The organism is Mycobacterium shottsii (assembly GCF_010728525.1).
Lineage (GTDB): Bacteria > Actinomycetota > Actinomycetes > Mycobacteriales > Mycobacteriaceae > Mycobacterium > Mycobacterium marinum.
This window is the reverse complement of sequence record NZ_AP022572.1, coordinates 4,497,760-4,728,445: the sequence shown is the minus strand read 5'-3', so window position 1 is coordinate 4,728,445 and position 230,686 is coordinate 4,497,760. Positions and strand designations below refer to the sequence as shown.

Sequence of the window (230,686 nt, the reverse complement as noted above, 5' to 3'; positions counted from 1 at the left end):
AGTGCGATCATGCCGACGCTGCTGCCGCGGTCGTGGGTGAGCATCCGGAACTCGGTGAGCTTCCAGACCCGTCTGATCGCGTGAACGAGCAGACGGGCATCGTCATACAACGAGTAGACGTAAGGTTGCCGCGGCTTGTCGGACAGCCCGTAGCCGGGGAAGTCCAGCACATAGATGTCGAACTCCGAGCCTAGTTCGCGCGCCAATGCGAAGTAGTCGATGCTGGAGGTTGGGAAGCCGTGAACCAGGACCAGGGCTGGCGCGTTGGGTGTGCCACAACGGCGGGTGAACACCGTGACCTCGGCATCGGCATTGGCGGCAGTGGTTGAACGCCAGCGTAATGTCGAAGCACCGCTTTGCCATTCGGCGAAGATGTCCAAGACCATTCTCCTGTGCACTATTCCAACCACCGCGGGTGTGCCCGGCGGCGGCTTACCCGAAGTTCACGATTGCCAGCAAGACCGGAAGCTGCTTGGTGCGAGGCTCCGGGGCCGCGAGCCGGTCAGGTCCGAAGAAGGAGCCGCTGAGGTAGTTGTCGGCATCCCAGATGGTCGCCGGGCTGACCTGTCCCTGGTAGCTGAAGGTGTCCAGCACGTAGGGCAGTGCATCGGCTTCCAGCAGCGAAGGGCCGTCCATCAGCTGGAAGTGCAGATGTGGGGCGTTCGAATTGCCGGTATTGCCCAGCTTCGCGATCTCCTGGCCCTTTTTCACCTTGTCGCCCGGTTTGACCAGCAGCGAGCCTTTGATGAGGTGGGCATACATCGCATACGCGCCACCGCCGATGTCGAGGACAATGTGGTTGCCATCGACGTTGTCCACCGTTATCTTCGCCGCCAATGCCGGATCCGATGCCGGCAGGATGCCCGGCACGTTGGCTTCCATGTCATCGAGCGTCGAGGTCACGGTGCCGTCGGCCACCGCATACACGCTGCTGCCGTAGGAGACATAGCTGTCGTTGTTGGTCTTGTCGCCGGCGAAAAAGTTGCCCTGGTCGTTCGTTCTCATCCAGTCGATGGCGAAGCGCTGGCTGTTGTTCAGCTTCATGTTCAGCGGGAGGATGGAGTCGCGATGGGCCCAACCCGGTTCACAGCAGCCGTTGAACGCCACCCAGTTGTTGCCGCGCAGCGGCGGACTGATCACCCGTGGCGTGCCGGCCGAGATGTCGAACGGCGCACCCAGGGTGTCCAAGGGGCCGGATTCGGCGCTTGAGCCAGGGGCAGTCACCCCGGTGCCATGCAGGCGCAGCATCACCGCCTTGGGGAACTGCGCCAACTTGTCGAACGTGAAGTCAAGCAGCAGCGCACGTGATCCTTGTGGTGGGATGGTGAAATCGGTTGACGGTCTTCCGGTCAGCTGTCGCAGCCGGTTGCAGTTTCCATAGCTGCACTTGGGGTCGACCAACTGGGTACCCGAGAACGAGGCGAGCACCTTGCTGGGGTCCTGGGCGTCGACTACATCGACGCTGGTGAGGGCCGCCGGAGCCCCGGTCGCGTTGGTGATCTGCACGTCGTACGCCAGGTGGTACTTGCCGTCGGTGCCGGGGAACGGAAACGTCGGCCGGCTGATTGGCGCGATGGTCAACGGTGTGAACGCGTCGGGAACCGTTACTCCCTCGAGCGCGTTGCTTGTGCCGTTGGCGTTGGTCGAAGCGCCTTCGGCACCAGTGGTACTCGATGAGCATGCGGCAACGCAGAGTGCTAACCAGAAGACAGCCAACGACTTCCAGAACGGACTGCGCGCCCGGCGTCGTGGTTGCTCGTATGCCATCAGATATGCCTCCTTGGTTGACGCCGGACTCCGTGATTCTAGCCCCGATCCATCGATTCGCCGTGTGTTCTGGGGGTGGGTTCGGTACGCGAAATGACCTGTATTGGTGGGAGAATAGGATCTGTTCAAGATCACATTGGGGTCAGCACGAAGGGCATCTCGTTTATATCAAAACGCGAACCCCAGGTATTCAGTCGGTGGATCGAGGCTTAGTAGCTGTGACGCCGCTTTTCTTGATCCGCAGCCGCAGACCGTCGATATAGAGGATCGGAGACACTTCGTTCAGCGTCAGGATTGCCGGCCTTGATCTCCTCTGCGACGACCTAGGTGATGTAGGAGATCAACTCCCGAAACGCCGACGCCCCGTACACCTCCGCTGGAGCCGACGCCCCGTACACCTCCGCTGGATGAGCCTCGATGTCGTGGGTCGTCATGCCGCGCGAATAGAGTTACAATACAACGGAATTGATGTTTTTGAGCCAGTTGGTCTTCTTCGGTACGGTCGCCGGCTCGAACGAGCTGTTGCGGTCACGGGGTGCATCGATGCGCACAGGATCGTTGATCGTGCTCACCGTCTTGGGCGTGGTGCCATTACGGGAATTGCTCGTGACACGCCCGGCGGGATCACCTGCCTGATAGCCCAGGTGATGGGTCAGCTCCGAATTCAGCGCCCGCTCCAACACACCCTTGGCCAGCTCATTGAACAAACCATCGGCCCGTCGATCGGGGTCCCGTCTTTGACCGCCCTTGATCAACGAATCCACTGTCTCCGCCAAAAACGTCTCGGTCAACCGACGCGCGGCCGACTTCTCGGCAGCTGGTCGGTAGCGATAATGCCCGAATAACTTGACCGACCACGAAGCATCCGGCATCGCGCTAAACACACCGCGGAACACAACGGCAACCATCCGTGCCGAGAACTCGCAAGGCTGCCGACCGCGCCAATAGTGTTGTGCCGCTAGGGCAACCCGTTGAGCCCGTTTTGGCCCAAAAGGCTTCCGCCGGTCCCGCCGGTGCCGCCATCGCCGTTGGGGTCGCCGATTCCGCCGTTGGCGCCATTACCGCCGACACCGATCAGCACCGCATTGCCACCAACGCCGCCGGCACCACCTCTACCGGAGCTGGCCAACGACTCTCCACCGGATCCACCGGATCCGCCGGTACCCAACAGTTGCCCGCCGGTGCCGCCGGCACCGCCGTCTCCCGCGTCTCCGGCGTCCGGACTGAAGAGGCCGCCGGCACCGCCGGCACCGCCGGGCCCGCCGAAGCCGAGCCCACCGGCCGCACCGCCCGCCCCACCGGCCCCACCGTCAACCCGGCCGGTGCCGCCGAACCCGCCGGCACCGGCGCTGGAGAACAACAATCCGGCCGCACCGCCGGCACCGCCGTTGTCCACTTGGCCGAATCCGCCGGTGCCACCAACCCCGCCGGCGCCGTAACACAGCCCGCCATTACCCCCGATCCCGCCGACACCCCCTGTCCCTCCGTATCCACCGGTGCCGCCGGCCCCGCCCGGACCGCCGAACATTCCAGTGTTGCCGCCGGCCCCACCATTACCGCCGGATCCACCAACACCGTCCCAGCGGAATCCAAACCCACCGCCACCGCCGTCCCCGCCCCCGGCACCGACCAGCCCGCCCAGCAGCCCGCCGGCCCCACCAGCCCCACCAGACCCACCCGTCGAAGCGGGCCCGCCACCAGGACCGGTGACGCCGCCGAACCCGCCAATTCCGCCGTTCCCGCCTGCACCAAGCAGCCCGCCGGGGCCGCCGGCGCCGCCGGCCCCGCCGCCCGCACCGGTGTTGAATGAAAACGGACTGTAGTAACCACCGGAGCCGCCGTTCCCACCGGCGCCGGACAACCACCCGCCGGCCCCGCCGGCCCCACCGGTGCCGCCGGCCCCCAATTCTGGGCTAAGAACGATGTAGCCGCCGCCGGCCCCACCGGTGCCTCCGGCACCAACGAGCCCAGCGGCCCCGCCGTCGCCGCCGGCCATGCCGTTGTAAGCGCCAGAGCCACCGGCCCCCCCGTCACCGAGCAGCCACCCACCCGGGGTGCCATCTGCACCGCTGAAGGCGGCGCCGGGGGTGCCGTTGCCAATCAGCGGGCGCTCAGTGGCGGCCTGAACCGGCGCATTGATCGCGTTGAGCGCATCTTGTTGCAGGATGTGCAGCGGTGAGGTCCCAGGCGGAGCGTTAAAACCATCCAGCCCTAGCAACAGCCCACTGCCCCCTCCGGCGCCGATGCCACCGGGCGTGCCGATGACAGCGCCTCCGCCCACTCCGGCGTTGCCGCCGTTGCCGATCCAGACCCCGTTACCGCCGTTCCCGCCATCACCACCGATGAAGCCGGCCCCGCCGGCCCCGCCGGCACCCCCGTTGCCGATCAACAGGCCGGCGCTGCCCCCCGCCCCCCCCATCTCCTCCGGCCGCGGGGAACACACCGCCGAAGGTGTCAAACCAGCTTTCGCCACCGGCCCCTCCGACACCGCCATCGGAGAACAACAGCCCACCATTCCCGCCAGCCCCACCTGGCCCACCGCTCGAGAGGCCGAAGCCGCCTTGCCCGCCGGCGCCGCCGGTGGAAAACAGCAACCCACCGTCACCTCCGACCCCACCGGCCCCACCAAAGGTGAAGTCGCTTTGGCCGCCGGCCCCGCCCGCCCCACCGGAGCCGAACAATCCGGGAACGCCGAGCAGCCCGCCGGCATGACCGCCGGTCCCCCCTGCAAGACCGCTATAGCCACCGGCACCGCCGGACCCGCCCGGCCCACCGAGCAACCCGGCATTGCCGCCGGCCCCACCAGCACCCCCTGCTGCGCTTCCCAACCCTCCGGTGCCGCCGTCGCCGCCACCGGCGCCGAAAAACCCGGCCAGCGGCCCCCCGGACCCTCCAGCACCACCAGCGCCACCAATGCCACCAGTGGCAAAGATAGAGTTGCTCCCGCCGACCCCGCCGTGCCCGCCCGCACCGAACAACCCGCCAGCGCCACCCACGCCACCATTACCCCACAACCAACCTACAGCGCCCCCGACACCGCCAGCCCCACCATTACCCGATGTCGACCCGCCCCCAGCCCCACCGGCGCCACCGACACCCAACAACCCTGCCGCCCCACCATTACCCCCGCGCTGCCCCGGCGCGCCCGACCCGCCGGCCCCACCGTTACCGAGCAACCAGCCCCCAGCACCACCATCAGCCCCGCTACCCGGTGCCCCGCTAGCCCCGTTACCGATCAACGGTCGCTCCGTCAACGCCACACTTTGGGCATTGATCACCGCCAATAGCTGCTGCAGCGGCCCCGCATTGGCGGCTTCCGCGGCCGCATACGCACCCCCGGCCCCCTCCAGCGCCTGCGTAAACTTCCGATGAAACGCTCCAACCTGCACACTCAGGTTCTGATATGCCTGTGCATGCGCCGAAAACAACGCCGCAATCCCTACCGACACCTCATCACCAGCGGCAGCCGCAATCTCCGTCGTCTGCGCCGCAACCGCAGCATTGGCCTCATCCAGCGTCGCACCCAACGCTGCCACCTCACCCGCGGCCGCTACCACGAACTCCGGCGCCACCAACACCTCCATCACACCCTTTCACCAGGCTGGACCCGGCCAGCAAAGGCTTCTGGCCTGACCCCGATCGGTTGATCCACGGCTTGTGAGAGTCTTGTGGCCCACGTTGTGGGCAGGAAGGCTCGACAAGATCATGGCGACGAGGAAACGGCACAGTCCGGAGCAGATTGTGCGCAAGCTGATGACCGCGGACGGGCTGTTGGCCGAGTGCAAGGACACCGCGGCGGTCTGCCGCGAGCTGGGGGTCTCTGAGGCTACCTACCACCGGTGGCGCAACCAGTTCGGCGGCCTGAAGGCCGAGGACGCTAAACGGCTCAAGGACCTCGAACGCGAGAACGTCGCACTCAAAAGGTTGTTGGCCGATGCCGAGTTGGAGAAGGACGCGCTGTGGGAGATCGCCCGGGAAACTTTTAGGCCCGGAGCGCCGGCGGGCGGCCGTTCGTCATCTCCAGCGCGTGCTGGGGGTCAGCGAGCGGTTTGCCTGCCGCGTCACCGGGCAGCACCGCGCCACCCAACGCCACGAACCGGTTGCGGGCACGCCGGCCGATCCGGACGCCGCTCTGAGGGAGTGGCTACGCGACTACGCCAACAAGCATCCTCGTCGCGGGTTCCGACCGGCCTACCACGATGCCCGCGGCGAAGGCTGGGAAGTGAACCATAAGAAGGTGCAACGGCTTTGGCGTGAGGAAGGACTGCGGGTCCCGCAGCGTCGCAAGTGCAAACGGCACGGCACCTCCACCGCCCCGCCAGAGGTAGTCGCCGATGCACCCGATCGGGTGTGGGCGGTGGACTTCCAGTTCGACGTGACCACCGATGGGCGGCCGATCAAGATCGTGTCGATCATCGACGAGCACACCCGCCAATGCCTCGGCGGTATGGTCGAGCGCAGCATCACCGGTGATCACCTCACCGAGGAGTTGGGCCGCATAGCCGCCGGGCGCGGGCCTTACCCGCGGTGCTGCGGTGTGACAACGGACCCGAATTGGCTTGCAGCGCAATGGCAGACTGGGCCGAGGGCCAGGTCGGACTCCACTTCATCCCGCCCGGCGAGCCATGGCGCAACGGCTATGTCGAGTCGTTCAACTCCCGCATCCGCGACGAGTGCCTCAACATCAATAGCTTCTGGTCACTGGCCCAGGCCCGTGTCGTCATCGGCGACTGGAAGCACGAGTACAACCATCATCGGCGGCATTCATCGCTGGGCTACCTACCGCCTGCCCGCTATGCTGCCGCCTGTACCCACCGATGAATGACTCTCGTTCGCCGCGGACCAGTTCACGGGGTCAGGCCAGCATCGGCAACAGGAGTAATCGGAGACTATCAACGAAGAGGTCAACCCATCACCGGATTTAGTGACATTTCAATTCAAACCCGAGCAACCCGAAACCGGCGGGCCCCAATCAGCACGCAAACACCAAACGCCCCTTGCCAGCGGGTCCGACACATACCAACCAACCCACGAAGCAACCAGCATCGCATTCAACACCACTAGCCCAGCTCGATGATCTGCGCGCGCAACTATTGGCTGGCGCGCAACCACTGGCTGGTATGTGAATCGAAGATGACCGGGCACGGCGAAGCGATCCGGCATTAGCCTCGAGTTTTTGCGCGACCAGCAGGCCGGAGGTGACTATGTAAGTCGTCTGTTGTCGTAAGCTGATCGTCGCTTGCCGGCGGGAGTCCCGTTCAGGTAGCTGTCAGGAGGCCCGGCAGCAGACTGGCGGCTCGGTCTGGAAACGGATCGGCCCGAAGCCCGGTGTCGAAAGCTCTTGAAGGGGGAGCGACTTAGCGATCCGCACCATGACACGAAGCCTGCGGCGTCTTTAGAGGTCCGTCCGCCTGGGACGGCGCAGGGAGTGCCGAGCCCCGAAATCAGGTCGAAGGCTTTGGAAGGCGCTGAAGATCTGAATGTTCAGGCGCTGAGCGACTCCCGGCGTATGGGGCTCGGAACGCTCGGATAGTGACGGTGGGAACTGGTGCGACCCTCCCCGGACTGGCAACCCGCGAAATATGTTGTTGGAGCGCGGCAGCCATCCGTTGCGGCGCCGATGTGGCGGTCACCGTGCGGCTGAACCCGAAGGTCAAGGTCGCAATCGCCGACATCTGCGACGATGGCTGGACCGCGATCGAATACACCGACGCCATCTACGACGAAACCACCGGTCAGCGGATGTCGCGGGCCGAGGTCGCCGAGATAGGATTCAGCGCCTTCAGTTCCCGCAAAGCCGCCGAGCAGATCGCAGGTCGACTGGTGGTGCGCCGCATCCCCGATCTCAACACCACTCAGGGCCACCGGCAGGCGACTCTGTTCGACGTGTGGCGCTTCTACGCGATTTTCACCACCACCACCACCGATGCCGATGCCGTGACCGCCGACAAGATCCACTGGGCGCGCCATCATCGAGCAGGTCTATGGCGACTTCAAAGACTGCGCCCTGGCTCATCTGCTTTCGGGACGCTCCAACGCCAACGCCGCCTGACTGGTGCTGGCCGTCATCGCGTTCAACCCCGCCCGGGCCGCGGCCGCCCTCACCGGGCCAGTGCTGGCCAAGTCGCGCACCGCGACCATCCGCCGCACGCTCATCACCCGTGCCGGCACGCATCGCGTCGTCGGCCCGACGGCTAGGGTTGCACCTACCATGGGACTGACCCTGGGCACAGACTGGAACAGCCTGTGCCGGCGACATCAACCACTCATCGGCTCACACCTCGCCCTCAGCCGCCCCTCGACACGAAAGACCAACAGGAACAACCCGATACCGAGGTAGGGCGACCGCTCACGCCCACACCAAGGCACATGCCCGGTTTCAAGGTACACAACCGAATCCAACCTCAGGCCGACATAAGCTCGGTGGACCGACGCTTAGGCGAAGCCATCCGCCACGGGCTTACCATGCTGCACATGATCAGTACCCGGGTAATCGGCGTTGGCGAATATCACATTAGCAATGAGCAAGACGGCGTGATCAATGCACGGTATCTCTCGACGGCGGCGATGAAGTCCGGCGGTGCGATCGGTGTCGGCTGCGCGCGAGGCGACACTTCCAATGGTTTTCCCGGCGATTACCGGGCCCAATATTTGGATGCCGCCGGTGATTTAACCGGTGATCTCGATCTGCGAATACAACGGAGTGGAGCCACCTATCGGTTGACCTGGCGGCACCGGCGGCAAAATGTCAGCCTGCCGGCGGCGGTTGGCGAAGTCGTTTTTGAAGGCATCGGCTTTCCGAGTGGGGACCGGTCGATGGCGGTTAGCTATTGGATGACCGAGCAGGTGTCAGCCGCGATCGAACGTCGGCCGTTGCTGTGAAGCGCGGGTAACAGCAGAAACCTAAGATAGGGTACCGGTTGTCGCTACTGGTTGGTGTGCTGGCGCTGGCCCTCACGGGCTGTGTGGGTGCGCCGCCGGAGCCACGCCTTTGGGGTGCATTCACCGAACGAGGCCTGAGTAACATGCCGATGAAACCGGGTATGAATGTCCGCGTATTCAATGACGTGAACATGGACGCGCACGGTTACATCAAGTATGACAAGTCGAATGGCCGGCTGACGTTACAGCCGGGTACCTACCGCATTGATGGTTGGTCGCTGACCCTGTTCGGGTTTCAACTGACACCACAGCAGCAGGCTGCCACCTACTCAGCGCCCGGATACGCGTTCTTCTGGAATGCCGACGAGAAGAAGGCCGAGATTCTCGGGTCCCTGCAAGACCCCCTGTATGCCCAAAAGAGCATCATCAACGGGATCCTCACGGTCCGCAAGACGACTAACTATTACTTCGGCCATCAAAATGGCATCAAGGTCGATGGGATCAAGCTGGAGATCTACGATCCCGACATCAAGACCCCGGACGGCCAGAGTTCGACCGATCACGCGTTCGCGCAACTGGTTGTCGAACGGTTTTAGCAACCCCGCAGGTGCGGCGGTGACCAGATCGAATCACGGCGAACCCGTCTCTCTTCGGCCACACGATCTTGTGCTATAGATGGTCGGGATGGGCGAAAAACGTTCAGGGACAGTGAATCGCGCGGACAATGAGGCGGATTTTGTGCAGAGCGCAGCACGAACGCGGCTGGATGCCCTTCGGCTAACCGTTGGAGTCTGCAGGCTGAAGTTGTCCAAAGCGGTTGCCGGGCTCGCGCATCGTGGTGTGTTGGTGGTGGCTCTGGTGGCGGCCGTGGTGGGGACGCTGGCTGGTGCGCGAGGAGCGGTAACACCGGCTACCCGGCCACCGGCCGACCGGGATCAACTTTGGAAGATTGTGCACGACCGGTGCGAGCGTGACTATCACCGTACGGGTGCTTACGCCCCCTGCACGCTGGTGGACGAAAGCTCTGGCATCTCCTTGTACAAGGCCGACGGTGACCCATATCAGTTCCTGTTGCTACCACTGGCCCGGGTCAGTGGAATCGACGATCGGGCCCTGCAGGAGCCGTCGACTGGCAAGTACCTCTATGAGGCCTGGGCCGATCGATTCGCGGTGACTGCTCGGCTGTACAACGCGCTTCCGGAGTCCCATCTGGTGCTCACGATCAATGCAAAGAATGCACGCAGCCAAGATCAGCTGCACATTCACATATCGTGTTCGTCACCAGCGACATTGGCCACGTTGAAGGAGGTCAACGCAGCTGACTACGTTCACTGGAAGCAGCTCCCGGTCGATTTGGGTGGCCATAGTTATCACGTCTTGGCGGTGAACACGGACACCCTCAAGTCCAAGAACCTATTCCGCGACATTCACGATAAGGTGGCCGCCGATGGCAAGAAGATGGAAAACGCCTCGGTCGCGCTCGCCAACGTGGCGCCGGATCGGTTCCTACTGCTGGTAGTTGAGGGAACTGACGAAGATCCGGTTGCCGCAGAGGCCCTGCAGGACCACGACTGCTCGGTCGCCAAACCCTTGCGCTAGCGCAAGGGCGCAGTTGGCTTTTCGGACGCGGCCCTGGGCGCGGTGAATTGCCGGACGGGCCCGGTTCCGGCCTGGTTATCCGCCGGAGAATGGGCGGGGCATCACGGTCAGTCGCACTCCGTATCGGGGTGCGACGCCGCCGCGGCCTGTTCCGGTCATTGCCATTCCGGGCATTCCGGGGATGCCGGATGCGGGAACCTCGTCGGTGGGCAGGGTGGTCAGCGGGGTGGCCTGCAGCGCTTTGATGGTGGTGACCTTCGGCTCGGTCCAGCTGGGCGGGACCGACATTTGGCCAATTCTGTTGCCACTGGTCAGCTCTGCTGCGATCGGGCCCAGTTCGGCGCCCAGCCCGGGCTCACCACCGAGTGCGGCGAGCGCGTTGGGGGCGTCGGCGGCGGCCGCGGCGGCGTGGGGGATGAGGCCCAGCGTGTCGTCGGTGCCGATGATTCCACTGCCCATCGACTGGATGTTCTGCATCGAACCGATCGTCGCGTAGAACGCCAGCAGGCCGTCGAGGATGGTGAAGTCGTCGGCAAGGAAGGATGGGAAGGGGATCATGTTGATCAGCTCTCCCAGCGGTATCAGGATTGCTGAGAGTTCGGGTGCGATCGGTAGGAGCGCGACACCTATGGCGTCGATCAGATTTCCTAGCCAGTTGCCGCTGTCAGCGGCCACGTTTGCGGTGGAGTTGGCCACTGCGGCGCTTTGCGCGCCCAGGCCGGCGGGGTTGGTGCTCTGGTGCGGGGAAGTGAAGGGGGTCAACGCTCTTGCGGCGGCCGAGGTGGTGGAGTAGCTGGTCATCGCGGTGGCGTCGGTGGCCCACATCTCGGCGTATTCGGCTTCGTTGGCCGCGATTGCCGCGGTGTTTTGGCCGAAGAAGTTCGTGGCGATCAGTGCGGCGAGTTCGGCGCGGTTGACGGCGATGGCCGGCGGCGGCACCGTCATCGCGAACGCCTGCTCGTAGGCCGCGGCCGCGGCCGAGGCCTGCATGGCCGAGTGCCCCGCCTGGACGGCAGTGGCCTCTAGCCAACCCACATAGGGCAGCACCGAGGCGATCATTGCGGCCGAAGACGGACCCAGCCATTGCAAGCTGGTCAGGTCTGCGACCATGGCCCGGTAAGACTCGGCGGCGGAATGCAATCCGACTGACACGCTGTTCCAGCTTGCTGACGCGGCCCTTAGCGAGGCCGAGCCCGGACCCGAGTACATCCGGGTCGAGTTGATCTCTGGCGGCAACATCATAAAGCTCATGAACAATGCTCCATGCCTCGTGAATGGACCTGGTGACGGCTGTGGCACCGGTGGTTGCAGATGAGTCGGCGCCGGACGTGATCAGTCCGGGTACAGTGACCGGCGCCGGGTTTGCGGGGTGTTCGACTTCGATTCAGGTGACCGATGGGTCTACTGGCTCGTGCTTGGCGGGTATGGCGTTGTGTGAAGCGTCGGGGGTATTGACCGCGCAGGCATCCCGTTCATCGCATTTTCCCCGAAGGTGAAATGAATGAGACCGATGAATCGGCGGTCGCGCTGGTGGGAACGCCGTCGGCGGCGCATCAGCTCACGGAATATCGTGTGCGCGGTCGTCTAACAGTATGTTGCCATTGTCAACTTGTCATTGTCAACCGTTGAAGGGGGTCGGAGCTTGCCGTTGACGTCGCTATCGTCAACGGATCAGCTGGAAAACGGGGCGGGGTAAAACGGGGGATGGTGTCCTACTCTGCTCAGCTGAGTCTCTGCGCACGGGCTCATCTGAGTCCTATCGTAAAGCTCCATTCCAGAATAGTTCAGAGCTGTGTCAAAACTGTGTACACGGCTGGCACTTTCCGTCGATAGCTGGAACTCATGCCCACATAGTTGACAAATGAGCATGATTTGACGCCCGCGTCTTTTGGTCTCCCCGGGAAATCTGAACCGCTGCAGCGTATAACATCGTTGCACGGGGCTCGATGCGAGACATTGGTCACAGTCCAACTGGGTGAAAGCCCTGGTGGCGCACCAGAAAGTAGGCGAATAAGGTGGCGGCCCGGTGGTTCGACAAAAGACGAGTTCTTGCGGCCTGGGCCTTGAGCAACGTCGTGCTGTCGTTGCTCACTGCTCCGGTGGTCAAGGCGGTACCCAACACGCAGTGCACATTGACAACATCCGTACAGGAAGTGCACAGCATGAGGGAATTGCCGCCCGCTCTGCTGCAAATGCTTCCGCCTATCGCCGATATCGGAGAGCCGTTCAACAACACAGATTCGGTCGAGGACCCCGCTCTGCCCTTCCGTCGATTGATTCGGGCCGGCCACCGCGACGCCGACTGGTTTGTCTGGTACGAGCACGGAGGTCTCGGCTATTTCTGGCAGGCGGTGGTGGCACACGTTGAATCGGGTGCCCCGATCAGCACTTTGGCAAATGCCGGAACAGTCTCTGACCTGCTCTGCGCCTTGACCGACGCGGTGTTCTCCGGCAAAGTCCCGCCCTACCCGCCTGGCACGTGGGCTGCGTTTGGCTATTGAGGCCAGGCCTCCCAGGTCACCATCGTACGCATCGGTCCGGCGAACATCGGCTGCACCGCTCCTGATCGCCAGCGCTCTTCGGCGATCGGCGCCAGCGCGTGGTAGCGGTCAACGGATCCCCGTCGAGGTACACGACGGTGATGTATTGCGGGCCGGGGTACCAGCCGCGTGGCAACGGATTGCACGCGGTGCTCGAGCCGAACGTCCAAGCCCCCGCAACGCCGGGGCTGGCCAGCAGCGCCGGGTAGTGTTCGGCGTGCAGCCATCGCAGCCACGTATCGGGGCAGGTGTCAGTAGGTTCCTCGACGATCAGCACGATCCCGCGGTGTGGCCGAAACGGCACGACCTCCGCAGAGATAAGCGCGCTCGGTGCGGAGTGCCAATGCAGCAAGCGCAGACCGCTCACCCGCAATAGCGGTCGCTTGACGGGGAAGCGGCCAGTGTCTGTCAGCGTGCGTCCCAGTGCCACAAAGTCGTCGAAGGTCTGCCGCGCGGGTTCACCGACGAGGTAGTGCACGGCATTGCCAATCTCGCCCAGCGGTCCACGAGCGGCCAGTCGTGAGCTGAGGTAGTCGCCATCGGCGATCCAGCGCAGGCCGTGCACGATGCCGGGGAGCTGGTATTGCTCGGGCATGTGATGGAGCAGATGCCAGCGCAGATAGCTGCCGTCATCATCGGGCGGCGCCGCTGCGGTCAGGCTGAATATCCCTGCGGAGGTGCGGATCACGGTGAATCGAGCTCGGCCAGCGCGTGCAGGTTATCCAGGTACTGCTGCCGCGAGGAGTGCGCGAACGTGGCGCAGATGGTGGTGGCGCCGTGCGCGGCGAGGTCGGCGAGGAGGTGCCGGGTTCTTTCCGGTTCGCCGATCGGGTTCAACGGCTCAGGCGAACTGAGCACGACTTCGAATCCCGATCCAATATCGAAGCGGCTCAGCCAGTCCCGAGCCTCGCCCAGGGTGATTCCGAAGGGGACCCACCCTTCGGCGAGGCTCGTGGCTCGCCGCAACGACCGCAGGGTGCGCCCTCCCACCCAGATGGGAAGCCGCTTCTGGACGGCACACGGGTCGACCACCATGTCGCGAAACGAATAGAACTCGCCGTGGTATCGGGGTTCGGGTACCGACAATGCGGTGCGCAGCGCGCGCAACGCGTCGTCAGCTCGCGCGCCCCGGTTTTCAAACGGCGCACCGATGAGGTCAAATTCTTCTATGAGGCTGCCGACGCCGACGCCGAGGATGAGCCTACCGCTGCTGACCGTGTCCAAGGTGCCGTAGCGCTTGGCGATCTCGAGCGGGTGGTGATAGCCGAGCACCAGGACGTTGGTAGCCAACCGGATTCGCTGGGTGCGAGCGGCGAGGTAACCCAACGTCGCCAGCGGATCCCAGTAGCGTGTCCCGCGGCGCTGTTTCTCCGCGGCTGGCAGCGCGATGTGCTCACTGCAGGTCAGGTGGTGATATCCCAACCTGTCTGCGGTTTCGGCGATCTGGGTCAGGTCTTCGATCGAGGCGGTCTTCTCCCAGGGGGCGCTGACCCCAGGTAGCAGTGTGACCACCGGTGTGGCAATGGACAGCTTCGCGGCTGCGGCGCTCATCGCGATTGATGCTAACAACCTCTTGGATGGGCGGGATCGTCCCTGGCGGCTCGGTCTCGGCGAGCGCCGTCGCTGCGCGGAGGTCAGCCGCCCAGACGCGAGCCGAACCAGCGTTGTAACGCATCCCGCAGACTGCCTCGGGCCCCGGTGTCGAATGTGTTTGCTGCCCAGGCGACATAGCCGTCGGGCCGGATCAGAATCGCGGCGGCCGGACGATCGGCGATCGAGGCGTGCACAATCTCGACGCGATCGGCCCAGCCCTGTGCCGCAGCCGCGGCGTCACCGTCTGCGAGGTCAATCAGCAGCGGACGAGCACCATGCATCAGCTCATCGATACGCCGTCCATCATCGGTGGTCAGTACGGGAACCAGCCGCCCGGACAGCGGGTGCTCGTCGCCGACGGGGTAGATGAAGTCCGACCCGGCCAGAAGCGCCCCCATCTGTTTGGTGACTTCGGGAATGGTGAGCAGCTCGCCAAATAGCTCTCGCAGGGCGCCGACCTCGGGCCCGGGGGCCATCAGCGCGGTCTGGGCCAGTGAATGCATCATGACTCGAGCGCCCACCGGGTGACGCTCGGACTCGTAGGTGTCGAGCAAACCATCCGGGGCCCAGCCGTTGAGCTCGGCGGCGAGTTTCCATCCCAGGTTGAATGTGTCCTGTAGACCCAGGTTCAGGCCGGGTCCGCCCATCGGGCTGTGCACGTGAGCGGCGCCGCCTAGCAGTAATACCCGCCCGTGACGATATCGCTCCGCGTGTCGAGTGTTCTGTCCGTTGATGCGGCGCAGGGCGTGGGGCCCGGGGCCTTTGGGCCTTTTCAGGGGGATATCGACCCCAAGCACCCGCTGCAAGCTCTCGCGCAGTTCGGCCAACGGCATCGGCCGCTCCTCGACGGGGGGGACGAACTCGATGGTCCCCAGCATGGACCGGCCCGGTTCAAACTCGGCAAAGATCACCCCGCCCCGGTCGAAACGGCTGTGCCCGAATGGAAGCCGACCGAATTCTGGAATCTCGACAGCGCGGTCCGCGGTGCGGAACTCGTCGGGAAGCTGCACATGCGCCAGCCTGCCGACGGTGGCTGAGGTGCATCCGGGGAACTCGATGCCCAGCGTCTTTCGCACCAGGCTGCGGCCTCCGTCGGCGCCAATCAGGTACCGGGAGCTGATTTGGTAGCTGCGCTGTGGTGAGGACACCTCCGCCACAACGGATTGCGAGTCGCAGCGAAACCCGGTGAGTTCATCTCCCCAACGTAGGTCCACACCAAGAGCGCTAGCCCGCTGTTCTAGCAGTCGCACCAGTCTGGGCTGTGGCATCAGCATTGTGTAGAGGGAATTGTCGTTGAGGCCCAGGAAGCTCAGCGGCATGGCGGCGAACATCCAGCCGTGCGCCGGTTGTGGTGGACCGTCATCGCCGCTGAAACTCTGATAGAGGCCCCGCATGTCCAGCATCCGGACAACCTGCCCAACAAGACCATTGGCCTTTGGTTCGGCACTGGGTCCGGATAGCTTGTCGAGTACCACGGGCCGGATGCCGGCCAACGCGAGTTCGCAGGCCAGCATCAGCCCGTTTGGTCCGGCGCCGGAGATCACGACATCGGCCGCCACGTCGACCACGTTGTTCCCCCGGTTTGGCGGGTTCGGGCAGTCCGGCGGCTACGGAGGCGACACCCGTCCGGATCAACTCGGTGATGGCCACTGGTGGATCGGCCGTCGCGTAAGTATCCATTGCCGCGTCACCGACCGCGCGCACCACTGCTACCACCAACCTTGGATACATGTCGTTCTCGGGGTCGGTGCCGGTGCGTTCGGCGATTGCGTCGCGCCAATCCTCCAACAGCTCGCGTGAGGCCGCTTCGCGAATTTGCGGGTTCATGAGCAATTTTCGGACTTCGGCAAGCTCGCCACGGCTTGGCAGTCGGTCCTCGTCCGCCGTGGCTTCGTGGAGGTCGGCCTGCAGCGGTTCCAGTACGGCGTGCGCGATCGCGGTCCAGAGCGGTTCGCCGGCGGGGCGCCCTCGCAGCGCCGCGATGCTACGTCGCATGCGTTCGGTTTGCCGGTAGGCCAGCGCCTCGTACTTGCCTGTGAAGTAATTATTGAAGGTGCGTAGCGACACCCCGGCCACATTGGCGATGTCTTGGCGGGTGACGTTGTCGAGCCAACGTTCGAATGCCAGGGCCAGTGCTGCGTCGCTGAGCGCCCGTCTGGTGTCGGCCTTCTTGCGCTGGCGCAGACCTGTCGGCGGGTGATCGGCAGGCACGGCAAGACCATAGTAGATAATTGCCTATCGGGCAAAATTGCGGCAAGCATCACGAGAAATGCCCGTGAAGCGTCCTCGGTGGATCACGTAAAAATGCCCGCGAAACGGTCGATCCTTGGCAGGCATGGGAAGTGGGCTGTCGATGTCGTCTCGGGCCGAGATCACCGCGAAGTTCGACAGGGCGTATGTGGGGGCGCCGAAGGCGGGCAAGGGGCAGATTCTGGATCAGGTGGTGGCGGTCACCGGCTGGTCGCGTGACAACGCCAGGCGGCGGTTGAGGGCGGCGGCCGCGCCGCCGGGAGCGGGTCGGCAGGTCGCCAAACGGACTCGCCGGCAACGCAATCCGAAGTACTCTAGGATGCGCTCAAGGTGTTGCAGAAGGTGTGGGCGGCCTCAGGCGGGCAGTGCGGCCGGTACCTGGCCGCTTCCATGGCACTTCAGTTGGATGCTCTAGAACGCCACGGCGAACTGGTGGACGGCCGTGACCGTTACGGCCCGGCGGTGCGTGCCGAGCTGTTGGCGATGAGCAGCGCCACGATCGACCGCTACCTGCGCGGCGCCAAGGCCCGCGACCAGATCTCGGGTGTGTCGACGACGAAACCCTCCCGCTGCTGCGGTCCTCGATCACCATCTGCAAAGCAGGCGATGAGGCCGAAGAATCTCCGGGGTTCTTCGAAGGCGACACCGTGGCGCACTGCGGCCCGACACTGAAAGGTGAGTTCGCCCGCACGGTCAACCTCACCGACATGCACATCGGCTGGGTGTTCACCCGCACGGTGCGCAACAACGCCCACCCCACATCCTGGGCGCCCTCAAAACCGGAATTACTAAAATCCCTATAAGGTAACGGGTTTGGACTTCGACAACGGCACCGAATTCCTCAATAAGGCGGTCATCAAGTGGGCCGCGGACATGGAGATCTTCTTCACCCGCTCACGGCCCTACAAGAAGAACGACCAGGCCACCATCGAGTCCAAAAACAACCACCTCGTGCGTCGCTACGGGTCTACTACCGCTACGACACCGACGAAGAACGCGCCGTGCTCAACCGGCTGTGGCACCTGGTCAACGACCGGCTCAACTACCTGACCCCCACCATCAAACCCATCAGCTACGGCTGCAGCCGCGACGGTCACCGCCGCCGGCTCTACGACAAGCCCCAGACCCCCCTGGACCGGCTGCTGGCCGCCGGAGTCCTCTCAGCGGCCCAACAAACAGAGCTGCTCACCTACCGCAACAGCCTCAACCCCGCCGCGATCGCCCACCAGATCGCCGACCTGCAAGCCGCCCTGCTCAGACTCGCCAAAGACAAGACCGAACAGCTCTACCTCGCCGCCATACCCGCCGCTCTACCCGCCCTCAAAGCCGGCATCCGCATCAAAAGCAAGACCACCACCTGACCCCGATTTCGCGGGCATTCCTTACGTGATGCATGAACCAGGTTTCGCAGGCATCTTGACTTGATGCATCACGAATTGCCTGACGGGAAATTATCTACCGTCAATCATGTTCGACGGGGTCGAGTAGCTGGACCTCTTCCAAGTCCATGTCGGCTTGCACCTCGCGTAACATGATGTCGTCGATGAGGTTCTGGTTGCGCAGCGCCGTGATGGCGTGGCGTTGATGTTCGAGCACCCCAAGACGCACCCGTCGGACCAGATCGGTGCGCTGGGCCAGGTCGCTGGGCGCGGAATCGTCGCCGTTCTCCCGGATGATCGTGGCGCGCTCCTGGTATTCCTTGGTCAGCCGTTTCAACAGGTGCGGACCCACCCCGAGCTCGCTTGCGACGTCCGGCAGGACGGCGAGGGCGGCTTCGGCGCTGCGGGTTCGGGCCAGTTGAACTTCGTCGGCGTGCGCGATGTCCCCGGGGACCCGGGCCCACCGGACCACCGCGGGCAGCGAGCTGCCCTGGACCAGCACGGTCACCAATATGACGACGGATACCACGAAGATGATGAGGTTTCGGTCCGGGAATGGGGCACCACTGTGGGTGGTCATGGGAACCGCCAGCGCCGCGGCAAGTGACACCGCACCACGGAATCCAGCCCAGCTGGTGATGCAGCGCTGCCGAAAGCCGACGTGGCGGGTGTCCTTTTTCAGAAAGCGGTCCAGCGCGACCCCCAACACGGTGGTCACCTCCACCCAGACGATTCGGGTCGCGATGATCACGCCGGTGACAGCGAGTGCGATGAACGTGGCGCGCCGAAGTCCGCCGTCGACATTGGAGATGTGGTCTATCGCACCGGGGATCTGAACGCCGACGAACACCCACAAAGACCCATTGATGAGGAAAGTGGTGATGTACCAGAAGGCGTAGGATTGCATCCGCGACCGCGCCCGGATCACTCGCGGACCGGTGTAGGTGAGAACCAAAGCCGAGATCAGCACGGCGACGACACCGCTGCAGTGCATGGATTGGGCGAGCAAGAACGCCGCGAACGGCGTCAGCAGGCTCAGGGCTCCCTCCTCGAGCGGTGCATCTATCTTGCGGCGCAGCATAGTCACCAGTCCGCCGACCAGCAGCCCGGCAACAATGCCACCGAGGTAGGACACCACGAACCGGCCGGCCAGGGCGGCCGGTCCAAGCTGGGCGGAGCCCTCGGCGACCGCCACGGTCACGGCGAACAGGACCAGTGCAGTCCCGTCATTGATGAGGCTCTCACCGCGTAACACGGTCAGGGCCCGGCGCGGCAGGCGTTTGGCCAGACCGGCCACGGCGGCGGCATCGGTGGGGGAGAGCACCGCACCGAGGACCGCGGCGGCGTGGGACTCCATGCCGAGCGCCCGCGCCGTCCACGACACGGCCACCGCGGTCGCGATCACCAGGCCGATGCTGAACATGATGACGATGCGCAGATTCCAGCGAAGTTCGCGGAAACTGGTGTTCAGGCTCTCCCAGTACAGGGTCGCGGGCAAGAACAGCAGCAGGCCGATCTCGCCGTCGATCTGGACATCTCCGAAACGAGGGACCAGGCCCAGCAGCGCGCCCAAGAGAATGAGCAGCACCGGGGGGCCTACGCGATAGCGGCGTCCCAGGACGGTGCCAATGACCACGGTGGCCACCAGCGCGACGATGACGACAAGCCCAAACACCAGACCATCCTCGCGTACGCACCAGGTGCTCGCTCAGGCGCCGGGCGGGTGATCGCTGTCGGCGCAGCGGTCAGGCGGATCGGCGGGTGGCCGCGCTATGAGCAGTCGCAGCAGTCTCCGCAGTCACAACAGTCGCAGCAGTCTCCGCAATCGCAGCAACAGTCGCCGTCGCAGCAGCCCTCGCAGCAACAGTCACAGGTGCAGTCACAGCAGCAGTCTTCGGTGCAGGTATTCCAGCACCCCCGCTTGGGGCTTTGGTCGGGGTTGGGTGCAGGCTCGCCTGGTAGGCCGGGGTAGGGGCCGGCGCTCATCGGCTGGGCGCCGAAGTTGATCGGTTCCTGCCGGCCGTGCGGCGTCGCTTCGTACCCCGCGTATCCGAGCTGGCTGAACGTGCGCGAGACGCTGAGGCGCACCTCCCGGGTCAACAGCCGTCGGGCCAGCCTTCCGTCGGTGAAGTCCACGTCGGCGAGCGCGAGTTCGATACCCAGCAGCGCGTCGTCACAAAGGGGGCGGACCGCCGCGATGGATGTTGCGGTCGCGGTCAGCGGATTCCACTTTCCCCGGGCCAGGTCGTCGTGGTAGTCGGCGACGGCGTCCAGCAGGTGTGCGATCCGTCCGAAGAGGCGGCCGATCTCGCGCAGCGCAGCTTGGTTGGCGGGGCGCTGCGCCAACACCGCGGTGTGCTCGAATGCCGCGGCGACCGCCGTCTCGGTGGGCTCGGTCACCAGTAACAGTGAGCTGCCCGCAACGGCGTTGGCCTCCAGCTCGGCCTGCCGGTCCATCGCGGAGACCAGCACGTTGGTGTCGAAGCCCAGCGCGCTCCCGGCATCGGTGCCCTGGCGGACCCATCGCTGCGCGATACGCCGCGCCGTGGGTCGTATCGGTGTCGCACCAACAACACCGTCTCGGTCCTCGATGTGGTCGCGCACTCGCGCTGCGGCCAGCGCCAACGAGACCACGGCGGCCAGTCGCGCACATTCGCCGGTCGCGACGTCGGCCCGGCGCATCCCGCGCAACGGGCAAGGTCCGGCCGTTCGCCGCGTCGCAGGCGTCATGGACTGCGCTTCGACCAGTACGGATACCACCAACCCGTCGTAGTTGGTGGCGATCCGTGCGGCCTGACCGTAGTCGTCACGCAGCGCCAGGCGCAGCCCGCACAACTGGGCGCGCCAGGCGGACGTGAGTTCTCGGCCTAGGGCGTGTCTGCTTAATGTGAATGGTGTTTTGGCTGATGCTGTTTGGGTGATGCGGACGCATGCGATTTCTGATGATTTGTGGTCGCTGATCGTGGCGGTGTTGCCTGCGGGGCGGCGGCGTGGCCGGCCGTGGAACGATCATCGACGTACTCTGGAGGGCATTATCTGGCGTTACCGTACGGGATCTCCGTGGTGTGACCTGCCCGAGCACTTCGGTCCCTGGCAATCGGTGGCCGAGAGGCATCTACGCTGGTCGGTCGATGGCATCTACGCGCGGATCTTCGCGGCGATCGCCTCTGACCTCGACGCCGAGGACGCCGACCTGGGCGCACTGTTGTCGGTCGATTCGACCAGTGTGCGCGCCCACCAACACGCAGCCGGAGCGCGCCCGGGCGCCGCACAGGGGATCTGTCGAATTACAAGAAATATCTCGATGAGCCCGATGACCACGCCATTGGGCGTTCCCGCGGCGGGCTGACTACCAAGATCCACGCCTTGACCGACCAGCTGTGCAGTCCGGTCACCCTGGCACTGTCGGCCGGTCAAGCCGGTGATAATCCGATGCTTTGGCCATTGCTGGCCGCCCGGTGCAGCAACTCATACGCCCCGTTTCGCCTGCTGGCGGACAAGGCGTACTCCCATGACTCGACGCGGGCACAGCTGCGCCGGCTCAAGATCGCCCATACCATCCCCGAGCGCAGCGACCAGATCACCCGCCGCAAAGCCAAAGGCCGCAACAGAGGACGGCCTCCGGGGTTCTCAGGCCGAATCTACAAGCACCGCAACACCGTCGAGCGAAGCTTCAACCGGCTCAAACACTGGCGCGCGGTCGCCACCTGCTACGACAAATACGCCCTGACCTACCTCAGCGGTGTCACCCTGGCCGCCATCATCACCTACCACCGCGTCCGCAATTAGCAGACAGGACCTAGCCGATGGCGGCAGGGCCGGATGATGCCAAACACGGATCGAAGCTACCGGAGCAGGCGCCGTGCGTCCGGGTAAACGTAGCGCCCGCCGCGCCCGAATTGGCCGCCCTGGGAAACGGCTGCCGGCCAGCACGAACTCCATCCTGAGAACTCGGGGTGCGATTTGCGGTGCCGGCTTGCGTGTGGTGTTTTCGCATTGCTGCGAAAGTTGTTTGTGGCCAGTGCAATACACCAAGAGATGGATGAAACCCCGCTAGCCCAGGTGCCGGTGTCTGCGCCGGAGCCAAAGGGTGGGATCGTGGGCCGATCCTGATTGGCGGCGAAATCAATTCCGGGCGTTGATAATCCCGCGGTTGATCTTGGAGCACGCCGTTGCCCGTCCCGGCCGATACAAACACTGCGGCGGCCTACGCAGCGTGCTTTCGCCGCAACGGGAGCACCGGGGGACTAAGCTGCGAACCCGGATCGAAGGGTGGTGTAGATGAACTTCAAGCTCATGGTGACCGTTGCGATGCTCATTCTCTCGGTGGTGATGGGCAGCACCGGCTGCTCGCATCGCGGTCGGTCGCCGGCTACCAAGACCATCGACGTTTCGATGGATGAGGTGTTGAAGCAGAGCAGCATCGAGCGTGACATCACGCTCTCGGTCGGCGACACACTCCTGGTGACCCTGGGATCCAACTACACCACGCCCTACCGCTGGACCGAAGACGCGACGATCGGAGATCCCACCGTGCTGAATCAGATCAGTCATCGGTATGTCCGGCCGGATACCGACGTGATCGGAGCGCCTGGAACCGAAGTGTGGACATTCACGGCGCTCAAGCCCGGCACAACCACGATCACCACCGGCTATGCCAGTTTCGTAGGCAGCGACAACACTCCGACGTGTACCTTCACCGCGAAGGTGACCGTGAAGTAGTCGCCGCCGCAGCGCTGCGTTGGTGCGTGCGCGCCCGTGATGCATCAAGTCAAGATGCCTGCGAAACCTGGTTCATGCATCAGGTAAGGAATGCCCGCGAAATCGGGGTCAGGTGGTGGTCTTGCTTTTGATGCGGATGCCGGCTTTGAGGGCGGGTAGAGCGGCGGGTATGGCGGCGAGGTAGAGCTGTTCGGTCTTGTCTTTGGCGAGTCTGAGCAGGGCGGCTTGCAGGTCGGCGATCTGGTGGGCGATCGCGGCGGGGTTGAGGCTGTTGCGGTAGGTGAGCAGCTCTGTTTGTTGGGCCGCTGAGAGGACTCCGGCGGCCAGCAGCCGGTCCAGGGGTCTGGGGCTTGTCGTAGAGCCGGCGGCGGTGACCGTCGCGGCTGCAGCCGTAGCTGATGGGTTTGATGGTGGGGGTCAGGTAGTTGAGCCGGTCGTTGACCAGGTGCCACAGCCGGTTGAGCACGGCGCGTTCTTCGTCGGTGTCGTAGCGGTAGTAGAACCCGTAGCGACGCACGAGGTGGTTGTTTTTGGACTCGATGGTGGCCTGGTCGTTCTTCTTGTAGGGTCGTGAGCGGGTGAAGAAGATCTCCATGTCCGCGGCCCACTTGATGACCGCCTTATTGAGGAATTCGGTGCCGTTGTCGAAGTCCAAACCCGTTACCTTATAGGGATTTTAGTAATTCCGGTTTTGAGGGCGCCCAGGATGTGGGGGTGGGCGTTGTTGCGCACCGTGCGGGTGAACACCCAGCCGATGTGCATGTCGGTGAGGTTGACCGTGCGGGCGAACTCACCTTTCAGTGTCGGGCCGCAGTGCGCCACGGTGTCGCCTTCGAAGAACCCGGAGATTCTTCGGCCTCATCGCCTGCTTTGCAGATGGTGATCGAGGACCGCAGCAGCGGGAGGGTTTCGTCGTCGACACACCCGAGATCTGGTCGCGGGCCTTGGCGCCGCGCAGGTAGCGGTCGATCGTGGCGCTGCTCATCGCCAACAGCTCGGCACGCACCGCCGGGCCGTAACGGTCACGGCCGTCCACCAGTTCGCCGTGGCGTTCTAGAGCATCCAACTGAAGTGCCATGGAAGCGGCCAGGTACCGGCCGCACTGCCCGCCTGAGGCCGCCCACACCTTCTGCAACACCTTGAGCGCATCCTAGGAGTACTTCGGATTGCGTTGCCGGCGAGTCCGTTTGGCGACCTGCCGACCCGCTCCCGGCGGCGCGGCCGCCGCCCTCAACCGCCGCCGGGCGTTGTCACGCGACCAGCCGGTGACCGCCACCACCTGATCCAGAATCTGCCCCTTGTCCGCCTTCGGCGCCCCCACATACGCCCTGGCGAACTTCGCGGTGATCTCGGCCCGAGACGACATCGACAGCCCACTTCCCATGCCTGCCAAGGATCGACCGTTTCGCGGGCATTTTTACGTGATGCACCGAGGACGCTTCACGGGCATTTCTCGTGATGCTTGCCGGCGCCTACCCGCACCAATGTGTCCTCGCTAAGCTGGGCAGCAGCGTCGAGTCGCGAACCGCAACCGGTGGCAGGGCCCATGGTCCCGAGTTTCCCGCTGGAAAGGTCAAGCGAGATGGATACCGTTGTGGATTTCCACTTTGACCCGATGTGTCCGTTCGCCTACCAGACTGCGGTCTGGATTCTCGATGTCCGGGCGCAGTTGGGAATCACCATCAATTGGCGGTTCTTCAGCTTGGAAGAGATCAACCGGGCAGAAGGCAAGAAGCACCCCTGGGAGCGGGATTGGTCCTACGGCTGGTCGCTGATGCGGATCGGCGCACTGCTGCGCCGATCGGACATGTTGCTGCTGGACCAGTGGTATGAGGCGATCGGGCACGAATTGCACGTGCTCGGTGGGAAGCCACACGATCCCGCGGTGGCGCGACGCCTGCTTGGTGACATCGGCGTGGAGCCGGCGGTTGTCGATGCAGCGCTTGATGATCCGAGCACCCACGACGAGATCCGTGCCGAGCATCAGCGAGTTGTCGACGCCAATGGATACGGCGTGCCGACGCTCTTCATGGACGGGCAATGCTTGTTTGGGCCGGTGCTGGTAGACCCTCCGACCGGCGCTGACGCCCTGAAACTGTGGAATGTGGTCAGCGGGATGGCCGAGCTGCCGCACGTCTACGAACTGCAGCGGCCGAAGTCGGCGGCCGATGCCGAGCTCATCGGGCAGAGTCTGCGCCCGTACCTTGATGGGCGCGATTGGGTCAGCATCAACCGCGGCAAAGTCATCGATGTCGATCGCCTGGCCGGACGCTAGGCCACTCACACCATAGCGACGGGGGAGATCTTGCGCCCGATCGCCAAGGCGCCGGCCAGTTCTCGGCTGACGTCGTAGTCGAAGACGACGTGTCCGCTGATCACGTCAACGTCGCGTTTGGCTCGCTGCAGAGGGTTGTTCAGGAAATGTGCGCTGGCACCGGACGCTTCAAGTAACTCGCCGATCACCGCACGTGATTCGTGCACGATGTGGGCGGCCGCCAGGCGGGCATCGGCGCGGACCGGACGCGGTACCCGGTCTCCGGTCGCGAGGATGTCTTCGATTCGCCCGACGGTGTCGGCCAGCAGGCCGTGCAATGCCCGCAGCCGGACCCGGGCTTCGCCCAGTCGGACTTGCGCGGCGGGTTTGTCCTGTTGTTTGGCGCCTTCGTAGGCCAGGATCCGCTCGCCGAGCCGCGTGGTGAAGACGTCCGCGACGTGCTCGGCCGCGCCCAGCGCGGGCATGGCAGCGACCAGAGCGAGGGCGGGCACCAACGGCCAACGGTATGCCGGCGCTTCGTGCACCTTCGAGCCTGGCGTGGTGCCAGCGTAGATATCAGTGACCTTGATCAGCCGGTAGGTGGGTACGAAGACGTCCTCGATGACGACGTCGTTGGACCCGGTGGCCCGCATCCCGTCGGTGTGCCACACGTCGATGATCCGAATGTCGTTGGCGGGCAACAGTGCCAGGGCGGGATAGATCGCATCGTCGGAACCGCACAACGTGCCGACGATGATCCAATTGCCGTCCATCACGCCGGTTGCCCATGACCAGCGCCCGCTCAACCGGAGGCCCCCGTCGGCGGGTAGGCCGCGGCCGGTTGGCGCCAACGGGGCCGGGGCAAGAAATGGTGTCGTGGTGAAGCCCTCACTTTGTGCCCGCTCGTCGAAGAGGGCCAGCATCCAGTTGTGTAGGGCGTAGAACGCCGCGGTCCAGGCAGTTGAGGCACACCCGTGCGCCATCCGGCGCACCGGGGCGAAAATTGCGCTGAACTCGGCCTGCTGCCCGCCGTAGCGGGCCGGTTTGAGCAAGTCGGGGAACCCGGACGCGGTCAGTTCGGTGACGGTGGCCGCGGGCAAGCGCCGAAGTTTTTCGGCCTCGTGCGCACGCTGTGCGAGGCTGTGCACAAATGTGTCGGTAGTGCCGGCGGTCATGAGTCCACCATACCGTTCCGTATGGCAATCCAAGGTCGGGGACGGCAATGTCGCGCTGGCAGGAGCTTTCGGGTATCCGGCTAGGCGGTGGTTGTTGCGGTCTCGAGTTCGTCGAACGCCTCGCCGGTGTAGCGCGCCAGTCGTTGCAGATGCGGCAGGGTGTCGCGGCAACCGAGGAATCCGAGCACGACCTTGTCGGTATAGCCGACCAGCGTCACATTGAGGCCGTAGCCGTCGCACAGGAACGACATGGGAACGATGACGTCCAGCTTGGCGCCGGAAAGGTACAACGGCTCCTTGGGCAGCAGCACGTTGGAGACGGTGAAGTTGAACAGGGGCGGGATGATGCCCAGCGCTCCGCTTTTTTGTCCCACCGGGATCGGCAGCAGGCTGAACACGGAGTAGTGCTGCAGGGCGTTGGGTGACAACGCCAGCAGTTCGGCTTTGCCCCGGCTGGTCGATGCCGAAATCGTGGTCAGCCGCTCGATCGGGTCTTCGATTGAGGTGCCTAGCTGGGTGACGAAACCTGACGCGGCGTTGACCGTGTCGGCGTCACGTTCGAAGCCCACCGGCACTGACACCGTGAGGTTGCTCTTGGGCAAGGCGCTCTGATCCCGCAGGTAGTGTCGGCACGCACCGCCGATCGAAGCCAAAACCACGTCGTTGACGGTGGTACCGGTCGCGCTGGACACCGCCTTGAGCCGGGGCAGGCTGAGCACCTGGACCGCCAGCCGGCGATGCCGGTTGATCCGGGTGTTAAACGGTGTGCCCGGGGTAGTGAGGGCCGCTCGTACCGAGCTGTTGGCGCCGCGCGCCATGCTGATGATCTTTCCGATCAGCTCGCTGACCGCCGAAACGCCCTCGACCGCACGCTTGGCCGTGGTGGCGGCGAACACGGTGGCCAGATCGTAATCATCGCCGAGCGGTTCCGGCTTGCCCGAACCCGGGGGAGCGGTAGGGTCGGTGGTTAGCCAGCTCTTGATCAGGTTGACCCCGCCCATGCCGTCGACCGCGCAGTGGTGGGCCTTGAAATAGATGGCGAACTGCTTGCCTTCCAGACCCTCGATGACGTGCAGTTCCCACAGCGGCTTGGTCATGTCCAGTGGCGTCGAGTGCAGTCGCTCCACCAGCGCGCCAAGATCGCGTGCGGTTCCGGGTTGGGGTAGTGCGGACATCCGGACGTGGTAACTCGGGTCGGGCTGCACCTGCTTCCAATAGGCCATGGAGGGGCCGCCGGCGATCACGCTGTCGAACGGAAAGGGGAGAAATGCCAGCTGTGAGACCGCCTCATAGAGGTCACGGATGAAGCCCCGCGGCGCATTCTTGGGCATGTCGAAGATTGCAAACGCCCCGATGTGCATCGGGGTGCGGGGCGCCTCCATCCGTGCGAACATCTGGTCCAGCGGGCTGAGTAGTTTCACGTGGCCCACCCTAGCGATTTCGGCTGCCAGTGGTTCGTGGTTGGCGCGATCGGATTACGGGCTTCCGGAGCCGCCGAAATGGCCGTCGGCCGGGCATGCCGGCCGCCGCGAAGTGGCTGTTCCGTGGTGCCGAATGAGTGAATGAATCCGCTGTTGCACCAGCCGTTTTGCCACGCAGCGTGCGGCTGTTAGCTCGGGCGGCTGCCGAGCTCCAAACCGGCCAGCTCGCAGGTGCCGTCGAACACCACCCGGCCGAATTTGCGCACGACGCAATGGAGTCGCCCGGCAAGGTGCTCAAAGTCGGTGTCGAGGTTGTGGCGTTGGGCCGGCACTGGCACGGGCAGCGTATGCGGACCGCTGCCGGCGCCTTCGCCCTCTAGCTCGATCTGGTAATGCAGTGAGAAGGCGCGCACCCGCCAGTGTCCGTCGGTGATCTGGGAACGCACTACCGCGGGGGGCGTCACGCGAATCACCTCGTCGCCGAGTCGCACCACCACTCCGGTGACGTCCTGGCGGATTGGACCGAACTGAAGAAGGCCCCCAGAGAATGCGACCGAGGCGTCGGCGTTGTCGAAATCGTGCGCTTGGCCCCACCACCAGTGTTCGGGAAAGCCGGTGCCCCAATTGCGTTCACAGTAGAGCCGGGCCGAGTCGAATGACCAGGTTTCGCCATTGAACCCCACTGTGCCACTGGCATTTCCGCCGAGGCGGTAGGGATGCCAGTACTGGTTGAGGAACGGAATGGAGGAAAACAGTCCACCGCCCCCGAACGGCTTGGGCCATTCGACCGGATCGCTGAAGTGTAGGTCTAGATGAACTTCGTCGATGTCGATGCGGAGTCGATCGGTGCCGGCCGCCACCCGGGCCGTGTCGTGATCGCCGGCATGTACCGCGAACGGGGATGAGTCCGCATTGGCGTCGTCCAAGGCGGCGCTGCGCACAACATCACCGGGGTGCAGCGCCACCGCGACCGTGGCCCAGTCCCCGTCCGGGTGCTGGTTCACGCTGCACAGGGCGACAACCACGCGGCCAGAGGCGCGATCGGTGAGGCGCCAGAACCAGCCCTCCATTTCGCGCCCATGTGATGGCAACGGGTCACCGAAAGGCAGATCGGCGCCGGTGCTCCGGTATGCGTCGACCAGTCGCTTGGCGGCGCCTTCGGCCACCCAGCGCAGATATGTAGCCGTCATCGTTGTTGGCGTGCGTAGGTCTCGGCCAGGAACTGCTCAACCGCAATGGCGGCATGCGCCGCGCGCGCGGAGCCAAAGATGTCGAATGCGTGCTGGGTGAAGGGTAATTCGGCGTAGGCCACCGGCTGGGTGCTGACACCTTGCAGTGCGGTGACGAACGCGCGGGCCTGCTCGACCGGAACCAGTGAGTCGTTGCGGCCGTGCAGCACAAAAAACGGGGGCGCGTCGGCGCTCACATGATTGACCGGCGACGCTGTGATGAATGGCTGTAGGTCGGCCGATGGGCGCTGCTTGACCACCGATCGCACCAGCAGCCCGGGCATCATCGGATGCATCGCGTCGTCGAAACGGGTGAAGTCATAGACGCCGTAGAACGGCACGGCCGCCTGTACTCGGGTGTCGGCTTCCTCGAAGCCGGGCTGGAACTGCGGGTCGTTGGGGGTCAGTGCGGCCAGCGATGACAGATGGCCGCCGGCGGAACCGCCGGTGATGGCGATGAAGTCGGGGTCGCCCCCGTATTCGGCGATGTGCGCCTTGACCCAGGCCAGGGCGCGTTTGACGTCGATGATGTGGTCGGGCCAGGTATTGCGCGGGCTGTGCCGATAGTTGATCGCCACGCAGACCCAGCCCAGCTCGGCGAGATGGCTCATCAACGGATGGGCTTGTCCGCGCTTGTTTCCTGTCGTCCAGGCGCCGCCGGGGATCTGAAAAAGCACTGGCGCCTTGGCGCTGAGATCGACGTCGGGACGCCGCCAGATATCGAGATGGTTGGCGCTGCCGTATTCGCCGTAGGAGATGTTGGAGTCGTGCGCGTAGTCGCGATAGATGCGCAACATGCGCAATGGTCCCGGGGCCTTGGCGGTGCCGGGACCGGCCGGACGGTGCCACAGTCCGGCCGAGCCGGCACGGCGATCGGTCCCCAGGCCGCTGTCGAGGGCGTCCTTGAGCGTGATGTCGGCCCGGTGGCCTGCCCGATTGAAGTTCAACAACCCCAAGGCTGAGATCCCCGCCACCAGCCACGAGATTGCCCGCACCGGGCGGGTGAGGCGTTGGGCCGTCAACAACAGCCCGCCGACCTGACTGGCCATAGTTTGCAACGGAAACTCCGTGACGACCAGACCGAACATCCACGACCAAATCGACAGGAATCCCTTGCGTGCCAGGGGTTTATACGCATTCAGCGTGGACACCGCGGTGACTGCGGCTACTCCCAACGCTCCGAATTGGCGGATGATGTGGATGATCTGTGCGCGCCCCATGTTCCCACAATACTTAGTTCGGCTTCCCACTATCTTGTCAGGCGCTTCCCACTACCTGACGCCGTATCGTGTAAGGAAGTTCCTGACGGAGTGGGAGTGTTGTGGTGAGTGCTCACCCAAGGCCGGTTGCGCAGATCTGGTGTTCATTCTGCGCAAAGCCCGACACCGAGATCGACATGCTGGTGGCCGGGGCCGGGGTGCAGATCTGCAACGAGTGCGTGGCGACCGCCGCGGCGATCATGGACACGTATCGCGACAGACCGCATGAGGTTCGGCTGCCGATGTGGGAGTCGATGGATGATCAGCAGATGCTCAGTCACATCCCGCGAATTGCGGTAGTAGCTGGTCAGGTCGGGGCGGATTTGCGGGCCTGGGTCGCCGAGCTGCGTCGCCGTGGCGTGACGTGGTCGAGAGTTGGTGAAGCCCTTGGCGTTACCCGGCAGTCCGCGTGGGAGCGATTCTCGGTGCAGCGGTAGCAATACTGTGGGCGGACCGGCCGGCGCGTTGGGGTGTGGCTCGGTGCGACACCCGCGATATCCACGTCCGCGGAGTCCGTCGACGAAGCGCATCGCGCGTTCGGTGGTGGTGCGAACATGCCTTCGAGTACGGTGGCTCTCGGTCGCCGGGGGCGTTGTCCGTCGCCGACCCTCCGGGGTTCGCAATGCTCGTCCCGGTCGGGCGGAAATCTCGTCGCGACGATGAAAAAATCTGGAAGGAAACGGTTTTCACGGTCTTCTTGGTAGCTATATGCAATGTCGGCGACGAAGTGCCCGGCCGTTGACCACCCGAGACGTTTCCCAAATCCAGGACAGCGGGTGGGAGGCCGCCCTAGGCTCTGTGATCTACACCGCATCGATTGCCCAGGGTTGTTGGGCTTTGCTCAAGTGTCGGTCGCTGAGAAGGGGTGCAAACGGTGGCGTTCTTGGTTGCGGAGCCGCAGGTCATGGCGACGGTCGCCGGGCAGGTCGAGGAAATCGGGTCGGCGATCGGTGTGGCCAACGAGTTTGCCGCCGGCTCCATCTCGGGCGTTGCGGCCGCTGCCAGTGACGAGGTATCCGCCGCGATAGCCAGCTTCTTTGCGGCCCATGGTCAGGCCTATCAGACGGTGGCCGGTCAGGTTGCGGCGTTCCATACCGAGTTCCAGCAGGCCTTGGCTCAGGCCGGAAATGCCTATGTGCAGACGGAGGCGGCCGGGGCGGCAGCGCTTGCGGGTGCGCTGGGCGTCCCGGCGACATCGGCCGCGGCGCCCGCTGCCACGATCCCGCCATTCCCGGCAAATCTTACGGCGCTGGTTATGAGGGGCACCGGAATTCCGATACCGGGTCCAGGGTTTATCAATCTTGCCAATGAACTCTACGTGCGTTCAGTCAATGCCCTGTTGGGGCTGAACACGCCCGAGGAACTGTATCCGCTGACCGGTACCAAGAGTCTTAATCTCGATGCCTTGGTAAGCGAGGGGTTGACCATTCTGGATAACGCGATCATGGAGCAGCTTGCGATTCCCGGTAATACCGTCACGGTGTTCGGGGTTTCGCAGAGTGCGGTGATCGCTTCTTTGGAAATGCAGAAACTGGCGGCTCTGGGACCGGCCGCGCCAACCGCGTCTCAGCTGAACTTCGTGCTGTTGGGCAACGAGATGAACCCGAACGGCGGATTGGTGGCCCGGTTCCCGGACCTGTCGATCCCGAGCCTGGGGCTGACCTTCTACGGCGGAACGCCGTCGGACACTATTTACCCGACCTCGAATTACACGCTGGAATACGATGGCCTTGCCGACTTCCCGCGTTATCCGCTAAATTTTATTTCCGACCTAAATGCGGTCATGGGCATTGTCTATGTGCATCCAACTTATTTGGATCTCACCCAAGCTCAGGTTGATAATGCAATTCCATTGGCGACCTCCCCAGGCTACTCGGGCGTCACCAGTTACTACATTCTTCCGACGGAAAACTTGCCACTTCTGCAGCCGCTACGTGCGATCCCGGTCATCGGGAACCCCTTGGCGAACTTGATCCAGCCGGACCTGAAAGTGCTCGTCAACCTGGGCTATGGCGACCCCACCTAAGGTTATTCCACGAGCCCAGCCGACATTACGACGCCGTTCGGCTTGTTCCCCGATGTGCCGCCACACGTCATCGCCGACGCGCTGGTGGCGGGAACGAAGTAGGGCATTAGCGACTTCTCGGCCGATATTCAGCAAATGTTCTCGCAGCCGGCCACGCTGCCATCACCGCCGATGCTGTAAGCGCCGGACCTCATGGCCGCGCTCGCGGCGGCCCCCACTCCGGTAGAGGTCGTCAACACGCTGACCAAGATTGTCTCCGACGACTACGCAACTCTGCTTCCGTTGGCAGACATCGGCACGGCCTTCGTCATCACGATGCCCACTTATGACGCCACCCTCTTTGCCGATCAACTCCTGCAGGGCAACCTCATCAATGCGTTCGGATATCCCATCGCGGCCGACGTGGGACTGACCGCGATCTCGGGTGGAGTAGTCGCCCTGGTCGCCATCGGAACTCTCCAAAGCAACATCAAAGATCTGCAGAGTCTCTTTCCCTAGCTCGATCGGTCTGGCTGGGTGATCGGCGAGGGCGATCGATCTGGAAGTCAGTCGATGACGAGCGGATCCGCAGCCGCGTCCCGTGCGTTGCAATGGTGACCGGCCGGGCCGAGACGTACTTGCGGGTCTGGGCTTTGGGAACTGCGCCCGGTGCGTGATGTGATCGAGAGGTGTTGAGGCGCTTGTCGTCACCTGGAATTCCGAGGGCCGCCGATTTCGCTGCAACACAGCGCTACGGTGCCCCTGGGGCGGCGTAGCATCAAAGCCGGCACCCGTGAGCTAGGCATGACATGAGCAAAACCCGGAGCAATACCACCGACATCGACAAGTGGGATCGCGCCCTCACCGCGCATGTCATCGCCCTGACCAGGCCGATTGTCAAGCGCTACATCCGTTCCGAGGTGCGTGGCCTGGACAACATCCCGCCCGGTGCGTCCCTGCTGGTGTCGAACCATTCCGGTGGCCTGGTTTCGTTTGATCTGTCGGTTTTTGCCGTCGGCTACTACGACCAGTACGGGTACGAGCGCCCGTTGTTCGCGCTCGGCTTTGACACCTTGTTCGCCGGGCCCGCCGCGGAGTTCTTCAACCGCACCGGGGTGATCCGCGCGACGCGGGCCAACGCGGCCGCGGCGTTGGCGTCTGGTGCGGTAGTGCTGGTCTTTCCGGGCGGAGACCTTGACGTGTATCGACCGACCCTGCGCGAGAACGTCATTGACTTCGGCGGTCGGACCGGTTACGCGGCCACCGCTATCGAGGCAAAGGTGCCGATCGTTCCCGCGGTGTCCATCGGCGGGCAGGAAGGCCAGTTGTTCTTGACCCGGGGCAGGCGCCTCGCGCGTGCGCTGCGGCTCGCCAGGTTGGAACGCAGGCTGTTTCGCACCAACATCCTGCCGATCACTTTCGGCATTCCGTTCGGGTTCAGCATCGTGGCGCCGGTCAACGTGCCGCTGCCCACCAAGATCGTCACCGAGGTGTTGCCGCCGATCGACATCGTCACCGAGTTCGGCGATCACCCCGATGCCTCAGACGTCGACGCGCGGGTGCGTCAGGTGATGCAGTGCGGGCTGGACGCGTTGGCGTCCCAGCGTCATTTCCCGATTCTGGGCTAATGGCTGCGTCAGCGTCTGCGACGTAGCGGCGCCGGGTCCACCAACCCCGACTGAACCAGCGCGGCGTCGACGAACCGTTGAACCGGCTGGGAGCCAAAGAAGCCGGTGTGGCCGCCCCGATACCAATGAATCTCGGGCTTGCTCCAGTGCTCCCAGAGCCGGGTGACCTGGTCGCGAGGGTGAACCAACCGGTCGGCGACACCGGCGTAGATGAACCGGCCCGATTGCGGGGTGCGTGGAGTCAGTGCCAACGGTGAGATCCTCCGGCCGATGGGCTTGGCCGTGTTCATCGTCTGACGGAGCCGGCGATGCCCACTGATTCCGGCATGACGGCCAATCAGATCAACCACATCGACGGCCGGCACCCCCAGGATCGCGCACGTGAGCCCGTCGTCGAGGCTGGCGACCAGCGCGCTGAGCAGACCCCCGAGGGAAATCCCATTGAGCCCGATCATCGGGTCGGCCTGCTGTGAGCGGATCCAGGACAGCAGACGCCGCAAGTCCCACACGGCTTGGGCGGCGCCATGGACCGCATCGAGCACGTTCTCACTCGGGAAAGCGGCGCCCTAGGGTCGACCCCGCGCCCGGGGACCATGCAGCGGCAGCACCGGCAACACGACGTTAAGACCCAGATCCGAGTACAGGTGCCAGGCGTGGAACAGCATCAGATCGAGCGCGGCGCGTCCCATCTCTGCGCCGTGCACGCAGATCAGCCAGGGACGGGGCCGACGGTGTTGCAGCAGCAGGCCGTACACCCGTCGGTTTCCCGGGTAGCTGAGCCATCGCTCGCGGCCCGGTTCGCCGGGGTGGGGCTGGTACTCGCTGTCGAACAAGATGCGCTGGTAGGTGCGTCCCATGCTATGCACGCGTTTGACGGTGACATCGGCGAGCGGCGGGGGAGCCGCGAAGAATGCTTCGGGCCGGTCAAGCCAGCCGTGTTGGCGGTACATCTGCAGCGCCGCGAGCACCTCGCGATCGGTCTGTTCCAGCGTCGTTGTCGTGGGTGTGGGCCGCAGCATGCCGAAGCCGGCCAGCACGATCTCGTCTCGGAATGCCTGGGCGGCCAGTGCGAGTGTGGGTCTTGCCACCGGAAGTTCGCCAGGCTGGCGATCCAGGTAGGTGCCCCAGGTTCGGGCGTAGAACCCACCGGTACGGGTGAGTGGGCCCAGCATCTGCTGCAGGGGACTGGCGTTGCCGCGGCTCGGGCGCGGCGAGGCGGCCGTTTGGTCGATGTCCTGCATCTGGCCTCTACTTCGTTGAACACGGCAGGGTACGGGACTGGATGTGGCCAGCCTAGCTGCGTTGACTCGAGTCGGCGCACGGCACAAGCCAAGATCGCGCCCGCGCGTCACTTGCCCATCGCCCGAGCAGTGCCCGGTCGCAGACATCACCTCCCAATAACATACTAGATTGTACGGTATGTATCGCGCTGTCCGCCCTATCCGGTATTCGCACGGCAGGAGGAACTTTGGCTCCGAGGGATGGGCAGTGGATGAATGGACAACGATTCCCTTGGAGGATTTGCGATGCGATCTGTCGCGGTGGCGCCCCAGGCTCTGATGTCGGCGGCAATGGAACTACAACGAATCGGGTCTGTGCTGGTCGAAGCGAACGCGGCGGCGGCGGCGCCGACCACCGGTGTGCTGGGGGCTGGTGCCGATGAGGTGTCGTCGGCGATCGCGGCGTTGCTGGCCGGCCATGCCCGGGCGTATCAACGGCTAGGTGCTCAGGTCGCGATGTTTCATCAGCAGTTTGTCCAGTCTTTGAACGTAGGCGCGGAGCTCTACGCGGCCGCTGAAGCGGCCAACGTTGCGCCTTTGCAGCAACTGGTGCAAGACGTGCTCAACGTGATCAACACGCCCACCCAATCACTACTGGGGCGGCCATTGATCGGCAATGGCAGCAACGCGACGGCCCCAGGGGGTAGCGGCGGTGACGGCGGGTTGTTGTGGGGCAACGGAGGACGCGGTGCGGCCGGCGATGCCGCACACCCTGCCGGTGGTGCGGGCGGGGCCGCCGGACTTTTCGGCAATGGCGGTAACGGTGGCGCGGGTGTCGATGGAACCAGCGGCTCGGCTGGCGGGGCCGGCGGGTTGGGGGGCAACGGCGGGCTGCTGTACGGCAACGGAGGGGCAGGGGGTGATGGCGGTGCCGCGGGTGCCAATCCCGCCAGCTTTGTGAGTGGGGGTGCCGGCGGGAATGGCGGTAGTGGCGGTTCCGCCATGTTGTTCGGCGATGGCGGTTTTGGCGGGCACGGTGGCAGCGGTGCCACCAACAACCTCGGCAATGGCGAGTTCGGGGGATTCGGTGGATATGGTGGCGATGGGGGCAATGGGGGCCTGCTCTGGGGTGGCGGCGGATCCGGGGGCGACGCAGGCAACGCCGGAGATGATGCCAGCTTGAAGGCATTCGGCGGTGTTGGCGGACTCGGTGGAAACGGCGGCGCGGCCGGGCTGTTCGGTGACGGCGGCGCCGGTGGGGCCGGCGGGACTGGTGGAAGTGGCGCCGATGGGGGCGATGCGGGCACCGGTGGCGCCGGAGGTCGTGGTGGGTGGCTGATCGGCAACGGTGCTGGTGGTGGCACTGGGGGGAGCGGAGGGGATGGGACAACAGGGGCTGGCCGCGGTGGAGATGGCGGAAACGGGGGTAGCGCCGGGCTGATCGGGAATGGTGGTGCCGGCGCCGTCGCCGGTGGTGGTGGAACTGGTCCAATCAGCCGGGGCCCCGGTGACCCCGGCGCCGGTGGTAGTGGCGGGCTGTTATTCGGCCGGCCCGGACCGAGCGGGTAACCGGCGCTTTGCCGGGCGCCGACTTGGTCGGGGCCAACCTTGCCGGCGACCATGACGCGCCCGCGGGGCCGGGCCGTTGGCCTGCGAAATCACTCGAGGCCCACATCTGGCCGACCGGTGGGATGCTTGCCCTGTTGGGCACCTCACAGCAAGAGCGGTGCCAACAGTACGTAGGCTCGAATTCATGGCAGGGCGTGGCACGTCGGGAAATCGCAGGCTTGGGGTAGACGACTGGGTGCAGGCTGGGTTCGAAATATTGGCCGAGGAAGGACTCAGTTCGCTCAAGCTGGATCAGCTTTGCGCCCGCCTAGGCGTAACGAAGGGCAGTTTCTACTGGCATTTCGCCGACATGGAAGGCTACCGGCACGCGCTCGTTGAGGCGTGGGCGCAGTTCCGCGACGAAGACCGCGACGAAATCGAAGGTCTGAGGGAGGTCGAGCCGCGGGAACGGTTGGCGCTGATGATGGCCCTGCTGGCCAGGCCTCGACTCTGGAAGCTCGAACGCGCCATGCGCGAGTGGGCCCGCTCCGACAAGACCGTTGCGGCCGCGGTCCTTTCGGCCGACCGCCGGATGGTGCGAGCCGTGCAGCAGGCGTTCTGCGACTACGGATTTGATGCCGACGAGGCCGAAATGCGTGCCAACACAGCCTTTGCCGCCGGGCTGGGGCTGCTGCACATGTCCGGTTCGGCGCTTAAGGGCTTATTCGGTTCGGCGCTGAAGAGGCAGACGGCGGCGCCGGAACGCAATTGGTTTCTGGAATTCTTGTTGCGGGAGTGACTGTGCCGCCTTGGCAGGTGCCCTGCGGTCCGGTTGACGGCTCCTGGACATCGGTGCGCCTGGCGTGGCTGAGCAGAGTTCGCGCATAGGCGAAGCAGGCGGTAGCGCCGACGACGACCGAAGGAGCAATTGCCACCGCGGCATGAGGTGTGCCGCCTCGGTCCTGTCTGCTAATTGCGGACGCGGTGGTAGGTGATGATGGCGGCCAGGGTGACACCGCCGAGGTAGGTCAGGGCGTATTCGTCGTAGCAGGTGGCGACCGCGCGCCAGTGTTTGAGCCGGTTGAAGCTTCGCTCGACGGTGTTGCGGTGCTTGTAGATTCGGCCTGAGAACCCCGGAGGCCGTCCTCTGTTGCGGCCTTTGGCTTTGCGGCGGGTGATCTGGTCGCTGCGCTCGGGGATGGTATGGGCGATCTTGAGCCGGCGCAGCTGTGCCCGCGTCGAGTCATGGGAGTACGCCTTGTCCGCCAGCAGGTGAAACGGGGCGTATGAGTTGCTGCGCCGGGCGGCCAGCAATGGCCAAAGCATCGGATTATCACCGGCTTGACCGGCCGACAGTGCCAGGGTGACCGGACTGCACAGCTGGTCGGTCAAGGCGTGGATCTTGGTAGTCAGCCCGCCGCGGGAACGCCCAATGGCGTGGTCATCGGGCTCATCGAGATATTTCTTGTAATTCGACAGATCCCCTGTGCGGCGCCCGGGCGCGCTCCGGCTGCGTGTTGGTGGGCGCGCACACTGGTCGAATCGACCGACAACAGTGCGCCCAGGTCGGCGTCCTCGGCGTCGAGGTCAGAGGCGATCGCCGCGAAGATCCGCGCGTAGATGCCATCGACCGACCAGCGTAGATGCCTCTCGGCCACCGATTGCCAGGGACCGAAGTGCTCGGGCAGGTCACGCCACGGAGATCCCGTACGGTAACGCCAGATAATGCCCTCCAGAGTACGTCGATGATCGTTCCACGGCCGGCCACGCCGCCGCCCCGCAGGCAACACCGCCACGATCAGCGACCACAAATCATCAGAAATCGCATGCGTCCGCATCACCCAAACAGCATCAGCCAAAACACCATTCACATTAAGCAGACACGCCCTAGGGCGTGGCCTATCGCCAACCATGCCGTGCCCAGCACCCAGGTGCCGAGAAATGCCAACCAAAAGCCGTATTCCGGATTGGACGGTCGTCGAAACAGTCCTTTCAGCGCCATCGCCAGCAGCAGTGTCGCGGTCGTGCTGAGAGCGAACTGTGTCAAGCCCGCTCGCACAGACACGTCCGCGCCGAGGCGACAATGAGCAAACGCCGCCCAACTCCCATACCCGGCGCCCGCCAACAGTGCGATCAATAGCGGGTGGGGGCGCCGCGCCAGCGTTGGGCGTCGGGGATACCCTCTCATTGGCTTGAGTCAGGTGCGTATTAACCGAACAAAGCCGCCGGCGATGTTCGCCGGATCAAGCGGTATCCAAGTCAGCAGTGCTTCGCCTTCGGCGAATCGTGGATTGAGGTCGCGATAGAACCGTGCGTGGGGGTCGTGCTCGAGGCTGTGTAGGCGTGCGGCGTCCCGTGGTATCGCGCCGGAGTGCACGATCCAGGGGCTTGCGCCGATCGGGACGTAGTGCATTCGAGCGCTGAACGCTCTTGCTAGGGACTCGACTTGGGGCGGGGTACGGTGATTGCGGCACGGGTAAACCCGTGGCATGGTCGCGGCAAGTAGCCGATAGGGCGCAGGAGATGAGCTGCGGGTGCAGTAGGCGAGGCGGGTACGCGGTTCACTAAGCTTGAAGTGCAATGCCTGGCGTAAACCCCAGAATATTGCTGACGCCCCGCAGTGATAGCCCCGTCGAAAGAAGACCCCGGCATAGAAAATCGCGTGCCGATCGCCCGTCGCGGCCATCCGTTCCAAGCCGGCTTACGCGAAACCCACGACTTGGCCTAGCGCACCGTAGTACACGATGAGGCGAACCTCGTCCCCGGCGAATATCCTTCCTGCCAACTGATCTTGCGTATCGCCTCGCACCGTCTCGCAGTAGACGTCATAGAGACGCGACACCAAATCGGCGCGCTCCGTGGCGTCTAGTGATGCCGAACGAAGGTGCTCGCTGCGGGCGACTTCTCGGGGCTGAACGTGGCGCGCCGATGCCGCCCAGGGGGATGCCGAGCCGATTGAGTAATCGGCTAGCGGCATGGCGGCGCTTCCTGGCGTTGGCCAGCTCCAGCTGCTCGGGATCGCTGCGGATCTGCGTTTGTCAATGTCCATGTGTAAAACACCTCGGCTCAGCGGTTCTTGATTTTCACCGCGGTCCGTCGACCGATTCGTTGCGTCGGCCGGCTATGACCTACAGTAACGTACAATACAAAATGGTATGCGCTGAGGCAAGCGGAGGAGTTGCTGAGTTGCCCAGGTGCCGCATCGCGCGGGCCACTGTGTCCGCGATGGGGAGAAACTCGGATATGGCAGCGCTGTATGGGGTTTCGGTGCCACCTGATCAATGTCGCGCTACCGTCTGCGACCGAAAGGATGCCATCGTGTCGGATACTGCACCGTGGCTGGGGCGGTTCACCGGAATTCCGGCGAGGGCAACAGATAACTGTCCGGGCGGGTCATACGCGCCGCCCGGGCAGGGTCTGGAGGGTTTGATCCGGGTTGGTGCTACTGGGCCTCCGCCCGGATTTCCAGGTTCTTGACGGCTTCCGGATCGTTCTCGGTGAGAACGACTTTCGCGGCGCCGCCGGGCGAGCCGAGCTCGCTGAAGAAGTCGACGTTGATTTGTGTGTAGCCGCTGTATTCGGCGGGCAGATCATCTTCGTAGTAGATCGACTCAACCGGGCACACCGGTTCGCAGGCACCACAGTCGACGCACTCATCGGGGTGGATGTAGAGCATCCGGGCGCCTTCGTAAATGCAGTCGACGGGGCATTCCTCGATGCACGCCTTGTCTTTGATGTCGACGCAGGGTTCGGCAATAACATATGTCATAGCGGTTTCCTTCCAGGAGATGTCAGCCGTGGCCAATGCGAAGCAGTTCGGGCAGACTCGCGACCTTGACGCGGGGACGCTGCTGGGACTGGCCGGCTTCGCGCTCAAAGTTGTCGATAGCCTCCCAGTGTGCAGCGGCAATCAGTTGCGGCTGGCAGGAGTTCAACCATTCGGCGAGCGCGTCGCCGCGGTTCTGGTCGGCGGCCGGGTTGGCGGGCTGGTGCGCCAGGTCTTCGAGCAGGGTGTCGACGGTGTCCTGGGAGTCTTTCTTGTTCGTTCCGATTACGCCGGTCGGTCCACGCTTGATCCAGCCAACGACGTATTCGTTGCTGCTGCCCGCGACTCGACCGCCACTGTGGGGGATGGTGGCGCTATTGGTGTCAAACGGCAAGCCAGGGGTGGGGAGACCGCGATAGCCGACGGCACGCACCACCAGTTGTGCGGGCAGTTCCTCACGTGCACCGGTGTCCTTGGCCATCATTCGTCCGCTGGCGTCGCTCACCAAGTCATTTCTGCCGACCACGATGCTTTCCACCTTGCCGTTTCCCTTGATCTCGATGGGAGACGTCAAGAAACGCAGCACGATCCGACGGTGCCCCGGTCTGGCCGGGCGACTGGCGTAATCGCGCAGTACCTTGAGGTTTTGTTTGGCGACTTTGCCTATCGCGGCCGCATCGTCATCGCTGATGCCGTCAAGCTGGGCTGGGTCGACTACGACGTCGACGCCGTCGAGCTCGCCGAGTTCACGCAACTCCAGTGTGGTAAACGCGCTCTGCAAGGGGCCGCGCCGACCGATGATCACCACTTCCTCAACCGTGCGGGCGCGCAACGATTCCAGCGCGTGATGGGCGATGTCGGTGGCGGCCAGTACATCTGGATCGGTCACCAGGATGCGCGCGACGTCGACGGCAACGTTGCCGTTGCCTATGACGACGGCGCGGGCGCCGGACAGATCCGGTGCCATCTGCTCAAAGTGCGGGTGCGCGTTGTACCAGCCGACGAAATCAACCGCGGCAACACTGCCCGGCAGCTGCTCGCCGGCAATGTCGAGTGCACGGTCAGACTGCGCACCGACGGCGTAGATCACCGCGTCGTAGCGCAGGGCCAGGTCGGCCGCTTCGACATGCTCGCCCACCTTGATGTTGCCGAAAAAGCGAAAACGCGGGTCCTGCGCGGTCTTCTCGAACTGCTGGCTTACCGATTTGATCTTGGGGTGATTGGGCGCGACACCGGAACGGACCAGGCCCCAGGGCGTCGGCAACATCTCGAGCATGTCGACCGCGACATCGATCTGATCCGACGCATTGGCGGCTTTGAGCAGGGCCGCCGCCGCAAAAAACCCGGACTGGCCGGAACCCACAATCGCTACGTGGTAGAGACGGGTCATGTCTCTCATGCTCGTCATCCCCAACGCGACCGGGTAGAGGTGTCGATGTTGTGGAGTCACAAGCATTGGTTGTGATTTGATCAAGCATGCCGCTCAGCTCCCGCATGCCCGAACTTGCCTCTTTTGAAATCTTTCTGGCAATCGCCCAGACCGGAAGCCTGGGGGCAGCCGCCCGAGAGCTTGGGCTGACCCAACAAGCGGTGTCCAAGCGGCTCGCGGCCATGGAGGCCCACACCGGCGTGACGTTGGCCGTCCGCACGACGCGCGGCTCACAACTTACCCCAGCCGGCCTGATCGTATCCGAATGGGCAGCCCGCCTGCTTGAAGTGGCACAGGAGATCGATGCGGGCCTTGGATCGCTGCGTAAGGAGGGACGCGAACGGATCCGGGTGGCGGCCAGCCAGACGATTGCCGAACAGCTGATGCCGCATTGGCTGCTGGCATTGCAGGACGCGGCCAAGCGGCGCGGCACCACCGCCCCGCAAGTGATCTTGACCGCCACCAACAGTGACCACGCGATCGCCGCGGTTCGTGACGGCACCGCCGATCTCGGATTCGTCGAGAATCCCGGTCCGCCCACCGGACTGGGCAGTCGTGTGGTGGGCCACGACGACTTGGTGGTGGTCGTCCCGCCCGGGCACAAGTGGACTCGGCGGCCCAGCCCGGTGACCGCCCGCGAGCTGGCCGAGACGCCACTGGTTACCCGCGAACCCCGCTCTGGCATCCGCGATTCGCTGACCGTGGCGCTGCGTCAGGTGCTGGGTGAGGACATGGTTCAAGCACCGCCGGTTCTTGAACTCTCGTCGGCGGCGGCGATGCGCGCCGCGGTCTTGGCCGGTGCGGGGCCCGCGGCGATGAGCCGGCTGGCCATCGCCGATGACCTGGCGGTCGGCCGGTTACGGGCCATCAGCATCGCTGGCCTGGACCTGCGCCGCCAGCTTCGAGCCATCTGGGTCGGTGGGCGTGTTCCGCCCGCCGGGGCAATACGAGAATTGCTGAGCCACATCACGTCCGGCGGTGAGTAGGCCGCGCCCGGCGAACAGGTTCAGGCCGCGGCGTCACCGGCGGCCAGCGCCTGGTCGTAACGGTCGAGCACGGTTTGCGCTACCAGCGGGTGGGCGCCCATCGGACGTGCCATCGCAATGTCGTTGTCGCATGCGTACTTCCACACCCGGTCGGTGATGAGCCCCGGCGCCAGAAACCATGGGGCGATGACGAGACGGCGGGCGCCGCTGGCGCGCAACTGTGCAGCGGCGTCGGCCACCGACGGCTTGGGGCCGGTGGCGAACGCCATTGTGGTGCCGGCCCAACGGGTGCCCGCACCGAGCTTGGCCGCCACCCGTGCCGTGCGCGCGTTGACCGGGGCATGCGATGAACCGACCGCGACCACCAGCACGCCGATGTTGCGATCACGCGGGGAAACCCCGCGCTCGGCAAGGCGGTCGCGTAACACCGACACCAGCCGATCGTCCTCGCCGAGCACGGCGGCCTCGCGGACACCGAGCGCGCCGGAGCGCGCAATCTGTTCCGGGATGTCGGTGCGGGCGTGGTAGGCGCTCGCCAGTAGCAGAGGAGTGACCACGGCCCGCTGGCTGTCGGGCAGTTCGGCGAGCACCTCGACGAAGTTTGGTGCGCAGAGTTCCAGGAAGGCCAGCCGCACATCGAGATTCGGCCGCATGCGGCGTAGCGCAGCGGCGACGGCCCGGGCGTTGTCCGCCGACCGGGGGTCTCTACTGCCGTGCGCGGTGAGCACGAGCGTGCTCATGAGGCGTGCAGCCCGCATTCGGTCTTGGTCCGGCCCCGCCAACGCCCGCTGCGCGGGTCCCCACCGACTGCCGGTTTGGCGGTGCACGGTGCACAACCGATCGACGGGTAGCCCTCGTCGACCAGCGGGTTGACCAGCACGTTGTTGCTCTGGATGTAGTCCTGCACATCCTGGTCGGTCCACGCCACCAATGGGTTGATCTTGACCAGCTTGAAGGCCTCATCAAAGCTGATCACCGGGGCGTTGGCGCGAGTGGGGGACTCCACCCGGCGCAGGCCGGTGATCCACGCCGCATACCCACGCAGCGCATTGGTCAGCGGGACGACCTTGCGCAGTCGGCAACACTCGTTGGGGTCGCGCGCGAAGAGGTCCTTGCCCAGCAGCTTGTCCTGTTCGGCCACGGTGTGCTCGGGGCTGATGTTGAGCACTCTGATGTCGTAGACAGCCTCGATTGCGTCGCGGGTACCGATGGTTTCGGCGAAGTGATAGCCGGTGTCGAGGAAGATCACCGGCACCCCCGGGCGCACCTTCGACGCCAGGTCGATCAACACGGCGTCTTGCATGTTGGAGGCAACCACGTAATTGCACGTCGCCCAGCCGCGGGGTCCGTTGATCCCGCCAAAGTGTTCGTCGGCCCAGCGCAGCAGATCGGTCGCGCTGGCACCCTCCATCTCCGCGGCACCGCGTGCGGCCAGCTCACGCAGCTGCGTCTCGTTGGGCTGATCGCTCATCGTGTTGTCCTCAGCTCGTCGGGAAGCGCTCAGCGCAAGTCGGCTTCGTCGGCGCGCAGCGCCCAATTCGCAAAGCGTTCGCCTTCCTCGCGTTGATCCAGGAACTTTCGGGTCACCCGGTCGATGTAGTCGCCGAGCTCGTCACTGGTCACCTTGTGCTGGCGCAGCTTGCGGCCGAACCCGCTTTGTTCGCCCAGGCCGCCACCGAGGTGGACCTGGAATCCTTCGACCGAGTTGCCCTCACCGTCATCGATCCACTGACCCTTGAACCCGATGTCGGCGACCTGGATACGGGCGCACGAGTTGGGGCAGCCGTTGATGTGCAGGGTGATCGGCACGTCGATCTTGGAGTCGACGTCGGCCATGCGCTCTTCCAACTCGGGCACCAAAGACTGCGCACGGACCCGGGTTTCGGCGAACGACAGCTTGCAGAACTCGATGCCGGTGCAGGCCATTGTGTTCTTGCGCCACCCGGACGGCTTGGACGGCAGGCCCAGCTTGTCCAGCCCGGTGACCAGTTCGTCCACCTTGTCGTCGGGCACATCGAGGATGATCAGCTTCTGGAAGGGGCTGAACCGGGCCCGGTCGGAGCCGACCTTCTCCATCAGGTCGGCCACCGCCTGCAGGGTGGTGCCAGTGACGCGTCCCGCGATGGCGGCGACACCGACGGCGTTGAGCCCGTTCTTGATCTTCTGCACTCCGACGTGGTCGATCGGGTGCTTGATCGGTTCGGGAGCCGGGCCGTCGATCAGCTTGCGCTTGAGGTACTCGGTTTCCATGACCTCACGGAATTTTTCTACGCCCCAGTCCTTGACCAAGAACTTGATCCGGGCCTTGGCACGCAGCCGTCGGTAGCCGTAGTCGCGGAACACCTGGGTGACCGCCTCCCAAACGTCGGGCACCTCGTCCAGCGGGACCCAGACGCCGACGCGTTGCGCCATCATCGGGTTGGTCGAAAGGCCGCCACCGACCCACAAGTCCATCCCGGGACCGTGCTCGGGGTGATTGACTCCGACGAACGCGACGTCGTGGGTCTCGTGGTAGACGTCCTGCAGGCCCGAGATCGCGCTCTTGTACTTGCGGGGCAGGTTCGCGTAGTCGGGGTTGCCCAGGAAGCGCCGGATGATCTCGTCGATCGCCGGCGAGGGGTCGAGCACCTCATCGAGCGAGTCGCCGGCCAGTGGTGAACCGTGAATGCCGCGTGGGCAGTCACCGCAGGCCTCAATGCTGGACAGGCCGACGGATTCGAGCCGGCGCCAGATCTCGGGAACGTCCTCGATCCGCAGCCAGTGGAACTGCACGTTCTCCCGGTCGCCGATGTCGGCGGTGTCACGGCCGAACTCGCTGGAAATCTGGCCCAGCACGCGCACTGTCTGCGCCGACATCGGCTTACCGTCGGAGCGCACCCGCATCATGAAGTACTTGGCTTCGAGCTTGTCGATGTTCTCGTCGCCGGTCCAGCTGCCGTCGTAACCCTGCTCGCGCTGGGTGTACAGACCCATCCATTTGAAGCGCAGCCGCAGATCGGTCTTCTCGATGCTGTCGAAGCCTTCTTTGGCGTACTTGTTGAGGATCCGGTCGCGCACGTTCAGCGGGCCGTCATCGTGCTTGATCTGCTCGGTGTCATTGAGCGGATCAAGCTGTCCCAATGCCCATTGGCCTTCGTTGCGAGTCTTGGCGGGACGGGCTGTCGTCATGCGGCCTACTCCTCTGTCGACAATGCTGACCGGGATTGGCTGCCTGGACCGCACGCTCCGCCGGTTGATGGCCAACCGGCGGACCCCTCGTGTGCGGACATGAGGCTGGCCTGCGACATCGACGGTGATGTTGGTCAGCGGGAGATACCCGAAAGGCGCTTCATCGGACCCCGCGGGTCATGACCCCGATGTTTCGCCGCCCCGGTAGGCGCCGGTAGAGGCCAACACGTTGTGAGATCACAACTATTGGTTGTGATTACGTTTGACGGGTCGTGCTCGTGGCCGGCATCCGTGGTCGCCGTGTCCGCCCGAAGATAGCAAGCGGGATAACTGATTTGGCAATCTCAGACAGTCGAGGTCGGATTCCGGGGCGGAGTCCATGCGCGGACTCGAGATGTCACGTGCTCGGGAAACCTCGGTCAGAAAATCGCGCGCAGCGTGACCAGACCGACCGCGCTCAGGATAGCCGCCGCGGGCAGCGTGATGACCCACGCCAACGCGATTGGCTTCATCAGTCCCCAGTTGGTGGCCCGGTTGACGATGCCGACGCCGAGGACGGCGCCGATCAAGATGTGGGTGCTGGAGACCGGAAGACCCAGCACGGTTGCGCCCATGACCACTCCCGCCGCCGATAGTTCGGCAGCAAAGCCCGAGGCCGGATGCATCGTGGTCAGATTGTGTCCCACGGTTGCTATCACCCGCCGTCCGATGAACCACAGCCCGGCGCACAACGCGACCCCAAACGTGATCATGGCGGCGGCGGGCACCGCCGCCTTGCCTTCAATCGAACCCGAGCGCAGTACATCCAGCACTGCGGCGAATGGGCCGATGGCGTTTGCGATGTCATTGCTGCCGTGGCTGAATGCGAAACCGGAGGCGGTGAATACCTGCATCCAGCTGAACATCAGATAGGTAGAGCGCGAAAGTGATTCGCCCCGAAGCGTTTTAGCCAGAATGAAGGTGGCCATCCACACCGCCGCGCCCACCATCCCCATGATGAAGAAATTGTTCATGGTGGTCAGGCCCAAGTGCATGTGCTTGAAGCCCTTGAACAACAGCATGGCGGAAATGATCATCGATCCGGCCGCGGCGACCAGCGGAACCCAGTTCTGCAGCGCCCGGAATGCGTCGACCGACGATCTCTTGGTATCGATCTCGTGGAGTTCGCGGTAGTAGTCGGACTCCAGCTCGTCGGGATCGAAATCCCTGCGGTTGGCTGCGACGGCGTCGCGTGCGATCGCACCGGTGTAGGCGATCTGCTGGATTTCGCTGAGACGCTCGAACGCCGCCTTGTGGCGCTCGCGGTGCGCGATGCGTTCCTTCTTGATTTCCAGGAGCTTTCGTTCGGCTTCCTCGTTGTACAACAGGATGTGGCGTTTGATCCTGCCGTAGAGCACGTAGGACACCAGTCCGCCCAGCAGCGGTGAAAGTACCCATGAGATCGCGATTTGGCCGATCTCGTCCCACTGGACCATCTGGAGAGCGGAGAGGCCCTTTCCGTCAACGATGCCCAGCGTGACCGCGGCGCCGACGATGCCGCCCACGATCGAGTGTGTGGTCGACACCGGGTATCCCATCCGGTTGGCAAACAGCAGCCACAGCGCTGCCGCCAGCAACGCGGCCAGCATGATGTTCATGAAGTCGTTGGGAGCGACCGACGCTCTGGAGAGGTCGATGATTCCGCTGCGAATTGTCTCGGTGACATCGCCCCCGGCAATCACCGCGCCGCTGACCTCGAAAATGGCTGCCACCAGAAGCGCCTGTTTCATGCTCAGCGTGCCCGCACCGACGCTGGTGCCAAAGGAGTTGGCGACGTCATTGCCGCCGACGTTGAAGGCCATGAATATTCCGACAACGGTGGCCAGGACCAAGATGAGCTTGTTGGCGCTTGGGCCGGCGTAGTCGAACGCCCAGAACGAGAACAGCACGAACGATCCGGCCAGCAGCAGGCCGAACGAGAGGTGCCACGCGCGATCTTGGCCGAACAAGCCCCCGTACTGCGGCGTCGGCGTTATGGGATCCTGTAGTTCGCTTGCCACCAGTGCCCGTCCCTGTGTGCTATCTTTCGCGGCTCACGCCGGCTCGTACCTGGTGATCGAGCGTCAGCAGGTTGCGATACGGCAGCGAGCGCCCGGTAAACGTCGAGTGAACAAAGGCCATACGGTCGGGGCGCACCCCGCGCCCAGATTGATCGAACTCCCGGTGGTGGGCGATGGAGGCGCCACGAGTGACTGCTGGTTCGTCGTGCGGTGGGCATCAGAGTGGTTGCGGCCGTTTGCCCAACGGTTCGTCGACGAGCCCCCGGCCCGAGCATGACGGCTCGACCGAGATCGGCCAGGCGGGGCGGATCCTCGAGGCGGCGGACCATCAAATGACGTCAGACACGAGGCGCTAGCGCGACTGGGAACTCGCCCCGCGGCGGTCAGTGGTGGCGTAGCTGTTGGCCGCCACGCGCAGCAATTCCGCATACGCCCGGAGCTGTGCGGAACAAGCATGTTCCAATGCGGCCAGCGCCTCTGTCATGGCAGCGGACTGCCGAAAAAATGACGCTGATGCCGCATCTCTGCACACGTTTGTTGGCACCCACGGAAGCACTTCTTGATCGAGGTGTCCTGCCCGTTCGACAAACTCCGGTGCAACTGTGATCAGGACGCTAGGGGCAACGCTCATCGCTGAGTTAATCGGATTAATCGGATGCATGAATTGTTGCTCCTTACGACACGTGCTTTTACAGTGGTATTCACGATCAATTTGACTGGGTGCATCGATAGTGTTAGCAACCGATACGGTATTTGTCAACGGCGGAACTCGTTGAAGTTGTGGAAATAATTCACCGTTTGGAGAATATCTGTCTCGTGGTAAATTACGGTGAATTAAACGGACGATTTACGCTTGTTGGCGCGAGAGATTCGGATATTGACGCCAGTAATCGTTTCTGTAAATAATCGGCTTCTGTAAATCCAACGTCGGAGGTGATTAAACCATGGTCAGGACGATCGGCAGACCGGTCGGGGAATACGCTGAACTGATGCTCGACCCCGGTGGGTGGCCTGGATTCGCACCCACGGAACTTCGCGGATATTCGGCCGAGACCGGCTTTCGCATTTTGGGGGTCCGCGGCACGTTGGCCGGGGTGCACGGTCTGAGCCAAGACCTTTTCGAGACCTGGGCCGGCCCCGCGGCCAGCGCCGCCACCGCCAGGCTCGCCGAGATCATTGCGCACTGCGAGACGCTGGTTGCGTTCCTACAGTCGATCCAGAGATGGTTTCTAACCGTGGCTGCCGATGTTAGGACAATGCAGCTGCTGATTGCTGCCAGCGTCGCTTCTGCCGAGGCTCAGATCCATGCCTTGGAGGCCGCGGGGCCGGAAAACGAAGCGGCCATCCAAGCAATAGTTGTCCAGCGACACGCCATCCACCTGCAGATGGTTGAATCGCTCGCGGCGCGAATTAATGCCTCAGCCGCGGGAGTATTGGCGGCTGCGCCGGTGTAGTCGTCGGGCCTCCGATGGTGCGTCGCTGATGTGCCTAAGGTGTGTGCCCTGTTGCATCCGGCTCAAGACTGGATGGTTGTGAACAACACGTCGGGGTTGAGGATCCCCGCCGGATCGAAGCTCTGTTTGATCCGCGACATCAAGGCGATCTTGGCCGGGTCTTCGAGCTCGAGAAAGTATGGGGTTTTCGCGCGGCCAACGCCGTGTTCGCTGGACATGGCACCACCTAGTTCCATTGCCAACGCAAAGATGTCGGTCATCAGTTGCTTCTTCTTGACCGGGTCTTTGCAAATGATGGCCAGGTGCACGTTGCCGTCTCCAGCATGCCCACAACCGATTGCGGCACCGCCGGCGGAGGCCGCCAGCCCTCTGGCGGTGCTAAGGAACTTCGGCATGGACGCGCGCGGGACAACGGTATCGATGAGGTCGTCGGCGCCGGCGGCCTTGGCCGCCCAAAACGCCTTCTCCCGCGCCTCGATCAGCTTGCGCGCCGAGGCGCCTTCGAGCACGTAGGCATCCATCGCGCCCAGCTCGGCCAGCAGCTCACCAGTGGCCTCGACATCCTCGAGCAGGCGATCGGCGGTTCGGTCTTCTAGCGCCACAAGCAGATACGCTTGGCAGTTGTCACGAACCCGATCTGGGATGCCCAGCTCCAGGTTCTGGGTGTAGACCAGCGCGGCCGTGGTCATGTTGTCGATGTATTTCACGATGTAGGGCGCCAGTCCGGTCGCCAGGATCTTGGGCACCGCCGCCATGATTTGATCGAAGTCGGCGAAGGGGGCCAGCACGCTGGCGTTATGAGTCAGCTGCGGGTGCAGTTTGACGATCACCTCGGTGGCCAGGGCCAGGGTGCCTTCGGATCCGACGATGAGTTGGGTGAGGTCGTAGCCTGTGGAGACCTTGGCGATCTTGCCGCCGGTGCGGACGATCTCGCCGGTGGGCAGCACCGCCTGCAGCCCGAGGACGTTATTGCGCGCTATCCCGTATTTGACGGCTCTCATCCCGCCGGCGTTTGTTCCGACGTTCCCACCGACGCTGGAGGACAGCTCTCCGGGGTGCACCATGTAGCCCCGTCCGCGATCGTGAGTCGCCGCGTCCAGCTGGGCCAATGTGATGCCGGGCTGGACCACGGCGACCTGGTTGTCGGTGTCGACCTCCAGGACTTGATTCATTCGTTCGAAGGAGATCAGCAGTCCGCCCTCGCGGGGGCGCGCGGCCCCCGACAGGCCACACCCCGAACCGCGCGCTGTTACCGGTACGCGATATTCGGAGGCCGCCAACAGCAGTCGGGAAACCTCTTCGGCGGTGGCCGGCTTGACGACGTACGCCGGCTGCTGGGGCACCTGAGTCAGCTCTTCGTCGTGGGAATAGTCTTCGGGAATCGCGTCGCCGGTGAGCACATAGTTGTTGCCGACGATTTCCACTAACCGCGCTGTTATGTCGATCATCGAAGGGCCTCACGTTTCTGCCGTGTGGGACAGCGACTCACTTTATCGGCAGTTTCGGTCGAATTGACATAGCCACCGCGCCAAGCTGAAACGGTATTGGTGCCGGTTTCGGCGGTACTGTTCGTCGAGAAGCGGCCAGTGCTGGTGGCCGGCGAGCGCGAAGGTTTTGTGATGTGCAGTAGCGGAACGGTTTTCAATCACATTGGACTGTGCGCCACTGACCGGTGGCGGTCTCGGCGCGTGCTGGGCAATGCGGAGGCTCTCGGCGGATCGGTGGTCGAGCGCACGGTGTCGAGGCGTTCGGCGATGATCGGCGATCCCGATGGGCAGCTGCTCGAACTGCTGCAGACGGAGCGCTGACGGCGGCACCGCCATGTCCCTGAAGCGCCGACTTGTCATGCGAATTGGATAGGCACATAACACGCTTCACCGGCGCGAACGGCTGCGCTCGAGGCACACACTAGACTTGCGAGTCGTGAATTCCCCGATAAAGCGAGTCGCGATCAGTACCGTTGGCGGGGACGCGCCGGGACCCAACGCGGTGATCCACGCGGCCACTCTTGCCGCGCGAAACCGCGGCTGGGACGTGGTCGGGATCCGAGACGGCCTCAATGGGTTGTTGCTGCCCGAGGACTATCCCGAGGGCGGACTGATCGAGCTCACCCGCGACCGGGTTCGCGGGATCATCCACCAGGGCGGCACAATCATCGGCACGACCAATCGGGGCAACCCGACCGCCTACCCGGTGCGGCAGAGCGACGGTAGCTGGGCCGAAGTGGCCCGCACCGAAGAACTCCTGGGCCGATTCGCGCAGCACCAGATCGATGCGCTGATCCTGGTGGGCGGCGACGGGTCGATGTCGATCGGCCAGCATCTGCACCAGTCGGGGTTACCGCTGGTCGGCGTACCCAAGACCATCGACAATGACCTGGACAAGACGACGTCCACATTCGGCTTCGACAGTGCGGTCGACTTCGCCTCCGAGTGCATCGACCGGCTCTTCACCACCGCGACCTCCCATGGCCGGATCATCGTGGTGGAGGTGATGGGCCGGTACGCGGGATGGATCGCCCTGAACGCCGGCATGGCCTCGGGGGTGCACGCGATCCTCATCCCCGAGATCCCGTTCAGTCTGGAGCCGGTGGCAGCTGTGATAACCGATCGCGAACAGCGCGGCGCGAAATTCTCGATCGTCTGCGTCGCCGAGGGCGCCAAGCCGATCGGCGGCGAGGTCACTATCCTGGGCAAGTCGGTGGGGCAGGCCGAACGCCTCGGTGGCATCGGCGCCAAGGTGGCCGCCGAGCTGGAACGCATGACCGGCCGCGAAGCACGAACGGTGGTATTGGGTCACCTGCTGCGCGGCGGCTCGCCCACCTCGTTCGACCGGCTACTGGGACTGCGCTTCGGCGCCGCCGCCGTGCGGGCTCTCGATGAGGGGCGCTACGGCGTCATGGTGGCGCTGAACCCGCCGACGGTGGACTTACGTACCGCTTGCCGACGCCACTCATCGGCAGAAGGTCGTTCCGCTCGATTGCGACTCGATCCTGACCGCGCGCGACATGGGGATCAACTTCGGCGACGAGATGCCCACCCACAGCACCATCGATTAGGCGCTCGCGCCTACTGCAGTGGCACCACGTGCTGCTCGAGGTCGAGGATCTGCCGGGTGGTCTTGACCACCACGTCGGGGTTGAGGCTGACCGAGTCGATGCCGGCGCGGACCAGGAACTCGGCCATGTCCGGATAGTCCGACGGCGCCTGGCCGCACAACCCGGAGTGAATGCCGTTGCGGCGGCAGCCCTCCACCGCCAGGCGAATCATCTCCTTGACGCCGTCGTCGCGTTCGTCGTAGTCGAAGGCCACGATTTCGCTGTCGCGGTCGACTCCCAGGGTCAGCTGAGTCAGGTCATTGGAGCCGATCGAGAAGCCGCCGAAGCGCTTGGCGAACTGGTCGATGAGGATGACGTTGTTGGGGATCTCGCACATCGCATACACCTCGAGTCGGTTCTCGCCCCGCCGGAGGCCGTGTTCGGCCATCGTCTCGAGCACCAGGTCCGCTTCGGCGACCCGGCGCACGAATGGCAGCATGATGACCACGTTGGTGAGCCCCATCTGATCGCGGACCCGCTGCATCGCACGGCATTCCAGCGCGAAGCCCTCGGCGTAGGCGGGGTGGGCGTAGCGCGAGGCGCCGCGAAAGCCGATCATCGGGTTGCTCTCGGTTGGCTCGAAGCCGCTGCCGCCGATCAGGCTGGCGTACTCGTTGCTCTTGAAGTCCGACATCCGCACTACCACGGGTTTGGGCCAGAACGCCGCCGCGATGGTGCCGATGCCTTCGGAGAGTCGCTGCACAAAGAACTCGGCACCATCGGAATAGCCGCGGGTGAGCCGCTCGATGGTGCGGCGTGCCTCGGGGTCGTCCACCTTGTCGGGGTGCAGCAGGGCTATCGGGTGGATCTTGATGTATTCGCCGACAATAAATTCCATCCGGGCCAGTCCCACCCCATCGTTGGGCAGGAACGAGGTCTTGAACGCGAGGTCGGGGTTGCCGAGGTTGACCATGACCTCGGTGCGCGGCCTCGCCAGGTCGGCCACCTCGGTGCGATCCACGTGGAAGCCCACCTCCCCGCGGTACACCCGCCCGGTGTCACCCTCCACACACGACACCGTGACAAGTTGGCCGTCCGGCACATTGGTGGTGGCATCCCCGGCGCCGACCACCGCAGGGATGCCGAGTTCGCGCGCAATGATCGCGGCGTGGCAGGTTCGGCCACCGCGGTTGGTGACGATCGCGGCGGCGATCTTCATGACCGGCTCCCAGTCCGGCGTTGTGGTGTCGGCGACCAGCACCTGGCCGGGCTTGAAGTCCGATAGCCGCTCGAGGTCATCGATGCGTTTGACCACCCCCGAGGCGACCTTTTCGCCGACCGAGCGGCCCTCGGTCAGTATCTCGCGCTGCTCGCCGGAGCCTTCCAGCACATAGGTTTCCACCGTGGTCATGCTGCGCTGCGAGGCGGCTGTCTCCGGGCGGGCCTGGACGATGTAGAGCTTGCCGTCCAAACCGTCCTTGGCCCACTCGATATCCATCGGCCGCCCGTAGTGCTGCTCGATTGCCAGCGCATAGCCGGCCAATTCGAGCACGTCCTCGTCGGTGATGCAGAAATGAGCACGGTCGGCCTTCGGCGTCGGAATGTTGCGGGTCGTCTGCTTGGTCCCGCCCTCGACAAAGACCATCTTCACCGCCTTGTCGCCGATCAGCCGGCGCAGCACGGCGCGGTGACCGGCCTGGTAGGTCGGCTTGTGGACGTAGAACTCGTCGGGGTCGACCGCGCCCTGTACCACGTTCTCGCCCAGGCCGTAGGCGCCCGTCACGAACACGACGTCATTGAAGCCGGACTCGGTGTCGAGGGTGAACATCACGCCTGAGGAGGCGAGGTCGGAACGGACCATCTTCATGATGCCGATCTACAGCGCCACCTTGAAATGGTCGAAGCCCTGATCGACGCGATAGTGGATGGCCCGGTCGGTGAACAGGCTGGCGAAACAGCGGCGGCACGCATCGAGCAGGCTTTCCTCACCCTTGATGTTGAGAAACGTTTCCTGCTGGCCGGCGAAGCTGGCGGTCGGCAGGTCCTCGGCGGTGGCCGAGCTGCGCACCGCCAGGCTGACGTCCTCGCCGTACTCTTCCTGCATTATCCGGTAGGCGCCCACGATCTCGCTGGCCAGGTCCTCGGGCAGCCCTGCGCCATAGACGATTTCACGGGCGCGTTTGCCTTTGCGGGCCAGCGCGGTGACATCGTCGGCGTCTAGATCGTCCAGCTCGGCGTGCAGCGCGTCCCACGCGCCGGCCCGGTCCAGCATGTGCTTGTAGGCATCGGCGGTGGTGGCAAATCCGTGCGGTACGCGCACACCCTGCTGCGACAGCTTCTGGAACATCTCGCCCAGCGAAGCGTTCTTGCCGCCCACCAGTGGCACGTCCTCGATGCCGAACTCTTCGAAGAAGCGAACGTAGGAAAAGCTGCTCATGACCCAATCCTCCATATAGTTACTGCGTCAATACGCGTCGTAGAAGCCGCTGTTAGCCTTGCGCAGCGCCCAAACGTAGTCCGCACGCTCGTGCGCCTCTGACCCTTTGGTGTCCGGAGCCGACAACAGCCCGCGCACCTGGTTGAGATCCTGAAATCCTTTGCGGCTCATCCTGCCCTGCAACTCCCGGAGCAACACGGCCGCATACTCGGGGCCGTGGCGCAGCAGGGCTGACGCGGTCTGCACGACGTCCGCCCCGGCCAGCAGATACTTGGCGACATCGCTGGCGTGCTCTACTCCAGTGGTCGCGGCCAGCGAGGCTCGCGTCCGGCCGTGCAGCAACGAGATCCAGGTCAGCCCCAGGCACGTGTCTCCCGGGGTGGACAGCGTGATACCGCGAACCAGGCTGAGGGTCTCGGGGTCGATGTCAGGCTGCAGAAACCGGTTGAACAGCACCAGTCCGTCAGCGCCGGCAGCATCGAGCCGATGTGCCATGTCGGCGGTGGCGCTGAAGTATGGGCTGAGTTTGACCGCGACGGGAACCGTTGTCGCGGTCTTGACCTCATCGAGCACCTCCAGGTGGCGCTGCTCGACGGCATGGGCGTTGAGGCCGGTATCACCGGGAAGGTAGTAGATGTTGAGCTCAATCGCGGCCGCGCCGGCCTCTTGCATGGAATGGGCGTAGCGCGCCCAGTTGCCGGGTGTGGACGCGTTGAGGCTGCCGATGATCGGGATGTCCACCGATGCGGACGCGCGTTCGATCAGGCGCAGGTATCGCTGGGCCCGGCTGGCTACGTCGACGGCAGGAGGAAAGTAGCTCAGCGACTCGGGCGAGCTTTCGCTGCCCTGGGCGGCCATCAGTTCGTTCTGCTCGGCTTCGCGACGCAGTTGTTCCTCGAACAGCGAATACAGGACCACCGCGCCGACGCCGGCGTCGGCGAGCGCACGGACGCCGTGCAACGTCTGGCTCAGCGGCGATGCCGAGGCCAGCAGCGGACTGCGCAGGTTAAGTCCGAGGTAGGTAGTCGACAGGTCCATCAGCTCTCCCTCCGGGAATCGGACGGAAACTCTTGTGGCGCGCGAGAAGCCATGTCTTCGTAGACTTCCCAGCGCTGGTCGATTGACTCTTCGGCCAGCGCGAGCAGGCGGTCAGCCTCGTCGGGGTCAGAGTTGGCCAGGCTGCGGAAGCGTAGCTCGCGGTCGCGATAGTCAGCAAGCGCCAGCCGGGGACGGTGGGAATCCAGCAGGAATGGCGGGCGGCCGGTGGAGCGCAGCACTGGGTTGTAGCGAATCAGTGGCCAGTGCCCGCTGGCGACCGCGCGGTACTGCTGGTCCAGGCCGTAGCGCAGCTCGAAGCCGTGCGCGATGCAGTGGCTGTAGGCGATCACCAGCGAAGGGCCGTCGTAGGCCTGGGCCTCCCGGAAGGCCAGCAAGGTCTGCTGTGGATCGGCGCCCATGGCGACCCGCGCCACGTAGACGTTGCCATACGAAATAGCCTGCAGCGCTACGTCTTTACGCGGAACCGTCTTGCCCCCGGCGGCGAACTTGGCCACCGCGCCCAGCGGTGTGCTCTTCGACATCTGCACGCCGGTGTTGGAATACACCTCGGTGTCGAGCACCAGCACGTTGACGTTGTGGCCGCTGGCCAGCACGTGGTCCAGCCCGCCGGCGCCGATGTCGTAGGCCCACCCGTCGCCGCCAACGATCCAGACGCTGCGGCGGATCAAGTGATCGATGACGCTGCGCAGCTCGTCGGCTTGCGCCGGCGCCAGACCGTCCAGCTCATCGAGGCGGGCGCGCAATTCGGCGACCCTTTCGCGCTGGGCGCGCAACTCCGATTCACGGTCTTGCGGGGCGGCCAGGATGGCATCGACCAGATCCGCGCCCAGCACGTCGCGCAGTTCGGTAAGCCGGTGCCGGGCCTGGCGCACGTGGGTGTCGGCGGCCAGCCGCATACCCAGGCCGAACTCCGCGTTGTCTTCGAACAGCGAGTTCGACCACGCTGGGCCGCGTCCCTCGGCGTTGGTCGCCCACGGTGTGGTGAGTAGGTTGCCGCCATAGATCGACGAGCAGCCGGTGGCATTGGCGACCATCGACCGGTCGCCGAACAACTGCGAAAGCAGTTTGAGGTAGGGGGTCTCCCCACAGCCGGCACACGCGCCGGAAAACTCGAACAGCGGCTGCAGGAACTGGGTGCCGCGCACCGTCCCGAAGTCCACCCTGGATCGGTTGGCCATCGGCAGGGTTTCGAAGAACGCGATGTTCTCGCGGGCGGCGGCGAGGAGTGGTTCGCGCGGGGCAAGATTGATCGCCTTGGTCACCGGTTTGCCGGGAACGACAGCGGGGCAGGCTTCCACGCACAGATTGCAGCCGGTGCAATCTTCGGCATAGACCTGCAGGGTGTAGCGGGTGTCGGGGAGACCGACCGCGTCCAGCGGTGCCGAGGCGAAGGTGGCCGGTGCGGCATCGAGCCGGTCGCGCGGGTAGAGCGTGGTGCGAATGACACTGTGCGGGCAGACAAACGAGCAGTTGCCGCACTGGATGCAGGTGTCGGGGTCCCACACCGCAACCAGATCCGAGATATTGCGCTTTTCATAGGCGGCGGTGCCGCTGGGGTAGCTGCCGTCGGCCGGTAGTGCGCTGACCGGCAGCCCATCTCCGCGCCCGGCGATCATCTCCGCGGTAACCGTGCGCACGAACTCCGGGGCGTGTTGGGGAACCGGCGGTTCCAACTGCCTGGTGGAGCTGACGGTGTCGGGCACTTGGACCGGGTGCAGGCCGGCCAGCGCGTGATCGACGGCGTTGACTTCACGGGCCACCACGTCGGCGCCGTGGGCGGCATAGGTCTTGGCAACGCTGGCCTTGATCTTGGCGATCGCCTGATCCACCGGCAGCACACCGGCGATCGCGAAAAAACAGGTCTGCAAGACGATGTTGATCCGGCCGGCCAGGCCGACCTCGCGCGCGATCTTGCCCGCGTCGACCACGTAGAGCCGGATGCGCTTGTCGATGATCTGTTGCTGCACCGGGGCGGGCAGGCTGTCCCACACCCGCTCGGGTGGGCGCGCGCTGTTGAGCAACAGTGCGGCACCATGGGCGGCCCGGCCCAGCACGTCAACCTTGTTCAGGAACCGCTGGTGGTGGCAGCCGACGAAGCTCGCCTGTTGCACCAGGTACGGCGCCCGAATCGGTTGCGGGCCAAACCGCAGATGCGAGACGGTTTGTGAGCCGGATTTCTTGGAGTCGTAGACGAAATACCCTTGGGCATAGATATTTTCCTCGCGACCGAGAATTTTGATGGTGTTCTTGTTGGCGCCCACCGTGCCGTCGGAACCCATGCCGAAAAACACGGCTTTGGTGGTCGCGGGCGTCTCGATGTCGAAGTCCGGATCGTAGCTGATGCTGGTGCCGCTGACGTCGTCGTCGATGCCCACGGTGAAGCGAGTGCGCGGACGCTGGCCGGCCAACTCGGCGAAGACACCGGCGACCATTCCCGGGGTGAATTCCTTGGACGACAGGCCGTAGCGTCCCCCGCAGACCACCGGCAGCGATGATCTCTGCCCGCTGCTATAGGCCTGGGCCAGGGCGGCGGTGACATCCAAATACATTGGCTCGCCGTGGGATCCGGGTTCCTTGGTGCGGTCCAGGACCGCGATCGCGCGGATCGTCGGGGGCAGGGCCGCCAGCAGGGCCTCGGCCGGAAATGGACGGTAGAGGCGGATTTGGGCCACCCCGACGCGCTCGCCGCGCTCGGTGAGGGCGGTCAGGGTTTCGGCCGCGGTCTGACCGCCGGATCCCATCAGCACCATCACCCGCTCGGCCTCGGGGTGATCGGTGTAGTCCACGATGTGCATTGGGCGCCCGGTGCGCTCGCCGAGCTCGCGCAGCAGCCCCTCGACCACCTCGGGCACCCGGGCATAGAACGGGTTCACCGTTTCGCGGGCCTGGAAATATGTGTCGGGATTCTGGGAGGTGCCGCGGATGGACGGCCGATCCGGCGACAGCGCCCGGTCGCGGTGGGCCAGGACCAACTCCTGGGGGACCAGCGCGCGCAAGTCGTCGTCGGTGAGCACCTCGATGGTGTTGAGCTCATGGGAGGTGCGGAAACCGTCGAAGAAATGCACGAACGGCACTCGGGTGCGCAGGGTGGCGGCCTGGGCGATCAGGGCCAGGTCGTGGGCCTCCTGCACCGAGGCCGATGCCAGCAGCGCAAATCCGGTCTGGCGCACCGCCATGACATCCTGATGATCGCCGAATATCGAAAGTGCCTGTGCTGCAATCGATCGAGCAGCGACATGCATCACCGCCGAGGTCAGTTCGCCGGCGATCTTGTACATGTTGGGGATCATCAGCAGCAGGCCTTGGGAGGCGGTGAACGTCGTCGTCAACGCCCCGCCTTGCAGGGAGCCGTGCAGTGCTCCGGCCGCCCCGCCTTCGCTTTGCATCTCCACCACCGTCGGCACCGTGCCGTAGATGTTGGGCCGGTGCTGGTTTGACCAGGCGTCGGCGAGCTCGGCCATCGGGGAGGAGGGAGTGATCGGATAGATACAGCAGACTTCGTTGAGCCGGTAGGCCACCGATGCCGTCGCTTCGTTGCCATCCACCGTGGTGCGCGTCATCGTGGCTCCGCAATCATCTCGATGGCGTGCACCGGGCATTGGTCATACCAGGTCGCACAACCCGTGCAGCGGTCGTAGTCGAAGCGGTAACGGTGGCCGCGCCCGAGCTTGATCACCGCATCCTCCGGGCAGGCGCCCAAGCAACCGTCGCACTCGAAGCAGTTGCCGCACGACAGGCAGCGCCCGGCCTCGAACGTCGCGGCCTCCGCGGACAGGCCGCCCATCACTTCCTCGAATCCGCTGATCCGGTCCTCGGGGGAGAGTTCGGGTTGCTGGCGGCGGCGGGCGTCGCCGAAATACCACAGGTGCAGCCGGTCGAAATCGGCGGCCGGATGCTTGGGATGGCGTTGGGCGGGGTCTCCCCGTAGCCACGCGTCGATGTAGTGGGCGGCTTTCTTGCAGTGCCCGACCCCGACGGTGACGGTGCGTTCGCAGGGCGCCATGTCGCCGCCGGCGAACACCCCGGGGCAGCCGGTCATCAGCGTCGGGGAGACCCGCACGCTGCCGTCACGGTCGAATTCCACCCCGGGCAGCGTGCGCATGAACGCCGATTCGGTTTCCTGTCCCAGTGCCATGATGACCGTGTCGGCGGCCAGCGTCTCAAACCGCCCGGTCGGCCGGGGGCGCCCGGTGTCGTCGAGTTCCATTTGCTCGACCCGGATTTCGTGATCGTCGAACGCGGTGATGGTGCGCAGCCAGTTGATCTGCACCCCCTCGCGCTGCGCGTCTTGGCGCTCCTCTTCGTGCGCGGGCATCTGAGCTTCGGTGCGCCGGTAGATGATCACGGTGTCCTGCGCGCCGAGCCGGCGCGCGACGCGGGCGGCGTCCATGGCGGTGTTGCCGCCGCCGTAGACCGCGACGTGGCTTCCGAGTTCGGGCTTTTCGCCCGCAGCCACCTGATGCAGGAATGACACGGCGTCGATCAGCGATCTTGCGTCACGAGAGGGGATGTTGACCCGCTTGGCCAGGTGGGCACCGACGGCGACGAACACCGCGTCGAAGTTTCCGGTCTCGCGTTCTTCGGCGAGGTCTTCGACACGGTGTCCGGTCGTGAGCTACACGCCCAGGGCGGCGATGCGTTCGATTTCGGCGTCCAGCACATCGCGGGGGAGCCGGTAGCTCGGGATGCCGTAGCGCATCATTCCGCCCGGTTCGGCGCCGGCGTCGCGAACCTCGACGTGATGCCCACGCCGGGCCAGGTGATAGGCCGCCGAGAGTCCGCTGGGTCCGGCGCCGACAACGAGCACTCGCTTGCCGGTGGGCTGCGGTGCGGTCTGGAAGCGCCACTGTTTCTCGCGTGCGGTGTCGCCGAGAAAGCGCTCGACCGCGTGGATGGACACCGATGCATCGAGATGTGCCCTGTTGCAGACGGATTCGCGCGGGTGATAGCAAACCCGGCCGTGGATGGCGGCAAACGGATTGTCGGCGGTCAGCTGACGCCAGGCCCGCTCGTGCTCGCCGACGCGGGCGTGGGCGAGCCAGGCCTGGATGTTTTCGCCCGCCGGGCAACCGGCGTTGCAGGGCGGCAACAGGTCGACGTACACCGGGCGACGTTCTCGGTCGGGGCCGGCGCGGTGCCGTCCGTGTAGCAGGTCGGGCAGGGGCGTGACATCTTCGGATGCTGGTTCGGGTGCTGGCGCCGCTACCTCGGGCACGTCACCGGGGGACTGCTCGGGCACCATGGTGGCAACGATATGACCCGGGCATGGTGGTGTGCAGCTTTCGTTTGGCCTTCAAGGTAGGGACTTCTGACCCTGATCGTGGACTGAGGTGTGGGTGAATGCTAGAGGGATGGAGCATCTAACCCCCCTCGATGCGACTTTCCTGGAGGTTGAGGACAGCGATCCGCATGTGAGCCTGGCGATCGGCGGTGTGTCGATTGTGGAAGGGCCGGCTCCGGCTTTCGGGGAGTTCGTCGACTCGTTCGCGGAGCGGGCGTCGGCGATTCCGCGCTTCAAACAGATCCTGCGGACCCATCCGCTCGATCTCGGTTCACCCGAATGGGTCGCGGACCCGCACTTCGACGTTTCGCGACATGTGCACCACCTTGCGCTGCCGCAACCGGGCGGCGACGCCGAACTTTTCGAGATGATCGCGACGGTGATGGAGCGACGGCTCGATCGCGACCGTCCGCTCTGGGAGTGCTATCTCATCGAGGGGCTCAGCGATGACCGGTGGGCGGTGCTGACCAAACTGCATCGCCGATGGCATCGCGACAACGCAGATGTTGGCCAAGTTCGGTGACGAAAGCGGCGGTGGCGGGTCCTTTGCCACCGAGATTCGTGCGGCCAAAGAGCCGGCTCCGCACGGGCCGGGGCTTCCGGTGAAGGTTAGCCTGAACCCGCTGAACTGGGTGACCGGGATTGTGCGGGGCGCTCTGGGTGCGGTCTCCGTTGTCGAGCATGTCGCGTTGGGGGCCGCCGAACTGACCGGCAGTCTGCTCAGTCCCGCGCCGGAAACGTCACTGAGCGGGCCTGTCACCACGCTGCGGCGCTTCAGCGTGGCGCGGGTGCGCTTGTCTGATCTGCACACGGTTGCGCGAGCATTCGACGTGACGCTCAATGACGTGGCGTTGGCGGCGATCACCAGCAGCTACCGGTCGATTCTGCTGGAGCGGGGGGGAAAAGCCCGGCCACACCTCGCTGCGCACACTGGTACCGGTGTCGGTGCGCGGGATGAGCCACTTCAACATGACTGACAATCAGGTCTCGGCGATGCTGCCCTTGTTGCCCGTCGATGAGGAAGACCCGGTCAAACAGCTCGAGCTGGTACACCGTCGGTTGGTCGAAGCCAAAGCCAGCGGCCAGCGTGAAGGCGGCACCGCGTTGGTTGCCGCGGCGAAAAGCGCGCCATTTGCGTTCTCGGCGTGGGCGGTACGGTTGCTGAGCCGGTTGCCGCAACGCGCGGTGGTGGCGTTGGCGACGAATGTGCCCGGGCCGCGGGCCGAGCAGAAACTGATGGGTCGGCGCGTGCTGGAGATGTTGCCGATTCCACCGATCGCGCTGAACCTGCGTACCGGGGTCGCGATGGTCAGCTACGGCGACAACTTCGTCTTCGGGATCACCGCCGACTACGACACCGCACCGGATATCGAGGTGCTGGCCGCCGGGATCGAGGACGGGGTGGCGCGATTGGTGAAGGAGAGCCGCGGCAAGCGGGGGAGCGCGGCGGGCTGAACCCCGACATCGCCTGTTCGGCTATGGTGTTGGCTCCTATGGCCGCACTGGCCGCTACGAGAAGCTCCGGCGCCCAATGCCTTACGTGGTCTTTTCGGTCTTTCGGCATTTTGTGACCATCCGGCCCTCGGTGCCGGCAATGCTGCAGGTGAATATCGAAGTTAAATAGGCTTCATCGCCGACTACGCCATGAGCACCTCGAGCTCGATGCGGCTAAACGACTGGCGACTCGAATTCGACTTCCCAGTAGGAGAATTCATCTCGGACTCGTGGAACAACTACCGTGGGACGGGCAAGTTGGGGCATAGGGCAATGTAGTCGACATCGGGCGATATCCATTCGCGCCAATCATGGCGGCTGATGTTGGATGTGAGCTTCGAACACAGAACCGTGACGGTGGCATCCAGCGGCGTGGGCCAGACCCGCACCGTAGCGTCGGCGCTGCTGGACACCAAGGTGTGCCCGTCGGGGCTGAACGCCACACCAAGGACGCTGTCGGTGTGGCCCCGCAGGGGTTGGCCTAGCCCGGCAGGGGTCAGATTGGTGAGGTCCCAGAGCTGCACGGTTTGGTCAGAACTGCCCGACGCTAGCGTATGACCGTCGGGGCTGAACGCCACCCGATTCACGTATCCGCTATGTCCGTGCAGGGGGTGCCCCAGCGGGCTCGGGTGCGCCGGGTCGGTGAGGTTCCACAGCACGACGGTGTCGTCGCCGCTGCCGGAAGCGAGCAAGCGGCCGTCAGCGCTGAAGGCCACGCCAAGAACGGCGCTGCTGTAGCCATACAAGGGTTTGCCGAGCTGTTGCGCGTGGGCTGGGTCGGTCAGATCCCACAGCGCGATGGTGGTGTCGTCGCTGCTGGACGCCAGGGTGTGTCCGTCGGGGCTGAAGGCGAGGCTTTGCACGGTGCGAGTGTGGCTGCGCAGGGGTTGGCCGAGCTGTCGCGGGTGTCCTGGATTGGTCAGATCCCATAGCGCGATGGTGGTGTCGTCGCTGCCGGAGGCCAGGGTGTGTCCGTCGGGGCTGAAGGCGAGGCTTTGCACGGTGCGAGTGTGGCTGCGCAGGGGTTGGCCGAGCTGTCGCGGGTGTCCTGGATTGGTCAGATCCCATAGCGCGATGGTGGTGTCGTCGCTGCCGGAGGCCAGGGTGTGTCCGTCGGGGCTGAAGGCGAGGCTTTGTACGGTGTCGCTGTGGCTGCGCAGGGGTTGGCCGAGCTGTCGCGGGTGTCCTGGATTGGTCAGATCCCATAGCGCGATGGTGGCGTCGTCGCTGCCGGAGGCCAGCGTCTGCACGTCAGGGCTGAACACCGCACTGCGCACGGGGCCGGTATGTCCCCGAACGGGCAGCACAGTATTGAGGTTCCACAACCGGATGGTGCCGTCGTGGCTTCCGGTGGTCAGGGTGTGTCCGTCGGGCCCGAACGCGATGCTCCATACGGTTCCGTGGTGGCCAGTCAGAGGTTGCCCCAACGGACCGGGCTGCGCTGGATCTGTGACGTCCCATAGTCGCACCGTGTCGTCGACGCTGCCGGAGGCCAGGGTGTTTCCGTCGGGACCGAACGCCACGCTGGCCACACCGGCGCTGTGGCCCTGCAGGGGTGTGCCCAGGGGGCCTGGGTGTGCGGGGTCGGTGAGGTTCCACAGTCGGATGGTGCCGTCGTCGCTGCCGGAGGCCAGGGTGTGTCCGTCGGGGCTGAACGCGACGCCGGCGACACTGGCGCTGTGGCCTTCCAGGGGTGGGCCTAGGGGGCCTGGGTGTGCGGGGTCGGTGAGGTTCCATAGCCGGATGGTGCCGTCGTGGCTGCCGGAGGCCAAGGTGTGTCCGTCGGGGTTGAACGCGATGCTGGCGATGCTGCCCGTGTGGCTTTGGAGGGGTTGGCCGAGCCGTCGCGGGTGTGCCGGGTCGGTGAGGTTCCATAGTCGGATGGTGCCGTCGTGGCTGCCGGAGGCCAGGGTGTGTCCGTCGGGGCTGAATGCGACCTCGGCGACACCGGCGCTGTGGTCTTCCAGGGGTGGGTCCAGGGGGCCTGGGTGTGCGGGGTCGGTGAGGTTCCACAGTCGGATGGTGCCGTCGTGGCTGCCGGAGGCCAGGGTGTGTCCGTCGGGGCTGAACGCGATGCTGACCACACCGGCGCTGTGGCCCTGCAGGGGCGGGCCTAGGGGGCCTGGGTGTGCGGGGTCGGTGAGGTTCCACAGCTGGATGTTGCCGTTCTCGCCGCCGGAAGCCAGGGTGTGCCCGTCGGGACTTATCGCAACGGTGTTAACGGGTGCTTGCGTGGGGATGATGATGCGAGTGGTGTTCAGCGCCGCGGTGGCCGTGTAGAACGCGCCGCGGCTGGCGGCTGGGTTGGAACGCAACTGTCGTGCCGCCAGGGTGGCGGCGAGCGCGCGAATATCGCTCTCCGCGATGGTCCCGGAGAACACCAACGAGGCCTGCGCATCGAGTTGGGCGGCCAGTGCGTCGCGGGCTTGACGGGTGGCGCGGTTGAACATGATCACCGCGGTCGCGGCGCCTACCACGGCGATAACGGCGATGACGGACGTTCCGGCGATTACCGCGCGCAGGACGCGAGACCGCTGTCGTAGGGCGGCGGCGCTCTCTTGAGCCTGCTCGCGCGCTTGGGTTTCGGCGGCCGCGAGTTTCTTGGCGGCCTCGAGTTCGGCCCGCTGGCGTTGCTTCTCGAGCTCGGCTCGTTCGTTTTCGCAGTGCCGGGAGGCCAGCAGGTAGTCGTGGGTTTGGTTGAGGCGTTCGCGGAATCCGGTTTTGGCGGCTAGGTTTTCGGCTGCGGCCAGCTGGGATCCGCGCAGCAGCCAGGCTTCGTCGCGCCGCTTTTTCTCCCACTCGGCGGCGCTGCGTTCCAGCGCGTCGGCCGCCTTGAGGTCTTCGACCTCGTCCGCCAGCCAGCCGGAGAGATCGCCCCATTGGCGCAGCAGACTCTCCAAGGCGACCTCGACGATGACCTCTCCGTCGCGTAGGTCTTTGATCAGCAACCGGCGGGCCAGGAACCGCTCTAGCAGCGGGCGGCTGTCATCGGGCAGGTCGGCCCAGCGTACCAAGCGGCGCATCGGCTGGTCGTTGTCGGGATTGATGGTGGCCAGCCACGGGATGAACGCCGCTCGCAGCAATTTGAGTTGCTGGGCCCGCTCGTCGGGATCCGAGGACAGAATCTCGTGGATCTCGACTTGCACGACGCCATCGATTCCGCCCCGCTTGGCGTAAGGCTCGAGAGTGAGCCGGCCCGTCGACCCGTAGTCGCGGTACAGCCATGCCAGCGTCAGTGACAGCAGCGGCAGCGTGTCTGCGCCGCCGGTGGCGTCGGCGAGCAGGTGGCGCACCAGTTCCTCGTCGAGGTACAGCGGGCGTCCGCCGTCCGTCGAACGCTGCGCAGGTCCGGTGATCACCCTGTTGAACTGGGTTGCGTCCATCGGCCGAAGGTCGAACTGCTTGGTCTGCAGCCCGGCAAGCTGTGGAGCGGTCTGCATCAGCTCGTAGCGGTCGGTGCGGATCGTCGCTGCCACAATCAATGGCAGCCTGTCCTGGCCGTTCGTGCCGAGAGCCAGATCCCGGATGAGCGCCAACAACCCGGCGGCCTCCACGCCGGCGTCGCTGGTGAACAGCTCTTCGGCCTGATCCAGCGGCAACACCAGGGTCACCGGGGTGTCATCGGCAGCCCCGGTTGCCGGTTGTCGGTTGGCGGCGGCACGGCACTCCAGCAGCCACGTCCGCAGCCGGGCCACGTCGCCGCTCGCGCACGCTTCCTTGATGTCGCCCAGCGGCGGCTGTGCCAGGCCGAGGCGTTGCCGCGTGGTGCAGATCGCCTGTGCCAGCCCGCAGGCGCCGGTGAGCGCCTTGAGCTCGGGGCGGACAATGTCGAGGACGAGATACTTGCTTGCCTGTCTTTGCAGCCGGGGCACGATTCCCGCACGCAGAAAACACGACTTGCCGGCTCCGGACGCACCCAGCACCACGAACAGCGTCTCGTCGCTCGCACGCATCCCGCGCAGGGCGTCCATCGCCCGCGCCACCTCGGCGTCCCGACCGAAAAAGACGCCCGCGTCGACCGGCTGGAAGGGTTCCCATCCGAGGTATGGCGGTCGGTCCGGTTGCGACGGTGGTGGCCAGGGGAACGACGCGGCCCCCATGCCGGCGCGCGGGATGTCCTCGAGTCCAAGGGGCGCGGTGTCTCTAGGCGATGGCGAGTCGCCGAGCTTTGGGGTCTGCGTGGCAACCTGGGAGCGCTGTCCGGCCGTGGTGGTCTGCCCGCCCGGCGGCGTCGCCAGTGCGGCAGCTGCCGCCATCGCGAGTTCACCAGCGCTGGGGTAGCGATCGTCGGGTTGTTTCGCCATGCCACGGGCAATGACATCGTCGAATCCCGCGGGCACGGCGGACCGGCGCTCACTCGGCTTCGGCGGGGGCGTGGCGAGATGCGCCGTCATTTGCAGCGCTACCCGGTCACCAGGGAATGGCATTTCGCCGGTAAGGCATTCATAGAGCAAACATGTCAGCGAATAGACGTCGGCGCGGGCATCGATGACGTCGCTCATCATTCGTTCGGGGGCCATGTATGCCCACGTTCCGGCGGTGCGGCTCTCGGCGGTCAATTTGGCGCCGGTACCGTCCTGGGCCAGGCCGAAATCGATCAGGTAGACGAATCCTTGATCGGTCATCAAGGCGTTGGATGGTTTAACGTCCCGGTGCACCAGCCCATGGGTGTGGGCGGCATCCAGAGCGGCTGCGATCTGTTCGACCATTCCAACGGCTCGCGCCGGAGTCATGGGACCGTCGCGCTGGAGCGCGACCTCGAGGTCAACCCCGTTGATGATCGGCATTACCAGGTACAACTGGCCGTCAATTTCGCCGGTGTCGTGGACGGGGATGATGTGCGGGTCGGTCAACCGAGCCGCGATGAGAGCTTCCCGGCTGAACCTCGCGCGAAAACCCGGCTCGTTGGCCCGATCGGCAGGCAAGATTTTGATCGCCACGTCGCGTCCCATAACGGTGTCGTGCGCCTTATATACCGTGCCTGCAGCACCCTGTCCGATGAGCTCGAACAACCGATATCGACCGAATTCCCTGGCGTCCAATTGATTACGCTCTCAACCTAACTGTTCTGCACATCACCCGACTCTTCTAACGTGCCGCGTACCGCCCAATTTGTAGCCCATAAGGCATGCTTCCGACACTCTTTTGGAGATTCCCCATCGCATTAGCGGGGTGATGTCGATGTCGTAGGTGGGGCGACGTGCATCGTAGAGCAACACGGTATAGGCGCCGCCGAGAAACACGAAGTCGACCCGGTGCGGATGTGGCCAACAGCACCCGCTCACCGAGAAGCGCGCTGTGACCTCCCCGCGGCTGTCCCCGCCGCGTCGCGCAACTCCTCGTAGGCTCGCAACGTCAGGTCTGCCAGTCGTGTCGGATCCTCGATGGCCGCGGCGTTGGCGATGAACCCGAAGTCCATATTGTCGTGGTAGGAGGCCAGCGTGGCGTTGAGCCCGATGGCGGCGGCGAACGCGGAGACCGGGTAGATGCCGAGGAGTCGGGCTCCGTTGAGGTATCGGATGTCTGAGGCGCCTGCGACGTTGGAGATGACCAGGTTGCACGCCGGGTGCGCGATGCGATCGAGATGGGTGGAGGCGCCCACGCCGGCGAGCGCGACGAGTCCGACCGCGTAGGTCATGGCCGCTTCCTTCGACATGGCGCCGAGTTCTTTTTTGGCGGTGGCCACCGAGTTCATTACTTGCCCGATCCGTTCTGGCATGCTCGCCCGCGGCTGGCCGAGCCGCACGAAGATCGCCGACACCCGTGTTCCGATCGTGGTGTCGTCGTCGGCGCGCAGCGAGACCGGACACATCGCGATGAAAGGATGGGCGAACTCGCGCTCGGTCTCGCGCAGGTATGCGTGCAGTCCGCCGTCGATGACGCTGGCGGCGACGTCGTTGAGGGTGGCCCCGAAGTGATGGCCGATTTCGCGCATCTCGGCAAGCGGCAGCGACAGTGTTGCGAACCGTCGACGGATTTCCAGCGGTGCGTTGGTGGGGGCGTGCTGCGCGCCGAACGGCAGACTGCCCTCGAGGTGGGATCCCAGCAGACCGGAAAGCACCTTGCGCGCCGCGCCGACAGCGACCTGGTTCAGCGCCGTGAACTCGGTGACTGCCCCGCGGATCGAGTGGGCGACCTTCTCGGCCAGCGGCGTGGGCGGGTGCGGTTCGGGGACGGGCGCATCGAGTGCGAATGCGGGCTTGGGGATGGTGTCGCGGTCGGAGGTGCTCAGTCCCTCGTAGAGCCGCTTGAGGCCGGATTCGCCATCGATGATCGAATGGTGCGTCTTCGTGTAGATCGCGAACATGTCGTCCGGCACACCATCGATCACCCAACACCGAAACAGCGGCCGGTGCCGGTCGAGTTGTGGTTCGTGTAGATCGGCAACCAGGCGCAGCAGATCGTCGTAGCCGGCGCCGGCGGGCAACGCCAGGTGCCCAACGTGCTAGTGCGGGTCCCAGTTCGCCACCTCCCGGAAATGGGGCGCGCCCCGGACCAGCAGTTCCGGGACATAGTTGAACGGCGGCGTGGGTGAGCACCCTCGGTAGGCGGCCACGATCTCGTCCACGGGATCTCGGCCGAACGGCTTCTTGAACAGCAACATCGCGCCGACGTGTGTGGTGCCGGCCGGCGACTCGAGCAGCAGCCAGGAAAGATCCAGTGGCGGAATCGGTTTGGTCATCGCCGAGCTCCCATCCGAGATCCGGGCCACCGTGTGATCGTCCATCGGGGCAGGGCGCTCAAGGGTCCGTACCCAGGATGCTCCCTCGCGACGACCGCGGTCGACGAGGGCCTAAGGGCCCTTGCTGTGCAAGCCGTAAGTCCCTGCGGCTAGGTGTGAGACCGGCCGGTTCGGCAGTCCCGGCGCCGGGGCCGCTCGGATAGTCGTTTCGAACCTTTGGCAGCGTCGAATCGCGCCCTGGACAGGATCGGGGAAATCGCCGAAAGCCTGTTCGTGCGTCTGCGATCGTTCTGACCACCCCTGACCGCCAACCCGGCTAACATTCTGTAGCGGTCCTGAGGTTGTCGGACTACCGGGTATGGGAGCCGCCGATGTCGACATACATGATCGCAGCGCCCGATGCTTTTTCCGTAGCGTCGGGGGAGCTGGCCGGTATCGAGGCGGCGGTCAAGGGGGCGGCCGCGGCGGCGGCACCCTCGACGACGGGGATCATCTCCGCGGCGGCAGACGAGGTGTCCACGGCCATCGTGCGGCTTTTCGGCAGCTACGCTGACGAGTTTCAGACGCTGAGTGCGCAAGCGACGCGGTTTCAGGCCCAGTTTGAGCGCGCGTTGAGCGAGGCCGGGGCCGCCTATGCGGCCGCCGAGGCCGCGAACGTGTCGCCGTTGCGGGCGTTGCTGCAAGAGGCGGAGAGCCTCGGGGTTTTCGCACCCATTGAGCGGCTCATCGGGCGTCCGCTGTTCGGCAACGGTTCCGTCGCGGCCGCGAGCACCGGGGCCACCGAGGCCAGCTCGCTGCTCACCTCGGGCACCAACCAGGCAGGCCTGGGCGGGGCGGTGAACTACGCCGCCGCCTAGGCGCTCGCCGCTCCGGCTACCGGGGCGACCGGGGTCAAGTCGGGGTTCTCGTTCCTGCAGATTCCGATCGGCCCGTCGGAATTCCTGGGCATCACGATTCCGCAATTCAACTTCCCCGCCCCCGCACACTGGTACTTCCCGACGCAGGCCGACGGTTCGGTCAACGCCAACGGCGTCATCTACCTACAGCACGGCTTCGGGGCGATCGGCTGGTTCTACCAGCCGCTGGCCATGCAGCTGGCGCAGCAGACCAACAGCATCGTGGTGGTTCCCACCGTGCCTTCGATTCCGTTGCCGTTCGGCATGTGGATCGGCGGTGCGCAGATGCAGCAGGGCGTGGGCTCGTTGTTCCTGGGCAGTCAGACGGCGCTGAACATCAGCGCGAACCAGGCCGGCTACCTGGGCACGTTGCCGCAGGACTTCATCTTGTCCGGGCACTCCGCCGGCGGTGGGCTGGCCTCGATCGCGGCAGGCAGCTACCTGGCGAACCTTGGGGCGGCCACCAACAACCTACAGGGTGTGGTGATGTTCGACGGGGTCGCGTCGAATGCCTCGGCCTTCGGGGCTGCGGTAGCCAACCTGCAGGCGGCGAATGTTCCCATCTATGTGGTGGCAGCACCACCGCAGCCGTGGAATGCGTTCGGTGCCAACACGAATCAACTGGTCAGTCTGTACCCAGGCCAGTTCACCGGGGTCGAGATTGTCAACGGCTCACACGTCGACTCGATGCTGGGCGGAAATCCCCTCATCGACTTCGCCGCCCAGCTGCTGACCGGGTTCTCCCCGCCCGGCGCCACCCAGGCCGTGTACACGTTGTCCTCGGGGTGGATCAACGACATCTGGGCCGGTGCCGACCCGCTAAACCCGATCTACGGCATCTACGGACCCACCGGTGGCTACGTCGCCCCCGGCGGCCAGGCGATCTTCCTCGGGCCGACCGCCGGGATCGTGTTGCCGGCGTAGTCGAGTCGGCGCAGACGAACGGGACGCCGGTTCCGGCGGCGACCCGCCGCCGCGGTCCCGGGGATCAGCCCCGGAGCGCAGGTTGTTCACCCACTCGCGCCGCCGTCGAACAGGGCGCCCGCATCGGCGGCGACTGGCGCAACACCCAAGGACCGCAGTATCTTCCACGACGTCGCGGTTGCCGCCGAGATCACCGGCAAGCCCAGCATCGCCTCAGCGGCGGGAATCGCTGCCAGGGAGGGCATTTGGACGCATGCCGACAACACGACGGCGTCGGCGTCGTGGGTGTCGAGCCGATGGGCGATGTGCGGCAGGCGCATCGGGTCCAGGCGTCCCACCGCACGGTTGTCCTCTACCTCGAGGCTGATCACATCCATTACCTCGATGCCCTCGGCTTCGATGTAGTCGACCACCTGCGACGTAAGCGGTTTCATGTAGGGCGCAACCATCGCGATCTTCTTGGCGCCCAGTTCCCGGATGCCCTCGACCAGAGCGCCGGCGCTGGAGATCACCTCGACGGTCCCGCCGGATTGAGAGGCAACCTTTGCCAAGCGCTCTACGATTGTGCGGTGTGCGTTGGGTCCGGCGGCCATCACGGCGACCAGACAGGCGTAGGCCATCACATCCACGGCAGCGTCGGCGAGCTCGGTCGTCGCGCGTTCCGCGCTGGCGTTCATCGCCATGAGCTCTTGTGGATCAACCTTTTTCATTCGCATGCGACTGGCATGGAAGGTAAAACGATCACCGGTTGTGTTGCTGTTGGCGCGCAGCACTTCAGGAACCTCGGCTTCCATTGTCGTGTTCGAGCTGGGTACGAGTAAGCCGACGCGGTAGCTCGACATCTTTCCGCCCTCTGACACGGGGATACAGATTCGACTCATTCAGCCTGGCCCCGACATGTCCGGCGTGTCAACCAGTTACATGGAGCTCGGCTCGCCGCGCTGACGCGGTCGTGCCTCTCAAGGGATAGCGGGCCCGCTCGTGCCGGCGCTGCCGCCGTTCAGTCCGGCCTGGCCGGACTGGCCGTTGGCACCGGTACCGCCCGTGGCGCCGGGTTGGCCGGCGGTGCCGGAGGGCGGAACGGGATTGTCATCCATGTCGAAGGAGGTGCCACCGTCGCCGCCGTCGCCACCGGCGCCGCCGCCACCGCCGTCGCCACCGGAGCCGGCGTCGCCCCCTGCACCGACCATGCCCGACTGGCCATAGGTGCCGCCCGCGCCGCCGGTGCCGCCGGTGCCGCCATTGCCGGGCGCATTGGGATTGTCGAAAGAGTCGCCGCCGGTGCCACCAGTGCCGCCGCTGCCGCCGGTGCCATACAGACCGCCGGTCCCACCAGCGCCGCCGGCGCCGCCGTTGCCGCCGATGCTGCCGGTGGCCCCGGTGCCGCCGTTGCCGCCAGTGCCGGCGTTGGCGTTGTCGTTGGTGGTGAGCGAGCCGCCATTGCCGCCGTTGCCACCGGCCCCGCCTCCGTTGCCTCCGTTGCCTCCGTTGCCTCCGTTGCCGCCGTTGCCGCCGTTGCCGGCGGTGCCGAAAATGCCGCCGGAGCCACTCGAGTGCCCGCCGTTGCCTCCGTTGCCGCCGGCCCCGCCGTCGGCGCCGCCATCGCCACCGTTGCCGCCCCAGCCGCCGACCAGCGGACCAAATCCGCCTCTACCGTCGTCGCCGCCGAGGGTGCCCGGCCCGCCGGTCCCACCGTTGCCGCCATTGCCGCCGAAGGGATTGTCGTCGATGATCCCGCTGTTGAAGCCGGCGCCGCCGGTGTCTCCTTGCTCCCCGGCGGTGGTGCCGTTGCTGCCGGTTTCGCCGTTGCCGTCGCCGCCGTTGTCGGTGGTGCCGGCCGCACCGGGATCGGCGTGGCTGGTCACCGGGTTGGGGGTGGGGTTGACTCCGGGCGCGCCGGTAGCCCCGTTGCCGCCGGCCCCGCCATCACCGCCGTTGCCGTAGAGGCCGCCGCTGCCACCCGTTCCGCCGGCGCCGCCGTCAGCGCCGGGTGTGGTGGGGGTGTAGCCGTTGCCGCCTTTGCCGCCATTGCCGGCAGTGGTGGTGGGTGTGGACCCGAAACTGCCGTTGGCGCCGGTGCTGGAGCCGCGGCCGCCGATCCCGCCGGCCCCGCCGGCCCCCTGGTCACCGGAGGCGCCGAACACTCCGCCGTGGCCGCCGGACCCGCCCCGACCACCGGCTCCGCCGACCCCGCCGACTCCACCGTTTCCGGCATCGCCGTCGCGACCCCCGGCTGCCGGAATGGCGCCTCATGGCCGCACGCGCGGTGGCCCGCCGCGATGAGCTGGCTAGGTCCTGTCTGCTAATTGCGGACGCGGTGGTAGGTGATGATGGCGGCCAGGGTGACACCGCCGAGGTAGGTCAGGGCGTATTTGTCGTAGCGGGTGGCGACCGCGCGCCAGTGTTTGAGCCGGTTGAAGCTTCGCTCGACGGTGTTGCGGTGCTTGTAGATTCGGCCTGAGAACCCCGGAGGCCGTCCTCTGTTGCGGCCTTTAGCTTTGCGGCGGGTGATCTGGTCGCTGCGCTCGGGGATGGTGTGGGCGATCTTGAGCCGGCGCAGCTGTGCCCGCGTCGAGTCATGGGAGTACGCCTTGTCCGCCAGCAGGCGATACGGGGCGTATGAGTTGCTGCACCGGGCGGCCAGCAGTGGCCAAAGCATCGGATTATCACCGGCTTGACCGGCCGACAGTGCCAGGGTGACCGGACTGCACAGCTGGTCGGTCAAGGCGTGGATCTTGGTAGTCAGCCCGCCGCGGGAACGCCCAATGGCGTGGTCATCGGGCTCATGGAGATATTTCTTGTAATTCGACAGATCCCCCTGTGCGGCGCCCGGGGCGCTCCGGCTGCGTGTTGGTGGGCGCGCACACTGGTCGAATCGACCGACAACAGTGCGCCCAGGTCGGCGTCCTCGGCGTCGAGGTCAGAGGCGATCGCCGCGAAGATCCGCGCGTAGATGCCGTCGACCGACCAGCGTAGATGCCTCTCGGCCACCGATTGCCAGGGACCGAAGTGCTCGGGCAGGTCACGCCACGGAGATCCCGTACGGTAACGCCAGATAATGCCCTCCAGAGTACGTCGATGATCGTTCCACGGCCGGCCACGCCGCCGCCCCGCAGGCAACACCGCCACGATCAGCGACCACAAATCATCAGAAATCGCATGCGTCCGCATCACCCAAACAGCATCAGCCAAAACACCATTCACATTAAGCAGACACGCCCTAGGCCGCCATCGCCGCCGCGACCGCCGTCGCCGTACACCAGTCCACCCCGGCCGCCCGCACCGCCGGTCCCGCCGGCGCCCCACAGCCATCCGCCGCTGCCACCGGCCCCGCCGGCCCCACCAGCTCCGCTTGTCGAGCTTCCGCCGGACCCGCCCGCGCCGCCGTTGCCGTACAAGATGCCCCCCGCGCCGCCGTTGGCCCCGCTGCCCGAGGCTGCATCGGAGCCGTTGCCGATCGGTGGGCGACCCAATAACGCCTGCGTGGGTCTATTGACCACGTTGACCAGGTCCTGGCCCACTGTCTGCAACACCGCGGCGCTTGCGGCTTCAGCCCCGGCATATGACTCCGCGCTCGCGGTCAACGCTTGGACAAACCGGTCATGAAACGCCGCTGCCTGCGCGCTGACCGCCTGATAGGCCTGCGCGTGGTTACCAAACATCACCGCCACAGCCGCCGAGATCTCATCGGCGCCCAATGCGCCCACCAGCATTGCGGTCGGGCTCGCCGCGGTAGCACTGGCTGTACTGATACTCGAACCGATACCGGCCAGCTGCGCGGCCGCAGCCTCCAACAGCTGCGGTGCCGTCACCACAAATGACATAGTCGATCACCCCATCCGGCCGGAAACCACACCACACCGCCCGCCGTTAGCCGGGGCGATCGTCAACACCCCTGATGCTAGCGGTCTGGGTTCTAGCGTTTCCTGATTTGGGCAAAGGTGATGAGACACATCAAGGGCTGGCCACCGCCGGCGCACGAGTCCGCCCGCGAGGCCGACCACCGAAGCCGTGCGCCGACAACGATGTCTCGCTGGAATCGCCGCTCGAAGTGTTGGTAGCCGATAGGAGTTGTCCAGGCACCACCCCACCGCCAGCCGTGATCGGCGAAGGCAGGCACAGCCGGATCGCCCTTGGGTGGGAGTCCGGCGTCGCTGCGGCCGCGATCCGGACACGCCGGCTCGTTCTTCGGTTGGAATACTCCCGCCGCGTCGATGTAGGTCTTTGCTCGATTGCCGAAGGCGTGTGGAGACGATTGGCCGGGTCCCGTGATGGCCCGGCAATTGAGGGTTGACGTATTGTCCTGAGTCGATAGCTGATCATCGGCGGCCACTGATAGTGGTCGCCCCTGCGAATGTTCTCGATGGGAAAGCGCAGTCGGTAGAGCCGCTTGAAGATCGTGATGACCTCCACCGCCAGATCTTCGTGCACGATCAGTTCGCGACGATGGAACGCGGCGTCAAAACCGATGTGGTTGAACTCGATTAGGCGTAACCGCGTCGGTCCGATCGGCCAATCCGGGTGCCAGGTTGCGCCGAGGTCGGCGGCAGTCACCGGGTAAGCACTCGCACCGAAAGGTGCGGGCGCCACGGCGCACTGCCGAGCAGGACTGCAGCCGCGATCTTTTCAACGAGTAAGGCAACAGGCTGTCCGAAAAGCGTCGGCCGGTGATGAGCTATCAGCGTTGCCTGCACACTCGCCCGATGATCACACACAGCCGACGATATCCGGGGTCGGCGGGCAACAATCGCGCGCCGCACGATCATCGGTTCGGAGTCACTACGCTGACGCAGGTAAGCATCGACAGCGGCTCGCCTTCTCGCCGGACCCGGCCAGAACGTCCGGCCGGGTTGCCGCCTGCGCGAAAAGTGCGCAAGGCCATCGCCGTTGGAACTAGTTTGCTCACCCTCGTTGCGGCATGTGCACCCCACCAGCCGACACCCCCAGCGCCATCGCAGGCCGCACCCGCACCGGTACAGGAGAGCCCGAGGCCCACCATGCCCGCCGTGGATGCGGCTGGCCTGGCTGCCTTCGCGCCCGTCTCTCGGCTGATCAACGACGCCATTGCGGCCGAGCGGCTACCGGGAGCCGTCGTCGTGGTCGGCCACGGCGGCAAGATTGTCTTCCACCAGGCCTATGGCTCCCGCAAACTCGCAGGTGAACAGGGGCTCGATGGGGTGTCGGCACCCGCGGAGCCGATGACCGAAGACACGATCTTCGACATCGCGTCGTTGACAAAATGCCTCGCGACGGCGACGGCAATCATGCAGCTATACGAACAGGGCAAGGTTGGGTTCGACGATCCGGTGCAGAACCATTTGCCCGGCTTCAACCCCGCGAACGACCCACAGCGTGCCCAAGTGACGGTCCGCATGTTGCTGACACAGACCTCCGGCGAACCGGTAGATGTCGCCCTGCAAGATGCATGGGGGCTGGACGCCGCAGACCGAGCGGAAGGCATTCACCGTGCGCTGAGCACGCCGCTGCAGTCGCCGCCAGGGCGGGAGTTCCGATACTCCGACATCAACTACATTTTGTTGGGCGCGCTGCTCGAGAAAATCGCTGGTGAGACCGAAGACGGCTACGTTGCGCAACACGTATTCGCCCCAATCGGCATGCAAGACAGCGACTTTCTTCCTGCGGCCAAAGCCTGCGGTCCACATAGCGTGAGAGGAGCCGCGATCGGGTGGACTCCCGCGCCGGCAGGGCGCCCGCGGGCGCCCTGCCCTGCGGGTATCTGGGACACCGCCCTGCTGTCGCATATCGCGCCAACCGCACTCGATGAGGAGAGCGGTGCCGATCCAAGCCAGAACCCCAATTTCAACCGGCTGCTTCGGGGCACGGTGCATGACCCTACAGCGCGCCGCATGGGATGGGGGGAGTGGCCGGGCACGCCGGGGTGTTCTCCACGGCGAACGATGTCAGCAGCTTCGCGCAGGCCCTGCTCGATCGTCTTGCGGGCCGCCCCAGCACATTTCCACTGAAACGGGCGACGTGCGAGTTGATGACGACCCCGCAGCAGCCCGGACATGACATGGCGCAACTGGACGCCGCGAACGCCGCCGCGCGAGAAGCGCTTGCGCACCGGCCGAACCGAGCAGATCCGATGCTGGCTCCGCGCTATCCGGCGATCAGCGGGCAAACCCTGTTTGGGTTCGGCTGGGATATCGACACGCCATATTCCGCGCCGCGGGGCGTGGTCTTTCCTATCGGCAGCTTCGGTGGCACCGGTTTCACCGGAACCTCGCTGTGGATAGACCCGGGTTCCGACAGCTATGTGGTTCTGCTCTCGAACGCAATTCATCTGCGGGGCAGCACACCGATTTCGGACCTGCGTGGACAGGTGGCCACAGCGGCCGCCCTGGCGCTGGGCCTGTAGCAGGTGGCCGCCGGCCCTGCGAGCAGACGCAGAATCGCACGCGCGGGGACGCGCAAGTGCGATTCTGCGTCTGCTCGCGGCGAAACGGGCCGCTACTTCTGGCGCAGCGCGACTATCTGGCTGCTGCGGCTACCGACATAAACGGTGCCCATGTTGTCAACAGCCAGACCCCACGGAAAATCGAGTCCGGTGAAGGGCAGCTCGATTTGCGTCGTGGAACCCGCCGGCAGTTTGAGCGTCCGATTGTTGCCGCTATCGGTGACATACACCGCGCCCTCGTTGTCGAGCGTGACGCCGCCGGGCTGGTTGAGGCCGGTAAAGGGCAGCGCTATTTGCCTTTTCGATCCTGCGGGCAGCGCCAGCACTCGGTTGTTGCCGCCGTCGGCCACGTAGACGGTGCCGCTGCCGTTGACCACCAGGCCGGTCGGACTATTAAGACCGGTAAAGGGCAGTTGGGTTTGCATGTTGGAGCCGGCCGGAAGCGCTACCACTCGGTTCTTGGCCGTGTCGGTGACATAAACGGTGCGGCTGCTGTCCACCGTAAGACCCGTCGGATTGCCCAGATCCGTGAAGGGAAGCGTGATTTGGGTTGATGTTCCGGCGCGAAGCACCAGGACCCGCCGATTGCAGGCGTCGTTTACATACACGGTGCCGCTGTTGTCTGCGGTCACCCCGGTCGGATAGCTGAGGCCTTCGAAAGGCGGCACGGCCGGGGTGGTTGAGCCGGCGGACAACGCCAGTATCCGATTTTGCAGAGTGTCACCGACGTAGACCGTGCCGCCATAATCCACCGACAAACCCTGCGGGTCACGCAATCCGGTGAACGGCAGCGTCACCTGGTGGAATCGCTGCTCTCCCGAATGCAACGTGGTCACGGTGATCACGGCGGCAACGGTCGCCGCGACGACAAGCAGGGCAGCGGCCGAGATAGCGACCGCCTTGCGGCGCCACCAGGGCCGTGACGGTGATCGTGGCTGCTCGGCTGGCCGCCCGGCGGTGGGTTCGCGCGGTGGCGACGGATGTCGCAGCCGTCGCGGGACGGTTGTTGCGGTGGAGGTATCCGGTTGGCCCGGGCCGGCGACACCGTCGGGGCGGCCGTCGGCAACGCTGGCTTTCGGTGTCCGAGGGCGCATAGGCGGCCCCGATGGAGGCGCGGTGAGCGCCTCGCGGGCGGCGCGCGCCAACGCCACCGCGGTCTCGTAGCGATCGGCGGGATTCTTGGCCATGCCCTTGGCGATGACCGTATCCAGGCCGGCGGGCAGCCCGGGTTTGATGCGCGACGGCCGTGGCGGCGGGGCCTCGAGGTGACTGCTGATCTGTTGGTCCACGGTATTGCCGGGAAACGGATGCTGCGCGGTCAAACACTGGTAGAGCACGCAGGCTAGCGAGTAGATGTCGGCGCGGGCGTCGATCTGTGCCAGGTTGAATCGTTCCGGGGCTATGTAGTGGCAGGTGCCGATCACATCGCCGGCCGCGGTCAAGCCCAGTTCTCCTGGCGCACGTGCGATTCCAAAATGGATCAGATAGGCGAAGTCGTCGTCATCGAGCAAAATGTTGGACGGCTTGACGTCCCGGTGCAGTAGCCCGTCCCGGTGGGCGGCGTTTAGTGCCTTAGCAACCTGGTCGATGATGTGCACGGCGCGGGCGGGGGGCAGCGGTCCGCGGCTCAGCACCGATTGCAGGTCGTGGCCCTCGATCAACCGCATGTCCACGAACAGCCGTCCGTCGATTTCCCCATAGGTATGGATCGGGATCAGATGCGGGCTGGTCAATCGCGCGGCCACATGTGCTTCGCGGCGGAACCGCTGCTGAAACACCTCGTCGTCGGAGATCTCGGCAGGCAGGATCTTGACTGCGACAACCCGGTCGGTGACCGGGTCATAGGCCCGCCACACCTCGCCCATACCGCCGCGGCCCAGCAATTCGAGCAGCCGGTACTTCCCGAACGACGTTCCCTCCAACAAGGCCTCCCACTGCAAGCGGCCAGCAACTGGCCCGACCATAACGCGGCAGCAATCGCAGTCGCAGGCATTTCGATGCGCCGCGCCGCCGCACATTCGCAGCTAGCGGTCCGCGGCTTTGTCCAGTTGCGATGGCTCGAGGTGGGCGATGATGGTGGGCGTGACCCGGGCAACCACCTCTTCCAGCGGCGTGGAGGCAATAGGCTCCAGCCGAAGAACGTGGCGCAGGTAGGCGATGCCGAGCAGCTGGGCCATGGCCAGGTCGATCCGCAGTTCGGTATCGGGGCCTGGCAACGGTTGGGCCAACTGCGGGTACATCTGGTCCTGAAAGAACTGCCGGACCAGGGTGGTGGACTCTTCATGGGTGGCCGCACCGCGCAGGATCGCCAGCAACGGGGAGCGTGATTCCGGCCGCTCCCAAGCCTCCAAGAACACCCGGGTGAGCCGCGCCCCGAGTTCGTCACGATCGCCGCTGAGAATGAGCGCACTCATCGCATCCGCTTCGAACGGCCATCCCACGATGGACCGGAAGAGTTTCGCCTTGCTGCCGAAGTAATGCCGGATCAGCGCCGGGTCCACCCCGGCCGCGGAGGCGATGTCACGGACCGAGGTCTGTTCGTAGCCCGACTCGGCGAACAGCCGCCGAGCGGTCGTGACGATCGCGTTGCGGGTGTCGAGGTTACCTCGACGTCGTCCCATTGGGGGCATAGTCCTGAAATTCTACAGTCGTTGACTTTTTGGGCCGCCAGCGTTAGCGTAATAGCATTAATTCCACGAGTGAGGAGTTTTTCAAAATGCCGGCACCACGCTGGGTCGCCAAGGCCAACAAGATCAGTCTCAATCGGTTCACCAAGTACGTCGCCCCATGGGCCCCAGGGTGGGCCGTCGCGGTCCATCGCGGGCGCAAGTCGGGCCGCACGTTCCGCACCCCGCTGTGGGCCTTTCACCGGCGCAACGGATTTGTCATCGCTTTGACCTACGGCACCAGCTCGGACTGGGTGAAGAATGTCCTCGCCGCTGGTGGCTGCGAACTGGAGACCAGGCGGCGTCGTTATCAGCTGGGCGACCCCGTGGTCTTCCGTGACGAGGACGCGACCGATATGCCGGCGTTCATCCGGTTCATGCCTCGCCGGGTGCTCAAGGCGCCGGAGTTCCTCAAGCTCGACGTGGCGCGCGAACTGGCGCCGGCGGGCTGACCGCAGGGGGCAAGCACGCGGTCATGGCTGGGAAGTGTCGGGGCTGGCGATCACGACCTCCATCACGAGCCCGAAGCGGTGTACGTGCGAGTGATGCGCCAGCTTCCATCCGGGGTCTAGCAGCGCGCTCACACTGATCGGACGGCATCCGCCGACAAGTTGTGGCGCAACGCGCTACAGGCCGTTCCAGGCGCGACAGGCGACCCGTTCCAGCGGCCGCTCCCCGTAGGAGAGACTGGCCACGCACAACAGGCCGTCGGAAGTCAGGATTCGTCGCAAGTCGTCCAGCACCGCCCGCGCACACGCCTCATCGAGCAGGTCGAACACAAATGTGGACAGCACCCGGTCCGCGGACCCGTCGCCGGCAGGCAGTGGCAGTGAGCCATCGACAAGGGTCACCTTGGCCCGGTCGGCCCAGGGGGCGAGCCGACTGGTGGCGAGGTTGATCATCACCGGGCTGATATCGACGCCGACATAGTTGACACTGGCCGGCAGCTCAGCCAGCAGGTTCGCAGCCAATTTTCCCGTTCCGCAGCCGAATTCAAAGATCGTCTGGCCGGGCGCCAGGGCCGCATTGGCCACGAGCCGGTCGAGCGTCTCATCCTCATAGAAGGCCTGCCAGTCCTGAATGCGTCCGATCCTGTCGTAGACCGAACGGGCCTGGCTCAGGGAAAGCGCCACGGTTGTCCTCCTTGCCCACCCTATGCGCTATGTCGGCCCTGGCTTGTCAATCACCGCCAGGTCGGGATGCTCGGGGCGCACTCCCATGCCGATCAGGCGGGCGGGAATGCGGGCGAGCAACGGGAGCCGCCGGATCAGTCGCACTGGCAGCGGCGCCTTGAACTGTTGCGAAGTACCCAATACTGCGGTGACAACGTTCTTTTGGAGAAACACCTGGACCGCCTGGGTAGCGCGGGTCGGCAACTCGCGCCGTGCCTGCACACGCTGCAGATCGGCATCGCTCACCTTGCCGCGACGTAACGGCGAGATCAGTAGATTGGCCGCCGCGACCGCGTCCTGGATGGCCAGGTTGATCCCAACTCCGCCGATCGGTGACATCGCGTGGGCGGCGTCGCCGATGCAGAGCAATCCCGGCTGATGCCATTGCTTGAGGCGGTCGACCGAGACGGTCAACAGCCGCAGATCGTCGAAGTCGGTGATTTCCGCGACTCGGTCCTTGACGAAGGGCGCCATCTTCACGATCTCTTCGCGAAAGAACTCAACCCCATGGCGACGCGCTTGTTCGATGGACCCCTTGGCGATTACGAAACCGCATTGCCAGTAGTCGCCCCGGTTGATCAACACCAGGATGGCGCCGCGACCGAAATTCCCCATGGATTCCTCCGGGTCGCCGGGCCGGCGCGACATCCGGAACCACAGAACATCCATCGGCGCACCCAGGCTCAGTACCTGCAAGCCCGCTTGGGCGCGCACGGTGGAGGTCCGTCCGTCGCAGCCGATCACGAGGTCGCTGTGGATCTTCTGTTCACCGTCGGGGGTATTCACGACTACGCCGGTGACGCGGTTGGGCTCCTCGATCAGTTTCGTGACTTCGGCCCGCATCAGCAGCCGGAAAGACGAAAAGCGTTGTGCCTCTTTCGCGATGAAATCCAGGAAGTCCCACTGCGGCATCATCGCGACGAACTTTCCGCGAACCGGCAAGTGGCGGAAATCGGCGACCAGTGCTCGGAAGCTGCCGAATTGAGCGTTCAGCGTCGGTGTCGGCTGATGCGGCCGCCGCAACAGCTGGTCATAGAGCCTAAGCTTGTTCATGACCTCGAGAGTTGACGGGTGGATGGTGTCGCCGCGGAAATCCCGCAGAAAGTCTGCATGCTTTTCCAGCACGATGACGTCGACCCCGGCCCGGGCCAGCAGGTAGCCCAGCATCATGCCCGCCGGCCCGCCGCCGGCGACACAACAGCGCGCTCTCAGCTCTGATTCCATATCCCGCCTTGCGCTTGGATCCGACGATCGGGGCCGGTGTGCGATTCGATGCCGCATGCCGGGGCTGCCATACCCGACCGGTTCTTTCCCGTTGATGTCGACGACGGCTCGTCGCGGAGCTGCGCGCAAGCGGCCAGCAGTGTCGCCTCTAGCACCGACGGCGCGTTCACCTGCCGAACTTTACCGGCGTGGCTGGTCCGGACCGGCGATGACGTGAGCGGTGGCGTCGTCATAGTTTTGTCGCAGGGTAGAGATGGACGCTGCCGAAACCGCCGATCTGCTCGTGCTGGACCTCGAAGCCGAGGTCATCCAACAGCGTTGGCATGTCACGAATCACGTCACCGGCCCGTTGCCACATACCGGCCAGCGCAGTTCCCAGGCGATTGCCGTCTTGGGGATAGCCAACGTCGATCAAGACCAGCCGGCCTTGTCGGCGCAGCACACGATGCAGTTGGGTCATCGCCCGTGCACCGTTGGGATAACCACTGAAGGACATGGTGTTGACGACGGTGTCGAACTGGCCGTCCGGATAGGGCAGTGCCTCGACGTTTGCCTGGGACAAGTCGGCGCTCACACCCGCGCGGCGCAGATTGCGCCGCGCGATTGCGACCATGCGGCGATTGAGGTCCACCCCGTAGGTGTCAAAGTTGTTCGCATAGCGGGTGAGCAGCCAACCAGTGCCGAAAGAGACCTCCAGGACGCGCGGGCCGCGGATGTGCGGGAGCGCTGCACTGATCCAATGCCGCCACACGGGCAGCAGCTTGACCGCGAGGTCGTAGGGGCGGGCCAGTCGCGTGTACAGGCGATCGAAGTGCGCGGTAAATGCCTGGGCGTCAACGGGCTCCGCGCGGTAGCAAGTACTCGGCGAATCCTGCTGGTTCATCGCGTTCCCCAGTGCTCAGCGCAGCATTACTGCATTGCCCTCGCGGCACCGCGGCGGCACCGGCGAGAGCGCCTCACCCCACACTAATCTGACCACAGGCCCACAACGAGATGTTCGCAGGCTTGCGATCAGGCTGACCACACTGGAGAAACTTTCCCGGTGGCTCACGCCTTGTCGGTGATGTCGAGGCGAAGAAAGGAACGCACCTTGTAGAGGCGGAACGTTCGGCGTGACCGCGCCGAGATGAACGGGGCCGCGACCGCGAACCCGATGACCGCCGGCGCTGTGGTGCGGTAGCGCCGGCCCTTGTGCTCGACGGTGCACTCGCCGGCCGCCGTGACATTGGCGCACCAGTCCGTCCGGCCGTAGGGGAGCGGGATGTAGAACTGGTCACCAACACGCTCCGCGACGACGGGCGTCGCGTAGGTCCGCCCCGTTGTGCGGCCCTGATGATGGATCACCGAGGCATACCAGTGTGCGGACCCTGCCATCGTCAACATGGCCGGGTTGAGCACGGCCCTGTTGAAGCGCCGGATTGCGTTGATCGCTGGGCGCAGACGTAACCGAAAGGAGACGATCAAGAACCCCTCGAGCACAACCAGTAGCAGCCCCGCGCCGGCCAGCACCTGGATCGCGGCCCGCCGAACGGGTGATGTGCTTGTCGTGTCCTGCCTCACCGCACGCTCCCGCTCAGCCGGCACCGGCAACCGGATTCTGTTGGCCGTAAACCGATCACGCTATCGCGTGGCGAAACCGGCCGAACGGGTCTTTGGGCCCATTTCCGGGGAGCCATTCGTCCCACAGAAAGTGGTGTCGGCTACCGGCGCCGCCTGCTCAGCAGGCCGGATCGGATTCCTGCAGACCGGCGCCGTCTATCGCGGATTCAGCGTCTTTGTCGCGCTGTATGACTGGTCCCTGCTCGCCGCGTCTGTTGCCCCGTAGCGGCTCGGTCAGCTGAGTACCCAGGCCGACGAGCCCCCGACCGACGGCCACCAGGGCCCGGTTGGTGGTGCCCGCCGCGACTTCGATGGTGGCAAATGCCGCATCGAGCACACTCGGAACGTGGAAGTCCTCCCACATCGCGGCCTGTTGGTGGCGGGCTCTCGCGAAACTGTCGAGCTCGTCGCGCAGGGCTAGGCGCTGTTTGGCCAGCTCCCGCACCGCCAGGAAACGGAAGCCGTCGATCGCCTCTAGCTTCGCGAACCGGTCCATAATCTCCTTGGCGTCCTGATAGATGCGGACATCCTCGCGCAGATGATGGTCGACGAGCTCGCGGGCTTCGTCGATCGCTCGTAGCAACTGCTGTGGTTGCGTCGACTCGATTCGGGCCAGGCTCAGACGCTGCCACTTGTGCAGCGACTCCTCGGCGATCACCAACAGGCTCAACGCATAACCAAGCCGGTTGTCGTCGACGGCGTTGCGCAGCTTTGCCGCGCGCTGCTGCACGGGCAGGTCGTCAGCGAAACACGCCAGCGCGCGCCTAACGTGGTCGCGCAGTTGTTCGGCTGTGACATTGAGCGCGGGGCCCAGAGCTGCCACCGAATCCCAGTAGGCATCGGGCAGCGACCCGTACTTCTCCAGCGACTCAACCATCCGCGAAATGGTCAGGCTGTTACCCAGAACGTCGCCGGCACGTTGTGCTCTGGCGACTTCGAGCACCGCTTCGACCTTGTCTTCTACCCGACGGACCGCGTCTTCGACCTGAGCAATCGCGGACTTCAACGCCATCTGCACCGCGATCATCTGCGCCGAAACCATGGCTTCCGGGCCGAGCCCCGCCGGCCGCGACTGCAACTGCGCCAGGAACTGGCCGGCCTCAGCCGGTGCCGTCATCCAATAGAAGCCCGCCGAGCTGGGAACGAGGTTGTCGATCCGCAACGCGCTCAGGCTGTCGGGATGCAACTGAACGTATTTGTCGCAATTGGTGAACACCGCGGTCACCCCGGCGAGCTTGCCCGCCGCGCGGGCCAGCGGGGCGCCGTGGATTCCCGCGACCCGCATGGTCTGCCCGGCGATCGCACGTAACCGCGACAGATAGGACTCGACAGCGGCAGGATCACCGCCAATCAGCAGGCTGTCGTCCTGGAACGACACCACGATCTGCGGGTCATCGGTCCTCGTTGGCACGCCGGACACCTTATATCTGCTAAGGGGACCCTAATAATCTCTCGGCAGTGTATGCAGCCGGCGTGAGAGTTCGCAGGCATTTGTCGCTACCGGGCGCGGCAAGGGGCCATCTCAGTGACTGAGCATGGCGCCCGAATGCAAACAACGGGTGAATTGCGGCGGCACCAACCCACGTGAACATGCGAATACCACGGTGGGCGGCGATTTCGCTCGCGCCACGTGGGCTGGATCAAAGCCGCGGGGCAGAGTCGACAAAGTCGTTGCAGCTCAAAGCGATGAGCGCACAAACTGGAGGACCTCGTCGGCGGCGGCCAGCGCCGCCAGGATGGGGGTGAAGCGGCGGGCAAGATCGGTGACCGCGTCGGCGGTGGCGTCGGGGCCGACCGACGGGACTATTCCGCCCAACACCGCCACGGTGGCCACGCGAGACGCCAGGGGCGCTACCGCGCCGCAGGCCAGGGCATAGGGGCCGCCGCCAGACAGGCCGACGACAGCAAGCCGCTCGGCGCCCAGCGCGTTGGCCACCGCAGTCATGTCGGTGGCCCAGTCGGCCATCGCGGTGTAGGCGTGACAGTCGGAGAGACCCGAGCCGGGGCGCTCCACGACGACTACGCGCAAACCAAATTCTTCGGCGGCACGCCGGCCCAGCAGCGGGAACTGGCGTCGCGCGCCGGGCGTGCCGTGGAACCACAGCACCACCGCGCCCGCGGGGTCACCGAACTCGGCGAAGCCAAGCCGGCGCCCATCGGGCAGGTAGAAACGGCCCTCCGCGCGGGGCTTCTCGACGCGCGGTACGAAAAAGGGATGCCGCAGTGGGTTGCTCAGCTTCATCGAGAAGCTGCGACCAAGTGCGATGACATGTGAGTGCGCGAGTCAGTCGGGTTTGGATAGGTCGACGATCTCCGGTCCGGGCGTTGCGGCGTAGAGCTTGTCGATCTCGGTCGAATACTTCTGCGCGATGGGTTTGCGTTTGAGTTTCATCGTCGGGGTAAGTTCGTCTCCGCCCGGATCCCACGCGGTGCCGATGATGATGAACCGCTTGATCTGTTCCACCCGGGAGAGCTTGGAGTTTCCCTCGCGGACCGCGGTGGTAAGCATTTCGCGTGCCTGGCGGCTCTGGGCGAACGCGGCCGCCGACGGATCGGCCATGCCCAAGGCGGCGGCCTGCGCCGCGGCGGTGTCACGATCGAGGACAACGAGTGCGGTCACGTAGGGACGTGCGTCACCGAACGCGACCACCTGGTCGATCAAGGGGCAATCGGCCTGGATCGCCCTCTCGATGTTGCTGGGGGAGAGATTCTTTCCGGATTCGTTGACGAGCAACTCCTTCTTGCGGTCGACGATGGTGACGAATCCTTGGGCATCGATGGTGCCGATGTCGCCGGTGTACAACCAGCCGTCGGCGTCGATTGCCTCGGCGGTCCTCTCTGGCTGGTGCCGGTAGCCGCGCATCACGATCGGTCCGCGGATCAGCAGTTCGCCGTCACCGGCCACCTTGACCTCGACGCCGCGCAGCGGTTTACCTACCGAACCGAGCTTGATGGCGTCGCGTCGATTGGAGGTCGCGCCACCCACACATTCCGATTCTCCCCATACTTCGTAGACGGGAATGCCTAGGCCCCAAAAGAATTCCAGTGTTTCGATCGGCATGGCAGCGGCGCCGGTGACGCCCCAACGCAGTTGATCGAGGCCGAGCGCCTCGCGCACCTTGGCCAGCACGAGGCGGTCGGCGATCTTGTGGCTGATGGCCAGTGCCGGGGAGATGGACTTGGCGGACAAGGTCTGACGGGCAGCGCGGATGCAGGTGTCGATGGCCCAATAGGCCAGCCGCTTCCTGGCTCCGCCGGCCTCGGCAAGTTTGGTTTCGATCCCAGCTTGGATCTTGTGCCAGACTCGGGGCACCCCCAGCCATAACGTGGGGCGGGCGTCCGGTAACGCCTCGGCGATCGCTTTGACGTCGGCGACATCGGTTACCTGCACTCCGAAGACCATGTTGGCGTAGTGCGCGGTCACGCGGTCGGCGACGTGTGCATGCGGCAGGTAGGAGGTGATCCGATCTGTCGGCTGCATGCCAAGAAGTTCGACGATCGCGGAGAATTCGGCGATCACATTGGCGTGGGTGAGCTCGACGCCCTTGGGCGGGCCGGTGGTACCCGAGGTGTAGATGAGGGTGGCGATGTCATCGGGCCGGACGGACTCCCACGTCGCATCGAAGTTGAAATCGGTTTTGGCCCCGCTGGATTCGAGCTGTTCGAGGCTCATACCGGCGTCGGCGTCGGCGTCGGCGTCGGCGTCGATCACGATCACGTGAGCAAGGTCGGCGACGGCCGCATTGATGGCCGGCAGAAAGTCCTTCTCGGTGAAGACGACCTTGTTCTCAGCGTTGCTGAACAGGTACTTGATCTGGTCGGGAGCCGAGGTGTTGTAGATCGAGAACGGGATCGCGCCCAGATGCAGGACCGCGGTGTCGACCAAGTGGGACTCCGGACGGTTGCGCAGCATGATCCCCACCGTGTGGCCGCGTTCGACCCCGAGAGCGGCCAGCCCGGCAGCGATCCTTCGCACCCGATCGGCGTACTGGCGCCAGGTGAGGACGGCTTGGTTTCCGACCGTGCGGATGGCCACCGAGTCCGGGGCTACGGCCGCGGTCTGCTGAAAAGCCTGGGGCAGGGTGGACACCGATACTCCGCTGGGGTGGCGAATCACCGCGAGATCGCCTTTGCTCATTGATCCGCTCCTTCGACTATCTCTCTGAGGATCATGCTCGATCGTGCGCCCGGGATAGGGTCGATCGGCCTCATCGCATCGCAGATCTTGAATTTGCCAGTGATGCCGGGTGGACTGGTTAGACGAGAATGTACCCGTTGCTCGGCGGACGTTCAGGCACCCCACATTTCGATACGACCACCTTCGGGTCCACACTGGACCAATGGAGGTATGCGAATTCACCGCCGTCGCGCTGACCGCACCGTCCCTACCGCCGCCGCCCCCGCGCCGGGCTCGAGGCTCGACGACACCGCGGCTGGTGCGATCGTGACCGCAGGTAATCCCGAGCCCAAGCCGCCCCGTGTGCTGAACGGTCTTTCGGACGTCCGCGCGTTCTTCCACAACAACAAGCTGCCGCTCTACTTCATCTCGCCGACGCCGTTCAACCTGCTAGGCATCGACCGATGGGTGCGAAACTTCTTCTACCTCAACTACTTTGACTCTTTCGAGGGCGCGCATTCGCGCGTGTTCGTGCCGCGGCGGCGTGACCGCAGGGATTTCGACGGCATGGGGGATGTGTGCAACCACCTGCTGCGTGATCCCGAGACGCTCGAGTTCATCGCGCGCCGGGGGCCCGGCGGCAAGGCCTGCTTTGTGATGCTGGACGGAGAGACCCAGGCCCTGGCGCGCCAGGCGGGGCTCGAGGTCATTCATCCCCCGGCGGAGCTGCGCCACCGGCTCGGCTCCAAGATCGTCATGACTCGCCTGGCCAACGAGGCGGGCGTGCCGAGCGTGCCGCACGTGATCGGGCGGGCCGGCTCCTACGAGGAGTTATCGACGCTGGCGCATGACGCCGGGCTGGGAGATGACCTGGTCATCGAGGCCGCATATGGCAACGCCGGCAGTGCGACGTTCTTCGTGCGCGGTGAGCGTGACTGGGACCAGTGCGCCGCTGACCTGGTGGAGCAGCCGGAAATCAAGGTCATGAAGCGCATCCGCAATGTCGAGGTGTGTATCGAGGGGACCGTGACCCGCCACGGCACCGTGATCGGCCCCGCGATGACGAGTCTGGTCGGTTACCCGGAGCTGACTCCGTCCAAAGGGGCCTGGTGCGGCAATGACGTCTGGCGTGAGGTGCTGCCGCCCGCCCAGACGCGCGCCGCGCGCGGGATGGTTCGAAAGCTGGGCGATGTCCTGAGCCGCGAGGGCTACCGCGGCTACTTCGAGGTTGACCTGTTGCACGATCTGGACGCAAACGAGCTCTACCTCGGCGAGGTGAACCCACGCCTGAGCGGGGCCAGCCCGATGACGAACCTGACCACCGAGGCCTACGCCGATATGCCGCTGTTCCTGTTCCACCTGCTCGAATACATGGACGTGGAATACGAGCTCGACATCGAGGAGATCAACACGCGCTGGGAACGCGGCTACGGCGAGGACGAGGTCTGGGGTCAGCTCATCATGTCGGAGACCTCGCCGGAGCTCGAGCTGTTCACCTCAACCCCACGCACCGGGGTGTGGCGCCTGCGCCACGATGGCAGCGTCTCCTTCGCTCGTCAGGGCAACGACTGGGCCACGCTGCTCGACGAGTCCGAGGCGTTCTACATGCGGGTCGCCGCACCTGGCGACTTACGTTGCGAGGGAGCCCAACTCGGTGTGCTTGTCACCCGCGGGCATCTGCAGACCGACGACTACCAGCTCACTGAGCGCTGCCAGCGCTGGGTCAAGGGCCTCAAGGCGCACTTTGCCTCGACACCCCTGACGCCGGCCGCGCCGATCGTCTCGCGGCTCGTCGCACGCGCGTGAGCGGCGGCGTCCCGGCCGGTCTTTCGCTGGGCAATTGGCTCTCGTCACCGTATTCGCACTGGGCGTTCCAGCATGTCGAGGACTTCATGCCGACCGCGCTGATCTCGCGCGGGACCAACCCTGCCGTGGCGTTGCCCGCGGCCGGTGCTCCGGTCGCCGACATCGAGTTGACCGACACCGAGGGGGCGCCGACCACCGTTGGTGCGGTGATGGCCGGCACCGTCACCGACGGGTGGGCGGTGGCTCACCGCGGTGCGCTGGTGGCCGAGGAGTACCTCGATGGATTGCGGCCCCAGACGCGGCACCTGCTGTTCTCGGTGAGCAAATCGTTGGTGGCGGCGGTGGTCGGCGCGCTGTCTGGGGCCGGTGCGATCGACGTTGACGCGCCGGTCACGACATACGTTCCCGCCTTGGCGAACTGCGGCTATGCGGGTGCGACGGTGCGCCACCTGCTGGACATGAGATCAGGTGTTGGCTTCTCGGAGAACTACGACGACCCGGCCGCCGAAATACACGTGCGCGAGCAGGTGATCGGGTGGGCGCCCAAGCGCAATCCGGATGTCCCCGCCACATTGCGCGACTACCTGCTCACCTTGCGGCAGAAGTCGGCCCACGGCGGCCCCTTCGAATATCGCTCGTGTGAAACCGATGTACTCGGCTGGATCTGCGAGGTCGCCGGCGGCCAGCCGATGCCCGAACTGATGTCGCATCTGCTGTGGAGTCGCATCGGCGCCCAATGCGACGCCAGCATCGCGCTAGACACGGCCGGCCCGGCCGGCACCGGGATATTCGACGGCGGCATCAACGCCTGTCTTACCGACATGATCCGGTTCGGGTCGCTGTTCTTGCGCGACGGTGTCTCGTTGACCGGCCAGCAGGTGGTGCCGGCGGCGTGGATCGCCGACACGCTCGACGGCGGTACCGATTCGCGTCAGGCATTTGCTGCCAGCCCCGACGACACCAAAAAGCCGGGCGGGATGTACCGCAACCAAGTGTGGTTTCCCTACCCGGGCAGCAACGTCGCGTTGTGCGTGGGCATGTGTGGCCAGTTGATCTACATCAACCGCGCCGCGCAGGTGGTCGGCGCCAAGCTGTCCAGCCGGCCGGCCTCTCAGGACGACCCGCAGCAACAGGCGAACACGCTGCGTGCATTCGACGCGGTGGCACGGGAATTGGGTGGAATCACCAGTTAGGCGGTGGTTTTCGCTGACCAACGCTCATCTGGGTGCTGAAGCGTCCTCACCTGGTTGACGCATCCTTTTTCATCTATCGGTCGGCGGTGGATCGTTCGCCGCATATACGATATTCGAGTTTCGGTTCACAAACGCGTATCCAGGAATATTAATTACGTCGGGCGCCTGTTTCTTCACATGATATAATTGTTCCGGGCGCTCGATTCGAAGGCCATGGCCGGGCTGGTCGCTCTCGGCGGTGCTCTATTAGGGGGTATAGGTGTAATACTCATGGACTTCCATCGTCGACGACCATTGAGGAAATCCCGCGATTATTTCAGCGTCAGACGAGTCCGTCATGTCCGGTGGCGCATCACCTAGCCCATCGATGTGTCCAATGTAGATTCGAGCGGTTAATCCGGAGATGGACAGCCAGTCGAATTTCAAAATGTACTCCGCCTGGTTTTCGACTGGGGGCATCGCCGTCATACGAGCAGCGGTTTCAGGTCCACTCGCGTCTTTCGCCCACAACTCATCGCCGCGGGCCGCGGCCCCCGGGATGGTTTCCGGTATCCAATAGCCTCGTGTCGAGTACCACGGATGCTGCCGACTGGCGTCGTTTGACCAAGCGACCCTCCCGACGCACGTCAAGACGAGGAGGGCGGCGTTCGAATTTGTGAAATCGCACCACCGAATATCGAAGATGACGCCGACTCGTGAGCGCTGCGGGGAAAGTCGCATGTCAATAAATTCGGCTTCGTTGAGGGCGCCTCGATCAATTAATGGGTTGGGCCGCCCGGATTTCAGCAATCTGACATCCGGTGTGAGCTCATAGAGTTCACTGATTGAATCAGGTCTCATGTAGTGAGATTCTATCATTAATTTGGCAACGGTATGTGCGCAAATGGGGTTGTGGCTGACACGGTCCTTCCGGTGAACGGATCAACTTCTTGGCCCATTTTGTTGAGATAGTTTAAATATCCGTTAGGGTGTTGCGCGTTCGGTTCCATGACTCGGATTGATATGACACGTTGATTTAGAGTGATCGGATATAGCCATCCTTGTCCCGACTTCGTTGGGGTGTTTGAAATAAGACCCGGCGGAAGACCGGGAAGGTTGGCGGTGTGTTGTGTGTTGGCGGATGTCGGTCGCGAACGCTTGGGCTTGGGCATGGCGAGCTACCTGTTCCGCGGTGGTGCGGCTGGTTCGGGTGTCGGCGACCGAGAGGTCTTCTCCGGCAGTGAAACCGGCGTTGCGAGCGTCCTGGACGGCCTAGGTCCTGTCTGCTAATTGCGGACGCGGTGGTAGGTGATGATGGCGGCCAGGGTGGCACCGCCGAGGTAGGTCAGGGCGTATTTGTCGTAGCAGGTGGCGACCGCGCGCCAGTGTTTGAGCCGGTTGAAGCTTCGCTCGACGGTGTTACGGTGCTTGTAGATTCGGCCTGAGAACCCCGGAGGCCGTCCTCTGTTGCGGCCTTTGGCTTTGCGGCGGGTGATCTGGTCGCTGCGCTCGGGGATGGTATGGGCGATCTTGAGCCGGCGCAGCTGTGCCCGCGTCGAGTCATAGGAGTACGCCTTGTCCGCCAGCAGGTGAAACGGGGCGTATGAGTTGCTGCACCGGGCGGCCAGCAATGGCCAAAGCATCGGATTATCACCGGCTTGACCGGCCGACAGTGCCAGGGTGACCGGACTGCACAGCTGGTCGGTCAAGGCGTGGATCTTGGTAGTCAGCCCGCCGCGGGAACGCCCAATGGCGTGGTCATCGGGCTCATCGAGATATTTCTTGTAATTCGACAGATCCCCCTGTGCGGCGCCCGGGGCGCGCTCCGGCTGCGTGTTGGTGGGCGCGCACACTGGTCGAATCGACCGACAACAGTGCGCCCAGGTCGGCGTCCTCGGCGTCGAGGTCAGAGGCGATCGCCGCGAAGATCCGCGCGTAGATGCCATCGACCGACCAGCGTAGATGCCTCTCGGCCACCGATTGCCAGGGACCGAAGTGCTCGGGCAGGTCACACCACGGAGATCACGTACGGTAACGCCAGATAATGCCCTCCAGAGTACGTCGATGATCGTTCCACGGCCGGCCACGCCGCCGCCCCGCAGGCAACACCGCCACGATCAGCGACCACAAATCATCAGAAATCGCATGCGTCCGCATCACCCAAACAGCATCAGCCAAAACACCATTCACATTAAGCAGACACGCCCTAGGCATTCGCACTGCCACGGGGAAGCGTAGTCACGCAAACGTCGGCTCGGTGGTGTTGGTCAGCGCCCGATCCGGTTCCCCCGATGACATGGACAGCAGGCCCCGGACACAACGCGCAGCCAGCAGCCAGTTCGACGGCCGCCGCATGGCCAGCCCGCCCAGCAACTGTTTGATCATGGTCAGAGTGTCGAAATAGATGCGTTCGCAGACAAGGGTTTCCGCCTCGTCGAAAACGAAATAGGCGGTCATCCGGACCCGGAACCGGCTTCCGGTGGGCGGAATCTTGCCGAGGTAGCCGCGGTGGGTGCCCATCAGCCAGACCTCGACGATCACCGCGTCGGCACTGTGTCGTAAGGCGATGATCTCGTGGTCCTGGTCCGGGAACGCCGTTCGGGTGTAGTGGTAGTAGCCGCGTACCGCCTGGTCTCCGTCGTGGACGGTCATCTGCGGGATCAGCTCGTAGCGCGGGTGCGGAAAGGTGGACAGCACGTCGTCCCAGTCCTGACGGACCTCATCGTGGAAATGGTCGAGCACCAGCTTCTGGCGGGCCGCCAGCACCTCGGGAGCGGGAAACGCGGAAATGGGCATGCTTGACGATGAGGCTCCGAGCTCATCGACCGGCCAGATACTTTTGTTGGCCGGCCCGGGCGGACCTGGTCACGCCAGCGCCATCAAGCTCAGAAACGCCTGTGCCCGTTGACGTGTCACTGATCGGCGGCCTGATGACATCTTGTTCCGGAGTCCATACCTGCCGCGCTTGTACCATATACCCCTATATGGTATCCATCGACTATGGATTGCAGCCGGGGATTTCCCACAACTCGCCGACACCACCCCCGGTAGTCAGGATGGATATCGCCGGACTGCCCAGCTACGACTACCTACTCCAACGTGTGGCGACCGGCCGGCTGCGGCTGGTGCTGCTCCTGTCGCCGCCACGGACCGGTTCGACGGCGCTTGCCAATGCCCTGGCGCGACACGGTCAGGTTGATGCGGTGGTGACCGAGCCGGCGGGCCAATACCATCTGCGGTCCGATGCTCGGGTCGTCGAGACTTTCGGGCTGATCGCCGATGCGGTTGCTGCGGTTGGTCCGCGCCCGGCGTCCCGGCCGGCTGTCGTGCTGATCAAGGAGACCGCGCAACATATCGGGCCCGATCGGGAGTGGCGGGCTTGGCGCGCGATCATCGACAAGACTTTGGTGTTGGTGCGCCAGCCGGCGCTGGCCTTGGAGTCGCTGATCCTGATGACACTCGGGCTGGCGGACCTGTTGTCGGGAGGTTCCGAGGCCAGGCCCCGGCTGTGGCTCAGCCCAGCGGGGCGGGCGACCTGCCCGCCCGCCCCGCTGACCTGCTGGGCGGACTTCCTGGCACGGCTGCGCGAGGAACGCGACTTCAGCGGATTCGATGAAGGCCGTTTGCGTGCCCATTGGCACAAGAGCGCCTTGTTCGGCATGCCCAGCCTGCAACGCGAAGTCTGGGCCAACGAGGCGCGACAGCACAGGCTGGGAGATGTCGGTGACTTCGAGCCATACCTGGGCACCCCGCCCTGCGCTCTGAGCACACTGCCTGAACCGCTGGTGCGCCCGTTCAACGATCGCCACTTCGCCTGGTCTGCGCTGTGGGATCTGTAAGACAACACCCCGGCCGGCGCCTAGGGCGTGTCTGCTTAATGTGAATGGTGTTTTGGCTGATGCTGTTTGGGTGATGCGGACGCATGCGATTTCTGATGATTTGTGGTCGCTGATCGTGGCGGTGTTGCCTGCGGGGCGGCGGCGTGGCCGGCCGTGGAACGATCATCGACGTACTCTGGAGGGCATTATCTGGCGTTACCGTACGGGATCTCCGTGGTGTGACCTGCCCGAGCACTTCGGTCCCTGGCAATCGGTGGCCGAGAGGCATCTACGCTGGTCGGTCGATGGCATCTACGCGCGGATCTTCGCGGCGATCGCCTCTGACCTCGACGCCGAGGACGCCGACCTGGGCGCACTGTTGTCGGTCGATTCGACCAGTGTGCGCGCCCACCAACACGCAGCCGGAGCGCGCCCCGGGCGCCGCACAGGGGGGATCTGTCGAATTACAAGAAATATCTCGATGAGCCCGATGACCACGCCATTGGGCGTTCCCGCGGCGGGCTGACTACCAAGATCCACGCCTTGACCGACCAGCTGTGCAGTCCGGTCACCCTGGCACTGTCGGCCGGTCAAGCCGGTGATAATCCGATGCTTTGGCCATTGCTGGCCGCCCGGTGCAGCAACTCATACGCCCCGTTTCACCTGCTGGCGGACAAGGCGTACTCCTATGACTCGACGCGGGCACAGCTGCGCCGGCTCAAGATCGCCCATACCATCCCCGAGCGCAGCGACCAGATCACCCGCCGCAAAGCCAAAGGCCGCAACAGAGGACGGCCTCCGGGGTTCTCAGGCCGAATCTACAAGCACCGTAACACCGTCGAGCGAAGCTTCAACCGGCTCAAACACTGGCGCGCGGTCGCCACCTGCTACGACAAATACGCCCTGACCTACCTCAGCGGTGTCACCCTGGCCGCCATCATCACCTACCACCGCGTCCGCAATTAGCAGACAGGACCTAAGGGGTTGCGCTTGTCGATTTCGCTGCGGTGCAGGCCGATCCGCCTGCCCGGCTCGGCGCGCTCGCCGCGTTCCTCGGGTTGTCCCCGCGCGATCCCAGCGCCTCGCCCCCGATCGCGCGCTCAGGCTACGACACGCGCTGTCCGCAACTGCATGACGTGTTGTTCCGCGAGGCGAGGGCGAGGTCATACATCGCGCCAGGCAATCGTCAGCCGCTGCCGATCGAAGGATTTCCGGCCTGGCTGCACCCCCAGTTGCGCGCGGCCCAGACGATCTACCGGAACCTGCATCGAGAGCTGCGCCAGCCGTGACCACCCAGATCGCGGCTTCGCGTTCTGTGGTCATCGGGCACGTCGTGTCCGTTCGGCCGCCAGACGCCGATTCTCTGATATGGTCACGGCAAAATGAGTGCCGTGCAGCCATTTTCCGAGAAGTTGAGCGCAAAGTTCAACGACATGCGCGAGGTGCTGCGGCCGGCAGAGCGACTTCGTCAACAGGCTCACGCGCTTGGCGGCCACCTCGGCAAGGGCGATAGCGTTCTCGATGTCGGGTGCGGGACGGGTTATCTGTCTGCGTACTTGCAGCAGATGTACGGGATATCCCCGAGTGGCATAGACGTCAAGGACGCTCGTCGTACCGAGATTCCGTTCCGCGAGTTCAATCGCACGTCAATTCCTTTTCCGGACAGAGCATTTGACCATGTTGTTCTCAGTGAAGTGCTGCATCACAGCCATGACCCGGTGGCGCTGATCAAACAGTGTTACCGAGTTGCGCGCCGCAGCATCATCGTGTTCGAAGACATGCCGGACGGACGGCTGGGCAAAGGCATTCTGTTCCTCCATGTCCAGGCGTTCGCCCGCTACTACCGCTACCCATTTCGCCCGGCAACCATAGGCTCCTACCGATCGGCACTAAATTGGTTGGGCGACAATTCATCCTGCGTTCTGCAGGCTGGGCAGCCACCCGAATGGCTCAGCGCGTACCCGCGCGAGCTATTCGTGTACGAGCTTGCCGAATCGGCTCAGCGGTGATCGCCAGGTCATGAGTCGGTGGCCATGGTCATCGTCTGGTTCGCCATTACTTCGCTGGCCGCGCGCTCGCCCGAGCGAATGGCGCCATCGATCCAGCCGCACATCTTGGCCGAGGTCTCGGTGCCTGCCCAGTGAATCCGGCCGCACGGCCTGCGCAGCGCATGACCGAACTGGGTGAGCACGCCCGGGGGAGTATGGCTGAGCATCCCACCGCCGGAGTAGCGCTCACGGCTCCAGTTCTGCTCGAAGTAGTCGATCGGCTTCGCGGCCTTGGCGCCGAAGCGTTCCACCAGGGCGGCGAGCACCGCCTGACGTCGACCGTCGTCGTCGAGGCGCTCGTATTGCCGGGCGACCGGCCCCTCGATCACCACGCACAGCACCCCCGGTGTCCCACTATTGGGGCTGGCATCGATGGTCAGCGTAGCCAGCGATGTCGGCGCGGCGCTTTGGCCACACAATCCATCGGCGCGCCAGAACGGCTCGTCGTAGACGGCGGAGATCTTGACAATCGCGCCGCTGGGCATCCGCTGGTGCAGAAATGACCGATCGGTGGGAAGCATTGGTTCATAAACGATTTGGCTGGCGATCGCGAGCGGAACCGCGACGATCGTTCGGTTCGCCCGCACGGTTAGCCCCTCGGATTGCACGGTCACGCCGCCGGAATCCTGGGTGATCGATCGGACCGGTTGGGAAAGGTGGATCGCCGCGCCCAGCTCGGCGGCCATCGGCCCATAAACGGCGCCCATGCCACCGATCGGCCGGGCGTCTTGTGCGGCGCCCTTGCTGCCCAGCACGAAGCCGGGCCCACCGCCCGAGGCCATCTGGTACAGCACGAACAGCATCGATACCTCCGAGGCGTCGGAGGTGTAGCAGCCGGCGATCGCCGTTTCCAGGAGGTCGTGCGCTGCTTTGGACTTGACGTTGTTGCGCAGCCACTGGGCCAAGGTCATTCGGTCCCATTTCGCGGCTCGCTTGGCTTCCCAGGGTGCCTCGAGTGGAATCGTCTTGCACATCTGGCTGATTTCGAATATTGCTGTGCCCAGATTCATCGAGGCCAACGGGCTCAGGGTCCGCGGGATCGTGCCCTGGTAGCGGTACTGCTTGCCATCGACAACCATCATGGCTTCGCCGTCGGTGTACTGCTTGAACGCCGCGACTCCGAATTCCTTCATCAGCGCATAGATTCGGTCCTGAGTGGGGCCGATCCACGCGCCGCCCTTGTCGATCCACGACCCGTCTTCACGCACCACGGTGAAGGTTCGGCCGCCAACCCGGTCCCGAGCCTCCAGCAATGCCACCGAGTGACCGGCCTGCTTCAGCCGAAGCGCGGCGGTCAGGCCAGCGAACCCCGCACCCACCACGCATACATCGACCTCGGCCATGCTGAATAGGCCTACCGGCAAACGGCTTCGCAGTCAACGGCTCTACGCGACTGGTAGTCGTTTGATGCCATGAATGAACTGTGACAGCAACCGTGCCGGCTCCTCGGTCGCAACGACGTCAGGAATTTGCCGGCGCAATTCGTCGAATACAACTCTGATTTCACGGCGGGCCAGGTTTGCGCCCAGGCAGAAATGGGCACCTCCACCACCGAAGCCGACCTGCGGATTGGGGTTGCGGGTCACATCGAACGTCCAGGAATCGGCGAACTTCTCCTCATCGCGATTCGCCGAGCAATACCACAGGGTGACCTTGTCGCCAGCCGCCATCTTGGTGCCCGAAGGTCGACGTCCTGGCTCAACGTCCGGCGCATATAGACCACCGGAGAAGCCCATCGCACGATCTCCTCGACCGCGGTCGCGGCCAAACCGTCGAAGTCCGACCACCACTTGGCACGCTCGTCGGGGTAGCGCGACAGCGCCAGCATGCCGTGGCTGATTGCATTGCGGGTGGTTTCGTTGCCGGCGACCACCAGCAGGATGAATAACATCGCGATCTCCGACGAGGACAACCGCTCGCCGTCGACCTCGGCTTCCACCAGGCTGGTCGTCAGATCGCCGTGGTGGTTGACCCGACGATCATCGGCAAGCGCGGTGGCGTAGCCGCCGATGGCCATCGAAACTTGAAGGAACTCATCGAAATCGGTAGTCAGGTCGGGGTCGCCGAACCCGAGAATCACGTTCGTCCAATGAAAAATCTGCTCGTGGTCTTCTTCGGGAATCGCCATCATGTCGCAGATGATCTGCAAAGGCAGCGGGCCGGCGAGCTCGCTGACCAGGTCGGCTTGCCCGTCGGGATGGTTCGTGATCATGGCTGCGACCAACCGGTGGGCCCGCTCCCGCACCGAGGCTTCGATGCGGGCGACCACCTTCGGGGTGAACGCCCTGCTGACAATCGAGCGCAGGCGCTGGTGGCGCGGATCGTCGAGCACGATCATCGAGCCGAAGTATTCGGCCAGCTCCGGTGTCTGATCGTGGATCACGATGTTGGGACTGGAATGAAAGATTTCCGGACGCCGACTGGCGAAGTGGATATCGTCGTGCTTGGTCAGCGCCCAGTGCCCCTTGCCCGCAGTGAGTCCGGCGAGTTCGATCGGGGGCCAGAAGGAGATGGGGGCTTCGCGGCGCAAGGTCGCGAAAGCGCCGTCGCGGAAGTCGTCATCGCGTCCCCAGAACTCCAGCGAACCAAGTTCGATGTCGGCCAGTGGGACTTCCGGTGGCGGTGTCCCGTTAACCCGAGGCAGCAGGCCGGTGTTGAGGTTCGTGCTGAGGTCCATCGTGCTTCTCCTACGTCTCCGCTTCGTCGTTGAAGGGGTGACACTGGCGAGCTTAAACCGCTGGCGGCGACAACGTGGCGGTGCGGAGCCACCGCATGCGGTGGGTCAGTGTGTGCACACGGTGTGTCCGGGCGTTCCGGTCCCGGTCTGCTCGGTCACCACGCTGCCGTCAACCAGAATCCTGCAGGTAATGCTGCCCTGCCCTTGGGCGCTGAGCACGAAAACCTGCCCGCCGAAGGCGGTGAACTCCGACGACCAGGGCAGGTTGATGTTGGTCGCTCGCTGCTGGCCCTTGGCGGTTTGGTACGAGACGAACTCGGCGACGCCCGGGCCGCTCACTTCATAGCGGACCTGCTGGAACGGGTCGGCGTTCGCCACGCCGCAGATGGCTGCGACGCCGACACCGATAGCGAGCAGAATCGCCGGTCTGCTGAGACGGCGCATGGGTCTGGCTGCCAATCGACTGGTCATGGTTTTCCATAGTGTCATCAGGTAGGACGGCATGTAAGTGGTTTGTTGGGCTCCCGCCCCGCCGGCACGAGTGCGTTTGGTGCCCGAGAACTGCGAGCGGACTCGTTGAAGACCCAAATGTGAGCCCTGATGCTAGATGTCGCCCCCGATCGCGCTTAGTGTGACGTAGTCAGGGAGGTGGCCGTTTATGTCGCAAAGTGGCGGGAAACGAGTGGTCGTCTGGGGCACCGGCTTCGTGGGCAGGATGGTGATTCCCGAAATCGTCAAGCATCCATTGTTTGAGCTGGTGGGTGTTGGTGTCAGCAATCCTGACAAGGTGGGGCGCGACGTCGGCGAAATCTGCGGACTTTCCTAGCCGGAGGGAATCAGCGCCACCGACGATGTCGACGCGCTGATCGCGCTGCGGCCCGACGCGCTGGTGCATTACGGCCCGACGGCGATGCACGCGCAGGACAACATCTCACTCATCACGCGCTTCCTGCGGGCCGGCATCGACGTCTGCTCGACCGCAATGACGCCGTGGATCTGGCCGACGATGCACCTGAACCCGCCGCAGTGGATTCAGCCCATCACCGAGGCTTGCACGTTGGGGGAGCCGTCGTGCTTCACCACCGGCATCGACCCGGGATTCGCCAACGACTTGTTTCCCATGACCCTGATGGGTTTGTGTTCGGAGGTCCGGCGTGTGCGCGCCTCCGAACTGCTGGACTACACGAACTACGAGGGCGATTACGAAAAAGAGATGGGCATCGGCCGCGAGCCCGAATTCAGCCCGATGCTGGAAAACCGCGACGTGCTGATCTTCGCGTGGGGCGCCACCGTGCCGATGATCGCTCATGCCGCCGGGATAATGCTCGATGAGATCACTACCACCTGGGAAAAGTGGGTGACCCCCACCGAGCGCAAGTCGGCCAAGGGCCTCATCAAAGCGGGCCACGTAGCCGCGGTGCGGTTCACCATCAATGGGGTCTATCAGGGCGAAACCCGCATCCAACTGGAACACGTCAACCGCATCGGCCACGATGCCGCGCCGGACTGGCCCTCCGGCCACGACGACGACGTCTATCGGGTGGATATCGAAGGAACTCCCAGCATCTTCCAGGAGACCGCGTTCCGGTTCACTGACGGCTCCGGGCGAGATCCAGCCACCGCCGGGTGTCTGGCGACCGGCATGCGGGCGCTCAATGCGGTGCCTGCCGTCAACGACTTGCCGCCGGGCTGGGTCACCGCGCTCGACCTGCCGCTGATTCCAGGCGCGGGCACAATCCGTTGACCTGCGTCGATTGCTTGGCGTTGAAGTTCTTATACAGCTGGCGCATAGCTGGCGCAGAGATTGGCTATAGGTTCTATCGACAGAATTTGAGTTGGGCGGGTGGCGTGCCGCCGGACATGGGGACTTACTAGATGGCAGAGGGAGCACGGCCCGCGCTGGGTCTGTCGATCGGTGCCACCAATCTGGCGGCGGTAACCGCCGATAGCGCCATCCTGCGAAAGCCCGTACTGACGCTGTACCGACAGCGTCCACCCGAGATCGGACTGCCGTCGGAGAACCCGAGGCTGGACCAGTCCGGTTTGGTGATCAGCGACTTCGTGGACCGCGTCGGGGACCAGATCGGCATCGTCGCGGCCGACGGGTCGGTGCATCGCAGCGAGGCATTGGTGGCCGATGCGTTGCGGGCGTTGGCCTATACGGCCACCGGCGGTCACACCCTGCCCGCCAGTACCGCAGTCGCCTATCCCGCTCACTGGACCACGAGCGGGGTAGACGCATTGGGCGCCGCATTGGGCCGGGTTCCGGAATGGTCGCCGGCGGGGCAGCCTCTGCTGCTGATCCCGGACGCCGCGGCGGCGTTGTTCGCCGCGCGTGCCAACCCTGGCATCCCGGCCCGCGGCGTCGTCGCGGTCTGCGATTTCGGTGGCAGCGGTACCAGCATCACGCTGGCCGACGCCTCCGGCGAATATCAGCCCCTGGGTGCAACGGTGCGGCACCCGGATTTCTCCGGCGATCTGATCGATCAGTCGCTGTTGACCTACGTCATGTCCGAGATGCCGGCGACGGGTTCTTTCGATCCGTCGGGGACCTCGGCGATCGGCTTATCGAACCGGTTGCGTGCCGAGTGCCGCCAGGCCAAGGAGCAGCTCTCCCTCAGCACGGTGGCCACGCTGTCTGACGCGCTGCCCGGGGTAAGCGGAGAGGTTCGGCTCACCAGGAACGATTTGGACGAGACGATCCGCGATTCGCTCGATGGATTTGCCCGCGTTGTCGAACACACGCTGCAGCGCGCCGGCGTCCCCGCCGCGGACCTGGTCGCCATCGTTACCGTCGGTGGTGGCGCCAATATCCCGTCGGTCACCACAACGCTGCCGGGGCGCTTCGGCGTACCGGTGATTACCGCACCCCGCCCGCAGCTGACAGCCGCGACCGGCGGGGCGCTGCGGGCTGCCCGGGGACCGGGTGATTCCAGTGCGACGGTGTTGACCTCAGCGGCACCGATGACACAGACCGCGATGGCGCCGCTGGACCCAGACGTCGGGGCGGTCGCGGCGGCCGACGCGCCGGTGTCGGCGTTGCAGCCCGCTTTGGCATGGTCGGAAGCCGACGACCAATCCCGGGCGACGCCGGTGGTCGGCGACGATTATTCGGGGGCGTCCGGCTACACCTCCGCGCGGCCCCAGCTGACCTTTGAAGAGAATGCCCGGGCGGAGCCGGCGCCCAAGTCCGTGGTGATCCCGTGGTACCGCCTGCCCGGAGTAATCATCGTCGCAACAGTGGTTGCGGTGCTGCTCGTCGGCGCCGCGGTCGCGATCGCGCTGAGCTCCGGAGAACAGCCGGCGACTCGCTCGCCCGAAGCGACCACGTCCCCGCCCACCTCGGCCCCCGCAGCCGTGCCACCGGTGACCGATGCCGGAACTTCCGCGCCCGCGCCGTCCACCCAGCCACCTGCCTCCCAAGAGCCGGCGCCGCCGCCGACACAGCAGGCGCCCCCGCCGCCGTCGACCGAGGCGCCGCCGCCCTCAACCACACAAGCCCCGGTCACCACCCAGCCTCCGGCCACCACCGAGGCGCCGCCGGCAACCACCCAGCCCCCGGTCACCACCGAGGCGCCGCCCACCACGCAGGCGCCCGCGACACAGCAACTGCCCACGCCGCCGATCCCGCCCATTCCCCAGATTCCGCCCATCCCGCAGATCCCGGGAATCGGTTTCCCGCAGGTGCCGCAAGTGCCGCAGATACCTCAGGTGCCTCAGGTGCCGGGAGTTCCCGGGTTCGGCCAAGTCATCGCGCCCCAGGTCATTGCGCCACAAGTAATTGCGCCCCAGGCGGCAAACGGTCAATGAGGTGAGCGACCGCCCCGCGGCGTTCAGCTGGCGGCATCCTTGAGGACGCGCTCGTTGTAGGCCTTGTCTTTGGCGTAGTTTTCTTCGGCGCTCCACTCGCCGGTCCCGTCGGCCTTGCTTGTTGTGGCGACGTCTTTGGCCTTCGCCGCTGGGGCGTCCCGGTCACCGGCGGCCTTGGGGTCGCCGTTTTCGTCGAGCCAGTCGTTGACCGCGGTCCCGGTGATGGTCTTGCCGGAACCGGGTAACACCAGCGTCGGCCGGTCCTCATAGGCAGTCATCATCTCGGCGGCCTTGTCTTGGGCGCCTTGGTCCGGCTCGATGTTGTCGGAACGATCCGGCTCCTCATGTTGGTCGGCCGGCTGATCTTGGGCTGCAGTCATGGCTCTTGCTCCCTGCGCAGTTGCGGTTGTGACCGACCCTCAACTCCGGTTACCCATCCCGATGCCGGGTCGAAACGCGCGCTACCGCGATCAGGCGCGCTTGGCAAGCACCAGCGATGCCAGCGGAATCCGTATCGGCTCGGGCTGGCTTGCCAGCCGGTCGGCGACGGAAGCCTCCAGCCGCTCGATGAACGCGGTTGCGCGAGGGTCGCCGGTCCCGCAGTCCAACGCCGCCGCGAGCGTGGGGAACAACGCCGCCCGAGCGAAGTCGGCCCACTGCGCTCCGAAAGCCTCTGCGTCGCCGTCTGATTGGAAGGCGGCCCAGAACCGATCCTCGGCGTTGAACACGTCGAGCTGCTCGATGGTCAGACCCTCGAACCAGCCGCGCGGCGCAAACGGAGCGCGCAGGTCCTTTTCGGCCCGGGCGACCACGGGTATCGCCATGCGTCGCAGCTCTTCTGGGCGCAGCAGCCCGTCGCGCACCTGATCGTTGAGCGCCGCCACAAGCGCGTCGTTCATCGGTCGATAGCCGAAGTGGCCGTGTTCGTCGAGCGCCATTGTCAGCACCACCAATCACCCGCCCGGACACAGCTCCCGACCCCGGAAGGCAAGAAAGTCCTGTCAATCCGTGGCGGCCTGGTGCGCGTATGCCGCGCGCGCTCGCTCGTCTTTGCTGTAGGCGACTTGCACGTGATCGGTGAGTTCCGGCGCCCCCGCGGGGATACGGCTAAGCCATTGGATCGCCCATGAACTCCAGCCCAGGCTCACCGTATTGCTGGGCAGGATCTGGGTATAAAACGACCTGCCGACTGCCGATGCGAAGCTCGCCGAGTCATGGTGCAGGTAGCTGTCCGGGTCATCGGCCAACGTGCGGAACAACGCAGTGAAATCGTTGTCCGGTACATCGGTGTGCGCCAACATGATTACGCGATCTTCACGGGTGCGACGGCGAAGTGCGTTGATCGCGGTCATCATGGGCTTGAGTGAATTGTGGCCGGTGGCCACCCCGTAGTCGGCGATGACGACCGGTTGCGGTGCATCGGGCAGCGGCACGGTTTGCGCGGCCTCTTCGAACAGCGTGATGGCCGGCGACAAGCCCGCGGCCTGTAGCCTCGACGACTGGCTGTAGGTCGCACTTTCCATTGGCGCCGGCCGGACCACCACACTTGACTCCGGCAGCCTGATCTCCCGTGGCATGTCAGCTCGACGTGGGGTAACCGACACCCGTGAGACGTTCGGAAACCTCCCAAAGGCTTTGGCAGTCAGTGTCATTGCCAGCACGAGCGGGCACCTTGGCCGCCCTCACACCGCCACCGGCCGCCTCATAAAAGCCCCGCGGGCCGTAGAAAGCACCGCCCTCGGCCTGCGGTGTAACGGTGGCGTAGAGCGCCGGCAGGATGCCGTCTTCGATTTCTTGCCAAAGGAACGGAGCGAAACGCCATGAGGTGGTGTAGAACCGCTGCATCAGTGCCGGCTTCTCCCGCCCATGCGAAGGCCCGCTGATCTGCAGGTTGGTCTTGGTCAGTCCCGGGTGCGCCGCGTTGGACATCACGCCCCAACCCGCCGCCCGGCTGCGACGGTCCAGCTCGCGCGCGAACATCAGCACTGCCAGCTTGGATTGACCGTATGCCGTCATCGCAGCGTATGACTTCTCGAACTGCAGGTCGTCAAAGTGGATACGGCCACGCCGGGCCGCCAGGCTGCTCAGCGATACCACCCGCGCGCCTTGCGCCGCGCGCAGCAGCGGCAGCACGTGCGCGGTCAGCGCGAAGTGTCCGAGATGGTTACTGCCGAACTGCAATTCGAAGCCGTCGGCGGTGGTATCACGTTCGGGCGGAGTCATGACGCCGGCGTTGTTGATCAGGATGTCGATCGGGCGGCCCTCGGAGTTGAGCTGGTCACCCAATGCGGCCACCGACGCCAGCGAGGACAGATCGAGCGCCTTGATACTCAACTTGGCGTCGGGCACGGCACTGCGGATCTCCTCGATTGCCGCCTCGCCCTTGGCGCGGTTGCGGATTGCCATCACCACATCGGCGCCCGCCGCCGACAGCCGCCGGGCCAGCCCAAAACCCAACCCACTATTGGCTCCGGTGACTACCGCGAGTTTTCCGGACAGATCGGGCACGGTGGCGATGAGATCGCTGGCCATGCGTATCACTCCCTTTCCGGTGTTGCTGTCCAGTGTGCGCTTTTCCCCGCTATCCGCGAGTCGGAGCGGCATGCTTTAGCCCATGGTCCCGCACCCGAGAACGCTCCGGCGGCGTGCTTTCGGGTGGACGGCAGCATTGGCCCTCGGCACGCTACCCGCGCTCGCTTTCCCGGCGCCATCGTGGTGGTGGTTGGCCTGGTTCGCGCTGGTGCCGCTGCTGCTGGTGGTGCGGGCAGCGGCGACGTCCGGCGATGGTGCGGTGCGGGCCGGTTGCGGTGTTGCCGGTTTCGTGCTGGCCAACCAGTACTGGTTGGCCGCCAGCATCGGCCCGCCGCTGGCGTTGTTGGCTCTCGGAATGGGCGCGTTGTGGTTGCCGTGGGGTTGGGTTGCGCACCGCCTGCTGTCGGCACCGCTTTCCGCCGCCCGCGCGGCTGGGGCACTGGCCGTCGTACCGAGCGCCTGGGTGGTGGCAGAAGCGGCGCGGTCCTGGCCGCCATTGGGCGGTCCGTGGGCTCCGCTGGGTGCGTCGCAATGGAACCAGCCCTACACGCTTGCGTCGGCATCGGTGGGCGGGGTGTGGCTGACCAGCTTTCTGGTGATGGCTGTCAATACAGCCATCGTGGCCGGCATCGTGGGCCAAGGGCTGCCCCGGCTGGTGCTGCTGGGCTGCGCGGTGGCGGGGGTGGGCCTCGGACCGCTGTGGTACCTCGTTGGCCCAGCTCCCGCTGCGGGTCCGGTGATTCGGGTGGCGCTGGTGCAGCCGGGCCCCATCGCCGACTCGACGGCCCGCCAGGCGGCCAGTGAAGAACTGACCGCCGGCTTGGTGGGTCAACGGCCGGACCTGGTGGTCTGGGGGGAAAGCAGCGTCGGCCACGACCTGGCCGACCATCCCGGCGACCTGGCCCGGCTGGCGGACCTGTCCGCGCGGGTCGGCGCGGATCTGCTGGTCAATGTCGATGCGCGGGCACCGGGTGGGGGCATCTACAAGTCGTCGGTGCTGCTCGGTGAGCACGGCGTGGCGGGCAGCTACCGCAAGACCCGCTTGGTGCCGTTTGGTGAATACGTTCCGCTGCGGCGGTTGGTTGGCTGGATCACCCAGGGCACCAAGGCCGCCGCGGAGGACCGGCGGCGGGGAACCGGCCCGGTGGTGCTGCATGCCGGACCGCTGGCCATCGGACCGCTGATCAGCTACGAGACGACGTTTTCCGATCTGGCCCGACGCGAAGCGCTGCTGGGCGCCGAGTTGTTGGCATTCCAGAGTTCCACCTCGTCGTTTCAAGGGAGTTGGGCGCAGCCGCAGTTGGCCAACCAACCCGCGGTGCGTGCCGTCGAAGTGGGGCGACCCGCGGTGCACGCCGGGTTGTCCGGTGACAGTTCGGCCTTCGACGCCCGGGGACGCCGGCTGGCGTGGTGCCCGTCGGACTTCGCGGGCGTGACGGTGGTCAGCATCGAGCTGGGTTCGCGCGACACGCTGTATCGACGACTGGGGGATTGGGTGCCGGTGACGGCCCTGGTGGTGCTGGCGGGATACGCCGGCTCAGCTGGGCTTCGCCGTTATCGAATGCGTGACACACTGCGTGCATGACTAGCAGACGGGTCGCCAAGTTTTCGCTGACCGTCGCCATCCTAACGTTGGTGGTGTCGGTGGCCGGCTTCATCGTCACCCGGGTGCTCAACGCGTTCTTCCTGGACAAGTACGACGCGTACGGCGAGGTGGCGATCCCCGGTTCGGGCAGCGTGCATTTGCCGGCCGGAGATGTCACCGTCAGCCTGCACACGCTGGTCATCGGCGGCACCAACGGCGTTGGCCTGCCGGTGCCGCCGTTGGGGATCTCGATCAGTCCGCCCGACGGTGTCCCGCAACCGGAGGTAACCGAAAGTATCGGCAGTACAACGACGGTCAACAACGACGCCCACGTACGGGTATGGATGGTTCGCGTTCCCGTCGAGGCCACCTACCGCGTCACGACCGACGGCGAGGTCGGCGGATACATCAACCCCCGGCTGGCGTTCGGGCACCAGAGTTCGTATGGCTGGTTGGTGTGGGTTTTCGTCGCCATGTTCGGCGTCGGGCTGATCGACTTGGTGCTTTCGGTGGTGTGGCTGAGCCACAGCCGCCCGGCCGCATCGGCGCCGCCGGCCAGCCCCTACTTTGCCGAAGCGCCCATCCTGGCTTCCCACCCCAGCGATCCGCCCAGGACGGCCTACGAGCCCAGCGACGACGGGATCAGGCTGGAGCGGCTCAAGACGCTGGCGGCGTTGCGCGATTCGGGGCGCTGACCGAGGAGGAATTCCAGAGCGAGAAACGCCGGATCCTCGACGGCAGATAGCCGGCGTCGCGCGGGCGCGTGGCTTGCTCGCCGATCTCGGTGAGCGTTTGACCTGTTGCGCCCTAGTGGCCGCGGGCCACCCATTCTTCGTAGTGCACGATTTCGTCGCCGATGGTGGTGTTGTCGCCATGGCCGGTATGTACGACGGTGTCGCCGGGCAGCTTGCCCAGCCGTTCGGATATCGACTGCAGGATGGTCGGGAAGTCGGAAAACGAGCGTCCCGTCGCGCCGGGTCCGCCGCAAAACAGCGTGTCCCCGCTGAACACCACATCCAGCTCCGGGGCGTACCAGCACACCGATCCCGGGGAGTGGCCCGGAGTGTGCATTGCGCGTAGCTCGGTACCGCCGACCCGCAGTGTCTCAACGTCAGAGACAGCGCGAAAGTCCTTGTCCGGATGGGTCATCCGCCACAGCATCTCATCGCCGGGGTGGAGCAGCACCGGAGCGTCGAGTGCCGCGCCGAGTTCGGGAGCCACCGTCACGTGGTCGTTGTGGCCGTGGGTGCACACCACCGCAACCACATTGCGGCCGGCGACCGCCTCGATGATCGGAGCCGCCTGATGGGCGGCGTCGAAGACCACCACATCGGAGTCGTCGCCGACCAGCCAGATGTTGTTGTCGACTTCCCAACTGCCGCCGTCGAGTTCGAAGGTTCCGTGGGTCACCACCCGGTCGATGTGAACCACTACAACACCACCACCGAGCGCAGCACCTTGCCGGCGTGCATCTTCTCGAATGCCTCCTCGATACCGCCCAGACCGATCTGCTCGGAAACGAACTTGTCCAGCGGAAGCCGGCCCTGCAGGTAGAGGTCGATCAGGGTGGGGAAGTCGCGCTCGGGTAGGCAATCGCCGTACCAGGACGACTTCAACGCGCCACCGCGGGAGAAGAAGTCCACCAGCGGCATGTCCAGCCGCATGTCGGGGGTGGGAACCCCTACCAGGACAACGGTTCCGGCGAGATCGCGAGCGTAGAACGCCTGCTTCCAGGTTTCGGGCCGGCCGACCGCGTCGATCACCACGTCGACCCCAAAGCCGCCGGTGAGGTCCTGGATCGTTTCGACGACGTCGAGTTCGCGGGCGTTGACGGTGTGGGTGGCGCCGAAGGCGCGCGCCCACTCCAGTTTGGTGTTGTCGGTGTCGACGGCGATGATCTTCTTGGCTCCGACCAGCGCCGCACCGGCGATGGCGGCATCACCCACGCCGCCACAACCGATCACCGCGACGGTGTCATCGCGGGTGACGCCACCGGTGTTGACCGCGGCGCCCAGTCCTGCCATCACCCCGCAACCCAACAGGCCCGCCACGGCGGGGTCGGCCGCGGGATCAACCTTGGTGCATTGGCCGGAGTGCACCAGCGTCTTGTCGGCGAATGCCCCGATGCCCAGTGCCGGGGTGAGTTCGGTACCGTCGGTCAGTGTCATCTTCTGCTCGGCGTTGAACGTGTCGAAACAGTAGCTCGGCCGGCCCCGTTTGCAGGCCCGGCACTGGCCGCACACCGCACGCCAGTTCAGGATCACGAAATCGCCCGGCTCCACGTTGGTTACCCCGGGCCCAACCGCTTCGACCGTGCCCGCGGCCTCGTGGCCCAACAGGAACGGGTACTCGTCGTTGATGCCGCCCTCGCGGTAGGTCAGATCGGTATGACAAACGCCGCAAGCGCTGATATCGACGACGGCTTCGCCGGGCCCGGGATCCGGGATGATGATGTCCACCAATTCAACGGGTTCGCCCTTTTTCCGGGAAATTACGCCGCGCACTGTCTGACTCATGGCCTCTAACCTACTGTTCGGCATTCGCGGCGGTTGCGCCGCGCCTGCGCTCGCGGCGCCCATATTGCGTTGAGCTTTGGTCCCGATAGCCGGCCCGACGGGCGGCGATGCCGGTGTAGCGTCGCTGAGCATGACGGCAATCGACGGCGGAACCGAAACCACGGAGGAATTCGGCAGCAGAATTGTCGCGGCCATCGACAGCGCCGGTTTGACGATCTTGCTCAGTGTCGGACATCAGACCGGGCTGCTAGATGTCATTTCTCAATTGCCGCCGTCCACTAGCACCCAAATCGCCGAGGCGGTGGGCCTCGACGAGCGTTATGTGCGGGAATGGCTGGGCGGGATGACGGCCGGGCAGGTGATTGAGTACGACGCCGAGACGGCCACATATTCGCTGCCCGAACATCGCGCGGCCATGCTGACGCGGGCCGCCGGCCCGAACAACCTGGCCCGCGTGACGCAATTCATCTCACTGCTCGGAGAGGTCGAACAGAAGGTGATCGCCTGCTTCCGGGAAGGGGGCGGTGTGCACTACAATAAATACCCGCGCTTTCATACGCTGATGGCCGAGATGAGCGGCGAGGTATTCGACAGTGCGCTGGTCGACGTGATTGTGCCGCTGGTCGAGGGCCTTCCCGAACGCTTGCAGGCCGGCGCGGAGGTGGCCGATTTCGGTTGCGGTAGCGGTCACGCGGTCAACCTGATGGCGCAGGCATTTCCGAAAAGCCGGTTCACCGGCATCGACTTCTCCGAGCCAGCCATCGCGGCAGCCTCCCAGGAGGCGAAGCGTCGCGGCCTGTCCAACGCAACCTTTCAATCTCGGGATCTGACCACCCTGGACGATGTCGGGGTCTACGACGTCATCACCGCCTTCGATACCATTCACGATCAGGCGCAGCCGGCGCGCGTGCTGGAGAACATCTACCGCGCGCTGCGGCCCGGCGGCGTGCTGCTGATGGTCGACGTCAAGGCGTCGAGCCGACTCGAAGACAACGTCGGCAACCCGATGAGCACCTACCTGTACACAATCTCGATGATGCACTGCATGACCGTGTCGCTGGCGTTGGACGGCGTCGGCTTGGGGACGGTATGGGGCAGCCAGCTGGCCACCAAGATGCTGGCCGACGCCGGATTCGAGGACGTGACGGTGGCCGAGATCGAGTCGGACCCGCTGAACAACTACTACATCGCCAGGAAGTGACGAACCGCCACGATGGCCGCTCTGGACGCTCTTGATGATTGGCCGGTACCGGCCGCCGCCGCAGCGTTGATCGGCCCTACCGGTGTATTGGCGACGCACGGCAATGTCGAGAAGGTCTTCGCGTTGGCTTCGGTGACCAAACCGATGGCGGCGCGCGCCGCGCAGATCGCGATCGAGGAAGGCGTCGTCGACCTCGACACCCCGGCGGGCCCGCCCGACTCCACCATTCGCCACCTCCTGGCGCACACCTCGGGCCTGTCAATGCACACCAATCAGGTGCTCGCCCGGCCCGGGACCCGCCGCATGTATTCCAACTACGGCTTCACCGCGCTGGCCGAAGCCGTGGCGCAGGAATCCGGAATCGAGTTCAGTAGCTATCTGGCCGAGGCGGTGTTCGAGCCGCTGGGCATGTCGACGAGCAAGCTGGAAGGCGGCGCGGCCGCGGCCGGGTTCGGGGCCACCTCGACGGTTGGCGACCTGGCGCTGTTCGCGGGCGACCTGTTGCGTCCGTCGACGGTCTCCCCGCCGATGCACGCCGAGGCGATCGCCGTGCAGTTTCCCGGTCTGGACGGTGTGTTGCCCGGATTTGGTGTGCAGCGCCCCAACGACTGGGGGCTGGGATTTGAGATCAAGAGCGCCAAGTCGCCGCACTGGACCGGTATCCGCAACTCGCCGCGAACCTACGGCCATTTCGGGCAGGCGGGTGGCTTCATCTGGGTGGATCCCGAAGCCGACCTGGCGTTGGTGGTCCTTACCGACCGTGATTTCGGGGACTGGGCGCGAGAGCCCTGGCCAGCGCTTTCGGACTCCGTGCTAGCCGAATATGCCTAATGCGAACTGCACACTAGCGCAACAGGGGTCTCACAGGGCACAATAGACACGCAAGACATCAAAAATCGCAGAAGTTTCGTCGCAGGCATCCCGCCTATCGGGTTCACCAGGTCGTTGGGGAAGACGTCCCTCGTGGAACCGAAGGAGTAAGAGATGCGTGCATCGAATCAGTTCGCCGACGTGACGAGCGGCGTGGTGTACGTCCACGCCTCTCCAGCGGCGATGTGCCCGCATGTCGAGTGGGCACTGTCGTCGACCCTGCATGCCAAGGCCAACCTGGTCTGGACGCCGCAGCCGGCGATGCCTGGCCAGTTGCGTGCCGTCACCAACTGGGTCGGGCCGGTGGGCACCGGCGGCCGGCTGGCCAACGCGTTGCGCTCGTGGTCGGTGCTGCGGTTTGAGGTCACCGAGGATCCCAGCCCCGGCGTGGACGGGCAGCGGTTCTGCCACACTCCGCAGCTCGGCTTGTGGAGCGGGGCGATGAGCGCCAACGGCGACACCATGGTGGGCGAGATGCGGCTTCGGACCCTGATGGCGCAGGGGGCGGACACCCTTGCTGCCGAATTGGACTCGGTACTCGGAACGGCGTGGGACGAGGCGCTGGAGGACTACCGCGACGGTGGCGACACCGGTGAGGTGACCTGGCTCAGCCGCGGCGTCGGCTAGTCAGGCTAGCTGACCGGCACCGCGACCGGTTTGGCCGACAACGGCATATCGACGTTGCCTTTGCACGCGCCGCTGTAGATGTTGGTGTGAAAGACGCCGGTGAGAATTCCGTAGTCGCCGGGCGTGTACACCGAGATGGATTTGGCCGGGTTGTACTCAATGGTGCCGTCCGGCACTAGACAATCCCATTTCCAGGTCATCTCGCGTACCCATTGGGACCCGTTCCAGGTGAATTCGATTGATTGCGGCATGGATTTATTTTTGGGCGGGGGAGGGTTATTCACCGTCGCAGTGCAGACGCCCGCCGAGCAGCTGGAGCTAATGGAGGCGCTGATCCGGTGGGCAAACTCGGGTTGGCTGGCCGCGATGCTGGTGCCGGTCTTCGCATTGGCGGCCAGCGTCAGAATGTAATCCCCATTCCATGCCGCAACTTCACCCGCGTAAGCCGGCGGCGCGAAACACAATGAGACGCAAAACCAAGCCGCTGCCGCGGCTCCAAGTCCGGTTTGGTGAGGCCTCGACATCTTCCCTCCCAGCTGAGCGGCTCTGAGAGAGATGTCGTATTCGGTGCATTAGGTGTTACAGGAAGGGGCGTCGACAGGTCGCCCGAGAATTGGCATCGGCGACCCGGCGGCGCTGCAAAACATTATCGGTCGTTGGGCCGCAATATCTGCAGTGCGCCCGCGACCGCGGAGATATTGGCCGGCAATGGGCACGCGTAGTCACCGTCGGCATACACGTTGATGCCAGGGCATTCAACGTCGATGGACTTGGCTCGTGCGGTGGTCACTTCGTCGAGCTCCACTTGAGTGCCCTTGACCACCGTCGGGAACAGCCGCAGGAATCTGCTGCGCGAGCCGGATCGCACCATGGTGATGTCCAGCAGACCGTCGGTACGGTCGGCGTTGGGGCACATCAGCATCCCGCCGCCGTAGCTGCGGGTGTTGCCGAATGTCGCCAGCGTGAGGTCGGTTTCGATCTCCTCGGTGCCGTCGAGCACCAGCCGGAATGGCAATGGCCGCAGCTGCGACAGTTCGACCAGCATCGCGATGTAGTACCGCAGTCGTCCGTGCGGCCAGGTCATCCGGTTGGCCCGGTCGGTTACCAGCGAATCGAAACCGGTTGCGGCCAGGGTGCCAAACCATTTGTCGCACTTGTCTTTGCCGCTGCCGGCCTGAATCCGGCCCAGGTCGATGGATTCGGTCCAGCCGTCCACCACGATGTCCGCGGCGGCTTCGGCATCCTTTGTGGGAATCCCGAATTCACGCGCGTGATCGTTGCCGGTGCCGGCCGGGATGATGCCCAGCGGGACATCGGTTTCGGCCAGCACCTGCAACGCGTTGGAGATGACGCCGTCGCCGCCGGTAACGACGACCGCATCTGTGCCCTTCTCGACCGCCGCGGCCAGCAGGTAGAGCGCATCCTCGGCGTTTTCACCAACGATCTCGATGACCTCGACGCCACGATGATGCAGCCGGGCGATCGCGTGCTGGGCGGCCTGGACCGCGGCACCATGTCCGGACAGCGGATTGGTCAGGGCGGTCACCTTGCTGATGCTGCGCTGACGTAGTTGCCCTGCCAACGGGTTGATCGGGTTCTCGGGGGTCACGGAATCAGCTTGCCGGGGTTGAGGATCCCAGCCGGGTCCAGGGCGGCCTTGACCGCGCGCAACAGCTGTACACCCAGGTCGCCCACCTCGTCGCGCATCCAGGGCCGATGGTCGGCGCCGACGGCGTGGTGGTGCGTGATGGTTGCGCCGGTGGCCATCATCGCATCCGATGCGGCCTTCTTGGCGGCCATCCATTGCTCGATCGGATTACCCCGCTGCCCGGCGACGACGGTGAAGTACAGCGATGCACCGGTGGGGTAGACGTGCGAGACGTGGCACATCACCAGCGCCGGCGTGCCCGACTCCGCCAACGACGTGGTTAGTGCCTCGGTAACCGCGGCTTTGAGCGCGGCAATGTTGGACCAGTCGGTGGCCGTCTCGAGGGTTTCGCAGAGCGCACCGGCGGCCAGCAATGAATCGCGCAGGTAGGGAGCGCTGAACCGGCCATGCTCCCAGCTCTGGGCCGGGCCTTCACCCAGTGACTTGCCGCCGTGGGCCTCCAGCAACGCGCGGGTCTCGGCGTGCCTGCTCTCGGTGTGTTCCTTGGTGCCCTCGAACAGGGTCAGTCCCAGACATCCGCCGGTTACTTGGTTTTCGCCGATCGACTCGTGGGTGGCCAGGTTGATCCCGGTTTCGGCCTCATCGGATAGTCGCACCACGGTCGGGCCGGTGCCGGTCTGGGTGATCGCGCGCAGGGCCGCGACCCCGGTGCTGAAGTCCGGAAACGACCACGCCTCATATCGGGTGGTTTCGGGCACCGGGTGCACCCGCAGCCGCACCTTGGTGATGACACCGAAAACACCTTCCGAGCCGATCGCCAGCTGACGCAGGTCCGGACCGGCGGCGGAGGCGGCCACCCGACCAAGATCCAGCACGCCTGCCGGAGTGACCATGCGCAAGCCGATGATCATGTCGTTGAAGCGGCCGTACCCGGCCGAATCCTGGCCTGAGGACCGGGTCGCCGCGAAGCCGCCGATGGTTGCGTATTCGAAGCTCTGCGGGAAGTGCCCGAGAGAGAAGCCGCGCTCGCCGAGCAGCCGTTCGGCGTCCGGGCCGGTGACGCCGGCGCCCAGCTCGGCGATGCCCGAGACTTCGTCGAGGGAGTGCAGTTCGTTGAACCGGCGTAGGTCCAGCGAGATCACGGCGCTGAACTGGCCGCGGTTGGGGTCCAGTCCACCGGTCACGTTGGTGCCGCCCCCAAACGGGATGATCGCGATGCCCTGATCCGAGCAGTACCGCAGGATCTCGGCAACGGCCTGGTCGTCGCCGGGCAGCAGGACCGCGTCTGGCGCATCCTGGATGCCGGTGTCCTTCCGTCGCAGCATGTCGCGGGTGGACTTGCCGCCAGCGCGCAGCAGCCGGTCGCGGTCGGCGGTGCGCATGTATTCGGGCCCGACAATCTTGGCCAGCGCATCCTGATCGCTTTGCGACAACGCGCACGGGCGCAGCTTGACCTGGTCGGCACCGAGTTCGGCTTCGCCTGAATCCTCTAGGCCCACAACCTGCTTCAGGAGGGCCCGGATGCCGTCGGAGAGCGGCTTGGCTGCGGCGGGATCTCCCCACGCGTTCCATTTCATCGGTGGAAGGAGTTCCTCAGGATGCCTCATGCGTTACAGTATTACACATGCTGTCAATGAGTAATGCTCCCGAAGATATTGGGGACCGCATACTTCAGGCGGCCGCGAGCTGCGTTCGCGACTACGGTGTCGACCGCGTGACCCTCGCCGAGATCGCGCGGCGTGCGGGCGTGAGCCGCCCCACCGTGTACCGCCGCTGGCCGGATACGCGGTCGATCATTTCGGCGCTGCTGACCAGCCATGTCACCGACGTGGTGCGCGCGGTGTCCCTCGACGGCCATGACCGACAGACCGTGGTACGGCAAGTGGTTGCCGTGGCCGATCGGCTCCGGGGCGACGAATTGGTCAAGGCACTCATGCACTCGGACCTGGCCCGGGTGTACATCACCGAGCGTCTCGGCGCCAGCCAGCACTTCCGGCTCGAAGGACTTGCGGCGCGGCTGCAAGTCGCCCAAGGAACGGGCAGCGTCCGCGCCGGCGATCCCCGCAAACTTGCGGCCATGGTCTTGCTGATCACCCAGTCGACCATCCAGTCGGTGGACATCATCGATCCGATCCTCGACTCCGAGGCCCTGGCCGCAGAACTCACCTACTCACTGAACGGATACCTGGCCTAATGCCTGACTCGACCGCACTCAACGCCGCTCGCCGCAGCACCGAACTCACCGCACTCGCTGACGGCGAAGCGCTGGACGTCCTCGTCATCGGCGGCGGCATCACCGGTGTCGGTATCGCCTTGGATGCCGCGTCGCGGGGCCTGCAAGTGGCCTTGGTGGAAAAGCATGACCTGGCCTTCGGCACCAGCCGGTGGAGCTCGAAACTGGTGCACGGCGGGCTGCGGTATCTGGCGAGCGGGAACGTCGGCATCGCCCGCCGCAGCGCCATCGAGCGCGGAATTCTGATGACACGCAATGCCCCGCATCTTGTTCACGCGATGCCGCAACTGGTCCCGTTGCTGCCGTCGATGGATCATGTCAAGCGTGCCCTGGTGCGGACTGGGTTTCTGGCCGGTGACGCGTTGCGGATGCTTGCGGGCACGCCATCCTCGACATTGCCCCGGTCGCGGCGAGTTTCAGCGCAGCGTGTGGTGGAGCTGGCGCCGACCGTGCGGCGTGACGGGTTGGCCGGCGGCCTTCTCGCCTACGACGGGCAATTGATCGATGACGCCCGGCTGGTTACCGCGGTCGCGCGCACCGCGGCCCAGTATGGTGCGCGCATCCTGACATATGTTGGGGCGTCCGAGGCCACCGGCACGTCGGCTCGGTTGACCGACCAACGTAGCGGAGAGTCGTTCGACGTGTCTGCGCGCGCGGTGATCAACGCCGCTGGAGTGTGGGGTGGCCAGATCGACCCCGCGCTGAAGCTGCGTCCGAGCCGTGGCACCCATCTTGTGTTCGATGCGAACGCCTTCGGCAATCCGACTGCGGCGCTGACTATTCCGATTCCCGGTGAACTCAACCGGTTCGTGTTCGCCATGCCCGAGCAGTTGGGTCGCGTCTATCTCGGGCTTACCGACGAAGACGCCCCAGGTCCGATTCCCGATGTGCCAGAACCTTCTTCGGAAGAAATCATGTTCCTGCTCGATACGGTCAACACCGCGCTGGGCACCGCGTTGCAGACTTCTGACGTCATCGGAGCCTACGCCGGTCTGCGACCGCTGATCGACACCGGGGAAGGTCGCACCGCTGACGTCTCGCGCGACCACGCGGTCATCGAGTCGCCATTGGGTGTGATCAGCGTGGTCGGTGGCAAGCTGACCGAATACCGTTACATGGCAGAGGATGTGCTCAATCGCGCCATCAGCTTGCGGCAGTTGCAGGCCAACCAGTGCCGAACGCGAGACCTGCCGCTGATCGGGGCGCCGGCCAACCCCGGGCCGGCCGCCGGTCCGGGTGGCCTGCCCGAGTCTCTGGTCGCGCGCTTCGGAGCGGAGGCGGCCAACGTCGTCGCGACCGCAACATGTGAGCGGCCTACCGACCCGGTCGCCGAAGGCATCGACGTGACCAGGGCCGAGTTCGAGTACGCGGTCACCCACGAGGGCGCACTGGACGCCGAGGACATCCTCGATCGCCGGACCCGCATCGGGTTGGTGCCCCATGATCGGCAGCGCGTGGTCGGCATCGCCGAGGAGTTTCTGGCGGGGGTCGGCTGACTGGCGAGCAGACGCAGAATCGCACGGCGCCGGCCCGGCGCGTGCGATTCTGCGTCTGCTCGCGGGGGAGGGCGGGGCCGTCAGCTGGCTGCGCGCAGGCGATCGAGGTGGTTGCCGATTCTCTGCACGAGACGGCCGGGCTCGCGTCTGACGTCATCGACGACAATCGGGATGATCGTCCACCCGAGGTCTTGGATCTTGGCCCAGCGGGTCTTGTCCCGCAGCATTTCCACTCGTCCGGCGTGCCAGTCGATGCTGTCGTATTCGGCGGCCAGGCGCAGGTCGGGCCAGGCGAAGTCCACTCGCCACAGCTCGCCATCGGAACCGTGGATCAGATACTGCAGTTCCGGACGCGCCAACGCGCCATCAATCATGACCAGCCGGGTCTCACTTTCCATGGCCGACTCCGCGCGTGGGTCGGCAAGTGGCAGGAGTTCGCGTACCGCAACGATCCCGCGCCGGCCGTGCTGCTCGGCAACCGCGGATTCGATTTGATCGCGAGTGCACTGCATTGACCACAGCGCGGCATCAAGTGTTGCCAGTGCTCGCGGACGGCGCAGCGCTCTGGCGACCTCCACAGCCGTCCATGCCGGGGCGGTCGCCAGCCGCCCAGCCACCCGCTGCAACCGCGCGCCAATGCGTTGATGAACCATCAGGCCGACCGTGGGGCGCATCCGGACGCCGGGGTCCAGTACGTGGACGGCGGAGCTGCACTCGGTGTCGAACCCGTACAAAGTGGCTGCCGTACCCATGCACGCCACGACCGGTCGGCCCATGAATACGTCGAGTGCGGTCAAGCGGCCCAACAGATTCGGTTCCTCGGCCGCGTAGACGCCATGCCATACCCGCACCAGGCTGCCGTTTCTGACCCGAACATCGAGCTGTTGGCGGGTCATGACCGTCAACAGCTGCGTGGTCGTGGCGAACCCGCCGGATTTCTGCAACAGCGCCTGGGCATCTGTGGGCACTGACCGAGGATGCGAGCAGGGCCTCGGCTTGGCCAGTCAGGCTGGGGATAACTGCGGCGAGCTGACGCAAAATCGCACTGCGCGAAGCACGCGCAGTGCGATTCCGCGTCTGCTCGCGGGAGAAATCAGAGCGGGATGTTCTTGTGGCGACCGCGGCGTGCGGGTGCCTGCGCCAGCGCCTCGGTGAGCCTGCTGCGAGTGTGCGCGGGGTCGATCTTCTCGTCGACCACACCGATGTCGATGGCGCTATCCACACCACCGGCGATCCGCTCGTGCTCGGCGGCCAGCTCGTCGTGCAGAGCCTCACGCTCGTGCTCGGCCGCCGCGGCCAGCTTCTTCTTGTGCAGGATGCCGACCGCGGCCTTGGCGCCCATCACCGCCACCTCGGCGTCCGGCCAGGCGAACACCTTGGTCGCGTTGAGCGAACGCGAGTTCATGGCGATGTAGGCCCCGCCGTAGGTCTTCCGGGTGACCAGCGTGACACGCGGAACGGTGCACTCGCCGAAGGCGTGCAGCAGTTTGGCGCCGCGGCGCACCACGCCGCCCCACTCCTGGTCGACGCCGGGCAGATAACCCGGAACATCCACAACTACCACCAGCGGGATGCCGAACGCGTCGCACAGGCGCACGAAACGTGCTGCCTTCTCGGCGCTTTCGGAGTTCAGGCAGCCGCCCAGTCGCAGCGGATTGTTGGCCAGTACCCCGACGGTGCGGCCGGACAGCCGTCCCAGGCCGACCACCATCGACGGCGCCCAGTTGGCCTGGAACTCGTCGAAAGGCGTGTCCGCATCAAGGATTGCGGTCACGATCGGATGCACGTCGTAGGCCCGCCGAGCCGACTCGGGCAGCAGCGCGTGGATGTCGGTGTCGCCGGCCTCTGCCTTGCTGCGGTCGAAATGCCCCTGCTGGCAGAACAAGCCGACCAGGCGGCGGCCCCGCTCGTAGGCGTCGAGCTCGTCGTCAGCGACGATGTGGCACACCCCGGACTTCTTGTGGTGGGTCTCCGGGCCGCCCAGCGAGGCCATGTCGACGTCCTCGCCGGTAACACTGCGCACCACGTCGGGCCCGGTGACGAACACCCGGCTTTCCGGTGCCATGACGACGACGTCGGTCAGCGCCGGCCCGTAGGCGGCGCCGCCGGCGGCGAAGCCCACGACCACCGAAACCTGCGGGACATAGCCCGACGCGCGGATCATCGCTTCGAATACCTGACCGACCGCGTGCAGTGCCCGCACGCCCTCGGCCAGACGGGCACCGCCCGAGTGCCAGATACCCACAATCGGGCTCTGCTCGTCGATCGCGGTGTCATAGGCGTTGACGATGTGCGCGCAGCCTTCGACACCCATCGCGCCACCCATTACGGTGCCGTCGGTGCAGAAAGCAATGGTGCGCACACCGTTCACGGTGCCCGATGCGGCCAGCACTCCGGACCGGTCACGCTCGTGCAAAAGCACCACGGTGCCGTCGTCGAAGAAGTTGCTCAGTCGCAACAGCGGGTCGCGGGGGTCGAGCGACTCGCCAACCGCCTCGGGGGCCATGATTGTCATCGCAGGTCTCCTGTAGTTAACGGGTGTTGCTTGGGTGTTAATAACGCCCAAACGTGATTGCCACGTTGTGTCCGCCGAATCCGAACGAGTTGTTGACCGCGTACCTGTAGTTGCCAGGCCGCGGCTTACCCGCTACCACGTCTAGGTCGATTTCTGGATCGAGGTTGACAAGGTTCAGTGTCGGCGGAACGACCTGGTCCCGCAACGCGAGGACGGTCAAGATCGATTCCACCGCGCCGACCGCACCAACCGAGTGGCCCAGAGCGGACTTGGGCGCGTACACCGCCGGCTTGTGGGAGCCGAGGGCGTTGTTGATGGCCCTGCCTTCGGCGACGTCACCGACCTGGGTGCCGGTCGCGTGGGCATTGACATGATCGATGTCGCTGGGCTGCAGGCCCGCGAGCTGGACGGCCCGGGTGATCGCGTGTCCGGCGCGTTCCCCGTTGGGGTCCGGCGCGACCATGTGGAAGCCATCCGAGGTGATGCTGGCGCCCATGATGCGGGCCAGGATGTTGGCGCCGCGAGCCTTCGCATGCTCCTCGGTCTCGATCACCATCAAGGCGCCGCCCTCGCCGAACACGAAGCCGTCGCGGTCCTTGTCGAATGGCCGACAGGCACCGGCGGGGTCTTCGTTGTTGGTGGACATCACGATCCGCATGTTGGCGAATCCGGCGATCGGCACCGCCTCGATCCGGGTTTCCACACCACCACAGATGGCGATGTCGGCCTCACCGAGCACGACTTGCTGCCAGGCCCGGGCGATGGCCTCGGAACCGGACGCACACGCCGACACCGGTGTCATCACACCCGCTTTGGCGTGGCGTTCGAGACCGACGGCCGCCGCGGCCCCGTTGGGCATGTATTTCTGCACGGCCAACGGGGAGATCGCGCGAAACCCACGCACCCGCATTTCGTCGTACCCGAAGACGAGCTCCTCAGCTGAGCCCAACCCGGTGCCGATCGATACTGCCAAACGGTTGGTGTCGACCTCGGGGGATCCGGCGTTCTCCCAAACTCGACGGCCGATGACGGTGGACATTCTTTGCAGGTAAGCCGTCCGACGCAGTTCGACCCGGGTGAGTTGGTGGTCGAACTCTTCGAGCAGGTGCCCGCCGATGCGAACCGGCAGGTTGAACTCCTCAACGAACGGGTCGTCGAGCGTGCGAATCCCGCTTTGGCTGTCCAACAACAGCTTCCACGTGGTTTCAGCGTCGGTTGCGAGTGCAGTAGTCATGGCAATGCCGGTGACGACCACATGCGGGAACGCTTTCCCGGTAACCAGCTCTGTCATGGGTGTTGCGAAGATTCCTTCCGTATCTGTCCGGCTCCTCTTCGGGCCGTTAGGGGCCTGCTTCGTTGCCGGACAACGTGCTTAGTAGCGCCCGAACGCGAGCGCCACGTTGTGGCCGCCGAAGCCGAACGAGTTGTTGATGGCGTACTGGAATTCGCCGTAACGCGGTTCGCCTGCCACAACATCCAGATCGATCTCGGGATCGGGTGTCTCGTAGTTCAAGGTGGGTGGGATGACTCCGTCACGCAGCGACAGCACGGTGAGTGCCGATTCGAGCGCGCCGACCGCGCCAATGGAGTGACCCAGTGCCGACTTCGGCGCGTAGATCGCCGCGTTCTCGCACCCCGCCACCCGGATGGCGTTGGCTTCGGCGGAATCACCGATCGGTGTCGCCGTTCCATGCGCGTTGACGTGATCGATGTCCTTGGGGGACAAACCGGCCAACTCCATGGACCGCTGCATCGCCCGTCCGGCACGCACACCGTCGGCGGCAGGAGCCACCATGTGGAACGCGTCGGAGGTGATACCTGCACCCATCAGCCGGGCCAGCGGCTTGGCGCCACGGGCCTTGGCGTGCTCCTCGGTCTCGATGAGCAGGAGCGCACCGGCCTCGCCGAACACGAAACCATCACGGTCCTTGTCGAACGGCCGCGAGGCGCGCTCGGGTTCGTCGTTGCGGGTGGACATGGCCCGCATCATGGAGAACGCCGCGATGGGCAGCGCCTCGATGGGGCCTTCGACGCCACCGCAGACGGCGACGTCGGCATCACCCATGACGATCTGACGCCATGCGTGGGCGATGGCCTCCGAACCCGACGAACACGCCGACACCGGAGTGATCACCCCGGCACGGGCGCCCAGCTGCAGACCAACGACCGCCGCGGCACCGTTGGGCATGATCATCTGAACGGCCAGCGGGGACACCTTACGGGGCCCGCCCTCGTTCATCAGGTCGTAGCTCTCAACGATGCGCTCGGCGCCACCCAGACCGGTACCAACCACGACGGTAAACCGTTCCGGATCGACCTCGGGGCTGCCGGCGGACTCCCAGAGTTGCCCGCTCAGGAACTTGGCCATGCGCTGGACATACGACATCCGTCGGATGTCCAGCCGGCCCATGTGGTTGTCCACCGGATCCTTGAGGTGCCCACCGATCTTGACCGGCAGGTCCCACTTGGTGAGGTACTCGTCATCAAGGACGTGGATGCCGCTCTCGCCGGCCAACAGGCCCTTCCACGTGCTTTCGATGTCCGGCGAGATCGACGTCGTCGCTGTGACGGCGGTTACCACAACGCTGGGGTAACCGCCATTAGCAGTGGAAGGCTTGGTCACTTGCTCTCTGCTTCCAGCCTCGCCTTGACGTTGGCGGCAGCCTCGGGGTTCTCGGTCTCGAGCTTGGCGCGCAGGGCCTCGGCAGCCTCGGGGTTCTCTTCCTCGAGCTTCTGGATGTAGGAGACGACGTCACCGACGGTACGCAGACCAGCGAGGTCCTCGTCGGGGATCTTCACGCCGTACTTGTCCTCGGTCTGCACGGCGATCTCAACCATCGACAGCGAGTCGATGTCCAGGTCGTCGACGAACGACTTCTCCGGGGTAACTTCCGACGGCTCGATACCGGTGACCTCTTCGATGATCTCGGCGATACCGGCGATGATTTCTTCCTGACTGACGGCCACGACTTGTTTCCCTTCGTAATATGTTGTGTGTAAATCGAATTGACGTGCTTTGGTTCTGGACGTAACCGGTGGCTAGAGGTTTGCCAATTCGTCCAGATCTGCGGGTGACTTGACGGCGTGCGTCGGAACCCCCCGAAGTTCGCGTTTGGCGATGCCGGTGAGGGTGCCCGCGGGGGGGAACTCCACGATCGCCGTGACACTGTGCTCGCGGATGGTCGCGGTACACAGGTCCCATCGGACCGGCTGAGTGAGCTGCGAGACCAGAGTCTGCATCGCCGCGGCCGCAGATGTGACCGGCTTGCCGTCGCGGTTGGACAGCAGCGTCGCGGTGGGCTCAGCGGTGGCGATGGCCTCGGCCGCCGCGGCGTACCCCTCGAGCGCGGGAGCCATGAACTGGGTGTGGAACGCTCCGGCGACCCCCAGGGCGCGTACTCGGGCCCTCGCTGGTGGGTCCTCGGCGAGCTTCTCCAATGCGGTCAGGCGACCGGCGGTAACGATCTGGCCGGCGGCGTTGCGGTTGGCGGGGACCAAGTCGAGTTGTTCGAGGCGGCTCAGCACCTCGTCCTCGGTGCCGCCCAGCAGGGCAGACATGCCGGTCGGCTCGGTGGCGCACGCCTTGGCCATCTCCGCGCCGCGGGTGGCGGCAAGTGAGACAGCATCGTTGGCGGCCATCACACCGGCGATCGCGTAGGCCGCGATTTCGCCGACCGAGTGCCCGGCCACGATCACTTCTTGGTCGTTGAGCAAGCCCCGCCTGATCAGCTCCTGGTGGGCCAGCAGGGTGGCCGCAACGATCAAGGGCTGAGCAACCGCGGTGTCGGTGATCTCCTCCGTCGTCGCGGTGGTGCCCAAGCGGGCGAGGTCCAGGCCACTGGCCTGCGACCAGGAGGCGATCTGGTCCGCCGCGCCTGGCAGTTCCAGCCACGGCGACAGCATTCCCTGGGTATGGGAGCCCTGTCCGGGCGCAAGCAACGCAATCACGTGTCTAAGAGAACACTGTGAAGACGGTTTTGCGCGGTGTAACAGATTATGAACCTCGTCTTAGGTTTTTGTGGGGACCCTACAAAACAGCTCGGTAAGCTACATGTTTGAGATCGCCCCGCGACTTATGCTCTAGGTCACTATTGGCTCAGGTCGGGTCTTTATGGCCCTTCCGTACCCCTTCTGACCGGGAGTGGAACCGGCGTGATGGCGTTGTTGGCGGCGCCCGACGGCGGCGTTGGGTAGTTCAGTTGGCCCACCGTCGCGGCCACTCGAAGGACATAGGCATCGCGTGGCTGAGTCGGATCACGCCCGGTGAAATCGGTGATCCGCTTGAGTCGGTAGCGGATGGTGTTTGGATGAACGAACAACTTCCTGGCACAAGCCTCAATAGCACCGCCACAATCTAAGTAAGCGTCCAGTGTCTCGATCAGCGTTGGACCGGCATCGGCCAGCGGCCGCATCACGTCGGTGTGCAGCGCCACGATGGCCGACGCGTCACCCATCAGGGCTCGTTCGGGCAGCAATTCCCGGGCCAGCACGGGGCGCGGGGCTCCGCGCCAGCCCGCCACCGCATTCATGCCGGAAATCGCCTCGCTGGCGCTGTGATAGGCCGCCGTCAGCATGGGGGCGGTGGGGCCGATCACCACGGGCCCGTCGGAAAAGGCCTCCAATAGGTCTTTAAAGATTTTGTCGGTGGGGGACAGGTGGCCGGACACGATCGCCACCAACCAGGTGCCGTGCACGTCGGTCAGCGCCGCTCGGCCGTGCTGGGCGGCGGCGTCCCGGACGTCCTGGATGGCCCGCTCGCTGCCGTCGGAGCCGTCGTGCGCCGATGCCGGCGTGCCCACGACCACCGTCGCCGGAGCGGTCGTGTCCCAGTTCAGTGCCGCCGCCCGCGACAGTAGTTCCGGACCCGTGTCGCCGCGTACCACCGCGTCGACCACGCTGGCCTCCATCCGGCTGTCCCAGGTGCCGCGCGCTTCGGCTGCGTCGGCATAGGCCGAGGCGGCGGTGAAGGCCAGATCCCGGCTGTATTTCAGGATGCCCACCGTCAGGGCGGTCAGCTGTTCTTCGGATCGGGCCAGCAGCGGCACCACTTCCTCGAAGAACTCCATGGTGACGCGCACCATGTCCACGGTGTGGCGCAGCGCGATGCGTCGGGTCAGGTCCTGGGGTACCAGTTCGAACGCCTGCGCGGTGTAGCTGACGTCGCTGCGCGGATTCTGCATCCACTCGGCGAAGTTCACCACTGCCGTCTGCACCACCAGTGCCACGCTGGCGCGCTGGGATGCTTCCAGGTCAGCGAAGAACGGCAGCCGCTCCTGCATGGCTGAGACCGCCTCGGTGGCCAGCCGGCCGGAGTACTGCTTCAACCGCCGCAGCAGGGAATCGGGCACGGTTTCCAGGAGTTCCAGCGGCGATCTTGCAGACCCAAGTCGCGCGATCGCGGAAAACTGGTTGTCGTTCACGCCTAAAAGCTACGCCTGATTTCTAGAAGAACCTGCTAAAAGTTTTGCGAGCCGGGCGTCGATCGTCACGCCAGCGTGGCGGTCGTCGCCGTGCGTCACACTGGCGTGACGCACGGCGGCGAACGGCCGGGGGTTATGCGACGCCGGAATCCGAGGTCTGCTTCGGCGCGGCCTGCACATCATCGATCCGGTACTGACGGGCGGCGGTGACGGCCACCGACTCATCGATCTCACCGTCGCGGGCCAGCGCCTCGAGCACCGCGACCACCTGTGACTCGGCATCGGTGTTGAAGTAGCGGCGGGCGGCGGGCCGGGTGTCGGAGAAACCGAACCCGTCGGTGCCCAGGGTGACGTAGGTCCCGGGCACCCAGGGCCGGATCTGCTCGGGAACCGCGCGCATCCAGTCCGATACCGCGACCACCGGGCCGCTGGTGCCTTCCAGCGCCGTCGTCACGTAGGCGACACCGGCGGGTTCACCGGGGTGACGCAGCCGGTGACGTTCGATGGACACCCCGTCGCGGTTCAGCTCGCTCCAACTGGTCACCGACCACACGTCGGTCGCGACGTCCCACTCGTCGGCCAGCATCTGCGCCGCCTTCAGCGCGTCGGGCATCGACACCCCGGAAGCCAGCAGCTGAGCCTTGTGCGCGCACTGTTGGGTCGCCGCACGGTAGCGGTACATGCCGCGCAGCACGCCCTCGGGATCGAAGTTCTCCGGCTCCGCTGGCTGCACATACGGCTCGTTGTAGACGGTGATGTAGAAGTAGATGTTCTCCGGGTTCTCCCCGAACATCCGAGACAGGCCATTTTCAATGATGTAGGCGAGCTCGTAGGCAAACGCCGGGTCGTAGGAGACCACCGCCGGATTGGTCGCGGCCAGCAGCAGCGAGTGGCCATCGGCATGTTGCAGACCCTCACCGGTCAGCGTGGTGCGCCCAGCGGTCGCACCCAGCACGAACCCGCGCGCCATCTGGTCGGCCGCGGCCCAAAAGCTGTCGCCGGTGCGCTGGAACCCGAACATCGAATAGAAGATGTAGATCGGGATCATCGGCTCGTTGTGGGTCGCATACGAGGTGCCGGCCGCGGTGAAGGAGCCCACCGACCCGGCTTCGTTGATGCCCTCGTGCAGGATCTGGCCGATGTGGCTTTCCTTGTACGCCAGCATCAGTTCCGCGTCGACGGCGGTGTATAGCTGCCCATTGCGGTTGTAGATCTTGAGCGACGGGAACCAGGAGTCCATCCCGAAGGTGCGGGCCTCGTCGGGAATGATCGGGACAATCCGATTCCCGATGTTCTTGTCGCGCAACAGTTCTTTGAAGGTGCGGACCAGAGCCATGGTGGTGGCGACCTCTTGTTGTCCGGACCCCTTCTTGAGCACCTTGTAGGCGTCGGGGCCGGGCAGGGTCAGGGCCTTGGTCTTGGTCGGGCGCTCGGGCAGGAACCCGCCCAGGGTGCGGCGCCGGTCCAGCATGTAGCGGATCTCCGGGGCGTCCGAGCCCGGGTGGTAGTAGGGCGGTAGGTAGGGGTCCTCGTCGAGCTGGGCGTCGCTGATCGGGATGCGCATCGAATCCCGGAACCGCTTGAGGTCGGCGAGGGCAAGCTTTTTCATCTGGTGCGTGGCATTGCGGCCCTGGAAGTGTGCGCCAAGCGAATAGCCCTTGATGGTCTTGGCCAGGATCACCGTCGGCTGACCCTTGTGGTCGACGGCGGCGCGGTAGGCGGCATAGACCTTGCGGTAGTCGTGGCCGCCACGCTTGAGGTTCCAGATCTCCTGGTCGCTCATGTTGGCCACCAGGGCCTTGGTCCGGGGGTCGCGGCCAAAGAAGTGATCGCGCACGTAGGCGCCGTCGTTGGCCTTGTAGGTCTGGTAGTCTCCGTCGGGGGTGCTGTTCATCAGGTTCACCAGCGCGCCGTCGCGGTCGGCGTGCAGCAGCGCATCCCATTCGCGGCCCCAGACCACCTTGATGACGTTCCAGCCCGCGCCGCGGAAGAAGGACTCCAGCTCCTGGATGATCTTGCCGTTGCCGCGGACCGGGCCGTCCAGGCGTTGCAGATTGCAGTTGATCACGAAGGTCAGGTTGTCCAGGCCTTCCAGGGCGCCCATGTGGGCCAGCCCGCGGCTCTCCGGCTCGTCCATCTCGCCGTCGCCCAAGAAACACCACACGTGCTGATCGGAGGTGTCCTTGATGCTGCGGTCGTGCAGGTAGTGGTTGAACCGCGCCTGGTAGATGGCGTTGAGCGGGCCCAGGCCCATCGATACGGTCGGGAATTCCCAGAAGTCGGGCATCAGCCGTGGGTGCGGGTAGGACGGTAGCCCGCCGCCGGGGTGGCTGTGTTCCTGCCGGAAGCCGTCCAGCTTTTCGGCGGTCAGTCGTCCTTCCAGGAACGCGCGGGCGTAAATGCCGGGGGAGGCATGGCCCTGGATGAACACCTGGTCTCCGCCGCCGGGATGCGATTTGCCGCGGAAGAAGTGGTTGAAGCCGACTTCGTAGAGGGCCGCGGACGAAGCGTAGGTCGAAATGTGGCCACCGACGCCGACGCCCGGGCGTTGTGCGCGGTGCACCATGATTGCCGCGTTCCACCTGATCCAGGTCCGGTAGCGGCGCTCGACATCCTCATCGCCGGGGAACCACGGCTCCAACTCGGTGGGGATGGTGTTGACGTAATCCGTTGAGGTCAATGACGGGATGGCGACGCGCTGTTCGCCTGCCCGCTCGAGCAGTCGCAGCATCAGATAGCGCGCCCGCGCCGGTCCGGAGTGCTCCAAGAGTGCGTCGAATGACTCCAGCCATTCCGAAGTTTCCTCGGGGTCAATATCGGGCAGGTAGGACGCCACGCCTTCGCGAATGACCCGAACGCGGTCGGGTTCGCTTGCGCTGCTTGAGGTTTTGGCAAGATCGTGGCGGACGAACTCGGTGGTCAAACTTCCGCTCCTGTAGTTGGCGGGCTATCGGGTGGGGTGATCGTCCTCCTATCGTGCCGCACCGACGTTTCGAGTAGATAGCCGCCGTCCAGTCGATGCCGCGAGATGCCTCCGATGCCCTCTGTGACAACGAATTGGGTGCGTTGAAGCCAGTCGGAGCCCCGACCCGGTAACGTCACTAGCCGTGCTCATCGGATGGCGTGCCGTTCCTCGCAGGCACGGGGGGGCTTTCTCTGGTTCGCGCGCCCGGCGAGGTGCCCAGGCACTCGGTTGTATCGCGGTGCTGCTGATCGGCATCGTGGGATGCACCAGCGTCACCGACGGTACGGCCACCCCGGACACCAAGGTGGCTCCGGCCTACCGCTCATCGGTATCGCTGTCGATTTCGGCCTCCGCGGCGACCTCGAGCGTGCGCGAGTCCCAGCGGCAACAGTCGCTGACCACCAAGGCGATTCGCACCTCGTGCGAAACCCTCGCCACCACCAGCAAGGAAGCCATCGACAAGGTGAACGAGTTCGTCGGTGCGTTCAATGCCGGACGCAGCACCGGTCCGGCCGAAGGCCCGTCCATCGAAGCGCTCAACAACAGCGCTTCCTCGGTTTCCAGCGCACTCAACGAGGCGCTGTCACCGGAGATGCGCGACGCATTCAATGCCTACACGGACGCGGCGCGTTCGGTGGCCAACGCGATCGGCACGCATGCGCCGACGGGGGAGTTCAACAGAAGAGTCGATCAGCTCAACGACACGAAGACCAAGGCTTTGAAGCTCTGCATGGCTTCCTACTGAGGTAGCCGTATTGGTTCGATCAGGTTTGTGCGACGATAGTGCGAATCGCACTTTGTGTGACGGAAAAGGGAGGTTCCACGGTGGTCGCGGCGGATCACGCCCCGAGCTACGCTCGCAAACTGGACATCCAACGAGACCAAGTCGTCCAGGAGTGGGGCTGGGACGAAGATACCGACGATGAGATCCGCGCTGCCGTCGAAGAAGCCTGCGGCAGCGAAATGCTCGATGAAGACACCGATGAGGTGGTCGACGTCGTGCTGCTGTGGTGGCGCGACAGCGACGGGGATCTAGTCGACACTCTGATGGACGCGATCAGTCCGCTCGCCGAGGATGGCGTGATCTGGGTGCTGACACCCAAGACCGGCCAGCCCGGCCACGTGCTGCCGGCCGACATCGCGGAGGCGGCCCCCACCGCGGGGCTGATGCCGACGTCGTCGGTCAACCTGGGTAACTGGGCTGCCAGTCGGCTGGTCCAGCCCAAGTCGCGGGCCGGGAAGCGCTGATGCTCGAAGTCGGAGCCACCGCTCCGGACTTCACGCTGCGCGACCAGAATCAGCAGCCGGTCACGCTCAGCGACTACCGCGGCGCTAAGAACGTGCTGCTGGTGTTCTTCCCGCTGGCCTTCACCGGGATCTGTCAGGGCGAGTTGGACCAGATACGTGACCACCTGCCGCAGTTCGAGAACGACGACACTGCGGCGGTCGCGATTTCGGTGGGGCCGCCACCCACCCACAAGATCTGGGCCACCCAAAGCGGGTTCACCTTCCCGGTGCTGTCGGATTTCTGGCCGCACGGCGCGGTCAGCCAGGCCTACGGTGTGTTCAACGACACAGCCGGCATCTCCAACCGCGGAACTTTTGTCGTCGACCGGGCGGGGATCATTCGGTTCGCCGAGATGAAACAGCCCGGTGAGGCCCGCGATCAGCGGCTGTGGACGGACGCGTTGGCGGCGTTACAGGCCTGAGCGGGCCAAGATTTTTGGGTGTTGACGTCTCGGGCGTGTAGCCTGCGGCGGGCATAGGGCGCGTAGCTCAGTGGTAGAGCTCTGGTTTTACACACCAGCGGTCGGCGGTTCGATACCGTCCGCGCCCACCAAGTTCGTTCAGCGGGGGATCGCACCGGGTTTGGCCGTTGGCCGGCCCTTCGTACCCGTCGGTGCACCATCGGCTACTGGATTCCTCGGCGCGTCAACCTCGGCGGCCAGGGCACTCAGTTCGGCCGCCAGTTCGTCGGCGAGGTGCCAGACGTCGGGCAGCAATTCGCGATCGGCGGTGAGCCCGAAGTCAAGTCGGTCTTGGTAGCTGAGCAGGGTGATGCTCAGGCCCATCCCGTCGAGCAGGACGTTCACCGGATGTTGGGACACCACCCGGGCTCCCGCGCAGTACAGCGGGTCCGGCGATCCCGGGATGTTCGAGATCGTCACGTTGAATGGCGGCCTTATCCAACCCGAGCCGGTGGTCATCGAGATCACCCGGGCGGCCCGGGTGAGCAGCGCCGGGGGAACGGTGTGGTTCGCCTCGGTGAGCAGCTTGGCGGCGATGGCGCGGTGCCGTTCCTTGGCCGCCCGCATGACCTGGTGGGCGGAGATCAGCCGGGCGTGGGCATCGGCCTGGTCGGTGGGAATCGGCACGATCATCGAGGAGATCTGGTTGCCGTACTGTCCCTCGCCGGTGCGCACCGACACCGGCACCATGGCAACCAGGGGAGTCGCCACGTCGTCGCCCCGAGCGATCATGCGTCGCCGCAAGGCCCCGGCGCACACGGCGACCACGACATCGTTGACGGTTGCGCCGGGCACGGCGAACTTGGCGGCCTTGATCTGGTCTAGCGGCAACGACCCGAATGCGAACCGCCGTTGTGCCGAAATCCTGCCGCCGAAGGAGACTTTCGGGGCAGCGGCCCGAGGGTGCTGCAGATTGCGACCGTCTTTGTTGCGGGTGGCGAGCCGTTCGGCGCGGTCGGCGACTCTGGCGATCACGGCGGCACCGGGCAGGTGGCGCATGGTGGGGAGTTGATCGATATGGCGCAGCATGGGCGGCAGACCCCGCACCATTCGCGCGGGCTGAACGGGCAACGAGGCGAGCGCGCGCGCCAGCAGCCCGGCGTCACTGGGTGCGTTGCCGATCGCGGTGCCGGTCGGGGGTTTTTCGAGCTCCGGCACGGTGTCCGGGAAGGCAACGGTGTCCAGCAGCGCGCCCAGCAACTCCATGCCCGAGACCCCGTCGATCACGCTGTGGTGCAACTTGGTCACCAGCGCGACGCGGTCGCCGGCCAGGCCGTGGATCACGTGGAGTTCCCACAGCGGTCGAGCCCGATCCAGCGGCCTCGACGCGATATCGGCGACGGCCCGGCCGAGTTGTTCGTCATCCCCGGGTGCGGGGAGCGCGCTTTCCCAGAGATGCGAATCCAGATCGAATGTGTCGTCCTGCACCAGCACGGGATAGTCGATGCCGAACGGGACCTCACGCACCCGCCAGCGCAACGGCGGCATCAGGTCGATGCGCTGGGCCAACAGGGCGCGGATCCGCTGCCCGTCCAGTCGCAGGCCATCGGTGGTGGTGGCCTCGACGATGGTGAGCTGACAGACGTGAGAATGGTTGCGGCCGTCCTCCATCGCCAAGAATTGGGCATCAACGCTGCTGAGCCGTCTCATTTGCGGCCTCCTCGAGGCTTGCGCACGCTCTGCTTCAGCACAGCGAGTTCCTCGCCGAACACATCGGCGAGGCGGTCCAAGTTCTTGACCAGATATCGGTCACCGACCAAGCCGATTTCCAAACGATCGGTGTAGCTGAAGACCGTGACGTTCAGGCCCAGGCTGTCGCTGATCGTGTACACCGGGTAGTGCTCGCAAACCCGTCGGCCCGCGCAGTAGAGCGGCGACCGGGGGCCCGGCACATTGGAGATGACGAGGTTGGCGACCGGAGAGAGCGCGTCGCTGGCCGCGACGGCTGTCATCGCGCGCATCGCCGGCCCGAACAGCACCGGCGGGACCAGATCGTTGGCATCGCGCATCAACGAGGCCGGCACCGCCTCATTGCGGCGTTTGGCCGCACGCAGCTCCTTGCGGCACCGCTGCAGGCGAATCGCCGGATCGGTCACGTCGGTCGGCAATGCCGCCAGCATGGTGCCCACCTTGTTGCCATACGTTCCGAACTCGGCTTCGGCGCGAACCGACACCGGGATCGCCGCCACCAGCGGCTGTTCGGGAAGTTCACCGCGATCGGCGAGCCAGCGGCGCAGGGCACCGGCGCACAGGGTGACGACGACATCGTTGACCGTCGCCTCGAAGTGGGTCTTGATCTCCTTGACGTCCTCGAGCGGCAAGCTGGTCAGCGCCACCCGCCGATGCGGGGAGATCTTGCCGTTGAAACCCAGTCTGGGCGCGGTCACCGTCGAGGGGCTGGGTGCCGATGGCCACCTGCGGATGGGCGCTTGGGCTCGTCGCATCGCGCTCCCCGCCGCCGCCACGCCGGGTATCGAGCGCAGGGTTGCGATCTGATCCAAATTGGTCAGCGTGCGCCGAGCCGCGCCCGCGGACTGCCATTGGCGTCGTGGCATGCCCACAATGGTGCGCGCCAACATCCCGAGTTGGCCGGGCTCCTTCTCGGGTCGGTACCGCGGGGCCGGTGGCAGCACCCGCCCCTGCGGCGTGGTGTCGAACATGACGTTGAGCACCTCCCCACCCGACATCCCGTCCACCGCGGCATGGTGCAGCTTGGCCAGCAGTGCGACCTTGTCGTGTTGCAGACCCTGGATCATATACACCTCCCACAGCGGGCGGGAGCGGTCCATCGGATGAGCCGACAGCCGAGCGACCAACGTCTCCAGCGCGGCCCGGTCTCCCGGGGCCACCACCGCCGTCTCACGGACGTGGAAGTCGAGGTCCACCTCGCCCTCCACCCACCAGGGGTGGCCCAGGTCGAGCGGAACGGTGGCCAGCCGCCAGCGCAGCGGGGGCAGCAGATGCAGGCGGTCGGCCAGAAGTTCGGCGATGTCCGCCCGGGTGAGTGCCTTACCGGACGCATCGGTGCGGTCCGTGACCGCCAGGCTGGACACGTTGGTGACGGTTCGACCGTCTTCGGCGGCAAGAAACATGCTGTCGAGACTGGTGAGGGCGCGCATTTTGTCGGAGCTTTCTTGGGAGAGGGGACAGGGTGTTCAGCGCGTCGGATCGAGCAGGATCTTTGCGTCGTGCGGGTTGTTCCTGAGCCGGTCGAAGGCGTCGGCGACGCCTTCTAGCGCGACGGTCCCGGTCAGCAGCGGAGCCACGTCGAAATCGCCGGCGGCCAGGTGGGCGAAGGTCTGCGCGAACTCGTCGAGCGTGTAGTATAGCGAGAAGCGGATGTCGAGTTCCTTGGCGATGCATTGGGCGGGCTCGAAGTGATCCGAGCTCATGTTGATGCCCGCCACGCCGATCCGGGTGCCGGGCGGGACGCCGGCGATGAGCTGCTGGATCAGCCCGGGGACGCCGACGCATTCGAACGCGACGGTAGGACGAAGCGGCAACTGTCCGAACACGGTGTGCGCGGGTCCCATTCGTGCCGGGTCGTCGGCGACTGCGGCCGCCATGAACGCCTCGAACGGGGAGTTCTCGTTCGGGTCGAGGACCACGTCGGCACCGTGTTGTGCTGCCAGGGAACGCCTTTCGGGGGAGAAGTCCGACGCGACGATGGGGCCGACGCCTTTCATCTTGAGCACCGCGGTGACGGCGAGCCCGATCGGTCCGCACCCGACCACCAGGGCGACGTCGTCGGTGGTGGTGTCGACGCGGGCCACCGTGCGGTAGGCCACCGCCAGTGGTTCGGTCAGTGCGGCGACCTCGGTGGGCACGTGATCGGGCACCTCGATCAACAGCGGTTCGGACAGCAGCATGCGTTCGCTGTAGCCGCCGGGTGCCTCGGTGCCGGCGAAGCCCAGGGTCACCTTCTGCTCGCGCAGCAGAAACGGTGCCGAGACCACGCGGCGGCCGACCGGGATGCGCTGGTCGGTGTCGGGTCCGTAGGCCGCAATGCGGCCTACGAACTCGTGTCCGAATACCACCGGACGGCTGAGATCCATCATGTCGAATCCGCCCGCGGCCTGGGCGGCTGCGTTGAACTCGGGGCCGTGGGCGGCACAGTGCAGGTCCGACCCGCAGATGCCACAGGCCAGCACATCGACCAGCACTTCGCCGGGGCCGGGTACGGGTTCGGGGACCTCGGCGACCTGCAGCTTGGAGTCCTGCATCAGAACCGCACGCATCATGCCCCCTTGGCGGTGTAGCCGGCGGCGCCGCCACTGATGTAGTTGAGTGGCCCGAGGTTTTGCTCGGCGGCCAGGTTGGCGGTCAGGTGCGCAATCAACGCCGCATCGAGGATGGAATGGAACTGGCCGTCCTCGCTGAAGTTGATGTTGGCGCCGACAACGCGAACGAAGATCACCGTGTCTTCGGTGTTGGTTTCCGGGGTGATGAACGTGTGCACCGACGAACCGGGCTCGTAGAGGTAGGAGCCGGCGGTCTGTAGCTGGTCCGGGTATTCGAGGTAGTGCCACGCTCCGGACAAGGTGTACACCTCCGCAACGCCGGTGTGGTAGTGCAGCGGCACCTTTGCGCCGGGCGCAAAGGTGGCCAGGACTACCCACTCGCCGTTTTCGATGTCCAGACGCAGTGGTTTTACGTGTACGCCCGGGCCCAAGGTGTCACGCACCAGGGGCATGTCCTTCTAGTTCACGGTCAGCAACTCGCCCTGCGGCAGCGCCACCAGCGGAAGCAGAGCACCCGAGGAGGTAGTCGCCGGAGCGGGAGCGGTCATGAGGGTCATTGGTGGGTTCCCTTCGTGTTGCGTTGATTGGGCTGTGATCACCACCTTGCTCGGTCTGACGAAGAAAGTAACGTGATGCATCAAGTCAAGATGCCTGCGAAACCTGGTTCATGCATCAGGTAAGGAATGCCCGCGAAATCGGGGTCAGGTGGTGGTCTTGCTTTTGATGCGGATGCCGGCTTTGAGGGCGGGTAGAGCGGCGGGTATGGCGGCGGGGTAGAGCTGTTCGGTCTTGTCTTTGGCGAGTCTGAGCAGGGCGGCTTGCAGGTCGGCGATCTGGTGGGCGATCGCGGCGGGGTTGAGGCTGTTGCGGTAGGTGAGCAGCTCTGTTTGTTGGGCCGCTGAGAGGACTCCGGCGGCCAGCAGCCGGTCCAGGGGGGTCTGGGGCTTGTCGTAGAGCCGGCGGCGGTGACCGTCGCGGCTGCAGCCGTAGCTGATGGGTTTGATGGTGGGGGTCAGGTAGTTGAGCCGGTCGTTGACCAGGTGCCACAGCCGGTTGAGCACGGCGCGTTCTTCGTCGGTGTCGTAGCGGTAGTAGAACCCGTAGCGACGCACGAGGTGGTTGTTTTTGGACTCGATGGTGGCCTGGTCGTTCTTCTTGTAGGGTCGTGAGCGGGTGAAGAAGATCTCCATGTCCGCGGCCCACTTGATGACCGCCTTATTGAGGAATTCGGTGCCGTTGTCGAAGTCCAAACCCGTTACCTTATAGGGATTTTAGTAATTCCGGTTTTGAGGGCGCCCAGGATGTGGGGGTGGGCGTTGTTGCGCACCGTGCGGGTGAACACCCAGCCGATGTGCATGTCGGTGAGGTTGACCGTGCGGGCGAACTCACCTTTCAGTGTCGGGCCGCAGTGCGCCACGGTGTCGCCTTCGAAGAACCCGGAGATTCTTCGGCCTCATCGCCTGCTTTGCAGATGGTGATCGAGGACCGCAGCAGCGGGGAGGGTTTCGTCGTCGACACACCCGAGATCTGGTCGCGGGCCTTGGCGCCGCGCAGGTAGCGGTCGATCGTGGCGCTGCTCATCGCCAACAGCTCGGCACGCACCGCCGGGCCGTAACGGTCACGGCCGTCCACCAGTTCGCCGTGGCGTTCTAGAGCATCCAACTGAGTGGCGTTCTAGAGCATCCAACTGAAGTGCCATGGAAGCGGCCAGGTACCGGCCGCACTGCCCGCCTGAGGCCGCCCACACCTTCTGCAACACCTTGAGCGCATCCTAGGAGTACTTCGGATTGCGTTGCCGGCAAATCCGTTTGGCGACCTGCCGACCCGCTCCCGGCGGCGCGGCCGCCGCCCTCAACCGCCGCCGGGCGTTGTCACGCGACCAGCCGGTGACCGCCACCACCTGATCCAGAATCTGCCCCTTGTCCGCCTTCGGCGCCCCCACATACGCCCTGGCGAACTTCGCGGTGATCTCGGCCCGAGACGACATCGACAGCCCACTTCCCATGCCTGCCAAGGATCGACCGTTCCGCGGGCATTTTTACGTGATGCACCGAGGGCGCTTCACGGGCATTTCTCGTGATGCTTGCCGAAGTATTGACAGCAGGGGACGAGTGCTTGACTGTAAGGGACATGTCGGTGATCCGCGGTGCATCTCTCACCGGGTATCCGGCATTGGTGACTGAACTCGGGGCGGATCCCGGGCCGCTCCTTGCCCGCGCCGGCGTCAAGGAGTCCGATGTCGGCCGCTTCGACGCGTTCATCACCTACCTGGCCCTGATTCAGGCGGTCGAAGCTGCCGCGGCGGCCACCCAAACACCGGATTTCGGCCGCCGGCTGGCAGAACGTCAGGGCATCGAGATCCTTGGCCCGGTTGGGGTGGCGGCGCGCACCTCCAAGTCGGTTGCCGAGGCGCTCGATACGTTCGAGCATTACCTGGCTGCCTACAGCCCCGCGATCGCCGCGACCATCAGCCGCGAGCCCGGCGGTGAGGCCTCATTTCTGGAGTTCAAGATCCTGATTGCGCACCCGCCGGCGCACCCGCAGACCACCGAGTTGTCACTGGGGGTGATGTTGCGGGTGCTGCGCTTTCTGCTGGGTGCCGGGTACGCACCCACACTGGTCGACCTGCCGCACCCGGCGCTGACCCTGCGGGAAGACTACCTGCGCTACTTCGCGTGCACACCCCGCTTCGGGACGCACAGGGGCGGATTCCGGTTGCCCAGCGAGGACCTGCAGCGGCCCCTGGTCAGGGACGAGCTGGCGCATCGGGTCGTGCTCGAATACCTCGACACCGTCATCGACCGGCACCGGCCGACAATGTCCTCCTCGATTCGAGAATTGATCCGCCAGCTGCTGCCGTCCGGCGCGGCGGCGGTTCCGGTGATCGCCGCGCGGCGGCGGTTCCGGTGATCGCCGACCAGTTTCGGTTGCAACCCAAGGCGTTACGCCGTCGCCTAGGGCGTGTCTGCTTAATGTGAATGGTGTTTTGGCTGATGCTGTTTGGGTGATGCGGACGCATGCGATTTCTGATGATTTGTGGTCGCTGATCGTGGCGGTGTTGCCTGCGGGGCGGCGGCGTGGCCGGCCGTGGAACGATCATCGACGTACTCTGGAGGGCATTATCTGGCGTTACCGTACGGGATCTCCGTGGTGTGACCTGCCCGAGCACTTCGGTCCCTGGCAATCGGTGGCCGAGAGGCATCTACGCTGGTCGGTCGATGGCATCTACGCGCGGATCTTCGCGGCGATCGCCTCTGACCTCGACGCCGAGGACGCCGACCTGGGCGCACTGTTGTCGGTCGATTCGACCAGTGTGCGCGCCCACCGACACGCAGCCGGAGCGCGCTCCGGGCGCCGCACAGGGGGATCTGTCGAATTACAAGAAATATCTCGATGAGCCCGATGACCACGCCATTGGGCGTTCCCGCGGCGGGCTGACTACCAAGATCCACGCCTTGACCGACCAGCTGTGCAGTCCGGTCACCCTGGCACTGTCGGCCGGTCAAGCCGGTGATAATCCGATGCTTTGGCCATTGCTGGCCGCCCGGTGCAGCAACTCATACGCCCCGTTTCACCTGCTGGCGGACAAGGCGTACTCCCATGACTCGACGCGGGCACAGCTGCGCCGGCTCAAGATCGCCCATACCATCCCCGAGCGCAGCGACCAGATCACCCGCCGCAAAGCTAAAGGCCGCAACGGAGGACGGCCTCCGGGGTTCTCAGGCCGAATCTACAAGCACCGCAACACCGTCGAGCGAAGCTTCAACCGGCTTAAACACTGGCGCGCGGTCGCCACCTGCTACGACAAATACGCCCTGACCTACCTCGGCGGTGTCACCCTGGCCGCCATCATCACCTACCACCGCGTCCGCAATTAGCAGACAGGACCTAGCCGCCGAGGGGACGAACTTCAACGCCGTGGTGGACGATGTGCGACGCGAGATGACCGAACGCTACCTGCGGGATACCGACATGACACGGACTCATCTCGCCCGGCAACTGGGGTATGCCGAGCAGAGCGTGCTCTCCCGGGCGTGCCAGCGCTGGTTCGGCGCCACTCCGGCGGCACTGCGGGAAAAGTGGCGGCGGGCGCAATTGCCCCCGGCCTTCCCGGTCTTGAAATGACGGGCGCGTCCTTTGCTATCAACAAGATGTCCTCTGTTGTCAATACGTGATGCATCCGCGTTGGGCATGCTGAGGGTCAACACAGGCCTCTGAACGAACGACGACGAACGGAAACGCTATGAGCACCAACGAATTCGACCGTCCCGCGCCCTCGCTGTCCGGTCGCACGATCTTCATCACCGGAGCCAACGGCTTCATCGGCCGCGCCATGTCGGCCCGGTTTCGCGCCCTCGGCGCCGTGGTACGCGGTGTCGATCTGGCGGCCGATCCGGCAGGGGACGTGGTCGCCGGTGACATCACGCGTCCCGAGACCTGGGCGGCCGCGCCGACGGGGCTGGAGGGGGCGGACACCGTGATCCACACCGCCGCGCTGCTGGGGGCGGCGTTCCCGCTGAAACAGGCCTGGCACGTCAACGTCCTGGGCACCAGCCGGGTGCTGCGCGCGGCGATCGACGCCGGGGTCCGCCGGTTCGTGCACTTTTCCTCGGTGGCGGCCTACGGCTTCGAGTTCCCTGACGGTGTGGATGAGACCTACCCCGTGCATGTCAACGGCGACGTCTACACCGACACCAAGGTGAACTCCGAGGCGGTCGTGCTGGCCGCGCACGGCGCCGGCGAGATTGATGTCACCGTGATCCGGCTGGCGATGTCTGGGGTCCCGGCTCGGTGTGGGTCCGTTCGCCGATCGCCGAGATGCGCAAGAGGACTGGCTTTCCGCTGCCCAACGGCGGAAACGGCATCTTCTCCCCGGTGTACATCGACAACTTCGTCGACGGCATGGTGTTCGCCGTGTCATTCGATGATGCGGTGGGCCAGGTTTTCAACATCACCGACGGCAAAGGTGTGCGGTGCGCCGATTTCTTCGGCCGGATGGCGAGGATGAGTGACGGCACGATCCACACGCTGCCGATCCGGGTGGCCGCACCGGCCGCCGAACTCCTCGGCTCGCTGCTGCGCCGTTTGGGCCAGAAGACAGACCTGTCGGCCGGAACGATGTGGCTGCTCAATCGGCCCGGCACCTATTCGATCGAGAAGGCCCAGAAGATGCTGGGCTACCAACCGCGGGTTTCGATCGAGGAGGGGATGGCCCGCGTCCACGAGTGGGCACGGGCCGAACGTCTCATCTGAGCGCCGGCGCCAGCACCGCGCAACGGACCCCAATGCCTCCGATGGTCCCCGTGACAAGGCAATGCGGTGACTGACAGCACACTCGGGGTGGGTTTCGTTGTCGCTGGCGAGCCGGTTGTGGCAGTCTCTGGGGCGTGGACGAGCGACCTGGGACTCAGAGCGACAGCGCGTCGGCGGGAAAGACGGCGCCGCCTGTGCGGCCGCTCTCGTCAGACCAGCAGCCGGCGACCAAGGCAGACCTGTACGCCGCGGTCGATGCGATGCGCGCCGATATGCGTGAACTGCTAGAACAGGTCAGCACCCTGATCAAGGAAGCAAATCAGAAATAGTCCGCCCGGCTAGGGCGTGTCTGCTTAATGTGAATGGTGTTTTGGCTGATGCTGTTTGGGTGATGCGGACGCATGCGATTTCTGATGATTTGTGGTCGCTGATCGTGGCGGTGTTGCCTGCGGGGCGGCGGCGTGGCCGGCCGTGGAACGATCATCGACGTACTCTGGAGGGCATTATCTGGCGTTACCGTACGGGATCTCCGTGGTGTGACCTGCCCGAGCACTTCGGTCCCTGGCAATCGGTGGCCGAGAGGCATCTACGCTGGTCGGTCGATGGCATCTACGCGCGGATCTTCGCGGCGATCGCCTCTGACCTCGACGCCGAGGACGCCGACCTGGGCGCACTGTTGTCGGTCGATTCGACCAGTGTGCGCGCCCACCGACACGCAGCCGGAGCGCGCTCCGGGCGCCGCACAGGGGGATCTGTCGAATTACAAGAAATATCTCGATGAGCCCGATGACCACGCTATTGGGCGTTCCCGCGGCGGGCTGACTACCAAGATCCACGCCTTGACCGACCAGCTGTGCAGTCCGGTCACCCTGGCACTGTCGGCCGGTCAAGCCGGTGATAATCCGATGCTTTGGCCATTGCTGGCCGCCCGGTGCAGCAACTCATACGCCCCGTTTCACCTGCTGGCGGACAAGGCGTACTCCTATGACTCGACGCGGGCACAGCTGCGCCGGCTCAAGATCGCCCATACCATCCCCGAGCGCAGCGACCAGATCACCCGCCGCAAAGCTAAAGGCCGCAACAGAGGACGGCCTCCGGGGTTCTCAGGCCGAATCTACAAGCACCGCAACACCGTCGAGCGAAGCTTCAACCGGCTTAAACACTGGCGCGCGGTCGCCACCTGCTACGACGAATACGCCCTGACCTACCTCGGCGGTGTCACCCTGGCCGCCATCATCACCTACCACCGCGTCCGCAATTAGCAGACAGGACCTAGGCGGCATGATGAACGGGTGAGGCCGTTTCGCATCGATGTTCCCGACGACGTTATCGATGACCTGAAAGCCCGTCTGGCGCGCACCCGTTGGCCGGAGGCCGAGTGTGTCGACGATTGGAGCCAGGGCATCCCGCTGAGCTACACGCGGGACTTGGCCGCCTACTGGGCCAACGACTACGACTGGCGGGCGCGCGAGGCCGCGCTGAACCGCTTCGACCAGTTCATCACCGAAATCGACGGCCTGGATCTGCATTTCATCCATCAACGCTCCCCGCACCAGGACGCGTTTCCGCTGCTGATCACCCATGGCTGGCCCGGCTCCGTGGTGGAGTTCCACAAGGTGATCGAGCCGCTGACCAACCCCACCGCCCATGGCGGGCGCGCCGAAGACGCCTTCCACGTCGTCTGCCCGTCCCTTCCCGGATACGGATTTTCCGGCAAGCCGAGCAGCACGGGCTGGGGTGTGGACAGGATCGCGCGGGCCTGGGAAACGCTGATGCAGAACCTGGGCTATCAGCGATACGGCGCCCAAGGCGGCGACTGGGGGCCGCGGTCACCACCCAGATCGGCCGAAACGGCGGCCACTGTGTGGCCATTCATCTCAATATGCCGATCGCCATGCCCACGCGTGCGGCGCTGACCAACCCGACCGCGGCAGAGCAAGAGGTGCTGGCAGCGTTGGCGTACCACCGGAAATGGGGAACCGGCTACTTCAAACAACAGTCCACCCGACCCCAGACCGTGGGCTACGGCCTGACCGATTCCCCGGTGGGACAACTGGCTTGGATCGTGGAGAAGTTCTGGACATGGATGGACTGCGCGGGAAACCCGGAGAACATCCTCACCCGCGACGAGCTACTGGACAACGTCATGATGTATTGGGTAAACGCCGCCGCGGCGTCGTCAGCCCGCTTGTACTGGGAGAGTTTCAAGGTCTGGGGGCAGACCGAGCGGGTCGAACTGCCCACCGGCGTGGCGTCGTTTCCCAAGGAGGTGCTGCGCGCACCGCGCGCGTGGTGCGAACCGAACTACAACATCACCCACTGGACGACGATGCCGCGCGGTGGTCACTTCGCCGCGTTCGAACAGCCGGAATTGTTTGTCGGAGACGTCCGTGCGTTCTTCGCCACGGTGCGCTGACTCGACCGCGGCACAACCGGGCCGGCTGCTTGAAAAAGTTGTGCGCTAACCGGGCGGCCGGGCGCGGGGGCGTGGCACGCTAGGGGACATGCATCTGGTTGACGGTCAGCGGGATCCGGCCGCAAGCTTTCCCTTGGCCCAGGCCGTCGACGACCAAGCCGAACGCCGGCGGGCCAATCGTGCGGTCGCCGTCAGCGCGGCCGGGCTGGGGTTGACGGGTCTGATCGAACTGGCGATAGCGCTGGTGTCCGGCTCGGTGGCCTTGCTCGGCGACGCACTGCACAACCTGTCCGATGTTTCCACGAGTCTGGTTGTGTTCGTTGGGTTTCGGAGCTCGCGCAAGTCGGCGAGCGAGCGCTACCCGTACGGTTTGGAGCGGGCCGAGGATCTTGCCGGGATCGTTGTGGCGCTGGTGATCTGGGCCAGCGCCGCGGTTGCCGGGACCGAAAGCTTCGGCAAGTTGCTGCGGCACGGCTCAACCCAGCATGTGGGCTGGGGGATCGCCGCCGCGGCGGTTGGCATTGTCGGCAATCAGCTGGTGGCCCGTTACAAGCTCGTTGTCGGGCGCCGGATTCAGTCATCAACGATGATCGCCGATGCGAAGCATTCCTGGCTGGACGCGCTGTCCTCGGCGGGCGCGCTGCTGGGATTGTGCGGGGTCGCGATGGGGTGGGAATGGGCCGACGGGTTTGCCGGGATTGCGGTGACGGGATTCATCTGCCATGTGGGTTGGGAGGTGAGCTCCGAGATCGGGCATCGCCTGCTCGATGGGGTAGACCCGGGCGTGCTGGACACCGCCGAAGCGGTCGCCGCCGCCATACCGGGAGTTGTTCACGCGCACGCGCGGGCCCGCTGGACCGGACGCACGCTCCGTGTCGAGGTCGAGGGCTGGGTGGACCCCGCCATGTCGGTGGCCGACGCGGACGACATCGGCCGGCGGGTCGCCGACCAGCTTGGGCCCAGGTTGCCGCAGATGCGCAGTTTCAGCTGGGCCGCACGCTGTGTGCCGCTCGGTTAGCACCGCCGGTCGGCCTCGATCTAGACGACGCGCCACCCGCGGCGGGCGCGAAACCGCATATCCCACAGGTAAAGCTGATAGATCAAGATCCACGCCCGATGTGGGATGACCCGGTCGGCCAGCCGCAGGGCGGCCAACAGCCACTCGAATCGGCTCTGCTGGGATTGCGACCAGTCCAACCGCATCATCGCGCGAAACTCCGGCGCCAAGAACCCCGTCGTCGCGAACAGGTTGAACGGCCCCGCCAGCGCCCGCAGCGGCCACGGCAAAAACGCCATCGAAGCCACCCCTCGGAGGTGTTCGCGCACCGGTGGGTCGATGTGCAGCTCATCGAGTGAGCGCTTCCAGTACTCGTCGAAGGCGATCCGGTCCGGCGGCCACATGCGCTCCGGCACTTGAAGGGTGGTGCCCAGCCGTTTGGCGTCGAGGTAGACCGAGTCGGCGGCGCCGTCATCGAGCGGTCCGTGCAGGAATTCGTGTTGCTCGACGAAGTAGCGGTACAAGCAGGCGGCCACCCACAGCTGCAATTTGGGATCGAAGGCGTTGTAGGACACCGGACTCGACGAGGTGGACCGGACTTGCCGGTGTACCGAGTCCACCGCAGCGCGGATCAACGCGCGATCAGACTCCGACCCGATGGTGGCAACAGCCAGGTAGGTGCCGGTGGTGCGGGCGCGCTTGAACGGATGCTTGTAGACGTTGCCGCTGTCCACCGGACTCTCCAGTACGCCATATCCGACGCCGGGCAACGACAGCTGCATGATCACGTTGGCGGCGGGCAGCAACAGCGCGGCCGGGTTCAACAGGTCGGCGACCCGGGTCGCGGGACGCTTCATCGGGATTCCTGACCCATGATGATGAGTAGACCACGCGCCGGGGGTTGCCGTCATGGACTAGGTCCTGTCTGCTAATTGCGGACGCGGTGGTAGGTGATGATGGCGGCCAGGGTGGCACCGCCGAGGTAGGTCAGGGCGTATTTGTCGTAGCGGGTGGCGACCGCGCGCCAGTGTTTGAGCCGGTTGAAGCTTCGCTCGACGGTGTTGCGGTGCTTGTAGATTCGGCCTGAGAACCCCGGAGGCCGTCCTCTGTTGCGGCCTTTGGCTTTGCGGCGGGTGATCTGGTCGCTGCGCTCGGGGATGGTATGGGCGATCTTGAGCCGGCGCAGCTGTGCCCGCGTCGAGTCATGGGAGTACGCCTTGTCCGCCAGCAGGTGAAACGGGGCTTATGAGTTGCTGCGCCGGGCGGCCAGCAGTGGCCAAAGCATCGGATTATCACCGGCTTGACCGGCCGACAGTGCCAGGGTGACCAGACTGCACAGCTGGTCGGTCAAGGCGTGGATCTTGGTAGTCAGCCCGCCGCGGGAACGCCCAATGGCGTGGTCATCGGGCTCATCGAGATATTTCTTGTAATTCGACAGATCCCCCTGTGCGGCGCCCGGGGCGCGCTCCGGCTGCGTGTCGGTGGGCGCGCACACTGGTCGAATCGACCGACAACAGTGCGCCCAGGTCGGCGTCCTCGGCGTCGAGGTCAGAGGCGATCGCCGCGAAGATCCGCGCGTAGATGCCATCGACCGACCAGCGTAGATGCCTCTCGGCCACCGATTGCCAGGGACCGAAGTGCTCGGGCAGGTCACACCACGGAGATCACGTACGGTAACGCCAGATAATGCCCTCCAGAGTACGTCGATGATCGTTCCACGGCCGGCCACGCCGCCGCCCCGCAGGCAACACCGCCACGATCAGCGACCACAAATCATCAGAAATCGCATGCGTCCGCATCACCCAAACAGCATCAGCCAAAACACCATTCACATTAAGAAGACACGCCCTAGACGAACGCGCGGGCCCGGTGGCCACCGGACGGCCATGTGAGACGCTGCCTGAGTGGTTGCGTCGGCACGGCAGGCCCGGACGGTCGGTGTCCTGGTGGGCTATCTGGCCGACCTGGTGCTGGGCGACCCACAGCGAGGTCATCCGGTCGCGGTGTTCGGGCGGCTGGCCGCGGGGTTGGAGCGGGCCAGCTATCGCGATACCAGGGCGGCCGGCGCGGTGCACGTTGGCGTGCTGGTTGGCGGGGTGGGCCTGCTGGGTGCGGTCTTGGGGCGCCCGGCCGGCAGGCCGTGGTCGGTCGCGGCGACGGCGATGGCGACCTGGGTATCGCTGGGCGGAACCTCGCTGGTGCGCACTAGCCGGGAAATGGCCGAGCTGTTGGACCGCGGCGACCTCGATGCCGCCCGGCGGTTGCTGCCGTCGCTGTGTGGTCGCGATCCGGCTCAGCTGGACGTGCCGGATTTGACCCGCGCGGCCCTGGAATCGGTTGCCGAGAACACTTCCGACGCGCAGGTGGCGCCGCTGCTGTGGGCGGCGGTCGGCGGCGTGCCGGCGGTACTGGTATATCGCGCCGTCAACACCCTGGACGCGATGATCGGCTACCGCTCGCCGCGCTACCTGCGATTCGGTTGGGCAGCAGCGCGGCTGGATGATCTGGCCAACTACTTCGGGGCCCGCGTGACCGCGGGGCTGGTGGTGCTGTGCGCGCCGCTGGTCGGTGGGTCAGCGCTGGGCGCGGTGCGGGCCTGGCGCCGCGACGCGGCGCGGCACCCCAGCCCGAACGCCGGGGTGGTCGAGGCTGCTTTTGCCGGGGCGCTCCGGGTGCGTCTGGGCGGGCCCACCCGGTACCACTTTGAGCTGGAGATTCGCCCCACCCTCGGGGACGGCGGTCAACCCGCGGTCGATGATCTGCGCCGCGCCGTGACGTTGTCGCGGGCCGTGCAGGCCGCCGCGGCAGTGGGTGCCGGGGTCTTTGTCTACCGCCGGCGGCCGTAGCGGTCGGCGAGCTTTTGCTCGACGGTCATCGGTGTGTCCGCGGGCGGCGCATCCGCGCGGGCGCGTGTTTCGCGCCGGCGGGCCCGCAGTTCGGCGTAGGCGAAGTAGCCGAGTCCGATTGGCGCCAGAATGCCGAAGGCGATCCACTGGATGCCGTATGACAAGAACGGTCCGGAATCCAGATGCGGCAAGCCGATCAGACCGAGTCCGCCGGGTTGGTTTTCGACCAACTGCAGATAGGAGCCGGCCAACGGCACTCCGGTCAACGTGGAGATCTGCTTGGCGTTGATCGAGTACACCTGCTCGAAGCCGTCTCTGGAGAACGGTTCCTTGCCCGCGATGGTGGGCTCGAAGTCGCGCAGCCGTGCCGTGATGGTCAGGGTCTGGTCCGGGGCGCGGGGGATCGGCGGCACGTGCGAGCCCGGCTCGGGGCGGACGTACCCGCGGTCGACCAGGACGGTGGGTCCGCCGTCGACGGCGAACGGGGTCAGTACCTCAAACGCCTGGTCTCCGTCGACCACCCGCAGCCGGGCCAGCACCTGCACATCGGACAGATAGTGTCCGGTCGCCGTCACGCTGCGCCACTGCGCCTCGGGAGCTGACGAATCTTGCTGTGGCAGTAATTTTTTGACCGGAACCGCCGGCGAAGTCAGAGCATGGTTGATCTGGCGGTTCTCCCGCGACGTCTTGGTGTTCTTTCCCAGCTGCCACGGCGCGAGCACCGTGAAGCACAGGTAGGTGAACGCGATGACCACCAGGGCCAGCGCTATCCACCCGGGCCGCAGCAGAAACGCCAGGCGTCGCATCACACCTTGCCGTCCTGCGCAAACTGTTCGTCCACCCAATCGTGCAAACCGGGCAGGGCGGCCTCGATGACGATGAAGACCTGCTCGAAGTCGTCATGGCCCCCGTAGTAGGGGTCCTCGACATCGAGAACGTAGGCCCCCGAGCGTGGGTCGAACGAACGCAACATCCGCAGCCTGCTCTCCTCCACGCCGAGCTGACGCAACTGCCGGGCGTGGTTGCGCCCCAGCGCGATGACCAGATCCGCCTCCAGGTGGTCCGTGCTGACCTGGGCGGCGCAGTGATCGGTGGGGTAGCCGTGGGAGTGCAGCACCTGTCTTGCCCGTTCGTCGGCCCGATTGCCGACGTGCCAGTTGCCGGTGCCGGCGCTGGTCACCCGCACCGCCTCGCCCAGCCCGCGTTCCCGCAGCTGGTGGGCGAACATCTTCTCGGCCATCGGCGAGCGACAGATGTTGCCGGTACACACGAAAGTGACGTGCAGCGTTGAGTCAGACACCTAACGCCTCCCGCAATTCGTCGACCGTGCCGGCATGCAGGGCGGCGCCGCTGTGGGTACCGGCGGCGAAGTCGGCCTTTCCGTAACCCCAGCCAACCACGACCGTGTCGATGCCATGGGCGGCCGCGCCCTCCACATCGTGGCTGCGGTCACCGACCATGAGCACCCGTTCGGGCAGCGGGTGCAGCTGGGCCAGCGCATGGGCGAGCACCTCGGTCTTGCTGCGGCGTGCGCCGTCGCCGGTCGCGCCGGCGATCACCTCGAAATGCGCGTCGAGCCCGAAATGGGCGAGTACCCGCCGCGCCGTTGGCTCTAGCTTGCAGGTGGCCACCGCCAGCCGAACCCCGGCGGCACGCAGGTCGGCCAGCAACGGCGCGATCCCGTCGAACAGGGTGTTCATCGCCCAACCACGGGCACCGTATTCGGCCCGGAAGGCGGCGATCGCGTCCTCGACGCGGTCGCCGAGCTCCATGGCGTGAAAGGTGTCGTCCATCGGCGGGCCGACGATCTGGGCGACCAGGTCGCCGTCGGGAACGGCGGCACCGATGTGGTTGAGTGCGTGGCGGAAGCTGGCCACAATCCCGTGGGCCGAGTCGGTCAGGGTGCCGTCGAGATCGAAGATCACCAGCTGCGGCGTCCCCTCCGGGCAGCCGGTGTCCTGCGGTGTGGCGCCGGGGTCAGCCGGTGAATCGGCTGCAATCGAACCTGTCACCACTCCATTGTCGTTGATGCGGCGGTCGGCGGGGTCGGCAGGAGCTGGCGGGACCGGCTTGAGCAGCCGAGTTCGGTCGGACCCGGCCGGTGCCCGGGACTCGCGGCCGCGCGGGTAGCCGTGTGCCAGGCAGGGGCGTAGTGCTCCGGATGCCTGGTTCTGTCACCGGCGCACTAGTGTTTTCTAGGTGGTGAGTCTGGACACGAGCCCGCTGGCGGCGGCGCGTTATCACGGGGATCAGGCCGCCACGCCCGGCATGCTGGATTTCGCCGTGAATGTCCGCCACCCGCACCCGCCGCACTGGCTGGTCGAACTGCTGGCGCAACAGCTGACCACGCTGGCACGCTATCCCAGCATCGAGGACACCCAGCGCGCGCAGGGTGCGGCGGCGCTGCGTCACCGCCGAACCCGCGCGGAGGTGCTGCCGCTGGCCGGGGCCGCCGAGGGTTTTGCGCTGTTGAGCAACCTGCGTCCGGCTCGGGCAGCAATTATCGCGCCGTCATTCACCGAGCCGGCCGCGGCCCTGAGCGCCGCGGGGATCCCGGTGCACCATGTGGTGCTGGCGCCGCCGTTCCGTCTGGATGAAGCCGCGGTCCCCGACGATGCCGACCTGGTCGTCGTCGGCAATCCGACCAACCCGACCTCGGTGTTGCACAGCCGCGAGCAGCTGCTGGCATTGCGCAGGCCGGACCGGATCCTGGTGGTCGACGAGGCGTTCGCGGACGCCGTTCCCGGCGAGCCGGAGTCGCTGGCCGGTGACTGCCTGCCCGACGTGCTGGTGCTGCGCAGCCTGACCAAGACGTGGTCACTGGCAGGTCTGCGGGTGGGGTACGCCCTTGGCGCGCCGGACCTGCTGGACCGGCTGACCCGGATGCGGGCCCACTGGCCGGTGGGCACCCTGCCGTTGACGGCCATCGCGGCCTGCTGCACGCCCGAAGCGGTGGCCGAATCCGCCGCCGATGCTCGACGGCTGCTGGCATCGCGGGCCGAGATGGTCAGCGGCCTTGCTTCGGTTGGTGCCAGCGTGGTCGACGGCTGCGCACCGTTTGTCTTGTTCGGCGTCCCCGAGGCCGATGAGGTGCGCAAACGGCTGCATCAGCGCGGAATCGCGATCCGTCGCTGCGACACCTTCGTCGGCTTGGACGACGGGTATTTGCGGGCGGCGGTGCGGCCCGAATGGCCGCAGCTGGTCGATGCCATCGCCGAAGCCAGGCAGGCCGGCCGCAGCGGGAGGCGACGATGAGCGTTCGGCTCGCTGACGTCATCGAAGTGCTCGACGGCGCATATCCGCCGCGCCTTGCCGAGTCCTGGGACTCGGTCGGCCTGGTGTGTGGAGATCCCGGGGAACCGGTGGAATCGGTGACGGTCGCGGTGGACGCCACGCCGGCGGTTGTCGATGAGGTTCCGGAGCGCGGGTTGCTGCTGGCCCATCACCCGTTGCTGTTGCGCGGGGTCGATACGGTGGCCGCCAATACCGCCAAGGGTGCGCTAATCCACCGTTTGATCCGGACGGGTCGCTCGCTGTTCACCGCGCACACCAACGCCGACTCGGCATCGCCGGGGGTGTCCGACGCGCTGGCCCAAGCGCTGGGACTGACCGTCGAATCCGTGCTCGCCCGGTCGCCAAGCGTGGCCGAGCTGGACAAGTGGGTCATCTATGTGCCGCGCGAGCACGCAGAACCCGTGCAGGCGGCGATCTATGACGCTGGCGCCGGACATATCGGTGACTACTCGCATTGCAGCTGGAGCGTTACGGGCATCGGGCAGTTCCTCCCGCTGGACGGCGCGTCACCGGCGATCGGCAGCGTCGGCATCGTCGAACGAGTCACCGAGGACCGGGTCGAGGTCATCGCACCCGCGCGCGCCCGTGCCGCCGTGCTGTCGGCCATGCGAGCCGCGCACCCGTACGAAGAGCCGGCATTCGACATTCTTGCGCTGGTGCCACCACCGGCCGATGTCGGGTTGGGGCGCATCGGCACGCTGGACCGGCCGCAAACCTTGCGCGACTTCGTCTCTCGCGTCGGCGCCGCGCTACCGCAGACGTCCTGGGGAGTGCGCGCGGCGGGGGACCCCGAGATGCTGGTGACGCGGGTGGCGGTGTGCGGTGGCGCCGGCGATTCACTACTGTCCGCGGCGGCCGCGGCGGACGTCCAGGCCTACCTCACCGCAGATCTGCGCCATCATCCTGCTGACGAACATCGCCGCGCCTCCGCGGTCGCGTTGATCGACGTCGCGCATTGGGCAAGCGAGTTCCCTTGGTGCGGCCAGGCGGCCGAGGTGCTGCGGTCCCATTTCGGTGAGGCGCTGCCGGTGCGGGTATGTCCGTTGCGTACCGACCCGTGGAACGTTGCAGCAAGCCGCGAGAACGACAGCTGAGAATAGGACCGGGAGATCAGACATGAAGGCCGAAGCGGCACAGCAGCGTTCGCTATTGGAGTTGGCGAAGCTCGATGCTGAGCTGTCACGGATCGCCCATCGGTCCACCCATCTGCCCGAGGGGTCCGCTTTCGAGCAGGTTCGGGTTCAGCACGAGGCGGTCGGTGACCGACTCGCTGCGGTGCGAATCGGGTTGGAGGACTTGGACGCCCAGGTTTCACGCCTGGAAGACGAGATCGACGCGGTACGTAAGCGCGAAGACCGGGACCGGTCATTGCTCACCTCGGGGGCTGTGGATGCCAAGCAATTGGCTGACCTGCAGCACGAGCTGGAGACCCTGGAACGCCGCCAGGCCAGTCTGGAAGATTCGCTGTTGGAGGTGATGGAGCGCCGCGAGGAGTTGCAGGCGCAACAGAACACTGAGATTGCGGCGCTCGAAGTCCTGCAAGCCGAACTGACCGCTGCCCAGCAGTCCGTCGATGCCGCCATGGCCGAACTCGACCAATCCCGTCAAGAACATTCATCGCGACGCGACACGCTGGCCGCATCGTTGAATCCCGATCTTGCCGCGCTCTACGAACGGCTGCGGGCTGGCGGCGGGCCAGGCGCGGGGCAGTTGCAGGGCCACCGTTGCGGTGCCTGCCGTATTGAGATCGGCCGCAGCGAATTGGCTCGTATCTCGGCGGCCGCCGAGGACGAGGTGCTTCGGTGTCCGGAATGCGCCGCGATCCTCTTACGGATCAAGGGACCCGAGCTGTGAAAGTCATCATCGAAGCTGATGGTGGATCGCGTGGTAACCCGGGGCCGGCCGGATACGGCGCAGTGGTGTGGACCGCGGACCGCTCGACCGTGTTGGCGGAGAGCAAACAGGCGATCGGCCGCGCCACCAACAACGTCGCTGAATACCGCGGTCTGATAGCCGGTTTGGACGACGCCGTCAAGCTGGGTGCCACCGAAGTGTCGGTCCTGATGGATTCCAAACTGGTGGTCGAGCAGATGTGCGGGCGCTGGAAGGTCAAGCACCCGGACCTGGTGGAACTGCATGGGCAGGCGCGCGAGCTGGCAGGGCAATTCCGCCGGATCAGCTACGCCTGGATTCCGCGGGCCCGCAATGCGCATGCCGACCGGCTGGCCAACGAAGCGATGGACGCAGCGGTTCGCACCAATCGGCGTGGCGAACCCGGTACCGTGGCGGTGGCCGCCGTCGCCGACCCCGCCAACACGGCGCCTGTGCAAACCCCGGCAGCTCCCGGATGGACCGGTAGACGCGATACGGCCACCAGGCTGCTGCTGCTGCGACATGGTCAGACCGAACTGTCGGTGCAACGCCGCTATTCCGGGCGCGGCAACCCGGCGCTCAACGAAGTCGGTTGGCGCCAAGCCGGTTTGGCCGCCCGCTACATCGCGCAACGCGGCGGAATTGCTGCGGTGGTGTCCTCGCCTCTGCAGCGTGCCTACGATACGGCGACGACGGCGGCCCGAGCCCTCGGGCTGGACGTGACGGTGGACGAAGACCTGGTCGAAACGGACTTCGGGGTCTGGGAAGGCATGACTTTCGCGGAGGCCGCCAACCGCGACCCCGACCTGCACCATCGTTGGCTCAACGACACCAGCATCACGCCGCCGGGCGGTGAGAGCTTCGATGAAGTGCTGCGGCGGGTTCGGCGCGGACGCGACCGGATGATCTCCCGGTATGAAGGCACGACCGTGCTGGTGGTCTCACACGTCACGCCCATCAAGATGTTGCTGCGACTCGCGCTCGATGTGGGCTCCGAGGTCCTCTACCGGCTGCATCTTGATCTGGCGTCGCTGAGCATCGCCGAGTTCTATGCCGACGGCGCGTCGTCGGTGCGGCTGGTCAACCAGACCGGCTACCTGTAGCAGCGCCGCCGTCAACGATCGGGCCAGCGGCTCGGTTCGACGGCGTCTGTTGGCCGCGATTTTGCGTAGCGGGTAGCGTATCTTCCGCGGACGAGTTGGCTGGGCGGCCGCGGCTCGCGTTGGGCTCGTTTTGTCATGAGGTCAGCGTCGAGTCGAGGAAAGTCCGGACTTCACAGAGCAGGGTGATTGCTAACAGCAATCCGAGGTGACTCGCGGGAAAGTGCCACAGAAAACAGACCGCCACTCTCGCGGTGGTAAGGGTGAAACGGTGCGGTAAGAGCGCACCAGCACCCCGGGTGACCGGGGTGGCTAGGCAAACCCCACCCGAAGCAAGGTCAAGAAGGCCGTACCGTAGGTGCGGCCGCGCAGGCGTTTGAGGGCTGCTCGCCCGAGTCTGCGGGTAGGCCGCTCGAGGTACCCGGCGACGGTGTGCCCAGATGGATGGTCGCCGCCGCGCCGCCGCTGGTTCAGCCGCGGCGGTGTGGAACAGAATCCGGCTTACAGGCCAACTCGTCCGCCTTACGTCTACGACCTGCATATTCAGCTAGCCGGAGCCGCTTGCGTCCGCAGCAGATCCGAGCACCGAATCAATTGCGTCCCGCGTCCGGTTGTCGGAATCGGGCCACAGGTGGCTGTAGGCGGGACTGTGGGACGGAGTTTGCTGATCCGGCGATGTGCACCGCTGGCCGCCAAGAAGGTCAGCCGCGACGACGGGCGCCGGTGCCTTTGGTGGCAAACTTCGGTGGGTTGCCTTTCGCTAGTTTGCCGTTGGTTAATTAGCCTCACGAGTTAGTGACTTAGGTCCTTAAGAGCATGGGGCTTCTGTCACCGGACCGTAGATTTGCTGCGATGATCGGAATGGGCGGGCGTAGCGTCTCGGAAAAGTCGGAAAAGGCCGAAAATTGTTTCCTTCGGACTTGGACCGTCCGGTCGTGATGGGGATTGACGAGTGTCAACTTTTGTTTATGCCGCACCCGAGGAGTTAGCTGCAGCGTCTTCCAGCTTGAGCAGCCTGGGGTCGTCGATCAGGGAGGCGCATGCGGCGTCGGCGGGCTTGACGACATCGATTGCGGCGGCGGCTGAGGATGAAGTGTCGGCGGCGGTCGCAAAGTTGTTTGGTGGTTACGCCCAGCAGTTTCAGGCGCTGGGCGCGCAGGCGTCGCTGTTTCATGACCAGTTCGTGCAGGCGCTGAATGGCGGTGGGTTCTTGTATGCGGCCACCGAGGCCGCCAGCGCGTCGCCGCTGCAAGCGGCAGCCGCTGCGGCCGTGGGGGTGCAAGACGCCATCAATGCGCCGTTCCTGCAGTTCACCGGGCGCCCGTTGGTTGGGCCGGGTACCGATGGGGCGCCGGGCACCGGGCAGGCCGGTGGGCCCGGTGGATGGTTGTGGGGCGATGGCGGCGATGGCGGATCGGGCACGCCGGGTACGGCCACCAGCCCGGCCGGTGGCGCGGGCGGGGCCGGTGGGTCGGCGTTCCTGTTCGGCTCCGGCGGTCACGGCGGATCCGGCGGGACCGCCTATGCGGGCAGCGGCGCGGTCGGCGGGACCGGAGGCAACGGTGGTGCCGGTGGGCTGATCTTCGGCGGCGGCGGGGCCGGCGGTGTCGGCGGGCTGGGTGCTGCCGGTTCAGCCACCGCGGCGCCCGGCATGGGTGGTCACGGCGGGGCCGGCGGGCAGGGCGGCCTCGGCTATGACGCAGCCGCCGACCCGATGGCCGCAGCCGGCGCGTCCGGCGGCCACGGCGGCCCCGGCGGGGTCGGTGGCGTCGGTGGCCGCGCGGTCGGGCTGTTCGGGAGCGGCGGGGGCGGCGGTGCCGGCGGGGACAGCGGCGTGGGTGGCACCGACGGTGCCGGCGGCGACGGCGGCCAGGGCGGCAGCGGCGGGGCTGTCGGCACCGGTGCGACTGCCGGCGCCGGCGGGGCCGGTGGCGCGGGCGCGGCGGCCACCAGCGGCGGGCCGGGCTACGGCGGTGGCGGCGGCGGCGGCGCCAGGGTGCTACCCACCAGCGGCGGCATTACCAGCGGTACCGCCACCGGTGGTGAGGGCGGCGTCGGCGGCGCCGGTACCACCGTGGCCGCCGGCGGGGTTGGCGGCCACGGAGGCAACGCCACCCTCGCCGCCAGCGATGCCGGCAGCTCCGCCGACGGTACCGCTACCGGCGGGGCCGGTGGGGCCGGCGGCACCAACCACGCCAGCGGCGGCCGCGGAGGCGACGCCACCATTAGCACCAGCGGGGCGGCACCATCACCGGCGGCACGGCGACCGGCGGCGTCGGGGGTGCGGGCACCACCGGCGGCAGCGGCGGCGGCGGCGGTAGCGGCGCCCTATTTGCCAACGGTGCCGGCAGCTCCGCCAGCGGCAGCGCCATCGGTGGCTTCGGGGGCGCGGGCACCACCGCCGGCCTCGGCGGCGTTGGCGGCTACGCCCAGGTCAGTGCTTCTAACGGCGGCACCGCCACGGGCACGGTCAGCGGCGGCTACGGGGTGCGGGCACCACCGGCGGCCACGGCGGCGGCGGCAACGCCTTCCTTCGGGCTAACGGCGCGGGCAGCTCCGCCAGCGGCATCTCCATCGGCGGCGCCGGGGGCGCGGGCACCGCCGGCGGCTACGGCGGCAGCGGAAACTACGCCTCGATCAGAGGTTATAGCGGCGCCACCCTCACTGACGGCACGGCCACCGGCGGCGGCGGTGGCGCTGGCATCGGCGGCCGCGGCGGCTCCGGAGGCAGCGCCAACCTCTTCGCCAACGGGGCGGCCAGCTCCGTCGCCACTGGCTACGCGACCGGCGGGGTCGGCGGGGCAGGAAGCGGCGGCGGCATCGGCGGCGCCGGAAACCAAGCCCGAATCAACGCCGTCGGGGGCGGCACCGTCACTAGCAGCGCCACCAACGGCGGGGCCGGCGGTGACGGCATCACCGACGGCATCGGCGGCAACGGCGGGGGATCCACCTTCACCGCAAACACCGGCGGCACCATCGACACCAGCACCGGCACCGGCCGCAACGGCGGTAGCGGCACCGGCCTGGGCAATACCGGCGGCAACGGCGGGGCCGCCGACCTCACAGCTCCCCCCGACTGGATGGGAGTGGACCTTTTCGGTACGCCCGGCGCGAATGTGCCGTGACAGTTCACCGCTGATCGAAACGCCACCACGGCCTCGTCGAGATGGCTGGGAGAGAACAAACCTCACACGACCGTCAGCCCGGCCGGAATCCTCTCCGGGTCGCGCCAGAAGGCGTCGTGGGTGAAGCGGTTGAACAGATCCGGCGGTAGCAACGTGTCGCGCGCTTCGGCCGTGACCGTGGGGCGCACGGTGTGCAACCCCGGTGTCCCGGCGCGCTCGTCGAACTCGGTGACGTCGTACTCGACATGGCCGAAATCGTGCTCAAACACCGGCTCACCCAGAAACGAGTAGATGGCCTGCATCGCCTTGGCCGGGTCGGTGCTCAGGGTTTCTTACTGCAGCAACAGAAGTCGATCTCGTTGCGCGCCGTAGCACGCCTGCCGCAGGGCATCGTAGGGACCGCCGACCATGCCGTCGGGCGCCACCACACTTGTGGCGCGGCTAAACACCGTGCCGCCGGCGCTGTAGTTGAAAATCGACGACGGGCTAAAGACGTTGTGTTGAATCAACCGCTCGATGCTGTCCACCACCCACTGCAGTTCAAGCACGCAGGCAATCACTTTCGCATCGGGAAACAGTCGCGCAATCGCGGGCATCCACGCACACCAGCCGCGGTTGGTGTCAAAGGTCACCTCGGCGGTGCAGTCCGCATAGAAGTCGTTGAACAACCCGCGCAGGATGCGCTCGCGCTTGGCGTCATCGATGAACACCGAAAACTCGTTGCGCCCACTCATTTCGTCGAGCAGGGCGCCGAACAGGCCGGCCAGCGGACCCGACATTCCGGCCTGGAACCGCGGGTTTTGCCGCAGCAACGCGGCCAGCAACGTCGAACCCGACCGCGGCAGACCGGAGATGAAATGAATGGCTTTCACGGCACATCCCCGACTTGGCTTCCGCACCATGACCTGCTCTGCGGACGTCTACCTCGTGTGATGCCGTCATGCTAACCGATCGCAAATTCCTTTTGTCGGATGATCGCGCATGAACGCGGCCGCCCGCCATGAGCCAGGCTCATCAAGATCGGTCTGGGGGAACACGGGGGCTGGGCCGGCGGAGGTTCTGGCTTCGGCGGGTGATGTTACGCCGTCGCGGTGATGGTTGCGGTGGTGCTGGCCGCGGATTCAGAACCCGTGCCGCACGATTCAGTACCGCACCGACGTAATCCCCATCGCGCAGCCCGGCTTCGCCGGTCGCGCTGCCCATCCGTACCGGCAGCTCCAGCGCCCGCTGGGCAGCCACCGCCGACGTGATCGAGACGCCGGGATTATCGGCCGACTCTGCGACAGCCGCGCGCTGGCGCTGATCCGCGGCGGTGCCACACCCGGCAGCTTCACCGTGACGCGGCCATCTGTGTGCCCGCCTGATAACCAACGTGTTGGGCCTGCTCGCACTACTGGCCTTCGCTTTGTTCGTCGGAGCCCTGATGCTGCGCGTGGGATGGCGTTTGACTTGCCCACCCGCACTCAGCGTCGGGTCTTGCGTACCGACTTGTCGAGCCGGTGCAGGGCGGCGTCGAGCCGCTGCCGGCAACCCTCGGCCAGATCGCTCTCCCGCTGATACAGCAGGCCGTAGGTAAAGGTGTCCTGGCCCGCGGCGTGCGCCGCATCGGTCTCGTGGAGCAGGTGCTCTCGGCTGACCACGCTGTCCTGGTGATCGCCGAGCAGCGTCTGGATGGCCTTGGCCTGGCTGGAGACCTGGATGGCTCCGGTGGCCGCGGCGGTGTAGCGCAGCCTCTTGGCGCGCTTGCGGATTCGGTGCAGCGCCTCGTTGGGGCCGAGGTGGGCACCCGCGTCCACGGCGGCAGACTCGACCGGCGAACTTGGCGCCTTGGCGGCCGCCTTGGCGAGTTTGGCGGCCTTGCGGACCCGTCGGTAAGCCGCCTCGATACTCGGGGGTGGGGCCGGCTCAGCCCCCGCGGCGGCGGTGTCGGCCGGATACGCGGCCGCGATGGCGTCGAGGGCATCGAGCAGGCGGAAGTAGCGCTTGGACCGCATGGCCACCAGCGACCGCCGCAGCCCGGCGTGGTAGCGGCGCCGGGCCCCGTCGACCAGACGCTCGTAGACGGGTCCGCGCACCAGCGTCGGGTCTAGCCTCTCCAGGGCGTGCTGGTAGCGCTGGCCAAGCACCTCGGCATCACGGGTCACCCCCAGCACGGCGGCGAGTTCGCGCAGCTCGTCGAGAACCCACGCCTTGTCGGCCAATCCGAACGAATCCTGCGAATCCGCGAGCAGGCTGCGAATTTTGCGGGTGGTCACCCGCATCTGATGGACGGAATCGTCGACGTCGGCGCGCACGGCGCGATCCCACACCAGCAGCTCCGCAACGTAGCGGGCCACCGCGCGGTGCACCGGATCCGCCGGTTCGGGCCGGCCCGCCGACGGCGAGGTCGAGCCCAGCACCCGAGCCAGCTTGGAGCCGTGCCCAGCCGGTGCCGCTCCGGTGTCAAGCAGCCGGTTGCTCAGCCGGTCCAGCAGTTCGCGACTGGCGCTCTGGCTCGGATCCGAAAGCTCGAGTTCCCACTCGCGCCACTGTTGTTGCGCCGGTTCGGCATCCGGACCGGCACCAGCCGGCCAGGCGGTGACGTGGTCATCGCAGAACTCCGCGAGCGGTGCGCCGTCAACGCCGTACAAGAACTGGCTCGCGCGCTGTGTGCTGATGCGCGCGACCGGCTGCAGCGGGCGATCACGCACGATCGCCAACACCACATCGAGCAGCTCCGCCGGAACGCAGTGTTGGGTCGGCGCCCCCAAGGACTCGGATGCGTCCGGCTCCGTGATCGGCGCATGCAGCTCGGTGCGGGCGTCACGACCGGCCGGCAGCTTGAGATGCCAGCCGGCGTCGGCGCCACCGGTGCGCCGCCGCAGGGTGATCCGATTGCTCGCGAGGTCTTGGTCTGCGGTGTCGAAATACACCGCATCCAGCGCCTGGACCGGCTTCCTTTCCACACGAGCCACCGCCGCAATGCCTTCGAACGAGGGCGATACCGTCGACTCGACGACGTCGAACTTGCGCTCGACCTCCAAGTGACGCGCCGTCTTCGGCGCCTTTACAGGCATTTTCGCCTCCGGTCAGGCCACAGATCCGCGGACATGAAATCGTGGATAGGCATCATAGAGTGCCATATCGAGGTGACGCGTGAGCCTCAAGGTTCGGTTGCCGACGCCACACACCATTCGGTTCCTGCACCGGCCCGAAAGCACCTATCGTGTGCGATGCGGGCCGTCCCGGCGGCCTTCCGATACTTGATCAAGGAGTCGTTCATGGTGTTGTTCGGTGCTGCCAGATCGCGCCTGGTTGCCGGTGGGATCGTTGCCGGCGCGATGTTCCTGGGCGCAGCCGGCTTCGCGTCCGCGGTCGCCGGGGCAGATCCGGATGATCCCGCTCCCGCTCCCGCACCGGCACCGCCGAACTGCACGGCGGCGGACCTGGCCGGGGTTTCTGCCGGGGTTGCCGCAGCGACTTCGGTGTACCTGTTCAGCCATCCGGAGGTCAACGACTACTTCACCGGTCTGCGAGGTCAGCCTCGCGACGACATCCGTGACCAACTGCAGCAGTGCATGGACGCCAACCCCGGCGTACACGCCGAGCTACAGGGCATTCGCCAGCCGCTGACCGACTTTCGGGATCGGTGTCAGCAGTAGGGGAGAATCAGAAGCAGTGCTCCTCGGCGGGAAATACGCCGCCGGCCACGTCTTGCGCGTATTGCACCGCGGCGCGGCGTAATTCGCCGCCGACATCCGCGTAGCGCTTGACGAATCGGGGGGCCTTGCCGCTGCTGAGGCCGGCCATGTCCTGCCAAACCAGGACCTGGCCGTCGCAGCTCGGGCCGGCGCCGATCCCGATGGTCGGGATGGTGAGCTTGCCGGTGATCTGGGTGGCCAATTCCGCGGGCACCATTTCCATCACCACCGAGAATGCCCCGGCTTCGGCGACGGCGATCGCGTCGGCGATCGTTTGTTCCGCGGCGTCACCGCGGCCCTGCACCCGGAACCCGCCCAAGGTGTTCACGCTCTGTGGGGTGAAGCCGATGTGGGCCATCACCGGGATGCCCGCCACGGTCAGGCACGCGATCTGCTCGGCCACCCGCTCGCCGCCCTCGAGCTTGACGGCATGGGCACCGGCTTCCTTCATGAATCGGGTGGCCGCCGGCAGCGCGGCCGAAGGTCCGGACTCGTAGCTGCCGAACGGCAGGTCGGCGACGACCAACGCGTGCGGGGCGCCGCGCACCACACCGCGCACGAGGGGAATCAGCTCATCAATCGAGATCGGCATCGTGGTGTCGTAGCCGTACACGACGTTGGCGGCGGAGTCGCCGACCAATAGAACCGGGATGCCTGCGTCGTCGAAGGCCCGCGCGGTCGAGTAGTCATAGACCGTGAGCATGGCCCACTTGTGGCCTTCGGCTTTCCATTTCTGCAGGTGGTGGGCTCGCACCTTGGTCCGCGGCGCGCTGGCCGCGGAAGGCGACGACTCACCGGCGGGCACCGGCGAGTTAGCGCCATAGACATTTTGCTCAGACTGCTCAGAGATCTGCTCAGACATCATTGTCCCTAGCTGTTGGTCGGGTAGATCCTCGTGGCCCTCAGCACAAGCTGATATCCGGGTCCCCGGGTTCATCTGACCTGGCTAGTCTGCCATTTCTTACGCACGGATGCACTGTGAGCCCGCGCACGGCCTACCATCGGCGGAATGCAGCGGCTTAGTGGCCTCGACGCCAGCTTCTTGTACCTGGAAACCTCGAATCAGCCGATGCACGTCTGCTCGATCATGGAGCTGGACACGTCGACGATGCCCGGCGGCTACACGTTCGACCGGCTGCAGGACGCGTTGGCACTGCGGATCAAGGCGATGCCGGAATTCCGCGAAAAGCTGGCCAACAGCGCACTGAACCTCGATCACCCGGTGTGGGTGGACGACGAGGACTTCCAGCTGCATCGGCATCTGCACCGCATCGGCCTGCCCCCACCGGGGGGCCGGGCCGAGCTCTCCCAAATCTGCGGTCACATCGCCTCACTGCCGTTGGACCGCAGCCGCCCGCTCTGGGAGATGTGGGTGATCGAAGGAGTGGCGGGCACCGACTGCCACCGCGACGGGCGCCTGGCGGTCCTGACCAAGGTGCACCATGCCGCGGTCGACGGCGTGACCGGTGCCAACCTGATGTCGCAGCTGTGCACCACCGAAGCCGACGCTCCCGCCCCGGATCCGGTCGACGGGGTCGGCGGTGCCACCGATTGGCAGATCGCCGCCGGGGGCCTGCTCAGGTTCGCCACCCGGCCGTTGCAGCTGGCCAATGTGGTGCCCGAAACGGTGTCCTCGGTAGTGTCCACCCTGCTGCGGGCGCGCGAAGGCCTGACCATGGCGCGCCCATTCACCGCGCCGCGCACGGTGTTCAACGCCCGCGTCAGCGGCCGGCGCGCCGTTGCCTACGCGGAGCTGGATCTCGAGGACATCAAGGCGGTGAAGAATCACTTCGGCGTCAAGGTCAACGACGTGGTGATGGGGCTGGTCTCCGGCGTGCTGCGCAATTACCTGGCGGACCGGGACGCACTGCCCACGTCGTCGTTGGTGGCGTCGGTACCGGTGTCGGTGCACGGCAAGTCCGACCGTCCCGGCCGTAACCAGGTATCGGCCATATTTTCCAGCCTGCACACCGAGATCGCCGATCCGGCCGAGCGGCTGAACGCCATCGCGCACGGCAATACGGTTGCCAAGGGCCACAGTTCGGCGATCGGCGCCACGCTGCTTCAGGACTGGTCGCAATTTGCCGCGCCGGCGGTCTTCGGCGCCGCCATGCGTGTCTATGCAAGCAGCCGGCTGACCGAAAGCCTGCCCGTGCACAACCTGTTGGTCTCCAATGTGCCGGGCCCGCAGCTGCCCCTGTACATGCTGGGATGTGAGGTCAAGGCGATGTACCCGCTGGGGCCCATCTTCCACGGTTCGGGCCTCAACGTCACGGTGATGTCGCTGAACGGCAAACTCGACGTCGGGCTGGTGGCCTGCCCGGAGCTGCTTCCGGATTTGTGGCAAATGGCCGACGAATTCGCCACCGTAATGGAAGAACTGCTGGCCGAGACCGGATGACGGGCGCGGTGACGGTGGTTAACCAGCATTTACCGTGTTCTCTGGCACCATAGGTTGCCATGTTCCTGTCTCGCCGCGACAAGCTCGCGCGAATGCTGCTGATATGGACCGCGATCGCCAGCGTGGCGCTCGTCCTGACCGGCTGCATCCGCGTCGTTGGCGGGCACGCCCGCATGGCCGAGCCGAAGCTCGGCCAGCCGATCCAGTGGTCACCGTGCCGCAGCTCCAATCCGAACGTGAAGATTCCCGGCGGAGCGCTGTGCGGCAAACTCGCCGTGCCGGTCGACTACCGGCAACCCCGCGGCGATGTCGCGGCGCTGGCGTTGATTCGCTTTCCGGCCACGGGCGACAAAATCGGTTCCTTGGTGATCAACCCCGGCGGGCCCGGTGAATCCGGCATCGAGGCAGCGCTCGGCGTCTTCCAGACGTTGCCCAAGCGCGTCCACGAGCGCTTCGACCTGGTTGGATTCGACCCACGCGGAGTGGCGTCCTCGCGTCCCGCGTTGTGGTGCAACTCCGACGCGAACAACGACCGGTTGCGCGCGGAGCCGCAGGTCGACTACAGCGAGGCCGGCGTCGCGCGGATGGAGGAGGAAACCAAGCAGTTCGTTGCCCGCTGCGTCGGCAAGATGGGCAAGAACTTCCTGGAAAACGTCGGCACGGTCAACGTGGCACGGGACCTCGATGCCATCCGCGCGGCGCTTGGCGATGACAAGCTGACCTACCTCGGCTACTCCTACGGCACCCGGATCGGTTCGGCATATGCCGAGGCCTACCCGCAGCGGGTGCGGGCGATGATCCTCGACGGTGCGGTCGACCCGAATGCCGATCCCATTGAGGCGGACCTGCGGCAGGCCAAGGGGTTTCAGGAAGCGTTCAACGACTATGCCGCCGACTGCGCCGAGAATGACAGCTGCCCATTGGGTACCGACCCGGCCAAGGCCGTCGCCGTCTACCACAGCCTGGTCGACAAGCTCGTCGACCCGAACAATCTGCAGGTGAGCAGGCCGGCTCGGAGCAAGGACCCGCGCGGGCTCAGCTACAGCGACGCCATCGTGGGCACCATCATGGCGCTGTATTCGCCCAACCTGTGGCAGCACCTGACCGACGGTCTCACCGAGCTGACCGACGATCGTGGTGACACCCTGCTGGCCCTGGCCGACATGTACATGCGTCGCGACTCGCACGGCCACTACACCAACGCCACCGACGCGCGTGTCGCGATCAACTGTGTTGACCAGCCACCCATCACCGATCGCGCCAAGATCGTGGACGAAGACCGCCGCTCGCGCGAGATCGCGCCGTTCATGAGCTACGGGAAGTTCACCGGCCACGCCCCCCTTGGCACCTGCGCGTTCTGGCCGGTCCCTCCGACCAGCAAGCCCCACGCGGTGTCGGTGCCGGGCTTGGTGCCGACCGTGATCGTGTCCACCACCCACGACCCGGCGACGCCGTACAAGGCCGGGGTGGATCTGGCGAACCAGCTGCATGGTTCGTTGCTCACTTTCGCCGGAACCCAGCATACGGTGGTGTTCCAGGGCGACAGCTGCATCGACGACTACGTCACGGCTTATCTGATCGGCGGCACCACGCCACCGCGCGGCGCGAAGTGCTAGGCGTGCGATGACACCGAGTAACCAGCTCCGCGCCGAACGCCGCGGTTAGGGACTATTGGCCCTAGGGCGGTGCAGCGGCGGCCCGGAATACTTGGGCGGCTTGTCCAAAGCTATTCGGTCACCGTTGCCTTTGGAGCTGATCAATGACCACCGAAGCGCCGCCTGCCCACGATCTCGAAGCCCGCCGGCCATTTCCGCCGCGAATGGGGCCCAAAGGCAGCCTGATCTACAAGATCATCACCACCACCGACCACAAGATGATCGGCATCATGTACATGGTCGCCTGCTTCATCTTCTTCTTCATCGGCGGCTTGATGGCGTTGCTGATGCGCGCGGAGCTCGCCACACCGGGGCTACAGTTCCTGTCCAACGAGCAGTACAACCAGCTGTTCACCATACACGGCACCGCCATGCTGCTGTTCTACGCGACCCCGGTGGTGTTCGGATTCGCCAATCTGGTTCTGCCCTTGCAGATCGGCGCACCCGACGTAGCCTTCCCGCGGCTCAACGCATTGTCGTTCTGGCTCTTTGTCTTTGGGCGCGTTGATCGCCTTGAGCGGATTCATCGTGCCCGGAGGCGCCGCCGACTTCGGGTGGACCGCCTACACGCCACTGTCCAACGCCGCTCACAGTCCCGGTGTGGGGCCGGACCTTTGGATTCTGGGCCTGGCGGTCGGTGGACTGGGCACCATCCTAGGGGGAGTCAACATGCTGACCACCGTGGTGTGCCTGCGCGCTCCGGGAATGACGATGTTCCGGATGCCGATCTTCACCTGGAACATCATGGTCACGAGCTTGCTTGTGCTGATGATCTTCCCGCTGTTGACCGCGGCGCTGTTCGGTTTGGCCGCCGACCGTCACCTCGGCGCCCACATCTACGACCCCGCCAACGGTGGGGTCATTCTGTTTCAGCACCTGTTCTGGTTCTTCGGGCACCCCGAGGTGTATGTCATCGCACTGCCGTTCTTCGGGATCGTGTCCGAGGTGATCCCGGTGTTCAGTCGCAAGCCGATATTCGGCTATACGACGCTGGTCTACGCGACACTGTCGATTGCGGCACTGTCCGTGGCGGTTTGGGCCCACCACATGTTCGCCACCGGGGCCGTGCTGCTGCCCTTCTTTTCGTTCATGACGTTTCTGATCGCGGTGCCGACCGGTCTGAAATTCTTCAACTGGATCGGCACCATGTTGCGGGGTCAGCTGACGTTCGAATCACCGATGCTGTTCTCGCTGGGATTCCTGGTCACCTTCCTGGCCGGCGGGCTGACCGGCGTGTTGCTGGCCAGCCCGCCGCTGGACTTTCACGTCAGCGACACCTATTTCGTGGTTGCCCATTTCCACTACACGCTGTTCGGCACCATCGTGTTCGCCACCTATGCCGGCATCTACTTCTGGTTCCCCAAGATGACCGGGCGCCTACTCGACGAGCGGCTGGCCAAGTTTCACTTCTGGCTGACCTTCCTCGGGTTCCACGCCACCTTCTTGGTCCAGCACTGGCTGGGCAATTCCGGGATGCCGCGTCGGTATGCGGACTACCTGCCCACCGACGGCTTCCAGACGCTCAACGTCATCTCCACGATCGGAGCACTCACCCTCGGTGTCTCGGTGCTGCCCTTTGTCTGGAATGTGTTCAAGAGCTGGCGCTTTGGCGAACCGGTGCTGGTCGACGATCCGTGGGGACACGGCAACTCGCTGGAATGGGCCACCAGTTGCCCTCCGCCTCGGCACAATTTCACCGAGCTGCCCCGAATTCGTTCGGAGCGACCGGCGTTCGAGCTGCACTACCCGCACATGGTGAAACGTCTTCGGGCCGAGGCCCACGTCGGTCGTCACGAAATCGAGACCGACACTTCAGAACTGGCGGGTAGTCCAACGTAGTGAGATACGAGACCAAGGCGTAACCATTTCGCGGCGCCACGGGTATCCGTGGGTGAGACGATGTCCGCCATGTTGCGCCTGAGAACGCTGAGCTCGGCGCTGCTGTCTTTTGGGCTGGTGCTCTGCGGCGCGTTGCCGACCACGCTGGCTGTGGCGGGCGCGATACCGGAACCCGATGTCGGTCAGACCCAGAGCCCGGGCATACCTATAGCAGCGCCGCAGCAGAACTGGGGCTCCTGTGGGCCGTTCATCGATAACGTCAGCGAGATTCCAACCGCACGGTGCACCACCGTGGGGGTCCCGATCGACTACGACAAACCCGGTGGGGCACAAGCCAAACTGGCCGTGATCCGGGTTCCAGCGACGGGCCAGCGAATCGGTGCGCTGCTGATCAACCCCGGCGGGCCCGGAGCTTCCGCGGTCGACATGGTCGCCGGGATGGCACCCGAGCTGAGGGGCACCGAGATCGCCCGCCATTTCGACCTGGTGGGATTCGACCCCAGAGGAGTGGGCCACTCCACTCCCGCGCTGCGGTGTCGCACTGACGCCGAATTCGACGCGTTCCGGCGTGACCCGATGGTGGACTACAGCCAGGCCGGCGTGGCTCACATCGAGCAGGTGTACCGAGAGCTGGCCCAACACTGTGCTGACCGGATGGGCCTGGGCTTCTTAGCCAACGTCGGCACCGCGGCCACCGCACGCGACATGGACATGATCCGCCGGGCGCTAGGCGACGATCAGCTCAACTACCTGGGCTACAGCTACGGTACCGAGTTGGGCACCGCCTACCTCGAACGGTTCGGTTCCCACGTCCGGGCGATGGTGCTCGACGGCGCCATCGATCCGATGGCCGGGCCAATCGACGAAAACGCCAAACAGTTGGCGGGATTCCAGACCGCCTTCAATGACTACGCCGCCGACTGTGCTCGCTCACCGGCCTGCCCGCTGGGCACCGACCCGGCCCAATGGGTCAACCGGTACCACGCTCTGGTCTATCCACTGGTCAGCCAGCCGGCAAAGACCTCAGACCCGCGCGGCCTCAGCTACGCCGACGCCACCACGGGCACGATCAATGCGCTCTATGCGCCGCAGCGCTGGAAGTATCTGACCAGCGGTTTGCTCGGCCTGCAGCGGGGTGCCGACGCCGGTGACCTGCTGTTGCTGGCCGACGACTACGACGGCCGTGACCGCGCGGGGCGCTACAACAACGGCCAGGACGCGTTCAACGCGATCCGCTGCGTGGACGCGCCGACACCGACGGATGCCGCGTCGTGGGTCTCGGCCGACCAACAGTTCCGTCAGGCCGCTCCCTTCCTCAGTTACGGGCAGTTCACCGGGTTGGCCCCGCGTGATCTGTGTGCGTTGTGGCCGGTGCCGGCGACGTCGGTGCCACATGCGGCCTCGCCCGCGGCGCCGGGCAAGGCTGTCGTGGTGTCCACCACCCATGACCCGGCCACGCCATATCAGGCCGGCGTTGACCTGGCCCGGCAGTTGGGTGCTCCGCTGATCACTTACGACGGGACTCAGCACACCGCCGTATTCGACGGCAACGACTGTGTTGACGGCGCGGTGGTGCGGTATTTGCTCAACTTGACGCCGCCGCCGGCCAATTTGCGCTGCGGGTCCTAGCCGGTCGCGCGCTCGCCCGGGCACTCCGCAACGTGCCTGGCCGGGCATCGGTAACACGCATTTAACACATCTTGCATACTGTTCGAGTCATGGATCGGCAGAAGGAATTCGTCCTCCGCACACTGGAAGAGCGTGACATCCGCTTCGTCCGGCTTTGGTTCACCGACGTGCTTGGTTTTCTCAAGTCGGTTGCGATCGCACCTGCCGAACTCGAAGGCGCCTTTGAGGAAGGCATCGGCTTCGACGGATCGTCGATCGAGGGCTTTGCCCGGGTCTCGGAATCCGATACAGTGGCGCACCCGGATCCGTCCACCTTCCAGGTGCTGCCCTGGGTCACCGACGCCGGCCATCACCATTCGGCTCGGATCTTCTGCGACATCACCATGCCGGACGGCTCGCCGTCGTGGGCCGATCCGCGCCACGTGCTGCGGCGTCAGCTGACCAAGGCCAACGAACTCGGCTTCTCCTGCTACGTACATCCCGAGATCGAATTCTTCTTGCTCAACCCCGGCCCCGAGGACGGGACGGAACCGGTGCCGATCGACAACGCCGGCTATTTCGACCAGGCGGTGCATGTATCGGCGTCGAAGTTTCGCCGGCACGCGATCGACGCCCTGGAGTTCATGGGAATCTCGGTGGAATTCAGCCATCACGAAGGCGCGCCGGGCCAGCAGGAAATCGATCTGCGGTTCGCTGACGCGCTCTCGATGGCCGACAACGTGATGACCTTCCGCTACGTCATCAAGGAAGTGGCGCTGGAAGAGGGCGTGCGCGCCACGTTCATGCCCAAGCCGTTTGGCCAGCACGCCGGTTCGGCGATGCACACCCACATGAGCCTGTTCGAGGGTGATGTCAATGCGTTCCACAGCCCCGACGATCCGCTGCAGCTGTCGGAGGTGGGCAAGTCGTTCATCGCCGGGATCCTCGAGCACGCCTCTGAGATCAGCGCGGTGACCAACCAATGGGTCAACTCCTACAAGCGGCTCATCCTGGGCGGTGAAGCGCCCACCGCCGCCTCCTGGGGGGCGGCCAACCGCTCCGCGCTGGTGCGCGTGCCGATGTACACGCCGCACAAGACGTCGTCGCGGCGGATCGAGGTGCGCAGCCCCGACTCCGCGTGCAATCCCTATCTCGCGTTCGCAGTGCTGTTGGCCGCCGGGCTGCGCGGGGTGGAGAAGGGCTACGTGCTGGGCCCGCAGGCCGAGGACAACGTGTGGGACCTGACGCCCGAAGAGCGCCGCACCATGGGCTACCGCGAGCTGCCGACGAGCCTGGACAGCGCGCTGCGCGCGATGGAATCCTCCGAGCTGGTCGCGGAGGCATTGGGGGAGCATGTTTTTGACTTCTTCCTGCGCAACAAGCGTCGTGAATGGGCCACCTACCGCAGTCACGTCACCCCATACGAACTGAGCACATACCTGTCGCTGTAGCCCGCGGGGCGCGGTGAAATCAATCTGATGGACCAGACGGTCCGATCAGCGGTCGGCTTGCGCTACCGTCATGAACGTGACGAAGCCCGCGACGCAGCGACCAAAGCTGCCCAGCGTCGGCCGTCTGGGATTGGTGGATGCCCTGGCCGGGGCGCGCCTGGCGGAGCTGGGTTGGACCGAACACGATGACCAGGCGCATGTGGATCTGCTCTGGTCGTTATCACGCGCACCGGACGCCGACGCTGCCCTGAAGGTCTTGGTACGGCTCGCCGAGAACCCCGACACCGGATGGGACGAGCTGAACGCGGCGCTGCTCAACGAACGCAGCCTGCGCGGGCGACTGTTCGCCGTGCTGGGTTCCTCGCTGTCGCTGGGGGACCACCTGGTCGCCAATCCGCAGTCGTGGAAGTTGCTCAGGGGCAAGGTCGCACTGCCATCACACGCGGCGCTGCTCGAGTCGTTCGTGGATCTGGCCGAGGAGGTGGCCGCGGCGCCGGCCTCGGCCGTACATCGGTTGCGCGCCCTGCACCGTGACCACGTTCTGGTGCTGGCCGGGCTGGACCTGGCGGCGACGGTCGAAGACGAACCGGTGCTGCCGTTCACCGTGGTTACCGCGCACCTGGCCGATATCGCCGACGCCGCGCTGGCGGCGGCTTTGCGGCTGGCCGAAAAGACGGTGTGCCGCGACCGCACACCACCGCGACTGGCGGTCATCGCGATGGGCAAATGCGGCGCCCGCGAACTGAATTACGTCAGCGATGTCGACGTCATCTTTGTGGCCGAGCGCGCCGACCCGATTAGCATCCGCGTCGCCGGCGAGATGATGCGGGTGGCGTCATCGACGTTCTTCGAAGTGGATGCCGGACTGCGCCCGGAGGGCCGCAGCGGCGAGTTGGTCCGCACCGTCGAATCGCACATCGCCTACTACCAGCGTTGGGCCAAGACCTGGGAGTTCCAGGCACTGCTGAAAGCCCGGGCGGCGGTCGGCGACGCGGAACTGGGCCAGCGCTACCTGGCCGCGCTGATGCCGATGGTGTGGACCGCCTGCGAACGTGACGACTTCGTGGCCGAGGTGCAGGCTATGCGCCGCCGGGTGGAGCAGCTGGTGCCCGCCGATATCCGCGGGCGCGAGCTCAAGCTGGGGACCGGCGGGCTGCGCGACGTGGAATTCGTCGCGCAACTGCTGCAGCTCGTGCATGGCCGCAGCGACGAGTCGCTGCATGTCGCCTCTACCGTGGACGCGCTGTCGGCGCTCGGCGAAGGCGGCTACATCGGGCGCGAGGACGCGGCGAACATGATCGCCTCCTACGAATTCCTGCGCCTGCTCGAGCATCGCCTGCAGCTGCAGCGACTCAAACGCACCCACCTGCTGCCCGAATTCGAGGACGAAGAGGCGGTGCGCTGGCTGGCGCGGGCGGCTCACATCCGGCCCGACGGCCGTCACGACGCGGCCGGGATGCTGCGCGAGGAACTCAAGCATCAGAACGTGCGAGTGTCGCGGCTGCACGCGAAGCTCTTCTATCAGCCGCTGCTGGAGTCGATTGCCCCGGCCGGGCTGGAAATCGCCGGGCGGGGCATGACGTCGGAGGCGGCTGAGCGCCAGCTGGCGGCGCTGGGCTACGAGGGCCCGCAGACCGCGTTGAAGCATATGGCGGCGCTGGTCAATCACAGCGGCCGGCGCGCGCGCGTGCAGTCGGTGCTGTTGCCCAGGCTGTTGGACTGGCTGTCCTATGCCCCAGACCCCGACGGCGGGCTGTTGGCCTACCGCCGGCTCAGCGAGGCGCTGGCCCCGCAAAGCTGGTATCTGTCGACCCTGCGCGACAAGCCGACCGTGGGTAGGCGGCTGATGCACGTGCTGGGCACCTCGGCTTTCGTGCCAGATCTGTTGATGCGCGCACCCGAGGTGATTCAGAACTACGGCGACGGCCGGACCGGACCCAAACTGCTCGAGACGGAGCCCGCGGCGGTTGCCCGGGCACTGATCGCCTCGGCGGGCCGATACTCCGATCCGTTGCGCGCCATCGCCGCCGCCCGCACGCTACGACGCCGCGAGCTCGCCCGCATCGGTTCCGCGGACCTGCTGGGCCTGCTCGAAGTCACCGAGGTGTGCCGCGCGCTGACCTCGGTGTGGGTGGCGGTGCTGCAATCCGCGCTGGAGGCGATGATCCGGGCCAACACCCCCGAGGGGGGACGGCCCCTGGCCCGCATCGCGGTCATCGGCATGGGCAGACTGGGCGGCTCCGAATTGAGCTACGGATCAGATGCCGATGTCATGTACGTCTGTGAACCGGCCAGCGGTGTGACCGATGCGCAGGCGGTGAAATGGTCCACCGCGGTGGCCGAGCAGGTTCGAGCAAAACTGGGCACGCCCAGCGTCGATCCACCGCTGGAGGTGGATGCCAACCTTCGGCCGGAAGGCCGCAACGGTCCACTGGTTCGCACGTTGGCGTCCTATGAGGCCTACTACGCGCAGTGGGCGCAGGCCTGGGAGATCCAGGCGCTACTGCGCGCGCACGCGGTCGCCGGTGATGCGGAGCTGGGCCAGCGGTTCTTGCTGCTGGTAGACCACACCCGCTATCCGCCCGACGGCGTCTCCGCCGAGGCGGTGCATGAAATCCGCCGCATCAAGGCGCGGGTCGAGTCCGAACGGCTGCCGCGCGGCGCCGACCCCAATACGCACACCAAGCTGGGCCGCGGCGGGCTGGCCGACATCGAATGGACCGTGCAGCTGCTGCAACTGCAAAACGCGCACGAGATCGAGGCCTTGCACAACACCTCGACGCTGGAATCACTGGATGCGATAGCCGAGGCGAAACTCGTCGCCGAGGACGAGGTGAAGCTGCTGCGGCAGGCTTGGTTGACCGCGACCCGGGCGCGCAACGCCTTGGTGCTGGTGCGTGGCAAGCCCACCGACCAGCTGCCGGGACCGGGACGTCAGCTCAACGCGGTGGCGGTGGCCGCCGGCTGGCACAACGACGACGGTGGCGAGTTCCTGGACAACTATCTGCGGGTAACCCGGCGCGCGAAAGCCGTCGTGCGCAAGGTGTTCGGAAGTTAGGGGCTGGTCCGGGTTGGGCGCCGCGTTCGAGGGCTCGAGCGACGACGCTGAGCTGGATCGGGTCGAGGCGACCTACGCACCCCTGGCCGAGGCCGTGCGCGATCTCATCGACGCCACCATCCAAACCCGGGCAGACGAAGAGGGGATCCTGCAGGCGAGGGCCGTGATCGAGGCGGTGACACAGTCGTTGCGCCGCGAGCAGAGCCGGCCCTGCGAGGTCAGCTACCGCGGTGACGCGCGCCCGATTCCGCTGGCAAATGCGGTAATCGGCCAGTGCAATCCGATAGCACCGCCGGTGGTTGTCCATCACGATCCCGACGCCGCAGACGGCCGGTGCCGGGCCGAGTTCGTGCTGGGCGCGGCCTACGAGGGTCCGCCCGGCCTGGTGCACGGCGGGGTGTGCGCACTGGTGCTGGATCATCTGCTTGGCGAGGCGGCCAGCCAGGGACGGACCCAGCCCCTGTTCACCGGCACCATCATGGTGAAATACCTGCGCGGCACCCCACTGGGGCCGCTGCGCTGCGAAGCATGGGTGGACCGGACCGAAGGGGTCAAAGCCTTTGCACGCGGATTTCTGTCCGACGCCGAGGGAGTCACGGCGCAGGCCGAGGGGGTCTTCATCAAACCGGCTTGGGCGCGGGAGGTCCCGTGAAGTTCTACGTCAGCAGCGCCTTCCACAACACCTCGGAGATCATCGAGATCACCAAGGCCGCCGACGAGCTGGGCTATGACGGCATCGGGATCCCGGACCACGTGGTCAACCTGGAGACCTTGCAGACCCCCTACCCCTATACCAAGGACGGGCAGCGGCGATGGCAGCCGTTCACCGACTGGCCCGATCCCTGGGTCCTCGCGGGTGCGCTTGCGCAGGTGACGCGGCGGCTGAAGTTCGTCACCACCGTGTACATTCCCGCGATGCGCAACCCCTATTCGGCGGCGAAAGCCATTGGCACTGCCGCACTTCTGGTGTCGGGACGGGTCGAGCTGGGCGTCGGCGTCGGCTGGTGCGCCGAGGAATTCGCTCTGATGGGGGAGCAGTTCGCGGCCCGCGGTAAACGTATCGACGAAATGCTCGCCCTGATGAAGCAGCTGTGGGAACCGGGCTGGACGGAATTCGAGGGTCGGTTCTACCAAACTCCGCGCCTGGAGATGCAGCCAACTCCGCCGCCCATTTCGATCTACGTCGGGGGGCTCAGCGACATCGCGTTGCGCCGCGCCGCCCGCTACGACGGCTGGATCGGAGACTTGATCAAGACCGAACGGGCCATCGAGGCGGTGGGCAGGCTACGCGAACTGGGTGCCGAAAACGGCTTGCCAGTAGATGATTTCACCACCCTGACGCCGCTGACCGATGCCTTCACCCCCGCCGACTACCAGCGTGCCGAGGATGCCGGCATCACCGGGATCATCACCATGCCGTGGATGTTCTACACCGGGCCGGACGCCGGATTGGACGCGAAGATCGACGGCATGGCGCGATTCCGCAACGACCTCTCGCTCGACAGCTAGCCGTGGCGCGGACGGCCAATCCGGCCATTTGGATCGGTCGCCGGTCAGGGCAGCCCATCCACCCCATCCGAGCCGAACACCGCGCCGCCGGCGCCACCCGTGCCGCCGGCGGCCGGCGTCGCGCTGAATCCGCCGTTGCCGCCGTTCCCACCGCTGCCGACCAGCCGGGCGTCGCCGCCGTCGCCCGCGTCGCCGCTGCCGGCGTCGCCGCCGGCGCCACCACTTCCGCCGTCACCGATCAAAGCCGCGTTGCCGCCGTTGCCGCCATTGCCACCGTCGCCGGTGTTGCCGCCCAGGCCGCCCTGGCCCCCGCGCCGCCGGCCCCCAACAGCAACCCGGCGCCGCCACCGTCGCCGCCGGCCCCGCCGTTGTTGCCGTTGGCGCTGACGATTAGCCCGCCCTGGCCCCCGGCGCCGCCGGCCCCGCCATTGCCGACCAGCCCGGCGCTGCCGCCATTGTCGCCGGCCCCGCCGTTGCTGCTAACGATTACGGTATCGAGAAAGCTGGTTCCGCCGGCCCCGCCGCTCCCACCGGCTCCGGCATCTCCGAACAGACGTCCGCCGTTGCCGCCCGCCCCGCCGGAGCCGCCGTCGTTGATGGCGCCGGCCCCGCCGCTGCCGAACAGCCAGGCGTCGCCGCCGGCCCCGCCGGAGCCGCCTCGTCCACCAGCGCCGAACCCGCCGTTGCCGCCGTCACCGGCCGTGCCGAAGAGCAACCCGCCGGTACCGCCGATGCCGCCGGTACCGCCGCTGGCGAACCCGCTGGCCCCGCCAGCGCCGCCCGCTCCACCGTCACCGAACAGTCCGGCGGCGCCCCCGGTCCCGCCGGTGCCACCGGCCCCGCCGGCGGTGATGGGGCCACTGAATCCGCCGTTGCCCCCGACCCCGCCGTTGCCGTAGAGCCTGCCGCCCTGGCCACCGGCGCCGCCGTGGCCACCGACCCCAGAGTTCCCGACGGCGTTGCCGCCGGTGCCGCCGCTGCCGCCATTGCCGATCAGCCCGGCCCCGCCTCCGGACCCGCCGGCCCCGCCTTCGCCGAACCCGCCCACGCCGCCCTGGCCGCCGACCCCGCCGGTTCCGGAGATCAGGCCCGCGTTGCCGGCGGCGCCACCGGCTCCGCCGACCCCAAAGAAGCCGGTGCCGCCCAGACCGCCGTCGCCGCCGACACCGAACAGTCCGGCGTTGCCGCCGTCACCGCCTTGCCCGCCCAGGGGGCCATCGCCGAATCCGCCGGTCCCGCCGGTGCCGATGAGCCAGGCGCCGGACCCGCCGGCCCCGCCGGCCCCACCGATACCGTCGTTGTCCACGCCCATGCCGGTGCCAGTGCCGCCGGCTCCGCCGCCACCACCGTGCCCGTAGAGTTCGGCGTTTCCGCCGGCACCACCTGCACCGCCGAAACCGGACAACCCGGTTCCGCCATTGCCACCGGCCCCGCCGGCGGAGATCGACAGGGCACCGGCGCTACCGCCGTCCCCGCCCAAACCACCGATACCGGAGGTCCCCGTTCCACCCGCCCCGCCGGCACCGCCGGCTCCGAACAACAACCCGCCGACCCCGCCGGCACCACCGGCACCCCCGTTGAGGCCACCGGAGCCGCCCGGACCGCCGGCGCCGCCGTTGCCTAAGAACAGGCCGCCGGCCCCGCCGGCGCCTCCTTGGGTCTGGCCCGTCCCGCCGGCACCGCCGGCGCCACCGTTGCCGAAGAGCCCGGCTCGCCCACCGGCTCCACCGTCTTGACCGCCAGCGCCGGACCCACCGGCTCCGCCGCTGCCGAACAATAATCCGCCGTCGCCGCCGGGTGCCCCGGTTCCTGGAGCGCCATTGCTGCCGTTGCCGATCAGCGGCCGCCCAAACAACGCCTGCGCGGGTGCGTTGACTGCGGCAGGCATGCTCTTCAGCAGGGACGCAGCGGTGAGGTCGGTAGTTGTGTAGCTGGCCGCAGCCGCGTTGACGGTCTGCACAAACCGGTCATGAAACGCCGTCGTCTGCTGGCTGATCGACTGATATCCCAAGCCGTGCGAATTGATCAGGGCCGTGATCGCAGCCGACACCGCATCGGCGCCGGGCTGGATGACTTCTGTGGTCGGGAGGATCGCATTGGCGTTCGCGGCGTTGATCGTCACCCCGATATTCGCCAAATTCCTTGCCGCCGAGGCTAACTCTTCTGGTGCCGCAATGACGTACGACATGTGCCCCCGGTTCGGCCAGGAACAGTCAGAATTCAGCAAGCCAGAGTCAACGAGCCGTGCTGAGCAGAGCCTAATCGATGGCGTGGATCCGCAAACGCGATTGCCGGCTATCGCTGGCCCTTCCGATGCACCGTCTGCGATGCAGGGCGGCACGGGGCAGACTCCGGCGCGAAAAACAGACAACCCGCTTGGCGACCGGTGAGGGTCGCCAAGCGGGTTGTTGTACCCGGCGTGTGTTACACGACTTGGAAGCGCGCTAGACGTCTCTAACAGTCATAGTAGAGCGCGAACTCGTACGGGTGCGGCCGCAGGTTGACCGGCTCGATCTCGTTCTCGCGCTTGAAGCTGATCCACGTCTCGATCAGGTCGGGGGTGAATACGCCACCCTCCGTGAGGTATTCGTGGTCAGCCTCGAGCCGGTCGATCACCGCGGCCAGCTGGGTCGGGGCCTGCGGGATGTTTGCGGCTTCCTCCGGCGGCAGCTCGTAGAGGTCCTTGTCGACCGGCGCCTGGGGCTCGATCTTGTTCTTGATGCCGTCCAGACCGGCCATCAACATCGCCGCGAACGCCAGGTACGGGTTGCCCGACGAGTCGGGGCAACGGAACTCGAGGCGCTTGGCCTTCGGGTTGCTGCCGGTGATCGGGATACGCACACAGGCCGAGCGGTTGCGCTGGCTGTAGACCAGGTTGATCGGGGCCTCGTAGCCGGGTACCAGCCGCTTGTAGGAGTTCACCGTGGGGTTGGTGAAGGCCAGCAGCGAAGGCGCGTGGTGCAACAGGCCACCGATGTAGTGGCGAGCCGTGTCCGACAGGCCGGCGTACCCGGTCTCGTCGTACATCATCGGGGTGCCGTCCTTCCACAGCGACTGGTGGGTGTGCATACCCGATCCGTTGTCACCGAAGAGCGGCTTGGGCATGAAGGTCACGGTCTTGCCGGCCTGCCATGCGGTCTGCTTGACGATGTACTTGTAGAGCTGCATGTCGTCCGCGGCGTGCAGCAGCGTGTTGAACTTGTAGTTGATCTCGGCCTGCCCGCCGGTACCCACCTCGTGGTGGCCCTTTTCCAGGCTGAAGCCGGCGTTGATCAGGTTGGTCAGCATCTTGTCGCGCAGGTCGACGTAGTGGTCGACGGGCGCCACCGGGAAGTACCCGCCCTTGGGGCGGACCTTGTAGCCGAGGTTGGGGCCGCCGTCGGCTTCGTTGGCTGCGCCGGTGTTCCACCACCCGGAGATGGCGTCCACCTCGTAGAACGAACCGTTGGTGCGCGAGTCGAAGGCCACCGAGTCGAAAATGTAGAACTCGGCCTCGGCGCCGAAGTAGGCGGTGTCGGCGATGCCGGTGCTGATCAGGTAGTTCTCGGCCTTGCGGGCGACGTTGCGCGGGTCGCGGGAGTAGGGCTCAAGGGTGAACGGGTCATGCACAAAGAAGTTCAGGTTCAGCGTCTTGGCTTCGCGGAACTGGTCGATGATCGCGGTATCGGGGTCCGGGAGCAGGAGCATGTCGGACTCGTGGATCGACTGGAATCCGCGGATCGAGGAACCGTCGAAGGCCAGGCCCTCCTCGAAAACGGCCTCATCGAAGAAGGAGATCGGAATCGTGAAGTGCTGCATGACACCGGGCAGATCGCAGAACCGCACATCGACAAACTCGACGCTTTCGTCTTTGGCGAGTTTGAAGACGTCGTCGGGCGTCTTATCCGTCACTGAGTGCTCCTTTGCTTAGGTGATTCGCGGCCGACGCTATGGAGGTGTTGTTGCCCGCCAGTCAACCCCGTGTTGCGCGGACGTTACGCGACCATCAGCCCCGGCAACAGCCCCCGGCTTCTGGCCGAGTCCTATTGTGAAGCCATGGCCCGCAAGATCGTAACTGGTCCGTCGATGACAATATCCCCGCCAGCCGTCGGCCGGCTCGCTGGGAAGCACAACCATGCGAGCGGACCGGGCCGATGACCACAGAATCGTCCACCAGCTATCCGGGTAAGACGCTCGGGTTCCCGAGAACCGGGCCGGGATCGCTTGCTGGAACGGGGCGCCGGCTGGCGGCGCTGTGCGTCGACTGGCTGCTGGCCTACGGTCTGGCCCTGCTGGGCGCGGGAGTCGGTGCCTGGCCCCAGGCGATGTTGTCGACGGTGGTCCTGGTGATCTGGCTGTTGATGGGTGTACTGGCGGTACGCCTGTTCGGATTCACGCCAGGCCAGTTGATGCTCGGTCTGGCGGTGGTGAGGCTGGATGGACGGATGCCCGTCGGGGTCGGCCGTCTGGCCGGACGCGGACTGCTGATCGCCCTGGTGGTCCCGCCGCTGTTCACCGACGCCGATGGGCGCGGGATCCACGACCGGCTGACGGCCACGGCGGTGGTGCGGCGCTGAGACCGCGCCCCGTCCGGGGCGGTCGGGCCCGGGCAGAGCGTGTGCGCAGCTACCTGCGGCGCACCGAGCGCTGGACACCGCGCATCTTGCCGGCGTTGGGCAACGGCCCCTTCGGCAGGGCGCCGGCGCCGGCCCGTGACCCCAGAGCGGCCAGTCGCGACTCCAGCGAGTCCAGTTGCTTGACGGTGATGTTGGCCGGAAGGCGGGTGAGGTGGCGTTCCAACTTGGCCAACGGAATTTCGTCGTCGCCGTTGCCCACGATGATGTCGTAGATCGGTACCTCGCCGACCAGGCGAGCGGTGCGCTTCTTCTCCTGTGCCAGCAGCGGTTTGACCCGGGCTGCGGATCCCTCGCCGACCAGAATCACGCCGGGCCGGCCCAGCACCCGATGTACGGCGTCAAAGTGGCCGGTCGCGGCGACCCCGGGGCTCACGCGCCACTTGCCGCGCAGGTTCTCCAACGCCCAGGCGGCCGCACCGGTCTGGCCTTCAGCTTTGCTGTAGACCGCCCGTTGAGCGCGGCGGCCGAAAATGATGAACGCCACCAGACCGCCCAGCAGCAAGCCGAACGGGATCATCGTGATCATGGTGAGCCCGCCGGCCCACACCCCGACCGCCACCGAGATGCCCACGATCAGGACGAAAGCCCCGATCATGTAGGGCAGCAGTCGCTTGTCTTCCTTGCGCTGCAGGTTGAACGCCTGCCAAAGCTGGGTGCGGCGTTCCCGGGCGGCGGCCTTACGGGCCGCCTTTGCCTCGGCCTTGGCGGCCTTGTTTTCAGCGGAATCTCGGGATCTGGCCATAGTTGTCAAGAATACGTAGGCACTGGCTAGCCTGAGTTCGAGGCTCCCGAGGTGTTGCGGGACCGGGCCTGCTCGTAGAGCCGGCCCGCCCGGTAGGACGAGCGCACCAGCGGACCGGCCAACACCCCGGCGAAGCCCAGCCCCTCGGCGTACTGGGCGAACTCGACGAACTCCTCGGGCCGTACCCAGCGCTCGACCGGGTGGTGGCGCGGCGACGGGCGCAGATATTGGGTGATGGTGATGATGTCGCAGCCGGCATCATGCAGATCGACCAGTGCGGTGCGCACCTCCTCAGGGGTTTCCCCCATGCCAAGAATGAGGTTGCTCTTGGTCACCAGGCCGAACTGGCGGGCCGCGGTAAGCACGTCCAGGCTGCGCTGATAGGTGAAGGCGGGCCGGATCCGTTTGAAAACCCGTGGCACGGTTTCGAGGTTGTGCGCCAATACCTCCGGGCGGGCCTCTAAGACTTCGCCAAGCTGATCAGCTTTGCCATTGAAGTCCGGGATCAGCAGCTCGACGCCGGTGGACGGGTTGAGCTCCTTGATGGCGCGCACGGTCTCCGCGTAGAGCCAGGCGCCGCCGTCGGGCAGGTCGTCGCGCGCCACGCCGGTGACGGTGGCGTAGCGCAAGCCCATGGTGTGCACACTCTCGGCGACGCGGCGCGGCTCGTCGCGATCCAGCGGGGCCGGTTTTCCGGTGCCGATCTGGCAGAAGTCACAACGCCGGGTGCACTGGTCCCCGCCGATCAAAAACGTGGCTTCCCGGTCTTCCCAGCATTCGAAGATGTTCGGGCAGCCGGCCTCTTCACACACCGTGTGCAGGCCCTCGCGCCGAACCAGGTTTTTCAGCTCGGTGTATTCGGGCCCCATGCGGGCGCGGGTGCGGATCCACGGGGGTTTGCGTTCGATAGGGGTCTGCGCGTTGCGCACTTCCAGGCGCAGCAGCTTGCGGCCCTGCGGAGCCGCAGCGCCGGCGGCACTGGGCTCCGGAGCGATATTCACGTTGATGATGCTACGCGGGCGCCCGGGTGGTCGCGGACCGGCAGGGCTCCGTCCAACGCATTGCAGACGGCGTCGGCGACCGCGCCGCGGACCTCCTCGACGCCAACGGTGCGGCCAAGCTCGGCCGACAGCGAGGTCACCCCGGCATCGGAGATGCCACACGGCACGATCGCGGTGAACGCGGCCAAGTCGCAGTCGCAGTTCAGCGCGAAGCCGTGCAGCGTTGTCGCCCGTGACACCCGGACACCGATGGCGGCGATCTTGCGCTCCGGGCGCCCGGATCCGGCCGGTATCCACACCCCGGACCTGCCCTCGACCCGTCCGGTCTCCAAACCCAAGTCGAGACACACCTTGATCAGCGATTCTTCGAGGCGCCGAACGTAATTGACCACGTCGAGTGGTTGGGCCAAACCGATGATCGGATAGCCGACCAGCTGGCCTGGGCCATGCCAGGTGATCTTTCCGCCGCGGTCTGTGTCTACGACATCTATCGCCTCGGCCCCGGCGGCGCCCGCAAAGACGGGGCCGGGCCGTTCGTGCGGCTCGGTGCGTCGTCCGGCGGTGTAGACCGCGGGGTGTTGCAGCAGCAGCAACGTGTCGGGGCCGCCGGCGACGCGGGCGTCGGCCAGGTCGCGTTGCATCTGCCAGGCGGTCTGGTAATCGACGCTGCCAAGTTGGCGCACGTCGATTCCAGCCGTGCTGGAGCGGATTGACCCGGTCACAGATGCGACGTTACCCGTAGCAGCCGGTCACCCGCGGCCGTGGTGTGCCAGGTCCGAGCCCTGGCTGTCGACCGTCTTGAGAATCCTTTCAGAATCCGCCAGGGCGCGCCGCTGACGCTGTGGTTGACCGCACCACTGGATGCATCGGAAGGACGCCGCAGTGATCGCTGCCCAACCCGGACCGGGCGTGCCAACCAGCGATACGGCGCTGCGGCGCCTGGTCGGCCACGCCGCGCGGCGCAGTCCTACCGCGACCACCGCGCTCAGGCTGGTGCGGCGGTGCGTCGCCGGTAATCCCCGCCTTTTGGCGGCGGTCACCGCGGTGCAGCTGGTCGGCACCCTGGCGGCGTTGTACTTGCCGGCCGTCGACGCCAGGATCATCGACCGCGGCATCGCCCAGGGGGACACCGCCACAATCATCAGGCTGGGGGCGGTGATGCTGGCCGCCGGCGGAATTCAGCTGCTGTGCTCGGTGGCCGCGGTCTACCTCGGCTCGCTGTTCAGCATGGGGTTCGGGCGTGCGCTGCGCCGGGAGCTGTTTGACCGGGTGACCGGTTGGTCGATGCTCGAGGTGTCCAGGTTTGGAGCCTCCTCGCTGCTGACGCGCACCACTACCGACGTACAAACGATCGAGTCGACGCTGCAGCAGTACATCACGACGCTGGTCGCAACCGTGATAACCGGCATCGGCGGGGTGGTGATGGCGGCGCACGAAGACGCCGCCCTGTCCTGGGTGCTGTTGGTGGCGGTTCCGGTGTTGGCGGCGCTCACCTCATGGATCATGTCGCACCTGATCGCCCACGAGCGCGGCCTGCAGAAACTCTTTGATCGAATGAACCAGGTTGTACGCGAACAGCTTTCGGGTATCCGGGTGGTCCGCGCCTGCGCTCGCGAAGGGTTCGAGCGGGGCCGGTTCGGCCAAGTCAGCGCCAGCTACTCGCGGACCGCGCTGGCCGCCGATCGGTGGCAGGCCCTGCTGGCGCCGGTTGCCACCCTGGTGATCAGCCTGTCCAGCGTTGCGCTGGTCTGGTTCGGCGCGACGGCCGTCGACGCCGGCCAGATGCGGGTGGGGCAGCTACTCGCTTTCATGCTGTATGCGATGCAGATCTTGGCCGCGGCGTCGATGCTGTCGAAAATACTGGCCAACATGCCGGCGGCGGCCGCCAGTTTTGAGCGGATCAATGAGGTGCTATCGACCGACGCCGGCCTGGCCTCGACACCGGCCCGAGCCGACCATGGTGGGGGCGCGCCCGCCCGCAATGATGCGGTCATCGGGTTGCACAACGTGAGTTTCGGCTATCCCGACGCGGACCGGGCCGTGCTGCGTGACCTGTCGTTCACCGCCACGCCGGGCAGTGTGACGGCGATTGTCGGCGCCACCGGTTCGGGCAAGTCGACGATGATCTCACTGCTCACCGGGCTCTATGACGTTGCCGGTGGATCGGTGCGGGTGAACGGAGTCGACGTGCGCGACTGCGATCCCGAACAGCTGCGCTCGATCGCGGTGGTCCCTCAGGGCGGATACTTGTTCGCCGGGTCGCTTGCCGACAATCTGCGCTACGGCAAGCCCGACGCCACGAACGCCGAGATATGGGAAGCGTTGCGCATCGCGGCCGCCGACGGATTCGTGGCCGCCCACCCCGACGGCCTGCAGATGCCGGTTGCGCAGGGCGGTGTCAATCTCTCCGGTGGCCAGCGACAGCGGCTGGCCATCGCCCGCGCCGTCATCCGCCGGCCCTCGGTGTACTTGCTCGACGATGCCTTCTCGGCACTGGATGTGCGCACCCAGCGCGATGTGTGGGCCGCACTGCGCGCCAGTTGCCCCGACGCCGCGGTCATCACGGTGTCACAGCGAGTCGGCGCGGCGGCCGAAGCGGACCAGGTGATTTTCCTGCACGGCGGCTCGGCCACCGGCTCACGCGCCCCGATGGGCGCCCACGAGTCGCTGCTGGCCGATTGCCCGCGCTACGCCGAGTTCGTCGCGGCCCAGGCCCCGGAATAACCCGGACACGTCCCTGAACCGGCCTGAACCGGCCTGAACCGGTGTCGAGCCGGTCCAAGGGGATCTGCCGCGCGAAACCCGGCGTCTCAAGAATGCATGCAGAAGCCGACAAGGGACACGTTCGACGCTGGTGGCGGCGATAAGCGAATTAGGTCATCGAGCTGGGGAGGGACGTGACAGTGATCGGCCACCAACATTGGCCCCGGTTCCGGCGCGGGTGTGCGGCCGTGCCGGCACGGCGCGCCGGGACCGCCGCACGTCTGTGCAAACGGCTGCTGGCCAGCCGGGGCCTGATGGCCGCCGTCGTCGTGCTGGCCATCGCGGGCGCCGCGATCGATGTGATTGCGCCACGGCTGCTCGGGCACGCCACCGATCTGCTGTTCGCCGGGATGATGGGTCGTCAGCTGCCCGCCGGCACGACCAAGGAGCAGGCGGTGTCGGCGGCATACGCGCGGGGCGATGGCACCGTCGCGCACCTGTTGTCCACGATGGACGTGGTGCCGGGCGTGGGTATCGACTTCACCGCCATCGCCCACACCCTGCTGGTGGCCGCGGCCCTGTTCTGCGTTTCCGCATTGCTGGTCTCGGTCCGAGCCCAGCTGCTGAAGATCGCAATCCAGAAAATGATGGAGCGCCTGCGCACCGAGCTCGAGGAGAAGCTGCACCGGCTCCCGCTGTCCTACGTCGACGCGCACCGGCACGGCGAGCTGCTCAGCCGGGTCACCAACGACATCGATACCGTTCAGATGGCTCTGAAGCAGACCGCGAGCGCGCTGCCCACCACGGTGCTGACCGTGCTGGCGGTACTGGTGATGATGGTGACCATTTCCCCGCTGCTGGCGGTGCTCACGATGGTCACCGTGCCGATATCGGTGCTGGCGAGTCGCTTCCTCCTGCAGCGCTCCAAGCAACTACGAGTGGCCCGGGCCGCCGATATCGGTCGGCTCAACGCGGCGGTCGAGGAGATCTACAGCGGGCTTGCAGTGGTCCAGGCTTTCGGCCATCAGACACCTGTGCGCGAACAATTTGCGCAGATCAACGACGATGTCTACCGCACCAGCTCGGGTGCGCAGTTCATCTCGGGGCTGATCTCTCCGGCCACCACGTTCGTCGGCAATCTGGGCTACCTGGTGGTGGCGGTGGTGGGCGCACTGCAGGTGACGTCGGGCAGCCTCAGCCTCGGCACCATCGAGGCGTTCATCCAGTACGGGCGCCAGTTCAACCAGCCGGTGACCGACGTCGCGACCAGGTACGACGTGTTGCAGGCCGGGTTTGCGTCCGCGGAAAGGGTTTTCGAGCTGCTCGATGCGCCTGAACAGCAAGACGACCCGGGCCTCGAGTTACCCGCAGTCGGTGCTGGGGGTGGCCGGGTCGAATTCGACCAGGTCAACTTTGGCTACCAGCCGGGCAGGCCGGTGCTCGAGGATCTGTCCCTGGTGGCCGAGGCGGGCAAGACGGTCGCGATCGTTGGGCCCACCGGGGCGGGCAAGAGCACGCTGGTGAATTTGTTGATGCGGTTCTACGAGGTGGACTCCGGACGGATCCTGATCGATGGAGTGGACATCGGCACCGTCGACCGCGATTCGCTGCGCTCTCGGATCGGCATGGTCCTGCAGGACACCTGGCTGCTGGCCGGCACCATCGCCGAGAACATCGGCTACGGACGTCCCGAAGCCAGCCGCGAGGAGATCATCGCGGCGGCCAAGGCGGCACATCTGGACGAGTTCGTCTGTGGCATGCGTGACGGCTACGACACTTGGGTGAGCGAGGACGGCGGCAACCTCAGCGCCGGCGAAAAGCAGCTGATCACCATCGCTCGGGCATTTCTGGCGGGTCCGCAATTTCTCATCCTCGACGAGGCCACCAGTTCGGTCGACCCGGGCACCGAGGCCCTGATTCAGCAGGCGATGACCGAACTTCGGCGTGGCCGAACCTGTTTCGTTATCGCCCACCGTCTGTCGACGATCCACGACGCCGACGCGATCCTCGTCATGGAGGCAGGGCGGGTCGTCGAACAGGGGACTCACCGACAGCTGGTGGCCCGGCGCGGCAGCTACTTTCAGATGATGCAGGCCGCCGGCATGTGCGTGGCGCCTCGGCCGGGACGGGCCGACGATGGCGGTGCACCGTGTTGCGACGGTGGGCGTCGGCACCCCCGGTCCCGGGTGAGCGAGGCACATCACCGGCCGGATACGCGGCCGGTGCGCGCGCCGGCGAGCCGCACGCCACCGGCCGGTGAACATACCCCGGACCGCCCTGGGCCCCGGATTGCGTCGCGCACCAAGACGTCACATGTTCTGATCGGCGATTCCGTCAGGTGCCGAACGTGATTCGGCGCGGCAGGAATTCGGCGGACCGCGTGGGTAGTTGATGTGCCGTGATGCATCAAGTCAAGATGCCTGCGAAACCTGGTTCATGCATCAGGTAAGGAATGCCCGCGAAATCGGGGTCAGGTGGTGGTCTTGCTTTTGATGCGGATGCCGGCTTTGAGGGCGGGTAGAGCGGCGGGTATGGCGGCGAGGTAGAGCTGTTCGGTCTTGTCTTTGGCGAGTCTGAGCAGGGCGGCTTGCAGGTCGGCGATCTGGTGGGCGATCGCGGCGGGGTTGAGGCTGTTGCGGTAGGTGAGCAGCTCTGTTTGTTGGGCCGCTGAGAGGACTCCGGCGGCCAGCAGCCGGTCCAGGGGGGTCTGGGGCTTGTCGTAGAGCCGGCGGCGGTGACCGTCGCGGCTGCAGCCGTAGCTGATGGGTTTGATGGTGGGGGTCAGGTAGTTGAGCCGGTCGTTGACCAGGTGCCACAGCCGGTTGAGCACGGCGCGTTCTTCGTCGGTGTCGTAGCGGTAGTAGAACCCGTAGCGACGCACGAGGTGGTTGTTTTTGGACTCGATGGTGGCCTGGTCGTTCTTCTTGTAGGGCCGTGAGCGGGTGAAGAAGATCTCCATGTCCGCGGCCCACTTGATGACCGCCTTATTGAGGAATTCGGTGCCGTTGTCGAAGTCCAAACCCGTTACCTTATAGGGATTTTAGTAATTCCGGTTTTGAGGGCGCCCAGGATGTGGGGGTGGGCGTTGTTGCGCACCGTGCGGGTGAACACCCAGCCGATGTGCATGTCGGTGAGGTTGACCGTGCGGGCGAACTCACCTTTCAGTGTCGGGCCGCAGTGCGCCACGGTGTCGCCTTCGAAGAACCCCGGAGATTCTTCGGCCTCATCGCCTGCTTTGCAGATGGTGATCGAGGACCGCAGCAGCGGGGAGGGTTTCGTCGTCGACACACCCGAGATCTGGTCGCGGGCCTTGGCGCCGCGCAGGTAGCGGTCGATCGTGGCGCTGCTCATCGCCAACAGCTCGGCACGCACCGCCGGGCCGTAACGGTCACGGCCGTCCACCAGTTCGCCGTGGCGTTCTAGAGCATCCAACTGAAGTGCCATGGAAGCGGCCAGGTACCGGCCGCACTGCCCGCCTGAGGCCGCCCACACCTTCTGCAACACCTTGAGCGCATCCTAGGAGTACTTCGGATTGCGTTGCCGGCAAATCCGTTTGGCGACCTGCCGACCCGCTCCCGGCGGCGCGGCCGCCGCCCTCAACCGCCGCCGGGCGTTGTCACGCGACCAGCCGGTGACCGCCACCACCTGATCCAGAATCTGCCCCTTGTCCGCCTTCGGCGCCCCCACATACGCCCTGGCGAACTTCGCGGTGATCTCGGCCCGAGACGACATCGACAGCCCACTTCCCATGCCTGCCGAGGATCGACCGTTTCGCGGGCATTTTTACGTGATGCACCGAGGACGCTTCACGGGCATTTCTCGTGATGCTTGCCGATCGCTGGGCTACCTACCGCCTGCCCGCTATGCTGCCGCCTGTACCCACCGATGAATGACTCTCGTTCGCCGCGGACCAGTTCACGGGGTCAGGCCATTACCTCAATGGGACGCAGGGCGAAGCGCTGGCGAACGAATCGGTGGCAGCGGTGCAGGGCACGCTGCACGATATGCCGGGGCCGGACGGGGTCAATGCATTTCTGACGGGGCCTGCGGTCGTGCTTGCTGATCAGCAGATCGCGGGTGACCGCAGTATGAGGCTTATCTTGTTGGTCACTTTTGCGGTGATCGTTGTCATGTTGTTGGTGATCTATGGGTCGGTCACGACGGCGTTGGTGGTTTTGGTGATGGTGGTGCTGCAGTTGGCTGCGGCGCGGGGTGTGGTGGCGTTGCTTGGCTATCACGGGCTGGTGGGGCTTTCGATCTTTTCGACGAATGTGTTGGTTACGTTGGTGATTGCTGCGGGTACTGATTATGCGATCTTTCTGGTGGGTCGCTATCAGGAAGCGCGTAGTGCGGGGCAGGATCGTGAGTCGGCATTTTTCACGATGTTTGGTGGGACGGCCCATGTGGTGTTGGGTTCGGGGCTGACGATCGCGGGGGCGATATGGTGTTTGAGTTTTACCCGGTTGCCGTATTTGCAGACGCTGGGTGTTCCGTTGGCTGTGGGTATGACGGTCGGGGTGTTGGCGGCGTTGACGTTGGGGCCTATTCTGATTACGGCCAGTGTGTTGGCTTTGGGGGCTTGTTGGTCTTGCCGGGCTATCGCGCTAGTTTCGATGACCGCAATTATCTGCCGAAGGACGTACCCGCCAACATTGGGTATGCCGCCGCTGAGCGGGGGTTTGGTGCGGCGCGGATGAATCCGGATGTGCTGCTGGTTGAGGCCAATCACGATCTGCGGAATTCGGCTGACTTGCTGGTGATCGACAAGATCGCGAAGGCGATTTTTGCGGTTGAGGGGATCTCTCGTGTGCAGGTCATCACCCGTCCGGACGGGAAACCGATCAAGCACACCTCGATCCCGTTCATGATTGGTGCGCAGGGTTCCTTTATGCAGCTGAATCAGCATTATCAGCAGGACCGGATGGCTGATCTGTTAGCGCAGGCCGATGAGATGCAGACCAGTATCGACACGATGGAGCAGATGACCAGCACTGCTGCTGAGATGGCAGAGACCACTCACCGACTCGTCGCTAAAACAAAATCGATGGTGGTCGATGTGGACGTGGCCTGACCCCGTGAACTGGTCCGCGGCGAACGAGAGTCATTCATCGGTGGGTACAGGCGGCAGCATAGCGGGCAGGCGGTAGGTAGCCCAGCGATGAATGCCGCCGATGATGGTTGTACTCGTGCTTCCAGTCGCCGATGACGACACGGGCCTGGGCCAGTGACCAGAAGCTATTGATGTTGAGGCACTCGTCGCGGATGCGGGAGTTGAACGACTCGACATAGCCGTTGCGCCATGGCTCGCCGGGCGGGATGAAGTGGAGTCCGACCTGGCCCTCGGCCCAGTCTGCCATTGCGCTGCAAGCCAATTCGGGTCCGTTGTCACACCGCAGCACCGCGGGTAAGGCCCCGCGCCCGGCGGCTATGCGGCCCAACTCCTCGGTGAGGTGATCACCGGTGATGCTGCGCTCGACCATACCGCCGAGGCATTGGCGGGTGTGCTCGTCGATGATCGACACGATCTTGATCGGCCGCCCATCGGTGGTCACGTCGAACTGGAAGTCCACCGCCCACACCCGATCGGGTGCATCGGCGACTACCTCTGGCGGGGCGGTGGAGGTGCCGTGCCGTTTGCACTTGCGACGCTGCGGGACCCGCAGTCCTTCCTCACGCCAAAGCCGTTGCACCTTCTTATGGTTCACTTCCCAGCCTTCGCCGCGGGCATCGTGGTAGGCCGGTCGGAACCCGCGACGAGGATGCTTGTTGGCGTAGTCGCGTAGCCACTCCCTCAGAGCGGCGTCCGGATCGGCCGGCGTGCCCGCAACCGGTTCGTGGCGTTGGGTGGCGCGGTGCTGCCCGGTGACGCGGCAGGCAAACCGCTCGCTGACCCCAGCACGCGCTGGAGATGACGAACGGCCGCCCGCCGGCGCTCCGGGCCTAAAAGTTTCCCCGGGCGATCTCCCACAGCGCGTCCTTCTCCAACTCGGCATCGGCCAACAACCTTTTGAGTGCGGCGTTCTCGCGTTCGAGGTCCTTGAGCCGTTTAGCGTCCTCGGCCTTCAGGCCGCCGAACTGGTTGCGCCACCGGTGGTAGGTAGCCTCAGAGACCCCCAGCTCGCGGCAGACCGCCGCGGTGTCCTTGCACTCGGCCAACAGCCCGTCCGCGGTCATCAGCTTGCGCACAATCTGCTCCGGACTGTGCCGTTTCCTCGTCGCCATGATCTTGTCGAGCCTTCCTGCCCACAACGTGGGCCACAAGACTCTCACAAGCCGTGGATCAACCGATCGGGGTCAGGCCAGAAGAGCTGCGTGATGCGGTGGCTAATTTCGAAGACTTTTTCCATCCGATTCGCAGCTATTTTTACTGGGAGCCGCATTGTTTCGACATCCCGGTCTGTTGGTCGCTGCGGTCGATATTTGATGCGATCGATGGTGTGGACGTCATGACCGGCGACCTGCAGGAGATCCTGCCCGAGATGGAACGTCTTGATGAGTTGCTGCCGCAGATGGTTGCACTCATGCCGAAAATGACCCAGACGGTGCGGAACATGAAAGCCATGGCGTTGACCATGTATGCCACCCAGAAAAGCATGCTGGACCAGATGGCGGCCGCATCGGACAAAACCAACGCCATGGGTAAGGCGTTCGACGCCTCGATGAACGACGACTCGTTCTACCTTCCCCCAGAAGTCTTCGACAATGAAGACTTCCAGCGCGCGATGAAGAACTTCATCTCCCCGGAAGGTAAGTCGGTGCGCTTCATCATTTCCCACCAGAACGATCCGATGACGCCTGAAGGGATGGCCCGTACCCAAGCGATCAAACGAGCGGCCACCGAAGCCATCAAAGGCACACCCCTGGAAGGTTCCAAGGTCTACCTCGCCGGCACCGCCGCCGTCATCAAAGACATCAACGATGGCAACAACTACGACCTGCTGATCGCCGCCATCGCGGCACTGAGCCTGATCTTTCTTATCATGCTCAACATCACCCGCAGCGCGATCGCGGCCCTGGTGATCGTGGGCAGCGTGGCGGCATCACTGGGCGCTTCAGTGGGGTTATCGGTGCTGCTATGGCAACACCTGATCGGCATCGAACTGCACTGGCTGGTGCTGTCGATGTCGGTCATTGTCCTGCTCGCCGTCGGCGCCGACTACAACCCGCTGCTGGTCTCACGCCTCAAAGAAGAACTCCACGCCGGGATCAACACCGCGATCATTCGCACCGTAGGGGCCACCGGATCGGTGGCCACCTCGGCAGGACTCGTGTTCGCCTTCACCATGATCTCCATGGCAGTCAGCGACCTGACCGTCATCGCCCAGATCGGCACCACCATCGGCATGGGACTGCTGTTCGACACGTTCGTGGTCCGCGCATTGATGACCCCCTCCATCGCCGTCCTGCTGGGCCGCTGGTTCTGGCGGCCCCACCAAGTCCGACCCCGACCCATCCCACAACCATGGCCATCACCCACACCATCACAACCCACCACCAACCTGACCACCAGCACACCCTGACCCGGGTGCTCTGAAAAAAATCGAGGTTCAGTCATGTGTCGTTCCCGCGTTGTCCACCGACCTGGGCCGCGTCGGGATCGATGACAGCATCCGGACATGGTTTTCAGCACCTAGCGACGCGTTGTTATAGGAGAAACGTATGCGGCGATCCCAGTCAGCGGTTGAGGTGATCGACCTCGTCAAAAGGCGCGGTTCAGTCACGGCGGTCGACGGCATCAGCTTTGCGGTGCCTCAAGGCGGTGTTCTTGGTCTGCTGGGCCCAAACGGTGCTGGCAAGACCACCACGGTGAGGATGCTGGCTACGTTGACCAGGCCGACAAGCGGCGCCGCGTGGGTTGCGGGCCACGATGTGTGCACCGCGCCCGAGTCGGTGCGCAGAGAAATCGGATTGACATGTCAGGAAGCCACTCTCGACGGTCTCTTGACTGCTCGAGAGAACATCAACATGATCGGCAGCTTGCGCGGGATCCGCCGTAAGGAATTGGCATCACTGAGCGACCGGCTGCTAGACCAATTCTCGATCGCCGAGTTCGCTGATCGACGTGTCGATACCTACTCCGGCGGAATGCGGCGGCGTCTCGATGTCGCGATAAGCCTGCTGGCCCGGCCCCAGGTGTTGTTTCTGGATGAGCCAACTGCAGGGCTGGATCCGCATAGTCGCATCCAGCTGTGGGAAGTTTTGCGCACGTTGGTCGACGATGGCCTCACGCTGGTACTGACCACCCAATACTTGGAGGAAGCCGATCGGCTTGCCGACAATATTGTCCTGATAGACAAGGGCAGGGTGATTGCAGAGGGATCACCATTTGAGCTCAAGCAAAAGGCGGGTGACGCAAGCATCGTCGTGACTGTGTCGCGCACCGAGGATGTTGCCAATGTCGCTGCGTTCCTCCGAACGGGCGTCAAAGAGGTTCGCGTCGACATCTGCGCCCGTCGAATCACGGTCGCGACCCACGGGTTGTTGGATCTTTCGGAAGTCGCCCGGATGTTGCACCACTACGCGGCGCCCGTCGAGGATATCCGTCTTGCGCGGCCGAGTCTTGACGACGTTTTCGTGTTGTTGACTGGGCATCACAGCAGTTCTTCGGAGGGGGACTCGGCATGATCGTTTTCCGGGATGTATCCACACGTCATCGTCACACTGTGTGTCAGCCCGAGGCGCATAGTTCTAGCGTTGCGTGGCAGGTATGGGTAATGCTCAAGCGTAACCTGATCAGAGTCAGGCGAAGGCCAGAGATGCTCATACAGTTGTTATTGCAGCCCATTGCGTTCATGTTGTTCTTCACATTTATTGTTGGACGATCGATCAGCGAAAACGCGGCACCGCACTACCGTGAATACCTGTTGCCGGGCATCCAGGCGCAGGCGATAGTGGCGACAATAATACTTGTGGGGGCAGCGATTTCTGTGGATTTCGATAATGACGTCTTTATCCGATTCCGTTCGCTTCCAATATCTAATTCCGCGCCGTTGATCGCGCGCGGCCTGGTCTCGCTGCTCCATGCGGCGATCGTATACATTCTGATCGGTGTTAGTGGCATGCTCATTGGGTGGCCGATGCGCGGCAGCCTGGCCGATGCTGTGCTGGCTTTCGTGCTGGTATTAGTTTTCGGTGTCGGGTTTATGTGGCTGGGCATGGTGGTTGGTTTGATGGTCAGGACTGTGGAGGTAGTTGGTGCTGCGGTGTTTTTTGATAACGCTGCCAATTATTTCCATATCGAACTGCTTTGTGCCAACACAGCCTATGCCGGACGCGCTGCGCGTGATTGCCGAATGGAATCAGCTCTCATCCTTGGCGCTGGCATTGCGCAAGCTCACCATCGATGAGCCAATGGCGCCGCCAAGCGCGCAATTGCCACTGCATCATCCGGCATTGTCCACGCTGATCTATTCGATAGTTCTGACCGCGCTATTGGCTCCTATCGCCATCCGCGCCTATATCCGCCGCACTTCCCTTTAACCCTGCTGTTGAGCTGGGTGCGTGTCTACGGCATGACGCGCAGGGGCCGATCAGTCCGTTTGCGCAGTAGTCGGTGGGGCGACTTGGCGCCTGGCCCGCCCTGGTGGCGGGTTGCGCCGAGCATGCTCGCGGTGTCCGGAGTTGTGCTAGATCTGGTCGCGACGGGCTGTGGCATAGCTCAACGCTTCACCAACTGTGTTGTGGTGAAACTGGAAACCGGCTTGCTCGAGTGCGGTGGGGATGGCGCGTTGGCCTATCAGCAGGCCTTCATCGGCGAACTCGCCGAGGGCGGCGCGCGCCGCGAAACCGGGCAGCATCAACGGGGTTGGGCGGTTTAACGCGCGTCCGAACGCGGTGGTGAATTCGGCATTGGTTACCGGCGCGGGCCCAGCCATGTTGACCGGGCCTGACAACGTCGGGTTGGAGATGGCGAACAGCAGCGCGCGCACCTCGTCTTCGAGGCTGATCCATGCCATGTACTGGCGGCCGCTGCCCAGCCGGGCGCCGAGTCCCACTGAGAACGCCGGGCGCAACGGGCGTAGGGTGCCTCCCGCCGGGGCCAGCACCAGGCCGGTGCGCGCCAGTACGACCCGGGTGCCGGCGTATTGGGCGGGTAGCGTGGCGGCTTCCCAGTCCACGCACAGCTGGGCGAGAAATCCCATTCCGGCTGGGTCGTTTTCGTCGACCACCCGGTCGCGGGTGTCCCCGTAGTAGCCCACCGCGCTGGCGTTGATCAAGGTGGGCAGGGCGGCGTCGGCGACGGCGCTGGAGAGCACTTCGGTGGGTGTGATCCGGCTATCGCGCAGGCTCTGTTTGAAGGCGCCTGACCAACGGCGGCGGCCGATGCCGACGCCACACAGGTTGATGACGACGTCGACATCGGTGAGTGCGTCGGGATCGAACTCGCCGCTTTCGGGGTTCCAGTGCAGCTCTTCGGAATTGGCCGGAGTTCGGCGCACGATCAGAAGCACGCGGTGATCGGCCGCGCGTAGTGCCGCTGCCAACGCCGAGCCGATCAATCCAGACGAACCCGCTATGGCGACAACGGCTTTGCCCACGCTCTCAGAGCCCCAGGTCGGCCTCGAAAGCTCCCTCTTCGAGGCGGTGCTTGATGGTGGTGAGGAAACGTCCCGCATCAGCGCCATCGACCAGGCGGTGATCGTAGGTCAGCGGGAGGTAGCACACGGAGCGGACGCCGATCGATTCGTTGCCGCTGTCGTCGACGACCACTCGCGGTCGTTTCACGATCGCTCCGGTGCCCAACATGGCGGCCTGCGGCGGCACCAGAATCGGGGTATCGAACAAGGCGCCCTGGCTGCCGATGTTGGTGATGGTAAAGGTGCCGCCGGACAACTCGTCGGGCTTGAGGTTGCCCGATCGAGCGCGGGCGGCGATGTCGGCGATCGCCCGGGCCAGCCCGGCCAACGACAGATCGCCGGCATTGTGGATCACGGGGGAGAGCAGGCCCTGGTCAGTGTCGACGGCGAACCCGAGGTGCTCGGCGTCGTAGTAGGTGATCTCTTTGGTTTCCTCGTTGTAGCTGGCGTTGATGTTCGGGTGGATCTTGAGGGCGTCGATCACGGCACGGGCGATGAACGGCAAGAAGGTCAGGTTCACACCCTCCCGCTCGGCAAAGGACCCCTTGGCCCGGGCCCGCAGCGCCACGATCCTGGTCATGTCGACCTCATGGGTCTGAGTGAGCTGCGCGGTTGCCTGCAGGGATTCGCGGGTCTTGATCGCGGTGATCTGCCGAATCCGGCTGGCCTTCTGCTTGGTGCCCCGCAGGTGTGCCAGCGCCGCGGTCGCAGCCGGGGCTGCCGCCTTCGAAGGCGAGGCGGGAGCCGAAGCCTGAGCAGCCGCTGGCTTGGCCTCTGGCCGCTCTTTCTTCTTCTCGGCAGCGGCCAACACGTCTTGCTTGCGGATGCGACCGCCGACACCGGTGCCGGTCACCGAGTCGAGGTCGATGTTGTTCTCCTCGGCCAGTTTTCGGACCAGGGGAGTCACGTAGGGGGTGCCGTCGCCCGCACTTGGTGCCGGGGCGGCCGCGGGCTGCGGCGTTGCCGCAGGCGCAGGCTTGGGCTCGGGAGCCGCCTTGGGCTCAGGTGCGGCCTTGGTTTCGGGGGCCGCCTCGGGGGCGGGGGCCGGCTTGGACTCGGGCGGTACGGCGGCCGCAGATCCGGAGCCGATCCGTGCCAACTCGCCGCCGACCTGGACGACGTCGTCCTCCTCGGCGGTGATGCTGAGCAGGACGCCGGCCACCGGTGACGGGATCTCGGTGTCCACCTTGTCGGTAGACACCTCCACCAGCGCTTCATCGACCTGAACCGAATCCCCGACCTTCTTCAGCCAGCGAGTTACGGTGCCCTCCGCCACCGACTCGCCCAGTTCGGGCATCAGCACCGGGGTCGCGTCGCCACCAGCAGCCGACGAGCCTCCGGATTGGGGTTTGGCTTCGGGTTGCGGCTCGGGCTCGGCCTCCGGTTCGGGCTGAGCCGTCGCGGCGGGCTCGGCCTCGGGCCCCGGTTGGGACGGCGCATCGCCGCCGCCACTCTCGGCCGCATCGCCGATGATGGCGAGCTCACCGCCGACCTCGACCGTGTCGTCCTCCTTGGCGACGATCTTGGTCAGCACGCCGGCGGCCGGCGAGGGAATTTCGGTGTCGACCTTGTCGGTAGAAACCTCAACCAGTGGCTCGTCGATCTCGACGGTTTCGCCCTCCTGCTTGAGCCACCGGGTGACGGTTCCCTCGGTGACGCTCTCACCGAGTGCCGGCATCTGGACTGAGAAGGCCATCGTTTTTGACTCCTAGATCGGTCGTCGGTAGGCATAGGCCGACCTCTGGCTTACCACACAGTCGTGCACCAGGTACGGAACCCAAGTTGATCTCGAAACCTATCCTGTCACTGTCGCTTGGTCGGCTCGCACCCAGGGCGTGGCGCTTGGCCCGCGGGGCTTGTGTATGGCGCTTGCTACGGTGTGGCGACTGATTGGCATAACAAGTCGCAGGTGGGCGGAGGTCCGATGTCGGCAACAAAACAAGCACCCCAGCAGTTCGTCGACAGCGCTGGTGGCGTGCGGATCGCTGTCTATGAAGAGGGCAACCCCGACGGCCCGACGGTGGTGCTCGTGCACGGTTTTCCCGACTCTCACGTGTTGTGGGACGGGGTCGTTCCGCGTTTGGCCGAACGGTTCCGGATTCTGCGCTATGACAATCGCGGTGTCGGCCTGTCGTCGGCCCCGAAGGCCGTTTCTGCCTACACCACAGCGTGTTTGGCCGACGACTTGGCCGCCGTCATCGAAGCGCTCAGCCCCGGCCAGCCGGTACACGTACTGGGTCACGACTGGGGCTCGGTGGCGATTTGGGAGTACTTGACCCGCTCCGGCGCGGCCGATAGGGTCGCGTCGTTCACGTCGGTGTCCGGCCCGAGCCAGGACCAGCTGGTCAACTACATATTCGGCGGCCTGCGCCAGCCGTGGCGGCCAAAGACCTTTGCTCGCGCACTCACCCAGGCGCTGCGGTTGAGCTACATGGCGCTGTTCTCGGTGCCGGTGTTGGCCCCGCTGGTGTTGCGGGCGACGCTGTCGCGAGCCTCGGTTCGGCGCAACATGGTCGACAACCTTCCGCTCGACCGGATTCACCATTCCGACAACTTGGCCAGCGATGCCGCCAACTCGGTGAAGACCTATCCGGCTAACTACTTTCGGGCCTTTTCCCGGCAGTCGCGCACACGCGGCGTGCCGGTCATTGACGTGCCGGTGCAACTCATCGTCAACACCAAGGACCCCTACGTGCGGCCCTACGGGTACGACGAAACCGCGCGCTGGGTGCCGCGGTTGTGGCGCCGCGACATCAAAGCAGGTCATTTTTCGCCGATGTCGCATCCGCAGGTGATGGCGGCAGCGGTGCACGACTTCGCTGACCTGGTTGACGGCAAGCCGCCGAGCCGCGCACTGCTGCGGGCTCAGGTTGGCCGTCCCCGCAAGTACTTCGGTGACACCCTGGTGGCGGTCACCGGGGCGGGCAGCGGAATAGGCCGGGAAGCCGCCCTCGCGTTCGCGCGCGAGGGCGCCGAAGTTGTGCTCAGCGACATCGACGAGGCCACCGTGAAGGACACCGCCGCCGAAATCGCCGCGCGCGGTGGTGTTGCCCACCCCTATGTGCTCGATGTATCCGACACCGAGGCGGTCGAGGCGTTCGCGGATCAGGTCAGCGCCACGCACGGGCTGCCCGACATCGTCGTCAACAACGCCGGCGTCGGCCAGGCGGGGAGGTTCTTGGACACTCCCGCAGAGCAGTTCGACCGGGTGCTCGACGTCAACCTGGGTGGAGTGGTCAACGGCTGCCGAGCCTTTGGTCAGCGTCTGGTTGAGCGCGGTACCGGAGGCCACATCGTCAATGTGTCGTCGATGGCCGCATACGCCCCGCTGCAGTCATTGAGCGCCTACTGCACCTCAAAGGCGGCGACGTTCATGTTCTCGGACTGTCTGCGTGCCGAACTCGATGCGGCCGATGTCGGCCTGACCACCATCTGTCCCGGCGTCATCAACACCAATATCGTCAACACCACCCGCTTCGACGCGCCGCCCGGCAAAGGCGGCGACCAAGTCGACGGCCGGCGTGGACAGATCGACAAGATGTTTGCGCTGCGCAGCTATGGGCCGGACAAGGTCGCCAAAGCGATTGTGTCCGCCGTCAAGAAGAACAAGCCGATCCGGCCGGTAGCTCCGGAGGCCTACGCGCTCTACGGCATCTCCCGAGTGCTGCCCCCGGCGCTGCGAAGCACCGCACGCATGCGGGTCATCTGACGCGTCAGACGCTCGCCGCTGCACCTTCGGACCGCCGCGCGAGCACCGCGCCGGCTATTCCGACGGCCCCGATGACCGCCAGCGGTATCGCCCACATGCCCCTGCTGGACACCGCCGACTGGCATTGCGCGACGACGTCGGTGTGCGGGATGACCTGGTTGAGGATCGGTATGTTGGCGCCATTGCTGTTGTTTGCGTCCCCGCTGCGGACAGGTCAGCCGCCAGGCCGCTGCCGCAAGACACGGAGCCGCCGTCGCCGTTCGACGCCGTCACCGGCACCAACAGCCCAATCGCGCCAGCCACCAAGAGCACGGCGGCTACGGCGATGATCAACCGTCGCACAGTCACAGTCCGGCCATGGGCCGCAGTATCGCCGTCGGTGACCGGCCTAACCGCTGTGCGCCATGGCTAAACCGGCGGTATTTGCGGTGGCAGGAGTTTCGCGATCTTCGCGCTGCGGGTTCAGCCGTTAGCCGCGATGTCCTCGAGCACCGCGAACATGGTGCGGGTCGGCACGCCGGTGGCTCCCTTGGGCGTGTAGCCCCAGGCGCTACCGGTGTTGTACGCCGGGCCGGCCACATCGATATGTGCCCAGTCCACCGCATCGGCGACGAACTCCCGCAAGAACACCCCAGCGACCAACATGCCGGCAAAGCGCTGCCCACTGACATTGGCCAGGTCGGCCACCGTGGATTTCAGGTCGTCCTTGAGTTCGTCCGGCAGCGGCATGGGCCAACCGTTCTCACCCACCTGTTGGGAGATTGCCGCGACCCGGTCGCGGAACTCGTCGCTGCCCATGACTCCGGGGATACGCGCACCCAAGGCCACGGTCTGGGCTCCGGTCAACGTCGAGGTCTCGATCAGATAGTCCGGGTTGTCCTCACACGCCCGAACGATGGCATCGGCCAGGATCAGCCGGCCCTCCGCGTCGGTGTTGAGCACCTCGACCGTGGTTCCGCCGTACTGCGTCAGCACGTCGCCGGGCCGCTGTGCCGTGGCTGAAGGCATGTTTTCGGCGATCGGCACCGTGGCGATCACGTCGATCGGCAACTCCAGCTGGGCCGCCAGCGCGACGGTCGCGATCACCGCGGCCGCGCCACCCATGTCCGAGGTCATGTAATGCATCGACGCGGCCGGCTTGATCGAGATCCCGCCGGTATCAAAGGTCACTCCCTTGCCGACCAGGGCGACCTTCTTGGCCCGTCTGGGGTTCTTGGCCAGCCGCGATCCCCGGTGGGTCAACCGCACCAGCCGCGGCGGGCGGGACGAGCCCTGACCGACACCGACCAGCCCGCCGTATCCGGCTTTTTGCAGCGCCTTCTCGTCGAGCACTTGGACTTCGAGTCCGACCGACTCGCCCAGAACTTTTGCCCGTCGCGCCAACTCGGCGGGATAGAGGTGGCTGGGCGGCGTGTTCACCAGGTCGCGGGCGGTGGCGACGGCGGTTGCCACGGCTGCACCGTGTGCGCAGTGCTTCCGGGCATCTTTGGCCGTCGTCAGCACGGTGATCTTGTGCAGCCCGGCGTCTTTGGGGGCCGTCTTGGCGCTACGGAAGGCGCTGAACCGATAGCTGCCCAGGATCAGACCCTCGATGGCCGCAGCGCAGACACCGTCGCCGGGCAAGTCCGCCAACGTGGTCACCACTGTCTTCGCAGTGCCGAGCGCCCGCGCGGCAGCGCCGGCGGCACGACGCACCGCGTCCGGTGTCCACTCATAGCGGGGTTTGCCCAGGCCCACCGTCAGCACGCTGCTCACCGGAAGCAACGAGACCACGAGCCGGTGCACCTGGTCACTGGCGCCGGTAGCGTCCAGGGCCCGCAGGCCCGCCTCGATCTCGGCGATCGCATCCGCGCTCAGGAATGGCTCCGCGGAGGCGACGACGGCGCCTGGCCGCTCGCCGGACTGCTCATCGTCGCCGGTCGAGACGACCGGCACGATCAGCACGGATGAACTCACACCACGCTTCGGCAACGAGGTGGCGACATGGACGGTGGGGATTTGGTCACCCGATTCGGCGGTCACGGGCAATCACCCTAGTCACCGCAGCGCGGGCCTGCTTGCCCACCGTCTGGTCGATCGGCGCTGCCTTGCAGTTCGAATGCATTCACCGGGTCGTCAAATCCCTTGAGCGTCAATGGGCCCTGGGGGATCGTGGGCCAATCCGGCAGTTGGTCATGCAACGCCGCGTCGGCTAGGACTTGTCCCGGCGCCGCGGCCGCCACCAGACGCGCGGCCAAGTTGACCGGCGTGCCGAAGTAGTCCCCGTTGATGGCCAGTGCGGTGCCGTAGGCAAGTCCGGCCCGCACCTGCAATCCTTCTTCGCGTGCTCTGGGGTGGTGGACCAGGTCGACCGCCGCCTGCGCGAGCCGTTGTGGTGTCGAACTAACCCACATCACCGCGTCACCGATGAACTTCACCACCCGGCCCCCGTCGGCGTGCACCACGTCGGCTACGGCCGCGCCAAACTCGTTGAGCAGGCCCTGTAGCTCCGTCGGCGTCAGCGTTTGGGTCAATACCGTGAAGCTCGACAGATCGGCAAAACTGATGCCGCACACCACGCTGGCTGATGCATCACGAGTGACGCCTTCGAAGTGAGTCCGGGCGCTGGTCAGGTGATGACGGTGCACGATGTCGATCAGGGTGCCGATGCGGGGGACAAACTCGGCGACCGCGCGGTAGGCCTGCGCCGTGGCTAGTTCGTTATTGGTGTACGTCATTTGGATGTCCGGTGTCCCCGCGCGGATCATCGTGGATTCGGCCTCGGCCAGCCGGGCCATGGCCGCGCCGAGCACCCGCAACAGCCCGAACGCGCCGTCCTCACCCACCACCGATTTCACGGCGAGCCAGGTTGCCAGCGCATCGACGTCGGCCTGGCTTAGTGTGGGTACGTCGGGACCGGCGACGGTGAGACCTAGCAGGGCCCAGATGTGAGCGATGTCGTCGGAAGATAGCCCGAGTTGCTCGCCGGCGGCCGTCAGGGTGTAGATCGGGGGGCCTGGCCATTGCAGGACATCGCCGGCGAGGCCGAATAGCCGTCCCCGCCGTTCGGCCTCGGCCATTTCCTCGAGGGTGAAGCCAAGGTCATCGAGGTACTTGATCAGATCGGCCCGCTCCCGGGGGTTAGCGATTCCGGCAGCTTCGAGCGCCTCGAAGTCGAGGGGGTCGGGAGAACCGGACACCTGCCCAAGTGTGCCAGCAGCCGGACCGATTAGGGTGAGACGCCGTGAGTGACGCGCCAGAGTTGATGCAGGGACCGTTGGAAGACCGCCACCGTGCGCTGGGCGCAAGCTTCGCCGAATTCGGCGGCTGGCTGATGCCGGTATCTTACGCCGGGACGGTCAGCGAGCACAATGCCACCCGCAACGCCGCCGGCTTGTTCGACGTCAGCCATCTGGGTAAGGCACTGGTTCGCGGGCCGGGTGCGGCGGAGTTCGTCAACTCCGCGCTTACCAACGATCTACGCCGCATCGGGCCGGGCAAGGCGCAATACACCTTGTGCTGCAACGAATCCGGTGGCGTGATTGACGACTTGATCGCCTACTACATTGCCGACGACGAAATCTTCCTGGTGCCCAACGCCGCCAACACCGCCGCGGTGGTCGCAGCCTTGCAGGCGGCGGCACCGAGCGATTTGACCATCACCGACCTGCATCGCTCCTACGCGGTGCTGGCGGTGCAGGGGCCGCGTTCGACCGAGGTGCTGGCCGCGCTCGGCCTGCCCACTGAGATGGATTACATGGGCTATGCCGACTCGTCGTACAACGGGGTATCGGTTCGGGTCTGCCGCACCGGGTACACCGGCGAGCACGGCTATGAGCTGCTACCACCGTGGGAGTCCGCCGGCGTGGTCTTCGACGCCCTGGCGGCCGCCGTTGCCGAAGTGGGCGGCGAGCCGGCCGGCCTGGGCGCGCGCGACACGCTGCGCACCGAAATGGGCTACCCCCTGCACGGGCATGAACTGTCGCTCGACATTTCGCCGTTGCAGGCCCGATGTGGGTGGGCGATCGGCTGGAAGAAGGACGCGTTCTTTGGCCGCGAGGCGTTGTTGGCGGAGAAAGCGGCCGGCCCGCGCCGCTTGCTCCGGGGGTTGCGGATGGTCGGCCGCGGTGTGTTGCGTCCGGGCCTGACGGTGCTCAACGGCTCCACCCCGGTCGGGGTCACCACATCGGGGACGTTCTCGCCAACCCTGCAGATCGGTATCGCGCTTGCGCTGATTGACACCGACGCGGGTGTGGAAGACGGCCAGCAAATCACCGTCGACGTGCGAGGCCGTGCCGTCGAGTGCGAAGTGGTGCGTCCGCCCTTCGTCGAGGCCAAGACGCGGTAAGGCGCGCAATCACGTGGCAAAAACCAGTTGGCACAGCGATATACAATCGTGGCCATGACCAGGGGGTCCCAACAGTTCACCGTGACGCGCGCGACAAATCCGGCCACCGAGGCTGAGCGCGTATCAATTCTGGCTGACCCCGGCTTCGGCCGCTATCACACCGACCACATGGTGTCGATCGATTTCGACGAGGGTGTGGGCTGGCACAATCCGCGGGTCATCGGCTACGGCCCGATCGAGTTGGACCCGTCGGCGATCGTCTTGCACTACGCGCAGGAAGTCTTCGAAGGGCTCAAGGCCTATCGCTGGGCGGACGGCTCGATTGTGTCGTTTCGGGCCTGGGCCAATGCGGCGCGCTTGCGCTCCTCGGCCCGGCGGATGGCGATTCCCGAGCTGCCCGAAGAGCTGTTCATCGAATCGCTGACACAACTCATCGCCGTCGACAACGTCTGGGTGCCGCGGGCCGGTGGCGAAGAGGCGCTCTACCTGCGGCCATTCATCATCGCCACCGAGCCGGGTCTCGGGGTGCGCCCGGCCAAGCAGTACCGGTACCTGTTGATCGCCTCGCCGGCCGGCGCGTACTTCAAGGGCGGTATCAATCCGGTCAGCGTCTGGGTGTCGACCGACTACGTGCGTGCTTGCCCCGGAGGAACCGGCGCCGCCAAGTTCGGCGGCAACTACGCCGCGTCGCTGCTGGCTCAGGCCGAAGCCACCGAGAACGGTTGCGACCAGGTGGTGTGGCTGGATTCCGTGGAACGGCGCTACGTCGAGGAGATGGGTGGGATGAACATCTTCTTCGTGCTCGGCAAGGGGGGGTCGGCCAGACTGGTAACCCCAGAGCTATCCGGCTCGCTGCTGCCTGGCATTACCCGGGATTCGTTGCTGCAGTTGGCGCTTGACGCCGGATTCGCGGTGGAGGAGCGCAAGATCGACATCGCCGAGTGGCAGAAGAAGGCGGCGGCCGGCGAGATCACCGAGGTTTTCGCGTGCGGTACCGCAGCCGTGATCACCCCGGTCTCGCGGGTGAAGTACGGCGACGGCGAGTTCACCATCGCCGACGGTCAACCTGGCGAGGTGACCATGGCGTTGCGTGACACGTTGACCGGGATCCAGCGGGGTACTTTTGCCGACACCCACGGCTGGATGTCGCGGCTAAGTTAGGACTGTTGCGAGGTTGCCGGGCTCGGGCCGGTGCGCGCTGGCGTGGCAGCCCGGCCGGATCGGGGATGGCGCTGGCCGGCGATGTGCCCGGCGCAGGCTTGGGTACCGGCCGCGGCGGTCTGCCGCCGTGTGGCGGGTCAGTGCCAGACCCAGCCCCGGAGCGGTGCCGGTGACCAGGCGGTGTGCACCCCGCCTGGCCCGACTCAGCCGGCGCATCGGGGCCTTCTCGACGAGCTGACTCTGCGCTTCGATCGTTTGGCTTAGTCCCGGGGCGCGCAGGCTGGCGACGGCGGCGATGATGGCCAAGGTCAGCGAGACGAGGACTGGGCCGATGGTTGCGTGCCGCTGCGCGAGTTCACCCAGTACGGCTCCCAGCAGCGTGGACACCACCGCGGCCAAGGTCGTTCCAAAGCAGATCAGCGTCGCGCGGTGTTGTTCGGGGGCAAACATTCTGATCCACGACATGGAGGCCGCGACCACGGTTTGGGCGGCGACGGTCGCCAGCAGGAACGCCGTGCCGTATGCCCACATCTGGGTCCACTGGCCGCACAGCTCGGCGACGATGCACACCAACGCGGCGGCGATGCTGAACAGTGAGCTACCCAACAGCATGCCGCGCACGCCGAACCGGCGGTTCACCGCTCGCCACAGCAGCGAACCGATAACCAACGCGATGCTCGAAAGGATCACCAGGACGTGCAGGCTGCCGCTCGACTGGGCGGCGCGCAGGCTGAAGAACGTGGTGCCCAGGCTGATGGGAGCGAACAACAGATAGGTGGTCGCATACCGACGGAACCATGGCTCGCGGCGTGCGATCTCGAAGCCCTGACGGTAGATATCGCGCAGCGGCAACCGGACGGTGGGTCGCTGGACGCTGACCGCATCGGACCGACGAACAGCGCCGCAACGCCGGCGACAATCATGCTCGCGGCACCCAGCCAGAGCAGATCGTGGTAGCGCGCCATCTCGTCACCGTGGGCCAGTCTCGGCACAATCACCAGCGTGACGCCGGTGGCCAACAGCGATCCGACGGCCCCTTGGGTGAGCAGTAGCTCGCCGCGGCGCAACACGGACAACTTGTTGGAGATCATGTCGGTGTAGGCGCCGCCGGAAACCCCGGCGACGACACCGCTGGCGGTCGCGGTCACGAAGAAAACCGCGGCGACCAGCGCGCCGGTCCAGGGAACTGCGGCGTTGGCCAGGATCAGGGTTGCGGCACTCGCCGATATCGCGGCCATCAGCAAGTGCCGGTACTGGCCGAAGCGCTGCAAAATCAGCGGGGAGACCGAGTTGCCCAGAATTGCGCCGATGCTGAATGCCGGGAACAACAGTCCGGCCACCCAAGTAAGTCCCTGATGCGCACAAATGACCGGCAGAACCACGGCGCCGCTGCCCATCTGCATCCCCGCCGAGTAGAAGCTACCCTGGGTTACCATTCGTCCGAACGGGGTTCTGGGGTTCGAGCCGACCAGCCGTGATGCGGTCATGTCAAGAGACTTTACGTCCGCGTGATCCGAAATAGGGTCCACTAATCGGACATTAATCAGATATTGCCGGTGCAATCCCGTGTCCACCGATCGGAGGAATCTCCATTAGTCCTACGGACCGGCTCAAAAAATGCTGGTTGGTCGGAATCTGGCCAACCCAACTTGGCACCAATCTAGCGTTTTCAGCTTCTACAAACGTACCAGAGCCGCCAACACGACGGCAGTCACCGTGGTGGCTAGCTCAATCGCGCAACCCAGCACGTCGCCGGTGATGCCGCCGAACCGTCGGACACAATGCCTGATCAGCAGGGCGCCGGCGCAGACCGCGGCCACCGCCGCGGCCGGGCCCTGCCATGGCCGCGGAGCCGCGGCCAGCGAAGCGAACAGCAGCACGCCAAGCCACGCCACCAGCACCGATATGGGCTGGGTGCCGGCGACCCGAGAGCCCAAGCTACTGTCTGCGGCCGCCGGTACCGACCGCCGGCAGCCCAGTACCGCGGTGACCCGGCCGGCAAAGACCGCCACGGCGATGCCCGCGATTCCGCGGCTGCCTGCCGCGCTCAGTGCCGAAAACGCCGACCCCTGCACGGCAATGACCAACACGACCGCGGCCACCCCGAACGGTCCGGTCGAACCGTCGCGCATGACGGCCAAGGCCCGTTGTGGTGGCCCGTAGCAGCCGAGCCCGTCAGCCGTGTCGGCGACGGCGTCGATGTGCAGACCGCGGGTGGCCAGCAGTAGCACCGCCACCGCGAGCAGTCCGGGCAGCGGGCTGACCGGGCCGAACACCAGCGCTGCGGACCAAGTGACGCCGGCGGCAAGTCCGCCCAGCACGACGCCTACAACCGGCAGTGCCGTCATCGCCCCGCGCCCCATCGGTGCGGCGACCGAGCCAGGGACGGGCATGACCGTGCCAAAGGAGAGAGCTGTTGCCAGCGAACGAATCACGATTCAGGTGGCTCGGTGGCGCCGGCGTCGTCGCACGCCGTGGACACCCCGGCTTCGGCGAAGGTCGCCATCGATGACAGCGCTGCCACGGCGGCGCGCAGCACCGGCAGGGCAACGGTGGCGCCGGTGCCCTCGCCTAACCGCATTCGCAGATCCACCACCGGGTCCAGCGCCAGCGCCGTCAGTGCCAGCTGATGGCCGGGTTCGGTGGAGCGGTGGCCGGCTTGCCACCATTGCCGGGAGCCGGGGGCCAGGCGTTCGGCGACCAGCGCTGCCGCGGTGACTGCCATGCCGTCGAGTAGCAGCGGGGTACGCCGGACCGCAGCCTGCGCGCAGAAGCCCGCCATGGCGGCCAGGTCCGCGCCGCCGCAGCAGCGCAGCAACGCGACGGGGTCAGGCAACACTCGCGCGGACCGAAACAGCGCGTCGCGTACCGCCGCGGTCTTGCGTGACCAGGTCGCATCGTCGATTCCGGTTCCGAAGCCGACCACGGCAACCGGCTCGGTGTTGGTCAGCGCCGCCACCAGGACCGCGGCCGGGGTGGTGTTACCGATTCCCATGTCACCGGCGATCAGCAGGTCGGCGCCAGCGTCGACCTCGGCATCGGCGATCTGCTGACCGGCCGCGATCGCGGCGGCGGTCTGGTCGTCGGTCAATGCGTCCTCGGTGGCGATATCACCACTGCCGCGCCGCACTTTGTGGGCGCCGATCTGCTCCGAGAACGCTTCCGCGTCGACAGCCAGATCCACCACCCGTACCGTGGCGCCCGCGACGTCGGCAAGCGCGTTGATGGCGGCTCCGCCACCGTCGATATTGGCGACCATCTGGGCGGTGACATCCGGGGGATAGGCCGACACCCCGGACCGGGTGACACCATGGTCACCGGCGAATACCACCACGCGGGCGCGCTGGAACTGCCGCGGCGGGCACTGGCCCTGGCACGAGGCGACCCACGCAGACAGGTCCTCGAGCCGCCCCAGCGCACCCCGCGGCTTGGTCAGCGCGTCCTGGCGAGCCCGCGCTGCCGCCTCGGCGAGGGCGTCGGGTGGTGAGATCGGTGCGAACCCGATCATGCGCGCGACGGTTTGATCGGGACGGCTTGGCCGGCCACCACCAGCACCACGCGGTCACACAGTGCCGCCATTCGCTGGTTGAGGGTGCCCAACTCGTCGGCGAACCGGCGCCCGGATGTGGTCGCCGGCACCACGGTCAGCCCCACTTCCGGGCTGACCAGGAACAGCGTCGATCCGAATTCGCCGACGGCGGCGAGCATGTCGTCGATGGTGTGTTGCAGGGCGGCCCGTGGGGAGCCGCCCTCCCAGGCGCGGTGGCTGTCCATGGCGCTGGTCAACCACGTCCCGAGATCGTCGACGAGAGTGGGCGTGTCCGGCACTTGCCGCAATTGGGTCGTGATGTCGTCAGTTTCGACCGTTGACCAGTGTCCGGGCCGGCGATCGCGGTGCCTGGCGACGCGCTGATCCCAGTCCTGCGATGCGGCTGGGTCGGAGTCGGTGACCGGTCCGGACGCCAGATAACGGACCGGCTGTTCGGGCGTAAGCGAGTCCGCAATGGTTTCCTCTGCCCAGCGGGACTTGCCCGACCTGATCCCACCGAGAACCAGTGTGCGCATGAGTGGTCAAACGGCTTTCCGGTGAGTGCTAATCGACACTGGCGCCGCGTTCGACCTTGGGCCGGGGCGCCCGCATCCTGCGCATTTGAGACGCGCGGCCGGCCGCGTACAGGCCCAGCTTCCAACGGCCTTCGGTGTTGTTCGGGAACTTGACGTCGACCAAGTTGCTGACTTTGCGGGCCAAAATGATGCCGTCAATGGTCATCAGCGCCATCAGCACCAGCATTGCCGGCGACATATAAAGCTGCAGCTGCGGGACGGCGAACATGGCGAAGAGCAGCGCCAGCGCAGACGGCATGAACAGACCGAGCAGGTTGCGCCGGGCATCCACCACATCGCGGACGTACCGGCGTACCGGCCCTTGATCCCTGGGCAACAGGTAGGCCTCGTCGCCGGCCATCATGCGCTCCCGGCGTTCGGCCATCCGGGCCCGGCCGGCCGCCTTTTCCGCCTTGCGCTCCTCGCGACTGAGTTTGGGTCGGGCCAGCTTCTTACGCCGGGCCCGGGCCTCTGCGCTGGTCATAGGCGCCGGGACGACCGGGCCCTTCTTCGATCGCGTGGCGTCGTTGCGTTTCGGTGTGGGCCGGCCCTTGGGGCCGGTCGTCTTCGGTCCGCGGGAAGTTGCCGATGATGAGGTATCCCCGGAGTTCACCGCCGACTCGTCGGCGTGGTCGGATGCGGCCGAAATGTCGGCGCCTTCGTCATGGTCTTTCTTGCGGCCCAGCAGCTTCACAACCGACAGGTTACTTCGCTAGAGCCCAGTCCCCGGAATTGTGCCGGTGTTACCCAGCGCCGGTGTAGCGGTTGGCCCTACTCTTGCTTGTGATGAACGGCTCCCTCGCCTCGGATGCTGCCGCCGATGGCCTCGGGCCCGGCCGGATCCAGCTGCCCGCGATGCGGGTCCTGGTGGCCCCGGACTGCTATGGCGAAAGCCTGTCGGCTGTTGAAGCCGCGGCGGTCATTGCCACCGGCTGGACCCGCTCACGGCCCAATGACTCCTTTATCGTGGCCCCACAATCCGACGGTGGTCCGGGGTTCATCGATGTGCTGCGCAGCCGGCTGGGCGGTGTCCGGAAGCTGCAGGTATCCGGGCCACTGGACACCGCGGTCAGTGCGGAGTGGGTGTTTGAGCGATCTTCGGCGACCGCCTACCTGGAATGCGCCCAAGCCTGTGGTCTCTCGTTGCTGGGTGGTCCGCCGTCGCCCGAAACCGCGTTGGCGGCCCACAGCCGCGGAGTGGGCCAGCTCATCGATGCGGCGCTGGCCGCGGGAGCGCGGCGCATCGTGGTGGGGTTGGGCGGCAGCGCGTGCACCGACGGTGGCCACGGCATGATTACCGAGCTCGGCGGCCTGGAGGCAGCCCGCGAGCGGCTGGCCGGAATAGAGCTGATTGCCGCCTCTGACGCCGAGTACCCGCTATTGGGCCCGTGGGGATCGGCAAGGGTGTTCTCGCCGCAGAAGGGTGCTGACGCCGCCACCATCAGCGTGCTGGAGGGGCGCCTGGCGACATGGGCGGTTGAGCTGGACGCGACAGCCGGACGCGCGGTCAGTGCCGAGCCGGGAGCCGGGGCCGCCGGAGGAATCGGGGCGGGGCTACTTGCACTGCGGGGTCGATGCGAGTCCGGAGCCGCGATCATCGCTGAGCTCACACATCTTGCCGACGACCTCGCCGACGCCGAGCTCATCGTCACCGGGGAGGGGCGGTTTGACGAACAATCGCTGCACGGAAAGGTGGTCGGTGAGATTGCTGCCGCGGCACGGCCGCTGGGCATTCCGGTGATCGTGCTGGCGGGACAGGTGGACCTGGACAAATCCACGATCCGCCTGGCCGGGATCATGTCCGCGTTGTCCATCGCCGACTACGCGGGTTCGGTACGCCTGGCACTGGCTGACGCGGCGAACCAGCTGATGGGATTGTCATCTGAGGTTGCCGCACGACTCGGGAATCGGGGACCTGCGGGGTACCGTTAATAGGACTGGGCTTCCCCCTGTGGCAGACCCCGGTTGGATTTCAGCCGGGCGGGCCCACCCAACGACGAAGCATGTAGGAGAAGCAATGACCGTGCAGAACGAGTCGGACGCAAAGACCCACGGCGTAATCCTGACCGAAGCTGCCGCCGCCAAGGCAAAATCCCTGCTCGACCAGGAGGGACGTGACGACCTGTCGCTGCGGATCGCGGTGCAGCCGGGCGGGTGCGCAGGCTTGCGCTACAACCTTTTCTTCGATGATCGGGCCCTCGACGGCGACTTGACCGCGGAGTTCGGTGGCGTGAACTTGACGGTGGACCGGATGAGCGCGCCCTACGTCGAAGGTGCGTCGATCGACTTCGTGGACACCATCGAGAAGCAGGGCTTCACCATCGACAACCCCAACGCCACCGGGTCCTGCGCCTGCGGGGATTCCTTTAACTGAGCAGCTAGTCGCACCTGACCGGTCCGCCGCTGCGGCCTGGTCAGTACTGCCCGGCAGTGCGCAGCACGTACGAGCACACCATGATCTGGCCACGCTGAAAGAGCAGCTGTGCGATGCCTTGTACCTGGCCCTTGGGCGGGCCACCGGTGGCCGGCGTCACCTGCATCGTGAACAGCACCTGGGCCTGATACTGCGACCAATAGACGATCTTGTCGATCGACGTCACGTCGGCCTGGGAGAACTGCTTGCGAAAGGCGTCACTGCTGAGTTTGGCCAGCGCCTGATCGGAGCGCTTGTCCTTGACCCCGTCGTAGATCCCGCACAAGGCGTTACGGACGATGACGTCAACGTCGCGGTGTTCGAGGGCGTTCAGGTAGCCCTGAATCGCGGTCTTGGCTGCGCCTTCGGACAACGTGCCGCTGCTGTTGGTCCCGTTGGTGCGAACCCCGTAGACAATCGTCGCGGTGAGCGCACCCACCAGCGCCAGCGCCAGCAAAGTGCCGATCAGCAGCCGTCTGGGACGTCGATTCCGGTATCCGCCCGGCGCCGGAGGCAGGCCTGGGTAGCTAACCGGCAGTCGCGGCGGGCCATCGGCCGGCGGAGCACCGAATGCCGGTTCGGCGCCGCCCAGGTCATGGGGGTACTCAAGGGGCTCGTTGGGCCCGTTCTCCGGGTATGGCATCGGTCCCTCCGTGCTGACGGCGGGGTTCGACGGGTGCAGACCGGCCATCGTGGTTCTCCTACGGTGGTGGACGGGACGACAGGCGGGGCTGCCGCCAGCGCGGGATTCCGGCAAAGCTGATGAGTTCCCTAGGCAGGCTAGCGCAATACTTGCCGACGGCTGTCGACGCGACGGGGCGGGCCCTGACGCCGATAATTGTGAGAGGCTAGACGACCTCGCGTGAATAGGACGGAGATTTTGTGACGATTGCGGTAACCGGTTCGATTGCGACCGACCATCTGATGCGGTTCCCAGGCCATTTTTCCGAACAGCTGCTGCCCGAGCATCTGCACAAGGTGTCACTCAGCTTCCTCGTCGACGACCTTGTCGTGCACCGCGGCGGGGTGGCCGGAAATATGGCTTTTGCCATCGGTGTGCTCGGAGGTGACGTGGCGCTGGTCGGCGCCGCAGGCGCCGACTTCGCCGATTATCGCGATTGGCTCAAAGCCCACGGCGTCAACTGCGACCATGTGCTGATCTCGCAGACCGCGCACACGGCCCGATTTACCTGCACCACCGATGTCGACATGGCGCAGATCGCGTCGTTCTACCCGGGCGCCATGTCTGAGGCGCGCAACATCAAGCTCGCCGACGTGGTATCGGCCGTCGGTACCCCGGAGCTGGTGATTGTCGGCGCCAACGACCCCGAGGCGATGTTCTTGCACACCGAGGAATGCCGCCAGCTAGGACTGGCATTCGCCGCTGACCCCTCGCAGCAGCTGGCACGGCTGTCGGGCGATGAGATCAAACGGCTCATCAACGGTGCCACCTATTTGTTCACCAACGACTACGAGTGGGACCTGCTGTTGTCCAAGACCGGCTGGTCCGAGGCCGACGTGATGGCCCAGATCGGCTTGCGAGTGACGACATTGGGCCCCAAGGGCGTGGATCTGGTGGAGCCCGACGGCACCAGCATTCACGTTGGCGTCGTCCCCGAAACCAGCCAAACCGACCCCACCGGCGTCGGTGACGCGTTCCGCGCGGGCTTCTTGACCGGCCGCAGCGCGGGTTTGAACCTGGAGCGCGCCGCGCAGTTGGGTTCGCTGGTGGCCGTTCTGGTGCTGGAATCCACCGGCACCCAGGAATGGCAGTGGGACCGCCAGGTCGCGACCGCCCGACTGGCCGAGGCCTACGGTGACGACGCCGCCAACGAGATCACTGCTGTCCTGGCTTAGCGCGGCGAGGAGCTAGAGCTCGACCGGATACTGGGGCTCGCTGATCTGTGGTGTGATGCTGCGCTCGATGAAGATCGCGTGCCACAGCATGAAGATCAGCAGGGTCCACAGCCGGCGGCTGTGATCGCTGGCGCCGGTGCGGTGCTCGTCGAGCATCCGGTTGACCGCTGCCAGGTCGATCAGGTGACCCGCCTGCGACGTGGTGACCATCGCATAGGCCCACTCCAACAGTTCGCCGGCGCGCAACCAGTGCCGGATCGGGACTGGGAACCCGAGCTTGGGTCGGTGCAGCACATGTGCCGGGACAATCGGCTCCAATGCGCGCCGTAGCGCGTACTTGGTGGTGGTGCGGGTGATTTTGGCCTGCAGCGGCAATCGGGCGGCGACGGCGAACACCTCGGGATCCAGGAATGGCACCCGCAGTTCGAGCGAATTGGCCATCGTCATCTTGTCGGCCTTCACCAGAATGTCGCCACGTAGCCAAGTGAACAGATCGATGTGCTGCATTCTGGCTACCGGGTCCCAGCCCGCTGACCCGGCGTAGACCGCAGCGGTCACATCGGTGTGTGTCCACTGCGGCCGGAATCCGGGCAGCACATCTTGCAGTTGGGCGTCGGAGAAGCTTCGGGCGTTGCCGTAGTAGCGCTCCTCGAGCGTCAGCGAGCCGCGATGGAGCAGGCTTTTTCCGCGCATACCCTCGGGCAGGGGTTTGGAGACCTTGCCCATCGACCGTCGCAGCGGCCGGGGTAGATAGTCGAAGGGTTTCAGCGAGAGCGGCTCGCGGTAGATCGTGTATCCGCCAAACAGCTCGTCGGCGCCCTCCCCGGAGAGCACCACCTTGACGTGCTTGCGGGCCTCGCGGGCCACGAAGAACAGTGGTACCAGCGCCGGGTCGGCGACCGGCTCGTCGAGATACCAGACAATTTCGGGTAACGCGGCCACAAATTCCTCCGCGCTGACCACCTTGGCGATGTGGCGGGCGCCGATGGCTTCGGCCGAGGCCACCGCCACGTCGAGCTCGGAAAAACCCTCGCGTTCGAAGCCGGTGGTAAAGGTGATCAGCCGCGGATTGTGCCGGATGGCCAGCGCCGCGATGGCCGTGGAGTCGATCCCGCCTGACAGAAACGAACCGACAGTGACGTCGGCGCGCATGTGTTTGGCCACCGAGTCCTCTAGCACCGCGGTGATCTCGTCGTAGCGCGCCCGCTCGGTGGCGCTGGTGATCGGTGTGGCGGCAAACCGCGGCACAAAGTAACGGGTGACCACGGGGTTGCACCCGGGCCGGATGCGCGCGTAGCAGCCCGATTCGAGCCGTCGGACTCCGCGATGCAGTGTCTCGGGTTCGGGGACGTACTGCAGGACTGTGTAGTGCTGTAGCGCCCGGTGGTCGATTTCAGTGTCGAATCCCACCAAGTCGACCAGGTCCAGTAGACACTTCTTCTCACTAGCCACCGCGGTGCCGCCCGGTCCGGTCGCCATGAACAGCGGTTTGATGCCGAACGGATCGCGGGCACAGAACAGTTCGCGGGTGACCGTGTCCCACAGCGCGAAGGCGAACATGCCGCGGAGTCGCCCCAGCACGTCGGCACCCCAATGGTGGTAACCGGCGACGATGGCCTCACCATCACCATCGGTGGCGAAGGTGGCGCCGTGCTCGGCACGCAGTTCCTCGCGTAGTTCGAGGTAGTTGTAGATCTCGCCGTTGAACACCAAGACATAGCGGTCAGGAGCTTCGGGTGGCCCCCATCGCAGCGGTTGGTGCGAATGCTCGATGTCGATGATGGACAACCGGTTGAACCCGAACACCACCGAACCGTCGGCATCGGGGTCTGCCCAGGTGCCGGGCTCGTCGGGGCCGCGGTGGCGCATCAGGTGCGACGCGCCCGCGATTGCGCTGTCGGCTCGCGCGGCCAGCGCGGCTTGGTCGGCCTGGGCGAGTTGAGTATCGGTGCCTTGCGTCTCGGCAGCGCCGGCCGGGGCCGCAACGAAGGCCAGCAGTCCACACACGGCGCCCCAGTATGCCGCAATTGGCGAAGCTTGTGGGGGTCGAGCCCGGCGGGTCGCCATCTGCGGGTGGCGGGCCCGGATGGTTGCCGCCCATTCACGGTGCCCGACGCGCACCCACGCGGGCGGTCTCGCGTGGAATCCTCGCCCGGCCACCGGTGCCGCGCGCCGGGGCCGGTCGCGTCGGCCCCTCGCCGCGCCCATGCGCGTCCACCGTGGCAAACACAGGTTTCGACCCGGTTGGAGCGCAGCGCGCCGGACGAGTTTTGGCCCGCATCGTCGCCCGCGCGAGCGGCGTGGTCTACGCTGCGTAGTATTCGAATCCGAGTGAGCCGACGAATTCCGCCAGACGCGGCGTCCAGCGCCGGTCGGCCCAGCTTGTGATACAGGAGGCGCAACGTGACACCTCGCGAGCCAGGTCGTTCGCAAAGCTTGTCGCCGTGCAATTCTCAGAGCAATTCCCTTGGTCGCAGCGGTGCCGCGCGGCGGATCGGTCGGCTAGCGGGGCTGGCCGGCGCGCTGGGTTTGCTGGCCGTCACCCTGAGCGGTTGCAGCTGGTCTGAAGCGCTGGCCCTGGGCTGGCCTGAGGGCATCACACCGGAGGCACACGTCAACCGGGAGCTGTGGATCGGCGCGGTGATCGCCTCCCTGGTGGTCGGTGTCATTGTGTGGGGCCTGATCTTCTGGTCGGCCACCTTCCACCGGAAGAAGAAGACCGACACCGACTTCCCGCGCCAGTTCGGCTACAACATGCCGCTGGAGCTGGTCCTCACGGTCACGCCGTTCCTCATCATCTCGGTGCTGTTTTACTTCACCGTTGTGGTGCAGGAAAAGATGCTGCACCTGGCCGATGACCCAGAGGTTGTTGTCGACGTCACGGCGTTCCAGTGGAACTGGAAGTTCGGCTACCAAAAGGTCGACTTCCACGACCACACCCTGACCTACGACGGTGCCGATGAGGCGCGTAAGCGTGCCATGGAATCCAAGCCGGAAGGCAAGGACGAGCACGGCGAGGAACTGGTCGGGCCGGTGGCCGGACGTAACACCGAGGACCGCACCTACCTGAACTTCGACAAGGTCGAAACGCTGGGAACCACGTCCGAGATTCCGGTTCTGGTGTTGCCCGCCGGCAAGCGGATCGAATTCCAGCTCAACTCGGCCGACGTGATCCACGCTTTCTGGGTGCCGGAATTCCTGTTCAAGCGCGACGTGATGCCCAACCCGGCCGCCAATAACTCGGTCAACAGGTTCCAGGTCGAGCAGATCACTAAGACCGGAGCGTTCGTCGGGCACTGCGCCGAAATGTGTGGCACCTACCACTCGATGATGAACTTCGAAGTTCGCGTGGTGGCGGCTAACGATTTCAAGGCCTACTTGCAGCAGCGTATTGCCGGAAAGACCAATGCCGAGGCGCTGCAGGCGATCAACCAGCCACCGCTGGCGATTACCACCCACCCGTTCGAGACCCGGCGCGGCCAACAGGCCCCGATGCCCGTAGGTTAGGACACTCAATGCACATTGAAGCCAGGCTGTTTGAGTTCGTTGCCGCGTTCTTCGTCGTCACGGCGATGCTGTACGGTGTCGTGACCTCCATATTCGCTACCGGTGGGGTCGAGTGGGCCGGCACCACGGCGCTGGCGCTGACCGGTGGTATGGCCTTGATCGTGGCCACCTTCTTCCGCTTCGTGGCTCGCCGGCTCGATACCCGGCCTGAGGACTACGAAGGCGCTGAAATCAGCGATGGGGCAGGGGAATTGGGTTTCTTCAGCCCGCACAGCTGGTGGCCGATCATGGTGGCTTTGTCCGGTTCGGTGGCCGCGACCGGCATCGCATTGTGGCTTCCGTGGCTGATCGTAGCCGGCGTGGTGTTCATCCTGGGATCGGCGGCCGGTCTGGTCTTCGAGTACTACGTGGGTCCTGAGAAGCACTGATTCGAGCCGGGAAGGTCACAATCAGAGCATCAGTTGATCAGTGGCCAGTTAGCCAAGACTTCTGTGAGCTACCCGGTTGGGTAGGGTTTTGATGCACAGTGAGAATGCACCGAGCGGGCTTGCACAGATGCAGCTGCGGAGCACCGCGCTTTGGTGAGTCAGTTTGGACAGGGTAGGCAAACATGAGCGGGCCGAATCCGCCGGGATGGGAACCTGACGAACCCGACCCAGCTGGCGATTCCAGCGCTGAACTGGAACCCTTTGGCGACACCGACGATGAGCCAGACGACGCTCTTGCAGGCGGCGAACTCGAACCCGTCAGCGAGAGCGGCCAGATTGAGCCGGTAGACCCCGCGCAGGAATCGGAAGCGTATTCACGGGCCTATTCGGCGCCGGAGTCCGAGCAATTCATCAGCGGGGCCTACCTGCCGGCAGATCTCAGTCTTTACGACTATGACGGCTACGACGACTCGCTCGACGAAGAGGATGAGCCAAGCACGCCACGCTGGCCCTGGGTGGTTGGGGTGGCGGCCATAATGGCCGCCATAGCACTGGTGGCATCGGTGTCGCTGCTGGTGACGCGCACCGATTCCACGAAGCTCGCCAATCCCGCAACCACGTCATCGGTACCGCCGGTACAGGACGAAATCACGACGACCAAGCTGCCGCCCCCTCCGCCTCCGCCTCCTCCGCCGCCACCGCCTAGTACCGAGATTCCGACAGCGACGGAGACGCAGACAGTGACGGTGACACCTCCACCCCCGCCGCCTCCGCCTCCGCCTCCGGAGACCTCTACGGCGCCGCCACCGGCGGCTACTACTCCGACGACACCGGCGGCTGCGCCGCCACCCACCACGACGACTCCTGCGGGGCCGCGGCAAGTTACCTATTCGGTGACCGGTACCAAGGCACCCGGCGACATCATTTCGGTGACTTATGTGGACGCTTCAGGCCGGCGAAGGACCCAGCACAACGTGTATATCCCCTGGTCGATGACCGTCACTCCGATTTCGCAGTCCGATGTGGGCTCTGTGGAGGCCTCCAGCCTGTTCCGGGTGAGCAGGCTCAACTGCTCGATCACCACCAGTGACGGGACGGTGCTGTCGTCCAACAGCAACGACGCACCGCAGACGAGCTGCTGATGCTCGGTAAATACTCCGCGTACCGGCGTGGACCGGAAGGCGTTGTCGCTCCCGAAGTCGTCGACCGAATTCTCATCGGGGCGTGTGCGGCGGTCTGGCTGGCGCTGGTGGGCGTAGGTGTGGCCGCCGTGGTCGCGTTGGCCGATCTTGGCCGGGGCGTACAGAAGATATCGAAGGACTCGCACAGCAGTTGGGTGTTGTACACGGTCATCGTCGTCTCGGCATTGATCATCGTCGGGGCGGTCCCGATGCTGTTGCGGGCGCGACGGATGGCCGAGACTGGACCGCTGGTCACCTCGGTGCCATTGCGTAGAACGGGCGGGCAGCCGTTGCGGACGGCCAACGCCACGATGCGAGCCGCCGACCGTAGCGCGCGTCGGGATCACGCAAATGGGCGCTCGGAGGGCACCCAGTGGTCTAGCGAGGCGGTGGACCGCGTTTGGTTGCGTGGCACCGTGGCCCTGGTCGGCACGATAGGGATTGCTTTGATTACCGTTGGCGCAGCGACCAATCTGATGGCGGTCGGTCACGACGGTGCGTCCTGGGTCGCCTACGGGCTGACTGGGATCGTGACCGCAGGAATGCCGGCGATCGAGTGGTTCTACGTTCGCCAGTTGCGTCGCGTCTCGGTCAAATAGATCTCGGCCGGATAGGTCTCGGTCAGGCACCAGCCGGCGACTGCCCCGGCGTTCGCCCCTATGGCTGTCGTGGTTCAGACGCCTGAGATGCCTCGGATGCCGGGTGGGGGAGGGGAGAGGTGTTGGCTATCTCGACCGGTGCTGGTGTAGCGCAGTCGGGGACCGGCTGAGGGCACGAATTCCCCACGGACGAGCGATGGTTGGCGGATGGCCTACTCGCGGTCCGGGCCAGCGAGTGCCGGTGGCCATGATGGGGTCATTGGGTTCAATCGGTTCTGTGGGTTTATTGGGAAACCCACTTTGGCGCCGCCCCAACGGCCACCTAGCGCGACGCCATAGAACCAAGTAGCAGGGCCCAAAGACGCCAATAGCCCGGCTCCCGAAAGCGGGTCGAGGTGACTCCGCTTGGGGAACCGGGCCTGGCCAGTGGTTGCTACCCGTCGAGGCTAGTGATCGCCCTCGCCGTTGGAGGTCTCGTTGAGGCTGTCCTGGTATTCGCGCAACGCTGTCAGAGCACGGTTTTCGGCGGCGTGACCCGCCTCGCGCAGTGCCGCGTCCTCCGATGCCGGATCGGCGGTCAGGAAGCTACCGCTACCCGGCGATCCCGCCGAGCCCAGCTTGTTCATTCGCTTGGGCAATGGAGCGCCCTGGTAGTCCAGCGGAAGCGGATGACCATGCTCGTCGACCGGACCGAGCGGCTGGTGCAGTTCGATGTAGGCACCGTGCGGCAGCCGCTTGATGATGCCGGTCTCAATACCGTGCTCGAGCACCGCACGGTCGCTGCGCTGCAGTCCGATAGACCACCGGTAGCTGATGAAGTAGACGAACGGCGGAAGAATCACCATGCCGATACGTCCGATCCACGTCGTTGCGTTCAACGAGATGTGGAACTTCAGCGCGATGATGTCGTTCATCGCCGCCAGCGTGAGCAGCATGTAGAACGAGATCGCCATCGCTCCGACTGCAGTACGAACCGGAGCGTCACGCGGCCGCTGCAGCAGGTTGTGGTGCGCGTAGTCGCCGGTAAACCGCTTCTCCAGGAAGGGGTAGACGATCAGGAGCATGAAAATGAGACCCATGATCAGAGCGACCCACACCGGTGCCGGAATGGTGTGGTGCCAGAAGTAGAACTCCCATGGCGGCCAGATACGGGCCAGGCCTTCGGTCCACATCATGTAGAAGTCGGGCTGCGACCCTGCCGAGACGTGGGCCGGCTTGTAGGGGCCCAGATTCCAGATCGGGTTGATCTGCAGCAGACCGCCCATCAAACCCAGCACACCGGTGATGGCCGCGAAGAACGCACCAGACTTGACCGCGAACACGGGCATCACTCGGACACCGACGACGTTGTGCTCGGTGCGGCCCGGGCCGGGGAACTGGGTGTGCTTCTGGAACCACACCAAGGCCATGTGCATCCCGATCAGCGCCAGGATGATTCCCGGCAGCAACAGGATGTGCAGGGAGTACATGCGCGGGATGATGTAGCCCGCCGCGGTGCAGTCGTCGCCCACACCACCGCAGGGGAAATCGCCGCCGAACAACGCCCAGTGCAGCCAGGTGCCGATCACCGGCATCCCCAGCGTGATCGAGGAGAGCGCGGCCCGCAAACCGATGCCGGACAGCAAGTCGTCAGGCAGTGAGTAGCCGAAGTATCCCTCGAACATGGCCAGGATCAGCAGCAACGAACCGATGATCCAGTTGGCCTCACGTGGCCGCCGGAATGCGCCCGTGAAGAAAATACGTGCCAAGTGCACCATGATCGCCGCGGCGAACATCAGTGCCGCCCAGTGGTGTACCTGGCGGACGAACAAGCCGCCACGCACCTCGAAGGAGATGTCGAGTGCCGACGCGTAAGCCTTCGACATCTCCACGCCGCGCAACGGCTGGTAGACGCCGTTGTAGGTGACGTCCATCATGGACGGATCGAAGAACAGCGTCAGGTACACGCCGGTGATCAGCAGCACGATGAAGCTGTACAACGCGACCTCGCCGAGCAGGAACGACCAGTGCGTCGGGAAGACCTTGTTGAACTGTCTGCGCAGCGCTGCCGCGGGGTGATACCGCGTATCAATGTCCTCGGCCTGGCGGGCTAGAACATCACCGATCTTCGGCGGACTGAGTTTCGGGCTCATGATGTTGTGCGCTCCCAGAATGCCGGTCCAACGGGTTCGATGAAGTCGCCGTTGGCGACCAAATATCCCTCGGTGTCGATTGTGATAGGCAACTGCGCCAGCGCACGCGCGGCCGGGCCGAATATCGGCTTGGCGAAATGCAGCGCGTCGAACTGGGATTGGTGACACGGGCACAGAATTCGGTAGGACTGCTGCTCATACAGCGAAGACGGGCAGCCCAGGTGAGAGCAGACCTTGGTGAAGGCGAAGAGTTCTCCGAAGTTGAAGCTTTCTTGGCCTTGGCGCTTCACCACGCGGTGCATGTCGGTGGGCTTGATCCGAATCAGCATCACGGGGTTGCGGACGCCCATTGAGATCCGCTGCAGCTTTTCGTGGGATTCCACGGTGGTGCCGTCGCCGTCGGACTCCCGCCAGGGAAACACCGTCTCCATCCCGCCGGCGTCCAAGTCCTCGGGGCGCAACTTGGTGTACGGAGGCCCGTCACCGAGTCCGGTGGCTCGCGCCAGATAGATCGTCTCGCCGTGGAAACGCGGGGTCCAGCCCGAGATCCACAGCACGGCCGTCTTGCCGTCAGCGGTGGGGGCCACCGGCTTCCACGGGTTCTTGATGAGGCCGCCGGCAAACGCAACCAAGGTGCCGAGCCCGAACGCGCCCAGACCCACGCCCAACGAAGCGCCGACCATCTTGCGCCGTCCGATCGTGGAGGCTTCGAAGGCGTCGGCGAGGTTGGCCACCACCGTCTTGCGGTCTACCTCGCGGGAGGCGCCGTCATGGCGATCTTGGATGGTGATCTCTTCGGGGATAAAGTGTTTCTGGAAAAGCACCGCGCCGATCGCGATCGCCAGTACGGACATCCCGAAGGTCAACCCGTACAGCGGGGTGGCAAGGGAGTAGAGCAGGTTGCCCTTGTCTCCGCTCGGCTTATACTCCCACGGCCAGAAGAGGAAGACCAGCAGCAGCGCCAGGCCGAAGAACCCACCCAGCAAAAGCCAGAGGGCCACGCCGCGCTCCGCGCGCTTCTCCGCCTTGGTGCCCTCTACCGGCCAGCGAGGTTCCTTGTGGGCGATGCGCACGCCGTCGATGCTGCCGCCCAGCTCCAGCAGTTCTTGCTGGGACATTTCGGCCAGCGCGGCCTCGTCGGGCTCGCGCGAGACGCCGGTTTCTGTTGAGCCGTCGCTCATGATCGCGCCCCAATCCACAGTGCCAGCCCAATGGCGGCGACCATACCGATGATCCATATCGCCATGCCCTCAGGTGCGGGACCGAATCCACCGAGTCCGTAGCCGCCGGGCTGCCGCTCCTCGGCGGCGTTGCGAACGTAGGCGATGATGTCCTTCTTCGCGTCGAATGACAGCTGACGGTCGGAGAACTTCGGCATGTTCTGCGGACCCGTCAGCATCGCGGTGAGGATCTGCTGCTCGTTGGCGGGCCCCAGATCCGGAGCGAACTTGCCGGAGGACAGCGCCCCGCCCTTGCCCGTGAAGTTGTGGCAGGAGGTGCAGTTGAGGCGGAATAGATCACCGCCGCGGCCCAGATCATCTCCGCGCAGCGACTTCATCGCAAGGCTGCCGTCGGGGTTGCGCACCACGGTGGGGCCACCGCCGTTGGCTTGCACGAACGCGCCAAGAGCGTCGGTCTGTGCCTCATCGAAAATTGGCTCTTTGCGCTGTGCCTGCGCTTCGCCGCGCATGGCTGGCATCCGGCCCGTCGATACCTGGAAGTAGACGGCCGCCTCGCCGACTCCGATCAAGCTGGGGCCGTGGTCGGGCACGCCTTGCAGGTTGGCGCCGTGGCAAGACACACATGAGGTGTCGAACAACTGCTTGCCGGTGCGAAGCAGTGCGGCGGAAGACTCGTCGGCGACGGCTACCTGCGGGGCGGGTGTGAGTACGGCCGCCACGCCGCCAGCGATGGTCAGGGCTATCAACAGCAGCAGCCCACCCGATAACCGGCGATGAAGACGCCGTCGTGCGCGACTAGTTCGCTGTTCTGATCGGTGACTACGCGGGCCGCGCAGCGCCCCGACGAGTCGCCGGGCAACCGGCTCACTGCCACCGGATCGGGTGAATCCCAGTTTCTTCAACTGAGCTCTCCTGTTCGTTTCCTGATCGTGCCTGTTTGGGGGCTGCCAGCTGCTATCGAATGAAATAGATCACGGTGAACAGCGCGATCCACACGATGTCGACGAAGTGCCAGTAGTAGGAGACGACGATGCTGGCGGTTGCCTGGGCCGGGGTGAACTTACTCATCCCGGTCCGCACCAGCAGGAATATGAACGCGATCAGACCGCCCGTGACGTGTAGCCCGTGGAAGCCAGTGGCCAGATAGAATACGCTTCCGTAGGCGCTGCCGGGGATGGTCGTCCCATGAGTCACCAGGTGGTAGTACTCGTAGCCCTGGCCCAGGACAAAGAACAGACCCATCAGGAAGGTGATCACGTACCAGCGGCGTAGCCCAAACACGTCGCCGCGCTCGGCCGCGAACACCCCCATCTGGCAGGTGAACGACGACGCGATTAGCACCAACGTCACCGGCACGGCCTGATAGAGATTCAGCTCCGTGGGCGGTGGCGGCCACTTCCCGCCGGCTTGCGAGCGCGCGGTAAAGTACATAGCGAACAACCCAGCAAAGAACATCAGCTCGCTGGAAAGCCACACTATGGTGCCGACACTGACCATGTTTGGTCGGTTCAGCGAATGCACGCGCGACGTGATGGCAGTACCCGAGGTCCCTACAGCACTCGTCACATCCGCAAGTATGACGCTTTGTAGTTGTCGAACTCTACCCGGGGCTGAAATTCGCTTCCGCGAGTCGCGTCGGCGCTGCGTTTGCGCCGGTCGCGGCCAACCGGTGGGCGGGCGATAGGAGGTAGTCGGACGCATGGGACTATCGGGCGCGTGGTGCTGTCATCCGAAGCTTCATCCGCGGCCGACCACTCGGCGGCCGCACCCATACCGACGTCCTCGTGGCCGCGGCTGCTCGGCCGGCTAACGGAGGGCAAGCATTTGGAGCCGGGTCAGGCGGGCTGGGCCATGGAGCAGATCATGAGCGGCAACGCGCGGCCCGCCCAGGTCGCCGCTTTCGCCGTCGCCATGAACATGAAGATGAAGGTTCCCACCGCGGGCGAGGTCGGTGAGCTGGCCGACGTGATGCTCGCCTACGCGCGTCCGATGCCGGCCGACTTGATCCGCGACGACACCGTCGACATCGTCGGCACCGGTGGCGACGGGGTCAACACGGTGAACCTGTCCACTATGGCGTCCATCGTGGTCGCCGCCGCGGGTGTGCCGGTGGTCAAGCATGGCAACCGAGCCGCCTCGTCGTTGGCCGGCGGCGCGGACACCCTGGAGGCCCTTGGGGTGCGCATAGACCTGGGGCCCGACCAGGTCGCGCGCAGCCTCAACGAGATCGGGATCGGGTTCTGTTTCGCGCCGCAGTTTCATCCGTCCTATCGGCAAGCATCGGTGGTACGTCGTGAAATCGGGGTACCCACCGTGTTCAATCTCCTTGGCCCGCTGACTAATCCGGCGCGGCCGCGGGCCGGATTGATTGGCTGTGCTTTCGCCGATGTCGCCGAGATCATGGCCGGTGTGTTCGCCACGCGTGGGTCCAGTGTGCTGGTGGTGCATGGCGACGACGGGCTCGACGAGCTGACTACGACTACGACGAGCACGATCTGGCGTGTCCAGGCGGGAACGGTCGACAAGTTGACTTTCGACCCGGGAGATTTCGGGTTCGCGCGTGCTGAACTGAGCCAGCTACTCGGCGGAGACCCGCAGGCCAACGCGGCCGAGGCGCGCGCTGTCTTGGGCGGTGCAGCCGGGCCTGTCCGGGACGCGGTGGTGCTCAATGCGGCTGGTGCGATCGTTGCTCATGCCGGGCTATCCAGCCGCGCTGAATGGCTCCCCGCCTGGCAGGACGGGCTGCAACGCGCCGCGGTGGCTATCGACAGCGGTGCGGCCGAGCAACTGCTCGCGCGATGGGTGCGCTTCAGCCAGCACGTCTGATTGCCGGCCGCCATCCGGGCGACCACGCGGATCTCCTTGGCTAACCTGCTCTGCGGCCAGCCGCGCCGAACGCGCCGCAGCCGCCCATGCCGCCCACGGTCCGGCTGATCTCAGCGGTGAAGTCCAGCCGGCGGACTCCGCACGGTCGGCAGTGTGCTCAGCGCCGGTGACTCGCACGATCCGCACTCCCGGGGTCGCCAGCCAGCGGGCAATCAGCGCGGTCTCTTCTACCAGCGCGCCGCCGAGTGGCGCCGGTGCCGGCAAGATCGTTTGCGCTCCGGCGTGGAGGGCGTCGACCACCGGCATCGGCGGTGTCCCACGTCGGGAATTACCGGCGGCTGCGAGCTGGCCGTGGCGGATCACCGCGAACTGGTAGCCGCCGCAGCCATCGGGAGCGGCCGCGACCAGCTCGGGCAGGGCTACCAGCGCGCGCAGCCGTTGGCCACGCCAGAGCACTTCGACAGCTGTGGCGATGTGGTCGCGCAGCCGTGCCGCGCTCTCATAGCGGTGCCGCTCGGCCAGGTCGCTGACTTGGTGCACGGCCGCGGTCAGTGCGGTGTTATCCACTCCCTCGATCAAGTCGGCCGCACGCTTGGCCGCGTCGGCGTACCCCTCGGCGGTGACGTTGCGCGCGGCGGGGCAGGCCGACACCTCCAACTCTGGGCAAGCCGGACCATGCAGTGCCGAGCGGGCCAGCCGCTTGGTGCAGGTTCTGACACCGGTGAAGCGCGCTAGCAGGGCCGCCGTTTCTGTCGCGTCGGTGCGCGACCGAAACGGGCCGACAACGCGGTCATGCCGGGGAGCACGAACTACCGATAGGCGGGGAAACGCCTCGTCGGTGAGCGTCACCCACCACCAACGGTGCGGGAACCTCGATCGACGGTTGTACGGCGGTGCATGCGCGGCAAGCATCCGCAGTTCACGGACCCCGGCCTCGAGGGCATGTGCGCACTCGACATGGTCGACGGCGCCGGCCAGGGCGACCATCTCCTTCATCCGGCCCCGAGAATCGGCGCCGTTGAAGTACTGACTGACCCGGCGGCGCAAGTCGACCGCGGTGCCCACATAGAGGACTTCGCCCGATGGCCCTCGGAACAGATAGATCCCCGGGCGGTGCGGCAGCCCGTCGGCGAGCACTCGCTTGCGACGCTGTGCCGGCGTCACGCCCGGTAGGTATGCACGCAGCTCGGCGTAGGAATGCACGCCCTGGTTGCCCACCCGCTCAATCAGGGCATGCAACACCTCGACAGTGGCGCGCGCGTCGTCGAGGGCGCGGTGTGTGGGTTGGGTGGCGACGGAAAACAAGCGCGCCAAAGCGGCCAACCGCACGCTGGGTGCTTCTTCGCGGCTGAGCACTCGGCGAGCCAGCCGGACCGTGCACAGCACCTTCGATCCCGGCCACGCGATGTCGCAGCGCCCTGCGGCCGCCCGCAGGAACCCGATATCGAACCCGGCGTTGTGGGCGACCAGGACGGAGTTGCCAACGAACTCGAAGAACATCGGCAGGACGGAGTCGATCGTCGGGGCATCACACAGCATGGCCGTGGTGATTCCGGTCAATCGCACGATCTGGGGTGGGATGCTGCGTTGCGGGTCGACCAGGGTCGCGAATTCGCCCAGGATCACGCCACCACGTACCTTGACGGCCCCGATCTCGGTGATGGCGTCCGGCGGCGATGCTTCAGTGCCCGTCGCTCGTCCGCCGGTGGTCTCCAGGTCCACGACCACGAAGGTGGTTTCGCGCAGCGACACGTCGTCTGCCTGGGCGGCCGCCGGGTCAGTGAGGTCGGTGTCCGGTAAGGCGATGTCCGCAAAGGCGGCCGGATCGAGCCCGGTGAGACTCAGCTGAGTTCCACCCGTCACACCCATGGCCGTGACGTTAGGCACTCGCACCGACATTCGCCGGTTCCCACCCGGCGCGCGCAGACACTCGCACCGGCTGTCAGGGAGTGCTGCCGGATCTCGGCAGGACCAGATCTGTCGGTGGCGCCGGTTAGCGTTCGGCTCAGTTGACAGTGAGCGCAAGACACTACCGAGAGGACCGACCCCAAATGGCACACACCAGCGGAACCGATAGCAAAAGCGGTGCGGGGGCCGAACCGGGCGATCCGGTGGTGATTGATTGTGATGACTGCGCGGTCCGCGGGCCCGCGTGCCGCGACTGTGTAGTCAGCGTCTTGCTCGGGGTCCCCGACGAGTTGATGTACGACGAACGCGTGGCGCTGGAAGCCCTCGCGGATGCCGGGCTGGCGCCAAGGTTACGGCTGGTCCCAATCCGCCGTAACCGAGCGACTGGCGTCGCGTAGAAGTTATGTATGGTGGTGATCACGCAAAGACGCGCTCCCACATGAAAACTACAGAAATCTTGCTATTTTCTTAACTCTCCCGTTTGGACAAACGCCGATATCATTTCGTAACCTATTTGAGATCTAAACCGGCTCGACGGCACATCGCCGATGGCAGTTTAAGGAAGCAAAATCTTGAGGCTCGACTGTAGGCAATTGACTGCGCGCGTTATCCGGCGGTCCGCCATCGGTTCGTTAGCGAGCTTCACCGCGTTGTCCGGCTTCGTCGCCGCGGGTGCGATGGCGGACCCGGCTGAGGACGCGCTGGCAAAGCTAAACGAGCTATCTCGGCAGGCGGAACAAACCACCGAAGCGATGCACAGCGCAGAGCTCGACTTGGGCGCGAAGCTGGCGGCTCAGCAGGCCGCTGAAAACAAGCTCACTGACGACCAGGCCGCGCTGGACGCTGCCAAGGGGCAGCTGGCCTCGTTCCAGACCGCGGTCAACAAGGTCGCGGCGGCCGCTTACATGGGTGGTCGCGCCAACGGTATGGACACGATTCTGACGGCTCCGTCCCCGCAGCTGCTGATCGACGGCCTGTCGATGCAGCGCGTGATGGCGCACCAGATGGCCACCCAGATGTCGGGTTTCCGGACCGCCAGGGAGCAGGCCGCCGAGGCTGAGCAGGCCTCCGAGAAGTCGGCCGCCGATGCCAAGTCCGCCGCCGAACAAGCTGCGGCCGTGCGGGCAAATCTGCAGCACAAGCAGAGCCAGCTGCAGGTCCAGATCGCGGTCGTCAAGTCGCAGTACCTGGCATTGACTCCGGACCAGCGCACCGCGCTCGCCGATCCAGGACAGGTTGCCGCCGGATTGCCAGGTGCCCCCGGGCCGGCGCCGGAGGGCACACCGCCAGGTGGACCGCCGCCAGCGGGCGCACCGGTGCCGGGTGAGGCCCCGCCGCCCGGTGGAGTGTCCGCGATGCCGTTCACGCCGCCAGACGGTGCCGGCGGCGACCGCGCGGCCGTGGTGCAGGCGGCGCTAACCCAAGTTGGGACGCCCTACGCGTGGGGCGGTGCCGCTCCAGGTGGGTTCGACTGCTCCGGGTTGGTCATGTGGGCCTTCCAGCAAGCCGGCATCGCGCTACCTCACTCCAGCCAGGCGCTGGCCCATGGAGGTCAACCGGTATCGCTGTCGGACCTGCAGCCAGGCGACGTCCTGACCTTCTACTCGGACGCGTCACATGCCGGCATCTACATCGGTGACGGACTGATGGTCCATTCGTCCACCTACGGTGTACCGGTGCGGGTGGTGCCGATGAATTCCTCGGGACCGATCTACGACGCGCGCCGCTACTGACGGCTCTGCCACGGTGCTGCGGCATCGATCCCGATGGTTTTCGATTGCGCTGGCGTGCATATTTGTCATCGAGTTGGTAACGGCTGCCGCCGTAACGCGTCATCCGGATAGTGCGCCACAGCGGTCACTAGCGTCTGCTGAGGATCCTGGCCCGCCGCCGGTTGTCATCGGAGATCGGACCGTGCGGCTGATCAACCTCGGCGGCGCGAACTCCGACCTACTGTTGTCGCGCGTCGGGGCGGACATCCACGCCGCGGTCAATGCGGTAGTGGCCTTCTGGGGCACCGACTGGGCCCGCGAAATCTCGGTGGTGGCCGCCGGTTCAGACGAACAATTCCGAACGGCGGCGGGCGGCGGTACGGCGTCCCAATGGGCTGACATCGCGGCGGTGACTGTGGCCGAGCGCTTCGATCCTGGCAGCCGGGCGGTGGCTGGCCAACGAATTGTGTTCGCACCAGGCGCGGTCAAGATGAGCGCCACGGCACTGCGAATAGTGCTGACCCACGAGCTTTTTCACTACGCGGCCCGCGTTGACACGGCACTTGACGCGCCGCGGTGGTTGACCGAGGGGGTGGCCGATTTCGTCGCGCGGCCGACCACTTCCCGGCCGGCTGAGGCCCCACCCGCAGCTCTGCCGTCAGACGACGACCTCGACATTCCCGGGCCGGCGCGCTCGCGAGCGTATGACCGAGCATGGTGGTTTACCCGATTTGTGGCCGACACCTATGGCACGACCAAGTTGCGCGACCTCTACCTGGCCGCCTGCGGTCCAGGGCATTCGGACTTGCCGCGAGCCGCGCTCGAGGTGCTCGGCACGGATGCTGCCGGGCTGCTCGCCGGCTGGCAGCAATGGATGAGCGTCTCGTCCTGATTCGAGCACGATCCAACGCGTGGCAAAGACCGCTGGATAGTCCACATCGTGGCCAGGCTAGATTGGCCCTGATGAGTCGGGTCCTGCTGGTAACTAACGACTTTCCGCCCCGTCGCGGCGGCATCCAGTCATATCTGAGCGAGTTCGTCGGTCGCCTCGTTGAGGCCGGGTCGCATTCCATAACGGTCTATGCACCGCAATGGAAGGGTGCGCAGGGGTATGACGACGTGGCCCGGGCCGCGGGCTATCGGGTGGTACGCCATCCCAGCACGCTGATGCTGCCCGTTCCGACAGTCGACAGCCGGATGCGCCGGCTGATCGCCCAGCACGACATCGACACTGTGTGGTTCGGTGCGGCCGCACCGTTGGCTCTGCTGGCGCCGCGTGCGAGGCAGGCTGGTGCGACCCGGGTGCTGGCCGGCACGCATGGTCACGAGGTGGGTTGGTCGATGCTTCCCGTCGCGCGGTCGGTACTGCGTCGAATCGGGGACACCACCGACATTGTGACCTTCGTCAGTCGCTACACGCGCTCGCGATTCGCGCCGGCCTTCGGGCCCGCGGCTTCATTGGAATACTTGCCGCCCGGAGTCGACACCGACCGGTTTCGGCCGGACCCGGCCGCCCGCGCCGAACTTCGCAAGCGCTACCAGCTGGGGGAGCGGCCCACCGTGGTGTGTGTGTCGCGGCTGGTGCCGCGCAAGGGCCAGGACACCCTGATCAAGGCGCTACCCGCGATCCGCCGGAGGGTCGACGGGGCGGCGCTGGTAATCGTCGGAGGCGGCCCCTACCTGGAGACGTTGCGCAAGCTGGCGCGGGACTGCGAGGTGGATGAGCATGTGACGTTCACCGGCGGCGTGCCGGGCGAGGAGCTGCCGACCCATCACGCGATGGCCGACGTGTTCGCGATGCCGTGCCGCACTCGGGGCTCTGGTATGGACGTTGAGGGCTTGGGCATCGTCTTTCTCGAGGCGTCCGCCAGCGGCGTGCCGGTCATTGCGGGTGAATCTGGTGGAGCGCCGGAAACGGTGCAGCACAACAAGACCGGGCTGGTGGTTGACGGCAACTCGGTGGACAAGGTCGCCGGCGCGGTCATCGAGGTGTTGGCCGATCGCGACCGGGCGGCCCGGATGGGTGACGCCGGCCGGCAGTGGGTGACGTCTCAGTGGCGCTGGGACACGTTGGCGGCCCGACTCGCCACGCTTCTGCGCGGCGACGATGCCGGCCGGTGAGGCCGGAGGAGGAGTCGGGCGATCCGCTCATGCGCGCCGCCGGCGGAGCCGCCGGCGGCGCGTTGGACTAATCCTTGGTGTAGATCGCCTCGATCTCGACGGAGAACTTTTCGGCCACCACGTTGCGCTTCACCTTCATCGTTGGCGTCAACTCGCCGGTGTCCTCGGTGAAATCGACGTGCAGAATTCGGAATTTGCGGATCGATTCGGCGTGGGACACCGCCAAGTTGGTCTCCTTGACGGCCGCATCCACCTCCGCAACCAGGTCGGGGTCCTCGGCCAGGTCGCGCACCGCCGCATGGTCGGCCTTGCTGTTGCGTTGCTTCCAACCGCCGAACGCCTCGGGATCGATGGTGATCAATGCGCCGATGAACGGCTTGGCGTCCCCGACCACCATCGCCTGGCTGATCAGCGGGTGCGCCCGTAGCTGATCCTCTAGCACCGCGGGGGCGACGTTCGTACCGCCCGCGGTGACGATGAGCTCCTTCTTGCGGCCGGTGATGCTCAGGATGCCGTCGTCGTCAATTGCGCCGAGGTCGCCGGTCCGGAACCAGCCGTCGGTGAATGCCTCGTCGGTGGCCTGTTCGTTGCGCCAGTAGCCGCTGAACACCACGCCGCCGCGTACCAATAACTCGCCGTCGTCGGCGATTCGCAAACTGTTGCCGGGCACCAGTTTTCCGACCGTCCCGATCTTGATAGCGTCAATCTGGTTGATCGTGACTGCCGCGCTGGTCTCGGTCAGCCCGTAGCCCTCGTAGATGGTTAGGCCGACCCCGCGATAGAAGTGACCAAGTCGCGCGCCCAGCGGTGCCCCACCGGAGACCGCCGCGTGGCAGTCGCCGCCAAGAGCCGCGCGCAACTTGTGGTACGCGAGCCGGTCGAACAGCGCATGCTTGGCGCGCAACAGCAACCCCGGGCGGCCGTCATCGACGGCTCGACTCCAATCGACCGCCGTCTGCGCGGCGAGTTTGAAGATCGCCCCCTTGCCGTCGTTGGCGGCGTTCTGTTCCGCGGTGTTGTAGACCTTCTCGAAGACCCGCGGCACCGAAACCACAATTGTGGGTTTGAACACCGCAAACAGTGGCAGCAGATTCTTGATGTCGCTGGTGAATCCGACGGTCACCTTGCTGGCGAAGGCCGACAAGGCAAGTGCCCGGGCCAGCACGTGGGCCAGCGGCAGGAAGACCAGCAACCGCTGCCCGGGGCACACCAGCGTGGGTAGGGACTCCTGCGTGCCGCGAATCTCGTGAAGCAGGTTGGAGTGGGTGAGTTGGCAGCCCTTCGGCCGCCCGGTGGTGCCTGAGGTGTAGATCAGGGTTGCCGGATCCGAGGAGCGCAGCGCATCGAGTCGCGCCGTCAGCTCGGCCCGGTCAACCGACCCACCCTCCTCGGCGAGCTGCTCGAGCGCCCTGGGACCCGAACCGTTGATAACCAGGACGCGGCGCAGGGCGGGCAGGTCACCGGCCAGCTCGGCGATCATTGCGGCATGCGCGTCGGTCTAGGCGAACGCCAGCACGGCTTCTGAATTCTGCAGCACCCAGCGCACCTGCTCGGCAGACGATGTCTCGTAGATGGGCACGGTGACAGCGCCCACCGCCAGGATCGCCAGATCCAGGATCGCCCACTCGTAGCAAGTGGCCGAGAAGATGGACACCCGGTCACCGGCCTGGACTCCGAGTGCGATCAAACCCAATGCTGCAGAACGAACGTGCCGGGCCGCCTCGGCGCAGGTGATATCGGTCCAGATACCGTCGATCTGGCGCTGATAGATGATGTGGTCGGGATCATCGCGCTCGTGCTCGAAAACCATGGCCGCGACGTTGTCGCGCTCGTCGACGGAAAAACGGGCGGGGACACTGTAGTGACGCACTTCGTTTCGACCTCGCTACACCTGTTGTGGCGTTGATTGCCATTTTGCGGGCGGACTGCCTGCTCACAGCCTAATCGCAGCATTCGCGCAGCATGGAGGCGCCTGGTTGGCGCCCGGTTCGGATTCTCACTGCGATTGCCCGCGCGCGGGTTCCGCACCTGCGGGGTGGTGCCAGCCCCCCTCAGGTGGGTGTGTGAAGCTGTGGCCATGAACAGCATCCAGATCGCGGATGAGACGTATATCGCCGCGGATGGCGCACGGGTCGGAGCCGCGGTCGCGGATCGATCAAGCTGGAGCCGGTGGTGGCCCGATCTGTGGCTGCAGGTCACCGAGGACCGCGCCGACAAGGGAATCAGGTGGGCGGTTACCGGGGCCTTGACCGGCACGATGGAGATCTGGCTCGAGCCGTCGTTGGACGGGGTCGTGCTGCACTATTTCCTGCATGCTGAACCCACTAGAGTGACGGCTTGGGAGTTGGCCCGGATGAAGCTGGCGAAAATGACGCATCAGCGCCGGGTGGCGGGCAAGAAGATGGCGTTCGAGGTGAAAACGACGTTGGAGCAGACACGCCCGATCGGAGTTTCTCCGGTAATTTAGCCGGGTCAAGGTAGCGCTTCGGGGAGTACCGTTTCTGCCGGAAGGCCGTGTCCCCGGGAAAAAACATCGAGTGCGGGGGCAGAGAAAGCTGGTCAGGTGGCG

Annotated in this window: 177 protein-coding genes, 1 tRNA gene, 1 other RNA gene and 41 pseudogenes (2 of these 220 running past the window's edge); 99 read left to right on the top strand and 121 right to left on the bottom strand. The window is 65.6% G+C overall.

Annotated elements, in window-relative coordinates:
• From G6N41_RS21820 to G6N41_RS30355, 5 genes and pseudogenes are all read right to left on the bottom strand, one after another.
• Positions 1-380, bottom strand: the 5' end (the start) of a protein-coding gene (locus G6N41_RS21820) for an alpha/beta fold hydrolase (RefSeq protein WP_198965637.1). The gene continues 616 nt to the left of window position 1, outside the view; 380 of the gene's 996 nt are visible here — the first part of the coding sequence; it begins with the start codon at positions 378-380; its stop codon lies beyond the left edge, outside the window.
• A gap of 52 nt (positions 381-432) precedes the next feature.
• On the bottom strand, positions 433-1,767 hold the full coding sequence (locus G6N41_RS21815) for a M23 family metallopeptidase (RefSeq protein WP_020730516.1): 1,335 nt from the start codon (positions 1,765-1,767) through the stop codon (positions 433-435).
• A gap of 208 nt (positions 1,768-1,975) precedes the next feature.
• Positions 1,976-2,558: pseudogene (locus tag G6N41_RS30365) on the bottom strand (transposase); the annotation flags it as partial.
• Between the two features lie 167 nt (positions 2,559-2,725).
• Entirely contained in the window at positions 2,726-4,186 is a 1,461-nt protein-coding gene (locus G6N41_RS30360; protein ID WP_456320207.1) for a hypothetical protein, read from the bottom strand.
• Between the two features lie 382 nt (positions 4,187-4,568).
• Positions 4,569-5,351: pseudogene (locus tag G6N41_RS30355) on the bottom strand (PE family protein); the annotation flags it as partial.
• A 121-nt stretch (positions 5,352-5,472) separates the two neighbouring features.
• Here G6N41_RS30355 and G6N41_RS21800 point away from each other — a divergent pair.
• The 5 genes and pseudogenes from G6N41_RS21800 to G6N41_RS21780 all read left to right on the top strand — a co-directional run bounded on the left by G6N41_RS21800 (position 5,473) and on the right by G6N41_RS21780 (position 10,248).
• Positions 5,473-6,588: pseudogene (locus G6N41_RS21800) on the top strand (IS3 family transposase).
• 774 nt (positions 6,589-7,362) lie between these two features.
• Positions 7,363-7,979: pseudogene (locus G6N41_RS21795) on the top strand (IS1380 family transposase); the annotation flags it as partial.
• 253 nt (positions 7,980-8,232) lie between these two features.
• Positions 8,233-8,649, top strand: a complete 417-nt coding sequence (locus G6N41_RS21790; RefSeq protein ID WP_198965634.1) for a hypothetical protein — start codon at positions 8,233-8,235, stop codon at positions 8,647-8,649.
• A 38-nt stretch (positions 8,650-8,687) separates the two neighbouring features.
• The gene (locus G6N41_RS21785; protein WP_198965633.1) at positions 8,688-9,245 is read left to right on the top strand and encodes a hypothetical protein; all 558 of its coding nucleotides are present in this window, start codon (positions 8,688-8,690) and stop codon (positions 9,243-9,245) included.
• A gap of 112 nt (positions 9,246-9,357) precedes the next feature.
• The gene (locus tag G6N41_RS21780) at positions 9,358-10,248 is read left to right on the top strand and encodes a CDP-diacylglycerol diphosphatase (protein WP_198967969.1); all 891 of its coding nucleotides are present in this window, start codon (positions 9,358-9,360) and stop codon (positions 10,246-10,248) included.
• Between the two features lie 75 nt (positions 10,249-10,323).
• Here the strand turns inward: G6N41_RS21780 and G6N41_RS21775 are convergent, their stop codons facing one another.
• Positions 10,324-11,499, bottom strand: a complete 1,176-nt coding sequence (locus tag G6N41_RS21775) for a PPE family protein (RefSeq protein WP_198965632.1) — start codon at positions 11,497-11,499, stop codon at positions 10,324-10,326.
• Between the two features lie 812 nt (positions 11,500-12,311).
• On the opposite strand from G6N41_RS21775, the gene G6N41_RS21770 reads away from it, so the two are divergent.
• A complete protein-coding gene (locus G6N41_RS21770) occupies positions 12,312-12,749 on the top strand; it encodes a hypothetical protein (protein ID WP_231608654.1) in 438 nt (145 codons plus the stop codon).
• Here the strand turns inward: G6N41_RS21770 and G6N41_RS21765 are convergent.
• From G6N41_RS21765 to G6N41_RS21750, 4 genes and pseudogenes are all read right to left on the bottom strand, one after another.
• A pseudogene (locus G6N41_RS21765) lies at positions 12,743-13,476 on the bottom strand (hypothetical protein). The gene G6N41_RS21770 and the pseudogene G6N41_RS21765 sit on opposite strands and share 7 nt — an antisense overlap.
• Positions 13,473-14,339: a TIGR03619 family F420-dependent LLM class oxidoreductase gene (locus G6N41_RS21760; RefSeq protein WP_198965631.1), complete on the bottom strand. Its 867-nt coding sequence runs from the start codon at positions 14,337-14,339 to the stop codon at positions 13,473-13,475. The pseudogene G6N41_RS21765 and the gene G6N41_RS21760 overlap by 4 nt, the downstream one beginning before the upstream one ends.
• 83 nt (positions 14,340-14,422) lie before the next feature.
• The gene (locus tag G6N41_RS21755) at positions 14,423-15,949 is read right to left on the bottom strand and encodes an FAD-dependent monooxygenase (protein ID WP_198965630.1); all 1,527 of its coding nucleotides are present in this window, start codon (positions 15,947-15,949) and stop codon (positions 14,423-14,425) included.
• A pseudogene (locus tag G6N41_RS21750) lies at positions 15,945-16,592 on the bottom strand (acyl-CoA-like ligand-binding transcription factor); the annotation flags it as partial. The pseudogene G6N41_RS21750 and the gene G6N41_RS21755, both read right to left, overlap by 5 nt.
• Before the next feature lie 142 nt (positions 16,593-16,734).
• On the opposite strand from G6N41_RS21750, the gene G6N41_RS21745 reads away from it, so the two are divergent.
• The 5 genes from G6N41_RS21745 to G6N41_RS21725 are packed head-to-tail and all read left to right on the top strand — an operon-like array spanning position 16,735 to position 17,992.
• Positions 16,735-17,046, top strand: coding sequence for a hypothetical protein (locus tag G6N41_RS21745; RefSeq protein ID WP_198968075.1), 312 nt, complete (start codon positions 16,735-16,737; stop codon positions 17,044-17,046).
• Positions 17,022-17,303 carry a hypothetical protein gene (locus G6N41_RS21740; protein WP_198965176.1) on the top strand — a complete coding sequence of 94 codons (282 nt, stop codon included), beginning with the start codon at positions 17,022-17,024 and terminating at the stop codon, positions 17,301-17,303. Before G6N41_RS21745 ends, G6N41_RS21740 begins: the two co-directional genes overlap by 25 nt.
• A complete protein-coding gene (locus G6N41_RS21735) occupies positions 17,279-17,434 on the top strand; it encodes a hypothetical protein (protein ID WP_198965232.1) in 156 nt (51 codons plus the stop codon). Before G6N41_RS21740 ends, G6N41_RS21735 begins: the two co-directional genes overlap by 25 nt.
• Positions 17,435-17,444: 10 nt before the next feature.
• Positions 17,445-17,681 carry a hypothetical protein gene (locus G6N41_RS21730; protein ID WP_198965175.1) on the top strand — a complete coding sequence of 79 codons (237 nt, stop codon included), beginning with the start codon at positions 17,445-17,447 and terminating at the stop codon, positions 17,679-17,681.
• Entirely contained in the window at positions 17,633-17,992 is a 360-nt protein-coding gene (locus G6N41_RS21725) for a transposase (protein WP_198965174.1), read from the top strand. The genes G6N41_RS21730 and G6N41_RS21725 overlap by 49 nt, the downstream gene beginning before the upstream one ends.
• 100 nt (positions 17,993-18,092) lie before the next feature.
• Here the strand turns inward: G6N41_RS21725 and G6N41_RS21720 are convergent, their stop codons facing one another.
• A complete protein-coding gene (locus G6N41_RS21720; RefSeq protein WP_198965629.1) occupies positions 18,093-19,685 on the bottom strand; it encodes a Na+/H+ antiporter in 1,593 nt (530 codons plus the stop codon).
• Positions 19,686-19,780: 95 nt separating this feature from the next.
• Positions 19,781-20,845 carry a DUF5685 family protein gene (locus G6N41_RS21715; protein ID WP_231608652.1) on the bottom strand — a complete coding sequence of 355 codons (1,065 nt, stop codon included), beginning with the start codon at positions 20,843-20,845 and terminating at the stop codon, positions 19,781-19,783.
• 82 nt (positions 20,846-20,927) lie between these two features.
• On the opposite strand from G6N41_RS21715, the pseudogene G6N41_RS21710 reads away from it, so the two are divergent.
• Together G6N41_RS21710 and G6N41_RS21705 are read left to right on the top strand one after the other, a co-directional pair.
• A pseudogene (locus tag G6N41_RS21710) lies at positions 20,928-21,799 on the top strand (IS5 family transposase).
• Positions 21,800-22,291: 492 nt separating this feature from the next.
• Positions 22,292-22,732 (top strand): protease inhibitor I42 family protein, encoded by a 441-nt coding sequence (locus tag G6N41_RS21705; RefSeq protein WP_012395075.1) that lies wholly within the window; start codon positions 22,292-22,294, stop codon positions 22,730-22,732.
• 79 nt (positions 22,733-22,811) lie between these two features.
• On the opposite strand, the gene G6N41_RS29065 is transcribed toward G6N41_RS21705, so the two are convergent.
• The 4 genes from G6N41_RS29065 to G6N41_RS21685 form a co-directional block, all read right to left on the bottom strand.
• A complete protein-coding gene (locus G6N41_RS29065) occupies positions 22,812-23,387 on the bottom strand; it encodes a hypothetical protein (RefSeq protein ID WP_231608534.1) in 576 nt (191 codons plus the stop codon).
• 5 nt (positions 23,388-23,392) lie between these two features.
• A complete protein-coding gene (locus G6N41_RS21695) occupies positions 23,393-23,554 on the bottom strand; it encodes a hypothetical protein (RefSeq protein ID WP_198913342.1) in 162 nt (53 codons plus the stop codon).
• Positions 23,523-23,810 (bottom strand): hypothetical protein, encoded by a 288-nt coding sequence (locus G6N41_RS21690; RefSeq protein WP_198965628.1) that lies wholly within the window; start codon positions 23,808-23,810, stop codon positions 23,523-23,525. Before G6N41_RS21690 ends, G6N41_RS21695 begins: the two co-directional genes overlap by 32 nt.
• Positions 23,811-23,882: 72 nt before the next feature.
• Positions 23,883-24,098, bottom strand: coding sequence for a hypothetical protein (locus tag G6N41_RS21685; protein WP_198968062.1), 216 nt, complete (start codon positions 24,096-24,098; stop codon positions 23,883-23,885).
• Positions 24,099-24,314: 216 nt separating this feature from the next.
• Here G6N41_RS21685 and G6N41_RS21680 point away from each other — a divergent pair, with 216 nt between their 5' ends.
• Entirely contained in the window at positions 24,315-25,007 is a 693-nt protein-coding gene (locus G6N41_RS21680; RefSeq protein WP_198965627.1) for a mycothiol-dependent nitroreductase Rv2466c family protein, read from the top strand.
• A gap of 5 nt (positions 25,008-25,012) precedes the next feature.
• Here G6N41_RS21680 and G6N41_RS21675 read toward each other — a convergent pair whose 3' ends face one another.
• The 4 genes from G6N41_RS21675 to G6N41_RS21660 form a co-directional block, all read right to left on the bottom strand.
• Entirely contained in the window at positions 25,013-26,161 is a 1,149-nt protein-coding gene (locus G6N41_RS21675) for an acyl-CoA dehydrogenase family protein (RefSeq protein WP_198965626.1), read from the bottom strand.
• An 80-nt stretch (positions 26,162-26,241) separates the two neighbouring features.
• Positions 26,242-27,582 (bottom strand): WS/DGAT/MGAT family O-acyltransferase, encoded by a 1,341-nt coding sequence (locus G6N41_RS21670; RefSeq protein WP_198965625.1) that lies wholly within the window; start codon positions 27,580-27,582, stop codon positions 26,242-26,244.
• Positions 27,583-27,770: 188 nt separating this feature from the next.
• Complete coding sequence (locus G6N41_RS21665; RefSeq protein WP_198965624.1) at positions 27,771-28,772, bottom strand: tocopherol cyclase family protein; 1,002 nt, start codon at positions 28,770-28,772, stop codon at positions 27,771-27,773.
• Positions 28,769-30,031: an alpha/beta hydrolase gene (locus tag G6N41_RS21660; RefSeq protein WP_198965623.1), complete on the bottom strand. Its 1,263-nt coding sequence runs from the start codon at positions 30,029-30,031 to the stop codon at positions 28,769-28,771. Before G6N41_RS21660 ends, G6N41_RS21665 begins: the two co-directional genes overlap by 4 nt.
• 104 nt (positions 30,032-30,135) lie before the next feature.
• Between G6N41_RS21660 and G6N41_RS21655 the strand changes: the two genes are divergently transcribed.
• The 3 genes and pseudogenes from G6N41_RS21655 to G6N41_RS21645 all read left to right on the top strand — a co-directional run bounded on the left by G6N41_RS21655 (position 30,136) and on the right by G6N41_RS21645 (position 33,703).
• Entirely contained in the window at positions 30,136-30,507 is a 372-nt protein-coding gene (locus tag G6N41_RS21655; RefSeq protein ID WP_231608651.1) for a ClpX C4-type zinc finger protein, read from the top strand.
• 437 nt (positions 30,508-30,944) lie between these two features.
• A pseudogene (locus tag G6N41_RS21650) lies at positions 30,945-32,594 on the top strand (PE family protein).
• 290 nt (positions 32,595-32,884) lie between these two features.
• Positions 32,885-33,703, top strand: coding sequence for a 1-acyl-sn-glycerol-3-phosphate acyltransferase (locus tag G6N41_RS21645; RefSeq protein WP_198965621.1), 819 nt, complete (start codon positions 32,885-32,887; stop codon positions 33,701-33,703).
• 8 nt (positions 33,704-33,711) lie between these two features.
• Here G6N41_RS21645 and G6N41_RS21640 read toward each other — a convergent pair.
• Positions 33,712-34,944 (bottom strand): annotated as a pseudogene (locus G6N41_RS21640) (alpha/beta hydrolase family protein).
• A gap of 285 nt (positions 34,945-35,229) precedes the next feature.
• Here G6N41_RS21640 and G6N41_RS29830 point away from each other — a divergent pair.
• Together G6N41_RS29830 and G6N41_RS21630 are read left to right on the top strand one after the other, a co-directional pair.
• Positions 35,230-36,492 carry a PE family protein gene (locus G6N41_RS29830; RefSeq protein ID WP_198965620.1) on the top strand — a complete coding sequence of 421 codons (1,263 nt, stop codon included), beginning with the start codon at positions 35,230-35,232 and terminating at the stop codon, positions 36,490-36,492.
• Positions 36,493-36,676: 184 nt separating this feature from the next.
• Positions 36,677-37,270 (top strand): TetR/AcrR family transcriptional regulator, encoded by a 594-nt coding sequence (locus G6N41_RS21630; RefSeq protein WP_012395064.1) that lies wholly within the window; start codon positions 36,677-36,679, stop codon positions 37,268-37,270.
• Between the two features lie 170 nt (positions 37,271-37,440).
• On the opposite strand, the pseudogene G6N41_RS21625 reads toward G6N41_RS21630, so the two are convergent.
• From G6N41_RS21625 to G6N41_RS21610, 4 genes and pseudogenes are all read right to left on the bottom strand, one after another.
• Positions 37,441-38,312 (bottom strand): annotated as a pseudogene (locus tag G6N41_RS21625) (IS5 family transposase).
• A gap of 26 nt (positions 38,313-38,338) precedes the next feature.
• Entirely contained in the window at positions 38,339-38,536 is a 198-nt protein-coding gene (locus G6N41_RS21620; protein WP_198965619.1) for a hypothetical protein, read from the bottom strand.
• 1,377 nt (positions 38,537-39,913) lie between these two features.
• Complete coding sequence (fdxA, locus tag G6N41_RS21615) at positions 39,914-40,240, bottom strand: ferredoxin (protein WP_198965618.1); 327 nt, start codon at positions 40,238-40,240, stop codon at positions 39,914-39,916.
• A 22-nt stretch (positions 40,241-40,262) separates the two neighbouring features.
• Entirely contained in the window at positions 40,263-41,636 is a 1,374-nt protein-coding gene (locus tag G6N41_RS21610) for an FAD-dependent oxidoreductase (RefSeq protein WP_198965617.1), read from the bottom strand.
• 77 nt (positions 41,637-41,713) lie between these two features.
• Between G6N41_RS21610 and G6N41_RS21605 the strand changes: the two genes are divergently transcribed.
• Positions 41,714-42,652, top strand: coding sequence for a LysR family transcriptional regulator (locus tag G6N41_RS21605; protein WP_198965616.1), 939 nt, complete (start codon positions 41,714-41,716; stop codon positions 42,650-42,652).
• 20 nt (positions 42,653-42,672) lie between these two features.
• On the opposite strand, the gene G6N41_RS21600 is transcribed toward G6N41_RS21605, so the two are convergent.
• The 4 genes and pseudogenes from G6N41_RS21600 to G6N41_RS21585 form a co-directional block, all read right to left on the bottom strand.
• On the bottom strand, positions 42,673-43,392 hold the full coding sequence (locus G6N41_RS21600; protein WP_117422426.1) for a sirohydrochlorin chelatase: 720 nt from the start codon (positions 43,390-43,392) through the stop codon (positions 42,673-42,675).
• Entirely contained in the window at positions 43,389-44,123 is a 735-nt protein-coding gene (locus G6N41_RS21595) for a phosphoadenylyl-sulfate reductase (RefSeq protein WP_198965615.1), read from the bottom strand. The genes G6N41_RS21600 and G6N41_RS21595 overlap by 4 nt, the downstream gene beginning before the upstream one ends.
• Before the next feature lie 29 nt (positions 44,124-44,152).
• Positions 44,153-45,820: a nitrite/sulfite reductase gene (locus G6N41_RS21590; RefSeq protein ID WP_198965614.1), complete on the bottom strand. Its 1,668-nt coding sequence runs from the start codon at positions 45,818-45,820 to the stop codon at positions 44,153-44,155.
• Positions 45,821-46,239: 419 nt separating this feature from the next.
• A pseudogene (locus G6N41_RS21585) lies at positions 46,240-47,882 on the bottom strand (inorganic phosphate transporter).
• A gap of 966 nt (positions 47,883-48,848) precedes the next feature.
• Here G6N41_RS21585 and G6N41_RS21580 point away from each other — a divergent pair.
• Positions 48,849-49,313: a hypothetical protein gene (locus G6N41_RS21580; RefSeq protein ID WP_231389765.1), complete on the top strand. Its 465-nt coding sequence runs from the start codon at positions 48,849-48,851 to the stop codon at positions 49,311-49,313.
• A 62-nt stretch (positions 49,314-49,375) separates the two neighbouring features.
• On the opposite strand, the gene G6N41_RS21575 is transcribed toward G6N41_RS21580, so the two are convergent.
• Entirely contained in the window at positions 49,376-50,761 is a 1,386-nt protein-coding gene (locus G6N41_RS21575; RefSeq protein ID WP_198965613.1) for an FAD-binding oxidoreductase, read from the bottom strand.
• 96 nt (positions 50,762-50,857) lie between these two features.
• On the opposite strand from G6N41_RS21575, the gene G6N41_RS21570 reads away from it, so the two are divergent.
• On the top strand, positions 50,858-51,121 hold the full coding sequence (locus G6N41_RS21570) for a hypothetical protein (RefSeq protein ID WP_231608648.1): 264 nt from the start codon (positions 50,858-50,860) through the stop codon (positions 51,119-51,121).
• Positions 51,122-51,236: 115 nt separating this feature from the next.
• A pseudogene (locus tag G6N41_RS21565) lies at positions 51,237-52,169 on the top strand (6-phosphofructokinase); the annotation flags it as partial.
• Between the two features lie 212 nt (positions 52,170-52,381).
• On the opposite strand, the pseudogene ppsA reads toward G6N41_RS21565, so the two are convergent.
• The 4 genes and pseudogenes from ppsA to G6N41_RS29825 form a co-directional block, all read right to left on the bottom strand.
• Positions 52,382-54,787: pseudogene (gene ppsA / locus G6N41_RS21560) on the bottom strand (phosphoenolpyruvate synthase).
• Between the two features lie 27 nt (positions 54,788-54,814).
• Positions 54,815-55,825, bottom strand: coding sequence for a dihydroorotate dehydrogenase-like protein (locus G6N41_RS21555; RefSeq protein WP_198965612.1), 1,011 nt, complete (start codon positions 55,823-55,825; stop codon positions 54,815-54,817).
• Entirely contained in the window at positions 55,825-59,406 is a 3,582-nt protein-coding gene (nifJ, locus tag G6N41_RS21550) for a pyruvate:ferredoxin (flavodoxin) oxidoreductase (protein ID WP_198965611.1), read from the bottom strand. The genes G6N41_RS21555 and nifJ overlap by 1 nt, the downstream gene beginning before the upstream one ends.
• Positions 59,403-61,088 (bottom strand): annotated as a pseudogene (locus tag G6N41_RS29825) (NAD(P)-binding protein). The gene nifJ and the pseudogene G6N41_RS29825 overlap by 4 nt, the downstream one beginning before the upstream one ends.
• 109 nt (positions 61,089-61,197) lie before the next feature.
• Here G6N41_RS29825 and G6N41_RS21540 point away from each other — a divergent pair.
• Positions 61,198-62,582: pseudogene (locus tag G6N41_RS21540) on the top strand (WS/DGAT/MGAT family O-acyltransferase).
• 165 nt (positions 62,583-62,747) lie between these two features.
• On the top strand, positions 62,748-62,900 hold the full coding sequence (locus tag G6N41_RS30155; RefSeq protein ID WP_407663839.1) for a cellulose binding domain-containing protein: 153 nt from the start codon (positions 62,748-62,750) through the stop codon (positions 62,898-62,900).
• Here the strand turns inward: G6N41_RS30155 and G6N41_RS21530 are convergent.
• From G6N41_RS21530 to G6N41_RS29030, 3 genes are all read right to left on the bottom strand, one after another.
• Complete coding sequence (locus G6N41_RS21530) at positions 62,861-67,633, bottom strand: WD40 repeat domain-containing serine/threonine-protein kinase (protein WP_231609037.1); 4,773 nt, start codon at positions 67,631-67,633, stop codon at positions 62,861-62,863. The genes G6N41_RS30155 and G6N41_RS21530 overlap by 40 nt on opposite strands.
• Before the next feature lie 269 nt (positions 67,634-67,902).
• Positions 67,903-69,054 carry a wax ester/triacylglycerol synthase domain-containing protein gene (locus G6N41_RS21525; RefSeq protein WP_321573813.1) on the bottom strand — a complete coding sequence of 384 codons (1,152 nt, stop codon included), beginning with the start codon at positions 69,052-69,054 and terminating at the stop codon, positions 67,903-67,905.
• Positions 69,055-69,066: 12 nt separating this feature from the next.
• The gene (locus G6N41_RS29030; protein WP_231608644.1) at positions 69,067-69,348 is read right to left on the bottom strand and encodes a wax ester/triacylglycerol synthase family O-acyltransferase; all 282 of its coding nucleotides are present in this window, start codon (positions 69,346-69,348) and stop codon (positions 69,067-69,069) included.
• A 326-nt stretch (positions 69,349-69,674) separates the two neighbouring features.
• On the opposite strand from G6N41_RS29030, the gene G6N41_RS29025 reads away from it, so the two are divergent.
• Both G6N41_RS29025 and G6N41_RS29020 read left to right on the top strand, forming a co-directional pair.
• Positions 69,675-70,160: a PE family protein gene (locus G6N41_RS29025; protein WP_231608643.1), complete on the top strand. Its 486-nt coding sequence runs from the start codon at positions 69,675-69,677 to the stop codon at positions 70,158-70,160.
• A 231-nt stretch (positions 70,161-70,391) separates the two neighbouring features.
• Positions 70,392-71,123, top strand: a complete 732-nt coding sequence (locus G6N41_RS29020) for an alpha/beta hydrolase family protein (protein ID WP_231608642.1) — start codon at positions 70,392-70,394, stop codon at positions 71,121-71,123.
• Between the two features lie 86 nt (positions 71,124-71,209).
• Here G6N41_RS29020 and G6N41_RS21515 read toward each other — a convergent pair whose 3' ends face one another.
• The 5 genes and pseudogenes from G6N41_RS21515 to G6N41_RS21495 form a co-directional block, all read right to left on the bottom strand.
• Positions 71,210-71,965 (bottom strand): maleate cis-trans isomerase family protein, encoded by a 756-nt coding sequence (locus tag G6N41_RS21515; RefSeq protein ID WP_269469322.1) that lies wholly within the window; start codon positions 71,963-71,965, stop codon positions 71,210-71,212.
• Positions 71,966-72,082: 117 nt separating this feature from the next.
• Positions 72,083-73,267: a PE-PGRS family protein gene (locus G6N41_RS21510; RefSeq protein WP_231609064.1), complete on the bottom strand. Its 1,185-nt coding sequence runs from the start codon at positions 73,265-73,267 to the stop codon at positions 72,083-72,085.
• 158 nt (positions 73,268-73,425) lie between these two features.
• Positions 73,426-74,297: pseudogene (locus tag G6N41_RS21505) on the bottom strand (IS5 family transposase).
• Positions 74,298-74,341: 44 nt separating this feature from the next.
• Positions 74,342-74,947, bottom strand: a pseudogene (locus tag G6N41_RS29820) (PE family protein); the annotation flags it as partial.
• A gap of 92 nt (positions 74,948-75,039) precedes the next feature.
• Positions 75,040-75,456, bottom strand: coding sequence for a M15 family metallopeptidase (locus G6N41_RS21495; protein ID WP_198965608.1), 417 nt, complete (start codon positions 75,454-75,456; stop codon positions 75,040-75,042).
• Positions 75,457-75,461: 5 nt separating this feature from the next.
• On the opposite strand from G6N41_RS21495, the gene G6N41_RS21490 reads away from it, so the two are divergent.
• Together G6N41_RS21490 and G6N41_RS21485 are read left to right on the top strand one after the other, a co-directional pair.
• On the top strand, positions 75,462-75,611 hold the full coding sequence (locus G6N41_RS21490) for a hypothetical protein (protein WP_198965607.1): 150 nt from the start codon (positions 75,462-75,464) through the stop codon (positions 75,609-75,611).
• A gap of 509 nt (positions 75,612-76,120) precedes the next feature.
• A pseudogene (locus tag G6N41_RS21485) lies at positions 76,121-77,502 on the top strand (serine hydrolase domain-containing protein).
• 92 nt (positions 77,503-77,594) lie between these two features.
• Here the strand turns inward: G6N41_RS21485 and G6N41_RS21480 are convergent.
• The gene (locus G6N41_RS21480) at positions 77,595-79,463 is read right to left on the bottom strand and encodes a serine/threonine-protein kinase PknD (protein ID WP_198967963.1); all 1,869 of its coding nucleotides are present in this window, start codon (positions 79,461-79,463) and stop codon (positions 77,595-77,597) included.
• Between the two features lie 102 nt (positions 79,464-79,565).
• On the bottom strand, positions 79,566-80,162 hold the full coding sequence (locus tag G6N41_RS21475) for a TetR/AcrR family transcriptional regulator (protein WP_198965606.1): 597 nt from the start codon (positions 80,160-80,162) through the stop codon (positions 79,566-79,568).
• A gap of 95 nt (positions 80,163-80,257) precedes the next feature.
• Between G6N41_RS21475 and G6N41_RS21470 the strand changes: the two genes are divergently transcribed.
• On the top strand, positions 80,258-80,659 hold the full coding sequence (locus G6N41_RS21470; protein WP_198965605.1) for a nitroreductase family deazaflavin-dependent oxidoreductase: 402 nt from the start codon (positions 80,258-80,260) through the stop codon (positions 80,657-80,659).
• Between the two features lie 174 nt (positions 80,660-80,833).
• Here the strand turns inward: G6N41_RS21470 and G6N41_RS21465 are convergent, their stop codons facing one another.
• From G6N41_RS21465 to G6N41_RS21435, 7 genes and pseudogenes are all read right to left on the bottom strand, one after another.
• Positions 80,834-81,340, bottom strand: coding sequence for a class I SAM-dependent methyltransferase (locus tag G6N41_RS21465; protein ID WP_231608640.1), 507 nt, complete (start codon positions 81,338-81,340; stop codon positions 80,834-80,836).
• Positions 81,341-81,367: 27 nt separating this feature from the next.
• Positions 81,368-82,603 carry an FAD-dependent oxidoreductase gene (locus tag G6N41_RS21460; RefSeq protein ID WP_198967962.1) on the bottom strand — a complete coding sequence of 412 codons (1,236 nt, stop codon included), beginning with the start codon at positions 82,601-82,603 and terminating at the stop codon, positions 81,368-81,370.
• A gap of 229 nt (positions 82,604-82,832) precedes the next feature.
• Entirely contained in the window at positions 82,833-83,486 is a 654-nt protein-coding gene (locus tag G6N41_RS21455; protein WP_198965604.1) for a class I SAM-dependent methyltransferase, read from the bottom strand.
• A 164-nt stretch (positions 83,487-83,650) separates the two neighbouring features.
• The gene (locus G6N41_RS21450) at positions 83,651-84,163 is read right to left on the bottom strand and encodes a nitroreductase/quinone reductase family protein (protein ID WP_020730577.1); all 513 of its coding nucleotides are present in this window, start codon (positions 84,161-84,163) and stop codon (positions 83,651-83,653) included.
• Between the two features lie 157 nt (positions 84,164-84,320).
• The gene (locus G6N41_RS21445) at positions 84,321-85,613 is read right to left on the bottom strand and encodes a hypothetical protein (protein WP_198965603.1); all 1,293 of its coding nucleotides are present in this window, start codon (positions 85,611-85,613) and stop codon (positions 84,321-84,323) included.
• A 312-nt stretch (positions 85,614-85,925) separates the two neighbouring features.
• Positions 85,926-86,444, bottom strand: a pseudogene (locus G6N41_RS21440) (alpha/beta fold hydrolase); the annotation flags it as partial.
• 42 nt (positions 86,445-86,486) lie between these two features.
• Positions 86,487-88,340 carry an AMP-dependent synthetase/ligase gene (locus G6N41_RS21435; RefSeq protein WP_198965602.1) on the bottom strand — a complete coding sequence of 618 codons (1,854 nt, stop codon included), beginning with the start codon at positions 88,338-88,340 and terminating at the stop codon, positions 86,487-86,489.
• A gap of 306 nt (positions 88,341-88,646) precedes the next feature.
• Here G6N41_RS21435 and G6N41_RS21430 point away from each other — a divergent pair, with 306 nt between their 5' ends.
• Both G6N41_RS21430 and G6N41_RS21425 read left to right on the top strand, forming a co-directional pair.
• Positions 88,647-90,125 (top strand): biotin carboxylase, encoded by a 1,479-nt coding sequence (locus G6N41_RS21430; RefSeq protein ID WP_407663838.1) that lies wholly within the window; start codon positions 88,647-88,649, stop codon positions 90,123-90,125.
• Positions 90,122-91,318: a serine hydrolase domain-containing protein gene (locus tag G6N41_RS21425; RefSeq protein ID WP_198965601.1), complete on the top strand. Its 1,197-nt coding sequence runs from the start codon at positions 90,122-90,124 to the stop codon at positions 91,316-91,318. Before G6N41_RS21430 ends, G6N41_RS21425 begins: the two co-directional genes overlap by 4 nt.
• A gap of 246 nt (positions 91,319-91,564) precedes the next feature.
• Here G6N41_RS21425 and G6N41_RS21420 read toward each other — a convergent pair whose 3' ends face one another.
• From G6N41_RS21420 to G6N41_RS21410, 4 genes and pseudogenes are all read right to left on the bottom strand, one after another.
• On the bottom strand, positions 91,565-92,158 hold the full coding sequence (locus tag G6N41_RS21420; protein WP_198965600.1) for a hypothetical protein: 594 nt from the start codon (positions 92,156-92,158) through the stop codon (positions 91,565-91,567).
• 264 nt (positions 92,159-92,422) lie between these two features.
• A pseudogene (locus G6N41_RS30150) lies at positions 92,423-92,569 on the bottom strand (hypothetical protein); the annotation flags it as partial.
• A 14-nt stretch (positions 92,570-92,583) separates the two neighbouring features.
• Positions 92,584-93,457 (bottom strand): annotated as a pseudogene (locus G6N41_RS21415) (IS5 family transposase).
• 78 nt (positions 93,458-93,535) lie between these two features.
• A complete protein-coding gene (locus G6N41_RS21410) occupies positions 93,536-94,093 on the bottom strand; it encodes an ester cyclase (protein ID WP_198965599.1) in 558 nt (185 codons plus the stop codon).
• Positions 94,094-94,281: 188 nt separating this feature from the next.
• Between G6N41_RS21410 and G6N41_RS21405 the strand changes: the two genes are divergently transcribed.
• The 4 genes and pseudogenes from G6N41_RS21405 to G6N41_RS21390 all read left to right on the top strand — a co-directional run bounded on the left by G6N41_RS21405 (position 94,282) and on the right by G6N41_RS21390 (position 97,124).
• A complete protein-coding gene (locus G6N41_RS21405) occupies positions 94,282-95,136 on the top strand; it encodes a hypothetical protein (RefSeq protein ID WP_231608638.1) in 855 nt (284 codons plus the stop codon).
• Positions 95,137-95,206: 70 nt separating this feature from the next.
• A pseudogene (locus G6N41_RS21400) lies at positions 95,207-96,081 on the top strand (IS5 family transposase).
• Between the two features lie 41 nt (positions 96,082-96,122).
• Positions 96,123-96,404 carry a hypothetical protein gene (locus G6N41_RS21395; protein ID WP_231608637.1) on the top strand — a complete coding sequence of 94 codons (282 nt, stop codon included), beginning with the start codon at positions 96,123-96,125 and terminating at the stop codon, positions 96,402-96,404.
• A gap of 93 nt (positions 96,405-96,497) precedes the next feature.
• Positions 96,498-97,124, top strand: a complete 627-nt coding sequence (locus tag G6N41_RS21390; protein WP_198965598.1) for a class I SAM-dependent methyltransferase — start codon at positions 96,498-96,500, stop codon at positions 97,122-97,124.
• An 8-nt stretch (positions 97,125-97,132) separates the two neighbouring features.
• On the opposite strand, the gene G6N41_RS21385 is transcribed toward G6N41_RS21390, so the two are convergent.
• From G6N41_RS21385 to G6N41_RS21375, 3 genes and pseudogenes are all read right to left on the bottom strand, one after another.
• Positions 97,133-98,506, bottom strand: a complete 1,374-nt coding sequence (locus tag G6N41_RS21385; protein WP_020730605.1) for a flavin monoamine oxidase family protein — start codon at positions 98,504-98,506, stop codon at positions 97,133-97,135.
• Between the two features lie 42 nt (positions 98,507-98,548).
• Positions 98,549-99,840 (bottom strand): annotated as a pseudogene (locus G6N41_RS21380) (cytochrome P450).
• 105 nt (positions 99,841-99,945) lie between these two features.
• A complete protein-coding gene (locus G6N41_RS21375; protein ID WP_198967960.1) occupies positions 99,946-100,284 on the bottom strand; it encodes an MmpS family transport accessory protein in 339 nt (112 codons plus the stop codon).
• 214 nt (positions 100,285-100,498) lie between these two features.
• Between G6N41_RS21375 and G6N41_RS21370 the strand changes: the two are divergent.
• Positions 100,499-101,584 (top strand): annotated as a pseudogene (locus tag G6N41_RS21370) (NAD(P)H-dependent amine dehydrogenase family protein).
• A 131-nt stretch (positions 101,585-101,715) separates the two neighbouring features.
• On the top strand, positions 101,716-103,650 hold the full coding sequence (locus G6N41_RS21365) for an Hsp70 family protein (RefSeq protein ID WP_198965597.1): 1,935 nt from the start codon (positions 101,716-101,718) through the stop codon (positions 103,648-103,650).
• Between the two features lie 23 nt (positions 103,651-103,673).
• Here the strand turns inward: G6N41_RS21365 and G6N41_RS21360 are convergent, their stop codons facing one another.
• The 3 genes and pseudogenes from G6N41_RS21360 to G6N41_RS21350 form a co-directional block, all read right to left on the bottom strand.
• Positions 103,674-104,030, bottom strand: coding sequence for a hypothetical protein (locus G6N41_RS21360; protein ID WP_198965596.1), 357 nt, complete (start codon positions 104,028-104,030; stop codon positions 103,674-103,676).
• A gap of 90 nt (positions 104,031-104,120) precedes the next feature.
• Positions 104,121-105,227: pseudogene (locus tag G6N41_RS21355) on the bottom strand (SAM-dependent methyltransferase).
• Between the two features lies 1 nt (position 105,228).
• Positions 105,229-106,182 carry an SDR family oxidoreductase gene (locus tag G6N41_RS21350; RefSeq protein ID WP_198965595.1) on the bottom strand — a complete coding sequence of 318 codons (954 nt, stop codon included), beginning with the start codon at positions 106,180-106,182 and terminating at the stop codon, positions 105,229-105,231.
• 82 nt (positions 106,183-106,264) lie between these two features.
• Between G6N41_RS21350 and lnt the strand changes: the two genes are divergently transcribed.
• Positions 106,265-107,767 (top strand): apolipoprotein N-acyltransferase, encoded by a 1,503-nt coding sequence (lnt, locus tag G6N41_RS21345; RefSeq protein ID WP_198965594.1) that lies wholly within the window; start codon positions 106,265-106,267, stop codon positions 107,765-107,767.
• A pseudogene (locus tag G6N41_RS21340) lies at positions 107,764-108,512 on the top strand (SHOCT domain-containing protein). Before lnt ends, G6N41_RS21340 begins: the two are co-directional and overlap by 4 nt.
• 62 nt (positions 108,513-108,574) lie before the next feature.
• Here the strand turns inward: G6N41_RS21340 and G6N41_RS21335 are convergent.
• From G6N41_RS21335 to G6N41_RS21325, 3 genes are read right to left on the bottom strand one after another with little or no spacing between them, the layout of a single operon-like run.
• Entirely contained in the window at positions 108,575-109,198 is a 624-nt protein-coding gene (locus G6N41_RS21335) for an MBL fold metallo-hydrolase (RefSeq protein ID WP_020730617.1), read from the bottom strand.
• Positions 109,198-110,283 carry an S-(hydroxymethyl)mycothiol dehydrogenase gene (locus G6N41_RS21330; protein ID WP_036456390.1) on the bottom strand — a complete coding sequence of 362 codons (1,086 nt, stop codon included), beginning with the start codon at positions 110,281-110,283 and terminating at the stop codon, positions 109,198-109,200. The genes G6N41_RS21335 and G6N41_RS21330 overlap by 1 nt, the downstream gene beginning before the upstream one ends.
• Before the next feature lie 10 nt (positions 110,284-110,293).
• The gene (locus G6N41_RS21325; protein ID WP_198968074.1) at positions 110,294-110,518 is read right to left on the bottom strand and encodes a hypothetical protein; all 225 of its coding nucleotides are present in this window, start codon (positions 110,516-110,518) and stop codon (positions 110,294-110,296) included.
• Here G6N41_RS21325 and G6N41_RS21320 point away from each other — a divergent pair.
• The 3 genes from G6N41_RS21320 to G6N41_RS21310 all read left to right on the top strand — a co-directional run bounded on the left by G6N41_RS21320 (position 110,423) and on the right by G6N41_RS21310 (position 112,981).
• The gene (locus G6N41_RS21320) at positions 110,423-111,484 is read left to right on the top strand and encodes a class I SAM-dependent methyltransferase (protein ID WP_198967959.1); all 1,062 of its coding nucleotides are present in this window, start codon (positions 110,423-110,425) and stop codon (positions 111,482-111,484) included. The two genes, G6N41_RS21325 and G6N41_RS21320, sit on opposite strands and share 96 nt — an antisense overlap.
• A 12-nt stretch (positions 111,485-111,496) precedes the next feature.
• The gene (locus G6N41_RS21315; protein ID WP_198965593.1) at positions 111,497-112,315 is read left to right on the top strand and encodes a serine hydrolase domain-containing protein; all 819 of its coding nucleotides are present in this window, start codon (positions 111,497-111,499) and stop codon (positions 112,313-112,315) included.
• A gap of 153 nt (positions 112,316-112,468) precedes the next feature.
• Positions 112,469-112,981, top strand: coding sequence for a DUF3145 domain-containing protein (locus G6N41_RS21310; protein WP_198965592.1), 513 nt, complete (start codon positions 112,469-112,471; stop codon positions 112,979-112,981).
• Positions 112,982-112,986: 5 nt separating this feature from the next.
• Here G6N41_RS21310 and G6N41_RS21305 read toward each other — a convergent pair whose 3' ends face one another.
• From G6N41_RS21305 to G6N41_RS21295, 3 genes are all read right to left on the bottom strand, one after another.
• A complete protein-coding gene (locus G6N41_RS21305) occupies positions 112,987-113,505 on the bottom strand; it encodes an Rv2253 family sensor-like surface protein (RefSeq protein WP_198965591.1) in 519 nt (172 codons plus the stop codon).
• Between the two features lie 122 nt (positions 113,506-113,627).
• Complete coding sequence (locus tag G6N41_RS21300; RefSeq protein ID WP_198967958.1) at positions 113,628-114,563, bottom strand: diacylglycerol kinase; 936 nt, start codon at positions 114,561-114,563, stop codon at positions 113,628-113,630.
• Positions 114,564-114,586: 23 nt separating this feature from the next.
• Positions 114,587-116,167: an FAD-binding oxidoreductase gene (locus G6N41_RS21295; protein ID WP_198967957.1), complete on the bottom strand. Its 1,581-nt coding sequence runs from the start codon at positions 116,165-116,167 to the stop codon at positions 114,587-114,589.
• A gap of 47 nt (positions 116,168-116,214) precedes the next feature.
• Here G6N41_RS21295 and G6N41_RS21290 point away from each other — a divergent pair, with 47 nt between their 5' ends.
• Together G6N41_RS21290 and G6N41_RS21285 are read left to right on the top strand one after the other, a co-directional pair.
• Complete coding sequence (locus tag G6N41_RS21290) at positions 116,215-116,784, top strand: TetR/AcrR family transcriptional regulator (protein ID WP_198965590.1); 570 nt, start codon at positions 116,215-116,217, stop codon at positions 116,782-116,784.
• Complete coding sequence (locus G6N41_RS21285; RefSeq protein WP_198965589.1) at positions 116,784-118,319, top strand: glycerol-3-phosphate dehydrogenase/oxidase; 1,536 nt, start codon at positions 116,784-116,786, stop codon at positions 118,317-118,319. The genes G6N41_RS21290 and G6N41_RS21285 overlap by 1 nt, the downstream gene beginning before the upstream one ends.
• Before the next feature lie 80 nt (positions 118,320-118,399).
• On the opposite strand, the gene G6N41_RS21280 is transcribed toward G6N41_RS21285, so the two are convergent.
• From G6N41_RS21280 to aceE, 8 genes are all read right to left on the bottom strand, one after another.
• Positions 118,400-119,287 carry a hypothetical protein gene (locus G6N41_RS21280; protein WP_198965588.1) on the bottom strand — a complete coding sequence of 296 codons (888 nt, stop codon included), beginning with the start codon at positions 119,285-119,287 and terminating at the stop codon, positions 118,400-118,402.
• A 125-nt stretch (positions 119,288-119,412) separates the two neighbouring features.
• A complete protein-coding gene (locus G6N41_RS21275) occupies positions 119,413-120,834 on the bottom strand; it encodes an acyl-CoA carboxylase subunit beta (RefSeq protein WP_012394989.1) in 1,422 nt (473 codons plus the stop codon).
• Positions 120,835-120,871: 37 nt separating this feature from the next.
• A complete protein-coding gene (kasB, locus tag G6N41_RS21270) occupies positions 120,872-122,125 on the bottom strand; it encodes a 3-oxoacyl-ACP synthase KasB (RefSeq protein ID WP_036456394.1) in 1,254 nt (417 codons plus the stop codon).
• 81 nt (positions 122,126-122,206) lie between these two features.
• Positions 122,207-123,457 carry a 3-oxoacyl-ACP synthase KasA gene (gene kasA / locus G6N41_RS21265; RefSeq protein ID WP_198965587.1) on the bottom strand — a complete coding sequence of 417 codons (1,251 nt, stop codon included), beginning with the start codon at positions 123,455-123,457 and terminating at the stop codon, positions 122,207-122,209.
• Positions 123,454-123,801, bottom strand: coding sequence for a meromycolate extension acyl carrier protein AcpM (acpM, locus tag G6N41_RS21260; protein WP_011739486.1), 348 nt, complete (start codon positions 123,799-123,801; stop codon positions 123,454-123,456). The genes kasA and acpM overlap by 4 nt, the downstream gene beginning before the upstream one ends.
• A gap of 72 nt (positions 123,802-123,873) precedes the next feature.
• A complete protein-coding gene (locus G6N41_RS21255) occupies positions 123,874-124,782 on the bottom strand; it encodes an ACP S-malonyltransferase (protein ID WP_198965586.1) in 909 nt (302 codons plus the stop codon).
• A gap of 161 nt (positions 124,783-124,943) precedes the next feature.
• The gene (locus G6N41_RS21250) at positions 124,944-126,254 is read right to left on the bottom strand and encodes a PucR family transcriptional regulator (protein WP_198965585.1); all 1,311 of its coding nucleotides are present in this window, start codon (positions 126,252-126,254) and stop codon (positions 124,944-124,946) included.
• 133 nt (positions 126,255-126,387) lie between these two features.
• Positions 126,388-129,177, bottom strand: coding sequence for a pyruvate dehydrogenase (acetyl-transferring), homodimeric type (gene aceE, locus G6N41_RS21245; protein ID WP_198965584.1), 2,790 nt, complete (start codon positions 129,175-129,177; stop codon positions 126,388-126,390).
• A 184-nt stretch (positions 129,178-129,361) separates the two neighbouring features.
• Here aceE and G6N41_RS21240 point away from each other — a divergent pair, with 184 nt between their 5' ends.
• The 4 genes from G6N41_RS21240 to G6N41_RS21225 all read left to right on the top strand — a co-directional run bounded on the left by G6N41_RS21240 (position 129,362) and on the right by G6N41_RS21225 (position 131,059).
• A complete protein-coding gene (locus G6N41_RS21240; protein ID WP_198965583.1) occupies positions 129,362-129,964 on the top strand; it encodes a hypothetical protein in 603 nt (200 codons plus the stop codon).
• A gap of 80 nt (positions 129,965-130,044) precedes the next feature.
• Positions 130,045-130,467 (top strand): DUF3052 domain-containing protein, encoded by a 423-nt coding sequence (locus G6N41_RS21235; protein WP_015356256.1) that lies wholly within the window; start codon positions 130,045-130,047, stop codon positions 130,465-130,467.
• On the top strand, positions 130,467-130,928 hold the full coding sequence (locus tag G6N41_RS21230; RefSeq protein WP_011739492.1) for a peroxiredoxin: 462 nt from the start codon (positions 130,467-130,469) through the stop codon (positions 130,926-130,928). The genes G6N41_RS21235 and G6N41_RS21230 overlap by 1 nt, the downstream gene beginning before the upstream one ends.
• Before the next feature lie 56 nt (positions 130,929-130,984).
• Positions 130,985-131,059: transfer RNA gene (locus G6N41_RS21225), tRNA-Val, on the top strand.
• Positions 131,060-131,066: 7 nt separating this feature from the next.
• Here the strand turns inward: G6N41_RS21225 and G6N41_RS21220 are convergent.
• From G6N41_RS21220 to G6N41_RS21185, 8 genes and pseudogenes are all read right to left on the bottom strand, one after another.
• A complete protein-coding gene (locus tag G6N41_RS21220; RefSeq protein ID WP_198965582.1) occupies positions 131,067-132,617 on the bottom strand; it encodes a WS/DGAT/MGAT family O-acyltransferase in 1,551 nt (516 codons plus the stop codon).
• The gene (locus G6N41_RS21215) at positions 132,614-134,086 is read right to left on the bottom strand and encodes a WS/DGAT/MGAT family O-acyltransferase (RefSeq protein WP_198965581.1); all 1,473 of its coding nucleotides are present in this window, start codon (positions 134,084-134,086) and stop codon (positions 132,614-132,616) included. The genes G6N41_RS21220 and G6N41_RS21215 overlap by 4 nt, the downstream gene beginning before the upstream one ends.
• A 36-nt stretch (positions 134,087-134,122) precedes the next feature.
• Entirely contained in the window at positions 134,123-135,205 is a 1,083-nt protein-coding gene (locus G6N41_RS21210; RefSeq protein WP_198965580.1) for a zinc-binding dehydrogenase, read from the bottom strand.
• Positions 135,205-135,765 (bottom strand): annotated as a pseudogene (locus tag G6N41_RS21205) (2,4'-dihydroxyacetophenone dioxygenase family protein). Before G6N41_RS21205 ends, G6N41_RS21210 begins: the two are co-directional and overlap by 1 nt.
• Positions 135,766-135,909: 144 nt before the next feature.
• Positions 135,910-136,458 carry a hypothetical protein gene (locus G6N41_RS21200; protein WP_231608575.1) on the bottom strand — a complete coding sequence of 183 codons (549 nt, stop codon included), beginning with the start codon at positions 136,456-136,458 and terminating at the stop codon, positions 135,910-135,912.
• Positions 136,459-136,463: 5 nt separating this feature from the next.
• The gene (locus G6N41_RS21195; RefSeq protein ID WP_198913342.1) at positions 136,464-136,625 is read right to left on the bottom strand and encodes a hypothetical protein; all 162 of its coding nucleotides are present in this window, start codon (positions 136,623-136,625) and stop codon (positions 136,464-136,466) included.
• Positions 136,601-136,870, bottom strand: coding sequence for a hypothetical protein (locus G6N41_RS21190; protein ID WP_198965579.1), 270 nt, complete (start codon positions 136,868-136,870; stop codon positions 136,601-136,603). The genes G6N41_RS21195 and G6N41_RS21190 overlap by 25 nt, the downstream gene beginning before the upstream one ends.
• A 109-nt stretch (positions 136,871-136,979) precedes the next feature.
• Positions 136,980-137,195: a hypothetical protein gene (locus G6N41_RS21185; RefSeq protein ID WP_198968072.1), complete on the bottom strand. Its 216-nt coding sequence runs from the start codon at positions 137,193-137,195 to the stop codon at positions 136,980-136,982.
• Positions 137,196-137,287: 92 nt separating this feature from the next.
• Between G6N41_RS21185 and G6N41_RS21180 the strand changes: the two genes are divergently transcribed.
• From G6N41_RS21180 to G6N41_RS21145, 8 genes and pseudogenes are all read left to right on the top strand, one after another.
• On the top strand, positions 137,288-138,118 hold the full coding sequence (locus G6N41_RS21180; RefSeq protein ID WP_231609036.1) for an AraC family transcriptional regulator: 831 nt from the start codon (positions 137,288-137,290) through the stop codon (positions 138,116-138,118).
• A gap of 94 nt (positions 138,119-138,212) precedes the next feature.
• Positions 138,213-139,086 (top strand): annotated as a pseudogene (locus G6N41_RS21175) (IS5 family transposase).
• Between the two features lie 10 nt (positions 139,087-139,096).
• Positions 139,097-139,333, top strand: a pseudogene (locus G6N41_RS21170) (helix-turn-helix domain-containing protein); the annotation flags it as partial.
• Positions 139,334-139,451: 118 nt separating this feature from the next.
• A pseudogene (locus G6N41_RS21165) lies at positions 139,452-140,461 on the top strand (NAD-dependent epimerase/dehydratase family protein).
• A 134-nt stretch (positions 140,462-140,595) separates the two neighbouring features.
• Positions 140,596-140,790 carry a hypothetical protein gene (locus G6N41_RS21160; RefSeq protein WP_198965578.1) on the top strand — a complete coding sequence of 65 codons (195 nt, stop codon included), beginning with the start codon at positions 140,596-140,598 and terminating at the stop codon, positions 140,788-140,790.
• 59 nt (positions 140,791-140,849) lie between these two features.
• A pseudogene (locus tag G6N41_RS21155) lies at positions 140,850-141,723 on the top strand (IS5 family transposase).
• 30 nt (positions 141,724-141,753) lie between these two features.
• Positions 141,754-142,877: pseudogene (locus tag G6N41_RS21150) on the top strand (epoxide hydrolase family protein).
• An 88-nt stretch (positions 142,878-142,965) separates the two neighbouring features.
• Positions 142,966-143,895 carry a cation diffusion facilitator family transporter gene (locus G6N41_RS21145; protein WP_198965577.1) on the top strand — a complete coding sequence of 310 codons (930 nt, stop codon included), beginning with the start codon at positions 142,966-142,968 and terminating at the stop codon, positions 143,893-143,895.
• 20 nt (positions 143,896-143,915) lie between these two features.
• On the opposite strand, the gene G6N41_RS21140 is transcribed toward G6N41_RS21145, so the two are convergent.
• On the bottom strand, positions 143,916-144,731 hold the full coding sequence (locus G6N41_RS21140) for an oxygenase MpaB family protein (protein WP_020730639.1): 816 nt from the start codon (positions 144,729-144,731) through the stop codon (positions 143,916-143,918).
• A gap of 71 nt (positions 144,732-144,802) precedes the next feature.
• Positions 144,803-145,676, bottom strand: a pseudogene (locus G6N41_RS21135) (IS5 family transposase).
• A 102-nt stretch (positions 145,677-145,778) separates the two neighbouring features.
• Here G6N41_RS21135 and G6N41_RS21130 point away from each other — a divergent pair.
• Positions 145,779-146,720: a cobalamin biosynthesis protein gene (locus tag G6N41_RS21130; protein WP_198965576.1), complete on the top strand. Its 942-nt coding sequence runs from the start codon at positions 145,779-145,781 to the stop codon at positions 146,718-146,720.
• Here the strand turns inward: G6N41_RS21130 and G6N41_RS21125 are convergent.
• Genes G6N41_RS21125 through G6N41_RS21115 form a run of 3 tightly spaced genes read right to left on the bottom strand, consistent with a single transcriptional unit; the run spans position 146,702 to position 148,732 of the window.
• On the bottom strand, positions 146,702-147,526 hold the full coding sequence (locus G6N41_RS21125) for an SURF1 family cytochrome oxidase biogenesis protein (RefSeq protein ID WP_198967955.1): 825 nt from the start codon (positions 147,524-147,526) through the stop codon (positions 146,702-146,704). The genes G6N41_RS21130 and G6N41_RS21125 overlap by 19 nt on opposite strands.
• A complete protein-coding gene (locus G6N41_RS21120; protein ID WP_198965575.1) occupies positions 147,526-148,020 on the bottom strand; it encodes a low molecular weight protein-tyrosine-phosphatase in 495 nt (164 codons plus the stop codon). The genes G6N41_RS21125 and G6N41_RS21120 overlap by 1 nt, the downstream gene beginning before the upstream one ends.
• The gene (locus tag G6N41_RS21115) at positions 148,013-148,732 is read right to left on the bottom strand and encodes an HAD-IA family hydrolase (RefSeq protein WP_166435761.1); all 720 of its coding nucleotides are present in this window, start codon (positions 148,730-148,732) and stop codon (positions 148,013-148,015) included. Before G6N41_RS21115 ends, G6N41_RS21120 begins: the two co-directional genes overlap by 8 nt.
• Before the next feature lie 187 nt (positions 148,733-148,919).
• Here G6N41_RS21115 and cobC point away from each other — a divergent pair, with 187 nt between their 5' ends.
• The 6 genes from cobC (at position 148,920) to G6N41_RS29815 (ending at position 155,528) form a co-directional block, all read left to right on the top strand.
• The gene (gene cobC / locus G6N41_RS21110; RefSeq protein ID WP_198965574.1) at positions 148,920-149,975 is read left to right on the top strand and encodes an Rv2231c family pyridoxal phosphate-dependent protein CobC; all 1,056 of its coding nucleotides are present in this window, start codon (positions 148,920-148,922) and stop codon (positions 149,973-149,975) included.
• Positions 149,972-151,108 (top strand): Nif3-like dinuclear metal center hexameric protein, encoded by a 1,137-nt coding sequence (locus tag G6N41_RS21105; protein ID WP_198965573.1) that lies wholly within the window; start codon positions 149,972-149,974, stop codon positions 151,106-151,108. Before cobC ends, G6N41_RS21105 begins: the two co-directional genes overlap by 4 nt.
• 22 nt (positions 151,109-151,130) lie before the next feature.
• Entirely contained in the window at positions 151,131-151,868 is a 738-nt protein-coding gene (locus G6N41_RS21100) for a zinc ribbon domain-containing protein (RefSeq protein WP_020730645.1), read from the top strand.
• Positions 151,865-152,989: a bifunctional RNase H/acid phosphatase gene (locus G6N41_RS21095; RefSeq protein ID WP_020730646.1), complete on the top strand. Its 1,125-nt coding sequence runs from the start codon at positions 151,865-151,867 to the stop codon at positions 152,987-152,989. Before G6N41_RS21100 ends, G6N41_RS21095 begins: the two co-directional genes overlap by 4 nt.
• Before the next feature lie 91 nt (positions 152,990-153,080).
• Positions 153,081-153,506, top strand: an RNA gene (gene rnpB, locus G6N41_RS21090) — RNase P RNA component class A.
• Positions 153,507-153,992: 486 nt separating this feature from the next.
• Complete coding sequence (locus G6N41_RS29815) at positions 153,993-155,528, top strand: PE family protein (protein WP_321573796.1); 1,536 nt, start codon at positions 153,993-153,995, stop codon at positions 155,526-155,528.
• On the opposite strand, the gene G6N41_RS21080 is transcribed toward G6N41_RS29815, so the two are convergent.
• The 4 genes from G6N41_RS21080 to G6N41_RS21070 form a co-directional block, all read right to left on the bottom strand.
• Positions 155,467-156,177, bottom strand: coding sequence for a hypothetical protein (locus tag G6N41_RS21080; protein ID WP_198965571.1), 711 nt, complete (start codon positions 156,175-156,177; stop codon positions 155,467-155,469). The genes G6N41_RS29815 and G6N41_RS21080 overlap by 62 nt on opposite strands.
• Positions 156,174-156,413, bottom strand: coding sequence for a hypothetical protein (locus G6N41_RS29005; RefSeq protein WP_231608631.1), 240 nt, complete (start codon positions 156,411-156,413; stop codon positions 156,174-156,176). Before G6N41_RS29005 ends, G6N41_RS21080 begins: the two co-directional genes overlap by 4 nt.
• A gap of 30 nt (positions 156,414-156,443) precedes the next feature.
• The gene (locus G6N41_RS29000; protein WP_259593180.1) at positions 156,444-157,013 is read right to left on the bottom strand and encodes a sulfotransferase; all 570 of its coding nucleotides are present in this window, start codon (positions 157,011-157,013) and stop codon (positions 156,444-156,446) included.
• A gap of 561 nt (positions 157,014-157,574) precedes the next feature.
• Complete coding sequence (locus tag G6N41_RS21070; RefSeq protein ID WP_198965570.1) at positions 157,575-159,167, bottom strand: CYTH and CHAD domain-containing protein; 1,593 nt, start codon at positions 159,165-159,167, stop codon at positions 157,575-157,577.
• Positions 159,168-159,323: 156 nt separating this feature from the next.
• On the opposite strand from G6N41_RS21070, the gene G6N41_RS21065 reads away from it, so the two are divergent.
• Positions 159,324-159,752, top strand: a complete 429-nt coding sequence (locus G6N41_RS21065) for a heme-binding protein (protein ID WP_198965569.1) — start codon at positions 159,324-159,326, stop codon at positions 159,750-159,752.
• 7 nt (positions 159,753-159,759) lie between these two features.
• On the opposite strand, the gene panB is transcribed toward G6N41_RS21065, so the two are convergent.
• Positions 159,760-160,653, bottom strand: coding sequence for a 3-methyl-2-oxobutanoate hydroxymethyltransferase (gene panB / locus G6N41_RS21060; protein ID WP_231608629.1), 894 nt, complete (start codon positions 160,651-160,653; stop codon positions 159,760-159,762).
• A 147-nt stretch (positions 160,654-160,800) separates the two neighbouring features.
• Here panB and G6N41_RS21055 point away from each other — a divergent pair, with 147 nt between their 5' ends.
• From G6N41_RS21055 to G6N41_RS21020, 8 genes and pseudogenes are all read left to right on the top strand, one after another.
• The gene (locus G6N41_RS21055; protein ID WP_198965568.1) at positions 160,801-162,192 is read left to right on the top strand and encodes a WS/DGAT/MGAT family O-acyltransferase; all 1,392 of its coding nucleotides are present in this window, start codon (positions 160,801-160,803) and stop codon (positions 162,190-162,192) included.
• Positions 162,193-162,251: 59 nt separating this feature from the next.
• Entirely contained in the window at positions 162,252-163,808 is a 1,557-nt protein-coding gene (locus tag G6N41_RS21050) for an alpha/beta hydrolase (protein WP_198965567.1), read from the top strand.
• 143 nt (positions 163,809-163,951) lie between these two features.
• Positions 163,952-165,686, top strand: a pseudogene (gene ctaD / locus G6N41_RS21045) (aa3-type cytochrome oxidase subunit I).
• Between the two features lie 60 nt (positions 165,687-165,746).
• A complete protein-coding gene (locus G6N41_RS21040; RefSeq protein ID WP_198965566.1) occupies positions 165,747-167,315 on the top strand; it encodes an alpha/beta hydrolase in 1,569 nt (522 codons plus the stop codon).
• An 89-nt stretch (positions 167,316-167,404) separates the two neighbouring features.
• The gene (glnA, locus tag G6N41_RS21035) at positions 167,405-168,745 is read left to right on the top strand and encodes a type I glutamate--ammonia ligase (protein WP_012394948.1); all 1,341 of its coding nucleotides are present in this window, start codon (positions 167,405-167,407) and stop codon (positions 168,743-168,745) included.
• A gap of 70 nt (positions 168,746-168,815) precedes the next feature.
• Positions 168,816-171,803 (top strand): bifunctional [glutamine synthetase] adenylyltransferase/[glutamine synthetase]-adenylyl-L-tyrosine phosphorylase, encoded by a 2,988-nt coding sequence (locus tag G6N41_RS21030; RefSeq protein WP_198965565.1) that lies wholly within the window; start codon positions 168,816-168,818, stop codon positions 171,801-171,803.
• Positions 171,804-171,816: 13 nt separating this feature from the next.
• Positions 171,817-172,455 (top strand): PaaI family thioesterase, encoded by a 639-nt coding sequence (locus G6N41_RS21025; RefSeq protein ID WP_198965564.1) that lies wholly within the window; start codon positions 171,817-171,819, stop codon positions 172,453-172,455.
• Positions 172,452-173,312, top strand: coding sequence for a TIGR03619 family F420-dependent LLM class oxidoreductase (locus tag G6N41_RS21020; protein WP_198965563.1), 861 nt, complete (start codon positions 172,452-172,454; stop codon positions 173,310-173,312). The genes G6N41_RS21025 and G6N41_RS21020 overlap by 4 nt, the downstream gene beginning before the upstream one ends.
• 44 nt (positions 173,313-173,356) lie before the next feature.
• Here G6N41_RS21020 and G6N41_RS30145 read toward each other — a convergent pair whose 3' ends face one another.
• Entirely contained in the window at positions 173,357-173,554 is a 198-nt protein-coding gene (locus G6N41_RS30145) for a PE-PGRS family protein (RefSeq protein WP_407663659.1), read from the bottom strand.
• Complete coding sequence (locus G6N41_RS21015; RefSeq protein WP_407663658.1) at positions 173,551-175,500, bottom strand: PE family protein; 1,950 nt, start codon at positions 175,498-175,500, stop codon at positions 173,551-173,553. Before G6N41_RS21015 ends, G6N41_RS30145 begins: the two co-directional genes overlap by 4 nt.
• Here G6N41_RS21015 and G6N41_RS21010 point away from each other — a divergent pair.
• Positions 175,409-175,702, top strand: a complete 294-nt coding sequence (locus G6N41_RS21010; RefSeq protein ID WP_198968073.1) for a hypothetical protein — start codon at positions 175,409-175,411, stop codon at positions 175,700-175,702. The two genes, G6N41_RS21015 and G6N41_RS21010, sit on opposite strands and share 92 nt — an antisense overlap.
• A 64-nt stretch (positions 175,703-175,766) precedes the next feature.
• Here G6N41_RS21010 and glnA (G6N41_RS21005) read toward each other — a convergent pair whose 3' ends face one another.
• Positions 175,767-177,203: a type I glutamate--ammonia ligase gene (gene glnA, locus G6N41_RS21005; protein WP_020730660.1), complete on the bottom strand. Its 1,437-nt coding sequence runs from the start codon at positions 177,201-177,203 to the stop codon at positions 175,767-175,769.
• Positions 177,204-177,445: 242 nt separating this feature from the next.
• Here glnA (G6N41_RS21005) and G6N41_RS21000 point away from each other — a divergent pair, with 242 nt between their 5' ends.
• Complete coding sequence (locus G6N41_RS21000; RefSeq protein WP_020730661.1) at positions 177,446-177,868, top strand: RDD family protein; 423 nt, start codon at positions 177,446-177,448, stop codon at positions 177,866-177,868.
• Positions 177,869-177,917: 49 nt separating this feature from the next.
• On the opposite strand, the gene G6N41_RS20995 is transcribed toward G6N41_RS21000, so the two are convergent.
• From G6N41_RS20995 to lipB, 3 genes are read right to left on the bottom strand one after another with little or no spacing between them, the layout of a single operon-like run.
• The gene (locus G6N41_RS20995; protein WP_198965562.1) at positions 177,918-178,670 is read right to left on the bottom strand and encodes a DUF4191 domain-containing protein; all 753 of its coding nucleotides are present in this window, start codon (positions 178,668-178,670) and stop codon (positions 177,918-177,920) included.
• Positions 178,671-178,696: 26 nt separating this feature from the next.
• Positions 178,697-179,671, bottom strand: coding sequence for a lipoyl synthase (gene lipA / locus G6N41_RS20990; protein ID WP_198965561.1), 975 nt, complete (start codon positions 179,669-179,671; stop codon positions 178,697-178,699).
• Positions 179,668-180,393, bottom strand: coding sequence for a lipoyl(octanoyl) transferase LipB (lipB, locus tag G6N41_RS20985; RefSeq protein WP_012394941.1), 726 nt, complete (start codon positions 180,391-180,393; stop codon positions 179,668-179,670). Before lipB ends, lipA begins: the two co-directional genes overlap by 4 nt.
• Before the next feature lie 160 nt (positions 180,394-180,553).
• Here lipB and G6N41_RS20980 point away from each other — a divergent pair, with 160 nt between their 5' ends.
• Both G6N41_RS20980 and G6N41_RS20975 read left to right on the top strand, forming a co-directional pair.
• Positions 180,554-182,395: an ABC transporter ATP-binding protein gene (locus G6N41_RS20980; RefSeq protein ID WP_198965560.1), complete on the top strand. Its 1,842-nt coding sequence runs from the start codon at positions 180,554-180,556 to the stop codon at positions 182,393-182,395.
• A 173-nt stretch (positions 182,396-182,568) separates the two neighbouring features.
• On the top strand, positions 182,569-184,725 hold the full coding sequence (locus G6N41_RS20975; RefSeq protein ID WP_407663657.1) for an ABC transporter ATP-binding protein: 2,157 nt from the start codon (positions 182,569-182,571) through the stop codon (positions 184,723-184,725).
• Between the two features lie 119 nt (positions 184,726-184,844).
• On the opposite strand, the gene G6N41_RS20970 is transcribed toward G6N41_RS20975, so the two are convergent.
• The 3 genes from G6N41_RS20970 to G6N41_RS20960 form a co-directional block, all read right to left on the bottom strand.
• Positions 184,845-185,393 (bottom strand): hypothetical protein, encoded by a 549-nt coding sequence (locus G6N41_RS20970; RefSeq protein WP_231608476.1) that lies wholly within the window; start codon positions 185,391-185,393, stop codon positions 184,845-184,847.
• Positions 185,394-185,398: 5 nt separating this feature from the next.
• Positions 185,399-185,818, bottom strand: a complete 420-nt coding sequence (locus G6N41_RS20965; protein ID WP_198913147.1) for a hypothetical protein — start codon at positions 185,816-185,818, stop codon at positions 185,399-185,401.
• 72 nt (positions 185,819-185,890) lie between these two features.
• Positions 185,891-186,106 (bottom strand): hypothetical protein, encoded by a 216-nt coding sequence (locus tag G6N41_RS20960; RefSeq protein ID WP_198968072.1) that lies wholly within the window; start codon positions 186,104-186,106, stop codon positions 185,891-185,893.
• Positions 186,107-186,306: 200 nt separating this feature from the next.
• On the opposite strand from G6N41_RS20960, the pseudogene G6N41_RS20955 reads away from it, so the two are divergent.
• Positions 186,307-187,436: pseudogene (locus G6N41_RS20955) on the top strand (MMPL family transporter); the annotation flags it as partial.
• 43 nt (positions 187,437-187,479) lie between these two features.
• Here G6N41_RS20955 and G6N41_RS20950 read toward each other — a convergent pair.
• Positions 187,480-188,596 (bottom strand): annotated as a pseudogene (locus G6N41_RS20950) (IS3-like element ISMyma1 family transposase).
• An 80-nt stretch (positions 188,597-188,676) separates the two neighbouring features.
• On the opposite strand from G6N41_RS20950, the pseudogene G6N41_RS20945 reads away from it, so the two are divergent.
• From G6N41_RS20945 to G6N41_RS28995, 4 genes and pseudogenes are all read left to right on the top strand, one after another.
• A pseudogene (locus tag G6N41_RS20945) lies at positions 188,677-189,894 on the top strand (MMPL family transporter); the annotation flags it as partial.
• Between the two features lie 139 nt (positions 189,895-190,033).
• Entirely contained in the window at positions 190,034-190,999 is a 966-nt protein-coding gene (locus G6N41_RS20940) for an ABC transporter ATP-binding protein (protein ID WP_198965559.1), read from the top strand.
• Between the two features lie 131 nt (positions 191,000-191,130).
• The gene (locus tag G6N41_RS20935) at positions 191,131-191,721 is read left to right on the top strand and encodes an ABC transporter permease (protein WP_231608628.1); all 591 of its coding nucleotides are present in this window, start codon (positions 191,131-191,133) and stop codon (positions 191,719-191,721) included.
• Complete coding sequence (locus G6N41_RS28995) at positions 191,687-191,854, top strand: hypothetical protein (protein WP_231608627.1); 168 nt, start codon at positions 191,687-191,689, stop codon at positions 191,852-191,854. Before G6N41_RS20935 ends, G6N41_RS28995 begins: the two co-directional genes overlap by 35 nt.
• A gap of 146 nt (positions 191,855-192,000) precedes the next feature.
• On the opposite strand, the gene G6N41_RS20930 is transcribed toward G6N41_RS28995, so the two are convergent.
• Complete coding sequence (locus G6N41_RS20930) at positions 192,001-192,912, bottom strand: TIGR01777 family oxidoreductase (RefSeq protein WP_198965558.1); 912 nt, start codon at positions 192,910-192,912, stop codon at positions 192,001-192,003.
• 4 nt (positions 192,913-192,916) lie between these two features.
• A complete protein-coding gene (sucB, locus tag G6N41_RS20925) occupies positions 192,917-194,647 on the bottom strand; it encodes a 2-oxoglutarate dehydrogenase, E2 component, dihydrolipoamide succinyltransferase (protein ID WP_198965557.1) in 1,731 nt (576 codons plus the stop codon).
• 228 nt (positions 194,648-194,875) lie between these two features.
• Here sucB and G6N41_RS20920 point away from each other — a divergent pair, with 228 nt between their 5' ends.
• Entirely contained in the window at positions 194,876-196,660 is a 1,785-nt protein-coding gene (locus G6N41_RS20920) for an SDR family oxidoreductase (protein ID WP_198965556.1), read from the top strand.
• 4 nt (positions 196,661-196,664) lie between these two features.
• Here G6N41_RS20920 and G6N41_RS28990 read toward each other — a convergent pair.
• From G6N41_RS28990 to G6N41_RS20910, 3 genes and pseudogenes are all read right to left on the bottom strand, one after another.
• Positions 196,665-197,008 (bottom strand): annotated as a pseudogene (locus tag G6N41_RS28990) (aminopeptidase).
• Positions 197,009-197,122: 114 nt separating this feature from the next.
• Positions 197,123-198,682 carry a leucyl aminopeptidase gene (locus tag G6N41_RS20915; protein WP_198965555.1) on the bottom strand — a complete coding sequence of 520 codons (1,560 nt, stop codon included), beginning with the start codon at positions 198,680-198,682 and terminating at the stop codon, positions 197,123-197,125.
• Positions 198,683-198,693: 11 nt separating this feature from the next.
• Positions 198,694-199,839: an adenylate/guanylate cyclase domain-containing protein gene (locus G6N41_RS20910; RefSeq protein WP_198965554.1), complete on the bottom strand. Its 1,146-nt coding sequence runs from the start codon at positions 199,837-199,839 to the stop codon at positions 198,694-198,696.
• A gap of 44 nt (positions 199,840-199,883) precedes the next feature.
• Here G6N41_RS20910 and gcvT point away from each other — a divergent pair, with 44 nt between their 5' ends.
• Both gcvT and G6N41_RS20900 read left to right on the top strand, forming a co-directional pair.
• Positions 199,884-200,987, top strand: a complete 1,104-nt coding sequence (gcvT, locus tag G6N41_RS20905) for a glycine cleavage system aminomethyltransferase GcvT (protein ID WP_198965553.1) — start codon at positions 199,884-199,886, stop codon at positions 200,985-200,987.
• A 54-nt stretch (positions 200,988-201,041) separates the two neighbouring features.
• The gene (locus tag G6N41_RS20900) at positions 201,042-202,148 is read left to right on the top strand and encodes a branched-chain amino acid aminotransferase (RefSeq protein WP_198965552.1); all 1,107 of its coding nucleotides are present in this window, start codon (positions 201,042-201,044) and stop codon (positions 202,146-202,148) included.
• Here the strand turns inward: G6N41_RS20900 and G6N41_RS30140 are convergent.
• The 5 genes and pseudogenes from G6N41_RS30140 to G6N41_RS20875 form a co-directional block, all read right to left on the bottom strand.
• A pseudogene (locus G6N41_RS30140) lies at positions 202,140-203,635 on the bottom strand (MFS transporter). The gene G6N41_RS20900 and the pseudogene G6N41_RS30140 overlap by 9 nt on opposite strands.
• Positions 203,636-203,824: 189 nt before the next feature.
• The gene (locus G6N41_RS20890; protein WP_198965551.1) at positions 203,825-204,583 is read right to left on the bottom strand and encodes an adenosylcobinamide-GDP ribazoletransferase; all 759 of its coding nucleotides are present in this window, start codon (positions 204,581-204,583) and stop codon (positions 203,825-203,827) included.
• Entirely contained in the window at positions 204,580-205,656 is a 1,077-nt protein-coding gene (gene cobT, locus G6N41_RS20885) for a nicotinate-nucleotide--dimethylbenzimidazole phosphoribosyltransferase (protein WP_198965550.1), read from the bottom strand. The genes G6N41_RS20890 and cobT overlap by 4 nt, the downstream gene beginning before the upstream one ends.
• Positions 205,653-206,213 carry a bifunctional adenosylcobinamide kinase/adenosylcobinamide-phosphate guanylyltransferase gene (locus G6N41_RS20880; protein ID WP_198965549.1) on the bottom strand — a complete coding sequence of 187 codons (561 nt, stop codon included), beginning with the start codon at positions 206,211-206,213 and terminating at the stop codon, positions 205,653-205,655. The genes cobT and G6N41_RS20880 overlap by 4 nt, the downstream gene beginning before the upstream one ends.
• Positions 206,214-206,241: 28 nt before the next feature.
• Positions 206,242-206,901: a DUF3043 domain-containing protein gene (locus G6N41_RS20875; RefSeq protein WP_407663837.1), complete on the bottom strand. Its 660-nt coding sequence runs from the start codon at positions 206,899-206,901 to the stop codon at positions 206,242-206,244.
• A gap of 206 nt (positions 206,902-207,107) precedes the next feature.
• Here G6N41_RS20875 and G6N41_RS20870 point away from each other — a divergent pair, with 206 nt between their 5' ends.
• Entirely contained in the window at positions 207,108-208,184 is a 1,077-nt protein-coding gene (locus G6N41_RS20870; protein ID WP_117422774.1) for a glycerate kinase family protein, read from the top strand.
• Positions 208,185-208,269: 85 nt separating this feature from the next.
• The gene (locus G6N41_RS20865) at positions 208,270-208,626 is read left to right on the top strand and encodes a HesB/IscA family protein (RefSeq protein WP_198965547.1); all 357 of its coding nucleotides are present in this window, start codon (positions 208,270-208,272) and stop codon (positions 208,624-208,626) included.
• A gap of 40 nt (positions 208,627-208,666) precedes the next feature.
• On the opposite strand, the gene G6N41_RS20860 is transcribed toward G6N41_RS20865, so the two are convergent.
• On the bottom strand, positions 208,667-209,356 hold the full coding sequence (locus tag G6N41_RS20860) for an Rv0361 family membrane protein (protein WP_198965546.1): 690 nt from the start codon (positions 209,354-209,356) through the stop codon (positions 208,667-208,669).
• Between the two features lie 191 nt (positions 209,357-209,547).
• Between G6N41_RS20860 and G6N41_RS20855 the strand changes: the two genes are divergently transcribed.
• Positions 209,548-210,522 carry a carbohydrate kinase family protein gene (locus G6N41_RS20855; protein ID WP_012394904.1) on the top strand — a complete coding sequence of 325 codons (975 nt, stop codon included), beginning with the start codon at positions 209,548-209,550 and terminating at the stop codon, positions 210,520-210,522.
• 12 nt (positions 210,523-210,534) lie between these two features.
• Here the strand turns inward: G6N41_RS20855 and asnB are convergent, their stop codons facing one another.
• The gene (gene asnB, locus G6N41_RS20850) at positions 210,535-212,529 is read right to left on the bottom strand and encodes an asparagine synthase (glutamine-hydrolyzing) (RefSeq protein ID WP_198965545.1); all 1,995 of its coding nucleotides are present in this window, start codon (positions 212,527-212,529) and stop codon (positions 210,535-210,537) included.
• 396 nt (positions 212,530-212,925) lie between these two features.
• Between asnB and ctaC the strand changes: the two genes are divergently transcribed.
• From ctaC to G6N41_RS20830, 4 genes are all read left to right on the top strand, one after another.
• Complete coding sequence (gene ctaC, locus G6N41_RS20845) at positions 212,926-214,029, top strand: aa3-type cytochrome oxidase subunit II (RefSeq protein WP_198965544.1); 1,104 nt, start codon at positions 212,926-212,928, stop codon at positions 214,027-214,029.
• An 8-nt stretch (positions 214,030-214,037) separates the two neighbouring features.
• Positions 214,038-214,457 (top strand): cytochrome c oxidase subunit 4, encoded by a 420-nt coding sequence (locus G6N41_RS20840; RefSeq protein WP_198965543.1) that lies wholly within the window; start codon positions 214,038-214,040, stop codon positions 214,455-214,457.
• 182 nt (positions 214,458-214,639) lie between these two features.
• The gene (locus G6N41_RS20835; protein ID WP_198965542.1) at positions 214,640-215,599 is read left to right on the top strand and encodes an MmpS family transport accessory protein; all 960 of its coding nucleotides are present in this window, start codon (positions 214,640-214,642) and stop codon (positions 215,597-215,599) included.
• Entirely contained in the window at positions 215,599-216,237 is a 639-nt protein-coding gene (locus G6N41_RS20830; protein WP_198965541.1) for a DUF2561 family protein, read from the top strand. Before G6N41_RS20835 ends, G6N41_RS20830 begins: the two co-directional genes overlap by 1 nt.
• A gap of 446 nt (positions 216,238-216,683) precedes the next feature.
• Here G6N41_RS20830 and qcrB read toward each other — a convergent pair whose 3' ends face one another.
• The 4 genes from qcrB to ctaE all read right to left on the bottom strand — a co-directional run bounded on the left by qcrB (position 216,684) and on the right by ctaE (position 221,116).
• Positions 216,684-218,369 (bottom strand): cytochrome bc1 complex cytochrome b subunit, encoded by a 1,686-nt coding sequence (qcrB, locus tag G6N41_RS20825; protein WP_198965540.1) that lies wholly within the window; start codon positions 218,367-218,369, stop codon positions 216,684-216,686.
• Positions 218,366-219,550, bottom strand: coding sequence for a cytochrome bc1 complex Rieske iron-sulfur subunit (qcrA, locus tag G6N41_RS20820; protein WP_198965539.1), 1,185 nt, complete (start codon positions 219,548-219,550; stop codon positions 218,366-218,368). The genes qcrB and qcrA overlap by 4 nt, the downstream gene beginning before the upstream one ends.
• Positions 219,547-220,386, bottom strand: a complete 840-nt coding sequence (gene qcrC, locus G6N41_RS20815) for a cytochrome bc1 complex diheme cytochrome c subunit (protein WP_036427271.1) — start codon at positions 220,384-220,386, stop codon at positions 219,547-219,549. The genes qcrA and qcrC overlap by 4 nt, the downstream gene beginning before the upstream one ends.
• Positions 220,387-220,504: 118 nt before the next feature.
• Complete coding sequence (ctaE, locus tag G6N41_RS20810; RefSeq protein WP_011741302.1) at positions 220,505-221,116, bottom strand: aa3-type cytochrome oxidase subunit III; 612 nt, start codon at positions 221,114-221,116, stop codon at positions 220,505-220,507.
• A 150-nt stretch (positions 221,117-221,266) separates the two neighbouring features.
• On the opposite strand from ctaE, the gene trpD reads away from it, so the two are divergent.
• A complete protein-coding gene (trpD, locus tag G6N41_RS20805) occupies positions 221,267-222,376 on the top strand; it encodes an anthranilate phosphoribosyltransferase (protein ID WP_407663656.1) in 1,110 nt (369 codons plus the stop codon).
• Here the strand turns inward: trpD and G6N41_RS20800 are convergent.
• Positions 222,314-224,245: pseudogene (locus G6N41_RS20800) on the bottom strand (DEDD exonuclease domain-containing protein); the annotation flags it as partial. The gene trpD and the pseudogene G6N41_RS20800 overlap by 63 nt on opposite strands.
• Positions 224,246-224,427: 182 nt before the next feature.
• Between G6N41_RS20800 and G6N41_RS20795 the strand changes: the two are divergent.
• From G6N41_RS20795 to pimB, 4 genes are all read left to right on the top strand, one after another.
• Positions 224,428-224,682 carry a hypothetical protein gene (locus G6N41_RS20795; RefSeq protein WP_012394895.1) on the top strand — a complete coding sequence of 85 codons (255 nt, stop codon included), beginning with the start codon at positions 224,428-224,430 and terminating at the stop codon, positions 224,680-224,682.
• A 174-nt stretch (positions 224,683-224,856) separates the two neighbouring features.
• The gene (ripC, locus tag G6N41_RS20790) at positions 224,857-226,017 is read left to right on the top strand and encodes a peptidoglycan hydrolase RipC (protein ID WP_198965538.1); all 1,161 of its coding nucleotides are present in this window, start codon (positions 224,857-224,859) and stop codon (positions 226,015-226,017) included.
• Positions 226,018-226,075: 58 nt separating this feature from the next.
• Positions 226,076-226,888 carry a hypothetical protein gene (locus tag G6N41_RS20785; protein WP_036455959.1) on the top strand — a complete coding sequence of 271 codons (813 nt, stop codon included), beginning with the start codon at positions 226,076-226,078 and terminating at the stop codon, positions 226,886-226,888.
• Between the two features lie 71 nt (positions 226,889-226,959).
• Positions 226,960-228,117 carry a GDP-mannose-dependent alpha-(1-6)-phosphatidylinositol monomannoside mannosyltransferase gene (gene pimB / locus G6N41_RS20780; RefSeq protein ID WP_198965537.1) on the top strand — a complete coding sequence of 386 codons (1,158 nt, stop codon included), beginning with the start codon at positions 226,960-226,962 and terminating at the stop codon, positions 228,115-228,117.
• Between the two features lie 67 nt (positions 228,118-228,184).
• On the opposite strand, the pseudogene G6N41_RS20775 reads toward pimB, so the two are convergent.
• A pseudogene (locus G6N41_RS20775) lies at positions 228,185-229,987 on the bottom strand (AMP-dependent synthetase/ligase).
• A 207-nt stretch (positions 229,988-230,194) separates the two neighbouring features.
• Between G6N41_RS20775 and G6N41_RS20770 the strand changes: the two are divergent.
• Both G6N41_RS20770 and G6N41_RS20765 read left to right on the top strand, forming a co-directional pair.
• Positions 230,195-230,584: a polyketide cyclase / dehydrase and lipid transport gene (locus tag G6N41_RS20770; protein ID WP_198965536.1), complete on the top strand. Its 390-nt coding sequence runs from the start codon at positions 230,195-230,197 to the stop codon at positions 230,582-230,584.
• Between the two features lie 96 nt (positions 230,585-230,680).
• Positions 230,681-230,686, top strand: partial view of an SRPBCC family protein gene (locus tag G6N41_RS20765; protein WP_011741295.1) — the beginning only. 429 nt of this gene lie beyond the right edge of the window; 6 of the gene's 435 nt are visible here — the first part of the coding sequence; it begins with the start codon at positions 230,681-230,683; its stop codon lies beyond the right edge, outside the window.

Coding starts and splice junctions, on each gene's coding strand:
- G6N41_RS21815 (WP_020730516.1), bottom strand. CDS start 1,767: ATGGCATACGAGCAACCACGACGCCGGGCGCGCAGTCCGTTCTGGAAG.
- G6N41_RS30360 (WP_456320207.1), bottom strand. CDS start 4,186: ATGGGGGGGGCGGGGGGCAGCGCCGGCCTGTTGATCGGCAACGGGGGT.
- G6N41_RS21790 (WP_198965634.1), top strand. CDS start 8,233: ATGCTGCACATGATCAGTACCCGGGTAATCGGCGTTGGCGAATATCAC.
- G6N41_RS21775 (WP_198965632.1), bottom strand. CDS start 11,499: ATGAGCTTTATGATGTTGCCGCCAGAGATCAACTCGACCCGGATGTAC.
- G6N41_RS21760 (WP_198965631.1), bottom strand. CDS start 14,339: ATGAGCGCCGCAGCCGCGAAGCTGTCCATTGCCACACCGGTGGTCACA.
- G6N41_RS21745 (WP_198968075.1), top strand. CDS start 16,735: ATGTCGTCTCGGGCCGAGATCACCGCGAAGTTCGACAGGGCGTATGTG.
- G6N41_RS21740 (WP_198965176.1), top strand. CDS start 17,022: ATGGCACTTCAGTTGGATGCTCTAGAACGCCACGGCGAACTGGTGGAC.
- G6N41_RS21705 (WP_012395075.1), top strand. CDS start 22,292: ATGAACTTCAAGCTCATGGTGACCGTTGCGATGCTCATTCTCTCGGTG.
- G6N41_RS21690 (WP_198965628.1), bottom strand. CDS start 23,810: ATGGCACTTCAGTTGGATGCTCTAGAACGCCACGGCGAACTGGTGGAC.
- G6N41_RS21685 (WP_198968062.1), bottom strand. CDS start 24,098: ATGTCGTCTCGGGCCGAGATCACCGCGAAGTTCGCCAGGGCGTATGTG.
- G6N41_RS21680 (WP_198965627.1), top strand. CDS start 24,315: ATGGATACCGTTGTGGATTTCCACTTTGACCCGATGTGTCCGTTCGCC.
- G6N41_RS21675 (WP_198965626.1), bottom strand. CDS start 26,161: ATGACCGCCGGCACTACCGACACATTTGTGCACAGCCTCGCACAGCGT.
- G6N41_RS21665 (WP_198965624.1), bottom strand. CDS start 28,772: ATGACGGCTACATATCTGCGCTGGGTGGCCGAAGGCGCCGCCAAGCGA.
- G6N41_RS21660 (WP_198965623.1), bottom strand. CDS start 30,031: ATGGGGCGCGCACAGATCATCCACATCATCCGCCAATTCGGAGCGTTG.
- G6N41_RS21645 (WP_198965621.1), top strand. CDS start 32,885: ATGAGCAAAACCCGGAGCAATACCACCGACATCGACAAGTGGGATCGC.
- G6N41_RS29830 (WP_198965620.1), top strand. CDS start 35,230: ATGCGATCTGTCGCGGTGGCGCCCCAGGCTCTGATGTCGGCGGCAATG.
- G6N41_RS21630 (WP_012395064.1), top strand. CDS start 36,677: ATGGCAGGGCGTGGCACGTCGGGAAATCGCAGGCTTGGGGTAGACGAC.
- fdxA (WP_198965618.1), bottom strand. CDS start 40,240: ATGACATATGTTATTGCCGAACCCTGCGTCGACATCAAAGACAAGGCG.
- G6N41_RS21610 (WP_198965617.1), bottom strand. CDS start 41,636: ATGAGAGACATGACCCGTCTCTACCACGTAGCGATTGTGGGTTCCGGC.
- G6N41_RS21605 (WP_198965616.1), top strand. CDS start 41,714: ATGCCGCTCAGCTCCCGCATGCCCGAACTTGCCTCTTTTGAAATCTTT.
- G6N41_RS21600 (WP_117422426.1), bottom strand. CDS start 43,392: ATGAGCACGCTCGTGCTCACCGCGCACGGCAGTAGAGACCCCCGGTCG.
- G6N41_RS21595 (WP_198965615.1), bottom strand. CDS start 44,123: ATGAGCGATCAGCCCAACGAGACGCAGCTGCGTGAGCTGGCCGCACGC.
- G6N41_RS21590 (WP_198965614.1), bottom strand. CDS start 45,820: ATGACGACAGCCCGTCCCGCCAAGACTCGCAACGAAGGCCAATGGGCA.
- G6N41_RS21580 (WP_231389765.1), top strand. CDS start 48,849: ATGCTCGACCCCGGTGGGTGGCCTGGATTCGCACCCACGGAACTTCGC.
- G6N41_RS21575 (WP_198965613.1), bottom strand. CDS start 50,761: ATGATCGACATAACAGCGCGGTTAGTGGAAATCGTCGGCAACAACTAT.
- G6N41_RS21555 (WP_198965612.1), bottom strand. CDS start 55,825: ATGGACCTGTCGACTACCTACCTCGGACTTAACCTGCGCAGTCCGCTG.
- nifJ (WP_198965611.1), bottom strand. CDS start 59,406: ATGACGCGCACCACGGTGGATGGCAACGAAGCGACGGCATCGGTGGCC.
- G6N41_RS29030 (WP_231608644.1), bottom strand. CDS start 69,348: ATGGACGATCACACGGTGGCCCGGATCTCGGATGGGAGCTCGGCGATG.
- G6N41_RS29025 (WP_231608643.1), top strand. CDS start 69,675: ATGTCGACATACATGATCGCAGCGCCCGATGCTTTTTCCGTAGCGTCG.
- G6N41_RS29020 (WP_231608642.1), top strand. CDS start 70,392: ATGCAGCTGGCGCAGCAGACCAACAGCATCGTGGTGGTTCCCACCGTG.
- G6N41_RS21515 (WP_269469322.1), bottom strand. CDS start 71,965: ATGTCGAGCTACCGCGTCGGCTTACTCGTACCCAGCTCGAACACGACA.
- G6N41_RS21475 (WP_198965606.1), bottom strand. CDS start 80,162: ATGGGACGACGTCGAGGTAACCTCGACACCCGCAACGCGATCGTCACG.
- G6N41_RS21470 (WP_198965605.1), top strand. CDS start 80,258: ATGCCGGCACCACGCTGGGTCGCCAAGGCCAACAAGATCAGTCTCAAT.
- G6N41_RS21460 (WP_198967962.1), bottom strand. CDS start 82,603: ATGGAATCAGAGCTGAGAGCGCGCTGTTGTGTCGCCGGCGGCGGGCCG.
- G6N41_RS21455 (WP_198965604.1), bottom strand. CDS start 83,486: ATGAACCAGCAGGATTCGCCGAGTACTTGCTACCGCGCGGAGCCCGTT.
- G6N41_RS21435 (WP_198965602.1), bottom strand. CDS start 88,340: ATGAGCAAAGGCGATCTCGCGGTGATTCGCCACCCCAGCGGAGTATCG.
- G6N41_RS21420 (WP_198965600.1), bottom strand. CDS start 92,158: ATGAGACCTGATTCAATCAGTGAACTCTATGAGCTCACACCGGATGTC.
- G6N41_RS21410 (WP_198965599.1), bottom strand. CDS start 94,093: ATGCCCATTTCCGCGTTTCCCGCTCCCGAGGTGCTGGCGGCCCGCCAG.
- G6N41_RS21405 (WP_231608638.1), top strand. CDS start 94,282: ATGGTATCCATCGACTATGGATTGCAGCCGGGGATTTCCCACAACTCG.
- G6N41_RS21390 (WP_198965598.1), top strand. CDS start 96,498: ATGAGTGCCGTGCAGCCATTTTCCGAGAAGTTGAGCGCAAAGTTCAAC.
- G6N41_RS21385 (WP_020730605.1), bottom strand. CDS start 98,506: ATGGCCGAGGTCGATGTATGCGTGGTGGGTGCGGGGTTCGCTGGCCTG.
- G6N41_RS21375 (WP_198967960.1), bottom strand. CDS start 100,284: ATGCGCCGTCTCAGCAGACCGGCGATTCTGCTCGCTATCGGTGTCGGC.
- G6N41_RS21365 (WP_198965597.1), top strand. CDS start 101,716: ATGGCAGAGGGAGCACGGCCCGCGCTGGGTCTGTCGATCGGTGCCACC.
- G6N41_RS21360 (WP_198965596.1), bottom strand. CDS start 104,030: ATGACTGCAGCCCAAGATCAGCCGGCCGACCAACATGAGGAGCCGGAT.
- G6N41_RS21350 (WP_198965595.1), bottom strand. CDS start 106,182: ATGGCCAGCGATCTCATCGCCACCGTGCCCGATCTGTCCGGAAAACTC.
- lnt (WP_198965594.1), top strand. CDS start 106,265: ATGGTCCCGCACCCGAGAACGCTCCGGCGGCGTGCTTTCGGGTGGACG.
- G6N41_RS21330 (WP_036456390.1), bottom strand. CDS start 110,283: ATGAGTCAGACAGTGCGCGGCGTAATTTCCCGGAAAAAGGGCGAACCC.
- G6N41_RS21325 (WP_198968074.1), bottom strand. CDS start 110,518: ATGTCCGACACTGAGCAAGATCGTCAAACCGGCGCTGTCGATGGCCGC.
- G6N41_RS21315 (WP_198965593.1), top strand. CDS start 111,497: ATGGCCGCTCTGGACGCTCTTGATGATTGGCCGGTACCGGCCGCCGCC.
- G6N41_RS21310 (WP_198965592.1), top strand. CDS start 112,469: ATGCGTGCATCGAATCAGTTCGCCGACGTGACGAGCGGCGTGGTGTAC.
- G6N41_RS21305 (WP_198965591.1), bottom strand. CDS start 113,505: ATGTCGAGGCCTCACCAAACCGGACTTGGAGCCGCGGCAGCGGCTTGG.
- G6N41_RS21295 (WP_198967957.1), bottom strand. CDS start 116,167: ATGAAATGGAACGCGTGGGGAGATCCCGCCGCAGCCAAGCCGCTCTCC.
- G6N41_RS21290 (WP_198965590.1), top strand. CDS start 116,215: ATGCTGTCAATGAGTAATGCTCCCGAAGATATTGGGGACCGCATACTT.
- G6N41_RS21285 (WP_198965589.1), top strand. CDS start 116,784: ATGCCTGACTCGACCGCACTCAACGCCGCTCGCCGCAGCACCGAACTC.
- G6N41_RS21275 (WP_012394989.1), bottom strand. CDS start 120,834: ATGACAATCATGGCCCCCGAGGCGGTTGGCGAGTCGCTCGACCCCCGC.
- kasB (WP_036456394.1), bottom strand. CDS start 122,125: ATGACAGAGCTGGTTACCGGGAAAGCGTTCCCGCATGTGGTCGTCACC.
- G6N41_RS21230 (WP_011739492.1), top strand. CDS start 130,467: ATGCTCGAAGTCGGAGCCACCGCTCCGGACTTCACGCTGCGCGACCAG.
- G6N41_RS21220 (WP_198965582.1), bottom strand. CDS start 132,617: ATGAGACGGCTCAGCAGCGTTGATGCCCAATTCTTGGCGATGGAGGAC.
- G6N41_RS21215 (WP_198965581.1), bottom strand. CDS start 134,086: ATGCGCGCCCTCACCAGTCTCGACAGCATGTTTCTTGCCGCCGAAGAC.
- G6N41_RS21210 (WP_198965580.1), bottom strand. CDS start 135,205: ATGCGTGCGGTTCTGATGCAGGACTCCAAGCTGCAGGTCGCCGAGGTC.
- G6N41_RS21185 (WP_198968072.1), bottom strand. CDS start 137,195: ATGTCGTCTCGGGCCGAGATCACCGCGAAGTTCGCCAGGGCGTATGTG.
- G6N41_RS21180 (WP_231609036.1), top strand. CDS start 137,288: ATGCTTGCCGAAGTATTGACAGCAGGGGACGAGTGCTTGACTGTAAGG.
- G6N41_RS21145 (WP_198965577.1), top strand. CDS start 142,966: ATGCATCTGGTTGACGGTCAGCGGGATCCGGCCGCAAGCTTTCCCTTG.
- G6N41_RS21140 (WP_020730639.1), bottom strand. CDS start 144,731: ATGAAGCGTCCCGCGACCCGGGTCGCCGACCTGTTGAACCCGGCCGCG.
- G6N41_RS21125 (WP_198967955.1), bottom strand. CDS start 147,526: ATGCGACGCCTGGCGTTTCTGCTGCGGCCCGGGTGGATAGCGCTGGCC.
- G6N41_RS21105 (WP_198965573.1), top strand. CDS start 149,972: ATGAGCGTTCGGCTCGCTGACGTCATCGAAGTGCTCGACGGCGCATAT.
- G6N41_RS21100 (WP_020730645.1), top strand. CDS start 151,131: ATGAAGGCCGAAGCGGCACAGCAGCGTTCGCTATTGGAGTTGGCGAAG.
- G6N41_RS29005 (WP_231608631.1), bottom strand. CDS start 156,413: ATGCAGGCCATCTACTCGTTTCTGGGTGAGCCGGTGTTTGAGCACGAT.
- G6N41_RS29000 (WP_259593180.1), bottom strand. CDS start 157,013: ATGGTGCGGAAGCCAAGTCGGGGATGTGCCGTGAAAGCCATTCATTTC.
- G6N41_RS21070 (WP_198965570.1), bottom strand. CDS start 159,167: ATGCCTGTAAAGGCGCCGAAGACGGCGCGTCACTTGGAGGTCGAGCGC.
- G6N41_RS21065 (WP_198965569.1), top strand. CDS start 159,324: ATGCGGGCCGTCCCGGCGGCCTTCCGATACTTGATCAAGGAGTCGTTC.
- panB (WP_231608629.1), bottom strand. CDS start 160,653: ATGTCTGAGCAGATCTCTGAGCAGTCTGAGCAAAATGTCTATGGCGCT.
- G6N41_RS21055 (WP_198965568.1), top strand. CDS start 160,801: ATGCAGCGGCTTAGTGGCCTCGACGCCAGCTTCTTGTACCTGGAAACC.
- G6N41_RS21050 (WP_198965567.1), top strand. CDS start 162,252: ATGTTCCTGTCTCGCCGCGACAAGCTCGCGCGAATGCTGCTGATATGG.
- G6N41_RS21040 (WP_198965566.1), top strand. CDS start 165,747: ATGTCCGCCATGTTGCGCCTGAGAACGCTGAGCTCGGCGCTGCTGTCT.
- glnA (WP_012394948.1), top strand. CDS start 167,405: ATGGATCGGCAGAAGGAATTCGTCCTCCGCACACTGGAAGAGCGTGAC.
- G6N41_RS21030 (WP_198965565.1), top strand. CDS start 168,816: ATGAACGTGACGAAGCCCGCGACGCAGCGACCAAAGCTGCCCAGCGTC.
- G6N41_RS21015 (WP_407663658.1), bottom strand. CDS start 175,500: ATGTCGTACGTCATTGCGGCACCAGAAGAGTTAGCCTCGGCGGCAAGG.
- G6N41_RS21000 (WP_020730661.1), top strand. CDS start 177,446: ATGACCACAGAATCGTCCACCAGCTATCCGGGTAAGACGCTCGGGTTC.
- G6N41_RS20995 (WP_198965562.1), bottom strand. CDS start 178,670: ATGGCCAGATCCCGAGATTCCGCTGAAAACAAGGCCGCCAAGGCCGAG.
- G6N41_RS20965 (WP_198913147.1), bottom strand. CDS start 185,818: ATGGCACTTCAGTTGGATGCTCTAGAACGCCACGGCGAACTGGTGGAC.
- G6N41_RS20960 (WP_198968072.1), bottom strand. CDS start 186,106: ATGTCGTCTCGGGCCGAGATCACCGCGAAGTTCGCCAGGGCGTATGTG.
- G6N41_RS20940 (WP_198965559.1), top strand. CDS start 190,034: ATGCGGCGATCCCAGTCAGCGGTTGAGGTGATCGACCTCGTCAAAAGG.
- G6N41_RS20935 (WP_231608628.1), top strand. CDS start 191,131: ATGCTCATACAGTTGTTATTGCAGCCCATTGCGTTCATGTTGTTCTTC.
- sucB (WP_198965557.1), bottom strand. CDS start 194,647: ATGGCCTTCTCAGTCCAGATGCCGGCACTCGGTGAGAGCGTCACCGAG.
- G6N41_RS20920 (WP_198965556.1), top strand. CDS start 194,876: ATGTCGGCAACAAAACAAGCACCCCAGCAGTTCGTCGACAGCGCTGGT.
- G6N41_RS20900 (WP_198965552.1), top strand. CDS start 201,042: ATGACCAGGGGGTCCCAACAGTTCACCGTGACGCGCGCGACAAATCCG.
- cobT (WP_198965550.1), bottom strand. CDS start 205,656: ATGATCGGGTTCGCACCGATCTCACCACCCGACGCCCTCGCCGAGGCG.
- G6N41_RS20880 (WP_198965549.1), bottom strand. CDS start 206,213: ATGCGCACACTGGTTCTCGGTGGGATCAGGTCGGGCAAGTCCCGCTGG.
- G6N41_RS20870 (WP_117422774.1), top strand. CDS start 207,108: ATGCGGGTCCTGGTGGCCCCGGACTGCTATGGCGAAAGCCTGTCGGCT.
- G6N41_RS20865 (WP_198965547.1), top strand. CDS start 208,270: ATGACCGTGCAGAACGAGTCGGACGCAAAGACCCACGGCGTAATCCTG.
- G6N41_RS20860 (WP_198965546.1), bottom strand. CDS start 209,356: ATGGCCGGTCTGCACCCGTCGAACCCCGCCGTCAGCACGGAGGGACCG.
- G6N41_RS20840 (WP_198965543.1), top strand. CDS start 214,038: ATGCACATTGAAGCCAGGCTGTTTGAGTTCGTTGCCGCGTTCTTCGTC.
- G6N41_RS20835 (WP_198965542.1), top strand. CDS start 214,640: ATGAGCGGGCCGAATCCGCCGGGATGGGAACCTGACGAACCCGACCCA.
- G6N41_RS20830 (WP_198965541.1), top strand. CDS start 215,599: ATGCTCGGTAAATACTCCGCGTACCGGCGTGGACCGGAAGGCGTTGTC.
- qcrB (WP_198965540.1), bottom strand. CDS start 218,369: ATGAGCCCGAAACTCAGTCCGCCGAAGATCGGTGATGTTCTAGCCCGC.
- qcrA (WP_198965539.1), bottom strand. CDS start 219,550: ATGAGCGACGGCTCAACAGAAACCGGCGTCTCGCGCGAGCCCGACGAG.
- G6N41_RS20795 (WP_012394895.1), top strand. CDS start 224,428: ATGGCACACACCAGCGGAACCGATAGCAAAAGCGGTGCGGGGGCCGAA.
- pimB (WP_198965537.1), top strand. CDS start 226,960: ATGAGTCGGGTCCTGCTGGTAACTAACGACTTTCCGCCCCGTCGCGGC.
- G6N41_RS20770 (WP_198965536.1), top strand. CDS start 230,195: ATGAACAGCATCCAGATCGCGGATGAGACGTATATCGCCGCGGATGGC.